General features: G+C 60.6%; 225 protein-coding genes and 6 pseudogenes (2 of these 231 cut by a window edge). 94 read left to right on the top strand and 137 right to left on the bottom strand.

Features of this window, described 5'->3' with window-relative positions:
- The 3 genes from GH983_RS12385 to GH983_RS12375 form a co-directional block, all read left to right on the top strand.
- Positions 1-438, top strand: the final stretch of a protein-coding gene (locus GH983_RS12385) for a cytochrome b N-terminal domain-containing protein (RefSeq protein ID WP_054151490.1). Its footprint begins 831 nt before the window's first position; 438 of the gene's 1,269 nt are visible here — the last part of the coding sequence; its start codon lies beyond the left edge, outside the window; it ends in the stop codon at positions 436-438.
- A gap of 21 nt (positions 439-459) precedes the next feature.
- Positions 460-1,335, top strand: coding sequence for a cytochrome c1 (locus GH983_RS12380; RefSeq protein ID WP_153762524.1), 876 nt, complete (start codon positions 460-462; stop codon positions 1,333-1,335).
- A 116-nt stretch (positions 1,336-1,451) separates the two neighbouring features.
- The gene (locus tag GH983_RS12375; RefSeq protein ID WP_069043688.1) at positions 1,452-1,994 is read left to right on the top strand and encodes an adenine phosphoribosyltransferase; all 543 of its coding nucleotides are present in this window, start codon (positions 1,452-1,454) and stop codon (positions 1,992-1,994) included.
- A 52-nt stretch (positions 1,995-2,046) separates the two neighbouring features.
- Here the strand turns inward: GH983_RS12375 and GH983_RS12370 are convergent, their stop codons facing one another.
- Genes GH983_RS12370 through GH983_RS12350 form a run of 5 tightly spaced genes read right to left on the bottom strand, consistent with a single transcriptional unit; the run spans position 2,047 to position 4,955 of the window.
- Positions 2,047-2,655 carry a LysE family translocator gene (locus GH983_RS12370; RefSeq protein WP_153762523.1) on the bottom strand — a complete coding sequence of 203 codons (609 nt, stop codon included), beginning with the start codon at positions 2,653-2,655 and terminating at the stop codon, positions 2,047-2,049.
- Between the two features lie 37 nt (positions 2,656-2,692).
- A complete protein-coding gene (locus tag GH983_RS12365) occupies positions 2,693-3,520 on the bottom strand; it encodes an AraC family transcriptional regulator (RefSeq protein ID WP_153762522.1) in 828 nt (275 codons plus the stop codon).
- Positions 3,521-3,526: 6 nt separating this feature from the next.
- Complete coding sequence (locus GH983_RS12360) at positions 3,527-4,003, bottom strand: glutathione peroxidase (RefSeq protein ID WP_153762521.1); 477 nt, start codon at positions 4,001-4,003, stop codon at positions 3,527-3,529.
- Positions 4,000-4,488 (bottom strand): MaoC family dehydratase, encoded by a 489-nt coding sequence (locus GH983_RS12355; protein ID WP_069043692.1) that lies wholly within the window; start codon positions 4,486-4,488, stop codon positions 4,000-4,002. The genes GH983_RS12360 and GH983_RS12355 overlap by 4 nt, the downstream gene beginning before the upstream one ends.
- A complete protein-coding gene (locus GH983_RS12350; RefSeq protein WP_054151496.1) occupies positions 4,485-4,955 on the bottom strand; it encodes a MaoC family dehydratase in 471 nt (156 codons plus the stop codon). The genes GH983_RS12355 and GH983_RS12350 overlap by 4 nt, the downstream gene beginning before the upstream one ends.
- A 67-nt stretch (positions 4,956-5,022) precedes the next feature.
- Here GH983_RS12350 and GH983_RS12345 point away from each other — a divergent pair, with 67 nt between their 5' ends.
- The gene (locus GH983_RS12345) at positions 5,023-5,685 is read left to right on the top strand and encodes a Crp/Fnr family transcriptional regulator (protein ID WP_153762520.1); all 663 of its coding nucleotides are present in this window, start codon (positions 5,023-5,025) and stop codon (positions 5,683-5,685) included.
- Positions 5,686-5,775: 90 nt separating this feature from the next.
- Positions 5,776-5,982 carry a DUF2892 domain-containing protein gene (locus GH983_RS12340; RefSeq protein ID WP_054151498.1) on the top strand — a complete coding sequence of 69 codons (207 nt, stop codon included), beginning with the start codon at positions 5,776-5,778 and terminating at the stop codon, positions 5,980-5,982.
- A gap of 71 nt (positions 5,983-6,053) precedes the next feature.
- Here the strand turns inward: GH983_RS12340 and ychF are convergent, their stop codons facing one another.
- Positions 6,054-7,157, bottom strand: coding sequence for a redox-regulated ATPase YchF (gene ychF / locus GH983_RS12335; RefSeq protein WP_054151499.1), 1,104 nt, complete (start codon positions 7,155-7,157; stop codon positions 6,054-6,056).
- Between the two features lie 112 nt (positions 7,158-7,269).
- Between ychF and clpS the strand changes: the two genes are divergently transcribed.
- Together clpS and GH983_RS12325 are read left to right on the top strand one after the other, a co-directional pair.
- Entirely contained in the window at positions 7,270-7,578 is a 309-nt protein-coding gene (gene clpS, locus GH983_RS12330; RefSeq protein WP_006725606.1) for an ATP-dependent Clp protease adapter ClpS, read from the top strand.
- 5 nt (positions 7,579-7,583) lie between these two features.
- Complete coding sequence (locus tag GH983_RS12325) at positions 7,584-7,991, top strand: hypothetical protein (RefSeq protein WP_054151500.1); 408 nt, start codon at positions 7,584-7,586, stop codon at positions 7,989-7,991.
- 11 nt (positions 7,992-8,002) lie between these two features.
- Here GH983_RS12325 and GH983_RS12320 read toward each other — a convergent pair whose 3' ends face one another.
- Positions 8,003-8,407, bottom strand: coding sequence for a RidA family protein (locus tag GH983_RS12320; RefSeq protein ID WP_054151501.1), 405 nt, complete (start codon positions 8,405-8,407; stop codon positions 8,003-8,005).
- A 166-nt stretch (positions 8,408-8,573) separates the two neighbouring features.
- Here GH983_RS12320 and GH983_RS12315 point away from each other — a divergent pair, with 166 nt between their 5' ends.
- Positions 8,574-9,182 carry a TetR/AcrR family transcriptional regulator gene (locus GH983_RS12315; protein WP_153762519.1) on the top strand — a complete coding sequence of 203 codons (609 nt, stop codon included), beginning with the start codon at positions 8,574-8,576 and terminating at the stop codon, positions 9,180-9,182.
- Positions 9,183-9,225: 43 nt separating this feature from the next.
- Entirely contained in the window at positions 9,226-9,624 is a 399-nt protein-coding gene (locus tag GH983_RS12310; RefSeq protein WP_153762518.1) for a hypothetical protein, read from the top strand.
- Between the two features lie 10 nt (positions 9,625-9,634).
- On the opposite strand, the gene prmB is transcribed toward GH983_RS12310, so the two are convergent.
- The 5 genes from prmB to GH983_RS12285 all read right to left on the bottom strand — a co-directional run bounded on the left by prmB (position 9,635) and on the right by GH983_RS12285 (position 15,390).
- Complete coding sequence (prmB, locus tag GH983_RS12305; protein WP_153762517.1) at positions 9,635-10,564, bottom strand: 50S ribosomal protein L3 N(5)-glutamine methyltransferase; 930 nt, start codon at positions 10,562-10,564, stop codon at positions 9,635-9,637.
- A 68-nt stretch (positions 10,565-10,632) separates the two neighbouring features.
- A complete protein-coding gene (gene pth / locus GH983_RS12300; protein WP_153762516.1) occupies positions 10,633-11,358 on the bottom strand; it encodes an aminoacyl-tRNA hydrolase in 726 nt (241 codons plus the stop codon).
- A gap of 78 nt (positions 11,359-11,436) precedes the next feature.
- Positions 11,437-12,177 (bottom strand): ABC transporter substrate-binding protein, encoded by a 741-nt coding sequence (locus tag GH983_RS12295; RefSeq protein ID WP_054151506.1) that lies wholly within the window; start codon positions 12,175-12,177, stop codon positions 11,437-11,439.
- A 24-nt stretch (positions 12,178-12,201) separates the two neighbouring features.
- On the bottom strand, positions 12,202-14,580 hold the full coding sequence (locus tag GH983_RS12290) for an EAL domain-containing protein (RefSeq protein WP_054151507.1): 2,379 nt from the start codon (positions 14,578-14,580) through the stop codon (positions 12,202-12,204).
- A gap of 210 nt (positions 14,581-14,790) precedes the next feature.
- Positions 14,791-15,390 carry a 50S ribosomal protein L25/general stress protein Ctc gene (locus GH983_RS12285; RefSeq protein WP_054151508.1) on the bottom strand — a complete coding sequence of 200 codons (600 nt, stop codon included), beginning with the start codon at positions 15,388-15,390 and terminating at the stop codon, positions 14,791-14,793.
- Between the two features lie 295 nt (positions 15,391-15,685).
- Between GH983_RS12285 and GH983_RS12280 the strand changes: the two genes are divergently transcribed.
- The 4 genes from GH983_RS12280 to GH983_RS12265 all read left to right on the top strand — a co-directional run bounded on the left by GH983_RS12280 (position 15,686) and on the right by GH983_RS12265 (position 21,062).
- Positions 15,686-17,770 (top strand): bifunctional diguanylate cyclase/phosphodiesterase, encoded by a 2,085-nt coding sequence (locus tag GH983_RS12280; protein WP_153762515.1) that lies wholly within the window; start codon positions 15,686-15,688, stop codon positions 17,768-17,770.
- A gap of 146 nt (positions 17,771-17,916) precedes the next feature.
- Positions 17,917-18,873, top strand: a complete 957-nt coding sequence (locus GH983_RS12275; RefSeq protein ID WP_054151509.1) for a helix-turn-helix domain-containing protein — start codon at positions 17,917-17,919, stop codon at positions 18,871-18,873.
- Positions 18,874-19,009: 136 nt separating this feature from the next.
- Complete coding sequence (gene adh, locus GH983_RS12270; RefSeq protein ID WP_069043704.1) at positions 19,010-20,524, top strand: aldehyde dehydrogenase; 1,515 nt, start codon at positions 19,010-19,012, stop codon at positions 20,522-20,524.
- A gap of 166 nt (positions 20,525-20,690) precedes the next feature.
- Positions 20,691-21,062 carry a DUF779 domain-containing protein gene (locus GH983_RS12265; protein WP_153762514.1) on the top strand — a complete coding sequence of 124 codons (372 nt, stop codon included), beginning with the start codon at positions 20,691-20,693 and terminating at the stop codon, positions 21,060-21,062.
- A gap of 67 nt (positions 21,063-21,129) precedes the next feature.
- Here GH983_RS12265 and GH983_RS12260 read toward each other — a convergent pair whose 3' ends face one another.
- From GH983_RS12260 to lgt, 8 genes are all read right to left on the bottom strand, one after another.
- Positions 21,130-23,412, bottom strand: a complete 2,283-nt coding sequence (locus tag GH983_RS12260; RefSeq protein ID WP_153762513.1) for a methyl-accepting chemotaxis protein — start codon at positions 23,410-23,412, stop codon at positions 21,130-21,132.
- Between the two features lie 80 nt (positions 23,413-23,492).
- Complete coding sequence (locus GH983_RS12255; RefSeq protein WP_054151513.1) at positions 23,493-24,347, bottom strand: hypothetical protein; 855 nt, start codon at positions 24,345-24,347, stop codon at positions 23,493-23,495.
- A 143-nt stretch (positions 24,348-24,490) separates the two neighbouring features.
- On the bottom strand, positions 24,491-25,423 hold the full coding sequence (locus GH983_RS12250; protein ID WP_054151514.1) for a ribose-phosphate pyrophosphokinase: 933 nt from the start codon (positions 25,421-25,423) through the stop codon (positions 24,491-24,493).
- A gap of 152 nt (positions 25,424-25,575) precedes the next feature.
- Positions 25,576-26,361: a hypothetical protein gene (locus tag GH983_RS12245; protein WP_069043707.1), complete on the bottom strand. Its 786-nt coding sequence runs from the start codon at positions 26,359-26,361 to the stop codon at positions 25,576-25,578.
- Positions 26,362-26,503: 142 nt separating this feature from the next.
- Positions 26,504-27,655 (bottom strand): Xaa-Pro peptidase family protein, encoded by a 1,152-nt coding sequence (locus tag GH983_RS12240; RefSeq protein WP_054151516.1) that lies wholly within the window; start codon positions 27,653-27,655, stop codon positions 26,504-26,506.
- Position 27,656: 1 nt separating this feature from the next.
- Entirely contained in the window at positions 27,657-28,451 is a 795-nt protein-coding gene (pgeF, locus tag GH983_RS12235; RefSeq protein WP_153762512.1) for a peptidoglycan editing factor PgeF, read from the bottom strand.
- Between the two features lie 132 nt (positions 28,452-28,583).
- Entirely contained in the window at positions 28,584-29,684 is a 1,101-nt protein-coding gene (locus GH983_RS12230; RefSeq protein WP_054151518.1) for a class I SAM-dependent methyltransferase, read from the bottom strand.
- Between the two features lie 9 nt (positions 29,685-29,693).
- Positions 29,694-30,542: a prolipoprotein diacylglyceryl transferase gene (lgt, locus tag GH983_RS12225; protein WP_054151519.1), complete on the bottom strand. Its 849-nt coding sequence runs from the start codon at positions 30,540-30,542 to the stop codon at positions 29,694-29,696.
- A 190-nt stretch (positions 30,543-30,732) separates the two neighbouring features.
- Here lgt and GH983_RS12220 point away from each other — a divergent pair, with 190 nt between their 5' ends.
- The 4 genes from GH983_RS12220 to GH983_RS12205 all read left to right on the top strand — a co-directional run bounded on the left by GH983_RS12220 (position 30,733) and on the right by GH983_RS12205 (position 33,097).
- Positions 30,733-30,993, top strand: coding sequence for an accessory factor UbiK family protein (locus GH983_RS12220; RefSeq protein WP_069043711.1), 261 nt, complete (start codon positions 30,733-30,735; stop codon positions 30,991-30,993).
- 441 nt (positions 30,994-31,434) lie between these two features.
- Positions 31,435-31,935: a YbjN domain-containing protein gene (locus GH983_RS12215; protein ID WP_006725585.1), complete on the top strand. Its 501-nt coding sequence runs from the start codon at positions 31,435-31,437 to the stop codon at positions 31,933-31,935.
- A gap of 2 nt (positions 31,936-31,937) precedes the next feature.
- The gene (proC, locus tag GH983_RS12210) at positions 31,938-32,756 is read left to right on the top strand and encodes a pyrroline-5-carboxylate reductase (protein ID WP_153762511.1); all 819 of its coding nucleotides are present in this window, start codon (positions 31,938-31,940) and stop codon (positions 32,754-32,756) included.
- Positions 32,753-33,097 carry a tRNA-binding protein gene (locus GH983_RS12205; RefSeq protein ID WP_054151523.1) on the top strand — a complete coding sequence of 115 codons (345 nt, stop codon included), beginning with the start codon at positions 32,753-32,755 and terminating at the stop codon, positions 33,095-33,097. The genes proC and GH983_RS12205 overlap by 4 nt, the downstream gene beginning before the upstream one ends.
- Before the next feature lie 40 nt (positions 33,098-33,137).
- Here GH983_RS12205 and GH983_RS12200 read toward each other — a convergent pair whose 3' ends face one another.
- Genes GH983_RS12200 through GH983_RS12190 form a run of 3 tightly spaced genes read right to left on the bottom strand, consistent with a single transcriptional unit; the run spans position 33,138 to position 35,790 of the window.
- Entirely contained in the window at positions 33,138-34,520 is a 1,383-nt protein-coding gene (locus tag GH983_RS12200) for an ATP-binding protein (RefSeq protein WP_153762510.1), read from the bottom strand.
- Between the two features lie 42 nt (positions 34,521-34,562).
- Positions 34,563-35,279: a response regulator gene (locus GH983_RS12195; protein WP_054151525.1), complete on the bottom strand. Its 717-nt coding sequence runs from the start codon at positions 35,277-35,279 to the stop codon at positions 34,563-34,565.
- Positions 35,266-35,790 (bottom strand): MarR family winged helix-turn-helix transcriptional regulator, encoded by a 525-nt coding sequence (locus GH983_RS12190; RefSeq protein ID WP_153762509.1) that lies wholly within the window; start codon positions 35,788-35,790, stop codon positions 35,266-35,268. Before GH983_RS12190 ends, GH983_RS12195 begins: the two co-directional genes overlap by 14 nt.
- Positions 35,791-36,096: 306 nt before the next feature.
- Here GH983_RS12190 and GH983_RS12185 point away from each other — a divergent pair, with 306 nt between their 5' ends.
- Together GH983_RS12185 and GH983_RS12180 are read left to right on the top strand one after the other, a co-directional pair.
- Positions 36,097-36,261 carry a hypothetical protein gene (locus tag GH983_RS12185; RefSeq protein ID WP_153762508.1) on the top strand — a complete coding sequence of 55 codons (165 nt, stop codon included), beginning with the start codon at positions 36,097-36,099 and terminating at the stop codon, positions 36,259-36,261.
- Positions 36,262-36,350: 89 nt separating this feature from the next.
- Complete coding sequence (locus GH983_RS12180) at positions 36,351-36,995, top strand: MBL fold metallo-hydrolase (protein WP_054151527.1); 645 nt, start codon at positions 36,351-36,353, stop codon at positions 36,993-36,995.
- 58 nt (positions 36,996-37,053) lie between these two features.
- On the opposite strand, the gene GH983_RS12175 is transcribed toward GH983_RS12180, so the two are convergent.
- From GH983_RS12175 to GH983_RS12160, 4 genes are all read right to left on the bottom strand, one after another.
- Positions 37,054-37,503, bottom strand: a complete 450-nt coding sequence (locus tag GH983_RS12175; protein ID WP_069043714.1) for a BA14K family protein — start codon at positions 37,501-37,503, stop codon at positions 37,054-37,056.
- A gap of 155 nt (positions 37,504-37,658) precedes the next feature.
- On the bottom strand, positions 37,659-37,874 hold the full coding sequence (locus GH983_RS12170) for a cold-shock protein (RefSeq protein ID WP_006725577.1): 216 nt from the start codon (positions 37,872-37,874) through the stop codon (positions 37,659-37,661).
- A 538-nt stretch (positions 37,875-38,412) separates the two neighbouring features.
- A complete protein-coding gene (locus tag GH983_RS12165) occupies positions 38,413-39,561 on the bottom strand; it encodes a PQQ-dependent sugar dehydrogenase (RefSeq protein ID WP_153762507.1) in 1,149 nt (382 codons plus the stop codon).
- A 153-nt stretch (positions 39,562-39,714) separates the two neighbouring features.
- On the bottom strand, positions 39,715-40,272 hold the full coding sequence (locus tag GH983_RS12160; protein ID WP_153762506.1) for a hypothetical protein: 558 nt from the start codon (positions 40,270-40,272) through the stop codon (positions 39,715-39,717).
- Between the two features lie 101 nt (positions 40,273-40,373).
- On the opposite strand from GH983_RS12160, the gene GH983_RS12155 reads away from it, so the two are divergent.
- Positions 40,374-41,576 (top strand): pyridoxal phosphate-dependent aminotransferase, encoded by a 1,203-nt coding sequence (locus GH983_RS12155; RefSeq protein ID WP_153762505.1) that lies wholly within the window; start codon positions 40,374-40,376, stop codon positions 41,574-41,576.
- A gap of 68 nt (positions 41,577-41,644) precedes the next feature.
- On the opposite strand, the gene GH983_RS12150 is transcribed toward GH983_RS12155, so the two are convergent.
- The 3 genes and pseudogenes from GH983_RS12150 to GH983_RS12140 form a co-directional block, all read right to left on the bottom strand.
- A complete protein-coding gene (locus GH983_RS12150) occupies positions 41,645-42,874 on the bottom strand; it encodes a PQQ-dependent sugar dehydrogenase (protein ID WP_153762504.1) in 1,230 nt (409 codons plus the stop codon).
- A 164-nt stretch (positions 42,875-43,038) separates the two neighbouring features.
- Entirely contained in the window at positions 43,039-44,244 is a 1,206-nt protein-coding gene (locus tag GH983_RS12145; protein ID WP_153762503.1) for an OpgC family protein, read from the bottom strand.
- Between the two features lie 190 nt (positions 44,245-44,434).
- Positions 44,435-44,578, bottom strand: a pseudogene (locus tag GH983_RS12140) (calcium:proton antiporter); the annotation flags it as partial.
- Between the two features lie 87 nt (positions 44,579-44,665).
- On the opposite strand from GH983_RS12140, the gene GH983_RS12135 reads away from it, so the two are divergent.
- Positions 44,666-44,935, top strand: a complete 270-nt coding sequence (locus GH983_RS12135; protein ID WP_054151533.1) for a DUF2188 domain-containing protein — start codon at positions 44,666-44,668, stop codon at positions 44,933-44,935.
- 48 nt (positions 44,936-44,983) lie between these two features.
- On the opposite strand, the gene GH983_RS12130 is transcribed toward GH983_RS12135, so the two are convergent.
- Positions 44,984-45,922 (bottom strand): LysR family transcriptional regulator, encoded by a 939-nt coding sequence (locus GH983_RS12130; protein ID WP_153762502.1) that lies wholly within the window; start codon positions 45,920-45,922, stop codon positions 44,984-44,986.
- Positions 45,923-46,015: 93 nt separating this feature from the next.
- Between GH983_RS12130 and GH983_RS12125 the strand changes: the two genes are divergently transcribed.
- Together GH983_RS12125 and GH983_RS12120 are read left to right on the top strand one after the other, a co-directional pair.
- Positions 46,016-47,056 (top strand): NAD(P)H-binding protein, encoded by a 1,041-nt coding sequence (locus GH983_RS12125; protein WP_153762501.1) that lies wholly within the window; start codon positions 46,016-46,018, stop codon positions 47,054-47,056.
- Positions 47,053-47,445: a DUF6220 domain-containing protein gene (locus tag GH983_RS12120; protein WP_153762500.1), complete on the top strand. Its 393-nt coding sequence runs from the start codon at positions 47,053-47,055 to the stop codon at positions 47,443-47,445. Before GH983_RS12125 ends, GH983_RS12120 begins: the two co-directional genes overlap by 4 nt.
- A 43-nt stretch (positions 47,446-47,488) precedes the next feature.
- Here the strand turns inward: GH983_RS12120 and GH983_RS12115 are convergent, their stop codons facing one another.
- From GH983_RS12115 to trxB, 4 genes are all read right to left on the bottom strand, one after another.
- Entirely contained in the window at positions 47,489-48,589 is a 1,101-nt protein-coding gene (locus GH983_RS12115; RefSeq protein WP_153762499.1) for an alkene reductase, read from the bottom strand.
- Between the two features lie 59 nt (positions 48,590-48,648).
- On the bottom strand, positions 48,649-48,942 hold the full coding sequence (locus tag GH983_RS12110) for a helix-turn-helix transcriptional regulator (RefSeq protein ID WP_054151538.1): 294 nt from the start codon (positions 48,940-48,942) through the stop codon (positions 48,649-48,651).
- A 362-nt stretch (positions 48,943-49,304) separates the two neighbouring features.
- A complete protein-coding gene (locus GH983_RS12105) occupies positions 49,305-50,201 on the bottom strand; it encodes a LysR family transcriptional regulator VtlR (protein WP_054151539.1) in 897 nt (298 codons plus the stop codon).
- A gap of 20 nt (positions 50,202-50,221) precedes the next feature.
- A complete protein-coding gene (gene trxB, locus GH983_RS12100) occupies positions 50,222-51,199 on the bottom strand; it encodes a thioredoxin-disulfide reductase (protein WP_153762498.1) in 978 nt (325 codons plus the stop codon).
- A gap of 238 nt (positions 51,200-51,437) precedes the next feature.
- On the opposite strand from trxB, the gene GH983_RS12095 reads away from it, so the two are divergent.
- Positions 51,438-51,905: an Lrp/AsnC family transcriptional regulator gene (locus GH983_RS12095; protein ID WP_054151541.1), complete on the top strand. Its 468-nt coding sequence runs from the start codon at positions 51,438-51,440 to the stop codon at positions 51,903-51,905.
- A gap of 9 nt (positions 51,906-51,914) precedes the next feature.
- On the opposite strand, the gene GH983_RS12090 is transcribed toward GH983_RS12095, so the two are convergent.
- Genes GH983_RS12090 through greA form a run of 3 tightly spaced genes read right to left on the bottom strand, consistent with a single transcriptional unit; the run spans position 51,915 to position 54,471 of the window.
- A complete protein-coding gene (locus GH983_RS12090; RefSeq protein WP_153762497.1) occupies positions 51,915-52,871 on the bottom strand; it encodes a glycosyltransferase in 957 nt (318 codons plus the stop codon).
- A 3-nt stretch (positions 52,872-52,874) separates the two neighbouring features.
- A complete protein-coding gene (locus GH983_RS12085; RefSeq protein WP_153762496.1) occupies positions 52,875-53,972 on the bottom strand; it encodes a glycosyltransferase family 4 protein in 1,098 nt (365 codons plus the stop codon).
- A gap of 22 nt (positions 53,973-53,994) precedes the next feature.
- Positions 53,995-54,471, bottom strand: a complete 477-nt coding sequence (gene greA / locus GH983_RS12080) for a transcription elongation factor GreA (RefSeq protein WP_054151746.1) — start codon at positions 54,469-54,471, stop codon at positions 53,995-53,997.
- A 267-nt stretch (positions 54,472-54,738) separates the two neighbouring features.
- Here greA and GH983_RS12075 point away from each other — a divergent pair, with 267 nt between their 5' ends.
- From GH983_RS12075 to GH983_RS12065, 3 genes are all read left to right on the top strand, one after another.
- Complete coding sequence (locus GH983_RS12075; protein WP_153762495.1) at positions 54,739-55,968, top strand: putative DNA modification/repair radical SAM protein; 1,230 nt, start codon at positions 54,739-54,741, stop codon at positions 55,966-55,968.
- Positions 55,968-57,428 carry a UdgX family uracil-DNA binding protein gene (locus GH983_RS12070; RefSeq protein ID WP_153762494.1) on the top strand — a complete coding sequence of 487 codons (1,461 nt, stop codon included), beginning with the start codon at positions 55,968-55,970 and terminating at the stop codon, positions 57,426-57,428. The genes GH983_RS12075 and GH983_RS12070 overlap by 1 nt, the downstream gene beginning before the upstream one ends.
- Before the next feature lie 355 nt (positions 57,429-57,783).
- Positions 57,784-58,350, top strand: a complete 567-nt coding sequence (locus GH983_RS12065) for a phosphoribosyl-AMP cyclohydrolase (protein ID WP_054151546.1) — start codon at positions 57,784-57,786, stop codon at positions 58,348-58,350.
- A 58-nt stretch (positions 58,351-58,408) separates the two neighbouring features.
- Here GH983_RS12065 and GH983_RS12060 read toward each other — a convergent pair whose 3' ends face one another.
- The 3 genes from GH983_RS12060 to GH983_RS12050 form a co-directional block, all read right to left on the bottom strand.
- Positions 58,409-59,113: a response regulator transcription factor gene (locus tag GH983_RS12060; RefSeq protein WP_069043730.1), complete on the bottom strand. Its 705-nt coding sequence runs from the start codon at positions 59,111-59,113 to the stop codon at positions 58,409-58,411.
- Positions 59,110-60,744, bottom strand: coding sequence for a cell wall metabolism sensor histidine kinase WalK (locus GH983_RS12055; protein WP_153762493.1), 1,635 nt, complete (start codon positions 60,742-60,744; stop codon positions 59,110-59,112). Before GH983_RS12055 ends, GH983_RS12060 begins: the two co-directional genes overlap by 4 nt.
- A gap of 387 nt (positions 60,745-61,131) precedes the next feature.
- The gene (locus GH983_RS12050) at positions 61,132-61,560 is read right to left on the bottom strand and encodes an SRPBCC domain-containing protein (RefSeq protein ID WP_069043732.1); all 429 of its coding nucleotides are present in this window, start codon (positions 61,558-61,560) and stop codon (positions 61,132-61,134) included.
- Between the two features lie 113 nt (positions 61,561-61,673).
- Between GH983_RS12050 and GH983_RS12045 the strand changes: the two genes are divergently transcribed.
- The gene (locus tag GH983_RS12045) at positions 61,674-62,531 is read left to right on the top strand and encodes a DMT family transporter (protein ID WP_083229699.1); all 858 of its coding nucleotides are present in this window, start codon (positions 61,674-61,676) and stop codon (positions 62,529-62,531) included.
- A 21-nt stretch (positions 62,532-62,552) separates the two neighbouring features.
- Here GH983_RS12045 and GH983_RS12040 read toward each other — a convergent pair whose 3' ends face one another.
- From GH983_RS12040 to carB, 4 genes are all read right to left on the bottom strand, one after another.
- Positions 62,553-62,738 carry a hypothetical protein gene (locus GH983_RS12040; RefSeq protein WP_054151550.1) on the bottom strand — a complete coding sequence of 62 codons (186 nt, stop codon included), beginning with the start codon at positions 62,736-62,738 and terminating at the stop codon, positions 62,553-62,555.
- 124 nt (positions 62,739-62,862) lie between these two features.
- The gene (locus GH983_RS12035; RefSeq protein WP_069043733.1) at positions 62,863-63,057 is read right to left on the bottom strand and encodes a DUF2283 domain-containing protein; all 195 of its coding nucleotides are present in this window, start codon (positions 63,055-63,057) and stop codon (positions 62,863-62,865) included.
- Positions 63,054-63,311 carry a DUF4258 domain-containing protein gene (locus GH983_RS12030; protein WP_083229700.1) on the bottom strand — a complete coding sequence of 86 codons (258 nt, stop codon included), beginning with the start codon at positions 63,309-63,311 and terminating at the stop codon, positions 63,054-63,056. Before GH983_RS12030 ends, GH983_RS12035 begins: the two co-directional genes overlap by 4 nt.
- A gap of 10 nt (positions 63,312-63,321) precedes the next feature.
- Positions 63,322-66,804: a carbamoyl-phosphate synthase large subunit gene (gene carB / locus GH983_RS12025; protein WP_153762492.1), complete on the bottom strand. Its 3,483-nt coding sequence runs from the start codon at positions 66,802-66,804 to the stop codon at positions 63,322-63,324.
- A gap of 288 nt (positions 66,805-67,092) precedes the next feature.
- Between carB and GH983_RS12020 the strand changes: the two genes are divergently transcribed.
- Positions 67,093-68,187: a phosphatase PAP2 family protein gene (locus tag GH983_RS12020; protein WP_246727563.1), complete on the top strand. Its 1,095-nt coding sequence runs from the start codon at positions 67,093-67,095 to the stop codon at positions 68,185-68,187.
- Positions 68,188-68,307: 120 nt separating this feature from the next.
- Complete coding sequence (locus GH983_RS12015) at positions 68,308-69,036, top strand: DUF1868 domain-containing protein (RefSeq protein WP_246727397.1); 729 nt, start codon at positions 68,308-68,310, stop codon at positions 69,034-69,036.
- A 69-nt stretch (positions 69,037-69,105) separates the two neighbouring features.
- Here the strand turns inward: GH983_RS12015 and GH983_RS12010 are convergent, their stop codons facing one another.
- Positions 69,106-71,481 carry a methyl-accepting chemotaxis protein gene (locus tag GH983_RS12010; protein WP_153762490.1) on the bottom strand — a complete coding sequence of 792 codons (2,376 nt, stop codon included), beginning with the start codon at positions 71,479-71,481 and terminating at the stop codon, positions 69,106-69,108.
- Between the two features lie 210 nt (positions 71,482-71,691).
- Here GH983_RS12010 and GH983_RS12005 point away from each other — a divergent pair, with 210 nt between their 5' ends.
- On the top strand, positions 71,692-73,176 hold the full coding sequence (locus GH983_RS12005) for an amidase (protein ID WP_210251752.1): 1,485 nt from the start codon (positions 71,692-71,694) through the stop codon (positions 73,174-73,176).
- Between the two features lie 9 nt (positions 73,177-73,185).
- Here GH983_RS12005 and GH983_RS12000 read toward each other — a convergent pair whose 3' ends face one another.
- The gene (locus GH983_RS12000; RefSeq protein WP_153762488.1) at positions 73,186-74,211 is read right to left on the bottom strand and encodes a zinc-dependent alcohol dehydrogenase family protein; all 1,026 of its coding nucleotides are present in this window, start codon (positions 74,209-74,211) and stop codon (positions 73,186-73,188) included.
- A 180-nt stretch (positions 74,212-74,391) separates the two neighbouring features.
- Between GH983_RS12000 and GH983_RS11995 the strand changes: the two genes are divergently transcribed.
- Positions 74,392-75,060, top strand: coding sequence for a glutathione S-transferase family protein (locus GH983_RS11995; RefSeq protein ID WP_054151558.1), 669 nt, complete (start codon positions 74,392-74,394; stop codon positions 75,058-75,060).
- A 6-nt stretch (positions 75,061-75,066) separates the two neighbouring features.
- Here the strand turns inward: GH983_RS11995 and GH983_RS11990 are convergent, their stop codons facing one another.
- On the bottom strand, positions 75,067-75,879 hold the full coding sequence (locus GH983_RS11990) for a LytTR family DNA-binding domain-containing protein (protein WP_194842713.1): 813 nt from the start codon (positions 75,877-75,879) through the stop codon (positions 75,067-75,069).
- Positions 75,880-75,984: 105 nt separating this feature from the next.
- On the opposite strand from GH983_RS11990, the gene GH983_RS11985 reads away from it, so the two are divergent.
- Positions 75,985-76,488, top strand: a complete 504-nt coding sequence (locus GH983_RS11985; protein ID WP_054151560.1) for a DUF2306 domain-containing protein — start codon at positions 75,985-75,987, stop codon at positions 76,486-76,488.
- Between the two features lie 82 nt (positions 76,489-76,570).
- Entirely contained in the window at positions 76,571-77,494 is a 924-nt protein-coding gene (locus tag GH983_RS11980; protein WP_054151561.1) for a neutral zinc metallopeptidase, read from the top strand.
- A 13-nt stretch (positions 77,495-77,507) separates the two neighbouring features.
- On the opposite strand, the gene GH983_RS11975 is transcribed toward GH983_RS11980, so the two are convergent.
- Positions 77,508-77,987, bottom strand: coding sequence for a DUF2938 domain-containing protein (locus tag GH983_RS11975; RefSeq protein WP_054151562.1), 480 nt, complete (start codon positions 77,985-77,987; stop codon positions 77,508-77,510).
- 291 nt (positions 77,988-78,278) lie between these two features.
- On the opposite strand from GH983_RS11975, the gene GH983_RS11970 reads away from it, so the two are divergent.
- Positions 78,279-79,691, top strand: coding sequence for an MATE family efflux transporter (locus GH983_RS11970; RefSeq protein ID WP_371418343.1), 1,413 nt, complete (start codon positions 78,279-78,281; stop codon positions 79,689-79,691).
- A gap of 36 nt (positions 79,692-79,727) precedes the next feature.
- Here GH983_RS11970 and carA read toward each other — a convergent pair whose 3' ends face one another.
- The gene (gene carA / locus GH983_RS11965) at positions 79,728-80,933 is read right to left on the bottom strand and encodes a glutamine-hydrolyzing carbamoyl-phosphate synthase small subunit (RefSeq protein ID WP_153762486.1); all 1,206 of its coding nucleotides are present in this window, start codon (positions 80,931-80,933) and stop codon (positions 79,728-79,730) included.
- A 316-nt stretch (positions 80,934-81,249) separates the two neighbouring features.
- Between carA and GH983_RS11960 the strand changes: the two genes are divergently transcribed.
- Entirely contained in the window at positions 81,250-81,702 is a 453-nt protein-coding gene (locus GH983_RS11960; RefSeq protein ID WP_054151565.1) for a GatB/YqeY domain-containing protein, read from the top strand.
- Between the two features lie 55 nt (positions 81,703-81,757).
- On the opposite strand, the gene GH983_RS11955 is transcribed toward GH983_RS11960, so the two are convergent.
- Both GH983_RS11955 and GH983_RS11950 read right to left on the bottom strand, forming a co-directional pair.
- Positions 81,758-82,090: a BrnA antitoxin family protein gene (locus GH983_RS11955; RefSeq protein ID WP_153762485.1), complete on the bottom strand. Its 333-nt coding sequence runs from the start codon at positions 82,088-82,090 to the stop codon at positions 81,758-81,760.
- Positions 82,053-82,355 carry a BrnT family toxin gene (locus GH983_RS11950; protein ID WP_153762484.1) on the bottom strand — a complete coding sequence of 101 codons (303 nt, stop codon included), beginning with the start codon at positions 82,353-82,355 and terminating at the stop codon, positions 82,053-82,055. The genes GH983_RS11955 and GH983_RS11950 overlap by 38 nt, the downstream gene beginning before the upstream one ends.
- 147 nt (positions 82,356-82,502) lie before the next feature.
- Here GH983_RS11950 and dnaG point away from each other — a divergent pair, with 147 nt between their 5' ends.
- The 3 genes from dnaG to rpoD all read left to right on the top strand — a co-directional run bounded on the left by dnaG (position 82,503) and on the right by rpoD (position 88,336).
- Complete coding sequence (dnaG, locus tag GH983_RS11945; RefSeq protein WP_054151567.1) at positions 82,503-84,500, top strand: DNA primase; 1,998 nt, start codon at positions 82,503-82,505, stop codon at positions 84,498-84,500.
- An 81-nt stretch (positions 84,501-84,581) separates the two neighbouring features.
- Complete coding sequence (locus tag GH983_RS11940) at positions 84,582-85,889, top strand: adenylate/guanylate cyclase domain-containing protein (RefSeq protein ID WP_054151568.1); 1,308 nt, start codon at positions 84,582-84,584, stop codon at positions 85,887-85,889.
- A gap of 383 nt (positions 85,890-86,272) precedes the next feature.
- Entirely contained in the window at positions 86,273-88,336 is a 2,064-nt protein-coding gene (gene rpoD, locus GH983_RS11935; RefSeq protein ID WP_054151569.1) for an RNA polymerase sigma factor RpoD, read from the top strand.
- A gap of 62 nt (positions 88,337-88,398) precedes the next feature.
- On the opposite strand, the pseudogene GH983_RS11930 reads toward rpoD, so the two are convergent.
- Together GH983_RS11930 and GH983_RS11925 are read right to left on the bottom strand one after the other, a co-directional pair.
- Positions 88,399-88,821 (bottom strand): annotated as a pseudogene (locus GH983_RS11930) (type II toxin-antitoxin system VapC family toxin).
- Positions 88,821-89,054, bottom strand: a complete 234-nt coding sequence (locus GH983_RS11925) for a type II toxin-antitoxin system Phd/YefM family antitoxin (RefSeq protein ID WP_153762483.1) — start codon at positions 89,052-89,054, stop codon at positions 88,821-88,823. The pseudogene GH983_RS11930 and the gene GH983_RS11925 overlap by 1 nt, the downstream one beginning before the upstream one ends.
- Positions 89,055-89,200: 146 nt before the next feature.
- Here GH983_RS11925 and GH983_RS11920 point away from each other — a divergent pair, with 146 nt between their 5' ends.
- Positions 89,201-90,259: a DUF930 domain-containing protein gene (locus GH983_RS11920; RefSeq protein ID WP_153762482.1), complete on the top strand. Its 1,059-nt coding sequence runs from the start codon at positions 89,201-89,203 to the stop codon at positions 90,257-90,259.
- Positions 90,260-90,270: 11 nt separating this feature from the next.
- Here the strand turns inward: GH983_RS11920 and GH983_RS11915 are convergent, their stop codons facing one another.
- Entirely contained in the window at positions 90,271-91,419 is a 1,149-nt protein-coding gene (locus tag GH983_RS11915; protein ID WP_153762481.1) for an amidohydrolase, read from the bottom strand.
- Positions 91,420-91,494: 75 nt separating this feature from the next.
- The gene (locus GH983_RS11910) at positions 91,495-92,094 is read right to left on the bottom strand and encodes a LysE/ArgO family amino acid transporter (RefSeq protein WP_069043749.1); all 600 of its coding nucleotides are present in this window, start codon (positions 92,092-92,094) and stop codon (positions 91,495-91,497) included.
- A gap of 89 nt (positions 92,095-92,183) precedes the next feature.
- Here GH983_RS11910 and GH983_RS11905 point away from each other — a divergent pair, with 89 nt between their 5' ends.
- Entirely contained in the window at positions 92,184-93,086 is a 903-nt protein-coding gene (locus tag GH983_RS11905; protein WP_194842712.1) for a LysR family transcriptional regulator ArgP, read from the top strand.
- 74 nt (positions 93,087-93,160) lie between these two features.
- Positions 93,161-93,541 (top strand): nuclear transport factor 2 family protein, encoded by a 381-nt coding sequence (locus tag GH983_RS11900; protein ID WP_069043751.1) that lies wholly within the window; start codon positions 93,161-93,163, stop codon positions 93,539-93,541.
- Positions 93,542-93,553: 12 nt separating this feature from the next.
- Here GH983_RS11900 and GH983_RS11895 read toward each other — a convergent pair whose 3' ends face one another.
- The gene (locus tag GH983_RS11895; RefSeq protein WP_153762479.1) at positions 93,554-94,015 is read right to left on the bottom strand and encodes a heme-degrading domain-containing protein; all 462 of its coding nucleotides are present in this window, start codon (positions 94,013-94,015) and stop codon (positions 93,554-93,556) included.
- A 100-nt stretch (positions 94,016-94,115) separates the two neighbouring features.
- Here GH983_RS11895 and GH983_RS11890 point away from each other — a divergent pair, with 100 nt between their 5' ends.
- The 6 genes and pseudogenes from GH983_RS11890 (at position 94,116) to GH983_RS11865 (ending at position 97,133) form a co-directional block, all read left to right on the top strand.
- Positions 94,116-94,532: a secondary thiamine-phosphate synthase enzyme YjbQ gene (locus GH983_RS11890; protein ID WP_371418341.1), complete on the top strand. Its 417-nt coding sequence runs from the start codon at positions 94,116-94,118 to the stop codon at positions 94,530-94,532.
- A 153-nt stretch (positions 94,533-94,685) separates the two neighbouring features.
- Positions 94,686-95,054: a hypothetical protein gene (locus GH983_RS11885; RefSeq protein WP_069043754.1), complete on the top strand. Its 369-nt coding sequence runs from the start codon at positions 94,686-94,688 to the stop codon at positions 95,052-95,054.
- A gap of 409 nt (positions 95,055-95,463) precedes the next feature.
- Entirely contained in the window at positions 95,464-95,766 is a 303-nt protein-coding gene (locus GH983_RS11880; protein WP_054151579.1) for a hypothetical protein, read from the top strand.
- A 3-nt stretch (positions 95,767-95,769) separates the two neighbouring features.
- Positions 95,770-96,114 carry an ATPase inhibitor subunit zeta gene (locus GH983_RS11875; RefSeq protein ID WP_236759293.1) on the top strand — a complete coding sequence of 115 codons (345 nt, stop codon included), beginning with the start codon at positions 95,770-95,772 and terminating at the stop codon, positions 96,112-96,114.
- Between the two features lie 116 nt (positions 96,115-96,230).
- Positions 96,231-96,593, top strand: coding sequence for a hypothetical protein (locus GH983_RS11870; RefSeq protein ID WP_054151580.1), 363 nt, complete (start codon positions 96,231-96,233; stop codon positions 96,591-96,593).
- 124 nt (positions 96,594-96,717) lie between these two features.
- Positions 96,718-97,133: pseudogene (locus GH983_RS11865) on the top strand (type II toxin-antitoxin system HigA family antitoxin).
- Positions 97,134-97,211: 78 nt separating this feature from the next.
- On the opposite strand, the pseudogene GH983_RS11860 reads toward GH983_RS11865, so the two are convergent.
- A pseudogene (locus GH983_RS11860) lies at positions 97,212-97,670 on the bottom strand (glutathione ABC transporter ATP-binding protein GsiA); the annotation flags it as partial.
- A 9-nt stretch (positions 97,671-97,679) separates the two neighbouring features.
- On the opposite strand from GH983_RS11860, the gene GH983_RS11855 reads away from it, so the two are divergent.
- Entirely contained in the window at positions 97,680-97,829 is a 150-nt protein-coding gene (locus GH983_RS11855) for a hypothetical protein (RefSeq protein ID WP_156323034.1), read from the top strand.
- Positions 97,830-97,921: 92 nt separating this feature from the next.
- On the opposite strand, the gene ggt is transcribed toward GH983_RS11855, so the two are convergent.
- The 6 genes from ggt to GH983_RS11825 form a co-directional block, all read right to left on the bottom strand.
- A complete protein-coding gene (gene ggt / locus GH983_RS11850) occupies positions 97,922-99,517 on the bottom strand; it encodes a gamma-glutamyltransferase (RefSeq protein WP_153762477.1) in 1,596 nt (531 codons plus the stop codon).
- A 37-nt stretch (positions 99,518-99,554) separates the two neighbouring features.
- A complete protein-coding gene (locus tag GH983_RS11845; protein ID WP_153762476.1) occupies positions 99,555-100,247 on the bottom strand; it encodes an ABC transporter permease in 693 nt (230 codons plus the stop codon).
- A complete protein-coding gene (locus GH983_RS11840) occupies positions 100,244-100,957 on the bottom strand; it encodes an ABC transporter permease (protein WP_153762475.1) in 714 nt (237 codons plus the stop codon). Before GH983_RS11840 ends, GH983_RS11845 begins: the two co-directional genes overlap by 4 nt.
- Before the next feature lie 72 nt (positions 100,958-101,029).
- The gene (locus GH983_RS11835) at positions 101,030-101,881 is read right to left on the bottom strand and encodes a transporter substrate-binding domain-containing protein (RefSeq protein ID WP_153762474.1); all 852 of its coding nucleotides are present in this window, start codon (positions 101,879-101,881) and stop codon (positions 101,030-101,032) included.
- 93 nt (positions 101,882-101,974) lie between these two features.
- A complete protein-coding gene (locus tag GH983_RS11830) occupies positions 101,975-102,649 on the bottom strand; it encodes a GntR family transcriptional regulator (protein ID WP_153762473.1) in 675 nt (224 codons plus the stop codon).
- A gap of 89 nt (positions 102,650-102,738) precedes the next feature.
- Entirely contained in the window at positions 102,739-103,599 is an 861-nt protein-coding gene (locus GH983_RS11825; protein ID WP_153762472.1) for a LysR family transcriptional regulator, read from the bottom strand.
- An 83-nt stretch (positions 103,600-103,682) separates the two neighbouring features.
- On the opposite strand from GH983_RS11825, the gene GH983_RS11820 reads away from it, so the two are divergent.
- Positions 103,683-104,681, top strand: coding sequence for a bile acid:sodium symporter family protein (locus GH983_RS11820; RefSeq protein WP_153762471.1), 999 nt, complete (start codon positions 103,683-103,685; stop codon positions 104,679-104,681).
- 58 nt (positions 104,682-104,739) lie between these two features.
- Here GH983_RS11820 and GH983_RS11815 read toward each other — a convergent pair whose 3' ends face one another.
- Both GH983_RS11815 and GH983_RS11810 read right to left on the bottom strand, forming a co-directional pair.
- Positions 104,740-105,507 carry a coniferyl-alcohol dehydrogenase gene (locus GH983_RS11815; protein WP_153762470.1) on the bottom strand — a complete coding sequence of 256 codons (768 nt, stop codon included), beginning with the start codon at positions 105,505-105,507 and terminating at the stop codon, positions 104,740-104,742.
- An 88-nt stretch (positions 105,508-105,595) separates the two neighbouring features.
- Complete coding sequence (locus tag GH983_RS11810) at positions 105,596-107,068, bottom strand: benzaldehyde dehydrogenase (RefSeq protein ID WP_153762469.1); 1,473 nt, start codon at positions 107,066-107,068, stop codon at positions 105,596-105,598.
- A 326-nt stretch (positions 107,069-107,394) separates the two neighbouring features.
- Between GH983_RS11810 and GH983_RS11805 the strand changes: the two genes are divergently transcribed.
- Positions 107,395-109,179 carry a sigma-54-dependent Fis family transcriptional regulator gene (locus GH983_RS11805; protein ID WP_082347863.1) on the top strand — a complete coding sequence of 595 codons (1,785 nt, stop codon included), beginning with the start codon at positions 107,395-107,397 and terminating at the stop codon, positions 109,177-109,179.
- A 13-nt stretch (positions 109,180-109,192) separates the two neighbouring features.
- On the opposite strand, the gene GH983_RS11800 is transcribed toward GH983_RS11805, so the two are convergent.
- The 5 genes from GH983_RS11800 to GH983_RS11780 form a co-directional block, all read right to left on the bottom strand.
- The gene (locus tag GH983_RS11800; RefSeq protein ID WP_153762468.1) at positions 109,193-110,644 is read right to left on the bottom strand and encodes an amidohydrolase family protein; all 1,452 of its coding nucleotides are present in this window, start codon (positions 110,642-110,644) and stop codon (positions 109,193-109,195) included.
- Positions 110,641-112,209, bottom strand: coding sequence for a gamma-glutamyltransferase family protein (locus GH983_RS11795; protein ID WP_153762467.1), 1,569 nt, complete (start codon positions 112,207-112,209; stop codon positions 110,641-110,643). Before GH983_RS11795 ends, GH983_RS11800 begins: the two co-directional genes overlap by 4 nt.
- A 96-nt stretch (positions 112,210-112,305) precedes the next feature.
- The gene (locus tag GH983_RS11790; protein WP_153762466.1) at positions 112,306-113,328 is read right to left on the bottom strand and encodes an ABC transporter substrate-binding protein; all 1,023 of its coding nucleotides are present in this window, start codon (positions 113,326-113,328) and stop codon (positions 112,306-112,308) included.
- 24 nt (positions 113,329-113,352) lie between these two features.
- Positions 113,353-114,129: an ABC transporter permease gene (locus GH983_RS11785; protein WP_069040976.1), complete on the bottom strand. Its 777-nt coding sequence runs from the start codon at positions 114,127-114,129 to the stop codon at positions 113,353-113,355.
- A gap of 1 nt (position 114,130) precedes the next feature.
- Positions 114,131-114,967 carry an ABC transporter ATP-binding protein gene (locus GH983_RS11780; RefSeq protein ID WP_153762465.1) on the bottom strand — a complete coding sequence of 279 codons (837 nt, stop codon included), beginning with the start codon at positions 114,965-114,967 and terminating at the stop codon, positions 114,131-114,133.
- Between the two features lie 220 nt (positions 114,968-115,187).
- On the opposite strand from GH983_RS11780, the gene GH983_RS11775 reads away from it, so the two are divergent.
- The gene (locus tag GH983_RS11775) at positions 115,188-115,892 is read left to right on the top strand and encodes a GntR family transcriptional regulator (protein ID WP_054151595.1); all 705 of its coding nucleotides are present in this window, start codon (positions 115,188-115,190) and stop codon (positions 115,890-115,892) included.
- A 19-nt stretch (positions 115,893-115,911) separates the two neighbouring features.
- Here the strand turns inward: GH983_RS11775 and GH983_RS11770 are convergent, their stop codons facing one another.
- Both GH983_RS11770 and GH983_RS24320 read right to left on the bottom strand, forming a co-directional pair.
- A complete protein-coding gene (locus tag GH983_RS11770) occupies positions 115,912-116,313 on the bottom strand; it encodes a hypothetical protein (RefSeq protein ID WP_054151596.1) in 402 nt (133 codons plus the stop codon).
- Positions 116,314-116,386: 73 nt separating this feature from the next.
- Positions 116,387-116,593, bottom strand: coding sequence for a hypothetical protein (locus GH983_RS24320; protein WP_246727602.1), 207 nt, complete (start codon positions 116,591-116,593; stop codon positions 116,387-116,389).
- On the opposite strand from GH983_RS24320, the gene GH983_RS11765 reads away from it, so the two are divergent.
- A complete protein-coding gene (locus GH983_RS11765) occupies positions 116,495-117,634 on the top strand; it encodes an amidohydrolase family protein (RefSeq protein WP_246727561.1) in 1,140 nt (379 codons plus the stop codon). The genes GH983_RS24320 and GH983_RS11765 overlap by 99 nt on opposite strands.
- A gap of 232 nt (positions 117,635-117,866) precedes the next feature.
- On the opposite strand, the gene GH983_RS11760 is transcribed toward GH983_RS11765, so the two are convergent.
- The 7 genes from GH983_RS11760 to GH983_RS11730 form a co-directional block, all read right to left on the bottom strand.
- A complete protein-coding gene (locus tag GH983_RS11760; RefSeq protein WP_054151598.1) occupies positions 117,867-118,796 on the bottom strand; it encodes a phosphotransferase family protein in 930 nt (309 codons plus the stop codon).
- The gene (locus tag GH983_RS11755) at positions 118,793-121,210 is read right to left on the bottom strand and encodes an FAD-dependent oxidoreductase (RefSeq protein WP_153762463.1); all 2,418 of its coding nucleotides are present in this window, start codon (positions 121,208-121,210) and stop codon (positions 118,793-118,795) included. The genes GH983_RS11760 and GH983_RS11755 overlap by 4 nt, the downstream gene beginning before the upstream one ends.
- 9 nt (positions 121,211-121,219) lie before the next feature.
- Positions 121,220-123,661, bottom strand: coding sequence for an FAD-dependent oxidoreductase (locus GH983_RS11750; RefSeq protein ID WP_153762462.1), 2,442 nt, complete (start codon positions 123,659-123,661; stop codon positions 121,220-121,222).
- On the bottom strand, positions 123,658-124,566 hold the full coding sequence (locus tag GH983_RS11745) for a choline kinase family protein (RefSeq protein WP_153762461.1): 909 nt from the start codon (positions 124,564-124,566) through the stop codon (positions 123,658-123,660). Before GH983_RS11745 ends, GH983_RS11750 begins: the two co-directional genes overlap by 4 nt.
- Positions 124,563-126,587, bottom strand: a complete 2,025-nt coding sequence (locus tag GH983_RS11740) for a proline/glycine betaine ABC transporter permease (RefSeq protein ID WP_153762460.1) — start codon at positions 126,585-126,587, stop codon at positions 124,563-124,565. The genes GH983_RS11745 and GH983_RS11740 overlap by 4 nt, the downstream gene beginning before the upstream one ends.
- Before the next feature lie 4 nt (positions 126,588-126,591).
- The gene (locus tag GH983_RS11735) at positions 126,592-127,608 is read right to left on the bottom strand and encodes a glycine betaine/L-proline ABC transporter ATP-binding protein (RefSeq protein ID WP_153762459.1); all 1,017 of its coding nucleotides are present in this window, start codon (positions 127,606-127,608) and stop codon (positions 126,592-126,594) included.
- A gap of 100 nt (positions 127,609-127,708) precedes the next feature.
- On the bottom strand, positions 127,709-128,674 hold the full coding sequence (locus GH983_RS11730) for an ABC transporter substrate-binding protein (protein ID WP_083229519.1): 966 nt from the start codon (positions 128,672-128,674) through the stop codon (positions 127,709-127,711).
- Between the two features lie 243 nt (positions 128,675-128,917).
- On the opposite strand from GH983_RS11730, the gene GH983_RS11725 reads away from it, so the two are divergent.
- Positions 128,918-129,673: a DeoR/GlpR family DNA-binding transcription regulator gene (locus GH983_RS11725; protein ID WP_054151604.1), complete on the top strand. Its 756-nt coding sequence runs from the start codon at positions 128,918-128,920 to the stop codon at positions 129,671-129,673.
- 261 nt (positions 129,674-129,934) lie between these two features.
- Here the strand turns inward: GH983_RS11725 and GH983_RS11720 are convergent, their stop codons facing one another.
- From GH983_RS11720 to GH983_RS11690, 7 genes are all read right to left on the bottom strand, one after another.
- Positions 129,935-131,587: a dihydroxyacetone kinase subunit DhaK gene (locus GH983_RS11720; RefSeq protein ID WP_153762458.1), complete on the bottom strand. Its 1,653-nt coding sequence runs from the start codon at positions 131,585-131,587 to the stop codon at positions 129,935-129,937.
- Positions 131,588-131,598: 11 nt separating this feature from the next.
- Positions 131,599-132,594, bottom strand: a complete 996-nt coding sequence (locus GH983_RS11715) for an ABC transporter ATP-binding protein (RefSeq protein ID WP_054151752.1) — start codon at positions 132,592-132,594, stop codon at positions 131,599-131,601.
- Positions 132,587-133,684 carry an ABC transporter ATP-binding protein gene (locus GH983_RS11710; protein ID WP_153762457.1) on the bottom strand — a complete coding sequence of 366 codons (1,098 nt, stop codon included), beginning with the start codon at positions 133,682-133,684 and terminating at the stop codon, positions 132,587-132,589. Before GH983_RS11710 ends, GH983_RS11715 begins: the two co-directional genes overlap by 8 nt.
- Positions 133,685-133,687: 3 nt before the next feature.
- Complete coding sequence (locus tag GH983_RS11705; protein WP_054151607.1) at positions 133,688-133,876, bottom strand: hypothetical protein; 189 nt, start codon at positions 133,874-133,876, stop codon at positions 133,688-133,690.
- Positions 133,873-134,817: a carbohydrate ABC transporter permease gene (locus GH983_RS11700; protein WP_054151608.1), complete on the bottom strand. Its 945-nt coding sequence runs from the start codon at positions 134,815-134,817 to the stop codon at positions 133,873-133,875. The genes GH983_RS11705 and GH983_RS11700 overlap by 4 nt, the downstream gene beginning before the upstream one ends.
- Positions 134,814-135,761, bottom strand: coding sequence for a carbohydrate ABC transporter permease (locus GH983_RS11695; protein WP_054151609.1), 948 nt, complete (start codon positions 135,759-135,761; stop codon positions 134,814-134,816). The genes GH983_RS11700 and GH983_RS11695 overlap by 4 nt, the downstream gene beginning before the upstream one ends.
- A 205-nt stretch (positions 135,762-135,966) precedes the next feature.
- Positions 135,967-137,253 (bottom strand): ABC transporter substrate-binding protein, encoded by a 1,287-nt coding sequence (locus GH983_RS11690; protein WP_236759398.1) that lies wholly within the window; start codon positions 137,251-137,253, stop codon positions 135,967-135,969.
- Positions 137,254-137,568: 315 nt separating this feature from the next.
- On the opposite strand from GH983_RS11690, the gene GH983_RS11685 reads away from it, so the two are divergent.
- Positions 137,569-138,591: a LacI family DNA-binding transcriptional regulator gene (locus GH983_RS11685; protein WP_153762456.1), complete on the top strand. Its 1,023-nt coding sequence runs from the start codon at positions 137,569-137,571 to the stop codon at positions 138,589-138,591.
- A 131-nt stretch (positions 138,592-138,722) separates the two neighbouring features.
- Here GH983_RS11685 and GH983_RS11680 read toward each other — a convergent pair whose 3' ends face one another.
- The 14 genes and pseudogenes from GH983_RS11680 to GH983_RS24560 form a co-directional block, all read right to left on the bottom strand.
- On the bottom strand, positions 138,723-139,361 hold the full coding sequence (locus GH983_RS11680) for a chloramphenicol acetyltransferase (RefSeq protein WP_153762455.1): 639 nt from the start codon (positions 139,359-139,361) through the stop codon (positions 138,723-138,725).
- Positions 139,358-140,218 carry a phosphonate ABC transporter, permease protein PhnE gene (gene phnE, locus GH983_RS11675; RefSeq protein ID WP_153762454.1) on the bottom strand — a complete coding sequence of 287 codons (861 nt, stop codon included), beginning with the start codon at positions 140,216-140,218 and terminating at the stop codon, positions 139,358-139,360. Before phnE (GH983_RS11675) ends, GH983_RS11680 begins: the two co-directional genes overlap by 4 nt.
- Positions 140,218-141,144 (bottom strand): phosphonate ABC transporter, permease protein PhnE, encoded by a 927-nt coding sequence (gene phnE / locus GH983_RS11670; protein ID WP_153762453.1) that lies wholly within the window; start codon positions 141,142-141,144, stop codon positions 140,218-140,220. The genes phnE (GH983_RS11675) and phnE (GH983_RS11670) overlap by 1 nt, the downstream gene beginning before the upstream one ends.
- A 63-nt stretch (positions 141,145-141,207) precedes the next feature.
- Positions 141,208-142,110, bottom strand: a complete 903-nt coding sequence (gene phnD / locus GH983_RS11665) for a phosphonate ABC transporter substrate-binding protein (RefSeq protein ID WP_153762452.1) — start codon at positions 142,108-142,110, stop codon at positions 141,208-141,210.
- Positions 142,111-142,131: 21 nt separating this feature from the next.
- Complete coding sequence (gene phnC, locus GH983_RS11660; RefSeq protein WP_069040994.1) at positions 142,132-142,938, bottom strand: phosphonate ABC transporter ATP-binding protein; 807 nt, start codon at positions 142,936-142,938, stop codon at positions 142,132-142,134.
- Between the two features lie 179 nt (positions 142,939-143,117).
- Positions 143,118-144,287 carry an alpha-D-ribose 1-methylphosphonate 5-triphosphate diphosphatase gene (locus GH983_RS11655; RefSeq protein ID WP_153762451.1) on the bottom strand — a complete coding sequence of 390 codons (1,170 nt, stop codon included), beginning with the start codon at positions 144,285-144,287 and terminating at the stop codon, positions 143,118-143,120.
- On the bottom strand, positions 144,274-144,981 hold the full coding sequence (locus GH983_RS11650; RefSeq protein ID WP_069040996.1) for a phosphonate C-P lyase system protein PhnL: 708 nt from the start codon (positions 144,979-144,981) through the stop codon (positions 144,274-144,276). The genes GH983_RS11655 and GH983_RS11650 overlap by 14 nt, the downstream gene beginning before the upstream one ends.
- Before the next feature lie 7 nt (positions 144,982-144,988).
- Positions 144,989-145,804, bottom strand: coding sequence for an ATP-binding cassette domain-containing protein (locus GH983_RS11645; protein WP_153762450.1), 816 nt, complete (start codon positions 145,802-145,804; stop codon positions 144,989-144,991).
- Entirely contained in the window at positions 145,801-146,715 is a 915-nt protein-coding gene (locus GH983_RS11640; protein WP_153762449.1) for an alpha-D-ribose 1-methylphosphonate 5-phosphate C-P-lyase PhnJ, read from the bottom strand. The genes GH983_RS11645 and GH983_RS11640 overlap by 4 nt, the downstream gene beginning before the upstream one ends.
- Positions 146,712-147,797 (bottom strand): carbon-phosphorus lyase complex subunit PhnI, encoded by a 1,086-nt coding sequence (locus GH983_RS11635; RefSeq protein ID WP_153762448.1) that lies wholly within the window; start codon positions 147,795-147,797, stop codon positions 146,712-146,714. Before GH983_RS11635 ends, GH983_RS11640 begins: the two co-directional genes overlap by 4 nt.
- Entirely contained in the window at positions 147,797-148,354 is a 558-nt protein-coding gene (gene phnH, locus GH983_RS11630; protein ID WP_153762447.1) for a phosphonate C-P lyase system protein PhnH, read from the bottom strand. The genes GH983_RS11635 and phnH overlap by 1 nt, the downstream gene beginning before the upstream one ends.
- Complete coding sequence (phnG, locus tag GH983_RS11625) at positions 148,354-148,809, bottom strand: phosphonate C-P lyase system protein PhnG (protein WP_153762446.1); 456 nt, start codon at positions 148,807-148,809, stop codon at positions 148,354-148,356. Before phnG ends, phnH begins: the two co-directional genes overlap by 1 nt.
- Positions 148,806-149,552 (bottom strand): phosphonate metabolism transcriptional regulator PhnF, encoded by a 747-nt coding sequence (gene phnF / locus GH983_RS11620; protein WP_153762445.1) that lies wholly within the window; start codon positions 149,550-149,552, stop codon positions 148,806-148,808. Before phnF ends, phnG begins: the two co-directional genes overlap by 4 nt.
- Before the next feature lie 529 nt (positions 149,553-150,081).
- Positions 150,082-150,159, bottom strand: a pseudogene (locus tag GH983_RS24560) (hypothetical protein); the annotation flags it as partial.
- Between the two features lie 248 nt (positions 150,160-150,407).
- Between GH983_RS24560 and GH983_RS11610 the strand changes: the two are divergent.
- Genes GH983_RS11610 through GH983_RS11600 form a run of 3 tightly spaced genes read left to right on the top strand, consistent with a single transcriptional unit; the run spans position 150,408 to position 151,898 of the window.
- Positions 150,408-151,211, top strand: coding sequence for a helix-turn-helix domain-containing protein (locus GH983_RS11610; protein WP_083229520.1), 804 nt, complete (start codon positions 150,408-150,410; stop codon positions 151,209-151,211).
- A complete protein-coding gene (locus GH983_RS11605) occupies positions 151,208-151,531 on the top strand; it encodes a type II toxin-antitoxin system HigB family toxin (protein ID WP_069041002.1) in 324 nt (107 codons plus the stop codon). The genes GH983_RS11610 and GH983_RS11605 overlap by 4 nt, the downstream gene beginning before the upstream one ends.
- Positions 151,521-151,898 (top strand): type II toxin-antitoxin system HigA family antitoxin, encoded by a 378-nt coding sequence (locus GH983_RS11600; protein WP_069041003.1) that lies wholly within the window; start codon positions 151,521-151,523, stop codon positions 151,896-151,898. The genes GH983_RS11605 and GH983_RS11600 overlap by 11 nt, the downstream gene beginning before the upstream one ends.
- Before the next feature lie 314 nt (positions 151,899-152,212).
- On the opposite strand, the gene GH983_RS11595 is transcribed toward GH983_RS11600, so the two are convergent.
- The 9 genes from GH983_RS11595 to GH983_RS11555 all read right to left on the bottom strand — a co-directional run bounded on the left by GH983_RS11595 (position 152,213) and on the right by GH983_RS11555 (position 160,824).
- A complete protein-coding gene (locus tag GH983_RS11595) occupies positions 152,213-153,298 on the bottom strand; it encodes a saccharopine dehydrogenase family protein (protein ID WP_069041004.1) in 1,086 nt (361 codons plus the stop codon).
- 8 nt (positions 153,299-153,306) lie between these two features.
- Positions 153,307-154,080: an amino acid ABC transporter ATP-binding protein gene (locus GH983_RS11590; RefSeq protein WP_069041005.1), complete on the bottom strand. Its 774-nt coding sequence runs from the start codon at positions 154,078-154,080 to the stop codon at positions 153,307-153,309.
- An 18-nt stretch (positions 154,081-154,098) separates the two neighbouring features.
- Positions 154,099-154,764, bottom strand: coding sequence for an amino acid ABC transporter permease (locus GH983_RS11585; protein ID WP_069041006.1), 666 nt, complete (start codon positions 154,762-154,764; stop codon positions 154,099-154,101).
- Between the two features lie 192 nt (positions 154,765-154,956).
- Positions 154,957-155,874 carry a 4-hydroxy-tetrahydrodipicolinate synthase gene (dapA, locus tag GH983_RS11580; protein WP_069041007.1) on the bottom strand — a complete coding sequence of 306 codons (918 nt, stop codon included), beginning with the start codon at positions 155,872-155,874 and terminating at the stop codon, positions 154,957-154,959.
- Between the two features lie 23 nt (positions 155,875-155,897).
- The gene (locus GH983_RS11575; protein ID WP_236759294.1) at positions 155,898-156,593 is read right to left on the bottom strand and encodes a dihydrodipicolinate reductase C-terminal domain-containing protein; all 696 of its coding nucleotides are present in this window, start codon (positions 156,591-156,593) and stop codon (positions 155,898-155,900) included.
- Positions 156,594-156,652: 59 nt separating this feature from the next.
- Positions 156,653-158,053 carry an aldehyde dehydrogenase family protein gene (locus GH983_RS11570; protein WP_069041009.1) on the bottom strand — a complete coding sequence of 467 codons (1,401 nt, stop codon included), beginning with the start codon at positions 158,051-158,053 and terminating at the stop codon, positions 156,653-156,655.
- A 14-nt stretch (positions 158,054-158,067) separates the two neighbouring features.
- Positions 158,068-159,405, bottom strand: coding sequence for an FAD-dependent oxidoreductase (locus GH983_RS11565; RefSeq protein ID WP_069041010.1), 1,338 nt, complete (start codon positions 159,403-159,405; stop codon positions 158,068-158,070).
- The gene (locus GH983_RS11560; protein ID WP_069041011.1) at positions 159,398-159,652 is read right to left on the bottom strand and encodes a 2Fe-2S iron-sulfur cluster-binding protein; all 255 of its coding nucleotides are present in this window, start codon (positions 159,650-159,652) and stop codon (positions 159,398-159,400) included. The genes GH983_RS11565 and GH983_RS11560 overlap by 8 nt, the downstream gene beginning before the upstream one ends.
- The gene (locus tag GH983_RS11555; RefSeq protein WP_069041012.1) at positions 159,649-160,824 is read right to left on the bottom strand and encodes an FAD-binding oxidoreductase; all 1,176 of its coding nucleotides are present in this window, start codon (positions 160,822-160,824) and stop codon (positions 159,649-159,651) included. Before GH983_RS11555 ends, GH983_RS11560 begins: the two co-directional genes overlap by 4 nt.
- 149 nt (positions 160,825-160,973) lie before the next feature.
- On the opposite strand from GH983_RS11555, the gene GH983_RS11550 reads away from it, so the two are divergent.
- Positions 160,974-161,903 (top strand): LysR family transcriptional regulator, encoded by a 930-nt coding sequence (locus GH983_RS11550; RefSeq protein ID WP_069041013.1) that lies wholly within the window; start codon positions 160,974-160,976, stop codon positions 161,901-161,903.
- A 158-nt stretch (positions 161,904-162,061) separates the two neighbouring features.
- A complete protein-coding gene (locus GH983_RS11545; RefSeq protein WP_069041014.1) occupies positions 162,062-162,889 on the top strand; it encodes a transporter substrate-binding domain-containing protein in 828 nt (275 codons plus the stop codon).
- 399 nt (positions 162,890-163,288) lie between these two features.
- Here the strand turns inward: GH983_RS11545 and GH983_RS11540 are convergent, their stop codons facing one another.
- Entirely contained in the window at positions 163,289-163,711 is a 423-nt protein-coding gene (locus GH983_RS11540) for a heme-binding protein (protein ID WP_069041015.1), read from the bottom strand.
- Between the two features lie 664 nt (positions 163,712-164,375).
- Between GH983_RS11540 and GH983_RS11535 the strand changes: the two genes are divergently transcribed.
- Genes GH983_RS11535 through GH983_RS11510 form a run of 6 tightly spaced genes read left to right on the top strand, consistent with a single transcriptional unit; the run spans position 164,376 to position 170,067 of the window.
- A complete protein-coding gene (locus GH983_RS11535) occupies positions 164,376-165,398 on the top strand; it encodes a LacI family DNA-binding transcriptional regulator (RefSeq protein WP_069041017.1) in 1,023 nt (340 codons plus the stop codon).
- Positions 165,399-165,433: 35 nt separating this feature from the next.
- The gene (locus GH983_RS11530) at positions 165,434-166,384 is read left to right on the top strand and encodes a substrate-binding domain-containing protein (protein WP_069041018.1); all 951 of its coding nucleotides are present in this window, start codon (positions 165,434-165,436) and stop codon (positions 166,382-166,384) included.
- The gene (locus GH983_RS11525; RefSeq protein ID WP_069041019.1) at positions 166,381-167,199 is read left to right on the top strand and encodes an ATP-binding cassette domain-containing protein; all 819 of its coding nucleotides are present in this window, start codon (positions 166,381-166,383) and stop codon (positions 167,197-167,199) included. Before GH983_RS11530 ends, GH983_RS11525 begins: the two co-directional genes overlap by 4 nt.
- Positions 167,196-168,197 carry an ABC transporter permease gene (locus GH983_RS11520; RefSeq protein WP_069041020.1) on the top strand — a complete coding sequence of 334 codons (1,002 nt, stop codon included), beginning with the start codon at positions 167,196-167,198 and terminating at the stop codon, positions 168,195-168,197. Before GH983_RS11525 ends, GH983_RS11520 begins: the two co-directional genes overlap by 4 nt.
- Before the next feature lie 5 nt (positions 168,198-168,202).
- Complete coding sequence (locus GH983_RS11515) at positions 168,203-169,267, top strand: phosphotriesterase (protein WP_069041021.1); 1,065 nt, start codon at positions 168,203-168,205, stop codon at positions 169,265-169,267.
- 29 nt (positions 169,268-169,296) lie between these two features.
- Positions 169,297-170,067, top strand: a complete 771-nt coding sequence (locus tag GH983_RS11510; protein ID WP_069041022.1) for a glutamine amidotransferase — start codon at positions 169,297-169,299, stop codon at positions 170,065-170,067.
- Between the two features lie 27 nt (positions 170,068-170,094).
- On the opposite strand, the gene GH983_RS11505 is transcribed toward GH983_RS11510, so the two are convergent.
- The gene (locus GH983_RS11505) at positions 170,095-171,006 is read right to left on the bottom strand and encodes a PfkB family carbohydrate kinase (RefSeq protein WP_069041023.1); all 912 of its coding nucleotides are present in this window, start codon (positions 171,004-171,006) and stop codon (positions 170,095-170,097) included.
- Positions 171,007-171,031: 25 nt separating this feature from the next.
- Between GH983_RS11505 and GH983_RS11500 the strand changes: the two genes are divergently transcribed.
- From GH983_RS11500 to GH983_RS11480, 5 genes are all read left to right on the top strand, one after another.
- A complete protein-coding gene (locus GH983_RS11500; protein ID WP_069041024.1) occupies positions 171,032-171,874 on the top strand; it encodes a BtpA/SgcQ family protein in 843 nt (280 codons plus the stop codon).
- The gene (locus tag GH983_RS11495; RefSeq protein ID WP_171901606.1) at positions 171,874-172,521 is read left to right on the top strand and encodes a TenA family protein; all 648 of its coding nucleotides are present in this window, start codon (positions 171,874-171,876) and stop codon (positions 172,519-172,521) included. Before GH983_RS11500 ends, GH983_RS11495 begins: the two co-directional genes overlap by 1 nt.
- Positions 172,522-172,532: 11 nt before the next feature.
- Positions 172,533-173,792 (top strand): Zn-dependent hydrolase, encoded by a 1,260-nt coding sequence (locus GH983_RS11490; RefSeq protein ID WP_069041026.1) that lies wholly within the window; start codon positions 172,533-172,535, stop codon positions 173,790-173,792.
- A gap of 315 nt (positions 173,793-174,107) precedes the next feature.
- Positions 174,108-175,220 carry an RHE_PE00001 family protein gene (locus GH983_RS11485; protein ID WP_069041027.1) on the top strand — a complete coding sequence of 371 codons (1,113 nt, stop codon included), beginning with the start codon at positions 174,108-174,110 and terminating at the stop codon, positions 175,218-175,220.
- Positions 175,205-176,251: a methyl-accepting chemotaxis protein gene (locus GH983_RS11480; RefSeq protein ID WP_236759295.1), complete on the top strand. Its 1,047-nt coding sequence runs from the start codon at positions 175,205-175,207 to the stop codon at positions 176,249-176,251. Before GH983_RS11485 ends, GH983_RS11480 begins: the two co-directional genes overlap by 16 nt.
- Positions 176,252-176,258: 7 nt before the next feature.
- Here GH983_RS11480 and GH983_RS11475 read toward each other — a convergent pair whose 3' ends face one another.
- A complete protein-coding gene (locus GH983_RS11475) occupies positions 176,259-176,474 on the bottom strand; it encodes a hypothetical protein (protein WP_150127359.1) in 216 nt (71 codons plus the stop codon).
- Positions 176,475-176,781: 307 nt separating this feature from the next.
- On the opposite strand from GH983_RS11475, the gene GH983_RS11470 reads away from it, so the two are divergent.
- The 9 genes and pseudogenes from GH983_RS11470 to GH983_RS11430 all read left to right on the top strand — a co-directional run bounded on the left by GH983_RS11470 (position 176,782) and on the right by GH983_RS11430 (position 189,677).
- A complete protein-coding gene (locus GH983_RS11470) occupies positions 176,782-176,961 on the top strand; it encodes a heavy-metal-associated domain-containing protein (RefSeq protein ID WP_335622546.1) in 180 nt (59 codons plus the stop codon).
- An 894-nt stretch (positions 176,962-177,855) separates the two neighbouring features.
- Positions 177,856-179,304: a multicopper oxidase family protein gene (locus GH983_RS11465; protein WP_069041028.1), complete on the top strand. Its 1,449-nt coding sequence runs from the start codon at positions 177,856-177,858 to the stop codon at positions 179,302-179,304.
- An 11-nt stretch (positions 179,305-179,315) separates the two neighbouring features.
- Positions 179,316-181,523, top strand: coding sequence for a copper-translocating P-type ATPase (locus tag GH983_RS11460; protein WP_153762444.1), 2,208 nt, complete (start codon positions 179,316-179,318; stop codon positions 181,521-181,523).
- On the top strand, positions 181,520-181,705 hold the full coding sequence (locus tag GH983_RS11455) for a DUF2933 domain-containing protein (RefSeq protein WP_069041029.1): 186 nt from the start codon (positions 181,520-181,522) through the stop codon (positions 181,703-181,705). The genes GH983_RS11460 and GH983_RS11455 overlap by 4 nt, the downstream gene beginning before the upstream one ends.
- Before the next feature lie 631 nt (positions 181,706-182,336).
- Positions 182,337-183,410, top strand: a complete 1,074-nt coding sequence (gene nirK / locus GH983_RS11450; RefSeq protein ID WP_069041030.1) for a copper-containing nitrite reductase — start codon at positions 182,337-182,339, stop codon at positions 183,408-183,410.
- Between the two features lie 143 nt (positions 183,411-183,553).
- Positions 183,554-184,157: pseudogene (locus GH983_RS11445) on the top strand (tyrosine-type recombinase/integrase).
- 507 nt (positions 184,158-184,664) lie between these two features.
- Complete coding sequence (locus tag GH983_RS11440) at positions 184,665-185,624, top strand: FecR domain-containing protein (RefSeq protein WP_153762443.1); 960 nt, start codon at positions 184,665-184,667, stop codon at positions 185,622-185,624.
- Positions 185,625-185,935: 311 nt separating this feature from the next.
- Positions 185,936-188,074, top strand: coding sequence for a bifunctional diguanylate cyclase/phosphodiesterase (locus GH983_RS11435; RefSeq protein ID WP_246727396.1), 2,139 nt, complete (start codon positions 185,936-185,938; stop codon positions 188,072-188,074).
- A gap of 502 nt (positions 188,075-188,576) precedes the next feature.
- A complete protein-coding gene (locus GH983_RS11430; protein ID WP_083229523.1) occupies positions 188,577-189,677 on the top strand; it encodes an HPP family protein in 1,101 nt (366 codons plus the stop codon).
- Positions 189,678-189,785: 108 nt separating this feature from the next.
- Here GH983_RS11430 and GH983_RS11425 read toward each other — a convergent pair whose 3' ends face one another.
- The 5 genes from GH983_RS11425 to GH983_RS11405 form a co-directional block, all read right to left on the bottom strand.
- Positions 189,786-191,978 carry a methyl-accepting chemotaxis protein gene (locus GH983_RS11425; RefSeq protein ID WP_069041033.1) on the bottom strand — a complete coding sequence of 731 codons (2,193 nt, stop codon included), beginning with the start codon at positions 191,976-191,978 and terminating at the stop codon, positions 189,786-189,788.
- Positions 191,979-192,471: 493 nt separating this feature from the next.
- Complete coding sequence (gene ric / locus GH983_RS11420) at positions 192,472-193,143, bottom strand: iron-sulfur cluster repair di-iron protein (protein ID WP_171901536.1); 672 nt, start codon at positions 193,141-193,143, stop codon at positions 192,472-192,474.
- Positions 193,144-193,251: 108 nt separating this feature from the next.
- The gene (locus GH983_RS11415; protein ID WP_069041035.1) at positions 193,252-194,175 is read right to left on the bottom strand and encodes a U32 family peptidase; all 924 of its coding nucleotides are present in this window, start codon (positions 194,173-194,175) and stop codon (positions 193,252-193,254) included.
- On the bottom strand, positions 194,172-195,149 hold the full coding sequence (locus GH983_RS11410; protein ID WP_069041036.1) for a peptidase U32 family protein: 978 nt from the start codon (positions 195,147-195,149) through the stop codon (positions 194,172-194,174). The genes GH983_RS11415 and GH983_RS11410 overlap by 4 nt, the downstream gene beginning before the upstream one ends.
- Positions 195,149-195,652: an SCP2 domain-containing protein gene (locus tag GH983_RS11405; protein ID WP_069041037.1), complete on the bottom strand. Its 504-nt coding sequence runs from the start codon at positions 195,650-195,652 to the stop codon at positions 195,149-195,151. The genes GH983_RS11410 and GH983_RS11405 overlap by 1 nt, the downstream gene beginning before the upstream one ends.
- A gap of 108 nt (positions 195,653-195,760) precedes the next feature.
- Here GH983_RS11405 and GH983_RS11400 point away from each other — a divergent pair, with 108 nt between their 5' ends.
- Positions 195,761-197,284, top strand: a complete 1,524-nt coding sequence (locus tag GH983_RS11400; protein ID WP_069043763.1) for a UbiD family decarboxylase — start codon at positions 195,761-195,763, stop codon at positions 197,282-197,284.
- On the top strand, positions 197,281-197,850 hold the full coding sequence (locus GH983_RS11395) for a UbiX family flavin prenyltransferase (protein WP_150127360.1): 570 nt from the start codon (positions 197,281-197,283) through the stop codon (positions 197,848-197,850). The genes GH983_RS11400 and GH983_RS11395 overlap by 4 nt, the downstream gene beginning before the upstream one ends.
- 19 nt (positions 197,851-197,869) lie before the next feature.
- On the opposite strand, the gene GH983_RS11390 is transcribed toward GH983_RS11395, so the two are convergent.
- The 8 genes from GH983_RS11390 to GH983_RS24110 all read right to left on the bottom strand — a co-directional run bounded on the left by GH983_RS11390 (position 197,870) and on the right by GH983_RS24110 (position 204,307).
- A complete protein-coding gene (locus GH983_RS11390; protein ID WP_054149247.1) occupies positions 197,870-199,060 on the bottom strand; it encodes an NnrS family protein in 1,191 nt (396 codons plus the stop codon).
- 1 nt (position 199,061) lies between these two features.
- Positions 199,062-200,282 (bottom strand): NnrS family protein, encoded by a 1,221-nt coding sequence (locus GH983_RS11385; RefSeq protein ID WP_150127361.1) that lies wholly within the window; start codon positions 200,280-200,282, stop codon positions 199,062-199,064.
- Complete coding sequence (locus GH983_RS11380) at positions 200,279-201,028, bottom strand: ABC transporter ATP-binding protein (RefSeq protein ID WP_069041039.1); 750 nt, start codon at positions 201,026-201,028, stop codon at positions 200,279-200,281. Before GH983_RS11380 ends, GH983_RS11385 begins: the two co-directional genes overlap by 4 nt.
- Positions 201,025-201,831, bottom strand: a complete 807-nt coding sequence (locus GH983_RS11375; RefSeq protein ID WP_069041040.1) for an ABC transporter permease — start codon at positions 201,829-201,831, stop codon at positions 201,025-201,027. The genes GH983_RS11380 and GH983_RS11375 overlap by 4 nt, the downstream gene beginning before the upstream one ends.
- Before the next feature lie 12 nt (positions 201,832-201,843).
- Positions 201,844-202,881 carry an ABC transporter substrate-binding protein gene (locus GH983_RS11370; protein WP_069041041.1) on the bottom strand — a complete coding sequence of 346 codons (1,038 nt, stop codon included), beginning with the start codon at positions 202,879-202,881 and terminating at the stop codon, positions 201,844-201,846.
- A gap of 103 nt (positions 202,882-202,984) precedes the next feature.
- A complete protein-coding gene (locus GH983_RS11365) occupies positions 202,985-203,668 on the bottom strand; it encodes an NnrU family protein (RefSeq protein ID WP_069041042.1) in 684 nt (227 codons plus the stop codon).
- On the bottom strand, positions 203,665-204,141 hold the full coding sequence (locus GH983_RS11360) for a hemerythrin domain-containing protein (RefSeq protein ID WP_069041043.1): 477 nt from the start codon (positions 204,139-204,141) through the stop codon (positions 203,665-203,667). The genes GH983_RS11365 and GH983_RS11360 overlap by 4 nt, the downstream gene beginning before the upstream one ends.
- Positions 204,142-204,151: 10 nt before the next feature.
- A complete protein-coding gene (locus tag GH983_RS24110) occupies positions 204,152-204,307 on the bottom strand; it encodes a hypothetical protein (protein ID WP_171901537.1) in 156 nt (51 codons plus the stop codon).
- 124 nt (positions 204,308-204,431) lie between these two features.
- On the opposite strand from GH983_RS24110, the gene GH983_RS11355 reads away from it, so the two are divergent.
- From GH983_RS11355 to GH983_RS11330, 6 genes are all read left to right on the top strand, one after another.
- Positions 204,432-204,977, top strand: a complete 546-nt coding sequence (locus tag GH983_RS11355; RefSeq protein WP_069041044.1) for a cytochrome c oxidase subunit 3 — start codon at positions 204,432-204,434, stop codon at positions 204,975-204,977.
- 8 nt (positions 204,978-204,985) lie between these two features.
- Entirely contained in the window at positions 204,986-205,261 is a 276-nt protein-coding gene (locus tag GH983_RS11350; protein ID WP_069041045.1) for a cytochrome C oxidase subunit IV family protein, read from the top strand.
- 155 nt (positions 205,262-205,416) lie between these two features.
- Complete coding sequence (locus tag GH983_RS11345) at positions 205,417-205,869, top strand: cytochrome c (protein ID WP_069041046.1); 453 nt, start codon at positions 205,417-205,419, stop codon at positions 205,867-205,869.
- 28 nt (positions 205,870-205,897) lie between these two features.
- Positions 205,898-207,244: a nitric-oxide reductase large subunit gene (locus GH983_RS11340; protein ID WP_069041047.1), complete on the top strand. Its 1,347-nt coding sequence runs from the start codon at positions 205,898-205,900 to the stop codon at positions 207,242-207,244.
- A 61-nt stretch (positions 207,245-207,305) separates the two neighbouring features.
- Complete coding sequence (locus GH983_RS11335) at positions 207,306-208,109, top strand: CbbQ/NirQ/NorQ/GpvN family protein (RefSeq protein WP_069041048.1); 804 nt, start codon at positions 207,306-207,308, stop codon at positions 208,107-208,109.
- A gap of 9 nt (positions 208,110-208,118) precedes the next feature.
- Positions 208,119-210,017: a nitric oxide reductase activation protein NorD gene (locus tag GH983_RS11330; protein ID WP_069041049.1), complete on the top strand. Its 1,899-nt coding sequence runs from the start codon at positions 208,119-208,121 to the stop codon at positions 210,015-210,017.
- A 72-nt stretch (positions 210,018-210,089) separates the two neighbouring features.
- Here GH983_RS11330 and hemN read toward each other — a convergent pair whose 3' ends face one another.
- A complete protein-coding gene (gene hemN, locus GH983_RS11325; protein WP_069041050.1) occupies positions 210,090-211,442 on the bottom strand; it encodes an oxygen-independent coproporphyrinogen III oxidase in 1,353 nt (450 codons plus the stop codon).
- Between the two features lie 192 nt (positions 211,443-211,634).
- Here hemN and GH983_RS11320 point away from each other — a divergent pair, with 192 nt between their 5' ends.
- Both GH983_RS11320 and GH983_RS11315 read left to right on the top strand, forming a co-directional pair.
- Entirely contained in the window at positions 211,635-211,916 is a 282-nt protein-coding gene (locus tag GH983_RS11320) for a DUF2249 domain-containing protein (RefSeq protein WP_083229525.1), read from the top strand.
- 87 nt (positions 211,917-212,003) lie between these two features.
- The gene (locus GH983_RS11315; RefSeq protein WP_069041052.1) at positions 212,004-212,528 is read left to right on the top strand and encodes a DUF2249 domain-containing protein; all 525 of its coding nucleotides are present in this window, start codon (positions 212,004-212,006) and stop codon (positions 212,526-212,528) included.
- Here the strand turns inward: GH983_RS11315 and GH983_RS11310 are convergent.
- Positions 212,492-213,808 carry an NnrS family protein gene (locus GH983_RS11310; protein ID WP_150127362.1) on the bottom strand — a complete coding sequence of 439 codons (1,317 nt, stop codon included), beginning with the start codon at positions 213,806-213,808 and terminating at the stop codon, positions 212,492-212,494. The two genes, GH983_RS11315 and GH983_RS11310, sit on opposite strands and share 37 nt — an antisense overlap.
- A gap of 155 nt (positions 213,809-213,963) precedes the next feature.
- Here GH983_RS11310 and nirK (GH983_RS11305) point away from each other — a divergent pair, with 155 nt between their 5' ends.
- The 4 genes from nirK (GH983_RS11305) to GH983_RS11290 all read left to right on the top strand — a co-directional run bounded on the left by nirK (GH983_RS11305) (position 213,964) and on the right by GH983_RS11290 (position 217,412).
- Positions 213,964-215,103 carry a copper-containing nitrite reductase gene (gene nirK, locus GH983_RS11305; protein ID WP_069041054.1) on the top strand — a complete coding sequence of 380 codons (1,140 nt, stop codon included), beginning with the start codon at positions 213,964-213,966 and terminating at the stop codon, positions 215,101-215,103.
- Positions 215,104-215,172: 69 nt separating this feature from the next.
- Positions 215,173-216,069, top strand: coding sequence for an SUMF1/EgtB/PvdO family nonheme iron enzyme (locus tag GH983_RS11300; RefSeq protein ID WP_069043764.1), 897 nt, complete (start codon positions 215,173-215,175; stop codon positions 216,067-216,069).
- 97 nt (positions 216,070-216,166) lie between these two features.
- Entirely contained in the window at positions 216,167-216,868 is a 702-nt protein-coding gene (locus tag GH983_RS11295) for a Crp/Fnr family transcriptional regulator (protein ID WP_069041055.1), read from the top strand.
- A gap of 124 nt (positions 216,869-216,992) precedes the next feature.
- Positions 216,993-217,412, top strand: coding sequence for a pseudoazurin (locus tag GH983_RS11290; protein ID WP_371418487.1), 420 nt, complete (start codon positions 216,993-216,995; stop codon positions 217,410-217,412).
- A 96-nt stretch (positions 217,413-217,508) separates the two neighbouring features.
- On the opposite strand, the gene GH983_RS11285 is transcribed toward GH983_RS11290, so the two are convergent.
- From GH983_RS11285 to fixJ, 9 genes are all read right to left on the bottom strand, one after another.
- A complete protein-coding gene (locus tag GH983_RS11285; RefSeq protein WP_069041057.1) occupies positions 217,509-218,219 on the bottom strand; it encodes a NapC/NirT family cytochrome c in 711 nt (236 codons plus the stop codon).
- A 2-nt stretch (positions 218,220-218,221) separates the two neighbouring features.
- Positions 218,222-218,713: a nitrate reductase cytochrome c-type subunit gene (locus tag GH983_RS11280; RefSeq protein ID WP_069041058.1), complete on the bottom strand. Its 492-nt coding sequence runs from the start codon at positions 218,711-218,713 to the stop codon at positions 218,222-218,224.
- Entirely contained in the window at positions 218,683-221,187 is a 2,505-nt protein-coding gene (gene napA, locus GH983_RS11275; RefSeq protein WP_069041059.1) for a periplasmic nitrate reductase subunit alpha, read from the bottom strand. The genes GH983_RS11280 and napA overlap by 31 nt, the downstream gene beginning before the upstream one ends.
- A complete protein-coding gene (locus tag GH983_RS11270; RefSeq protein WP_069041060.1) occupies positions 221,162-221,455 on the bottom strand; it encodes a chaperone NapD in 294 nt (97 codons plus the stop codon). The genes napA and GH983_RS11270 overlap by 26 nt, the downstream gene beginning before the upstream one ends.
- Positions 221,436-221,786, bottom strand: coding sequence for a 4Fe-4S binding protein (locus GH983_RS11265; RefSeq protein ID WP_234906007.1), 351 nt, complete (start codon positions 221,784-221,786; stop codon positions 221,436-221,438). Before GH983_RS11265 ends, GH983_RS11270 begins: the two co-directional genes overlap by 20 nt.
- 161 nt (positions 221,787-221,947) lie before the next feature.
- A complete protein-coding gene (gene napE / locus GH983_RS11260) occupies positions 221,948-222,130 on the bottom strand; it encodes a periplasmic nitrate reductase, NapE protein (protein ID WP_069043765.1) in 183 nt (60 codons plus the stop codon).
- Between the two features lie 203 nt (positions 222,131-222,333).
- On the bottom strand, positions 222,334-222,969 hold the full coding sequence (locus GH983_RS11255) for a helix-turn-helix domain-containing protein (protein ID WP_083229708.1): 636 nt from the start codon (positions 222,967-222,969) through the stop codon (positions 222,334-222,336).
- A gap of 67 nt (positions 222,970-223,036) precedes the next feature.
- A complete protein-coding gene (locus GH983_RS11250; protein WP_069041062.1) occupies positions 223,037-223,384 on the bottom strand; it encodes a hypothetical protein in 348 nt (115 codons plus the stop codon).
- Positions 223,385-223,496: 112 nt separating this feature from the next.
- Positions 223,497-223,873, bottom strand: partial view of a response regulator FixJ gene (gene fixJ / locus GH983_RS11245; protein ID WP_069041063.1) — the 3' portion only. It continues 235 nt past the right edge of the window; only the last 377 of its 612 coding nucleotides appear in the window; its start codon lies beyond the right edge, outside the window; it ends in the stop codon at positions 223,497-223,499.

Here is a 223,873-nt window from a genome sequence, read left to right as displayed (position 1 = left end):
TCGCTGAAGACCCCGGCCCACATCGTTCCGGAATGGTACTTCCTGCCGTTCTACGCGATGCTGCGCGCGATCACGTTCGACATCCTCTTCATCGACTCGAAGCTCGGCGGCGTCCTCGTGATGTTTGGCGCGATCATCGTGCTGTTCTTCCTGCCGTGGCTCGACACGTCGAAGGTTCGTTCGGCCGTCTACCGCCCTTGGTACAAGCTGTTCTACTGGATTTTCGTGGCGAACTCGCTGCTGCTCGGCTGGCTCGGTGCCATGCCGGCGGAAGGCATCTACGTTATCCTGTCGCAGGCCGGTACCGCCTACTACTTCGGCTTCTTCCTCGTGATCATGCCGCTGCTCGGACTGTTCGAGACGCCAAGGCGCATCCCGAACTCGATCACCGAAGCGGTTCTCGAAAAAAGCGGCAAGTCCGCGGCCGCACAAGCCTGAGCACGTGAGAGGACGATAACAATGAAAAAGCTTGTCACGAGCATCGCTCTGATCGCAGCCATGGCCGGTTTTTCCGGCCAGGCCATCGCGGCAGAAGGCGGCGATCTGGCCGAAATGACGCATCATGCTGCGCAGACCGGTCACTATCCGATCCTGAAGCCCGAGCAGATGGACTGGTCCTTTGCCGGCCCCTTCGGCAAGTATGACAAGGGCCAGCTTCAGCGCGGCCTGAAGGTCTACACCGAGGTCTGCGCTGCCTGTCACTCGATGAACCTGGTTGCCTTCCGCACGCTGGAAGATCTCGGATACTCGGAAGCCCAGGTAAAGGCGTTTGCGGCAAACTACGAAGTCGAAGACGGGCCGAACGCCGACGGCGAAATGTTCATGCGCCCGGCCGTTGCTTCCGACCACTTCCCGTCACCCTTCCCGAACAAGGAAGCGGCAGCGGCGGCCATGGGTGGTGCGGCTCCGCCGGACTTCTCGCTGATCGCCAAGGCCCGCGGTGTGACCCGCGGCTTCCCGACCTTCGTCTTCGACATCTTCACCCAGTATCAGCAGGGCGGTCCGGATTACATCCACGCGCTGTTGACCGGTTACCAGGATCCGCCGGAAGGTATTGAAGTTGCCGATGGCACCTACTTCAACCCTTACTTCATTGCCGGCCAGTCGCTGGCGATGGCACAGCCGATCTCCGACGGCCAGGTGACCTATGACGACGGTGCGCCGGAAACGATGGAGCAGTATTCGCTCGACGTCTCCGCCTTCCTGATGTGGGCCGCCGAGCCGCATCTCGAAGACCGCAAGCGCATGGGCTTCATGGTCATGGTGTTCCTCGCGATCTTCACCGCGCTGATCTACCTGACGAAGAAGTCGGTCTACTCGACCAAGGAACACTGATCCTTCGGGATGACGTTTCACGCAAAAGGCGGTCTTCGGGCCGCCTTTTTTGTTGGGGGGCCATGCCAATCTTGGTAAGGTCCCGCGAAATCCTCCTGTCACACTCCGGATGCCCCATGACCAAGATCGCTCCCGAACTCGCCGCAGCCATCCGCTCCATTCCCGACTATCCCAAGCCCGGGATCATCTTTCGCGACATCACTACGCTGCTCGGCGACGCGCGGGCGTTTCGTCGCGCCGTCGATGAGCTGGTGCAGCCCTATGTGGGGTTGAAGGTCGACAAGATTGCCGGCATGGAGGCACGTGGCTTCATTCTCGGGGGCGCGGTCGCGCACCAGCTCTCGGCCGGCTTCGTGCCGATCCGCAAGAAGGGCAAGCTGCCGCACGAGACCGTGCGGATCGCCTACAGCCTGGAATACGGCGTTGACGAGATGGAAATCCATATGGATGCGGTGAAGCCGGGCGAGAAGGTCATTCTGGTCGACGACCTGATCGCCACCGGCGGCACGGCCGTGGGCGCCGTACAGCTGCTGCGCCAGATCGGCGCTGACGTCGTGTCTGCCTGCTTCGTCATCGACCTGCCGGAGCTTGGTGGCCGCAAGAAGCTTGAGGCGCTCGGTGTCGAGGTTCGAACGCTCGTAGAATTCGAGGGGCACTGAACCTTTTTACAACGACCGGGCGCTGCCGCCCGGTCGACCCCTCACTGGTCCCTTAGCGCTCAGCCAGCGCCAATCTCCCCGCCATTGCCAAGAAGCCGCATGAGAGCAACCGGTTGATGATCCGCATCCTGTGCGGACGCTCCACGATGCCATGGCGCATCGCGGCTGCGGCAAGGCCGTAGATTGCGAAGACGACGAAGGTCACGGCCATGAAGACGAGGCTCAAGGCCGCCATGGTGGTCAGTGGTCTCGGATCGGCCGTATCGACGAATTGCGGCAGGAAGGCCAGGAAGAAGAGCGAGAGCTTCGGATTGAGCAGGTTGATCAGCACCGCTTTGCGGATGATCCGCCAGGCCTCACCGCTCGGTTCGGCCGTCTGCTCCTGGACGAGGCCGCTTTCCCAGAGACCGATCGCCATCCAGATCAGATAGGCGATGCCGGCATAGCGGATCGCCTCGAAGAGACGCGATTCGGCGGCGACGAGGGCGGCGAGCCCCAGCGCTGCCGCCAGCATATGCGGGACGATGCCTAGCGTGCAGCCGAATGCGGCGATCAGGGCGTTGCGGCGTCCGCCACCGAGGGCTGCTGCCAGCGTAAAGAGCGCGCCCGTGCCGGGCGTTGCGACAATGATCAGGGTCGTCAAAAGGAAATCGAGGGTCATGCTTATCTCCTGCGTTGCTGGAGCAAGCATGCCGGTGTCAGGTGCTCTCGTCTTGTACAGGATTGCAGCCGAGCCAGGCGCTGCGATAGGCGCCGGGGGTAAGGCCGAAGCGGCGACGGAATTCGCGGTGCATATGGCTCTGGTCGACGTAACCGCAGGCCGCAGCGACCTCAGCGGGGACGAGACCTTGCATCAGCAGGCGGCGGCCCAGGTTGGCGCGGCTCTGCATGCGGTAGGCATGGGGCGTGAGGCCGGTGTGGCGCAGAAAGGCGCGGATCAGCTGAAAGCGGCTGAGGCAGGCTTCGCGGGCAAGGCCCGAGAGATCGGCAAGGGTTGTCGGATCCTCGTCCAGGCGTTGGCGAACACGGGCGAGACTGGCGGGCAGGGGAGGTGGTGCCTCGCGGCGGCGAAGCAGCGCCTTTCCAAGGATGAGGACGAGCACTTCATTTAGGGCGTCCGCTGGATGGTCTTGCGGTCCATGGTCAAACCGGTGATGCAGGGCCGCGAGGTGATTGCGTATATCGGTGTCAGCGAAGACCGGACATTCGAATTCCAGGTCCGAGGTCGAGGAGACCAGATCGGATATGCTGTCCGTGACGAGGGCCGGCGTCAGGTAAAGCATGCGCCAACTGCGCGGCGTCCGGCCGATCGGGGCGCCGTCATGCACTTCGCCCGGATTGACCGTGATCAGCTGGCCGGCTTCGGCTTCCACCTGACCGCGCCCCGAGGACGAGATCTGACCACCGGCGGAAAGGAAGCCGATGCCATAGGTGTCGTGGCTGTGTTTGGGAAAGACATGGGCGCTTGTTGCCGAGACCGCTTCCAGGCCGATGATAGATGTCGGATGGAAGCGGAAGCCGGCCATGGCGGATCAGTGGGCGAGCGCTTTGGCGATGTCGTCGGCAAGCTCCGATGGGGCCGTGCGCGGCGAATAGCGGGCAATCGGTTGGCCATCGCGGCCGACGAGGAACTTTGCGAAGTTCCAGCCGATTTCCTGTCCCTGCTCTGCGCCCGGGGTTTCTGCCTTCAGAAAGGCGTAGAGCGGGTGGGTGCCTGCGCCGTTCACCTCGATTTTCGCGAACATCGGGAAGGTCACGGCGAAGCGGGTTTCGCAGAAGAGCGCGATTTCCCTTTCCGTGCCGGGCTCCTGGGCGCCGAACTGGTTGCAGGGGAAGCCGAGCACCACGAGATCAAGATTGGCCTTGTGGAGGGCCTCCAAGCCTTCGTATTGGGGTGTCAGACCGCAGGCGCTCGCGGTGTTGACGATCAATAGTACCTTGCCGGCATAGTCCTTCAGGCTGCGCTCGGTGCCGTCGATGGCGGTCATGGCGAAATCGTGAACGGTCATTGGGCTTGCTCCTCGTCGGGGAAGAATTCGATCAGATTGCTCTTGAAGCGCAAGACTGTTTCACCGTGCTGATTGACCCCTTCCGAGAGGGCCGAATTCAGGATGTAGCGGTTCCGGCCCTGAACGGTGCGGCTTTCGAGCGGGGTCATGAAGTAGGTGATGGTATCGCCGACATAGACGGGTTTCAGCCATTGCAGCTCAGCAAAGCCCGGGGAGGGGCCGATCATTGGCGGCGCGATGCCCTCGGCATTCAGGCGCTTCATCTCGCGGCCGATGAAGCCGATGAAGCTCTTCATCCAGTTGGCGCAGGTATGCCAGCCGGACGCACAGAGCGCACCGAAGACGTAAGCCTTTGCGGCCTCAGCATCGACATGGAAGGGCTGCGGATCAAACTTCTCGGCAAAGCGGATGATGTCTTCGGCCGTGAAGGTGACCGAGCCGAGCTCAAGGCGGGTGCCGGCCGGATAGAGGTCGAGCATCTTCATGCCGGCACCTCCGAGGACTCGCGGCGGCGGATCATCACTGCGTTGCGGGCCTTCATGACCGTTTCGCCGCGCTGGTTTTGCAGTTCATGGCCGAAGGTGACGATGCCGAGGTGGGGGCGGGAGCGCATGAGGCGGACCTCTTCGACGATGGATTGGCCGGACAGCGTGTCGCCAGCCAGCACGGGTTTGCGCCACTGCATGAATTCAATGCCGGGAGCGCCTTCGGACGCGGCTTTGAGAACGTAAGCGTCGATCATCAGGCGCATGAACAGGCTGGACGTGTGCCAGCCGGAGGCGGAGAGGCCTCCGAGGATGCTTGCCTTGCCGGCTTCTTCCGAGAGATGCATTGGCTGCGGATCGAATTCGCGGGCGAATTCGATGATCTCTTCGGCTGTCACGAGACGCGGCCCGAGCGCAAAGCTTCGACCCTCCGTGAAGTCCTCGTAGTGAAGCCTGTCATCCTGCATGCGTCGTCTTCTCCCTTCCCTGTTCGGTGCTATCTATGGTTCATAAGCGGGAATCGGGAGGTGGTCCATGGCGGGCTGGGCGGAACAGGCGAGCTTTCTGGCGGAGATCGATCCGGATGCGCGGCGGGCGCTGGAGACGCTGAAGCCGATGCATGTGCCCGCGCGCACGACGCTATTCCGGCCGGGAGATGCCGCGCAGAGCTTTGTCATTCTCCTGTCCGGCCGCATCGGCGTTTATCTGACGGGTCGAAACGGACGGGAACTGCTGCTCTACTCCGTGACGCCGGGGGAGACCTGCGTGCAGACAACGCTCGGTGTGCTCGGCGGTGCGCCCTATTCGGGCGAGGCGGTCGCCGAGAGCGACCTTGTGGCGGTGATGGTGCCGCCTGCCATCTTCGAATCCCTGATGGCGGAGTCGACCGCCTTTCGCAGTTTCGTCTTCAAGGCCTTTGCCGACCGGCTGGGCGACCTGATGTTCGTGCTGGAGCAGGTGGCCTTCGTGAAGGTGGAGCAGCGACTGGCCCATGCGCTGATCGAACGGGCCGACGAGGAGGGGCATGTCGCTCTCACACATCAGGAGCTCGCCGTCATCATCGGTACGGCACGAGAGGTGGTATCGCGGCGGCTGGAGGCGCTGGTCTCCAAGGGCGTGGTTGCAAATGAACGCGGGCAGATCGGTATCATCAATCGCGCCGAGCTTGCCCGCATGGCGCGGGCTGCTGACGGTTAAGACTTTGCAAAGCCCGTGACTAAGTCACCGACGCGGTGGCAAGGCCGCGCTAGTCTCATGCCATCGTCAAAACAACGGAGGGAAATTACCATGTTTGCCAAGAATGTCGGCGGTCTCGACCGCATCCTCAGGATCGTCGCAGGCCTCGTGCTGCTGTCGCTCTTCTTCCTCTATCCGGATGCGTCGTGGCGTTATTTCACCCTGATCGGGATCGTGCCGCTTGCGACCGGTCTGATGTCGAGCTGCCCGCTCTATTCGATCATGGGCCTTTCGACCTGCCCGGTGAAACGGGCCTGACGCCCACCTCCCTGATCCAACAAAAAAAGGCCGCGAGTGATCGCGGCCTTTCGTCGTTCTGATTGTTCCGCTTACGTGTTGAAGCGGAAGTGGATGACGTCGCCGTCCTGGACGACATATTCCTTGCCTTCGTCGCGGCCCTTGCCGGCTTCCTTGGCGCCGACTTCGCCCTTGAAGGCGATGTAGTCGTCATAGGCGATGGTGAAGGCGCGGATGAAGCCGCGTTCGAAATCGGTGTGGATGACGCCGGCAGCTGCAGGTGCCTTGGTGCCTCGGACGATGGTCCAGGCGCGGGTCTCCTTTGGGCCGACCGTGAAATAGGTGATCAGGTCGAGCAGGTGATAACCGGCGCGGATCAGGCGGTCGAGGCCGGCTTCGTCGAGGCCAAGTGCGGAGAGGAATTCGACCGATTCCTCTTCCGGCAGCTGGGCCACTTCGGCTTCGATGGCAGCCGAGATCACGACGCATTCGGCGCCCTGTTCAGCGGCCATCTTGGCAACGGCTTCGGTGTGCTTGTTGCCGGTTGCGGCGTCACCTTCGGCGACGTTGCAGACATAGAGGACCGGATGCGAGGTGAGGAGGTTGAGGGTCTTGAGGATCTCGATCTCGTCGGTTGCAAGCGTCTTCAGGAGGAGACGGGCGGGCTTGCCTTCGTTGAGCAGCTTCACCACCTGCTCCATGATCGGCAGCTGGGCGGTCGATTCCTTGTCCTTGGAGGCGGCGCGCTTGCGGGTCTGTTCTACGCGGCGTTCCAGGCTTTCGAGGTCAGCGAGCATCAGCTCGGTCTCGATCGTGTCGGCATCGCCGACCGGATCGATCTTGCCTTCGACATGGGTGATGTCGTCGTCTTCGAAGCAGCGCAGCACGTGGACCACGGCATCGACTTCGCGGATGTTGGCGAGGAACTTGTTGCCGAGGCCTTCGCCCTTCGAGGCGCCGCGCACGAGGCCAGCGATATCGACGAAGGAGATGCGGGTCGGGATGATTTCCTTGGAGCCGGCGATGTCGGCCAGCTTCTTCATGCGCGGATCGGGAACGGCCACTTCACCGGTGTTCGGCTCGATCGTGCAGAAGGGATAATTGGCTGCCTGGGCGGCCGCCGTCTTGGTCAGCGCGTTGAAAAGAGTGGACTTGCCGACATTCGGCAGCCCGACGATACCGCATTTGAAGCCCATGGCTCTATATACCTGCTCGGGATGGATTTTCGTTGCCCACGCCTATGGGGTATAGGAAGGGCATGGTCAAGTGTTGCGGCCCTGATGCGGCCTCTAGATCCGGAAGGAACCCATGGCGAAGGATACGGTACTGACGCCGAAGACGGTGACCAAGCCCAAGGTGGAGAAGCCACGGCTCTACAAGGTGCTCCTGCACAATGACGATTACACGCCGCGCGAATTCGTCACGATCGTCTTGAAGGTCGTGTTCCGGATGAGCGAGGAGACGGGTTACCGGGTGATGATGACGGCGCACAAGTTCGGCTCGGCGGTGGTCGTTGTCTGCACGCGGGAGATCGCCGAGACGAAGGTGACGGAAGCCATGGACCTCGCCAAGGAAGCGGGCATGCCGCTGTTGTTCACGGCCGAACCGGAGGAGTGAGGCAGATGGCGAATGCACCTGCGCAGACCGATTGGGTCCTTGTCAGACGTATGATGCAGGCTGCCATCGACTTCTGCGAACAGGTCGAGACAGCGGGGTATCGCGAGACCGATCGTGATGCGATAGCGGTCGTCAATGGCCAGGCCGTCAGTGTGCAGGATGTGTTGACGAGCGCATGGACCTATCCGGAGACCATGCGCTACGCCATCATTCGTCGGCGTCATCAAACCGATGACGATCTCGCCTATGTGCCGGAGACCGCCCGGATCCTGACGGCGATGGCTGCTGCTTGCGCCGAACTCTGTGGCGCGAAGCCAGGTATCGGAGAAGCTGCCAGCACCGCCGACATGCTGCGGTGGTTCGAGATGCATGCCGGCGAGATGCTTAAGGCCGCGTTGGCAACGCGGCCCTGAGGGGCGATACCTCAGATTGCCGGCGTCCTAGGAATCCGCGCGATCACCTTGATCTCGAAATCGAAGCCGGCGAGCCAGTTGACGCCGATTGCCGTCCAATTCGGATAAGGTGGGGCGGGGAAGACTTCCGCCTTTACCTTCATGATGGTTGCGAATTGGGTCTCCGGGTCGGTGTGGAATGTGGTGACGTCGACGAGGTCGGCAAGTGAGCAGCCGGCGGCGGCGAGTGTCGCTTCGAGGTTGGCGAAGGCGCGGCGGACCTGGGCCTCGAAGTCCGGTTCGGCTGTGCCGTCCTCGCGGCTGCCGACCTGGCCGGAGACGAAAAGAAGGTCACCGGTGCGGATGGCGGCGGAATAGCCATGCTGTTCGTAAAGGGCGTGTCTGTTTGCGGGGAAGACGGGTTCAGGCTTGGTCATGGGTATCCTTTCGGGCATGCGGCATCGTTCCGCCCAAGGGTGGGTCGGTGAAATGCCGCTTGGCTGCAGGCTGAGAATTTCATATACGTCGCGTATGTAGAGCTACTCGCATGCGGGTCGTATGTCAAATTCATATACGCAATGTATGTGAAGTCAGGAGAATAGTGTGAAGCGCACACGGTCTGAAAGCATGGCGGAAAATCGCAGCAAGCTGATCGCTGCTGCGCGCAAGGCCTTTGCGGACAAGGGCGTTGCGGATGCCTCGATGGATGCGCTCACCGCAGAGGCTGGGCTGACGCGGGGCGCGCTCTACCACAATTTCGGCGACAAGCGCGGGCTGTTTGCCGCCGTCGTCAACCAGATCGACAGCGAGATGGCCGAGCGCGCCAAGGCGCGAGGTGCGGCGGCAGGAAAGGGGTGGAATGCACTCCTAGCCGAGGGGGCAGCCTATATCGAGATGGCGCTAGACCCCGAGGTGCAGCGCATCGTGCTGCTCGACGGGCCTGCGGTGCTCGGTGATCCCTCGTTATGGCCGAGCCAGAATTCCTGCCTTCAGGTGACCCGTCAGGCCGTCGAGGACCTGATGTCGGAAGGCATCCTGAAGCCGGTCGATCCGGAGGCGGCCGCGCGGCTGATCAGCGGTGCCGCGCTCAATGCCGCGATGTGGATCGCGGCGAGCGCGGAGCCCGAGAGTGTCTTGCCAAAAGCGCAGGAGGCGTTCCGGGTGCTTGTTGAGGGGCTTCTGGCGAAGCCGGTGCAGGCCGGCCAAACCTGAGGCCTGAAACCAAATTATTACGTCTGCCGACTAGACTTCCACCATGACGCCCGACCCGCAGACACTCGCCGAAGCGGCCACCTGGCACTATGCCGTGGCGCTGGCTGTGCTCGCCCTGATGGGTGCACTGGGACATGTTTCGCGTGCCGTTTTCAACATCTTGCCGGACCGCCTGTCGGACCGGCCGATGATGGATCTCGTGATCAGCGACGGCTACAGCTGGACCGACATGGTCTTCAAGACCGAGTATGACGAGGCGGGCTATTACCGCCTCGACAGCCTGCACAATCTGCGGCTTGCGGTGTGCTGGGCCATGCTGAGCGGGTCCATCGTGCTGCTGCTCGTCCCCGATGCCTCGAAGGTCACGGCCTACTGGATCGACTGGGGCCTCGCAGCACTCGTCGATCTCTTCTGGTATCGGGTCAAAACCTTCGAGTGGTGATAGCCTCGCCTCACTTGCCCTTGCTTGCCTTCACGCCCAACGCTTCCGCGCTGATCCAGAACACCGCGTCTTCTTCCTCCGTCGTCTCGACCCAGAGCAAGTCGAGGTCGGGGAATTCGGCTTCGAGGATGTCGCGGCCGCGGCCGATCTCGCAGAGCATGCCACCGCCCGGGTTCAGATGCTTCGGCGCTTCGGCGAGAAGCGTGCGGACGAGGTCGAGCCCGTCTTCGCCGCCGTCATGGGCCATGGCGGGCTCGGCGCGGTATTCGGCCGGGAACGCGTCCATAGCCTCGTGATCGACATAGGGCGGGTTGGTGATGATCAGGTCGAACTTGCGGCCGGCAAGTGGCGTGAAGAGATCGCCCTGGTGCAGCGTCAGCTGGTCTTCGAGGCCATAGGCCTGGCGGTTCTTTTCGGCCACTTCCAGCGCATCGGCGGAGAGATCGACGGCATCGACTGCAGCGAGTGGGAAGAAGCGTGTGGCGAGGATCGCGAGGCAGCCTGAGCCGGTGCAGATGTCGACGACGCTTTCGACCGCAAATGGATCGGGCAGGAAGGTTGAGCCGAATTCGCCGCCATATTCGTTGAAGAGAATTTCGCCGATATGCGAGCGCGGCACGATCACGCGCTCATCGACGAAGAAGCGCAGACCCTGGATGTAGGATCGGCCAGTCAGATAGGCAGAGGGCTTGCGGGTCGCGACACGCGTCTCGATGCGGTCGGCGAGCAGGCGGCGTTCTGCGGGGAGAAGCTTGGCGTCGAGGAAGGGATCGAGCGTGTCGATCGGCAGGTCGAGGCTGTCGAGGATGAGGAAGGCGGCATCGTCGATGGCGGTGTGTGTGCCGTGGCCGTAGCTCAGTTCTGCGGCGTTGAAGCGGGAGATGGCATAACGCCAGTAGTCGCGCAGGGTGACGAGGTCGGTGGTGATGTCGTGGCTCATGGCGTTTTCCGGTCGTTTGCGCGGCTATCGGTGAAAGGCGGGGGCAGGGCGCCCCCGTGAGGGTGTGGTCAATCGCCCTTGGGGCCGAACATCTTCTTCAGCATCTCGGCCATTGGGCCGCTCTCGGGAAGCTCCTTCGGCTGGTTGAAATTGCGGGCCTGATGGATATGGGACTGGGCGGGTTTCGGGGCCTTCGGCGCCTTTGCTGGCTTTTCGTCCTCGGCCCTGCCGCCGGTTGCGAGCGCGAACTTATTCATCAGCTGCGAGTCTTCACCGCGCACCAGCATCTCGGCATTGTCGGCCAGTGCCTCGATCAGCGGATCGAGCCATTCGGCATCTACCTTGGCGAAGTCGCCGAGGACGTGGTTGTGCACCTTGGATTTGTCGCCGGGATGGCCGATGCCGAGGCGCAGGCGCCTGTAGTTCAGGCCGCAATGGGCATCGATAGACTTGATGCCGTTGTGGCCGCCATGACCGCCGCCGGTCTTGATGCGGGCCTTGCCGGGCTGGAGGTCGAGTTCGTCATAGATCGCGACAATGTCTTCGGGGCCGAGCTTGTAGAAGCGCATGGCTTCGCCGACGCTTTCGCCAGACAGGTTCATGAAGGTCTGCGGCTTGATCAGCATGACCTTCTCGCCGGCCAGCGTGCCTTCGGAGATCTCGGCCTTGAATTTCTTCGCCCATGGCGAGAAGGCGTGCCGACGCTGGATCGCGTCGACCGCCATGAAGCCGATATTGTGCCGGTTCTTCTGATACTGCGCACCGGGATTGCCGAGGCCGGCCAGGATGATCATTGCCCGAGATCCGTCTTGAGGTTCATGGCCTTTCCCGACAGCGAAACGGTTCGAAAGTCAAGACTGATGTCGGGGCCGTCAGGGTTTGGCGGCGACCTGACCGATATTCGAATAGCGCAGATTGTAGGTGTCGAAGATCTCGGCCTGGGTGCCGTCGGCAATCAGCTTGTCCAGCGCGCCCTGCATCCGGGCCAGCAGATCCTCAGGGAAATTGACGTTGCAGGCGATGGCGAACTTCTGCTCGGAGAACACGAACTGGGCTTCGAGGTCGACGCCCTTCTCCTGCAGCTCGATGTAATGCTGCTCCGAGATCGGCATCAGGTCGATACGCTTGCTCTCGAGCTTCTTCAGCGTGAGCTTCAGGTCGGTGGCGAGGTCGATCTTCGGAAAGCCCTCGTTCTCCAGCAGGGTCTGGGTGTAGTCGTTGCGCTGGGTGCCGACGATGTGGCGCTTGGCCTCTTCGATATTGGCGACCTTGATGCCGGAATTCTTGTGCGAGACCATGAAATTGCGGCCAACCGCAATCGGCTCCACCCATTTGAAGCGCGTGTCCCGCTCGGGGATGTGGGCTGTGGTGAAGACGCAGTGCATCGGTTCGCTCTCGGCAAGCGCGATTGCGCGGGCCCAGGGCATCATTTCGATGGTGTAGCGGACGTTGATGTCCTTCATCATCAGAAGAACCTGGTCGTAACCGGCTCCGCGGATTTCGCTTCCCACCCTGAAATTGTAGGGCGGGTAATCTTCCGTGGTGAAATGGACGATGTCTGCGGCGGCGACCGGGGCCGCCGCAAGTGAAAGCATGATGGTAAAGACTTTCATTGCGGTTCCCTCTTTCTGATGATGTCAGCCTGCGGACACCTTTGGCAGGTTGGTCGGGGCGGACAGGGCGAGTTCGATCAGCTTCGGCAGCGGCTGTGGACGGGCGAAGTGGTAGCCCTGGCCATAGTCGACACCGAATTCTTCCAGAATGCGGCGCTGTTCATCCGTCTCGATGCCTTCGGCGACGACAGTGCATTCCATCTTGTGGGAGATGGCGGTGATGCCTTCGACGAGCATGCGGCTCTTGTGGCGGAGTTCGGGTTCGTCCTCGGTCAGCGATCGGATGAAGGACTGGTCGATCTTCACGATGTCGACGGGGAAGCGGTTAAGATAGCTCAACGAAGAATAGCCCGTGCCGAAGTCGTCGAGCGCGAGACGATAACCATAGCGGTTGAACTCATCGAGGATGGTGCGGATCTGCGGATTGTCGTGCAGCAGCGTCGCTTCGGTGATCTCGATGACAATCCGGCGCGGTTCAATGCCGAAATGGGCGGTGAGGGCTGCCAGTCTTACCGGCAGTGATGCATCGAACTGCAACGGCGAGAAGTTGACGGCGAGATAGGCCTCGTGGTTGCCGGTGGCCGCACTCAGGCGGGCAAGGTTGGAAAGAGCCTTCTCAAGCACATGGCCGCCGAGACGGCTGATCGCGCCGGTTTCCTCGGCTACACCGATGATTTCTGCCGGTGGCACAACCCCGCGCTGCGGGTGGACGAGGCGCATCAAGGCTTCATAGCCGACCGTCCGGCCACTCTCGATCTCGACGATCGGCTGGAAAAAGGCATCGAACCAGTCCTCCTTCAGACCTTCCTCGATGTCATGTTCGATTTCGGCACGGCGGCGGGTGTGATCCTGGATCTGCGGGTCGTAGAGCTGCGCGCCATTCTTGCCGTCGCGCTTCTTGCTGTACATCGCCATGTCGGATTTCTGCAGCAATTCGGTGGCATTGGCGGCATGGCGCGGATAAAGGGCGATGCCGATGCTGGCGCTCAAGCGCACGGTCGAGCCCTCGATCGACATGGGGTCGACGAAGATGTTGCAGAGTGCACGGCTGATCGCGGTCGCCGCGTCCTCGATCGCGACACCACGCAACAGGATGGCAAATTCGTCACCGCCCAGCCTTGCGGCGATCGCGCCCTTCGGAAGCTGTTCCTGCATGCGCTCCACGAAGCGGCACAGCACGAGGTCGCCGGCCTGGTGGCCGAGATTGTCGTTGATCCACTTGAAGCGGTCGAGATCGACGAAAATGCAGGCGAGTTCTTCGCCCGCGGCGTCCGTGGCGACGATCTCGCTGTCGAGGGCTGTTTCAAAGCCCTTGCGATTGCGTAGGCCGGTCAGATGGTCGGTGATCGCCTGGCGATGGTTGCGCTCCTCGGACTGCTTCAGCGCCGTTACATCGGTCATGACCGACAGGGAGAGGTCTTCCTCGGCGCCCTCGATCTTGCGGCTTGCTTCGGCGATGAGGACGTCCATCACGATGCCGTCGGCGCAGACGAACTGGGTCGTCGCTTCCAGAACGTCGGCGATGGAGCGCGTCTTCTTACGCTCCAGATAGGCGGCGCGCGCTTCTGGCGGCACCAGTTCGATGAAGCGACGGCCGACGATCTGCTGGCGCTGGTAGCCGGTGGCGAGCAGCCAGTAGTCGCTGACGCCAGTGATGCGATCTTCTTCATCGAGCGAAAAGAGCATGGCCGGCGTGGTATTGTAGATGTCGGTCGCGCGGCGATGGGCGAGCCGCAACTCGTCCTCCTCCTGCTCGAGCTTGATCTGCATGGCGTTGAAGCTGCGGGCGAGCCGACCGATCTCGTCGTTGGACTGCCAGTCCACATTGTGACGGGAGCCCAGGCGGCGGGTCGCCTCGATCGCAGCGGTGAGCTTGAGCAGCGGCTTCATGACCATCAGACGGTTGCCGATGATGGCCGCGCCGACGACACAGAGGACTGCCAGCATGAAGATGCCGATCAGCATGACCTCTGCCTGGCGCAGCGAGGAGAAGATGTCGATCCGGCTGTAATAGATGGTGATGGTGCCGACCAGCTTGGGGCCTTCGACCGCCTGGTAGAAAATCTCGCGGGTGATCGATTCCAGGCCGTTTTTCGGCCATTTCGGCAGTGCGGGCATGGAGACGGCAATGCCGCCCGAGACGTCCTTGACGTTGACGCGGCTGACAGGGCCGTTCGAGACGATGGTGGCGGTGATCTGTTCGACGCTTTCCTGGTCGAAGTCCCAGAGCGGCTTGGCGAGCGCCTGCGCATTCGCGGCGAGCAGGATGTCGAGGTTCTGCTGCAATTCGTCGGAGGCGCGTTCCGTCGCCAGCCACAGGAACAACGCGAAGAGCGGCACGACGAGGATAAAAATCGTCGTTCCCACGATCGCCAGGAAGCGGCTCTCCACCGAACGGGTCATCAACGGTCCGCCTCAAGCGGCGCGGGATGATGCGGCATGCTGCTCAGTGCTCCCTCACGCAATGATTGAGAGGCGGAGCGTTTCACGAAATACTTTAAACTTGCCTAAAGAGAAATAGTTGGATTCGAGTCTCTTCTACAGCCGCGCGTAAGCAACAAAAAAGCCCACCCCGCAAAGGGTGGGCTCAATCCGTCAAATGGATCAGATCGATCAGGCTTCAGCCGAACCTTCTTCTTCCATGCCGCCAGCCGGAGCAACGATCGTAGCGATCGTGAAGTCGCGGTCGGCGATTACAGGCGTCACGCCCTTCGGCAGCTTGACGGCCGAGATGTGGATCGCATCGCCGACCTTGAGGCCAGCGAGGTCAACAGTGATCGCTTCCGGGATGTCCGAAGCGGGGCAGTGCAGTTCAACTTCGTGGCGAACGATGTTGAGAACGGCGCCGGTCTTGATGGCGGACTTCTCTTCGTTGATGAAGTGAACCGGGACCTGAACCGAAACCTGGCTGTTTGCCGAGACGCGCAGGAAGTCGACATGCATCGTGAAATCACGAACGACGTCGAGCTGGTAGTCCTTCGGCAGAACGCGGATCTTTTCGCCATTGACTTCAATGACGGCGACGGTGGTCATGAAACCGCCGGCGTGGATGCGCTTGGTGATCTCGTTCGTGTTGATCGAGATCGCAATCGGGGCCTGCTTGTCACCGTAAATGACAGCCGGGATGAGACCGTTGCGGCGAAGTTCGCGGGAGGACCCCTTACCTACCCGTTCGCGTGCTACGGCCTTGAGCTCGTAAGAAGCGTGGCTCATGGCTTTACCTTTCAAGTTACTGGAGAGCCCTGGCGACGCATCTTGGTCATGCCAGAACCGGAGACCGTTGCCGGTCCCATCCACATTGCCTCCAAGGGTGTCTGTGCGGATCGGGCGCCTATAGACCAGATGCAGTGGAATAGCAAGGTTATGCGGGAGAAACCGCCGCATAACGCGCTTGTGACCCGGCTGCTCGCCAACGGGGCGTGAAACAGAGTCTGGTAACCATGCGCGGTGAGCATTTTGAAATTGACCACTGCTAGGTTTGGCCGTCAATTCAAACTGGTTCTTGCCCATGCTCGCCGTTCTAACCTGCATTGCTGTCGATCACGACCCGGTTTCACTGATCGCCGCTGTTCTTATCTGCGTGTTGGGATCGCTTCTCACAATGCGCCTCTTCAGCCGCGTCCGCAGTACGCGGGGTCCGGTGCGTGCGAGCTGGATTGCACTGACGTCCATTATTGGCGGTTCATCCATCTGGACCACACATTTCGTTGCCATGATGGGCTATGAGGCCGATGCCCTTGCCGGCTATGAGCCGACCGCGACGCTGCTTTCGCTGATGCTCGCCATCGTGATCACGGGCATGGGTCTCTTCATTGCCGCCGTGACCACGCGCAGCTTCCTCATCGAAGCCGGTGGAGCGCTCGTCGGTGCGGGCATTGCATCGATGCATTATGTCGGCATGTCTGGCTATCAGGTTCAGGCGGATCTGCATTGGAACATGAACTATGTCTGGGCGTCTCTCGTGGCGGCAGGACTGTTCGGCGCCCTGGCCACCAATCGCGTGGCTCGGCCCGTCACGCGATTCTGCCGTTATGGCGGTGGCGCCGCACTCGTGCTGGCCATTGCGTCGACGCACTTCATCGGCATGACAGCGTTGACCGTCGAGCCGAATTTTGGTGCTTCGTTGCCGGTGAACATGCTGCCCGAAAGCGTGATGACGGTGGTGCTTATCTTCGTCACGCTGTTGATCCTGGTGATCGGCGCGATGACCTATGTCATCGACCGGCAATCGAACCGCTCGGCGGTCGAGCGCTATCGCCAGCTGTCGCTGCATGATGCGCTCACCGGCTTGCCGAACCGCATGGCATTCATGGAGCGTCTCGGACATCTCATGGATCGCCCGGCTGCGCGCAACGATCGCATCTACATCTTCTCCTTCGATCTCGACCGTTTCAAGGAGATCAATGACGTGCACGGTCACGCGGCAGGTGACCACGTGCTGCGCGTGGTTGCCGAGCGCATGTCGGAGAGCCTGAAACCGGGTGAATTCGTGGCCCGCATCGGAGGGGATGAATTCATCGCGGTCAGTCCCCGGTTGTTCACCGCGGGAGCTGCCGAGGCCTTTGCACGGGGCATCATTTCCGAACTGGTGTCGCCGATCCAATGGAAGGGGCTGACACTGTCCGTCGGGACAAGCATCGGGATTACCACCTTCCCGGACGGCGCCGATGACATCGACGACCTCATGGCGCAGGCGGATATTGCCATGTATCGCGCAAAGTCGGCCGGCTCGAACAATGTCTGCTTCTACGACAAGTCCATGGATCAGGCCGCTCGCGAGCGGAGCGCGCTCGCGATGGACATGCGGGCCGGCTTCCTGCGCAACGAGTTTCAGCTCTATTTCCAGAAGCAGAACGACACGCAGACCGGCGAGGTGGTCGGTTTCGAGGTTCTGTTGCGCTGGTCTCATCCCACACGGGGCATGGTTCCGCCGTCCGAATTCATTCCGATCGCGGAGCGGACAGGATTCATCGGCGAGCTCGGTGACTGGGTGCTGCGTCAGGCCTGCCTGGAAGCCGTGCAGTGGCGCAACCCGCTCAAGATCGCCGTGAATGTTGCGCCCAAGCAGCTGGCCAATTCAGCGCTGCCCGAGCGGGTGCGCGAAATTCTCGATGAGTCGGGTCTCGATCCGGCGCGCCTCGAACTGGAGATCACCGAGTCCGGGATTATTGATGATCAGCAGCATGCACTGCATATCATCCGCCAGCTGAAGGCGATTGGTGTCAACATTGCCATGGATGACTACGGCACTGGGTATTCTTCGCTTTCGACGCTGCAGCTTTTCCCCTTCGACAAGATCAAGATCGACCGGGGCTTCATCGACAGCGTCGTGGAGAACCGCCAGTCGGCCGCCATCGTCCGCTCGACGCTCATTCTGGCCCAGAGCCTCGACATTCCCGTGCTGGCAGAAGGCGTCGAGAATGCGGAGCATCTGCGCTTCCTCCAGCAGGAGGGGTGTCAGCAGGTTCAGGGCTTTCTGTATGGCAAACCGCAGCCGCTCTCGGAACTGCAGGATATCGTCAATCCCGCGCTGTCCTCGGTGCCGAGCGGGGAGCCTCTCAAGTCTGGCGGCGCTGCCGATATGGCGGCCTGAGCGCCCGAAATAGACGCATTTTGAAAGTGTCGCAGATTTGCGCCATTCCGGGCGACGAAATGTTGGCTGATCATTTGCCGGTTACATGAGCGATTGCCTCTGGAGCCGGAAGGCGCATACTGCAGCCCGTGCTTTGGGAGGAGCAGATGCGTCAGGATCTCAGACATTCCGAACTCGTGTATTCGACGGCGCAGAAGGCATCGGCCGCTGTGACCTCGCCGGTCGCTGCCTCGTGGAGCCGTTGCCTCAACCTTTACCACCTGCAACCCGAAGAGGCGCGCAAGCCGGTTCTGGTCGAAGAGGCGATGTATCGCGAAGCGCGCGAGCGCATGGAGCGGCTGATCGGCAGCTCCGCCGACGAGGTGGACCGGCTCTATCAGTTGGTCGGAAAATCCGGCTGTTGCATCATTCTCGCCGATCAGAACGGCATCGTGGTCGACCGGCGTGGTGCGCCCGGTGACGATGTCGAGTTCCGGGCGCTGGGGCTCTGGCAGCAGACGCTGTGGAGCGAGGCGAGTGTCGGGACAAACGGGATCGGCACGGCGCTGGCCGACGAGCGTGCCGTCGTCATCCACCGCGACCAGCATTTCATGAGCGCCAATATCGGTCTGTCCTGCGCGACCGCGCCGATTCGCGACCATCTCGGCCGGCTAACGGCAGCACTCGATGTATCCACCTGCCGCAACGATGTTTCGGACATGACGCTCGCAGTGCTTTCGCAGGCCGTGCGGGATGCCGCAGCCCGGGTCGAAAGCAATCTCTTCCGCCAGGCGTTTGCCGGCGCGCGCATCGTCATGGTGCCCCAGGCGAACTCCCTGTCCGCATTGATTGCGGTCGATGGGGACGACCTGATCCTCGGCGCGACCAAGGCGGCGCGTCTTGCCCTGAAGCTCGATGACGGGCTGATCGCGCAGGGACTTCCGGCTGCCGATGCGCTGCGCGAGACGCGCGGCGAAGCGACCAGCGACCTCGAGGATGCCGAGCGGGCGGCTCTGCGCCGCGTGCTTTCACGTGCCAATGGCAACGTCTCACAAGCAGCCCAGATGCTCGGCATAAGCCGCGCGACACTGCATCGGAAGATGAAGCGCTTCCAGCTGCACTGACGGGCCGATAGGTGTCGCATTCCTGAAACACTGTGCGCTGCAGCACTGTTTCGCGCCACTATCTCCTGCACCGGAACGCAGCAATCATCCTGCCATCAGGACCCGAGGAGGGGTCCTTTCACAGGGAGGATGACAGATGAACATTCAGGTCCAGACGATTGCGGCTTCGCCGTTCAAGCTGAAATACGGCAACTTCATCGGCGGTGAATTCCGCGAGCCGGTCAATGGTCGTTACTTCGAGAATACGACGCCGGTGACCGGGGGCAAGCTCTGCGACATCGCCCGGTCCGATGAGCACGACATCAATCTTGCGCTCGATGCGGCCCATGCCGCCAAGGACAAATGGGGCCGGACGTCGTCGACCGAACGCTCCAACATCCTGATGAAGATCGCCCAGCGGATGGAGGACAATCTCGAACTGCTCGCGCGGGCCGAGACCTGGGACAATGGCAAGCCGCTGCGCGAGACCATGGCTGCCGATATTCCGCTCGCCATCGACCACTTCCGCTATTTCGCCTCCTGCATTCGCGCCCAGGAAGGCACGATCGGCGAGGTCGACCACGACACGATCGCCTACCACTTCCATGAGCCGCTCGGTGTCGTCGGTCAGATCATTCCGTGGAACTTCCCGATCCTGATGGCGGCTTGGAAGATGGCACCGGCGCTGGCTGCCGGAAACTGCGTCGTGCTGAAGCCTGCCGAGCAGACACCGGCTTCTATCCTCGTCTGGATCGAACTGGTTGGTGACCTTCTGCCGCCTGGTGTGCTCAATATCGTCAACGGCTTTGGCCTCGAAGCCGGCAAGCCGCTGGCTACCAGCCCTCGGATCGCCAAGATCGCCTTTACCGGTGAGACCTCAACCGGTCGGCTGATCATGCAATACGCATCGCAGAACCTGATCCCAGTGACGCTCGAACTCGGCGGCAAGTCGCCGAACATCTTCTTCGAAGACGTCATGCGCGAGGACGATGACTATCTCGACAAGGCGCTTGAAGGCTTTGCGATGTTCGCGCTTAACCAGGGCGAGGTCTGCACATGCCCGAGCCGCGCTCTGGTGCATGAGAAGATCTATGACCGCTTCATGGAGAAGGCGCTGAAGCGCGTTGCGGCTATCCGCCAAGGTGACCCGCTCGACATGTCGACGATGATCGGTGCGCAGGCATCGTCCGAGCAGCTGGAAAAGATCCTGTCCTATATGGACATCGGTCGCCAGGAGGGCGCCGAAGTGCTGATCGGCGGCGAGCGCAACAATCTCGCAGGCGAACTGGCCGGTGGCTATTACGTCAAGCCGACCGTGTTCAAGGGCCATAACAAGATGCGCGTCTTCCAGGAGGAGATCTTCGGGCCTGTTGTCTCCGTCACCACCTTCAAGGACGAGGCGGAAGCGCTCGAAATCGCCAATGACACGCTTTATGGCCTCGGTGCCGGCGTGTGGAGCCGCGATGCGAATACCTGCTACAACTTCGGCCGCAACATCCAGGCCGGTCGTGTGTGGACCAATTGCTATCATGCCTATCCGGCCCATGCGGCCTTCGGCGGCTACAAGCAGTCGGGCATCGGTCGCGAGACACACAAGATGATGCTCGACCATTACCAGCAGACCAAGAACATGCTGGTGTCCTACAGCCCGAAGGCACTCGGTTTCTTCTGATCCGCCGATCTTCGTGTCTGGAGGGGCTGCAAACGCTCATGTCCTGCGCTTCCGGTGCTCACGTACGTCAAGTACGCTCCGCTCCGGTTCTCGACCATGATCGTTTTCGCCTCCTCCAGGCACGAACCTCGACAGGTTTAGTGACGAGTTCGTTGGAGGGATTATTGTGAACACCGATGCAGGTGAACCCCGCGTCATCGCGACCGAAGCCGCACTCGCGTTTCTCGCCGAGATCAAACAGGACCATCCAGACATTCTGTTCCACCAGTCCGGTGGATGCTGCGACGGGTCATCGCCTATGTGTTATCCGGCGAGCGACTACCGGGTCGGCGAAACGGATGTGAAGCTCGGCGAGATCGGCGGCGTGCCGTTCTACATCAGCGGCAGCCAGTATGCCGTCTGGGCGCATACCCAGCTGATCATCGACGTGGTGCCGGGGCGAGGGGGCATGTTCTCGCTCGACAATGGCCGTGAGCGGCGCTTTCTCACACGCTCGCGGCTGTTTTCCGGGGGCGATGCCTGCAGTCTTCCGACCTGAAGTCTCTGCAGACTAAAAACCCGCCGCTTGAGATCGGCGGGTCAGGTTGGATTGTGGATGCAGGCGATCAGGCGGCGCGGCGGGCGGAGCCCTCGCGCTGGCCGATGGTGAAGCGTGAGACCTGTTCGGTCAGGCCGTCCGCTTCCTGGGCGAGTGCGAAGGCGGCAGCCGTCGTTTCCTCGACCATGGCTGCGTTCTGCTGGGTCATCTGGTCGAGATCGTTGACTGAGGCGTTGATTTCGGAAAGTCGGGCGGACTGTTCCCTTGATGCGTCGACGATTGCGCCGATCTGATCGTTGATTGCGGCGATGTTGTCCTCGATGGTGTGCAGGCGTTCTCCCGTCTGCAGAACCAGGGCCACGCCATCGGAGACATTGCTTGTCGAGGCGTTGATCAGTCCGTTGATGTCGCGGGCTGCGGTAGAGGACCGCTGAGCGAGTTCACGCACCTCCTGGGCAACGACCGCGAAGCCCTTGCCGGCTTCGCCGGCACGGGCCGCCTCGACACCCGCGTTCAGCGCGAGAAGGTTGGTCTGGAAGGCAATCTGGTCGATGACATCGATGATCTGGCGGATCTTGGAGGAGGACTCCTCGATCCGCTGCATCGCGACAATGGCTTCGTTGACCACTTCAGAGGAGGCCTTTGCCCCCTTCAGGGCACCAGCCGAGACCTGTACGGCTGTTTCGCAGCGACGCAAGGCGTCGTTGACGCTGCCGGTCATCTCGCCCAGCGCGGCGGCTGCTTCCTCAAGCGATGCGGCCTGCCGTTCGGTGCGATGGGCAAGGTTGGCTGATGCGCCCTTGAGGTCGTTCGAACCACCACGAATGGTGTCAGCGCTGGCCATGATTGCGCGAATGGTCTCCTCAAGCTTGTCGAGGGAGCCATTGAAGTCGATGCGCAAATGGTCAAGCTCCGGCACAAACGGTGTGTGGATGCGCAGGTGCAGTTTGTCGTCCGACAGGTTCTTCAAGCCCGCGGCTAGAGCAGTCACGGCTTCCTGAAGTTCCTGGGCGCTACGCTGCTTTTCAGCCTCGCGCTCGCGCCGTTCGGCGTTCATCTCGAGATCGCGGCTCTCGGCCTCTTTCTCGATGCGCTCCTTTTCCAGTGCGCTGCGGCGGAAGCTGTCGAGGGCCCGCGCCATCAGGCCGATCTCGTCGCGTCGTCCGGTTCCGTCGATTTCGATCTCGGTGTCGCCGTTGTTCAGACGGTTCATCAGGCCTGCCAACTGGGTGAGGGGGCGCGTGAGGCTGGAGGAAACGGCGATACCGATGCCACCCATCACAACGAGAACGGCCACGGTTGCTACCAGGGCCCATTTGGCCAGCTCATTGGAAGATGCCAGGATGCCGCGTTCGTCCTGGCCAATCGCAAGAAGGTTCTTCTGGCCGAACAGGGTGACGGGCGTGAAGGAATAAAACAGGGTGCGATCACCGGAGGCTGCGAAGTCGGAACCCTTGGCTCCGCCGCGTGCTGCTGTCACGAGTGCTTGTGGCACGGCGGCATTGGCGCCGCCGGAAAGGGTTCCTGCCCGCAGGCTGCCGTCCTCGGCCAGCAGAACGCTGTCATCAATGCTCTGCCCCATGCCGTCGGGCGTGATCGATGCCGTCAAGCGACTTGTGCCCACACGCATCACGATGACCCCCTTGCGGACGACCTCTCCCCAGACCGAAATCGCCAGGGGCTGGGCGACCAGCGCCGAGCGCGCGTCGTCTTCAGCCTGCATGTCAGTGAAACCAATGGCGTGGACCTGGGAGACGTCGCCAGCTTGCGCCGCATCGAAGGCCGCCTTCAACGCGGCATTGGAGGGATCTGAGACGCTGGTCAGGAATGCGTCGCCCTTGGTGACCGAATATATGATCTGCCCAGCGTTATCGATGACGTAGATATCGCTGACATTGGTGTTCTGACGCGTGCTGGCAATGGCGCCGTGAATGGAGGCGTGGCGGACACCGTAAAGCAGCTTGAGGCCTGATCCGTCGATGGACGCGCGTTCCTCAGAGTTCTTGCCGGGATCCTGGAAGACCTCGCGGATCTTTGCTTCCTCGATCTTGATGACCGTCGCAACAGAGTCGGCGGCTTCACCGATCGCGGTGTTCTGTGCGAGTTCGCCAAGCGCCTGCTGAATGCGGGTTTCATAGGCGGTGAGCACCTTGGCCTGTGTTGCGGCAACGCTTTCGAGGCGCAGCTTGCTGGCATCGATCAGTCCGCTCTTGCCGACCTGGTAGCTCAACAGGCCGACAGCCATACAGGACACTAGCGTCGCTCCAACCACCAGCCCTGCGAATTTTGCCTTCACCGACGACAGCACGTTTGTACGCGCATTCGTTCCGTTCGAACCCGTCACACCCATTCCTCCAGAAAATATCCCGAATGGAGGCTAAGCTGATTTGCTTACCGGCAGATTAAGGTTACCGGGGCTGCAGCCGCTCGTCAGCGCAGGCCGATCGTCTCGCAAGCGGCATCGATGAAGGCCAGCTTGACGGCCTGCGTGGCGAGGTATTCCTGGAGAAAGTCACGGGAAATCCACATCGTCGAGCGACCGCGATTGCCTTCCCAGCCGACACTGCCGATGGCTTCCGCTTCGCGCAGCTTGCGCGTCAGATGGGTGCGGGAGAGCCGGAAGTTCTCTGCAAGTTCCGGCACCGAGCGCACCTGTGTTGGCACGCGTTCGATCGCCGGATCGACCGGGTCTACCCCGACCATAAGCCAATCCATGACGATGCCGCCATTATTCAGCCAGGTGAACAGCGACCAGGTCTGAGGCGGTGTGCGGATTTCCGGCGAGACCATGGCAAGGCGGGTGATCTCCGGATGCAGCCGGGCGAGGATCGTTTCGTCCGCCTCGAAGGCATCCAGCCTGTTGCCGCCGTCCAGCCGATCGAGGCTGATGAGATGGATGAAGACCCAGCGGCGGGTCGCTGCGATCGTGATCGGTGCCGGCACGAAGGGGCGGTTGCGGCGGTCTGGCGTCTGGCCGTGCTGGGCGATGCCGTAGACCAGCATTTCCTTGATGAAGGCGTCTGCGGTGTTGACCGAGGATATGCCCAGCGTCTTCACCTGCTCCAGATAGCGGGCCATCAGGATGACGGGCTCCGGATTGCCGCGGGCAACCTCCTGGAAATAGTGGCTCATCGCCAGATGACCCAGCAGCCAACGTTGTTGGGTGCCGAACACGGCGGCAAGCCGTGGGCTTTCCTCATTTACGCGCAGCAGAGCCCTGGACTGGTCCCGGACCGTTTCATGCAGATCTGTATTGGCCAGAAGTCGTTCAACCGAGAGTGACATCAACTCACGCGCAAAAGCCGGGGGCGGGTCCAAAAAGGGGTATTGCGCGCGAAGCTGTATGCAAAGCAAAGAGGCTCTGCAAGTGGCTGTGACACCGCTCACATTTCTTTGTCTCTCTTAATCTTAACTGTTAAGGATCGGTCTCAGTCGAACAGACTGGAGACCGACTCTTCCTGGCTCGTGCGGTTGATGGCTTCGCCTAGCAGCGTTGCCGTCGAGAGCACGCGGATATTGTGCGCCGACTGGACGGCCGTTGTCGGCTGGATCGAGTCGGTAATCACGAGTTCGCGCAGCTTGGAGGAGGCAACACGGGTCACTGCACCGCCAGAGAGCACGCCATGGGTGATATAGGCGGTGACACTGGTCGCACCGTTCTTCAGCAGTGCTTCGGCTGCGTTGCAGAGCGTGCCGCCGGAATCAACGATGTCGTCGATCAGGATGCAGTCCTTGCCGGTGACCTCACCGATGACGTTCATGACTTCGGATTCACCCGGACGATCACGGCGCTTGTCGACGATCGCCAGCAGACAGTCGAGGCGCTTGGCAAGCGAACGGGCACGCACCACGCCGCCAACGTCAGGCGATACGACCATGACATTGTTGGTGTCATACTTGTCCTTGATGTCGCGCGCCAGGAGCGGCACCGCATAAAGGTTATCCGTCGGAATGTCGAAGAAACCCTGGATCTGGCCTGCATGCAGGTCGAGCGTCAGAACGCGGTCGGCCCCGGCTTCGGTGATCAGGTTGGCGACCAGCTTTGCCGAGATCGGCGTGCGGGGACCGGGTTTGCGGTCCTGACGGGCATAGCCGAAATAGGGAAGGACCGCCGTGATGCGGCGTGCTGAAGATCGACGGAAGGCGTCGATCATGATCAGCAGTTCCATCAAGTGGTCGTTCGTCGGGAAGGACGTCGATTGAACGACGAACACGTCTTCGCCGCGCACGTTTTCCTGGATCTCTACGAAGATTTCCTGGTCTGCGAAACGGCGGACGCTGGCCTTGCCGAGTGGTACGTTGAGATAGGAGCAGATCGTTTCGGCCAATTGCCGGTTCGAATTACCTGCGAAAACCTTCATCTTGGCCCGCCTGTTACCATGCTGAGATGCGGGCTTTTTAGCGCCGTTCCCCCTGAATGCAAGAGGTTTGGACGGCTAGGCCCATATTTTCGGTTGATGCGCCAAATGGGGCGCATGTTTTGCGGTTTTACAGGGCGGAAGTCGCTCGGGTGTCAACCTGCACGACTGTTCCGCCATGATACATATTCGGCCATGCTCTTGGTTGCGATCTGCTGCATGACGGAGGCCGGGACCCCGGCCCAGGGGTCCTGCGCGCCCGAGGGCACCACCTCCTGGCCCTGGATGCGGTGCAGCCGTCCGCCGCTGCCATCCAGGATGTCCCAGACATAGGTGATCGTGACATTCCCGCTGTCGGAGAAGGCGGAGAAGTAGCCCTTGAGGATGTGTTCGCTCGAAGCGTCGCTGGCACTCTTGATGGTGAGGCCACGGGCACGCGCCTCGGCGCCGAGCTGGCGGGAGAGTGGCGTGACCGCCTGAACCGGTGCGCCGATGATTGGCAGAAAGCGGATGCTGCCCGTCGATTGTACGGCCGGGGGCAGGGCTGCCTGCTGGGACTGAACCGCCTGCGGAGCGGGCTGTGCGGGTTGTGTCGCCTGTAGGGTGGCGGCCTGCTGCTGTGGTGCGCTGGGGAAAGCCTGCTCAGGCGCGCCGTCAAGTGGTGCTGAGGCTGCTGGATTGCGGCCACCCTGTGCGAGGGCCGCGGCTTGAGCCTCCAGTGAATTCTGCGGGCCGCGGACCGGCTCTGTATAGACGCCGGTCTGACCGAGCGGTGCGGTTTCAACCGGCTGGGTTCCGCCAGCCGGGGCCGCAAGCTCCTGTGAATAGGTCGCCGGCAGGCTGCCATTGCCGACATCGGCCGGGGGCGTCAGCACATCCGTGCTGTTGCAGCCCGAGATCAGTGCCAGCAGGCCGATGATACCGGCCAGTTTCGTGGTCATCCTGCGAGAACGTCTCACCACGGCGGGTCCTTCCGCTTTGATCCTGTCACAACTAATGTGACTAGCATGATCAGCCTGTCAATTCCCTGAACAGACTGGCAAAACCGCGCCATGCTCCTCAAATGGTGCCAGATCGCGGCCGTCAGACGCTGATCAGGTCGAGCGGATGACGCGAGAGGGCGCGCGGGCCGGTCTCCGTCGTCAGGTAGGTCTGGCCGATGGTCATCGCCGCTTCCTTGTCACTGTCCATGATGATCATGTGCACGAAGACGGACATGTCGGCTGCGATCTCCAGCGGGTTACCCGCATGGAACATCTGGTGCTCCATCCAGGACGGCGCGAAACGCGCACCGACCGAATAGCCGCAGGCATTGAAGCGATGGCGGGTCAGGCCACGGTCGTCCATGACCTTGGCATGGGCGTCGAAGACCTCGCCAAAGGTGTGGCCGGGGCGCAGCACCTGCTCTATCGCCCGCATGCCCTCGATCGCCGCCGTGAAGAGTTCGCGGTGACGGGAGGTGACGTCGCCGATCAGGACGGTGCGCAGCATGGGGGCGTGATAATGGGAGGCGACGCCGGCCCATTCGAGCGTCACCTGGTCGTTGGCCGACAGCTTTCGGCGACCCGACTTGTAGCGGCAGAGAAGAGCGTCCGCGGCCGATCCGATGACAAAGGGATTGGCGGGATAGTCGCCGCCGCCAGCCAGCACTGCCGACTGCATCGCAGCGAGGATCTCCGCTTCGTCGGCATCGGGTCCGATCAGGGGCAGGGCAGCGTCGAAGGCGCGGTCGGCCAGTTCGGCAGCCTCGGTCACCTTGGCTATCTCGGCCGGTGACTTCACCAGGCGTAGATTGCTGACAAGGTAAGAGGCATCCACAGCTTCGCAAAAATTGGTGAGCTGGTTGTCGACGAGACGCGCGACGCGGCCGGTCATGCCGTGGGTATCGTATTCGACGCCGACGCGCATGCCGAGAAGATCGAGATCGCTCAGGAGGTTGCGCAAATCGACGGCCGGGTCGGCATTCATCCGGTCGACCCAGACGACGATGTTTTCGATCGTCGAGGTCTGCTTGGCCTGACGCAGGTCGGGGGTCCGGGTCAGCAGGGTCAGGCTGCCGTCGGCCTTGACGACGAGGGTCTGGAAAAAGCAATAGCCGAAGGTGTCGTAGCCGGTCAGCCAATACATGCTCTCCTGCGCAAAGAGCAGCAGGGCGTCGAGCTTTTCCTCGGCCATGCGGGCCATCAGGCGGGTACGACGGGCGGAAAATTCGCTTTCGGTAAAGTGCAGGGCCATCTTAGTCCTCCATGATCGCGATCGCGGATATCTGTCGCCCATAGTCGGGTTCGCCCGCATGGGTTGTTCGACGATAGGAGAAGAACGTTTCAGGGGCCGCATAGGTGCAATGGCCAGTGCTGTCGGCGATGACGCCCGCTTGCGTCAGGCGCATGATCGTGAGGCCGGGCAGGTCGAACATCGCATGGCCAGGTTTCGACGAGGGGGTGAAGAAGGCCTCGAATTCCGGATTGGCGGCGAGGAAGCGGTCGACGAATTCCGGACCGACCTCGTAATTTTTCTGCGAGATCGAGGGGCCGAGGGTCGCCCTTATGGCCTCGCGGCGAGCGCCAAGCGCGATCATGGCGTCAACGGTGTTTTCGAGCACGCCACCCAGTGCGCCCTTCCAGCCGGCATGGGCCGCACCGATGACCCGATTTTCAGGGTCGGCGAAGAGGATCGGGCCGCAATCGGCGGTCAATACGCCAAGCACCACGCCCGGGCTCGCCGTGACCTGTGCATCGGCCTGGGGCCGGCTGCCGTCATAATCGGCGCCGACCACCACGACGTCGGGCGAATGAATCTGATGGGCGGTGGCGAGCCGTTCGTGCGGCAGGCCAAACCAGGCGCTGACCCTGCGGCGGTTCTCGCGCACCTTGTCAGGCTCATCGTTCGAACCGATACCGACATTGAGGCCGCGATAGATGCCTTCCGAGACGCCGCCGTCGCGGGTGAAAAAGCCGTGGCGGATGCCGGCTGCAGTCGTGGCGTCGAGGCTCTCTGCTAGGATGGGGCGTGGCTGGTCGGCTGTGCTCATGATTTGTCTCCTGAGCCTTGGCAAATCACGCGTATGCAATGCGGATACTGCGAAACGATTGGATTCAATCGGCTTTCTTCAAGTTCGAGCCGTCTGGAACGGGCGCGATCGTGCAGATCGCATCCCCTCCTGTCAATGCTTGGACTTGAATGGCAACAAGTGGACGACGGGCATGGAGACCGCCATGACCTTGAAAAGCTCGCCCATGTAGCCATTGCCGGCGCCGGCGAGGCGATGCACTGCCTCGACGATTTCGGCTTGCATCTTCTCGTCCTTGTCGCGGCCGAGCGAAGCGGCGCGCTGCTCGATGCCGAGCCCGACGAGGAAGTCGCCCTGATGCATGCAGCCGTTGAGATGCACGCCTGCGGCAAGGGCGGTGCGGGCGAGATTTTCGAAGTCGACGTGGCTGGTAAGGTCGGCGAGCCCCGGATTGGCGAGCGGCGGATCATACTCGTGGGCACGCACCGCCTGAAGGGTGTCGCCGAAATTGGTGACCATGTGGCCATAATCGATGATCAGAGCGGTGCCGTGGCTTTGCTTCAGACGTTCGCAGATCGTCAGCATGACCGACTGGCGGGCGGGGGCCACTTCGAAGATTTCGCCGTCGGCAGGCGCATCGATGCCCTGTGGCAGCATTGCCGGGTCGAGCGTTGCGACGCCGAGCGTGAAGCACAGCTCGCCGTTGTCGTCGATGCCAACCATGCGCTCGCGAAAGCCGTCTGACGTCCTGACGAACTGGCGGATCGGGATCGCATCAAAGAGTTCGTTGGCCGCGAGCAGGGTAAATCCCTCAGGCACGCCGTCGAAGCTTTCGTGCCACGAGACTTTGTCACCGTGGCCGGAGAGCGTTTCCATCTGGGTGAGCTTCAGGAGGGCGCTGGTCTCGACGAGGTGGATTGTCGCCGTTTCGTAAAGCTCCGGTGCCGCACGGGATATCACCCTGAGCATGTCGGCCATCATGGTGCCGCGGCCAGGGCCGATCTCGACAAGGCGCACGTCACGCGGTTCACCATGGCGCTGCCAGGTGTTGATCATGAAGATGCCGAGCATCTCGCCGAACAGCTGGCTAATCTCGGGCGCCGTGACGAAATCGCCTGCACGGCCGAACGGATGGCGGGTGCGATAGTAGCCGTGTTCGGGGTCGGCGAGGCAGAGGGCGAAATAGTCCGTGATGCTGATCGGGCCATTGGCTGAGATCAGTGACTTGATCTTTTCGGCGAGCGGTGTGGCCATCTTGGCTCCTCAGCCTTGGGTCGCGGGGGTCTGACGCCCCGACCGCACGAAAATCCAGATCCCGATCAGGACCATCGGTAGCGACAGCACCATGCCCATGGTCATCCAGCCACCATAGAGATAGCCGAGCTGCACGTCGGGCTCGCGAAAGAATTCGACGAAGATGCGGGCCGAGGCATAGCCGGCCACGAAGATGCCGGTGATGCGACCGGGGGCGCGGAGGGCGCCGAATGCGCGGGCGAGGATCTGCAGCACGATGAGCAGGACGAGACCCTCGAGTGCTGCTTCATAAAGCTGGCTCGGATGGCGGGGGAAGGGGCCGCCAGTGGGGAAGGCCATTGCCCAGGGTACATCGGCCGGCCGGCCCCAGAGTTCGCCATTGATGAAGTTTGCGATGCGGCCGAACAGCAGCCCGAGGGGCACGACGCTGGCGACCAGGTCGAAGAGGCTCCAGAGGCGGATCTGATGTTTCCGGGCGAAATAGACCATGGCGAGCGTTGCGCCGATAAAGCCGCCATGGAAGGACATCCCGCCGTTCCAGACCTCGATCGCGCGCATCGGATTGGCCGCCACCGAGGCGAAGTCGTAGAAGAAGATGTAGCCGAGACGGCCGCCTGCAACGACGCCGATCGCGACCCACAGAATGAAGTCGTCGATCTGTTGCAGTGTGGCGGGCGCCTGGCCGTTCGGCCACAGATGCGGGCGCTTCAGAAGATCGCGGGCTATCAGCCAGCCGAGGAGGATGCCGGCAACATAGGCGAGGCCATACCAATGGACCGACAGCGGGCCGATCGAGAAAGCGACCGGGTCGATCGCGGGAAAGGATACGGCGGCGAAAAGGTCCAGGACTGACAACAATGGAGTACTTTCGTTAATGCTGCTGGAAAATGGCGTTGCGAACTGGCACGGTCAAGATGGAATCGCGGCGGCTGCGACACCGTCAACCACCTTTATCTGTCCTTCGCGTCTTGCGTGCCGGGCTGTCTGGTCCTACCTCATCTGCAGGTACCGATTTTCCAGTCCGCAGTCTGCTTCAGAGGAGTTTTCCATGTCGACCGGCCCCAACCGTATTCTCGATGATTTCGCCAAGTTGATGACGGACGCCGCGGGCGCAGCCCAAGGCGTTCGAAAAGAGGTGGAAACAGCCTTTCATGCTCAGGCGGAGCGCTGGCTGAACAGCATGGATCTGGTCAAGCGCGAAGAGTTCGACGTGGTTCGCGAGATGGCGCTGAAGGCGCGTGAAGAGAACGATGCGCTGCTGAAGCGCATCGAGGCTCTCGAGGCTCAGCTCTCCCCCCAGCCGAAGTAATCGCTGCTCCGTTTCGAAACAGCTTCGCGAGACGCCGCAAGGCTTAGCAAGACCCATTGCCTGTGGCTTTGGGTCTTTTTGTATTTTCAGCACCTTGACGGGTGTCGCTCAGGCCGGAACCCACGAAAAAATTGCAGCTTGTGGACAGCTGCGAAAAAGCCAATCGGCAGAGTCGCTTATGGGGTGATGCAAAGGCGATTCTGAAAGCGCCATCCACAGGTCACACAGTCAAATATGACGAGGGGGGCTGGTGCTGGCCCCTGACGATTATACACTGATTTTCAACGATGATTCTGAGCGGGGGCCGCGTAAGTTTCGGGCAGGGTGCGTGTTCTACCCTGGGGTCCTTCGGAATCGTTTTCAGTAGTTTCCGGTTCAGGTGTCCGAGTGACCCGGCGGTTCGCCGGGCGCCCGTATTCATTCCGGTCAAGAAGGTGATGCATGAGCCTCATGGAAATCGAAGTCGAACGCCAATCCAACCCGGTCGATATGATCGAGTTTGTCGCGGCGACCAATGACTGGTCGTTCGAGCGTTCGGGCGAAGACGAAATCGCAATGACCGTCGAGGGGCGCTGGGCCGACTACCATGTCTCCTTCTCCTGGATGGAGGAGTTCGAGGCGCTGCATCTGGCTTCTGCCTTCGATCTGAAGATCCCTGAAAACCGCCTGAACGAAGTCATCAAGCTTCTGTCTTACGTCAACGGGCAGGTGCTGATGGGCCACTTCGACCTGTGGCGGAACGAAGACGTCGTGATCTTCCGTCAGTCTCTGCTGCTCGCCGGTGGCGCAGAGCCGACCAATCGTCAGGTCGAGGTGCTTCTCTCCTCCGCTGTCGATGCATGTGAAGCCTACTATCAGGCCTTCCAATTCGTGGTTTGGTCCGGCATGGACGCCAAGAGCGCCATGGATGCCGTCCTGTTCGAGACGGTCGGAGAAGCCTGAGCATGACGAATGCCGCATTCGGACAGATCGTCCTCGTCGGTGCTGGCAATATGGGCGGCGCGATGCTGGCCGGCTGGCTGAAGAGCGGTGTTCCGGGCAATGCCGTCACGGTGCTCGACCCCAGTCCATCCGACAAGATGATGGCAGCGATCAGTGACGCCGGTGCCCGGCACTTGGTCACGCCGCCGGAAGGTCTGACGGCCGATATCCTCTTTCTTGCCCTGAAGCCGCAGGTCATGGACGCGGTCCTGCCGGGCCTCAAGTCTCTCGTCGGGCCGCAGACGACGGTGGTTTCCGTTGCCGCCGGCAAGACCATCGCCTCGATGGAAGGCCATCTCGGCAAGGCGGCCATGGTGCGCGCCATGCCAAATACGCCGGCAATGGTCGGCCGTGGCGTCACTGGCGCCTTTGCCAATGCTGCCGTCTCCGAAGAGCAGCGCGACGTCGTGCATCGTCTTCTTCAGGTGTCCGGCCCGGTCGAATGGGTCTCGAGCGAAGCCGACATCAATGCCGTGACCGCCCTTTCTGGTAGCGGACCGGCCTATGTCTTTTACCTCGTCGAATGCATGGCAGAGGCAGGCCGGAAAGCGGGCCTGCCGGCGGACCTCGCCATGCGCCTCGCACGAGAAACGGTCGCGGGGGCTGGTGAATTGTTGCACCAGTCCCCCGACCCTGCCTCGCAATTGCGCAAGAACGTCACATCGCCCGGTGGGACGACGGCGGCAGCCCTCTCTGTGCTGATGGCTGATGATGCGATGCAGCCGCTGTTCGATCAGGCGATCGAGGCGGCGCGCAAGCGGGCCGAGGAACTCGCCCAGTGAGCGGCTCCGAGATCACCTTTGCCGATTTCGAGAAGGTCGACATTCGCGTCGGCACGATTGTCGAGGTCGAAAACTTCCCGGAAGCGCGAAAGCCGGCCTTCAAGCTGAAGATCGATTTCGGTCCCGAGATCGGTATCAAGAAGTCTTCGGCGCAGATCACCGTGCATTACACGCCGGAGACGCTGATGGGACGCCAGGTGCTTGGGGTCGTCAACTTTCCGCCTCGCCAGATCGGACCGTTTCGCTCGGAGGTTCTGACGCTCGGAGTCGAGGACGAAAATGGCGCCATCGTGCTGGCGGCCGTCGAGCAGCCGGTGCCGAACGGCAAGAAGTTGATGTGACGAGGGGCCTAAGGGCCCCTTTTTCTTGGTCTGAACAATCTCAGACGGGAACCCGGATGATGGCGCGCAGACCGCCGAGCGGGCTGTCTTCGAGCGTGACATTTCCGCCGTGGCTGCGGGCGATGTCGCGGGCGATCGCAAGGCCGAGCCCCGTACCGGAGGCATCGAGATTGCGCGCTTCATCGAGGCGATAGAAGGGCTTGAAAACATCGTCGCGCGCTTCCTTCGGAATGCCAGGGCCGTCGTCGTCGAAGACAATCACCAGCCACTTGGCCGTATGCCGGGCGTCGATGTCGAGCCTGTGTGCGTAGCGTCGTGCATTGGAGGCGAGGTTGGTCACCAGACGCGTGAAGGCGTTGGGACGCACATGGACGAGAGCCTCGCCCTCCAGTGTCCAGGAGAAGGCGCGGTTGTGCAGGCTGAAGTCAGCGGCGACGCGCTCGAAGAGGTCGCGAAGATCGAGTGTACCGACGTCTTCCTCGACCTCTCCCTTGGCAAAGTCGAGATAGCCTTCGAGCATGCTCTGCATGTCGTCGATATCCTGGTTCAGGCTGTCGATTTCCGGCCCGTCGCCGGCGAGCGCCAGCTGCAGGCGAAAGCGCGTGAGGATGGTGCGCAGGTCATGGCTGACGCCGGCCAGCATGGCGGTACGCTGTTCCATCTGCCGCTCGATGCGCTCACGCATCAGGATGAAGGCAAGGCCGGCGCGGCGCACTTCGTCTGCTCCGCGCGGCGAGAAGTCTTCCGGCGGACGCTGTCCCTTGCCGAAGCTCTCGGCGGCGTTGGCCAAGGCCATGATCGGGCGGATCTGGCCGCGCAGGAAGAGAATGGAAATGGCGATCAGCACCAGCGCCGTCGAGACCATCCAGACGATAAAGATGTGGGTATTCGAGGCGTAGGCGGAATTGCGCGGCGCAAAGATGCGCAGGGTTTGGTCGTCAAGGACGACGCGGATCTCGACGAGGCGAGATGTCCCCACCGTGTCGATCCAGAAGGGACGGCGGATCTGCGCGGCGATTTCGTCCGAGAGGATCTGGTCGAGAATGGAGAAGAAGGGGCGCGGCCGGGGCGACGGCAATTCCGTGCCAGGCTCCAGGGAGACCATAAGGTTCAGGCGACTGGCCGCGACGTTGACGATCTTGTCAAAATCCTCGCGGTCCGGATAGAGCTCGATGAGCTCAATGACGGCCGCGATGTCGCGGGTAACCGCTGCGGACAATCGTTCCGTCACCAGCTGCCAGTGACGCTCCATGAAGACGAAGGCAACGACAGTCTGCAGGATCAGCATCGGCAGGATGATGATCAGCAGCGAGCGGGCATAGATGCCGGTCGGCAGCCGATGACGCAGCCAGCGGAGAGAGCCCTTCAGGCCGGTCGCCGGGCTGCGGTCGTGATCTCGCCGGATCTGATCGAACAGCGTCATATGCTACACTTCCTCGGCGCATCGCGCGCCGTTGCCGCGGCCTCAGTCCATGCTGAGGCGATAACCGATGCCGCGCACCGTCTGCAGCCAGACGGGGTTGGCGGGATCATCCTCGATCTTGCGCCGCAGGCGATTGATCTGGACGTCGATCGTGCGCTCGCCAACCTCCGCGTCGTTGCCGACCAGTTCGTGGCGCGGGATCGTATCGCCGGCCCGCGTCGCGAAGAGATACATGATGTCCTGTTCGCGGTCTGTCAGGCGGATGACCTCCGCACCTTTGCGCAGTTCCTTGCGCAGGACCGAGAAGGTGTAGGGACCGAACATGACCTGCTCGATCTTTGGTGCATCGGGGTTCATGTTGCGCTTGAGAATATTGTTGATCCTGAGCACCAGTTCCCGCGGATCGAAGGGTTTGGCGAGGTAGTCGTCAGCACCGGCTTCGAGGCCTGCAATGCGGCTGTCGGCCTCCGAGCGGGCGGTCAGCAGAATGACCGGCGCGCGCTTGTCGTCGGAGAGGCTCTGGGTGAGCGAAAGGCCGGATTCGCCCGGCATCATCACATCGAGGACGAGGAGGTCGAAACTCAGACCTTCAAGCTTGCGGCGCGCCTCGGCGGCATCGGCAGCGACGGAAACGCGGAAGCCTTTCTCCGTCAAGAACCGATGCAAGAGGTCGCGAATGCGCGTGTCGTCGTCGACCACCAGGAGATGTGGGGCGTCGTCGGTCAGCTCGATCTTCTTCGACACGTCAGTCTGCTCCATCCGTTTCGAGAGGCTGGGTCACGGTCTGTTTCTGCATGCCTTCGAGGAAGCGCCGCACGGTCGCGCGCTCATCCGATGTCATGCCCTCCATCGCATGCGCAATGCGACGGGATTGGGGATCGGAGAGCGCCAGCGACAGTTCGCGCCCGGCAAGCGTCGGATAAAGTCGGCGCTGGCGGCGGTCGGCGGGACCCGCCATCTGCCTGATATAGCCGCTGTCGATCAGTTCCTTCAAAACCCGGGCCAGGCTCTGCTTGGTAATCTGCAGGATGCCAAGGAGGTCGGCGACCGTCATTCCAGGACGGCGGCTGACGAAATGTACGACGCGATGGTGGGCGCGTCCGTAACCGAGCTTGGCAAGGATGGCATCCGGATCGGACACGAAATCACGATAGGCAAAAAACAGGCTTTCGATGGTTTCGAAGTCGATCGACTTGTCATCGACCACCGGCAGATCCGGCAGGATTTTCTTGGCAGTCTTCGTCGCAGACTGTCGGGCCACGCTCGTCATTCCTTTCCTCCGGCGCAGACGCGAGCGCCATCGCCGGTTATTACCCTCATCGCCCAGGGGCGATGCTTTCCCGAAGGCCGGGCCGCGTGGAGCGACTAACCGTTCTTCCTCGTCTCCCTGACGGGGATTGCCGGCAAAACTATGCGCAAGTGTAGCAAATTTCCAACAAATTTACGCTGATCGCACAGGTTAGGCGACGGTCGGGAAACCTATGGCCGCCACGCTCGTTACCACTGCACTGATCAATCACAAGTTCCGGACAAGCAGCTTCGGCCAGGCTTTGCCGAAGGAGAGAGGATTCGCGCCATGATGAACCGTGACCGTACCGCCCAGATTACTGCAAGCCCCAGCCTTCGTCCCGTTGCGATCTTCGTGTTCACCGCCAAGCTGATGGTGGCGAGCTTTCTCGTTGCCCAGGCTTCCCTGCTTCCGGCGTCACCTGTCTCTCAGGTCTACGGCCTGTCCCGTTAAGCCTAAACCCTTTGAGTTCATCGCGGTTTCTCTCGTCGATCTGACATGATAGAGCGCATGTCGATCACGATCAGAAGGATAGCGAGCCCATGGGACAGATACAGGCGGGCATCATCCCGGTTACCCCTTTCCAGCAGAATTGTACGATCCTGTTCGATGATGAAACGCGCGAGGGCGTGATCGTCGATCCGGGCGGGGACGTGGATGTCATCCTGCAGGTGATCGCGGAGAATGGACTGACCCTCAAGGCGATCTGGCTGACGCACGGGCATCTGGATCATGCGGGAGGTGCTGCCGAGCTCAAGGAAAAGACGGGGCTGACCATCATCGGACCGCACAAGGACGACCTGCCGCTTCTTCAGCGTATCGAGACGCAGGCGGCGAGCTACGGCATTTCGGGATTGCGCAGCGTGCTTCCCGACCGGTGGCTCGAAGACGGCGATACGGTCAGCTTCGGCGACCACACATTCGAGGTTTATCACTGCCCGGGTCACGCCCCAGGGCATGTCATCTACTTCAACCGCGACCAGAAGTTTGCCCATCTCGGCGACGTCTTGTTCAGCGGCTCGGTCGGGCGAACCGATCTGCCGGGTGGCGACCACCAGACCCTGATGAACTCGATCCGCGACAAGGTCCTGCCGCTCGGGGACGATGTCGGCTTCATCTGCGGCCACGGACCCGGGAGCCGCATCGGCGACGAGCGCCGATCCAATCCCTTCATCCAGGGGCTCTGAACGAGAAAAAGCGCCGGGTGACCGGCGCTTTTGTCATTCTGCGGTGCGGTTACGGCCCTTAGCGGGCCGTGCAGAAGTGGGTTCTGCCGTCATAACCGACGAAGGTGCCGGTCCGCGGGTTGAAGCTCCGATAGCGCTGCGAGCAGTAGTCATACCAGGCGCCGGTCCAGGGCTCGACGCCATAGGATTGAACCACCGGGCGCGGCTGCTGGTAAACTGGGCGCGGGCGATAGGTATGGCGCGGCGGCGGCGGATAATCATCGACGTAGTAGCCGGGCTCGTCATAGACCGAGACGGGGCGATCGATGTAGACGCGGCGCTGCGGCGGCGGGCTTGCGAGTGCGGAGCCGACGATCATTCCGGTTGCGAGACCGATGACGCCCAGTGCCAGGGCATCGTCGCTGCGGTGGCGATAATGGCGGTCGCCGGCTTCGGCCTGGCTTGCCGCGGCGATCGGCGTCAGGGTGACTGCAGCCGCGAGAAGTGCGTGTTGCGCGAATTTCATCATGACGTCGTTCCTCGACCTTGCGAAATTACCTGAGCCGGTGTGGCTGTTCGGGCCATCGGCGATGATCGTAATCTAGGAGGCTTTGCCTGAACGCAGGCTGAACGAAAAAACCCGGCATGAATGCCGGGCCGCAATTCGTAGAAAACCGGGTAAAATCAGCCGGAGATCTGCAGGTTTACGGCCTTAGGGCCCTTGCCACGGCGATCGGGTTCGGTGTCGAAGCTGACCTTCTGGTTTTCGGTCAGGCCCGACAGGCCCGATGCCTGAACGGCGGAGATATGGACGAAGATGTCCGCGCCGCCATTGTCGGGCTTGATGAAGCCAAAGCCCTTGTCGGTATTAAAAAACTTTACAGTGCCAGTCTCGGCCATGCGTCAGGTCCTTTTCTCTCTGCCCATATTCGGCGGGGCAGCATTGCAATGTACCCGCAAGCGGGTGAGCGACAGGCATTTGTCGAAATTAGAGGAAAGGGGCCCTGTTACCGCAGTCTAACTCCCGACGATGTTTCCATCCTGTCAAGTTAGCCTGCCCGGGGTTGTTATAGCGTCCCCGGCGCGCACTCATTTATAGGTCTTCCCATGCTCGCAAAATTGCCCGAACGCGCGAAGATTGCTTGGTTTGTCGGAAATTGGCAAGCGAAAGTTTTAACCCTGTCCGGGGCGAGACTCCTTTGTTTTCAGTGTGAATGGAGTGATTCGTTACCGTCGCAAGGCCTCGTCACGCCATTTCGAAGAAAATTTGCATCGCTTGCGATGGAGATTGAGACAAAACCCCTCTCGAACACGGAAATTTGCGGGTGAAAATTTTCCGTGTTCGACGGTCTCGCATCCTGCGGGGGCCAAGCTTGTCAGGCAAATTGGCCCCAAACATGGGGCAAATGCCCGGCGGATAACAGGTTCGCGGCGTTCCTCAACTCTGGCCAGCACGGGTAAGGCGTAGAAGCTGTCCATCCTCTTCGTCGGTCACCAGCAGGATGGAGCCGTCTGGCGCGACCTTCACGTCGCGAATGCGGCCGTAGTCGCCTTGCAGAATGCGTTCTTCTTTGCCGATCGAGCCGTCATCGTTGCGCTCGATGCGGGCAATCAGCTGATATTTCAATGCGGCGACCAGGAAGTCGCCTTCCCATTCCGGGAACATGGCGCCGCGGTAGATTGCTAGCGCTCCCGGCGCGATCGACGGGTCCCAGTAGTGAAGCGGCTGCTCGTAGCCATCGGCAGTCTGACCGATGCCGATTTCGGCGCCGGAATAGTGCTTGCCATAGGAGATGACCGGCCAGCCATAGTTGTTGCCTGCTTCGGGTGCATTGATCTCGTCACCGCCGCGCGCGCCATGTTCGACGGTATAAAGCCTGTTATCGGCGGGATCGATGACGATGCCTTGGGGATTTCGGTGACCGCTGGACCAGACTTCGGGAAGAAGTTGCCCGCTGGGGTTGGCGGAAGAAGGGGTGCCGTCGGCATTGATGCGGATGATCTTGCCGGCGTGATCGGCCTGATCCTGGGCGCGGTCCGGTTCTCCACGATCGCCGATGCCGAAAAACAGGCTGCCATCAGCGGCGACAGCGATCCGGGATCCAAAATGCTGGCCGGCGCCAGTCAGCTTGTTCATGAGAAAGATCCGACGGACCTCCTCGAGGCGTCGTTCGTTTGCGCTCAGGCGCGCGGAGAAGACAGCAGTGCCCTGTCCACCCGGACCGGGGGCGGCTGCCGTAAAGAAGAGACGGCGGCTTTCGGCGAAGTCGGGAGAGAGGGCGAGGTCGAGCAGTCCACCCTGGCCAACGGCTGCGATCCTCGGCAAGCCGCCCAGCGGACGACCGACTTCACCATCACGAATGATCCGCATGCGGCCGGGCCGCTCGGTGACGATAAAGGCCCCGTCCGGCATCACTTCAACAGACCAGGGGTTTTCGAGGCCCTCGGCGATGCTGGTGACCTCGATGGTGACGTCTCCGGCCCGGATCTCCCGGGGCTCTTCTGCCAATGCGGACGTCGCAACCGATATGGCAAGGACGGGCACGCACAGCCGTGCGATTCTGTCGAAGGGGTTCAGCATCATCATCTCCTCACAGCCATCGATTGCTCGTCGAGAAGATGGGGACTGAAATGCAGCTGGCAAGGCGTTTCACAGCCGGCGCCCGCCTCATGACGTAGTTTTGAAGGCGAAGTGTGCAGCTGGCGTCGGCATTCCAGATCCAGATGTTCGACCTGCCGCTTACCGCTGATCGCTGTTTTCGCCTTGGACGATTTCCTGCCATCCGCGCTTCCAAAGGGCGAAGCCGCCGGCTGCCATGACCGTGAAGCAGGCGAAGAGGAGAATTATCAGCACATGGCGCTCCTTCTGCGGGAGGGGCAGGTGCTCAACTGCTGAGGTCGGGACATCGACCAGTCGGACAGGGGCCGCTGGGACGATGCTTCCGGTGGTCAGGCGATCTGCCGAGACGGTGGAAGCCGACGGGGCCACGATGACCTTGTCCTGGCTGGGCGGCGAGGCGGCACCGGGGCTTCCGAACATGAAGAGAGCCAAAGCCAAGCCGCTGGCAGCGGCGAGCCAGGCCAGTGAACGGCTTCGCCTTGAGGGTGGCGTGCATGCTTCCAATTCATAATCCATGACAGGCACCTTCATTCTTGTCCTGACCGCATGAAACCGTGTGATCGCGTCGTCATGGCGACGAAATTGTGGCGTTTCCCAACTCGAATTGTGATTTCGGCGGTGCTTGGGAAATCGTGCCCACAGACGCATTGGAATGGTGACGCAAATCTCTTGCGCCATCCGTGCTTTTGGCTTGAAAGGCCGGGGCTCTTTCGCCATAGAGCTTGGACCTGAGGCCCCGGAGAGCGGGGTCGATGTTCAATCAGCTCAGGACCTGCACAATGGCTTTCCTTGCCGACGCCCTTTCCCGCATCAAGCCTTCCGCGACCATCGCCGTCACGCAGATGGCCCGGGAACTCAAAGCGCAGGGGAAAGACGTCATTTCGCTCTCCGTCGGCGAGCCAGACTTCGATACGCCGCAAAACATCAAGGACGCGGCCGTTGCCGCCATTGCTCGTGGCGAGACGAAGTACACGCCGGTCGCCGGCATTCCGGAGCTGCGCAAGGCGATCGCTGACAAGTTCAAGCGCGAGAACGGTCTCGACTACAAGCCGGAGCAGGTGATCGTCGGCACCGGCGGAAAGCAGATTCTTTTCAACGCCTTCATGGCGACGATCAATCCGGGAGATGAAGTGATCATCCCCGCGCCATTCTGGGTCTCCTATCCGGAAATGATCGCGCTGTGCGGCGGCACGCCGGTCGCTGTCGAGACGACGATCGAGAACAATTTCAAGATGACCGCCGAGCAGCTGGACAAGGCGATCACGCCGAAGACCAAGTGGTTCATGTTCAACTCGCCGTCCAACCCGTCGGGTGCTGCCTATAGCAAGGAAGAGCTGAAGGCGCTGACCGACGTGCTGATGAAGCACCCGCATGTCTGGGTCCTGACCGATGACATGTACGAACATCTCGTGTTCGGCGATTTCGTCTACTACACGCCGGCCCAGGTCGAGCCTGAACTCTACGAGCGGACGCTGACCATGAATGGCGTGTCCAAGGCCTATGCGATGACCGGCTGGCGTATCGGCTATGCAGCCGGCCCGCTGCCGCTGATCAAGGCGATGGACATGATCCAGGGCCAGCAGACGTCTGGCGCCTGCTCGGTTGCCCAATGGGCGGCCGTCGAAGCGCTGAATGGTCCGCAGGACTTCATCACGGAATCCAAGAAGGCTTTCGAAGAGCGCCGTGACCTCGTCGTCTCGATGCTCAACCAGGCGTCCGGCATCGTTTGCCCGAAGCCGGAAGGCGCCTTCTACGTCTATCCGTCGTGTGCTGCGCTGATCGGCAAGACCGCCCCGTCGGGCAAGGTCATCGAAAGCGACGAAGACTTCGTCATGGAGCTGCTGGCGACCGAAGGTGTCGCGACCGTTCACGGCTCGTCCTTCGGTCTTGGCCCGAACTTCCGCGTTTCCTACGCGACCTCGAATGCCAAGCTGGAAGAGGCCTGCAGCCGCATCCAGCGCTTCTGCGCTTCGCTGAAGTAAGCAATTTTCTGGTTCAAACCATAAGAAAAGGGCCCGCGTTGCGGGCCCTTTTGCTTTGACAATAATGATCAACCCTTGGTCAGCTTGATGATCGTCGAGTTGCCGCCGCCACGCTGTTCGGTGACGGCGTAGACTGCGCCATCGGGACCAACCTTCACGTCGCGGATACGCGCATCGAGATCAACGCGCTCCTCGAACTTCACGCGATCATTCTCCATGTGCAGCACGACCACGCCCTGGCTGACGAGACCGCCGACGAGGAAAGCGCCCTTCCATTCGGGGATAGCGTCGGCATCGTAATAGGCCATGCCGGAGGGCGCGATGACGGGGTCCCAATAATAAACTGGCTGTTCGGTGTCGGCCATCTGGGTGATGCCGTCGCCCACTGCGGCGCCACTGTACTCGACGCCGTAGGTGACTTCCGGCCAGCCATAGTTTTTGCCCGCCTCCGGAAGGTTCAGCTCGTCGCCGCCCTTGGGGCCATGCTCTACCGTCCACAGTCGGCCCTCACCATCAATCGTGGCTGACTGGAGGTTGCGGTGACCAAGCGACCAGATTTCCGGCTGGGCGCCGTCCTCGCCGATGAAGGGGTTGCCTTCCAGGGCTTCACCCGTCTGGCTGATGCGGAAGATCTTGCCAAGGCCGCTCTGCAGGTTCTGGGCCTGAACGCGAGGCTCGGCATCGGAGCGCTCTCCGACCGTCACATAGAGCTCACCTTCCGGACCGAAGGCGAGACGGGAGCCGAAATGCTTGTTGCCGTCATAGCCCGGGGTCTGGCGGAAGATCACGGTGACGTCTTCGAGGGCGCCGCCGCCCTGGTCGTCGGCGACGAGGCGTGCAGAGGCAACCGATGTGCCGTTGCCGTCGTCATCCCGAGGTTCGGCGAAGGAGAAGAAAATCCTGCCCGAGCTTTCAAAGTCGGGCGCAAGAGCCACATCGAGCAGGCCGCCCTGGCCATCGGCGAGGACTTCCGGAACGTTTGCGATCTCGGGGCCGGCCGTGCCATCAGTGCCGATGATATGCATGGCACCCTGCTTGGCGGTCACAAGCATGCGGCCATCGGGCAGGAATTCCATCGCCCAGAGATGCGGCAGGCCCTCGGCCACGACCTCGGTCTTGATGTTGATAACCTCCGGTGGCTGCGGGGCTCTTGTCTGACCGGAAAAGGCCGGTTCCTGGTTCGGTGCGTTCGGTGCCTGGGTCTCGACCGGCGTTCCGGCCTGTTGGGCAAGGGCGGGAAGGGAGACGAGGCTGACGCTCAGCATGGTTCCGGCAAGAATGTGGGGTATACGCTTCATCAATTCCTCCTGGTCGAATGATTGGACCCGTTCAACGCCTGAAGTGGTCCGAAAGCTCCGCCTCGGTAGAGCGTGCCAGATCAAGTTCTCTTTATCGGATGGTGAGGAGAGGTCTCATCCGCAACGAGAGAGCGGGCCTGGTGGCCCGCGCTGACGGTTCTTGCTCATGCCGGAGTTTTGATCCAACTGCCGACATAGGGTGCGTTGGCGAAAACTTTCTCGCGGTCCCGCCACAAGGCCGGCAAGGCGAGGATGGCGAGCGCGCCGATGGTGACGGCCGTCTTGGTCAAATGTGACAGTTCCGGTGTCCGGGCGTCGATGTAGTAGACCGCATAGACGATCAGCACGTGCCATACATAAATGTGCAGCGAGTGACGGCCGAGAAGCTGCAGGAAGTTCAGGGTGAAGAGGCTCGTCAAAGTCGCGGCGATCTTGCGGATCACAGCATTGTCGTGGCGCGGGCCGGCGATCAGGATCCAGGCCATGCCATAGGCGACGACTGCGAAGTTGATGAGGTAGACCGGACCGAAATCGGCACGGACCTCCATCAGGCCGAATTTTTCGAGCACGAAGCCGGGCATGAAGCCGTGAGCGGTTGCTATCCGGAGTGGCAGGAAGAAGAGGGTGACCGCAAGTGCCGTCCAGGCAAGCGTCGTGCGCTTGGGGTCGAAGACCTTCTGCCACTCGATCTTCTTCATCGAGGTCAGGGTGCCGGCAATGATGCCGGCGAAAAAGACGATCTGCCAGCCGAGAAGGTTGAAGGACACGCGCAGGCCTTCCTTGTCCGGGGCGCCGGCGAGCCAGGCATCGAGCGGATAGGTGACGATGCGGTGCAGGCCAAGCTGAGCCGCCAGCCAGACCAGGAGCGAGCCGATGGCGACGCCGAGCCAATGGCCGCGCAGGCAAAGCCAGATCACGATCGGGGCGAAGACCATGTAGGCGATGTATTGCGGCAGGATGTCCATGAAGGTCGGCTGGACGAGGAAAGTGGCGACCGGCGCGAGCGAGCTCGGATCGAGCAGGCTTGCGTCACCCAACCAGTTCTTCCAGGCTGCTATTGCACCCGGCAGGACTAGCTGCAGGGCGAGCACGATCAGGATGATCGCCATGGCATAGCGGTAGAGTTCCAGCGCCCGCGTCCAGATCTTGTCGCGGCCGACCGTATAGCCGTCCTTCATCATCTTGCGGCTGTAGACCATGCCGGTCAGCAGGCCCGACAGGAAGACGAAGCCTTGGGCATCTTCGACGAAGGCGAGGTTGCGGTGGTTGATTTCGACGAGCCAGAGGCCCCCGGTGAATACCAAATGGTTGATCAGCATGAAGACGAGGAAGTACCCCCGCATGCCATCGATCACGTCCAATCTCTTCACGTTTGACTCCCGAGTTGGCCGCCTGGTCACCCGCGGCGGCGATCATCGTCCGCACCATGTTGACAATGCGGCGGGAGGCCCAGTCGGGGCCGATCCTCGCGGAGGGAACGGCGGTTTTTGACAAAAGTTCCGAGCCTGATTGCTCACGGAGCCGTGGTCGGATGCCGCAGTCAGAGCTGATCATGCGTGTTCAGAGCCCGAGGAAGGCGAGCATGATGAAGGTGGCGAAGAGGACCAAATTGGTCATGCCTTCGATTGCATTCGTCTCGCCATCGTTGAGATTGATCACGGCTGCGACCAGGGGCATGGCGACCTTGGTGGTCTGGACCGGCGTCGTCGTCCTTCCCCGTCCGATCGCTCGTCCGTTTGCGCCGGGGCCGTTTTGATGGAATACTCCTTCTCAGCCTAGGAGGAGAAGGCCATGGTGAAGATCATCTACGAGATCGTTCCTCATGATGGCGGTTGGGCCTATCGGCTCGGTGGCGCCTATTCGGAAGCGTTCCCGACCCATGACCAGGCCCTTGAAGCCGCACGCATCGTCATGCTGGAGCAGCAGGTCGGCGACGAGCCGGTGACCATCAGTTATCAGGATGAAACAGGACGCTGGCGCGAGGAATACAGCGATGGCGGCGATCGTCCGGAAGTCGAGATCGTCGATACCTTTGTCGACGAACAGAGACCTCCTGCCTGATGGCCCGTATAAGAACGTGATTCTTTTCAACCGTTTAAGGTCGTTCATTCACGTCGTGAGTCCACTTGTCTTGGTGGCGGCCGGAGCGTCGCAAGACAGCCTCTTCCAGTCGTTGAGGCCGGAAACCAAAGCATCGAAGGTGGCGCGATAGCGCGGCACGGCCTTCAGATTTTCGTGCATCACAACGAAGGTTTCGAGCGATATATCGAGTGTTCCTGGCAGGACTTCCACAAGGTCTGGTTCGCGGGCTGCGATGGCGTGCTGGCACATGCCGATGCCGAGTCCGGCACGGATGGCGGCGAGCTGGACCAGGTTGCTGTCGGCGCGGAAGTCGAAGCCGATGCCAGCCAGATCCTGCCGCTCCTTGAGGATGTCCCTGATATAGGCGAGCTGCCTGTCGAAGCCGATCAGGCGGTGTCTTGCAAAATCGCTCAAGGCGGTCGGCAAGCCATGGCGGTCCAGATAGCGTCGGTGGGCGTGAAAGCCGAGCGATAGCTTGCCGATCCGCTGGCTGAGCAAGGCGGCCTGTCTGGGCTGGACCATGCGAATGGCAATGTCTGCCTCCTGCTGAAGCAGATCCTCAACCGCATCGGAGGCCGAAAGCTCGATTTCCAGCCCCGGATGCTTCTCCTGTAGCTGGGCGAGGATGGGGGGCAGAGTTTCGACTGCTATCACCTCGCTGGCGCTAATGCGCACGGTGCCGCGTACCGCCTCCATGTCGCCTGACGCAATGCGAGCGAGAGCCGACGACATCGCGGCCATGCCAAGCGCATGTCCCTGCATGGCGCGCGCCTTTTCCGTGGGCAGCAGACCCTGTGGGCTGCGCAGGAAAAGCGGCGCGCCAAAGGCCTGTTCCAAAGCCTCGATATGTCGGCCGGCCGTGGGCTGGGTCAAACCCAGTCTGCGAGCGGCGGCCGACAGCGACCCGGTCTCGAGGACGGCGAGAAAGGTTCGGTAGTGATCCCAGCTGATTTGATCGATGATCATTCATATTTGTATATCGACTGAACGATCTTTGGCAATTCTGCATATCGTTAGTCGCTGTCACACTCAGTCCAGTTTCAATCACAGGAGATGAGCATGACAGAGATAAGGACAATGACATCGCTGGAGCGACCGCTTGCACTGGTGCTCGGGGCAACGGGCGGCATCGGGGGAGCGTTGGCGACAGCTCTTCTGCAGCGCGGCTACCGCGTTCGTGCCATGCACCGCGCACCGGAGCGCCAAACATCTGCTCGTCCGGCTTACGAGTGGGTGAGGGGTGACGCAATGCGGGCCGAGGATGTCTTGCGGGCGGCGGAAGGCGCAAGCATCATCGTGCACGGCGTCAATCCACCGGGCTATCGGAATTGGGGCGAGCTCGTCCTGCCGATGATCGACAACACGATTGCCGCTGCCCGCGCCGTCGGGGCGCGAATCCTGATGCCGGGGACGATCTATAATTTCGGCCGCGATACCTTTCCGCTCGTGGCCGAAGACAGTCGGCAGGAACCGGAAACGGTGAAGGGCCGCATCCGGGTGGAGCTCGAGCGGCGGCTGGAACAGGCGGCGGCGGAGGGCGTGCCCGTGCTGATCGTTCGCGCCGGGGACTTCTTCGGGCCTGATGCCGGCAACAACTGGTTCGCGCAGGGCCTCGTGCAGCCCGGCAAACCCGTGCGCTTCGTCGTCAATCCCGGGCGCAAGGGTGTGGGGCATGCCTGGGCCTATCTGCCTGACGTCGCTGAGACCTTCATGCGACTGCTCGATCGTGCGGATGAACTGCCGCGCTTTGCGCGGTTTCACATGGATGGCTTCTACGATGCCGATGGCACTGAGATGGTGGCGGCGATCGGCCGTGCCGTGGGCCGGCCCGGCATATTCTCCTTCGGCTTTCCCTGGCGTCTGGCAGGACTTGCCCGGCCTTTCATGCCCCTGATGCGGGAACTGTACGAGATGCGCTATCTCTGGCGTGAAACGATCCGGCTCGACAATTCCCGGCTCGTCGACTTTCTCGGGGAAGAGCCACAGACCCCGGTCGATGTCGCGGTCACCGCGACACTTCTGAGCCTCGGTTGCCTGACGCAGGCCGAAACTGCGGCTAGGGGTGAGCCGGTGCTACGTCTTGCGGGAGGTGAGCAATGAGCGGGGCTGTGGTTGCTGCTCCGATTGCGGTGCTTGTCTTCAGGGGGCTGGCGGTCACCGTGCTCGCAGGGGTCGTCGTCCAGTTCTTCCTTGCGGGCATGACGGTCTTCGGCGCCGGGATGGGCTGGGATGCGCATGCGGCGACGGGCGGGGCCTTGGGTGTGCCCTTGATCGGGCTCTTCCTGATGTCCCTGTCGCAAGGACTGCGGGCATACCGCGGTATCGCCGGCATGCTGTTCGCCCTCTATCTCGCTCAAGTGACGCTTGCCGCACTTGGTGGCGCACTGCCGCTTCTCGGGGCGCTGCATCCGGTCAACGGTCTGGTGATGGCGCTGGTCGCTCTTCAGCTTGTCAGACGCTTGAAGCCTCACAATCGAGGTTCCTTCTAGTCCAGGGGAAGGGCGCCCGGTGTCGCGGGCGCCCCTTTTAGTGTCAGGCAAGCGCCGGATAGGTCGTGTAGCCTTCCGCGCCGCCGCCGTAGAGCGTGGCCTGATCCAGCGGGTTGAGGCTCGCATCTTCCTTCAGGCGGCGGACGAGATCCGGATTGGCGATGAAGGGGCGGCCGAAGGCGACGAGGTCGGCATAGCCGCTCTCGACGGCTTCGATCGCAGAGGCGCGGTCATAGCCATTGTTGGCGATCCAGGCACCCTTGCCGCCAGCATTGCGATAGGCGGCCTTGAGGGCCTTCCAGTCGAAAGGCAGGACGTCGCGCGGACCGCCGGTCGCGCCTTCGATGACATGCACGAAGGCGAGGTCGAACTTGGCCAGCGCCTCGACGAGTGCCGTATAGACGGCCTTCGGATCGGGGTCGGAGACATCGTTCGCCGGGGTGGTCGGGGAAATGCGGATGCCGGTCTTCTCTGCGCCGATTTCCTTGGTCACGGCTTCGACGACTTCCAGCGTCAGGCGGATGCGGTTTTCGATCGAGCCGCCGTATTGATCCGTGCGCTGGTTGCTGTTCGAACGCATGAACTGCTCAAGCAGGTAGCCGTTGGCAGCGTGGATCTCCACCCCATCGAAGCCGCCTTCAATGGCAGCCCGTGCCGCCTTGCGGTAGTCTTCGATGATGCCGGCCAGTTCTGCCGTTTCCAGAGCACGCGGCTCGGAGGTCTCGACGAATGCGCCGGAACCATCGGGATTGAGGATATAGGTCTTGGACTGCGCCGCGATGGCGGAGGGCGCGACCGGGGCACCGCCCTCTGGCTGCAGGCTCGTATGCGAGATGCGGCCGACATGCCAGAGCTGGGTGACGATCTTGCCGCCTGCTGCATGCACGGCGTCGGTGACCTTCTTCCAACCGTCGATGGCTTCGGACTTGTAGAGACCGGGAACGTCGGCATAGCCCTGCGCCTGGTGGGTGATCGCCGTGCCTTCGCTGATAATCAAGCCCGCAGTCGCACGCTGGCGGTAGTACTCGACGTTGAGATCGTTCGGAAACGCGCCCGGTGACCGGTTGCGGGTCAGCGGCGCCATGGCGATGCGGTTCGAAACGGGGATGGTGCCGACGGACGTCGGTTCAAAAAGCTTGGACATGAAACCTCTCGGGAGTTTCCAATGATGGGAAGGTTCATTGGGGATCCCGATGTGGGGCCTCAGAGTGTTCCATTCAAGGTCTTGACGAACTCCGCGATGGCATCTTCATTGCGGCGATAGAGAACCCGCTGGCCGACACGCTTGGAACTGATGAGGCCCGCGCGCTGAAGGGTCGCGAGATGGGCGGAAACCGCGGATTGTGACAGGCCGGATCGCTCGAACTGACCGGCGCTAATGCCGTCGGTTGCGTCTTCTTTGGGCACCCCGAAGTACTCTTTGGGATCCTTGAGCCAAATCAGCATTTCCATGCGCGCCGGGTGAGCCAGCGCCTTCATCACGTCCTCTAGGAACATTTCCCCTCCAAATCGTCTGCATTTTCAGTCTGCTGCGGAGAGATCTCTGCCGTTGGGGCCGAGAGGCCCGGCGTCAGTTCCGCCAGACGCTGTAACGGCTGGAAGGATCTATTGTTCCAACAAAATAACAAAAAAAGAGGGCCACCGGAATAACCAGGGCCCTTTGAATTGTGAAGGTCAAAAACCTCCAGAGGGGAACAGCTGCTGCGGTGGAACTGGGAGGAAAAAGCCACCATGTGCATCAGCTGTGTGCGATATGGTGGTTTTTTGTGCAGTGAACAATGCATTTTTATGCATGTCAGGCATGCATGATGCGCAAGTCTGTGTGCGCAACCTACTAAAAGGGCAGCCGTCAGGCTGCCTTAGAAGTTCCAGTTTCGGGCCTTGGCGACGATGAAGTCCCTGAATGCCTTCAGCTTTGCGGCGTTCTTGATCTCGTCGGGATAGCAGAAATAGGTGTCGAAGGAAGGCACGTCGGCACTGGTGACCAACTGCAGCAGACCCGGATCGCGGCCGACGATGTAATCCGGCAGCATGGCGATGCCGATACCGAGCAGGCAGGCACGCTTGATCGAGGTCAGACTGTTGATCTGCAGATGCGGCATGCGCGGATTGTCGGAGGACCGGCCGGCGACTTCCAGCCAGTTGACGTCCAACAGGTAATTCGGTGCCGGTTCGCCGAAGGTGATAATCCGGTGGTTGTCGAGATCCTCGATGGACTGCGGTTCGCCGTAGCGGTTGATGTAGGACGGTGCCGCATAGACGTGCATATGCACCGTGAACAGCTTGCGCTGGATGAGGTCCGATTGCTGTGGCTGGCGGAGCCGGATTGCGCAGTCGGCATGGCGCATGTTGACGTCGAGTTCCTCGTTGTCGAGGAGCAGCTGGATCGACATGTCGGGGTAGAGCTGCAGAAATTCCTGCACCTTGTCGGTCAGCCAGCCCTGGCCGAGGCCGACGGTGGTCGTGACCCGCAGCTTGCCGGACGGCTTTTCGGTCGTCTCGGTCAACTGCATCTTTACCGTCTGCAGCTTCAGGAGAACGTCATGGGCGGTGCGATAGAGCAGTTCACCCTGTTCGGTGAGGATCAGGCCGCGCGCATGGCGGTGGAAAAGCTTGACGCCGATGTCCTGCTCCAGGGAGGAGACCTGGCGGCTGATCGCCGACTGGGACAGATGCAGCTTGTCGGCCGCGTGGGTGAAGGACCCAGCTTCGGCGGCCGCATGAAAAATGCGCAGTTTGTCCCAGTCCAGCGGCATGCCGCCCCCTCTCATGGCGGCTATTCCGCGGCTTGTTGTGTCTCGACGGGCAGGGCCGAGAGGAAACGTTCGGCCTCGAGCGCTGCCATGCAGCCCATGCCGGCGGCGGTGATCGCCTGGCGGTAGACGTCGTCGGTCACGTCACCGGCGGCAAAGATGCCGGCCACGTCGGTTGCGGTCGAATCCGGCGCGGTCCAGAGATAGCCGTTGGACTTGAGCTTCAGCTTGTCCTTGAACAGTTCGACGGCCGGCGCATGGCCAATGGCGACGAAGACGCCGTCGATCGGCATGTCGGTGACGGCACCGGTCAGCGCATCCTTGAGCCTGACGCCGGAAACGGACGGCGGCATCGGCGGCTTGGCCGGGGCGCCGGTGATTTCCTCGACTGTCGTGTTCCAGAGGACGCGGATGTTCTCCTTGGCGAAGAGACGTTCCTGCAGGATCTTTTCCGAACGGAAGCTATCACGGCGATGGACGACGGTGACCGACTTGCAGATATGCGAGAGGTAGAGCGCTTCCTCGACGGCCGAGTTGCCGCCACCAACGACGATGACGTCCTTGTTGCGATAGAAGAAGCCGTCGCAAGTGGCGCAGGCGGATACGCCGAAGCCCTGGAAATGCTGCTCGCTCTCGATGCCGAGCCACTTGGCCTTGGCGCCGGTGCAGATGATCAGCGTGTCAGCGGTCCAGATCTGGCCGCCGTCGGTCTTCACAGTGAACGGACGATGGCTGGTGTCCACCTCTGTCACGAGATCGCTGACGATTTCCGTGCCGACATGGACCGCCTGATTGAGCATCTGTTCCATCAGCCAGGGGCCCTGGATCGGATCGGCAAAGCCCGGGTAATTTTCCACATCCGTGGTGATCATCAGCTGACCACCCTGTTCCATGCCGGCGATCAGAACCGGCTTCAGCATGGCGCGGGCGGCATAGATCGCAGCGGTGTAGCCGGCAGGGCCGGAGCCGATGATCAGCACCTTGGTGTGGCGGGCAGTCATGTCGCTTCCTTTCAATGCGCGGTCTTCGTCTTCGATCGGGGGTATCAAGCGCAGGCAAACCCGACCGTTGCGCAACTGTCGCCCATTTAGGATCGAAGCGACAAGCAATTCAAGGCATGGCCCGGCATTAGCAACAGAGCTTTGCGCGTCCACGCAATAATTGTGCGTGAACGCGGAGGATTCTTGCCAATTACGTCTGAAAGAGTAGATATCGCACACATCTTCAAAAGGATCGACCGTGCTCAAGGTAGAACTCGACGCCATCGACCTGCGCATTCTGAAAGAATTGCAGCGGGACGGGCGCATGACCAATGTGGAACTCTCCGAACGTGTCGGCATTTCGGCGCCGCCCTGCCTGCGCCGGGTACGCAAGCTCGAGGAGGCCGGCGTGATCGAAAGCTATCACGCCATTCTGAATGCCAGCCGGCTGGGCTATGATCTCGTTGCCTTCTGCATGGTGGGATTGAAGCACCAGTCGGAAGCCAATCTGAAGGCCTTTGCGGCGGCGACCGACAGCTGGCCGATCGTCCGTCAGGCCTGGATGGTCAACGGTGACAGCGATTTCCTGCTGCATTGCGTGGCGGAAAATCTGACCCGTTTCCAGGACTTCGTCATCGAAGTGCTGACGGCCAACGAACATGTCGACACAGTCAGGACGATGTTGACGATCCGGCAGGTGAAGAAGGTTGGTTTGGTGGAGATCTGAGCGGCCCGCTCAGAAAGGTTTCAGCGCTTCTGCCAATCTCGTGCGGAAGCCTGTGTCGATCTCGACGAAACGTTGGCGCGCAGCACTGCCCAGCGCCTGTTTTTCTGCCACGTCCATTGTCAGCAGGTTCTCGATGATCTTTTCCATCGCCTCGAGATCAACGAGATAATTGGTGCCCAGATGTCTGGGCTCCGTGCGTCCATAGGGAATGAGAATGCCGCAATCGGCGGTCACGTGCTCGTTCATCGGCGGGCCGTCGGTGGTGACGGTGACCGCCCCGACGGAGAGCGCTTCGACCAGATGATGGCCCCAGCCTTCGGAGCGAGACGGGCAGAGGTGGATCCCGCAACTGTTTTGCCATTGCCTGAGTTCGGCATCGGTGGTGTAGCCGCTGACCACACGGATATTGGGGATCCCGGCGGCCTTCGGATGCGGGTCGCGCTGGACCAGAACCAGTTCCGGCCACTCCGCATGACGGGACCATAATTCGATAACGTCTTCCGTGCCCTTCAGCGTGCTGCCGCCCGCCAGATGGAAGAAGCTGTTCCAGTTTTTGGCAATGCTCTCGTCGAGCCGGTCTTCCGAGGTGAAGCCGACATAGGCGGTGGAGGCCCCGAGGCTGCGGAAAATCTCTTCGGCATGGCGGCTCTTGGCCAGAACCAGGTCAATACTCTTCAGCCGGCCAATGTGGCGGCGCGGAAAGCGCTCCTGGTTCGGGCAGAGCAAGTTTAACCTGCTGGCGCTGAACCAGTGCGGAAAGGCGCGTTCGATATGGATGATGGTTTTGGCCTGCTTGCGGCCGAGGATCCGGTCGAAAAACTTTCTTGCCCGAATGCCTTTTGTTGCCACACCCTCGGAGCGGCCGATGGAGGCCAGTGCTTCGATCAGCAGCGACGTGTCGCGTGTCAGCCCGAAACTGTTGTCCTTGTTGACAATGAGGATGTCGAGCAGATCGCGGTCGGCCATCGGTCAAACTGTTCCGGATGTTGCGGGCTTGGGGCGGGCACTTGCCTGGGGCAGGGTAGTCCCGAGCAGGCTTGCGTAAACGTCGGCCAGCTGATCCGCTTCGCGTTCCAGCCCGAACGCCGCTTCGACGTGTTCGCGCCCGCGTCGACCGGCCTCCATTGCCTTTTGCGGCTCCAGAAATGTCGAGATGGCATCGCGCAGGCGCCCATAGTCACCGGCCGGCACGACGGAGCCGGTCTCGCCTTCGATGATCATCTCGGCATAGGCGCCGGCGTCACTTGCAACCACGGCGGTGCCTGAAGCCATGGCCTCGAGCGGCGTCAGGCCGAAGCCCTCGTTGCGCGAGGGGGCGACGTAGAGCGTCAGACGGCGATACCACGGCTTGATGTCATCGACTTCGCCGAGGAAACGGATGCGGTCTGTCAGGCCTGCAGCGGCGATGTCGGCCTTCAGCTTGTCTGCAAAGGCCGTGTGTTCCGCGGTGATCCGGCCAGATATCACGGCCGTCCATTCCGGATTGCCCGGAAGGAGCTCGATCATGGTGTGGACGAAGAGATCCGTACCCTTCTGATGGCGCACCCGACCGAAACATCCGACCAGATGCCGGCCCTTCAGATCTTCGGGAAGGCTCGTGTCGAGCTTGTCCGACGGATGAAACAGCTGAAGGTCCACGCCGTGGCGAATGACGCGATGCGGGACCTTGAGAAAAGAACCGGACTTTCCATTCGTCGCAACCACGCCGTCCATCTTCGAGATGAGCCAGCGGGTGTAGCGGCTGTGATGCCTTTGGGCCGCAGACGTGAAGAGCAGCTTCAGGGGCATGCGGAAGATGTCGCGGAGGATCAGGCCCACCAGCATCTCGTTGTTGCGACGGGCATGCCAGACGCGGGCAGGGGTAGCGTTCGGCCGCTTCCAGAGGCCGGGTAGCTCGGCCCAGCGCATTTTCGGCAGGTGACCGGGCAGGCCGGGACCAAGCGTCAGGATGCCTAGACCCTGGCGCCTTTGTTCCGGCACGAGCTGGATCACGGTCGATGTCACGCCGGAGAGGCGCCGCTTGAAATGCGGCGCAATCACCGTGATGTCGTCGAGGGATTGCGCCACAGAGGAGCCCTTCCGGCCTAGATCAACCCCACTTGACCGCGAGGATCTCGTAGGCCTTGGAGCCGCCGGGGGCGACGACTTCGATGCTGTCGCCAGCTTCCTTGCCGATCAGCGCGCGGGCGATCGGCGAGGAGATCGAGATGCGGCCGGCCTTCACGTCGGCTTCCTGGTCGCCGACGATCTGGTAGGTCTTCTCTTCTTCGGTGTCTTCGTCCATCAGCTTGACTGTCGCGCCAAACTTGATCTTCGAGCCAGACATCTTCGAGAGGTCAATGACCTCTGCGCGGGCGATCAGGTCTTCCAGTTCGCCGACGCGGCCCTCATTGTGGCTCTGTGCTTCCTTGGCGGCGTGATATTCCGCATTTTCGGAAAGGTCGCCATGAGCGCGCGCCTCGGCAATTGCCTCGATGATGCGCGGACGCTCTTCCTGCTGACGCCAGCGCAGCTCTTCGCTGAGCTTTTCGAAACCGTTCTGCGTCATCGGTACTTTGTCTACCATTTCCTCTTCCTTCGTCTTCATGGCCGCGAGCGCGGGCACAAAAGAAAACAGGTTCCGAAGCAAAGCTGCGGAACCAGTCACAAATCACGTTACGGCAGACTATAGCAGAATGCTTTGCGCAATTTCCAGAGTTTTCGTCGGGCGCCTCCTAAAGCCGACCTGACGGCAAGAAAAATCAGCGAAATCAACGATCATGATGCCCGGTGGACGCAATGTCGCAAGGCGGAAACTTGACCATTGTCATGGGAACGTATAGAGAACATTTCCATGAAGAAGTCGCTCAAAGAACGTCTCGCCATTCTCTCCGACGCTGCGAAATACGATGCCTCCTGCGCGTCCAGCGGGACGACCAAACGCGACTCGTCCGCCTCTGGCGGTCTCGGCTCGACAGAGGGGTCGGGCATCTGCCATGCCTACGCGCCTGACGGCCGCTGTATCTCGCTTCTGAAGATCCTGCTCACCAATTTCTGCATCTATGACTGTGCCTATTGCATCAATCGCTCTTCGAGCAATGTCGAACGGGCGCGGTTCACGCCGGACGAGGTCGTCTGGCTGACGATCGAATTCTACCGTCGCAATTACATCGAGGGCCTGTTTCTCTCCTCCGGGATCATCAAATCCTCGGATGATACGATGGCCGAAATGGTGAAGATCGCCAGGGACCTGCGCACCAAGCACGAGTTTCGCGGCTATATCCATCTGAAGACCATCCCTGAGGCATCCGCGCATCTGGTCGAGGAGGCGGGGCTTTATGCCGATCGCCTGTCGATCAATATCGAGCTGCCGACCGATCACGGGCTGGAGCGCTATGCGCCGGAGAAGCGTCCGGTCAACATCCGCCGCTCGATGGCGGATCTGAGGCTGAAGATCGACGAGGCGCGCGAGCCGACGCTCACCGGACGGCGCAAGAAGTTCGTGCCCGGCGGCCAGAGTACCCAGATGATCGTCGGGGCTGACGGCGCCAATGATGCGACGATCCTCGGCTCCAGCGCGCGGCTCTACAGCAGTTACGGGTTGAAGCGTGTCTACTACTCCGCCTTCAGCCCGATCCCCGACAGCTCGAAAAACCTGCCGCTGATCAAGCCGCCCTTGATGCGCGAGCATCGGCTCTATCAGGCGGACTGGCTTTATCGTTTCTATGGTTTCTCGGTCGAGGAAATTTCGTCGATCGGGCAGGGTGGCATGCTCGATCTTGAGCTGGATCCCAAGCTTGCCTGGGCGCTGGCGAACCGCGATCGTTTTCCTGTTGACGTCAACAAGGCGGATCGGGAGACGCTACTGCGTGTCCCGGGTTTTGGGACGAAGACTGTGAACGGCTTGCTCTCGGCTCGCCGCCATCGGCGCGTGCGGATCGAGGACCTGACGCGTCTTGGTGTGTCGCTCAAGAAGGTACGGTCCTTCATCGTCGCCGAGGGATGGTCGCCGAATCGCAGCCTCGATCGGACCGATTTGCGAGCGGTGTTTGCGCCACCGGCCGAGCAGCTGTCGCTATTCTGATGCGAACCGTCACGCTCGAAGGGCGAGGGGCGTTCGCCGAGTGGCGCGATGCTGCACGTTCGCTCCTGGCTGATCGGGTGACACCCGATCAGGTTCGCTGGCAGCTTTCGGGCGAGGGGGGCGATCTCTTAGGCGCGATGCCGCCAGAGACCGGGCCTGTCGATGTGCCTTCCGGGATCGTCGTGCCGAAGGGCTTCATGGAGGCGGCGGAGGCGGCGATCTGCCATACGGATCCGGCTCGATTTTCACTTCTCTATCGCATTCTCTGGCGGCTGCAGGCGGAACGCAGCCTTCTGCAGGTTAGCTCCGATCCTGACGTCTCGGACCTCATCCGCTTGATCAAGAATATCAGGCGCGACAGCCACAAGATGAAGGCCTTCGTGCGGTTCCGCGAAGTCGAGGGTGTGCGGGCGGGACGGCGGCGTTTCGTTGCCTGGTTCGAGCCGGAGCATTTCATAGTGTCGCGCACTGCCGGCTTCTTCCAGCGGCGCTTCACCGACATGGACTGGCTGATCGCGACGCCGAAGGGCTCGGCCGCGTGGAACGGGCAGGAGCTCAAAACGTCGCGCGAGCCGGCCGCCCGGCCGGAAGCGGAGGATGAGACCGACGAGCTCTGGCGGACCTATTTCGCCAATATCTTCAATCCGGCGCGGTTGAAGATCAAGGCAATGCAGTCGGAAATGCCGAAGAAATACTGGAAGAACATGCCGGAGGCCTCGCTCATTCCGGACCTGATTGCGGGTGCGGAGCGGCGGGTCGCCGAGATGGCAGAGAGGCAGGCGAGCCAGCCGCCGGCCTTTCACGAGCGGCTACAGGCGCAGTGGCGTGAACGAGAAGACGAGGAGGAGTCGGTCAATCTGCCGCCGCTCGAACGGCTGCGGGAGGAAGCGGCAAGTTGCACGCGCTGTCCGCTGCATTGCCATGCGACACAGACGGTGTTCGGCGAGGGGCCGGAGGATTCGGCGATCATGTTCGTCGGGGAGCAGCCCGGCGATACCGAGGATCTGGCGGGAAAGGCGTTCATCGGTCCGGCTGGCCAGGTCTTCGATGAGGCCGTGGCGGCGGCAGGGATCGACCGTACTCAGGTCTACGTCACCAATGCCGTCAAGCATTTCAAATACGAGCGGCGCGGCAAGCGGCGGATCCATATGCGTCCGGAAGCCGGTGAGGTGGCGCATTGCCGCTGGTGGGTCTCAAAGGAGATCGAGATCATCCGGCCGCGCATCGTCGTGGCGCTCGGTGCGACCGCCTATCTGTCTCTGACGGGCGAAAGCCGTCCAATCGCCGAGGTGCGGGGCATGCCGATCCCGATGCAGGACAACCGAATGCTGCTTGTCACGACGCATCCAGCGGCGATCCTCAGGATGCCCGACGAGGATCTGAAAGCGCGCAGCCTAGAGGCCTTTCGGTCGGATCTTCAAGGCGTGCGGCGGCTTTTCGACACGCTGCCAGCCCTTTGACGAGGTGCTTCTGTGGCCGTCGATGCGGCTTTCTTCGACTGCCGTTCGCACATACAAATCGGTCGCAATGGCGGCGAGCAGGAGGAGCGTCGCCGTCGCCAGCGCGCAACAGAGTGCGAACCCGCCGGCAAAGCTGTCGCGCGCCATGCCGATCCAAGGGGCGGCTTCTTTTCCCGTCTTGCGGCGAACTCTCAGCGCTGATCGACCGGGCTCCCGCGACTGCCGGAGTGGCCGCCGCTCGCAATCTCTCCCTTTAATCTTCCGTTCATGTTCGGCTCATGCAGCTTTCAGCTTCGCGACCCATCTTCATGCCAACGCACTGGGATGGTCCCAGCGTCGCCAATGAGGTCAAGAAATGTTCAGATTTGCCGTTTCGACATTTGCTGCTGTGATGATTGCCTTCTCCGCCCAGGCGGAGATGCCGGTCAAGGCAACGATCATCGACAGCACCATCACCCAGGCCCAGGTCGAGGCCGCCCAGGTTGCCTGGGGCGACGCGCTCGTGAAGATCGCCACGGATTACAAGGACGGCGGCATCGACAAGGCCAAGGCAACGGCCAAGGCGGTGATTGACGGAGCCTATGGCTATAACCTCGGCCCGGTGCTGTTCAAGCCGACTCTGACCGTCGAGCCGCAGACCTTCCGGCCGACGGCCGAAGGGGCGCTCGCCTATTTCGTCGGCCATGATCCGAACTACCCTGCCGATACCGGCTTTGCGCTGAAGGGCTGGACCTCGGTCAAGATCGAGAATTCGGCAATCTTCATCAGCGGCAAGACTGCGCAGACCATTGGCAAGGTCCATATCTCCGATGCCGAAGGCAAGGTCACCACAGTCGACAAGACCTGGGGCTATCAGCTTGACGATGCCGGCAATCTGCGGATCGTCCTGCATCACTCCTCGCTGCCCTATACCGTCAACTAACACTTCCGATCAGCAAACCTCAGCCTGTCTGGTTGTGTTGCGCGCCCCTGAGCACTCCTCAGGGGCGCGTCGCCGTCAGGCGATAGCCTAGGCCCCGGATGGCAGTGATTTTCACATCGGGGTCCAGACTGGCAAGCTTACGCCGAAGCCGGCTGACATAGACATCGACGACATTGGTCAGCGGATCACGATCGGCCGCCCAGACCCGCGCCAGAATGCGTTCTCGGCTGACCGTTGCCCCGGCCTGTGCGGCCAGCAGTTCGATCATTGCCATTTCCAATCCACTGAGCAGGACCTCGCCAGTTGCGCTGCGCAGACCCGGCAGTTGCCGATCCAGCGTAATCTGACCAATCTGCAAAAGCTTGGGCGCAGTGGTGGGCTTTGCACGGCGCATCAGCGCTTCAATTCGGGCCAGCAATTCATCGAAATCAAAGGGTTTTGCCAGATAGTCATCGGCCCCGCGTCGCAAGCCATCAGCGCGCTCCTGGCTTTCTCCCATGGCGCTCAACATCAGCACCGGGACCTGATGGTTGCGCTGGCGTAGCATCTGGCAGAGGCTCAATCCATCGAGTTCCGGCAACATGACATCAAGAATGACAACACCTGCCAGGTTCTCCGTCGCGCAGGTGCGGGCAAAAGTCTCGGCGGCGGCCAGGCCCTCGCGGCCGTTTCGGATCCAGGTGACGGTATAGCCTTCGGCCTGCAGGCCGCGCTGCAGAAAATCGGCAACCCGGACATCGTCCTCAATCAGCAGAATGTTCATTGAGGCTCCTCATCCGTCAATGGCGGCGACAGCGGCAGGGTCAGGCGTGCAAGCGTGCCGGTACCCTGTGGCGATTCCAAGATCATCAGGCTGCCGCCCTGGGCCTCGGTTAACTGCCATGCGATGGCCAGACCAAGTCCGAGACCATCGGGTCTGTGCGTGCGAGCCTTGCTTGAACGCCAGCCGCGATCAAAAACATGGGGCAGGTCTTCGGCGCTGATGCCGATGCCCTGGTCGATGATGTCGATCTCAATACGCTCAGCCGCGGCTTTCGTGACGCTTACCTGGACCTCGCCACCGGGATGCGAATAGCGGATGGCATTGTCGATGAGGCAGACCAGAACCTGGCGGAGCCGGTTGGGATCAGCCTCGACCACATCCTTTGGCAGAGGGTCCGGCCCTTTGAGCTGAACGGCCCGTTCGGCCGCCATGGCGCCGGCAGCCTCCAGGGCCGCATGAAGCACCTCACCAAGTACCAGCTCTGAACTCTCGATCACCGGCCGGGCCTTCGGATCGCGCACCAGCACCAACAGATCCTCGATCAGGTGTCCCATCTGGCGTGAGACCGTGACGATCCGTTCCAAGGCGGAACGATAGGCGCTGCTGACAGGATTTTTCTGTCTAAGGGCCACTTGGGCTTCACCGCGGATCACGGTGACCGGGGTGCGCAGTTCATGGCCGATATCGGCAAGCAATTGGGCACGTGCCCCTTCCGATGCCGCAAGTTCATCCACGGTGCGGCTGAGTTCGGCGGTGCGGGTGGCTACCTGCTGTTCAAGCTCAATCCGGTCTTCGGTGGCGCGGTTGCGGGACTGTTCAACCTCACCCGCCATGCTGTTCAGCTGGTCGCCGAGGTGGCGGAATTCGAGATCGCGAAAGCGTTGAAAACGATAGGAGAAATTGCCCCTTTGATAGGCGCTCAAACCCTGTTCCAGCTGTTCCAGCGGTTGACGGAAGCGGCTGACCAGAAAGGTGGCGAGGACAAAGGTGGCAAACAGTCCAAATCCGCCGGCGAACAGAAAGAGCTGGCGTGCGGTGGCCAACCCGGCATTGGCCCGCGTCCGTTCCGCCTCCAGCGCCATTTCCTCGGCGACAAGCGCCTTTTTCAGGGCCTGGGCTGGCGAAATCCCCTGTACCTGGCCGAACTGGATATCGACCTCGGCCATACGCGAGACCGTGGGCGAGGGGGATGTCAGCAGGGACGCTGTCTCCAGCTTGAGGCTGGCGACTACATCCTTCAGAAAGGCAAGAAGCTTCGTTCTTTCTTCATGCTCCACGAGGTTCTTGTGGCGAGCGCGATCCATGTCACGCGCCAGGCTGGCCTTCTCCGCCACCCGCGCTATCAGGCCATCCATGCGCTCAAGGATTGCGCTGCGCTGGGCGGGGTCTCCGGGTTCATTCAGCAATCTGCGGAAGCTCCAGTTGCGAAGTGCCGCCTTTTCCAGATCGAAACTGAGGAGTGCTGAATAAATGTCGTGGGCAATCCGCCCGCGCTCTACGCGGTACTGGGATTCGTTCAGCACATACCAGCCGGCGAAAGCAAGGATGACGGTTGGGATGGCCAGACCCAGAAAGGCCAGCCGCAGCTGGGTCACATAACGCAGGGATAGGTCAAGTCGTGTGCGTTTCATCGTGCGCCGCTGTCATGATTTGAGACGAGGTCATTCTTCTCTAACCGGGCCGCTCGCCGCCGGCATCCTTTTTTCTGCTGGTCAGAGCGGTTGGAAGGTGGCTTTGAGTGCCGCACGGCAGTGGGAAATGCCGCCGCAAGAAGCCACCGCTCAGCAAGCACCTTGCGCCGACCGAAGCGGTCGCCCAACGGGTGTCGAGAAAGCCGGCGACCATCAAGCTGGAGATGTCGTCGATCCGTAAAGGCTAGGTGGCCGAAGGATCGAGGTCGGGTCACGATCGCTGGCATGCCGAGAAACAGGACCAAGAGGTCCATTGATAGATCAAGGAAGGCAATCGACAGGATTAAGAGGCCGATCCGATGTTGACGGGTTGCGAACATGGCCTCTTCAGAGACCGAGGTCAGCCTCTAGTCGGTCGAAGTTCTGCTGGTTGGCGGCTGCGATAAAGCGCTCGATTTCGCGGTTTTCCGGCGTGTCGTCAAACTGCATAAGCCAGGTCATGCGTGTTCCCTCGGCCTCCGTGGCGAACGTCACTTCGAGCGTGAAGACATGCATCGGCTCATGGTGGAGCGCCAGGATCCGTGACGGCGGTTCTATCGCCTGAAAGGTCCAGTGATTGGCAAAGCCGGTGCCGTCGGAATTGGTCATGGTGACCAGCCAGTCACCGCCGGGCGAAAAGTCGAAATGGGTGATTTCGTTGGTGAAGCCGTGCGGTCCCCACCAGCGGGCAAGGGTTGCCGGATCGGAAAAGGCGGCGAAGAGGGTTTCGGCCGGAACGTCGAAGATACGTTCGGTGACAATGTGCAGCTTTTCCATCAAAAACCTCCAGACGATCACAGCTTGCCAATGTGGGGGGCTTCGCGTTTAACACGTGGCAGACCCGGCCGGATAGTCTCGCGACACGGCAGGGTTCAGGAGGGGTATTTCAGTTGCATTCGACATTCGTACTGACCGCCATCGCCATGCTGGCCTTCGCCGCCAATTCGCTTCTGGCGCGAGAAGCGCTGGGGACAGTGTCGATCGAGGCCGCAGGCTATACCGCTGTCCGGATCGTCTCCGGCGCGCTTGTGCTTTACGGCCTGATGCGACGCGGGCCGCTTCAGTCCGCATCGGTTGACAGACGCCTGCCGGGGGACTGGTGGGCGGCTGCGGCTCTTTTCGTTTATGCCATCGCATTCTCCGCGGCCTATCTTTCGCTTGGTGCTGCGACCGGGGCGCTGATCCTCTTTTCTTCCGTCCAGGCGAGCATGCTGGCCTTCGGACTTTTCAAGGGCGATCGGCCAAGCCTGAGGGAGGTGATCGGGTTTGCGATCGCTTTCGGCGCCTTCGTCTATCTCATCCTGCCCGGCGTGGGACGACCGGATCTCGTTGGCAGCCTGTTGATGATCGCCTCGGGCATGGCCTGGGCTGTCTATACGCTGCGCGGTCGAGGCTCACGCGATCCGATCGGCGAGACCGCCGGCAATTTTGTACGAGCTTCCGTCTTCTGCCTGCCGCTGGCGGGTTTTGCGCTGCTTTACGAGACGGCGACGCTCGCGGGCATCCTTCTTGCACTCGGCTCTGGCATCGTTGCCTCCGGCCTAGGCTATTCCATCTGGTACAGGGCGTTGCGCGGGCTCACCACCTTCCAGGCGGCGCTCATTCAGCTGTCCGTCCCGGTGATTGCGGCGCTCGGTGCCATCCTTTTCCTCAATGAGAGGCTGACGCTGCATTTTGTCGTGGCGGCAGCTTTCGTCATTGGCGGCATCGCCTTCGCCATCCTCGCCAAGCAGAAGCGGCAGGCCTGAACGCGTCGAGATTCGGCTTGGTTAGTTGAAGAATGCGAGCAATCCCGAAATGACCGTTGCCCCACCGATGGGCGCGATGAACAGCAGGATGATGTTTAACCCGACGATCCAGGCCAGCGCCTTCTGCTGGCGCGGTGTCAGTGGCTGCGGCCCCCGGCTCGGTGGTGGCTCTGGCGGCGGCGTGTAATTCTTGAGATCGAGAAACATGACGGGAAGCCTGCCTCCGGTGCCGGACCACTATCATCAACCGGATAATAGATAGGCAGCAGTCACGCTTTTCCAGCGTTGACTTCGTCCTTAAAGCAAAGATTATCCTGATATCTTCAAGGGCTCAAGCAGCATCTTCGAGTGCAGCGGCCGGCAGATTGGCGCGTGCATTGAGCACTTCGAGACCGACGATCCGACCATCGCGGTCGTAGTCAAGCATGATGCCTTCGGAGACCTCTTCGCTCTCCAGGACGGCCTCCGTGGAAAAACGAATATAGGCAGCGTCGGCAGCTGCATCATATTCCAGTCTGGGCTTCATCTCGGCATCCGTGCGTTGCGATCGAGAAACGCCGTTATGATACGGATTTCTGTTTCGCTTTCCAAGCAGATTACCCGCAAGATGCGGTCTTCGCGTTCAGGAATACGGCCAAATCGTCGTTCCGTCGGTAGGCCTGATGGATCGCTTTCAGACCAATCTGGATTGCGAACCGTTCGCTCTATCCAGTCGAATTCGAGTTGCCGCTCCAATATCACCGTTTTTGCGTGCGCGGTGAAGTGGAGCGGCTTGCTCATTTCGTGCGCCTCAGAAGTAGCTCTGAAGCGGGCGAACCTCGAGCTGGCCGCTCTTCAGCGCCCGGATGGCTTCGGCGGCCGCCAGGGCTCCTGCCATGGTCGTATAGTAGGGCACCTTCTGCATCAGGGCTGCGCGGCGGAGCGACTTGGAGTCCGAGATCGCCTTGTTGCCGTCGGTCGTGTTGATGACCAGCTGGACCTGACGGTTGCGGATCGCGTCCTCGATATGTGGACGTCCCTCAAGCACCTTGTTGATCTTGATCGCGTCGATGCCGTTTTCGGCGAGGAAGCGCTGAGTGCCGCCCGTTGCCATGACCTTGAAGCCGATCTGGGTGAGGATCTGGATCGCGGGCAGGACGCGGGCCTTGTCCTCGTCGCGGACCGAGACGAAGACCGTGCCATCTCGCGGCAGTTCGACGGATGCTCCGAGCTGGCTCTTGGCGAAGGCGAGCGCAAAGTCCGTGTCGAGGCCGATGACTTCGCCGGTCGAGCGCATTTCCGGGCCGAGCAGCGTGTCGACGCCGGGGAAGCGGGCAAATGGGAAGACGGCTTCCTTGACTGCGATGTGCTTCAGGTTGCGCGGATCGGGCTTTTCGCCATAAGCGGCGATCGCGTCGTCGAGCTTTTCGCCGGTCATGATGCGGGCGGCGATCTTCGCGATCGGGGCGCCGATGGTCTTCGCTACGAAGGGCACCGTGCGCGAGGCGCGCGGGTTCACTTCGAGAACGTAGATCACGTCGTCCTTTATGGCGTACTGGACATTCATCAGGCCGCCGACATTGAGCGCCTTGGCCATGGCGGCCGTCTGGCGTTCCAGCTCGTCGAGCGTTGCCTTGGAGAGCGAACGCGAGGGCAGCGAGCAGGCCGAGTCACCGGAATGGATGCCGGCTTCCTCGATATGCTCCATGATGCCGGAGACGAATACCGTTTCGCCATCGCAGAGCGCATCGACATCGACTTCGATGGCATTCGTAAGGTAGCTGTCGAAGAGCAGCGGGTTCTTGCCGAGCAGCGTGTTGATCTGGCCGGTCTTGTCGTTCGGGTAACGCTGCTTGATATCCTCTGGGACCAGACCCGGAACCGTGTCGAGCAGGTAGGACTGCAGCATCGATTCCGAATGGATGATCTGCATGGCGCGGCCGCCGAGCACGTAAGAAGGGCGCACGACCAGCGGGAAGCCGATCTCGGAGGCGACGAGGCGTGCCTGCTCGACCGAGTAGGCGATGCCATTGTTCGGCTGGTTGAGGTCGAGCTTCATCAGCAACTTCTGGAAGCGGTCGCGGTCTTCGGCGAGGTCGATCATGTCGGGCGCGGTGCCGAGGATCGGGATGCCGTTCTTTTCGAGTGCCTCGGCGAGCTTCAGCGGGGTCTGGCCGCCGAACTGGACGATGACGCCGACAACTTCGCCCTTTTCCTGCTCGGCGCGCAGGATCTCAATCACGTCTTCGGCGGTCAGCGGCTCGAAATAGAGGCGGTCGGAGGTGTCATAGTCGGTCGAGACGGTTTCCGGATTGCAATTGACCATGATGGCCTCATAGCCGGCGTCCTTCAGCGCGAAGGCGGCATGGCAGCAGCAATAGTCGAACTCGATGCCCTGGCCGATGCGGTTCGGGCCGCCACCGAGGATGACGACCTTCTTGCGGTCGGAGACCTCTGCCTCGGAGCGCAGCGCGCCGACGAAGGGCGTTTCGTAGGTCGAATACATATAGGCAGTCGGAGAGGCGAATTCGGCCGCGCAGGTATCAATACGCTTGAAGACCGGGCGCACGCCAAGACCATTGCGCAGTTCAGCGACTTCCTTCGGGCGCTTGCCGGACAGCGAGGCGAGGCGGGCGTCGGAGAAGCCCATGGCTTTGAGCATACGCAGGTTTTCGGCGTCCTCTGGCAGGCCATGCTCGCGCACGCGGGCTTCCATGTCGGTGATCGCCTTGAACTGGGCGATGAACCACGGATCGATCTTGCAGCCTTCGTGGACTTCTTCCGGCGACATGCCGAGGCGCAGTGCCTGGGCAACCATGCGCAGGCGGTCAGGCGTCGGCGTGCCGATGGCGGCACGAATGGCGTTCTTGTCGTCGCCCTGACCAAGGCCCGGGATCTCGATTTCGTCGAGGCCGGTGAGGCCTGTTTCCAGGCCACGCAGCGCCTTTTGCAGGGATTCGGCAAAGGTACGACCGATCGCCATGACTTCACCGACCGACTTCATCGCGGTGGTGAGCGTCGGCTCGGCGCCGGGGAATTTTTCGAAGGCGAAACGCGGGATCTTGGTGACGACGTAGTCGATCGACGGCTCGAAGGAGGCCGGGGTTGCGCCGCCGGTGATGTCGTTTTCGAGTTCGTCGAGCGTGTAGCCGATGGCGAGCTTGGCGGCGATCTTGGCGATCGGGAAGCCGGTGGCCTTGGAGGCAAGCGCCGACGAGCGCGAGACGCGCGGGTTCATTTCGATGACGACAAGGCGGCCGTCAGCCGGGTTGACGGCGAACTGCACGTTCGAGCCGCCCGTCTCAACGCCGATCTCGCGGAGAACCGCGATCGAGGCGTTGCGCATGATCTGGTATTCCTTGTCGGTCAGCGTCAGCGCTGGGGCGACCGTGATGCTATCGCCGGTGTGGACGCCCATCGGATCGATGTTTTCGATCGAGCAGACGATGATGCAGTTGTCCGCCTTGTCGCGGACGACCTCCATTTCATACTCCTTCCAGCCGAGGACCGATTCTTCGATCAGGACCTCGGTGGTCGGGGAGGCGTCGAGGCCGGAATTGATGATCTCGTAGAATTCCGAACGGTTGTAGGCTATGCCGCCGCCGGTGCCGCCCATGGTGAAGGACGGGCGGATGATGGCGGGCAGGCCGACATGGTCGAGGGCCTGGGCGGCAATCGCCATGGCATGACCCATGTAGCGCTGCTTGCGGTCGGTCTCGCCAAGGTTCCACTGGTTCTCGAGCTCGTCGAGGGCCTTGTCGAGTTCGGCGCCCGACAGTTTCGCCTTCAGCTCGTTGCGGGCGGCTTCATGCGTCTTGCGGTCGGCGTCCTTGATCTCGGTTGCGTTGGCGAGCATCGACTTCGGGGTTTCGAGCCCGATGCGGGTCATGGCTTCGCGGAAGAGGGCGCGGTCTTCTGCCATGTCGATGGCGGCGGGCTTGGCGCCGATCATCTCGACATTGTAGCGGTCGAGCACGCCCATGCGCTTCAAGGAGAGCGCGGTGTTCAGCGCCGTCTGGCCGCCCATGGTCGGGAGCAGCGCATCGGGGCGCTCCTTGGCGATGATCTTGGCGACGACTTCAGGCGTGATCGGCTCGACGTAAGTGGCGTCGGCAAGACCCGGATCGGTCATGATGGTCGCCGGGTTGGAATTCACCAGGATGACCCGGTATCCTTCTTCCTTCAGCGCCTTGACGGCCTGGGTGCCGGAATAGTCGAACTCACATGCCTGACCGATGACGATCGGCCCCGCGCCGATGATGAGGATGGACTTGATGTCTTGGCGCTTGGGCATGGGCTCTATCCGTTCTTTGACCTGCGCGAAAAACCGGCCTGGGTGAGGGAGGTCACCGGCCGGGCGCAGAGAGATGGTCTTTTCAGGCTAGAAGCGGCTTATAGGGAAATGTTGGCCGGGAAGGAACCCCGAAATTGACGATTCCGACAGGAAATCGCGTCGCTGTCCGAATGGCGTTGGCGAGACTCGATCAGCGTGCGGCGGAGGGGCATCACGACCGGTCCCGCGTAGGCGCCTGACGCGCCGTCGATTACGGAATTTTCAGCAAAAGAATGCTTATCATTGCTGATGATTTCAGCTCCTGAGAATACCACTGTCAAAAGCCGCCTACTCGCTCTTTGGCGAGAAATGCTGGCGCATATGCGCTGCGATGGTGCCGTGTATGCTTGCGTGGCAATTTACACGCTCATCTGCTTCGGAGTGCTGCAGTTTTACGGCCGTTGGGACCAGTCGTCCCACACTCTCTATTTCGTACAATGGCCGCTACTTTTTCTCTGGTTCATGCCGATGATGGCGATCACGTTCGATCTTGTCTGCGGGATCCATCGGTTTGGCGGCAACCGGGGCCGCGCCTATCGGCGCTTCTTCGGGGCGAAGCGGCTCGCCAGGCTGTTTGCAGGGATGGTTCTGCTCATGGCCCTGATGATCTTTCAAGGAAGCTTCACTTCTCTCAAGAACATGCTGCCGATTCTGGCTGACGGCTTCCGCTACGACACGCTGCATGCCGACATCGACCGCTATATCCATTTTGGCTACGACCCTTGGCGACTGCTCTATCCACTGGCAGGCCACCCCATCGTGCTGGCGATCCTTGAATGGAACTACAGCGTCCTATGGTTCGTGATCTGCTTTGCATCGCTGTTCTTCGTCGCCACCTCGGCCTGGGCAGACGGTATCCGGACTAGATACATGCTGATGTTCATGTTCGTATGGGTCTTTTGCGGCAATGTGCTGGCCGGTTTGTTCCTGTCTGCTGGGCCCGCCTTCTATGGGGAAGTTACCGGCGATCATTCCCGCTTCGCAGACCAATTGGCATTCCTCGCGGACGGCCAGGCTCGGTCGTTTCAGCTCTATCTGTGGCAGATCTATGAAAACGGGAGCGCCGGCTTTGGTTCGGGGATCTCGGCATTTCCGAGCGTGCATGTGGGGTTGATCACGATGAATGCACTATTCCTGTCGGATCGTTTTCCGAAGCTGGCTTGGCTGGCGGCCGCTTACACCATGCTGATTGTCGTCAGTTCGGTCTATCTCGGTTGGCATTATGCCATCGATGGTTACGTGTCGGTCGTGGTGGTCGCGCTCGCCCATGGGTTACTGAAAAGCTGGGAAGCCCGTAGTCAGTTCCGATCCCCGCAAGCCGTGCTGATCGACGGCAAAGATTGAGCTTAGTTTATGCACTCGAGGAGCGCTGGCGGAACAATCGTTGAGGCTCGCAGTCGCAATCGTCATACTCCGTTTGCAGCCGATTGCTAATCGCAATGGCATCCATAACCAGAGGATGCCATGTCGACCCACGTTTTCTCAGATCTTCCCGACCGTCTTGTTCCTTTCTCTCGCAATCTGATGTCGGGCCCGATCCCCCATCTCGGGCAACGCTACGACACCGCCGGCACCTTCCTTCGCGAACGCGGCAACACCGTCGTGTGCCACCTCGTCGAGGGGTCCGAAGCGGCGGCTGCGATCACCGATGCACGTTCGCGGTTCACGCAGATGCCCGGTGCCGACAAGCTCGCCTTCACGGCCGCCTCCAGCCTGCACATGACCCTCTTTCAGGGGATCATCGAGACGCGGCGGGCGCTGCCCTACTGGCCGTCCGACGTGCCAGTGGAAACGCCAGTCGACGACATGACGGGGCTCCTCATCGATCGCCTGGCGCGCTTCGAGCCAGGTGACACCTTTGCCATGGAGGTGACGCATGCCACCCCGAATGGCCTGACGCTTGATGGTGTGACGGAACGCGACCGGGCAATCCTGAAAGACTGGCGGAACCGCCTGGCGGATCTGCTCGGCTACCGGCATCCGGATCACGAGACCTATGTCTTCCACATCACCTTCGCCTACATGATCGAGCGCTTCGACGATCAGACCATGGCGGCCTGGGTGCCGTTTCTCGACGAAGTCACAACGGAGATCCGTCGGCGTGCGCCGGTGATCGAGCTTCGGGCACCGGCATTCTGTGCCTTCGACGACATGAACCACTTCGAAGAGCTTCTCGTCTTCGAGCCGAAGTGAACCGCAAAGCGGAAACGAAAATGGCGGGCCGGAGCCCGCCATCCCTTGCATCAGGACGAGCCTGCGCGATCAAAATTCTTCCCACTCGGCGCCACTCGGGGCGGGCTTCGCGCCCATGGCCGAGGCGATCTTTCCGGCCAGCGCACGCGCCGGGGATGTTACCGGACGGGCGGCTTCGCTGACAGGCGACGGACGGGCAGGAGACGCTGAGCGGGTGTGGGTCGAAGCCGGAGCGCTGTGGGGCCGTAGCGCATGAGTCGCTGCCGATGCGTGCGGGGTCGAGCCGAGATTGAACTGGGCGAGGCGGGCCGAAAGGGCCTGCACTTCCGAGACGAGGGTGTGGGACGCGGCATTGGTTTCCTCGACCATGGCGGCGTTTTTCTGGGTGCCCTGGTCCATGATGTTGACGGCCGAGTTGATCTCGTGAAGGCCGGTCGACTGTTCGCGTGCGGCCTCGACGATCGCATGGACGTTGGTGTTGATCTGCTGCACTTCGGCGACGATGGCCGAGAGGGCTTCGCCGGTCTGGTCGACAAGCGAGACGCCGTGCTTGACCTGTTCGCCGGAGGCCGTGATCAGGGTCTTGATTTCCTTTGCGGCATTGGCGGAGCGCTGCGCAAGCTCGCGGACTTCCTGGGCGACGACGGCAAAACCCTTGCCGGCTTCGCCTGCGCGGGCTGCCTCGACGCCGGCATTGAGCGCCAGCAGGTTGGTCTGGAAGGCGATTTCGTCGATCACGCCGATAATGTTGGAGATCGACTGTGACGACTGTTCGATGGCGCTCATCGCATCGACCGCTGAGCGAACGACCTCACCGGAGCGTTCGGCGCTTTCCTTGGTGCGGCTGACCTGCTGGCCGGCTTCTTCGGCGCGCTGGGTCGATTCCTTGACGGAGCGGGTGATCTGCGAAAGGGCCGCGGACGTCTCCTCGACGGAAGCCGCCTGCTGTTCGGTGCGGCGCGCCAGATCGTCGGCTGCCGAGCGGATTTCGTTCGAGCCGTTCTCGATGGTGGTCGCGTTGTCGCGGAACGAGATCATCGCAGCGCGCAGCTTCTCGATCGAATCGTTGAAGTTGCCCCTGATCTCGTCGAGCGCCGGCGAGAAGGCCTTGTCGAGCCGGACAGTCATGTCGCCGTCCGAAAGGCGGGCGAGGCCGGCGCGCAGTTCGTCGACGACGAAGCGGATTTCCTCTTCGCGGGCCTTGTGCCCCTTGGAGCGTTCGACGCGTTCGACCTCTTCGAGCTCGTAGCGGGCTTCCGCCTCCTTCTCGAGCGCGACCTTCTTGCGATTGCTCTCCAGGAGGACGCCGAGCGAGCGGGAGAGATCCCCCAACTCGTCCTGACGGTCCTTGTCGGTCAGTTCGACGTCGAGGCGGCCGGCAGCAATGTCGGTGGTCTGGCCGATGACGCGATTGATGCGACCGATGAAGCGGCGGGCGAGCAGCCAGCCGACAACAATGAGGATGATGGTTGCGCCGGCTATGATGAGAGCGGAGGTCCAGAGGGTCTCCGTCAGGACACCGAGCACGGTTGCGCTCGGGACGGCGACCACGACGTTCCAGATGGCGCCGGGGAAGGGTTCAATCGGGACTGCAATGGCCATGCGCTCGATGCCGTCCTTGTCGACCATGGTGCCGACCGAACCCGGTGACTTCAGCAGGCTCTCCCATGCGGTTGCGTTCAGACCGCTGTCCTTCAGCGCCTTGCCCATGGCCGCCTTGTCCGGATGGCTGACAAAGGCGTTGGCGGACGACAAGAGGGCGATGTAGCCGTCGCCAAGAGGGCGCTTTGCCCCGAGATCGGCAGCCGTCTTGTCGAGGTCGATATCGGCGCCGACATAGCCGAGTGCCTTGCCGTTCTCCATCACCGGGATCGAGATCGTCGTCATCAGGACGTCCTTGCCGTCGACCGGGTAGACGTAGGGTTCGAGCAGAACCGTTTTTCCTGTCGTAACGGGCAGGATGTAGTAGTCGCCGGCGCCTGGCTTGTCATAATCGACGAGCACGTCGCTCTTGATCGTTCCACCCGACCTGTAGATGTAGGGCATGAAGCGGCCGGTCTGATCGTGGGCCGCTTTGCCTACGAAGTCTGCATCCTTCCCGTCGAAGGCGTTCGGTTCCCAGCCGCTCGAAACGCCGATGGCGCCGGGGAAGCCTTCCAAGGTGGTCGTCATGACGGCCATGGCTGTGTCGCGGTCGGCCAGTCCCTTTGCACGCAGGGCGGCAATCGAGGCTTCCATGCCAACGACCATCTGGTGTGCGACGCTGAGCGTCTTGTTCACCTCTGCTGCGGCCTCTGACGCAGCTGTCTGCATCTTGTCGATACCGGCGCCACGGATCGTACCATAGCTGACGCCCACCACTGTCGCGGCAACGCCGATGGTCGTCACGACGCCGAGTGCCACCGTCGAGAAGATGTTCCTGCTGGTTGCAGATTTGAATAACATGGGCCGTTCCCTCATGAGCCTATGACTTCGTTGCGGCAAACAGCGTCCACCGCGCCGGTGTTGTTCCGGCCTTTCAGGGTGAGATTACCCCTGCATGGTTAAGTAGGTGTTTATATTCGGGTGGGCCGCTAGATCCGATCTTGCTTGATCGGCGTGTGGTTTGACCGGAAGGTGAGGGCCATCAAACGAGTCGGCAGTGGGGGAGTGAAAGTGTTCAGGGAGTATGCTGACTTCGACGGATTGGCGCTGGCCGACCTGATCAAGCGCAAAGAGGTTTCGGCTGGCGAGGTGCTTGAGGCGGCGGTAACGCGGATCGAGACGGTCAATCCGGAGCTGAATGCGGTTGTCCGACCGCTTTTCGATCGGGCGCGGCAGCGGGTCGCGAAGGGATTGCCGGACGGCCCGTTTTCCGGTGTTCCGTTTCTGGTGAAGGACCTCCTGGCGCAGATTGACGGTGTGCCGACGGGCAATGGCAATCGGCTCTGGGCAACGCGGGTCGCAAAGGGCAATAGCGAATTGGTGAGCCGATGGGAGACGGCCGGCCTCGTCATCGCCGGGCGCACCAACACGCCTGAGTTTGGCCTGACACCCTATACCGAACCAGGCGCCAATGGCCCGACACGCAATCCCTGGGATCTCACGCGCACCCCAGGCGGCTCATCGGGCGGATCGGGTGCGGCGGTAGCCTCCGGCATGGTGCCGATTGCGTCCGGTGGCGACGGGGGCGGGTCTATCCGCATCCCGGCGTCTGCCTGTGGCGTCTTCGGCATGAAGCCGACGCGCGGACGAACACCGGCCGGACCCTTCATCGGCGAGGCCTGGTCCGGTTTTGCCATCGAGCATGTGCTGACGCGCTCGGTGCGCGACAGTGCCGCCGTCCTTGACGCGACGCATGGAGCGGATCGCGGTTCGCCTCATCCGCTGCCGCCGCAGGAAGGCACATTCCTGGATGCCTGCCAGCGCGCGCCCGGAAAGCTGAAGATCGCGGTGTCGCGCCAGCCGATGCTCGGCAAGGCCGTGGCGCCGGAGGTGGTGGCTGCCTTCAATGATACGGTGAAGCTTCTGGCCGATCTCGGTCACGAGGTGATCGAGGCGGCGCCTCCTGTGGAGCGCGAGGCCTTTTCCATGGCCTTCCTGACGGCTCTTGCCGGTGAGCTTCGCGCCGACATCGAGTTCACGGCGAAGACCTTCGGGGTAAAGATCCGTCCCGGCGACTACGATGCGTCCTCCTTTGGCATGGGGCTCCTGGGCGAGGGTTTCACCGCGTCCGACCTGATCACCGCCCATCGCTATCTCACGCTGTCGGCCCGCTCCATCCTCGGTTTCTTCGAGGATGTCGATGTGCTGATGACGCCGGTGCTTTCGACCTTGCCAGTCAAGATTGGCGCCTTGCAGCCGAGCGCCATCGAGAAGAAGCTCTTGACGGTGCTCGGCTATGTCGGCGGCGGCAGGCTGTTGAAGAAGCTCGGGATTGCCGAGCAGCTGGCTGCCCAGACCTTCGAGTTTATTCCCTGGACACCTGTCTTCAACGTCACCGGCCAGCCGGCCATGTCGGTTCCAACGGGCTGGTCGCCAGAGGGCTTGCCGATCGGGATGCAGTTCGTCGGTCGTTTCGCCGACGAAGACACGCTGTTTGCGCTTGCCGGCCAGCTCGAGCAGGCGGCACCCTGGAAGGACAGACGCCCGCCGCTCTGACCGCCCCGCTTACAGGCCGGGCACGACGAGCACCTTGACCTCGCCCGGTTGCGGCGGATTGCTGACCACATCGGGCGCATCGTCGAGCGAGACCTTGCGCGAGATCAGCTTCTCGACCTCGATTTTGCCCGAGGCGATCAGGTCGGCTGCGCGGCGGTGGGTGAAGGGGTTCAAGAAGGAGGTGACCAGCTTGACCTCGCGGAAGAGCAGGTCGAAGGGCTCGATCGCCACCTTTTCCCCTTGCGCCATCACACCGAGGATGACGGCGGTGCCCCCCGGACGGACGAGCTTCGTCGCCTGAATGACCGTTTCGCCGACGCCTGCGCATTCGAGGACAACGTCCACGCCGCCGGGAACGAGACCGGTCTCGCCGGAGATCTGCATGACGACATCGCCTGCGGCAGGGTCGACGCTGGCGGTTGCGCCGAGCTCTTCGGCGAGCTTGCGGCGGGCGGCCTGACGGGTCACGAGGATGACCGTGGCTGCGCCTGCCAAGCGGGCGAGCTGTACCGTGAGGAGGCCGATGACGCCACCGCCGAGCACGACAACAGAAGAGCCGGCCTTGATCTCGGCGAGATCGATGCCGTGCAGGCAGCATGCAAGCGGTTCACAAAAGGCGCCGTGCATCGGGTCGAGGTCTGGCGGCAGGAGAAAGGCCTGACGGTGTGGAACGACCACATAGTCGGCGAAACCGCCGTCGCGGTGAATGCCGATGGCTCTGAGGTTCCGGCAGAGATTTACCCGGCCGTTGACGCAGTGGCTGCAGCGACCGCAGGCGATGTTCGGGTCCCCCGTGATGCGATCGCCGAGTTTGAAGCCGGTGACGGCGCTGCCGATCTCTTCGACAATGCCGCTGAATTCGTGGCCGAGGGTGACCGGTGGCGTGCAGGGGAATTCACCGTGGTAGAGATGCCGGTCGGTGCCGCAGACGCCGCAGGCTTCTACGCGCACCAAGATATCATCCGGTCCTGCCTTTGGCTTTTCCACCTCCCGTGTGAAAAGCTGGCCCGTCGCCTCCAGTCGCATCGCCTTCATCAGTCACTCCTCCCAAAGCATTGTCTGCCTTTGCAGATTTGCATGCAGGATCAGGGCTGCCAAGCCGTCAGCGCGTGCGATCTGTCTTCCCATCACCGACAAAGTTGAGCTGTCAGCCTCGACGGCGGTCGGGCTGGTCGCTAGACAGTTCAAGCAACGACAATCAAAGGGCCGTCTCTGATGATCACCGTCCACTATCTCGACAACTCGCGCGCCCACCGCATTCTCTGGCTGCTCGAGGAGCTTGGCCTCGACTATCAGGTCAAGGTCTATCATCGGACGAAGGAATACCTCGCGCCGAAGGAGCTGAAGGCGGTGCATCCGCTCGGCAAGTCGCCGGTCATCGAGGATGGGGGGCGCGTTGTCGCGGAAAGCGGTGCGATCATGGAATATCTGATCGAGACCTATGGCGGGGAGGGGTTGCGGCCTGCCGCCGGCACCGAGGAGCGGCTGCGCTATCGATACTGGATGCATTATGCCGAAGGATCGGCCATGCCGCTTTTGGTGATGAAGCTGATCTTTGCGCGCATTCCGGGGCAGGTACCCTTCTTCATCCGGCCTGTGGCCAAAATGATCAGCCAGGGCGTGTCGCGCAAACTGCTCGACCCGCAGCTCTCCGACCATCTCGACCTCTGGATCAACGAAGTCGGCAAGGACGGCTGGTTCGCGGGCCGGGAATTTTCGGCGGCCGATATCGCGATGAGCTTTCCGGTCGAGGCCGGTCTGACCCGAATTGCCGGGGGCAAGGATGTGAGCGTGCTGAAAGGCTGGATCGAGCGGATCCGCGCGCGCCCCGCCTATCAACGCGCGCTGTCGCGGGGTGGGGACTACGGTTACGCCAAGAGCTGAAACGGCTTAGCTTCTGCCGAAACGCTTGCGCACGGTTTCGGTGAAGCTGCGGCTGACAGGCACCGTGGCGCCAGAGGTCAACCGCAGGAAAAGACGGCTGCGGTCTCTTTCCAGGCCTGTGACATGGTTCGCCGCGACCCAATGGGATCGATGGGTTTGAACGCCATCGGTCGCGCCGATTTCGCGCAAGGCATCGGAAAAGCGCAGGAGAAGAAGCTGCCGGCCACGGGTTGTCGTGACGACGGTGTAGTGATCCTCCACGGTCAAATGCAGAAGCGGACCGCGCAATTCCGGCTTGAGGCGAGCAGTCAGCGGCGCTGGCTCGGCCGCGTCATTCGGCGGTTTGAGCGCAGCCGTTGCGTCGCTACCTGATTTTGGTTCGGGAGTGGTGGCCGACAGCGTCAGATGCGTGAGGAGACTGAAGAGCACCGAGAGTGGAAGGCAGACGACGAGCTGGCGGCCATAGGCTGGAAGGCTTGGCGCAGCGCCTAGCCATGACCAACGGATCAGCTCCACCGCAGCAGCGACGAAGGGTGCGGCGATCAGGGCATTGATGGCGAGCAGCAGAGGGGTGCTGTGCAGTCGTCCGGCAAACGAAATCTCCGCCAGCGTGATGACCACAATCGCGATCGTCCATGCGGCTCCATGCAGCAGCGTCCAGAAGGCGGCGCGTTCGAGGACGCCCATGTCCTCCATCGTGCCCGATGGGCCGATCGCCACGAAGACCGAAACCACGATGGCGAATGTTGCCCAGAGGCGCGGCGCGCTGATGAGCATGGTCCATTCACGAAGCGCAGACTGCAGGGTGGTGCTGTTCACGAATTTCTCTCGACATCGACGGCAAAGCATTTGTCTCGCGGCGCCTTGCGAGCGAACAGCGGCACACGATCCATTGAAACCGCGATTTTCTCCAAGGCAAGCCCCATGTCGATTTCTCTGCTGACGCAGTCTTCCCTCGCCATCCAGATCCATGTCGCCTCAGCCGTCTTTGCCCTTCTCCTGGGCGCTACCCTGCTGGTCGGCCGCAAGGGAACTGGCCCGCACCGGCTTCTCGGGCGGCTCTGGATCGGGATGATGGTGATCACTGCACTCTCTAGCTTCTTCATTCAGTCACTGCGGCTCTATTTTGGCTTCAGTCCCATCCACATCTTGTCTGTCTTCACACTGATCGGCAGCTGGCAAGCGGTGGCGGCAGCACGTGCGGGGCGCATCGCCGAACACCGCCGGCATGTGGGCAACCTCTACAGTTTTGCACTGCTGACAGCCGGGGCCTTCACGCTGCTTCCCGGACGGCTGATGCACAAGTTGTTGTTCGGCGAAGGACAGGGGCAGGGGCATCTGTTTGCGATCGGTTTGCTACTCTTCCTCGTGGCGGCGCTTCAGTGGTGGTTGCGCAAATCCCCCCGGCATTTCAGGCCGGGAACCTGAAACACGCGACTTGTCGCTGGTGTCGTGGAACAGTTCGGCTATCTTCTCATTGTCAGGGGCAGATGCGTGGAGGGACAACATCATGGAATGGCGAGGCCGGCGACAGTCGAACAATGTCGAGGACCGGCGTGGGCAGTCCTCCGGTGGCCTTGGCCGCAACCCGTTCGGGCGCTCCGGCATTCAACTCCCGATGGGCGGGCGGCGCGGCGGTGGCTTGAGCTTCGGCACCATCATTTTCCTTGTTGTCATCTACTTCGTGTTGAAGGCCATGGGCATCGACATGCTGCAGGTTCTTGGTGAGGGCAATGTCGGGGGCGCCGGATCGGGTTACGAGCAATCGATCGGCCAGCGTCCTCAGGGGCAGTCCAGTGATGACACCACGGCCTTCGTGCGGACGGTTCTGGCGGAGACCGAGACCACCTGGAATGCAATCTTTACGGCCTCCGGCGAACGCTATCGGGAGCCGACCCTTGTGCTCTTTGCTGGCTCGACGTCATCACCCTGCGGCCAGGCGTCCTCAGCCACCGGTCCGTTTTATTGCCCTGCCGATAGCAAGGTCTATCTCGACACGGAGTTCTTCGACCAGCTTGAGCAGCAGTTCGATGCGGCCGGCGACTTCGCCCAGGCTTATGTGATTGCGCATGAGGTCGGGCATCATGTGCAGAACCTCACCGGTGTTCTGCCGGAGTTCAACCGCCAGCGCCGCTCGATGGGGCAGCGCGAGGCAAACCAGATGTCGGTGCGCGTCGAGCTGCAGGCCGATTGCTATGCCGGGATCTGGGCCAAATCCGCCGACAAGGAGGGCATCCTTTCAGACGGCGATCTCGAGGAGGCGCTGAATGCCGCACAGCAGATCGGCGACGATACACTGCAGAAGCGCAGCCAGGGCTATGTCGTGCCCGACGCCTTCAATCACGGCACGTCTGCGCAGCGGATGAAGTGGTTCAAGCGTGGCTATGACAGCGGCAATGTCGGTGCCTGCGACACCTTCTCCGGCGCGATCTGACGCGCCGGTTCTTTCAGCGGATCAGCAGTGCGGTCAGCCACAGGCCGAGACCGAAGGCGGTATGGGCCAAGAGATTGAGGGCGCGGACCTTGTTCGGGTTCGGCGTCTTCGAGGCGGCCCAGCCGAGCCCAAGGCCCGGCTGCAGCAGGAACCAGCCGGCCGCAACTGTGGCAATCGCCCAGATCCAGGCCGGCAGCAGGGTTGGTCCGGCAAGCCAGCTTGAGCCGAGCGCGAGGACGAGGATGATCCCGTAGGCAATGCCGACGGCATAATGCGCGATCCAGCCAAGTGCCTGTTCGTGGCGGTAGGGTGCAGCATCTGCGATCGTTTGATGAAACACCGTGCCGAATTTAAGGTGATAGAACCAACGTCCGACGGGAGCCCAGTTGGCCTTCGGCTGGCGGAAGGCGAGCGTCAGAAACATGGCCCAGAGGTCCATGGCAAGTGTTGCGCCGATCCCGATGATGGAGCCGCGCCAGATCAGTTCCCACATGCTTCATCCGTCCTGGTGATCGAGAAATAGAGAGTTGACCCTATGGGCGGTTTGCGGCCGTAAGAAAGGCCGTTTTGCGCGGCAACAGGCAGCTTCCCCTGTTTTTCGAGAGGATTTCGGTTCGGATCTGATGTTTAAGCGCTGATTTTCATCAATCTTGCTGATGTATCGCGCAATAATTTTGCAGGTTGTCGATTTCACCTTGCTGGATTGCAGGTTGCCGCTTATCCCGATGTGACATGCCGCTCACCAGTACGCTCTGGAAGCGGCTTTTTTCGTTGGAATAAAGCCATGCAAACCGATGCTGTCACGATCGAAACCTCAAGCCATGCGCCTGTCGGCGCCGGCTCCTGGATGTCGCATATCCGGGCGACACTGTCGCTCGGTATTCCCCTGATCGGCGCGCAGCTGGCGCAACTCGGCATTCACACCACGGATGTGGTCATCGTCGGTCAGCTTGGAGCGGTACCGCTCGCAGCCATGGTGCTGGCCGGGCAGTTCTTCTTCACGATCTTCATCTTCGGATCCGGTTTCTCCATGGCTGTCATGCCCATGGTCGCTCAGGCATATGGACGCGGTGACGTCGTCTCTGTCCGTCGCTCGATCCGCATGGGCATGTGGGTCTCTATCCTCTACGTGATCCTGACGATGCCGCTGTTCTTCAATGCGGAGGCGATCCTGCTCGCCTTGGGGCAAAAGCCCGAGGTGGCAAGCCTTGCTGCAAACTATGTCTTCATCATCCAGCTCGGCCTGCTTCCGGCCCTGCTCTTTGCCGTCTTGCGTGCGCTGGTCAGTGCGACGGGCCGGGCCCGGATCGTGCTGTGGGTGACGCTCGGCATCCTGGTCCTCAATGCGATCCTCGCCTATGCGCTGGTGCTCGGGCACTTCGGGCTGCCGGCGCTCGGCATGACCGGGGCGGCGATCGTTGCGGTCATCGTGCAGTGGGTGAGCTTCGTCGCCATGGTGATCTACATCCAGACCCGGGACGAGACGCGGCGTTACGAGCTCTTCGTGCGCTTCTGGCGGCCGGACTGGCAGGCGTTTCGCGAAGTGCTGCATCTCGGGATGCCGATCAGCGTCACCGTGCTTGCGGAAGTCAGCCTGTTCAGCGCTGCCTCGCTTTTGATGGGGCGGATCGGCACGATCGAACTGGCCGCCCATGGCATCGCACTGCAACTCGCCTCGATTGCCTTCATGCTGCCGCTTGGATTGGCGCAAGCCGCAACCGTTCGGATCGGCCTTGCGCATGGACGCGGCAATTATCCGGAGCTGGTGCGGGCATCGATCACGGTGCTTGGCATTGCCGGTCTGATGTCCCTTTCGGGCGCAATCCTGTTCCTGCTCGTGCCGAACCAACTGTCTGCCGCGTTCATCAACGAGAATGCCCCGGCCGCCGCCGAGGTGCTGGCCTATGCGGGGCCGCTCGTCATGGTCGCGGGGCTTTTCCAGCTGGTCGACGGGTTGCAGGCAATTGCGGCTGGGCTCTTGCGCGGGCTGAAAGATGCGCGCGTACCGATGATCCTGGCGCTCGTTTCCTACTGGCCGATCGGCTTCTTCCTCGCCTGGCTCATGGCCTTCCCGCTCGGGATTGGTGGTATCGGCATCTGGTACGGCTTCTGCCTTGGACTTGCGAGCGCTGCCGTCATGCTGAGCCTTCGCTTCTACCTTAAGGTCCGGCATGAAATGCAAACGGCCCGGGGATAAACCCGGGCCGCCAATATCCAGTCTGACTGAAGCGTCTCAGCGCTCGGCAAGTGCCGGTTCGCCCTTCGTTTCGCGCACCATGTTGATGAAGCGGCGGAAGAGGTAGTGGCTGTCCTGCGGGCCGGGTGAGGCTTCCGGATGGTGCTGAACGGAGAAGACCGGCTTGCCCTTGAGGCGCAGGCCGCAATTGGTGCCGTCAAACAGCGAAACGTGAGTCTCTTCAACGTTTTCCGGCAGCGACTTCGAGTCGACTGCGAAGCCGTGGTTCATCGAGACTATTTCGACCTTGCCTGTCGTGAAGTCCTTCACCGGATGGTTTGCGCCGTGATGGCCCTGGTGCATCTTCTCGGTCTGGCCGCCGAGCGCCAGGCCCAGCATCTGGTGGCCGAGGCAGATGCCGAAGACCGGCTTGTCGGTCTTGATAAGGTTCTGGATGACAGGCACGGCATATTCGCCTGTTGCTGCCGGATCTCCCGGACCATTCGACAGGAAGACGCCATCCGGGTTCAGCGCCAGGATGTCTTCCGCCGAGGTGGTGGCGGGAACGACCGTGACCTTGCAGTCGAGGCCGGCAAAGAGGCGCAGGATGTTGCGTTTCACGCCGAAGTCGACGCAGACGATGTGGTACTTGGCGTCGTCCGCACCGAGAGTCGTATGGCCTTCGGTCCAGGACCAGACCTTCTCGTTCCAGACGGAAGACTGGCCCGAGGTCGCGACCTTGGCGAGATCGAGGCCTTCGAGACCGCTCCAGGCCTTGGCTTCGGCCTTCAGCGCCTCGATGTCGAAGACGCCGTTCGGGTCATGGGCGATGACGGCATTCGGGGCGCCATTCTCACGGATCCAGGCGGTGAGGGCGCGGGTGTCGATGCCCGAGAGGCCGATGATGCCGCGGGCCTTCAACCAGGCGTCGAGATGGCTTGCGGCACGATAATTTGAAGGCTCCGTGATATCGGCCTTGAAGATCGTGCCGACCGCGCCGTGGCGTGCTGCCGGCGTCAGGTCTTCGATGTCTTCGTCATTGGTGCCGACATTGCCTATATGCGGGAATGTGAAGGTGACGATCTGGCCGAGATAGGAGGGATCGGTGAGGATTTCCTCGTATCCGGTGAGTGCCGTGTTGAAGCAGACCTCGGCCTGGACCTTGCCGGTCGCGCCGATTCCGTGGCCTTCGATGACGGTGCCGTCGGCGAGAACGAGGAGGGCGGTCGGCTTGCGGGTCGTCCAGGGGGCTGTCGCGGTCATGGTCGTTCCTTGTTCGCCCGCGTGCCGGCCCCTTGTCGGAGCGACCTCGCAGGACCATTTATGTTGTAGATCGAGGGCGCGCGAAGTCGCGCGTTTTCGGCCCTGATGACAATTTGCGTGCAGGTGCCGAGCAATAGACGCATCGCAGGGAGAGGTCAATTCCGGAGTTGTTTCCGGGACGGATTTCTCCCAAGCCGTTTCAAGGGTTTGCTCAATTCGTTTGCGCCGCAGCAAATGTCTGGCTATGAGAACCACTCAACAAACACGGAAAAGCCACAATCGCCAAGAGCGAAGCGGCCGCTCCCCGGAGAAGAAAATGATACGCGACACGCTCGCCAACTCGCTGAAAGAAGCCCTGAAGGCCAAGGATGTCCGTCGGACGTCGACCGTGCGTCTGATCCAGACCGCGATCAAGGACCGGGACATTGCGCATCGCGGTGCCGGCAAGGATCCGGTCAGCGACGACGAGATCATGCAGATCCTGATGAAGATGATCAAGCAGCGGGACGAATCCGCCAAGATCTATGCCGACAATGACCGCCCGGAACTGGCTGCCCAGGAGCGCGAGGAAATCGTCATCATCAAGTCCTTCATGCCCGAGCAGCTCTCGGAAGAGAAGGTGCGTGAACTCTGCGCTGCGGTGATCAACGAAACCGGCGCGCAAGGCTTGCGCGACATGGGCAAGTGCATCAATGCGCTGAAGGAACGTTATGCCGGCCAGATGGATTTCGGCAAGGCCTCGGGCGTGGTCAAGGACCTCCTGAAGTAACTGCCTGGCATCATTCACGTATGTTCGACGCCGCCTCCGGGCGGCGTCTTGCGTTTCAGGGTTTCGAGCGCTTCTGCTCGTCGACGAAGTGGCGCAGGACCGCGTTGATACGGGTCTGGTAGCCTTTGCCGGTCTCCTGGAAGAAATCGATGATGTCAGGGTCGAGGCGGATCGAAATCGCCTTCTTTCTGTCGGGGATGACCATCTTGGCCTTGGACCAGTCGATGTCCATGTAGTCTTGCCAGTCGGGATCGTCGCGCATGGCGCGTTCGATGTCCTCGTCGGTCATCGCATCGACGCGCGCCCAGTCGGTCTGGCTTTTTTCACCCCGCGCCCGTTTTTCCAGAATCTCAGAGATGGTAGTGCGCGTGATATTCTCTTCGCTCATTTCTTCTCGCAACGCGGGCGGATATGATCCGACAGACGTTTCCTCTCATGGTGTAGACGGCGGTAATCAATCGGCCGCTTTCTGGGCAAGTCGCAAGAATCCGCAATTCACCGTTGGTCAGGGTCTGTGTTTCAAGGCGAGGTTCGGACAGTGCCAAGACAACGTCATCGAAGTCGATTCCATGCTTGTGGCGATTGCTGATCCGTTTAACCTCGTCCCACTCGAAGGCCCATTCTTCCTGCGGAATGTCGTCCAGGCTTCGCATGGCAGCGGCTCTCGTATCCGTCGGCTACAAGTGTATATACAAACGTCATGATGTTCAACCTCTGTGAATAACGGGCACTCCGCGCGAAAGCCTTGGCGCTCTGGCCAGTGGGTGCCTATATGGAGGATCAGCTTCCCAAGGACACCGATGCGTTTTTCCAGCGACTTCCTCGACGAGATCCGTGACCGCGTGCCGATTTCGGCCGTGGTGGGCCGCCGCGTGACCTGGGATCGCAAGAAGACCAATGTGTCGCGGCAGGACTACTGGGCGTGCTGCCCCTTCCATGGCGAGAAGAGCCCAAGCTTTCACTGCGAAGATCGCAAGGGCCGCTATCATTGCTTCGGCTGCGGCGTGTCCGGCGATCACTTCCGTTTCCTGACAGATCTTGAAGGACTGAGCTTCGTTGAGGCGGTGCAGCAGGTGGCCGATATGGCCGGGATTGCGATGCCGCAGCCCGATCCGCAAGCAGAGCGGCGCGAGCGGGAACGCACGACGCTGCAGGACGTCATGGAGATGGCGACGCAGTTCTTCCAGGACCAGTTGCAGACGGCGAGCGGCGCGCGGGCACGCGCCTATCTGCGTGAGCGCGGCCTCTCTGGGCGGACCATCGAGACCTTCAGGCTCGGCTATGCGCCGGAAAGCCGCAATGCGCTGAAAGAGTATCTGGCCTCCAAGGGGGTGCCGAAGGAGCAGATCGAGGCCTGCGGGCTCGTCGTGCATGGCCCTGATATCCCGGTCTCCTATGATCGCTTCCGCGATCGCATCATGTTCCCGATCCTGTCGTCACGTGACAAGGTCATCGCTTTCGGCGGGCGTGCCATGGCGGCCGATGCCATGGCGAAGTATCTCAATTCCAACGAGACGGAGCTCTTTCACAAGGGCAATGTTCTCTACAATTTTTCCCGCGCTCGCCGGGCGATGCAGGGGGCTGACGGCGCAGATACCCTGATTGCGGTCGAAGGGTACATGGACGTGATCGCGCTCTACCAGGCCGGGATCGAGAACGCTGTCGCGCCGCTCGGCACGGCGCTGACCGAAAACCAGTTGCAACTGATGTGGAAGACGACGCCGGTGCCGGTCCTCTGCTTCGATGGTGACGGCGCGGGCCAGCGGGCAGCGTTCCGGGCGGTGGATCTGGCTCTGCCACACATCAAGCCGGGGCAGTCGCTCCGCTTTGCCATGCTTCCCGACGGCAAGGATCCGGATGATCTCGTCAAGCGAGATGGGCGCCAGCCGTTCGACCGTGTGCTGACCGAGGCCCGTCCGCTCGCCGAAATGGTCTGGATGCGCGAAACCCAGGCCGGTGGCTTCGATACGCCGGAAAAGCGCGCCGAACTTGAAGCGAAGCTCAAGCAGATCGTCAACGTCATTGCCGACGAAAACGTCCGTCGCCACTATCAGCAGGATGTGCGTGACCGCCTCTATGGCTTCTTCCAGGGCAGTCAGCCCGGCCGCGGAGAGCGTGGCAATTTCCAGGGCGGCAGCCGCGGGCAGGGGCAGGGTGCCCGAAATGGCGGCGGGCGTCCTCCGGGGCCCGTTGCCTCAAGCCGTGGCACGATTTCGGACCGGCTGGCGCGATCAGGCCTCGTGCGCGGCGCGCTCGATCAGCCGACGCTCAGGGAAAGCGTGCTTGCGCTGACCATCGTCAATCATCCGCAGCTTCTCGAGGGCGAGTATGATGAGGTTGCCGCGATCGATTACGAGCATGCGGGATTACAGAAACTGTGGTCGTCGCTGCTGACGGCTGTGGCGGAAGCAGGCCCTGCGCTCAGCCGCGATATCCTGATCCAGAAGCTTGAGGCCCATGGTCACGGCACGCTGCTGCGTAATCTCGACCAGCAGATCCGCAATGCGCGGCTCTGGATCGCCACGGAAATTGCTGCGTCCGAGGATGCCCGTGAGGGCTATCGCCAGGCGCTCGCGCTTTACAAGCGGGCAAGGGCCTTGAAACGTCAGCGCATGGAGTTGGAGCGGGAGATTGCGGAAGCGACCGAAACTGACGATGGCGCGCGCATCGAGCAGGTGATCAGCGCCTTGCATGAGGTGCAGCTCGAAGTGACGCGCATGGAAAACCAGGAAGCCATCATCGATGGCTTTGGCGTGATGTCTGGACGCGTCAAGGGGCCGGCGACCGGACACGCCTGATGTAATCGTTTGCATAAACCTGTTGCACGGCGGCGGCAAATGGGGGATTCAGGTCCTGTTCCATTGTTACCGGAAACAAGAGTGGCGCAGCACGAGTTCGATTTCATAGCCCGCAACGGGCGCAAGCTCCGCTCGTTCTGGCGCCTGCCGAATGCCGTCTGGTGGGTGGCAAGGATCGGAACCGCCGGTTATCCGCCGCGTATTCGCCGCAGGCTCGCCGTCACCAACATCATCGCCGCGATGGTCAGCCTGATGACCATTCCCTATGTGCTGCTCTACGTGGCCTATGACTGGTATGGCCTGCTGCCGGCGATCATCGCCTTTTCTCCGCAGGTGATCTTCTACGCGCTGACCCCCTATTTTCACCGCTACGGACCGATTTCTGGGGCGCTTTACCTGTGCACGATCTGGCTGATCTTCGGGATCGGCTACTGCATGTTCTTCGGCCGGGACTCGGGGTTGCATTTCTATTTCCTGCCCGGGGCGGCGGCATCCATGCTCGTTTTCGGGGCAGAGCGGCTATTGCTTTCCGCCTTTGTCACCATTGTCGGACTGGCTGCCTTCCTTGCGACCGAAATCCTCTTCGTGGCGCCGCTCGACTTCATCCGGGTCGAGCCGATTTTTCTGAATACGCTCTACTACCTGACGGTACCCTTTGCCTTCCTGCTGATCTTTACCACCTCCTTCTTTGCCTTCAAGGAAGCCGCCCAGGCGGAGATGGCGCTGGAATCAGAACACGAATTCTCGGAGAGGCTGCTGCAGAATATTCTGCCGCAGGCAGTGGCCAGCCGGCTTCGCGATCACCGGACGCAGGTCGTGGCCGACCAGATCCCGTCTGCCACCATCCTGTTTGCCGATATCGTCGATTTCACGCCGAGGGCGGCACGCTGGCAGCCGCAACAGGTCATTGCCTTCCTAGGGCGTGTCTTCTCGCAATTCGATGCGATTGCCAACGCGCATGGCCTGGAGAAAATCAAGACGATTGGCGATGCCTACATGGTGGCCGGCGGCCTTCCCGAACCGAAGCCGGATCACGAGACAGCCGTCGCCCTGATGGCGCTCGATATCATCGCCTGCTGCCGCAAGATTTCGGAACAGGTGGGCGAGGTGGTGGAGGTTCGCATCGGCCTTGATGCGGGGCCGGTGGTGGCCGGCGTGATCGGGACTAACAAGCTTCTCTACGATGTCTGGGGCGATACGGTGAATACGGCGGCGCATATGGAATCCCATGGCGTTGCCGGTCGTATCCAGGTTGCCGACTGCCTGAAGCAGCGCCTGGAGAGCCGTTTCGATTTCGAGCTGCGTGGTGAGATCGATGTCAAGGGCAAGGGGTTGATGCGGGTCTGGTTCCTGACGGGTGTCAAGAGTGAGTCTCTCACCGCGACATGACTCGGCTCTTGCGGGTTTTGCCTCTTGTTTCTCGGGCGTGACGTCCTACATCTGCGAAGATCGGTGATAAAGACGCCGTTGAACGGCTTGTTTTGTTGATTTTCCCTGTCGAGCCGCCGGAAAGGCTTGACGTCAGGAAAAATTGTGGGAATCACCAATCCAAGCACACAAGGGTGAAGTGGGTTCGGACGGATCTCTGGTATGGTGACCGGTCATGCAGACAAACGAGTTTTCGGCGCTGCGACCGCAATGCCCATAGTTAAGCAGGAATTAAGCAACACTCCGTTAGGTCAGTGACAGCTATCCGCCCGGGTGAGTGGTTCGTCTCCCATTCCTCCGGCGGCAAGCCGCATGATCAGACGTCAGGGAAAGCGACAAGATAAATGGCATCGAAAGTCAAAGAAAACGAAGAAGCCGACAGCGAACGCGACGGCGCGCCGGACGGTCCGCTTCTCGATCTTTCCGATGACGCGGTCAAAAAGATGATCAAGGCCGCGAAAAAACGCGGCTATGTGACCATGGACGAGTTGAACTCGGTTCTGCCGTCGGAGGAAGTGACCTCCGAGCAGATCGAGGACACCATGGCCATGCTTTCCGACATGGGCATCAACGTCATCGAAGATGAAGACGTCGATGAAGCCCAGAGTGGGGAAGACGACGCCGAGGAAGAAGGCGAGAGCGAAGGCGGCGAACTGGCCCCGACGGCTGGCACTGCTGTGGCGACCGCCAAGAAGAAAGAGCCGACCGACCGTACCGACGATCCGGTGCGCATGTATCTGCGCGAGATGGGCTCCGTCGAGCTTCTGTCGCGCGAAGGCGAAATCGCGATTGCCAAGCGCATCGAGGCCGGCCGCGAGACGATGATCTCCGGCCTTTGTGAGAGCCCGCTGACCTTTCAGGCGCTGATCATCTGGCGCGACGAACTCAACGAAGGCACGACGCTTCTGCGCGAGATCATCGATCTCGAAACCACCTATTCCGGTCCGGAAGCCAAGGCGGCACCGCAGTTCCAGAGCCCGGAAAAGATCGAGGCCGACCGCAAGGCAGCCGAAGAGAAGGAAAAGGAGCGCGCCAAGCGCCGTCCGCAGGCCGCTTCCGGTGACGACGACGACATCACCGCCATCGGCGGCGAAGGCATGCCGCCGGAAGAAGAGGAAGAGGACGAGGACGAATCGAACCTGTCGCTGGCCGCGATGGAATCGGAACTGCGTCCGCAGGTCATGGAGACCCTCGACCTAATCGCCGACACCTACAAGAAGCTGCGCAAGCTGCAGGACCAGCAGGTGGAGGCGCGTCTTGCCTGTGCCGGCACGCTGTCATCAGGCCAGGAGCGCCGCTACAAGGAGCTGAAGGATCAGCTGGTCACGGCGGTCAAGTCGCTGTCGCTCAACCAGAACCGAATCGACAGCCTCGTCGAGCAGCTCTACGACATCTCCAAGCGCCTGATGCAGAACGAGGGCCGTCTGCTGCGTCTTGCTGAAAGCTATGGCGTCAAGCGTGACTCGTTCCTCGAACAGTATCAGGGTGCTGAACTCGACCCGAACTGGATGAAGTCGATCGCCAATCTTTCGGCGCGTGGCTGGAAGGATTTTGCGCGCGAGGAAAACCAGACGATCCGCGATATCCGTGGCGAAATCCAGAACCTTGCCACCGAAACCGGTATCTCGATCGCCGAGTTCCGCCGCATCGTGTCGATGGTCCAGAAGGGCGAGCGTGAAGCACGTATCGCCAAGAAGGAAATGGTCGAGGCGAACCTGCGTCTCGTCATTTCGATCGCCAAGAAGTACACGAACCGCGGCCTGCAGTTCCTCGACCTCATTCAGGAAGGCAATATCGGCCTGATGAAGGCGGTCGACAAGTTCGAGTATCGCCGCGGCTACAAGTTCTCGACCTATGCGACCTGGTGGATTCGTCAGGCGATCACCCGCTCGATCGCCGACCAGGCCCGCACGATCCGTATTCCGGTGCACATGATCGAGACGATCAATAAGATCGTTCGCACATCGCGCCAGATGCTGCACGAAATCGGTCGCGAGCCGACGCCGGAAGAACTGGCCGAAAAGCTCGCAATGCCGCTCGAAAAGGTCCGCAAGGTCCTGAAGATCGCCAAGGAGCCGATCTCGCTCGAAACCCCCGTGGGTGACGAAGAGGATTCGCATCTCGGCGACTTCATCGAGGACAAGAACGCGCTTCTGCCGATCGACGCCGCCATCCAGGCGAACCTGCGCGAAACAACAACCCGCGTTCTCGCCTCGCTGACGCCGCGTGAAGAACGCGTGCTCCGCATGCGCTTCGGCATCGGCATGAACACCGACCACACGCTCGAAGAAGTCGGCCAGCAGTTCTCGGTCACCCGCGAACGTATCCGTCAGATCGAGGCAAAGGCGCTCCGTAAGCTGAAGCATCCGAGCCGGTCGAGGAAGCTTCGGAGTTTCCTGGACAGCTGATCCAGACATGGGTGTTTGACATCAGGACCCGTCGGAGCGATCCGGCGGGTTTTTTGTTTTTGTCAGATCGCAATGATCGGATGGGCAATCGTGCTGCAAGCTGTAGCCATAACCTTGTCGAGCGTGGCCACCGTGAGGCCATGGCTGACAGCGATGGCAATGTGGAGGCTGTCGCCGGCTCGCAGGCCCAATTCGGTCCGATCGCAGAGCCTGGCGGCGGCATGGTAGTCGGATGATGACACTGGCAACATGACCAGCGAGCGGGTGACGAGTTGATTGAATGCGGCGAGAGCTTGTGCCTTCTGCGTCATGTCGATTTGCCCTGTGCGCAGTTTAAGAGACAGGGCTTACGAGAATTCAGTCATGGTCCAAACGCTTATATGGAGTGAGCCCGATTCCTGATCCCGTAGCCACGCATATACACGGTCCGCTGCTGGCTCGTTCGTTAGAAGCGCGACTAAAACAGAAGTGTCGACATAGGCCATCAATAGCGGTCTTCGTCGTGCAGACGGCGGATGCCGCTATCGGCTGTCTGCGGCATCTGCCTGATCACACTGTCGAGCCAGACGACATCGATCGCTTCGCGAGCCTGATCGGCAGGCACGAGTCGGGCAACCGCCTTCCCATGACGCTCGATCTCGATCGTCTCGCCCTGTTCGGCTTTTGCGATGAGATCGCTCAGACGCTCTTTAGCGGTCGCAATGCTTACGGTTGTCATGCGGGCCGCTCCCAAACACGGATTACTGGAACTATCTTCATCATAATCCTATCTGCAGCCGGAGAAAAGAATTCGTGCCGCTAAGTTCTGCACGGGGATTGGATTAAACCTCTCTTTTTGCCGCAATCGTCGCTATGGATCGGATCATGACGGATACCAAGACGACAGGTTGGCGGCGCTTCGGGGGAGGGCTGACCCTTTCTCTGCTGCTGCACGGGCTTGCAGTGGCCGTTTTCCTGTTGAGTTTCGATAGTCCTGTCGAGCTTTCGCCTGAAGAACAGGCGGTCGAGGTGACGCTGGTTGCGCCCCCGACTGAACCGGAGCCGGAGCCTGCACCAGAGCCAGAGCCCGAGCCCGAGCCCGAGGCGGCGGAGCCTCCGCCCGAGGAAACGGCTGAGGCCCAGCCGCTGCCGGCCGAGCCGGAGCCACCAACACCGGAACCAGAACCGGAAGTCGAACCCGAACCGCAGCCGGACCCCGTCGAGCAACCACCCGTGCCCGAACCGGAACTGCCCGACGCAGCGTCTGCGCCCATTCCCGTGCTTCGGCCGGTGGTGCGCTTTGGTGAAAGAGACAGCGGACCGGAAATTGCCCGGGGCACCGAAGCCGAGGACGAGGCCGCCGAAGAGGCGCAGGCTGAGGAACAGGCGGATGAAGTTGCCGATGCCGCGCCGACGCTGGCGCAGCCCGAGCTCACGCTGCCGGAAGCTCCGCCACTCGATGGGGCCCTGCCGGAGGCCGCGGCGGAGACGGTTACAGGGGAAGGCGAAGCCGAAGCCAGCACTCAGGACGAAGCGACCGACCCTGCCGTGGTCGCGGCAATCTCCGAGGCGCAGCTTGAGCCGCGGGATGTAGCCGAACTTTTTTCCTCGGCGATTTCAGGGGATCGGGCGGCGATGACGGCCATGGCCGGGCTGACGCGTCAGGAGCGCGGGGATCAGCTGTGCGGGACCGAACTCAGTCAGCAGCTTCGCAACGGCACACCTGCCTATGTGCCCTATTTCCTGCCGATCCTGCGCCTGCGGGAGGGCAATGTGGTCGACGTGCCGCTCGCGGCCTTCCGCGATGTCAACGGGTCCTGGATCAACATTGCCGTGCGCTGCGAGGTTGACGACGACGCGACCGAGGTCGTGCGCTTCTCGCTGTCGGTGGGCAAGGCTGTTCCGCGCGCGGAATGGGCGGAGCGCGGCTTTCCGGACAGCTGAGGGCGGAGCGTTTAGCCGAGCGCCTTGCGGATGACCGCCATGAACACGCGCGCGCCGATGGCGGTCAGGTCATCCGGATAGTCATAGTCGGGATTGTGCAGGGCAGGGTGGTTCTCGCCGGCGCCGAGGAAGAACATCGCCGAGGGGCAGACGGCGCGCAGACGGCCGAAATCTTCTGACGCCCGCATCGGCAGGTTGCCTTCATCTGAGCGGATCCCCTCCGCCTGCAGTGCCGCTTCCAGATGCGCTACGGCTTCCGGAGCATTCTCGCAGTGGAAGAAGATGTCGTGATAGCTGATGCCGTGCTGGAGCCCGGCGGTCTGTGAAGCCTCGGCGACCAGATGTTCGGCCTTGGCGCAGAGATCCGCCATTCGTTCGTCGACCAGGGTTCTCAGTGTGACCCAGATCTCGGCATCGCCCGGCGCAATCCCGAAGGCCTGTTCGCCAAGTGATGCGTGGGTGACTGTTGCCAGCGTGAAGTCCGTCGATGGCGGTGCTCCATGCGAGAGTGCTGTGAGCTCCGGCATCAGACGGGACATGGCCGCCATCGGCGAGATGCCGGTTTCCGGCTGGGAGGCGTGAGCGGTCTTGCCGGATAGCTTGATCTTCATGCCGCGTGAGGCGCAGTTCACCGGACCGCTCTTCAGCGCCACGGTGCCGAAGGCAAGGCCCGGCATGTTGTGAAGCGAATAGGCGAAATCAGGCCGGATTTCCTCAAAACGCGGATCTGCGAGCACGGCAGCGGCCCCGCTTCCGTCTTCTTCTGCCGGCTGCCAGAGCAGTACCACGCGTCCCTTGCCGACGGGTTGCCGGGACAGGCCCCGCGCCAGCGCCAGAAGGATGGTCGAGTGACCGTCATGGCCGCAGAGATGGCCCTTACCTGGAGTGGTTGAACGATGATGGGCTGCGGATTTCTCCTCGATCGGCAAGGCATCGAGTTCGGCGCGGATGAGAAGCGTGGGGCCCGTCAGTCCGCTGTCGAAGACGGCCGCAACGCCGTGACCGCCGAGATCCGTGACGATCCGGGAGGGTGCGAGTGGCTGCAATGCTTCAACCACGCGGCGGGCGGTCTCCCGTTCTTCGCCTGACACTTCCGGATGGCGGTGCAGCTCGTGCCGAAAAGCCTGAAGCTCGATCACATCGCGGTTGGTCAGAAACATCGGTCCCTCCTCATGACACTGCGCGTCCGGTCTATACCATCGCGGGCCGTCGCCCAAGTCGAAGCGGGCACAAGGTTACAGGATCAGCTTGAGCGCGATGGCTGCCATGACAAAGGCGATCAAACCGTCGAGAACACGCCAGGCGACGGGCCTCGCGAACAAGGGGGCAAGCAGGCGCGCGCCATAACCCAGGCTGAAGAAGAAGGTGAAGGAAGCGGTCATCGCGCCGAGCGCAAAGGCGGTCTCCTGTCCGGCGTAGCGGGTCGAGATCGAGCCCAGAAGCACGACCGTATCGAGATAGACATGCGGATTGAGCCAGGTGAAGGCGAGGCAGGTGAGAAAGGCTGCCTTCATGCTCATCGCAGGTGTCTCTCCCGCCCTGAGGCTCGCACCCCCGGCCCAGGCGGAATGGGCGCTGCGCAGCGCATAGACGATCAGGAAGGCGGCCCCGCCATAGCGCATCACCGGTTCCAGCCAGTCGAGGCGCGACAGAACCGTTGCAAAACCCGCGACACCCAGCGCGATCAGGATCGCATCGGAGATTGCGCAGGTGAGGACGAGCGGCAGCACATGCTCCCGCCGCAGACCCTGACGCAAGATGAAGGCGTTCTGCGCGCCGATCGCGACAATGAGGCTGAGACCGAGCAGGAACCCGGCGGTGGCGGCAGTGAACATGGCGAACTCCCGTTGGCGATGCCGCTTTGACTAGTCGCCTCCGGCAAATTAGAGAAGCTAATAAGTCTAATGCAGGATAAGGGTTTCTGATGTTTGATCCGTCCCAGCTTGCCGCTCTGTCTGCCGTTCTTCGGGCGGGCAGTTTCGAGCGTGCCGCCCAGATGCTGCATGTGACCCAATCGGCAATTTCCCAGCGTCTGCGGCAGCTCGAGGAACAGGTTGGCACATCGCTCGTCATTCGCTCGCAGCCATGCCGGGCGACAGAGGCCGGCGAACGCCTGTTTCGCCATGCCGAAGAGGTGCGTCTCCTGGAACAGGGAGTGGGCCGCGATCTCGGGCTTTCTACTCGCACAGGCGGCGACGCCGCCGGCTTCCCAACGCTGCGGCTTGCCGTCAATGCCGATAGCCTTGCGACCTGGTTCGTGGCAGCCATGCAGGATATCGAGGGCGTCTTGTTCGATCTCGTCATCGACGATCAGGATCACAGTGCCGACTGGTTGAAGCGCGGCGAGGTGCGGGCTGCGATCAGCGGCTCGGCCAAACCGGTCCAGGGATGCGATTGCCGACCGCTCGGAACGCTGCGCTATCTGGCGACCGCAAGCCCTCGGTTCATGGCGCAATGGTTCGAGGGTGACAGCGTGACCTCGGCCAGCCTCGGCCGGGCTCCCGTCATCACCTTCAACTCCAAGGACCGGCTCCAGGTCCGCTGGGCGGAGGAGGCGCTGGGTGTCGCAACAACTGGTCCCTCGCATTGGCTGCCCTCCAGCCACGCGTTTGTCGATGCGGCCATTGCCGGCCTCGGCTGGGGCATGAACCCCGAACTGCTTGCCGGCGCCGCTCTTGCCGACGGACGTTTACGTGAAGTTGTGCCGGGAAAGCCGCTTGACGTGCCGCTCTACTGGCACGTCAGCCGCTCCGTGGCCGGGGCGATGAAACCGGTCACCGAAGCCGTGATCCGCGCGTCCGCCCGTGTCTTGCGCCCAATCCGGTGACGCCGGGCCGCCCGGGGCGGCATCTTGCTTCCCGCGCTGACAGGCCTATTTTGTCTGAGAAGAAGGAGAGGCCCATGTCCCTGAAAGAACAGACACTTGCCGTCATCGATGCCCTCAATCGGCATGACTTCGATCGGCTTCTCTCGATGTTCGAGGAAGAGGCGGTGCTCGATCTGCCGGATGGCATCCGGGTGATCGGCCATGCATCCTTCCGGGACACGCTGGCGGCTTATGTTCTGCGCCATGGCATCACGCTGTCGGATCATGTGGTGATGGTGGATGCCGCGGGCTTTCGCGTTGCGGTGGAATGTACGCTGAACGGCTCGGACCGCCGCGACGCCGACGGCGGGGTGGACGGCGACGAGGGCCCCTATGCCCTGCCAGCCGTCCTCGTGCTTGAGCGCGAGAGCGATCTGTTCCTGCGGCTCAGCCTCTATGCGGGAACGCGCCCTTAAGCGAGGCTCTCTTCAGCCGGTGCCGAGATAGGCTTCCAAGACCGTCACGATCATCGCATGGTCCTCTTCCGACTTCAGACCGGAAACGGTGATTGCGGCGACGACGCCGGTGCCTTCCACCCGGACTGGAAAGCTGCCGCCGTGATCGGCATAGTCCATGGGATCCAGGCCGATGTCTGCTGACACGCTGCGGCCACGGGCGCGATTGAGCTCGCCGACCCGAAGCGATGCCTTGTGCATGCGCAGCGTCACATTGCTCTTGCGGCGAGCCCAATGATCATTGTCGGGCGAGGCGCCAGGCAGGGCGGCGTGAAACAGCGTGCGGTCGGGCGTTCGGATGTCGATGACCACCGGCGCCTTCTGCGACAGGGCCAAGTCTACGATGCGCTGGCCGACATCGAGCGCCACCCTTTCATCGAAGCTCTTGAAAACGAGCAGGCTTTCCTGTCTCTCGATGGTTTCGATCAGGCTCATCTCGGTGCTCCTCCGTTTGTCGGCGCGAGACTATAGAGGGTGGTCCGGATAGGCTAGGGGCCGACGTCGGTTCTCCCCGCCGAAGCACGAAAGGATGGGCATGACCATACAGAGACTGATGATCGCCACGCGCGGGCAGGGACTTTACGAGTTCACCGAGGCGGTGCATTCGTTCCTTGCTGCCAGCGGCCTGGAAGAGGGCGTCATGACCGTCTTCGTGCGTCACACCTCCTGTTCGCTGCTGATCCAGGAGAATGCCGATCCCTCGGTGCAGGTGGACCTCAAGGCCTTTTTCCGCCGCCTCGTGCCACCGACGACGCATCCGTCGATGGACTACATCACTCATCGCGACGAAGGGCCGGATGATATGCCGGCGCACATCAAGGCTGCGCTTCTGCCGGTGTCGCTCTCCATCCCGTATTGCGACGGGCGCCTGCTGCTCGGGACATGGCAGGGTATCTATCTCTTCGAACACCGCGACAACCCGCATCGGCGTGAGGTCGTCTTGCATGTCTGAGACGTCGGAGTGGCTCTGCCCCGCAAGGTGAACAGTCGCTGAATGACGGATTCGGACTGCATTCAGCCAGCCGAATCTATTCTCTCTTCAATCGCTCGAAACGGCGGGATGGAAACCAAGGCGCCGGGATGCGCCAGTCCTAGGAGAGAGAAAATGATCGGCATGCTTCGGAAAATCGGTCTCGCAGCCATCGTCTCGGTCATGGCGACCACGGGCCTTGCCAGCACGGCTTCGGCCGACAGCTTCGGCTGGGGCGTCTATATCGAAGGTCCACGCCATGGCGGCCCCGGCTGGGATCGCCCGGGGCACCGCCCGGATTGGGATCGGCCCGGTTGGGATCGGCCCCGTCGCGGTGAATGCCGTCCGCATCAGGCCGTGGAAAAGGCGCGCTGGAACGGTCTGCGCCGGGCCTTCATCGCCGATGTCACGCCGCGGCGCGTGGTGGTCGCCGGTGTCCGTCACGGTGGTCGCGACCGGATGGTCTTCGCCAATGTCCGCGGCTGCCCGGTCATTCGCCACTGACGCCATGGCTGCGGAGCCGATCGGCTTTCGCCCGAACGCTTGAGCCTTGATCGCCCGCTGCCCGGGCCATGCAACAAGGGGCCAGACAAGACCCCGGCTGCATGGCCCGACTTTTTCATATCGGTTGATCCCGATGCCTTGAAGACGCCCGAATCGATTGCCATATCAGCATCAACCCGCTGGTCCGGGCCCCTCTGGCAAGAGCCTCCGGCGCTCTTGCGATGTCGGACCTTTTTCGACACCGCTGCCGGTCCAAGGACCAATCCATGAGACACCACCACTCCATCCTGATTTCACCGGGTCGTTTCCCGGCACATGACGCCGCTCATCCGCGCCCGGGCATGCCGAAGCCGCGCATTGCTCTGCCGAGCCCTCTTGCTCAGTCGTCGGCAAGGTCGGAGACCGCCCGATGATCGGCGAATGGATTGCAGCGCTTTTTGCCGCCTTCGTCATCGATCCTGTCGAGGCAGATATTCGCCAGAGGCTCGAGGAGATGCAGGCGCCCGTGCAGGTCGTCGCCCAGGTGGGTGACTGTCTTCGCACCACCGGTCCCATGCTTGTCGACCGCGCGAGCGGGGACCTGTGGTGGGCTGCCACGACGGCGATATCGGTGACAACCGGCCTTACAAGCCCGGCGGAATTGCTCGATGCCGACAACCCGGCTTGCGCGCCCATTGCCGGCTATCTCATCTCCGCGGACGCGGAAGCCTGATTCATGACCGAGGAGGAAAATCGATCCATGCCGCTCACCATTGTTAAAGCCGCCGCCCAATCCGCTCACCCGCATGAAGAGGACGGGCTTGGCAGCATCCGTGCCCGGCGCAATCTGCTCGCCGGGTACTGGGCGGGCTCGCTGATCGGCTTTACCGGCGACGACCTCGGGCGCTACGCCCGGGATCTGCACGCCGTCGATCATGTCGTGGCAGGTGACAGCGACGTGATCGCGCGGCTGTCGCGGGATCTGGCGACCGCCGGACACCAGACCAGCAAGGCCGATATCGAGGCGGCGCTGCGCCGCTTTCATGCCCAGGCACTGAAGGACACCGGCTGCACCGAATAGCAGCCGGCACTCTTCTTACACTGATCCTCCGATCTTGCGTTGTGTCCGGCGCAAGACGCGCTACACTCCCCTTGTCACCATAGACGGGCTTTGGGAGGAGCAAATCAATGAGACGCATGTGGCCGGAGGAGTTCAGTTCGTTGCTCGACGGTGCGGAGGAGGTCACGCTGACCAGTCCCGCCCGAACCCGTGAGGACGGCTCGCACAGCGAAGCGATCCGTCGTCAGGCCCTCAAGGTGCGCCTGACGCAGGCCGACTTCGAGCGCATCTGGCCACTTGCGGAAGCGCGCTATCGCCTGCAGGGCCAATATGCCGGCAAGGCGATCACACTCATCGTCAACAATCCCCACTACAGCCAGTGGCATCCCGCAGACGGCGGTGAAGTCGATAGCGTCTCCGACAGTGGTCGCAGCTATTCGACGCGTCATTTCATCGTGCATTTCCTGCTCGACGATGTGCGGGAGACGGCAGACGCCTGAGGACGTCCCTGGCTGATGGGAGATTTGGTGGGCCCGGGGGGCCTGCCGAATCTAGATGATTTCAACCTGTTATGTTTGCATGGGCAAATTCCAGGTGTGAGGAAAATCAGTGGCTTAATCGAGTATGGCGGCTGATCTGAAGCCCATCCGATCAGAAGTGGATTACGACGCAGCTCTTGCCGAGATCGAAACCTTGTGGGGAGCAAAAGCTGGCACTGCAGAAGGAGCCGGTTGGATATTCTGGCGACCCTCATCGACGCCTACGAAGCAAAGATTTATCCCATGGATCCCCCCGATCCGGTGGAAGCAATCCGTTTTCTGATGGAGCAGCAAGGTTTGACCCGCAAGGATCTCGAACCGATGATTGGACCGCGTAACCGTGTAGCAGATGTCCTGAACCGCAAGCGAAGCCTGTCCATCGACATGATCCGCAAACTTCACGCTCGATTGGGTATATCTGCAGAAGTCCTGATCAAGCCGAGTAGGTGGCAAGGTCGCCTGAGCGGGTTCCGTTTCGCCAACGGTTTCTTCTCGGCGTGAACGAACACATAAGTCCCACTGATTGACGTGTAGGAAGCCGGGAAGGGCCCATGTGATAATGGGGGTCGCCCTTGCCGTTCAGGACAGTTGCACGAAATGCCCCTCGCTGACTTCGCGGTACTCGCGGCGGGGCGGTGTGTAGCCGGTTGGCCGAACCGGGCTTTTCAATTCATCGATGGCCGCGCTGCGTCTCAGGCCACGGCGCTCGGGATCGGGAACCGGCACGGCTGCCAACAGCTTTTTTGTGTAGTCATGCTGCGGGTTGTCGAAGATCGCGGCGCGGGGGCCGATCTCGACGATCTCGCCTAAATACATGACGGAAACCCGGTGGCTGATCCGCTCGACCACAGCCATGTCATGGCTAATGAACAGGAAGGCGAGATTGAATTCTTCCTGCAGGTCCATCAGCAAGTTGCACACCTGCGCCTTGATCGAGACATCAAGCGCCGACACGCTTTCGTCGGCCACGATGACTTTCGGATTAAGCGATAGAGCGCGGGCGATCGCGATGCGCTGGCGCGTGCCGCATCCGACCTCGGCTATGGCGTGACTGTCGTCCATGATGCCATCGCAACCCGTGATCTGGAGCTTGGCGGCGGGACGGTCTCCGCAGCCGACGTCCATGCGTCTTTCATGGCGGCGCTTGCATTTGCCTATACGAATGTCGTGAGCGCGGATGAGTATCTCAACAGCTGAAACATGAACAAGGCCGGGGAGTTCCCCGGCCTTGTGGTATTCTGCGATCCGTTGCGGATGACGACATTTGGTATGAGATGGCCTGCGGGCTCTCAATAGCCCAGAGCAATCCCATCCTTGCGGGGTTCAGATGCGCCCAACAGGGTGCCATTCTCCCAATCGATCCGCACGACCTGCGCGCCGCCGATCGGATCTTCAGCCGGCACGATCTCGAAGCCACGGCGGGTCAGCTCGGCCTTGGTCTCCGAGGGAACGGTATGCTCGGCCTCGACGCGCGGGACCTTGCCGCCAACCGGGATCAGGCGCGGCAGGTCGATCGCATCCTGCATGTCCATGTCGTAGTCGACCACCTTCGAGATCAGATGGGCATGGCCCATGGCCTGGTAGTAGCCGCCCATGACGCCGAAGGACATTTCCGTGCGGCCGTCGCGTGTCACCATGCCGGGAATGATGGTGTGCAGCGGACGCTTTTCCGGCGCGATCATGTTGGGATGACCGCGCTTCAGCGAAAAACTCTGGCCGCGATTGTGGAGGATGACGCCCGAGCCCGGCGCGACGAGGCCGGTGCCGAAGCTGTCGAAGATCGAATTGATGAAGCTGACCGCATTGCGGTCTTCGTCGACGATCGAAATGTAGACGGTGTCGCGATGCAGCGGCATCTCGAAATCAGGCAGTTCGGTCAGTGCCCGGGTCAGGTCTATCTTTTCGGCTAGTCCACGCGCGAAGTCGGCCGAAAGGAGTTCATCGATTGGCACATTTGCCTTGGCCGGATCGGCGATCCAGGCGTCGCGCGCGGCATAGGCGAGGCGGGTAGCCTCGATTTCCAGATGCAGCCGGTCGGGTGACTGGGGGGCGAGCGAATTGTCGAAGCAGGAAAGGATATTGAGGATCAGCAGCGCGATGATGCCCTGGCCGTTCGGCGGGCATTCGTGCACGGTGTAGCCGCGGAAGTCGGTGGTCACCGGGGTCACGTATTCGCCCTTGGCTGTCGCGAAGTCCTCCAGAGTGTGCAGGCCGCCATGGGCGTTGAGATGCGCCACCATGTCTTCGGCGACGGATCCCTTGTAGAAGCCGTCGCGGCCTTCGGCGGCAATCTTGCGGAGCGTTGCGGCAAGCTTCGGCTGGCGGTGCGTTTCTCCGATGCGCGGTGCGCGGCCGCCGGGTAAGAAGATCTCGGCTGCTGCCTTGTCTGCGGCGAGAAGCTTCTCTTCTTTCTTCCAGTCGCGATGGACGCGCGGCGAAATGGCATAGCCCTCTTCGGCATAGCGAATGGCGGGTGCAAGAACCTCGGCGAAGGATAAGCGCCCGTGGTCGGCATGCAGTCGGGTCCAGGCGTCAATGGCGCCGGGGATGGTGACGGCGGATGGGGACTGGCGCGGGACTTCGGTCAAGCCGCGCTCTTCGAACCAGTCGATCGTCAGCGCTTTCGGCGTGCGGCCGGAGCCGTTGTAGGCGATGACCTCTGCGCCGCCTTTCGGAGCGTACAACGCAAAACAATCGCCACCGATGCCGGTTGAGCCCGGTTCGACCACGCATTGCACGGCGCAGGCAGCAATCGCTGCATCCATGGCATTGCCACCGGCCTGCAGAATGCTGATGGCCGTTAATGTGGCATAGGGGTGGGAGGTCGCGGCCATGGCCTTGGCCGAGACGGCCACCGATCGCGTCGGTTTCTCGAAATTGCGCATCCTTGTCAGTCTCCTCGTATTCTCTTGTGCCACGACTTCAGCCGCGGGATCTGTATGGTGTCATGCGGATCTCCAGGAAGGCTAGTGCCCGGACGATCAGGAAGTTGATGAAAAGATAGATGGCGCCAGCCGCAATGAACACTTCGATTGCACGGTAGCTCTGTGAAATGAGCCCCTGGGCAATGCCGGTCACCTCCATCAACGTGATGATCGAGGCAAGCGAGGTGCCCTTCACCATCAGGATGATTTCATTGCCATAGGCCGGTATCGCCTGACGCAGCGCGATTGGCAGGATCACGAGACGCAGGGTCAGAAGGCGTGACATGCCGAGCGCCTGGGCTGCTTCGCCGAGGCCACGCGGGACGTTCTTGATGGCGCCGCGCAGGATCTCGCTGCCATAGGCGGCCGTGTTCAGCGTGAGGGCGAGGATCGCACACCAGTAGGGTTCGCGAAACAGCCCCCACAGCCCGATCGCCTGCAGCGAGGGGCGGAACTGGCCAAGCCCGTAATAGATCAGGAAGATCTGGACGAGCAGGGGTGTGCCGCGAAAGACGGCGACGAAGGTTCTGATGGGCCAGACGACGAACCGGTGTTCACCCTGCTGGGCAAGCGCCAGCAACAGAGCCAGCGCGAAGCCGAGCAGGATCGCGGTGCCGGCAAGCTGCAGGGTCAGAGGCATGCCAGAAAGAAGCTTCGGGATGATCTCAAGGAAAAAGCCGATGTCGATCATCGATGCATGATCCCCCGGGAAGCGCGGGTCTCGGCGGCGCGGAAGACCTGGCCGGTGATGCCGGCGATGGCGAAGTAGAGGCCGGCGGCGGCGAGATAGAACAGGAAGGGTTCACGCGTCGAGCCGGCGCCGATCTGTGCCTGACGCATCAGTTCGACGAGACCGATGACGGAGATCAGGGCGGAATCCTTGAGCACCAGCTGCCAGACATTGCTGAGGCCCGGGATCGCGTGGCGCAAGAGTTGTGGGATGATGATAAGGCGCAGCATCTGCAGGCGCGACAGGGCCAAGGCTTTCGCGGCGTCGAACTGTCCGCGTTCGACAGCCTGATAGGCGCCGCGATAGACCTCGGCCTGGTAGGCGCCGGAGATGATGCCGATCGCGATGACGCCTGTTGCAAGCGAGGGCAGACCGACGAAGCCGTCGGAACCGAAGCTCTTGGCGATCGCGGTGAGGGCAACGCTGCCGCCATAGTAAAACAGGTAGATCGTCAGCAGATCCGGAATGCCACGAAAGACGGTACCATAGGCTGCGGCAAGGGATCTCGGGATACGTTTCGCCGATAGAGCGCCGCTGGCGCCAAGCGCGCCAAAGACGGCTCCAAGCATAAAGCCCAGCACCGACAGCAGCAGGGTCATGGCGGCTGCGCCGAGAAGTGCCGCACCCCAGCCACCTTCGGCGAAACCGAGCAGATGCAGTTTTTCAAGCATGCGGGCGAACCCCTTTATGTCACTCCTGCGGCCGGAATTGCGAGAACTCCGGCTGCAGTCGGTCCGCCTTGGTTACTTGACCGGGGTGACGTCGGTGCCGACCCATTTCTCGGAGATACGCTTGATCGTCCCATCCGCGATGGCGGAGTCGATCGCCGCATTCAGCATGTCCTTCAACTTGGTGTCTTCCTTGCGCAAACCAGCGCCGGTGCCGAGGCCGAAAACGCCGCCGACGAAGCCCGGGCCAGCGATCGTGTAGTCGCCAAATTCCGGCTTGGCGAGCGTGGCGGCCAGTGCCGTCTGCTGGGCAAAGAGCGCGTCGATGCGGCCCGCAGCAAGGTCAAGATCGTGCTGTTCGGTGGTCTTGTATTCGCGGATCTCGACGATGTCGCCGAAGTACTTCTTAACGAAGTCGAGGTTGGTGGTGGCAGCCTGCACACCGACGATCTTGCCCTGAAGCAGCGGCTTCAGCGTGTCGATGGCCGCGATCGACGCTGCTTCATCCTCCAGCTTGAACTTTTCGGTGGAGACGCCGAGCTTGCCAAGATCGCTGTCCTTGGCGACCGCAAAGCCTGAGGGATCGACGGCGTAAGGCTGGGTGAAGTCGATGGTTTCCAGGCGCTTTGGCGTGATGAACATGCTCGCCATGATGACATCGAACTTGCCGACGGTGAGCGAGGGGATGAGGCCGTCCCAATCCTGGGCAACGATCTCGCAAGTGACCTTCATGCGGGCGCAGAGATCGTTTGCCAGTTCGACTTCGAGGCCGTCGAGCTTGCCGTCCGCCGTGGTGAAGTTCCAGGGCGCATAGGCGCCTTCGGTCGCGATCTTGATCGGTTTCTGCGCATCCTGGGCCAGAACCGGCTGGGCGAGTGCAAGTGTAGTCAAGACAGCCGTAAGCGCTGCCATGCGATGGATCGTCATGACTTTTCCTCTTCGTTAATGTGCCGTGGATAACGGCGGTTCCCCGTCCGCGCCGGATGTTCCCCCGGCTACGGACATATCTTCAGGCTGGGCTCAAGGCCGCCCGGGACTGGCGTAATCGGCAAGCATGGATGCCGTTTCGATGATGTGTTCTTGCATGACCGCCTCGGCATGGCGGGCATCACCAGACCGCAGCGCGTCAATCAGCCTCTGGTGCTCCTCACGGGCCGAGAGCGGCTTGTCGACATAGTCGAACCAGATGCGCATGTAGGGCTCGATCGCCACATGCAGCGCGGTAATCTGTCGGATCAACTTCGGGCGACCACTCAGATTATAGATGAGCGCGTGGAATTCCTGATGGCGCAGGACCCAGTCGCTGCTGCCCGACTGTCCGGCGCGTTCCATGCGCTCCAGCAGCCGATCCAGTTCCTCGAATGTCTCCGAATTCATGCGCGGTGTCGCGAGACGAACGGCAAGGCCCTCAAGCACGGAGCGAATTTCGAAGGTTTCATGGATTTCGTCGAGCGTCAGTCCGGCGACGATGCAACCGCGATTGGGGCGCAGCGTCACCAAACCATCAGCCGCAAGCCGCCGAAAGGCCTCGCGAACCGGCATGCGACTCATGCCGATCTCAGCTGCGATCTCTTCAGGGATCAGTCGCTCGCCCGGCTTGTAGCGACCGACACGCAGGGCGCGTTGCAGGTGGAGATAGGCCTCCTGCTCGGCCGTCGAGGCAAGATGCGCCGTGGCGGCGGTCGAAATCGGCATGTTTGGCTCACTGGATTTTTGTATCCACTTATCCAAACATCGTGATTGAGAGCCGTCAAGCGCTTTTTGATCAAAAGCTGACGAGGGGCTTAGCGGGCGGGGTGAAGGCCGTTTGCCACCCTTTCCCGGACGAGGCGGGTGAAGGCCGCGATCGTGTTGCGATCTGCGGCGGGAGATGCCACGAGGATGAATTCGACATCCTCGATCGTCGGCAGGGCGGAAGGAGGCAGTTCCCGCAGCCCTGATGGAGCGAGGTTGCGCGGCTGGACAAGGACGCCCATTCCGGCTCGCGCTGCAGCGGTTAGGCCGCTCAGGCTCTGGCAGGAACAGACGATCCGCCAGGGTTGCCCGGCGCGTTCCAGCGCCTCCATCAGGAGTGTTCTGGTGAGGCTCGGTGGTGGAAAGACGATCAGCGGCAGGATGGGTTTCGCCAGAACCGCGTCTGGATCTGCGGCGAGCCAGACGAGCGGTTCGCGCAGGATCGCCTCGCCCCGGCGATTGCCCAGGCGACGCTTGGCAAAGACTAGATCAAGGTCGCCCTTGTCCTGCATGTCCGCGAGATCCTTGGAGAGCGCCACCGTAAGGTGGAGCTCAACGGCGGGATAATCGGCAATGAAGTCCTGCAGGAGTGCCGGAAGCTGGCCGGAGACCAGATCTTCGGAGATGCCGAGCCGCAACCGACCGCGAGGCTGGGCAGCCTCGAAGAGGGACGCCGTCTGCCGTTCGAGCGATAGAAGTTGACGGGCATGCGGAAGAAGGGCTTCGCCGTCGACCGTCAGGCGCACGCCGTGGGTGTCGCGGTCAAGCAGGCGCCGGCCGAGCACCTCTTCGAGGCGCTGCAGGTGCTGGCTGACGGTCGATTGTCGCAAACCGAGTTTCTGGCTGGCAAGGGTGAAGCTGCCACGCTGGGCGATGGACACGAAACTGCGCAAGTGAACGAGATCGAGCATATCACGTTTTCCGATGACTGTTATTTCTTGCATCGAATTTGACGATAACTAGTCTCAAGACTCTGTCTAGCTGGATGCCTCAGATGAAACGCTTTCTTCCCGATACCTTTACCCTGCTGCTTATCGCCATGGTCGTGCTTGCGACTTTACTGCCGATTTCCGGCAAGCCTGCGGAATGGTTTGGGCTAGCGACCAATTTGGCGATTGCGCTGCTTTTCTTCCTGCATGGCGCACGCCTTTCGACCGATGTGGTCGTGGCGGGCTTCCTGCACTGGCGGCTCCAGAGCTTCATTCTCGCGGTCACCTTCGTGGTCTTTCCGCTGCTCGGTCTCTTGATGGGGTTCCTATCGCCATGGTTGATCCCGCCGGCGCTCTATCTTGGCCTTCTCTATGTCTGCGTTTTGCCATCGACAGTGCAATCCTCCATCGCCTTCACATCGATCGCCGGAGGCAATGTGCCGGCCGCGATCTGTGCTGCTTCTGCGTCGAACATTCTAGGCATGTTCCTGACGCCGGCGCTTGTTGCGGTACTCTTTTCAGCGGGAGGTCATGTCGGGGTGTCGCTGGACATGATCTGGAAGATCATGCTGCAACTGTTTCTACCCTTCGTCCTTGGCCAGTTGTTGCAGCCCTTCATCGGCAACTGGATCCGGGCGCGCAAGTCCCTGCTTGCGCCCGTCGATCGCGGTTCGATCCTGATGGTCGTCTATCTCGCCTTCTCCAATGCCGTAATCGAGGGCATCTGGACTGAATTCTCCACCGCGGACCTGGCCTTGGTGATCGGTCTCGATGTCGCCCTGCTTCTCGCGGTGCTGTTGATTACGGCGTTCGGATCGAAACTGTTCGGCTTCAGCCGGGAGGACCGGATCACCGCGATCTTCTGTGGCTCGAAGAAAAGTCTGGCAAGTGGTGTGCCGATGGCCGGCGTCATCTTCGCCGGCCAGTCGGTTGGCGCAATCGTGCTGCCGCTGATGCTCTTTCACCAGATCCAGTTGATGCTCTGTGCGTGGCTGGCGCGGCGGTTCATCCTTGCCGCGCCGGAGCCGGTGCTCACGTCCTCTCAGCAGGCGCCCGGAAAATAGGTTCTGCAGCCGGTCGGGTCAGGCTTCCTTCGGCAAAGAGCCAGATAAAGCCCGGCGATCAGGTGTAGGTTGCTGCAAGACCGCCATCGATCGGCAGGTTCACCCCATTCACCCACCGGGCATCTTCCGAGCAGAGGAAGAGGACGGGACCTGCGATTTCATCGGCCAGCGCCGGGCGTTTCATCCGGTGGGCGTCTGCCTGGACACGTTCCTGGCCAAGCATGGTCACGAAGTCGCCGAGGATCGGGGTGAACACGGGACCGGGGGCCACCGAATTCATCCTGATGTCGTGCTCCATGAAAAGGGCCTGGCTGCGCTTCATGGTCCAGACGATCAGGGCCTCCTTGAAATACTGGTAGCAGGTTTCCTGAGCGACCGGGTTCGCTGCAAGCCAGGCTTGGCCTTCGGCGAAGCTCTTGGTGTCGGCGAGCACCTTATGCTGCTCCACGCGCTTTGGCCATTCTGCACCGAGGATCGAGGCGAAGTTGACGATGGAGGAACCTTTTGGCATGCGCTCGATCAAGGCTTCGGTCAGATGCCGAAGACCGAGATAGTTGACACGGGCGACGAGGTCTTTGTCGGCGGTGCCGGGAACGCCCGCAGCATTGACGAGCGCGTCGATGCGGGTAGGGAACTGGGCAAGCACTGCATTGATGGCGTTCGGATCGGCGAGATCGATCTTGATGAAGCCGTCGAGTGTCAGCATGGCGTCGTTGCGATCGACACCGATGACGGTTGCGCCGCGAAAGCGGGCGAGGCGGGCGACTTCACCGCCGATGCCCGAAGAGACGCCCGTGATGACAATTGTTTTTCCTGCAAGGGTCATGGTCTTGTTCCCTGGGTTTTGTGTGGATGAAATCCGTCCGCCATCAAGGCGGACGGTGATCCGATGCTCGGTTGGGGGAGCGGAGTGATCAGAACGGATAGGGCGTCGCGGCCTTCTTCACCGAGACCCATTGCCACTGGGTGAACTCTTCGATGTCTGCCGGGCCGCCGACACGGGTGCCGTTGCCGGATTTTCCTCGACCGCCGAAGGGCGCATAGGGACCGCCATTGACCGTCTGGTCGTTGATGTGGAGCTGTCCGACATTCAGCTCGTCGCCGACGGCCATGGCGCGTCCGAGATTGTTCGAGATCACGCCGGCCGCCAGCCCATATTCCGAGCGGTTGGCGAGTTCGACCGCTTCCTCATCCGTCTTGAACGAGACGATGCAGGCCACCGGTCCGAAGATCTCTTCCTCAAAGGCCAGCATGCCCGGCTTGACGCCGGAGAGCACAGTTGCGGCATAGAAGCGACCGTCATGGGTGCCACCGGCGAGCAGCTTCGCCCCCTTGGCAACGGCATCGTCAACGATCTTCTGGATCGCTTCGACCTGGCTGTCGGAGATGATCGGGCCGAGCGCCACCTGCTTGGTCGAGGGATCGCCGGCCGGCAGGTGTTGTGCCTTGGTGACGAGGCGTTCGGTGATGGCGGCCTCGATCTTTTCATCGACCAGGATGAGACCGGTTGCCATGCAGATCTGGCCCTGGTGCAGGAAGGTGCCCCAGGCGGCATTGGAGGCTGCAACATCAAGATCGGCGTCATCGAGAATGACAAGCGCATTCTTACCGCCGAGTTCAAGCTGAACGCGCTTGAGGTGGCGACCACAGACCTCACCCACCTTGGAGCCACCACGGGCCGAGCCGGTGAAGGATACCATGGCAATATTCTCATCGCTGCAGAGGGCTTCACCGGCATCTGCACCACCAGGCACGACATGCAGGACGCCCTTGGGAAGGCCAGCCTCTTCGAAAATGCGGGCGATGATGATGCCGCCTGAGATCGGCGTTCGCGGATCCGGCTTGTGGACCACCGTATTTCCAAGCGCGATTGCAGCCGCGATCGAGCGCACGGACAGAACGAGCGGGAAATTGAACGGAGAGATCACGCCGACCACGCCATGCGGCACGCGCCGGGCATAGTTGGTCCGATCATCCATGCCAGGCAAAAACATGCCGGACGGCTGGGTTGCCAGCGATGCGGCATGGCGGATGAAGAGGGCGCCGTGTTCGATCTCGATCATCGCTTTCGGATGGATGGAGCCGGATTCCTGCATGATCCAGGCCGCCAGTTCCTGACCGTTCTGCTCCAAAAGGTCTGCGGCACGAGTGAGGATCGCCGCGCGCTCAGCCGGCAAGGTCTTGGCCCATGCCTTCTGTGCGGCTTTGGCCTGTTTTGCCGCGCGGGCGACATCGGCCGGGCCGCAGAGGCCGACGGCTGCCAGGACATTGCCATTGGCGGGATCGGTCACATTGAGCGTTCCTGCCATGGTCTCCTGCCACTCGGAGATATAGGCCAGCCCGCCCCAGCGAGCGGTGTCCAGAAAATTGGGCGCGTGCATGTTCATTGCTTCAGGGCCTCCAGTTCCCTTGGTTGGGGAGGTCCGCGCACAGCTTCGCCGTCATGAGGTCGGCCCGTGTTGAACCGCTCATCCCATCTCAGCTGATCGATGCGTCCTCCGTGCCACCTCCTCAAGTGGCTCGAACAAATCATCGCAAGGGATGTGCCAGTTGCTGCCTTGGCAGTTGCATGTCACTTCTGGGCTTCGAAAAATCTCGAAACTACAATGGAATAGCTGGCATTCATTCGAAACTGCTTCCAGCGTCGACTTGGATTGCAGATTTCATCAAATGGTGAAATCATGGGAAAAATCTGAAAACGCATGAAGTCGATATGACCCCTACCAAACCGCCTAAGCTCGTTTCTCTGGCCGATGTGTCGAAGTCGACGGGCAAGATGTTGTCCAAGGGGGCGTTCAGCGAGCTCGATACAGGTGCCTCGCCGACACTGTCGGAACTGACCGAGGCACTGCATTTTGCCCTGGGCGATGGCCGGATCTGGCTCAACGACCAGCGCATGGTACTGATGCAGAGCCAGGTTCTCGGTCGATTGCGTCAGGAGATCATCGAGGCCTTCGGCATGGAGGCGGCAAAGGGCATCTTCATGCGTGTTGGCTACATGCAGGGCGTCCGGGATGCCGAGCTGATCCTGAAACGCTTTCCGCATCAGGATCTCACTCATGCTCTCGCCGCAGGACCGCGCGTCCATACGTTGGAGGGTTTCGTCAAGGTCGAGACCAAGCAGTTCGAATTCGACAGCGATAAGGGACGCTATTTCGGCGAGTTCTATTGGTACGATTCCTCCGAAGCGGGCGAACACATCGTTCATCATGGCCTGGCAAGCGAGCCCGTCTGCTGGATGCAGACCGGCTATCCCAGCGGCTACACCAGCACGCTCTTCGGCCGGCCTGTGATTTTTCGCGAGATGGAGTGCTCGGGCATGGGGGCGTCACGCTGTTATGTCGTTGGCCAGAACGCCGAAGAATGGGGAGAGGACGCACCCGAACGAGCGTATCTCGGCCTCGAATGGCCACGATCGCGGCGCACTTCGCGCAGCCGCTCGGAGAAAACGCAACGAAGCGGTGATCCCGCCTCGGCGAACCCGACGGCGAGCACCGGTGGCGACCCGGTCGTGGGCGTTTCCGCCAGTTTCCTGCGTGCGCGGCTGATGGTGGAGAAGGTGGCCGACACGGAGGCGACAGTTCTGCTGGTCGGGGAATCCGGTGTCGGCAAAGAACTGTTTTCCCAGCAGTTGCATCGGCTCAGCCAGCGCTCGACCAAGCCGTTTGTCGCACTCAACTGCGCGGCCATTCCCGACACATTGGTAGAATCGGAACTCTTTGGCGTCGAGAGGGGCGCTTTCACCGGCGCTGTAGCGTCCCGACCGGGCTATTTCGAGCGCGCGGCGGGCGGAACGCTCTTCCTCGACGAGATCGCATCACTGGCGTATGCCGCGCAGGGCAAGTTGCTTCGTGCCATCCAGGAGCGGGTCATCGAGCGTGTCGGCGGTTTGAAGACGGTTGCGGCGGATGTCAGGATTATCGCCGCCTCGAACGTCGATCTAGCCGACGAGGTGCGGACGGGGCGCTTCCGCCAGGACCTCTATTTCCGTCTTTGCGTCTTCCCGATTTCCATTCCGCCGCTTCGCGAGCGGCGGGACGACATTCCCCTGCTCGTCGACCATTTCCTGCGTCTGTTCCGCGAGCGGCACCGCCGCCAAGTGGTAGGCCTGACCCGCCGCGCCATGGATGCGCTGCTCGCCTATGATTTTCCGGGCAATATCCGCGAACTGCAAAATCTGATCGAGCGCGGCGTGATCTTTGCCGATCCGGGCGGGTTTATCGATCTGCAGCACATATTCACAGCCAATGAACCACTGGCCCCGTCCCATCCGTCGCTGACACGTGAAGGACGCTTGACCTATGGCCAGGTCACCCTGTCACCTGCAGCAGTCACTCCGGATTTTCTGCAATCTTCTTCACACATCAAAGCGGCCGAGCTCGATCTCTACCGTCAGGCCCTCACCACCCATCGTGGCAATGTCTCTGCTGCCGCCCGCAGCCTTGGCATCTCGCGTGCGAAGCTCGAGTACCGACTCCGAAAGAACGGCCTCCACTAAAGCGCCGGCCTGGCTAGCAGCAGCCATTATAGGCTTGGTTCCACTCAGCGAGCGCCGTCTCGATGAGGGGCCAGTCCCGACGCAATGTGTCAAATCGTCGGACAGATTGTCGGTAGCTGCTGCGCAATTCGTTTTCCAGGGCATCGAGGTCTATGCCGGGTAAACGTCCCTGCGCGACGATGGTCTTTCCCGCCACGATCACCTGCAGCACATGTCGTGCATTTGCGCGTGCAAAGAAGAGGTCGACAGGCTCAAGCTCCATGATCCTGTCCCGATCGAGGCGGTCATAGTCGAGCTCAAGAAAATCGGCCGGTTCTCCGACTGCAATCTTGCCGGTCCCGGACATGCCGATCGCTTGCCGTCCATGAGCAATGCTTTGCAACAGGAAGTCCTGCCGCGACCAGCTCTGCGTAAAGCCCATACCGCCGTGCAGGGCATTGGCGAGACGGATCTCGCGGATCATGTCGTCGTCCTCGTCGAAGGCCTGACCATCCACACCGATCGCGACATGACAGCCTCGTTGCCAAGCGCTGGCGACGGGTCCGAGCCCGGAACGGAGATGCAGATTGGATCCAGAGTTCGTGACGATGCGGCAACCTGCCTCCGCGATCATGTCCAGTTCGTGCGGGCGGGCGTGGACGCAATGCACAAGGGTCAGTCGCGGCGAGAGCAAGCCGATTTCCTTCAGATAGGTGACGATCCCTTGCTGAAACGTGAGATCCGACCACCGCCTCTGATAGGGTGTCTCGAGGAGATGCATATGAACTCTGCGGCCGGTTTCGGCAGACCGTCGCGCGATCGCCTGGAGCAGTTCATCGCTACACCATTGCACGCCAGCCGGTCCAAACTGCACGTCGACCATCGGTCCCTGGATGGCTTCGGCGATCTGTTCCGTCGTTTCGATCAGGCGCTCGGGAGATTGGGATGGCCGGCAAAAGGTCTCCCGCAGCAGAGCCGCGGTGCTGGCCGGAAGCTTGTCGAGCAGGGCCGTTTCGTCACCATAGACGAGCGGATTTTTGTCTCTCAGCGCCGGGGCAAAGGCAATCCTGACACCGACGTCCCGTGCGGCCCTTGCAACTTCGCAGGCTTCCTCGACTGGATCGAGTTTGCCGCTTGGCCGCGTATAGTGGACCATGACCGCGCCGCAGCCAGACAGTGCTGCGCGCGCGAGCGGTGCCACTGCGGCCTTGTAGGCATCCGACGGCGTGGCAAGGATCGTGCGCGGCAGCCACGCCTCCAGGGGCAGGAAGGCGGTCCCGAAGGATGACATTGGCAGTGGCCGCGCATGATCATGGGCATTGGCCAGTGCCGGGATTACCAGCGTGCGCTGGTTCCCCGCCGTTGCAGGGCTTGCGTCTTCCACAGCCGTAATGACCCCGTCTTTCCAGCGGATGCGACGATTCTGTTGCGGGCCCCGAGGCTCGCCTATCGTGTGGGTCGCGTATAGCTCTCCTGAATGGGTCATCGGTTCTGATCCGGCGATAAGGCAACATTCGCCGCAGAGCCGTTGCCGCGTGGATCATGGGCACCTTCCACACGTCCATTGCCAGACAGCCGGATCACGCCTGCCTGTCCGAAAATCGGTGAAAGGGCAGGGAGCATCGCGACTTCATGGCCGAGGGCCGAAAGTGCTTCGGCCTCTTCAGGCCGAATCGATCCCTCGATCTTCAGGCTGTCACGGCTGTCGGAGAAGGTTCGTCCCAAGAGGAAACGTGGCTGGGCCAGCGCCAGCTCGGGTGTCATGGCGTCGTCGAGCAGGCTGGTCAGTAGCACAGACAGCGTCTGCGGCTGACCATCGGCGCCCTGCGTGCCGTAGAGCAGATAGGGTTCGCCGTCCCGGATCGCGATACCCGGGTTGAGGGTGTAGAAGGGCCGCTTGCCGGGCGCCAGGCAATTCGGGTGGCCGGGTTCAGTCGAAAAGGCTGCGCCGCGATTTTGCCAGAGGATGCCTGTCCCGGGAACGATGACGCCACTGCCCCAATCGAAATAGGTGCTCTGAAGCAGGCTGGCACAACGTCCCTGAGGGTCCGTGACGGCAAAGAAGACGGTATCTGCGCTGTTGACCGGATGAGGCCACACCATGGCGGATGCGGGATCGATCCTGCCCGCTGCGGCGTCGAGCGTGCCTGTTTCGAGCATGGCTGCGGCCGGGTCATGCTTTCCAGTATCGAAATCCGGATCGGCGATCGATGAACGCTTCAGGAAAGCCTGCTTGGTCGCCTCGACAAGCAGATGGATCCGGGCGGCGGTTCCTGGGGTCGTCTCTACGAGATCAAACCGGGAGAGAATGCCCATGATGGCAAGCGTCGAGCAGCCCTGCGTTGGGGGCGGCGGCGCCAGCAGCAGCGTTCCGCGATAATCCAGCGCCAGCGGATCGACTTCACGCGTGCGGGTGGCTGCCAGATCCGCTTTGTTGAGCGGCGAGCCTACTTTCGCCAGGCCGTCGGCGATCGCTTCCGCCAGACAGCCATCATAGAAGCTCCGGTATCCTTCGTTCGCAAGGGACCGCAGGCTTGCAGCCAGCTGAGGCTGGCGCAACAGTCCCGCGTCGCTGCGATGGTCGAAGATTGCTGCAAATCCGGGCCATACGGGGTGCTCTTGCCCGCGAAAGTCGAGCCAAAAATCCTGGGAGGCGCTTGGTATATAGCCGCCATCGGCCAGTTCGATCGCGGGAGACATCAGATCCGCGAAGCTTTCCCGACCGGCCCAGTTCGCAGCGCTGAAGGCGAGGGCATGTCCCCAGCTGTCGACAGCGCAGGCGGAGGTCAGCATGGAGGATGGGCCGCGCGCTGGAATAGCGTCTTTCGGAACGGTGACCCCGGCAGCAGCCTGGCCTATTCCGAGGAAGCAGCGGCGGTGCCCCTCCCGGTCGCAGACCAACCAGACGGCATCGCCGCCCAGGCCGCAAAAATGGGGCATGACCACCGCGAGCACCGCGGCAACTGCGACTGCCGCTTCGATCGCGTTGCCTCCGCGTGCCAGCACGGCCCTGCCGGCTTCCGTTGCGAGCGGGTGAGGGCTCACAACCATCCCTGATTCCAGTCGGTGGGCACGTGTTGGCTGCATGTATCTTGCTCGCGCGGGATTTGTGGCCGGCGGCAGGATGCCGCCGGCCGGGCCATTGGATCAGTTGATCGTGTAGGTGAGCTTGCGCTCTTCGAGCGGCGGCAGGAACTGGCGGTCAAAGATCTGCTCGGCCGTCGGCTTGGACGGCAGCTGATAGCCTTCGGCCACGATGTCGATGGAGCGAGAAAGGCGGCTGTCATCGAGATCGCCCAGTCCGAGCTTTTCGACTTCCGGGGAGACGATCAGGTTCTCGTAGGAGAATTTGAGGCGGTCGTGCTCCAGGTCACGCTTGACGAGGTTGTCGTAAGCGACGACGGAATCCATGCCCTTTTCGGTGTCGAGCCCGATTTCGATTGCGGCCTTGTTGACCGCGCGGACCAGGCCGGCAACCGCCTGCGGGTTCTCGGCGATCAGCTTCTGCGACACCATGAGGCCGTTCGAGTAGAGGTCGAGGCCGTGATCACCGAACAGCAGCCAGTTATAGTCCTTTGCCGGATCCTGGCGGTTGTTTATGAGGTTGAACCAGCTGGTGATGTTGAACACCAGTGCGCCGTCGATATCGCCCTTGATCAGCATGGGTTCCTGCAGGTTCGGACCCATGTTGTCGATCTTGACCTGAGCCAGGTCGACTTTGTTGAGCGTGGCGAGGACCGTCACCAGGCGCGTGGTCGGTGTTCCCTGTGCGCCGCCGAGCGTCTTGCCGACGAGGTCTGCCGGCGTATTGATATTGGTCTCCTTCTTGCTGACGATCGCGAAGGGCGGCTTGTTCCAGAACTGGTAGACCATGACCGGGGCTTCATCGGGGCGGGTCGCGGCATTCTGGATGATGGCGTTGATGTCGCCGAAGCCGGCATCATAGGTACCCGACATGATGCGCGTGACGGTGGCCGCCGAGCCCTCGCCTTGGTCAATGGTCACGTCGAGACCTTCCGCTTCAAAGTAGCCTGCTTCCTTGGCGAGCAGAAAGGCAGCGTCCGATCCTTGCGTCTTCCAACCCAGCGTAAACTTGATGGCGGTGTCGGCAAGCGCCGCGCTGTTGAGGCAAAGGCCAAGAGCGACGGTGGAGAGAAATGTCTTCAGCATGTTGAGCTCCGATTGTTCGAGGGGTCAGGCGGTGGTGGTGAGATCGTTGCGGCGGTTCGCCCAGCCGGCGACACGCATTTCGACGAGAGAGAAGGCGGCGTAGAGAAGCACGCCGAGCACTGCGAGAATGAACAGCCCGGCAAAGACCAGCGGCACGTCGAAATTCGAGGATGCCGTCATCATCACATTGCCGATGCCGCGATTGGAGGCGACGGTCTCGGACAGGACGGAGCCGACGAAGGCAAAGGTCGCGGCGATTTTCAGAGAGGCAAAGAAGAAGGGCATGGTGCGCGGCAGGCCGACATTCCACAGGATGTCCAGCTTGCTGGCGCCCATCGACTTCAGGACGTCCTCAAGTTCCGGCTCGGTGGTGGCCAGTCCCGTCGCGATGTTGACGACGATCGGGAAGAAGCACATGGCGAGCGCCGTGAGGATCGCGGGCACGGAACCGGATCCGAACCAGAGAACGAAGATCGGAACGACGGCGACCTTGGGGATCGACGAAAAGCCGATCAGCAGGGGATAGGCCGTATCATAGGCAATCCTGGAGGTTCCGATGCAGGCGCCGATCAGGAGTCCAACCGTGACGCCCAGCAGAAAGCCGACCATCGTGGTCCACAAGGTCTGCAGGATGTGAGGCCAAAGGACATCGAAGCGGCCCACCAAGGTCGCCAGGATCTGCGAGGGACGGGGCAGGACGAGGTCGGAGACCTGTAGCGCGATGCAGAGGATTTCCCAGAGGCCAAAGAAGGCGAAGATTAGGAATGCTGCCCAGAAGCGGCGGCGAATGGTGTAGGACATCTCAGGCCTCCTCAGCGACGTCGGTGCGGGCATCGATGATCAGCTCGCGCAGGCGCTGGTTAAGCGCCGTGAATTCCGGCTCGAAGGTCATCGGGACCGTGCGGGGGCGGGCGAAGTCGACGGTGCTGTCGTCGATGATCCTGCCGGGGCGGGCGCTCATCACGCAGATGCGCGATGCCAGAAAGCCGGCTTCCTTGAGGTCATGCGTCACCAGCAGAACCGTCGGTTTGCGCTTCATCCAGAGCGACTGCATCGTCGCCCAGAGCTCCTCGCGGGTGAACTGGTCGAGCGCTCCGAAGGGTTCGTCGAGCAGGAGAAGGCTCGGTTCATGGACCAGGGCACGACAAAGATTGGCGCGCTGCAACATGCCCCCGGACAGCTGCCAGGGGTAGTGGTTTGCGAAGCGCTGTAGCCCGACGTCGGCCAGAAGGGTGTGGACGCGATCGCGGTACTCCGTATTCTTCTTGGAACGGTACTGCGAGCGGAACGGGCGCACGATCTTCAAAGGCAGCATGACGTTGCGTTCGATGGTCAGCCAGGGAAGGAGCGTTGGGTTCTGGAAGGCCATGCCGATGCGCAGAGCCTTGGCGCTGACTTCCTTGCCGCCGACGATCACCGCACCGCTGCTCGGCTGCAAAAGGCCGGAGGCCAGTTTCAGGATTGTAGACTTGCCGCAGCCGGACGGGCCGACGAGTGCGAGAAACTCGCCCTCGGCAATCTTGAGGCTCGTTTCCTGCAGGGCCGCGACGGCTCTTTCTCCGCGGCCAAAGGATACGGCCGCCTGCGACAGCTCCACCGCCACGGGATGCCTGTCTCTCGTGTCTGAAAAATCGATCATGCACCTCACCTTCAGTTGTTGCGAAACTGTATGCAACAGGCGTGCCAAATCGGCTCACTGAAGGCGAAGTCCGGAAATCATAGCAGTTTCATTTTCGTAAAATGTCCATGCGAAAAGTGCATGCAATTAAATTGTGCAATTTGCTTGCTATGGCAGCATCAGGGCGAGTTGAAAAAGCGGATTGGGTGGATTATCCAGAGCAGCATGAAGGGAGCCCGTCATGGCATCTGAAAAGCGTCAGCCGCGGAGCGAAATCGATCGCGTGCAGGGCATTTGTCATGCTCTGCGCACGGCGATTATCGAGCGCGCGCTCTTGCCGGGTGACCGGCTGCCCGAAGATGCACTTGGTGAACGTTTTGGCGTCAGCCGCACGATCGCCAGGCACGCGCTTGGTCAGCTGGCAGCCGAAGGTCTGGTGGATCTGAGGCGTAATCGGATCGCCGTCGTGGCGACGCCTTCCTTCGAGGATGCCAGAGATATTTTCGACATCCGGGTCGACCTTGAGCGGCAGGTGGTGCGTCATCTCGCGGGTAAGCTGACGGACACCCAAGTCAAGCAGTTGAAGGCCATTGTTGAGGCAGAGCACGAAGCGCGCCATGGCGCAGAAGGCACGTCAATTCGGCTGGCGACGGAATTCCATGTCCGGCTTGCGGAGATGACTGGCAAGCCCATACTCATTCGCTACGTGACAGAGATCTGCTACCGCGCCGGCCTGTCCCTGTCCGCCTTTGCGCGTCCTCATTCCTCCGACTGCGCTGTCAGCGAGCATCTGGAGTTGATCGACGCCATCCAGCAGGGACCCGCCGAGCGGGCCTGCATGTTGATGGATGAGCACCTGGAGGCTGTCGCATCTCGGGCGCTGTTGCAAAGCTCAGGCGCCAGAAGCAGGGATCTGATGAATATCCTTGCGCCCTACGCCGATTGAAACTGTCCACACCTGCATCTCATTGCCGTGCACAGGAGGGGTCGAGGATCCATTCGGCACTGTCGTTCCATACGTCGGTCTCGACGATGAGCCCGTTGCGCACGACGAAGCGGTCGACATAGCGATTGTTGTCGAAGCGTTGCCCATCCGGCCATTCGCCGTATAGGTAGCCGAGGCTGTAGACGATCGTCTCGCCGTCGCCTGGCACGACGTCATAGCGCTCGATGCGCTTCTTGACCCATTTGTAGCGAGTGGCGTTGAAGCCCGTGGGACCGCTTGGGCTATCGAACACCCGGTTGCCTGTGAACCTGCAGACGAAGCTTGCATCCACATATCGGGCTGCCCGTACGGGGTCCGGCGCCATGGAGGCCTCCAGGTAATCTTTGACTGCCTGAAGGTCGCGCTGCGCAAGGTCGTTCATTTTTTATCCCCGTCTGTTGCCATGATCGACATTAAACTGCATACAGTTTCTCTATTCAATTCCTATTTTGGCTTCAAGCATGAGTTCCATTCCCGCCTTCGATACCCTTATCCGGAACGCCGCCCTGCAGGGGAGCGTGGCCCTGACGGACATCGGCATCCGTGATGGGCGCATTGCCGCGATCATTCCTGTTGCGCAGCGCGGGGAGGATAAAGCTCATGTCGTAGAGGATGTCGGTGGCCGTCTCGTTTTGCCGGGTTTCATCGATACTCATATCCATCTGGACAAATCCTGTCTTCTTGCATGCTGCAGGGGTGTTGGGGGAGGGTTGAAAGGCGCAGTTGCTGCAGTGTCGCGGCTGAAGCAGGAATTCACGGAAGAAGATGTCTATCGCCGTGGTGCCCGAACCATCGAAATGGCTATCCTGCAAGGCACCATGCACATGCGCACGCATGTGGAGGTCGATCCGCGTGTCGGTCTGCGAAGCCTTGCTGCTATCCAGCGACTGAAACGCGACTATGCCTTCGCCATCGACCTCTCTATCTGCGTCTTTCCGCAGGAGGGCCTGTTTAACGATCCCGGCACCGAGGCATTGCTGGAGCAGGCGCTAGACAGTGGTGCGGATCTGCTCGGCGGCTGCCCCTATACCGACAGCGATCCTAGAGCGCATATGGAGCGTCTGTTTGACATGGCAGAGCGCCATGACGTCGATCTCGACTTCCACCTCGATTTCGATCTTGATCCAAGCTGGACCCATATGGATGACATCTGTCGCTTGACGGAAGCCAAGGGCTGGCAGCGGCGGGTGGCGATCGGCCATGTCACCAAGCTGGCTGCAATGGAGGAGGCGCTCTTCGAGCGGCATGTCACCCAGCTATTGGCTGCCGGCGTTGCGGTTACCGCCCTGCCTTCGACAGATCTCTATCTGAATGGGCGCGACAAGGGGTTTCGTGCCGTACGCGGCGTGGCACCTTTGCACCTGTTGGCGGATCGAGGTCTTACGACGTCGATTGCGACGAACAACGTGATGAACCCGTTCACGCCTTACGGGGATTGTTCTTTGCTTCGCATGGCCAATCTCTACGCAAACCTCATGCACATAGGACCCGAAGGTTTCTCCCGATGCCTCGATATGATCACGGGGGATGCCGCGCGCCTGATGCGTATCGACGCTTACGGCATCGCGCCGGGCCATTTCGCAGATCTGATCGTTCTTGATGCCACTTTGGAAGATGAGGCTTTCGGCAGCATCGCGCCCGCCTTGATGGGTCTAAAGAAAGGCAGGAAAACATTCGAGCGACGGGCCGAAATTTTTTCATAGTCGACGAACGCCGATCGCACAGGCTGAGATGATTGCCGAGGGGCCGTAAGCCTTCCTTTAAACAAGACTGCAGACAGATCTATCGCGCTACCAGTGCAAGGGCTGGAGCCTTCTCCACATCAGGACGCGCTGATCCAGTTGCCGTCGGATGCCCGCGTCCCCCCGCGTTTTGTGATGGTTCAGTATCGGAGAGTCTGTCGATAACCGTTGGGCAAAAGACCCTTTTGGGCTGTCATGTGTCGGCCGACTTGGACGTCGCAACCGCCTCTAATGCCTCGGCGAAGAGGCTTGTACCCATCAGAGCTCTGCAACGGGCGAAGCGCCTATCGGCATAACTGCGGAAGTCGTCTGCAGGATTGTCGTTTGCGAGCTGTATTAAGCCCCAGAGTGTCCATAGAAGGTCGCACATTGCCTTATATATGATGATGCGCCCACGCTCGGCGGCAGTGGGCTCACCGCCGAAATAAGCAAGGATCATTTCTTCCTCCTGCTCCGGCCCGAAACCGCCTTCGACGCAGAGATCGCCGAGATCCCACATGGGGTCGTTCATGCCGGAATATTCCCAGTCGACGATCCACATGCGCTCACCACTGTCGAGGAAGTTTTCGCAAAGCGGATCGCAGTGGCAGGCGACATTCGGCAGCGGATGGGCCGATAGCGCTGCCCGCACCGCCTCCGCCTCGCTTAGGACGTCATGATATCCTTCCGGCAGGTCGACATCCTTCGTGGCGAGGATGCCGAGGTAGCTGTCGATCATCGCGAAGAGTTCGAAGCGTGCAGGGAAGATGGCGCCACTGTCATGCAGTTTGCGAAAGGCCTTGCCTGCCCTGGCAGGGGCGCCGGCTCGCGACCGAAACCGCTCCGGTGTCATGGTCGCTGCCCCATCCAGGAAACGGGAGACGAAGATGCCGCTTGTCGCGTCCGCAAAGAGAATGTCCGGGCCGACACCGGCAAAGGCGACTGCCTCTGTCGCCATCATCTCGTTGGCGCGATCAATGTATTCCTCTGTGCCCTTGCCAGGGATGCGCAGGCAGTGGTCCCCAACGCGGAATACCAGATTGGTGAGGCCGCCCAGGCGTTCGATCGGGCCGTCATGACCGGCCAGCAGGGGGATCGTCTTCACTGTTTCCCGGGCGAGCGCGATCTCGGTCTCTTCGTTCATGCCTTCAGCCTCTCCATCTTCGCATCATAGAGGGTGCGGGCGCCCCGACGGGCTTCATAGGTCCTGCCGAAGGCCTCGATCTGGAAGTGCTCGCCTGTGGCAATCTCAGTTGGCAGGTAACCGAAGGCAATGGTCTTGCCGAGCGTATATCCGTAACCGGTGCTGGCCGTGGAGCCCACGACCTTGCCATCGAGTAGAACCGCCTCGCCGCCGTGGAAGGGGGCGAAGCCGTCGACGGTGTAGGAAACGAGCCTGCGCTTCACGCCGTCCGCCTTGATCGTCGCCAGGGCCTCCCGGCCGATGAAGTCGCCTTTGTCGAGCGCGACGCAGAAGCCGAGACCAGCCTCATACGGATTGTAGTCGGGCGTGATGTCGCCGGACCAGTAGAGATAGCCCTTTTCCATGCGGGCCGCATCGATGGCCCGGTATCCGGCATCGGCGATGCCTGAGGCTTGTCCGGCCGTTTTCAGGGTATCGTAGACATGGGAGGCGTATTCCTGGTCGATATAGAGTTCATAGCCGAGTTCGCCAACATAACCGATGCGGACCGCAAGCGCCGAGGCTGAGCCTATGTCGATGCGTCTTGCGGTCAGGAAGGGCAGCGCATCATTGCAGAGGTCGTCGTCGGAGATGCTTTGCAGGACGTCACGCGCCCGCGGTCCGCAGATGTTGAGGGTGGCGAAGCGATTTGTGACGTCGCGCAGGCAGACGCCTGCCGGCAGGTGGCGGGAAACCCAGTTACCGTCTCGGACGCCGAAGCCAGATCCGGTGATCAGGTAGAGGAGGTCGTCGGCGAGATGGACGATCGTCACATCAGCCTCGATGCCGCCACGCTCATTGCAGAGCTGGGTATAGACGGCCTTGCCCGGCGGGCCGGACAGATCATTGGCCGCGATCCGCTGCATGGCTGCCCAGGCGCCGGGACCGCTGATCTCGAACTTGGAGAAGGACGATTGATCGATGAGCGCCACCCGCTCGCGGATCGCCTTCACCTCGCCGCCGACGGTGTCGAACCAGTTCGGCTTGCCCTCGAAAGAGGGGATGTCCCTGGCTTCCGGCCCCGCTTGCGAAAACCAGTTGGGCCGTTCCCAACCAAATTTCGAGCCGAAGACGGCGCCATTTCTCGCCAGGACATCGTGCAGCGGCGATCGGCGCAGACCTCGGACGGCCTGCGCTTCCTCGCCTGGCCAATGGACCTTGTAGTAGGCGCCGTAAGCCTCGATGGCGCGTTCTTCCAGATAACGTCCCTGGGCATGGACAGCGCCGAAGCGACGGACGTCGAAAGGCCAGAGATCCATGCCGGCATCGCCGTGCAGGATGAGGTTGGAAAGCGCAAGGCCGGCTCCGCCCGAAGCGGCGATGCCGGCGGTGAAGCCGCAGGCGACGTAGAAATTGTCGAGGCCCGGGGCAAGCCCCATGATCGGCTCGCCGTCGAAGGAGACGGGGATCGGGCCGTTGATCACCGTCTGGATGCCGATCTCGTTGAGGGCGGGAATGCGGGTCGCGGTCGGCAGGGCAAAGAGCTCCAACCGGTCCCAGTTCGGCTCGAACAGTTCGCGACCGAAATCGAGCGGCGGCTTGCCACGCCAGCAACCCTTGGTGCCATCCTCCCAGCCGCCGATGGCGAAGGAGCCGGTGTCCGGCTTCAGATAGAAATTGTTGTCGGGATCGCGCAGGGTGGTGAGATCCGGGGGTAGAGTGAGCTTTTTTTCGGTGAGGAAATACTGGTGCTCCACGACGCCTGCCGCGAGCGGGACGCCGGCCATCTCACCGACGCGTTTCGCCCAGAGGCCGGCACAATTGACGAGAATATCGCAGGAGATCGTCCCGCCATTCGTCACCACGCCGACGGCCCGGCGGTTCTCGATGACAATCTCCTCGACCGTCACCCCTTCCTCGATCTTCACGCCGTTCATCCGCGCGCCCTTGGCATAGGCCATGGTCAGGGAATAGGGATCGATATAGCCGTCGCCGGGTATGAAGGCGGCACCCTCGATGCCCTCCTTGACGATGTAAGGGAAACGGTTCGCTGCCTCTTCAGCGGAGAGGGAGTAGCATTCGACGCCGAAGCTTTTTGCCTGGGTCATCGAACGGCGAATTTCGCTCCAGCGCTCAGGACTTCCGGCAAGCCTGAGCGAGCCCACCTTCTTCCAGGCAATGTGCTGGCCCGTTTCCTGTTCCAGGCGATCGAAGACCGCGACGGAATTTTGCATCAGCCGGGTCAGATTGCGCTTGCCGCGAAGCTGGCCGACGAGGCCTGCCGCATGCCAGGTGCAGCCATGGGTGAGCATGGCCTTTTCGACCAGCAGGACATCCTTCGCCCCGTCGCGGGCGAGGTGATAGGCGACGGAGGTGCCGATTGCGCCGCCGCCGATGATGAGAATGTGGACATGACGATCAGCGCGGAATGGCATTGGGAAACCTCAGGCCTTGATCTTGTCCATGGCCGGGTCGACCATCGGCCCGAAGTGAAGGGTGGCCGGCGTCTTTTCCGCCGCGACCACGAGCTCGTAAGTTCCGCTCTTCAGATAGTCGTCGCTAACGCCCTCAGTGTTCCGAACATAGCCGTAGCCAATGTTTCGGCCGAGCGTGTAGCCATAGCCGCCGCTGGTCAGGTAGCCGACGGCCTCGCCGTTCCTGAGGATCGTCTCGCGTCCCGCGATCACGATCGATGGGTCGTCGACGGTGAAGCCCATGAACCGTTTCTTGAGCGGCTGACCGGCAAGGCCTTCCAGCGCTCGGCGGCCAAGGAAATCGGTGTTCTTGCGGAGTTTCACCGCCCAGCCTAGTCCAGCCTCGAAGGGCGTGTCGTTCGGCGTGATGTCGGAGCTCCAGGCACGGTAAGCTTTTTCGAGGCGCAGGGATTCCAGTGCGCGATAACCGATGGGGCGGATGTCATGGGTTTTGCCCGCTGCCATCAGGACATCATAAACTTCTCCGAGTGCGGCGATCGGTATGTGCAGTTCCCAGCCGAGTTCGCCGACATAGGTGACCCGGAGCGCCCGAACGGTGGCGCCGGCAATCCCGATTTCTCGCACATGGCCGAAGGGGAATGCCGCATTCGACACATCTGCGGCGGTGACGCCGGCGAGTACTTCGCGGGCCCTTGGTCCCATCAGCGACAGCGTGCCCCAGTCTTCGGTAATGTCGGAGAGCGTACAGTCCAGACCGGCAGGAATATGGTCTGATATCCAACCGAAGTCGTGGGTGCGGAAGCCGGTGCCGGTGACGATGTAGAATCTGTCTTCGGCGAAGCGCGCGACGGTCAAGTCCGCCTCGATGCCCCCCCGAGTGTTCAGAAGCTGTGTGTAGGTCAGGCGACCGACGGGCTTGTTCACGTCGTTGGCGCATATCCAGTCGAGTGCTTTGAGGGCATCGGGACCTGAAAGCTCGTATTTCGCAAAGGACGACTGGTCGAAGACCCCGACCGCCTCGCGCACGTGGCGATGCTCTTCGCCAACAGGCCCGAACCAGTTCTGCCGGCCCATGGAGTAAACGTCCTTCGGTGCCATGCCTGATGGTGCGAACCAGTTGGGGCGCTCCCAGCCGAGCTTTGAGCCGAAGACGGCGCCTGATGCCTTCAAGCGGTCGTAGAGCGGAGAGACAAGACGCGGGCGGCCGCTTTCATATTCCTCGTGCGGGAAGGCAATTGTGTAATGTTTGCCATAGGCTTCCAGCGTGCGGTCGCAGACCCATTGGCGGTCGCGATGCATGCCGGCGAAACGCCTGATGTCGACGACCCAGAGATCGAGCGGCGCTTCGCCGTCGACAACCCATTGCGCCAGCACCCAGCCGGCGCCTCCGCCGGACGCGATGCCGAAGGCGTTGAACCCGGCGCCGACGAACATGTTCTTGCATTCGGGGGCTGCGCCGAGAATGAAGTTGCCGTCGGGCGTGAAGCTCTCCGGACCATTGATCATCTGCTTGACGCCGACCGTCTCCAGAGCTGGTACGCGTTCGACGGCCTGGATCATGTGCTGTTCGAAATGGTCGTAATCGTCATCGAACAGGCGGAAGGCCCAGTCATTGGGCAGGTCGCCGGTAAGCCAGGGTTGCGGATTGGGCTCATATCCGCCCATGACAAGGCCGCCCACCTCTTCCTTGTAGTAGGTCCGCCTGTCAGGGTCGCGGATGGTCGGTGCGTCGGTCGAAAGGCCGTCGATCTTCTCGGTGATGATATACTGGTGCTTGACCGCTTGTAGAGGCACGTTGATGCCGGCCATTTCGCCGACCTGGCGCGCCCATTGGCCGGCACAGTTGACGACCTTTTCGCAGGCGACGTCGCCCAGCGTGGTTTTCACAGCTGTGATCCGGCCGTCCTTCATCTCGAAGCCGATGACCCGAACGTTTTCGACGATCTTCGCGCCATGCATGCGGGCGCCTTTGGCCAGCGACTGGGTGATGTCAGAGGGGCTCGCCTGACCGTCCGTCGGCAGCCAGCTCGCACCGACGAGATCATCGACATTCATCAGCGGCCACATCCGCTTCACCTCTTGGGGAGAAACGAGATGCATCTCCATTCCGAAACTGCCGGCAGTGGTTGCGAGGCGCTTGAATTCGGTCCAGCGGTCCTGGTTGGTGGCAAGCCGCAGGCAGCCCGTCATCTTCCAGCCCGTTGCGAGCCCGGTTTCGGCTTCCAGCCCCTTGTAGAGCTCGACCGAATATTTCAGCACGCGTGTGATCGAGGCGGACGAACGCAGCTGGCCGACTAGACCGGCCGCATGCCAGGTCGAACCCGATGTGAGGGCGCCCTGTTCGAGGAGCAGAACGTCTGCCTTGTGATCCTTTGCGAGATGATAGGCGGTGGAGCAGCCGATGATGCCACCGCCAATGACGACGATCTGGGCGTGGGAGGGCAGGGTCATGACGCATGGTTCCCATAGACTGAGTTGTAGTGGTCCAGCGCTTCTTGGAGGCGCGTGAGGTTTTCGGCCGTGTAGCCGACATAGTCGGCCCCTGGCGCATCGAGGTAGAGTTCGGAGGTCATGCTCCACATCGCCTCGCGCAACAGGGAGGCGCATTGCATGGCGGCGAGCGAGTGGCGGATCTCGGTCGAGGGCACACCACCGAAATAGGCGGTGAGGAACTCTTCCGACTGGTCGGGTGTCAGGCCGGCATTGGAGGTCGCACCGGCGAGGTCGAACATGGGCGTCGAGAAACCGGCATATTCGAAATCGATCAGCCAGAGCCTTTTGCCATCGTCGAGAATGTTGGAGGGCAGGAGGTCGTTATGGGCAAAAACGATGGGAAGCGGCGCCTGCACGGATTCCAGCTCCTGCGCCAGCACGAGAAATTGGGCCAGCTCCGGGATCATCCGGCTGTTGCCTGCCTCGAGCGTGCGGGCATAGTCGCGCACCACGTGGAAGGGCCAGAACATGAAGCCCGCACCGGTTACGTGGCGTGGCATTTCCTTGTGAAACCGGTGGAGAAGGAGCGCCACGCGCTCACGTTCGGCCGCGACGTCGTTTGCCGAAAACGTCTTCGCGTCGAGGAAGGCAGACACCATAACGCCCGATTCTGCATACTCCACCTTCGGAGCGAAGCCGGCCGCGTGGGCAGCGCGGGCCGTCATGAGTTCGCGGGTCCTGGAAACGTGATGGAAGGGATAATCTGTCCCGAAGCGCACGACGTGGCGGCCAGAGGCATCGGCCACCAGGAAGCTCTCATTGCTTAGGCCGCCCTTGAGCACGGAGATCTCCAGCGCTCCATTCCAGCAGGGCAGGGACGCGATGCGATCTTCGAGTACTGGGTTCGGGGCGGTGTCGGTCATGCCATCCGCTCCCTCAGACGAGCAGCGCCGGCAGAGATCAACCGGTCGGCGATGATGGCGATGAAGGCAACGGCGAGGCCTGCGACAATGCCGCGGCCGGTATCGGCCTTGGTCAAAGCGATATAGACCTCCTGGCCGAGATCGCGGGTGCCGACCAAGGCCGTAATCACGAGCATTGAGAGGGCGAACATGATCGTCTGGTTCAGGCCGAGCATGAGTTCGGGAAGTGCGAGCTTCAACTTGATCTTGGTGAGGATCTGAAAGGGCGTGCACCCCATGGCGCGTCCGGCTTCGACGACCCTCGGATCGACGCGCTGGATCCCGAGTGCCGTGTAGCGGATCGCTGGTGCCACGGCATAGGCAACGATGGCGATCAGAGCTGTGAAGTCGCCGACCCGGAAGAGCATTACGGCCGGCATCAGATAAACGAAGGAAGGTAGCGTCTGCAGCGTGTCGATCACCACCTGCAGCCAGCGCCAGAGCCGCTCACGCTCTGCTGCGAGAATGCCGATTGGAATACCGATCAGGCAGGCGATGATCACCGCGATGCCACAGAGATAGACCGTCACCATCGCCTTTTCCCATTGGCCAGTCGCGGCGATCAGGAAGGAGAGCGTGGCGGCCAGGACAGCGAGCCGCAGCCCGCCGAGGCGGTAGCCGGCGATGGCCAACACGGCGACGACACCCAGCCAGGGCAACTCGGCCAGGAAGCGCTTGATCGGTACCAGAAGGTGGATGAGGAGGGTGGTGCGGATCGCCTCGAGCGCGTCGAAGAAGTTGATGTTGATCCATTTCACCACCTCGTTCCAGAAGGTGCCGGTCGACAGGGTGAGGCTGTCGGGCAGGGTGGCGAAAGCAGGCGAGATCAGGCTTGCGACGAGGCTGAAGACGATCACGGCAAGGCCTGCGGTCAGATACGGGTGGCGCTGCATCAGGTTGTGGTCGCTGGTCGCTATGACGGACGGGACGCCGGCCTTTCGCGCGAAGGCCTGGCTCAAGCGGTCGAGGGCGACGGCGAGTGCGACGATTGCGAAACCCGCCTCGAAGCCGGCGCCGATGTCGAGACGACGGAGCGCTGCCAGCACATCGAAGCCCAGGCCGCCAGCGCCGATCATCGATGCGATGATCACCATGTTGAGAGAGAGCATGATGACTTGGTTGACGCCGACCATCAGCGCGTCGGCGGCCGAGGGCACCATCACTTTCCAGGTCATCTGGCGGCGCGAGCAGCCGACCATTTGGCCAAGATCGCGGATCTCTGACGGAACGGCTCTCAGGCCCAGTAGGGTGATGCGCACCATGGGCGGCATGGCGTAGATAATGGTCCCGACGATGGCTGCCGTCGGCCCGAAACCGAAGAGGAAAAGGATCGGCACGAGATAGGCGAAGATCGGGATGGTCTGCATCAAGTCGAGAAGTGGCGAGATCGCCCGTTCTATCCACGGAAAGCGGTAGCCGGCGAGCCCGAGTAAAAGGCCGAGAATGACACCGATCGGAACAGCGACCAGGATGGAGGAGAGCGTCACCATGGCGCTCGACCATTGGCCGAATGCGGCGAGGAATCCGAAGCAGGTGACGACCAGTGCCGCCAACTTGGTGCCGCCTGCATAGTATCCCATCAGACCGACGAGCACGATGACACCCAGGTAGGATATCGGCGGCACGATCTGGACTGCGGCGGATCCCTGGCCCGAGAGGAAGCCGGTCGAGAGCAGGCTGAGCGCAAACGTGTAGGGAATGTCGATTAGGTCTGCGATGAAGCGCGTGAGATCAGTGAAGGAGAAGAGGCCGAAGCTCGCTTCGTTGACCAGCCATTTCATCCAGCCGCTGATGTGTCGAGCCGCGGGGATTTGCCAGGCGCGTGGATAGTCGAAGGCCCATTTTCCGATCGACGGGCCGAGCCACCAGGCCATGAGCATGGCAAAGGCGGCAAGCGCCACGGCGATATCCACGAAGCGTTTGCCAGACGGCGCGCTTCCGGTCTCGTCGGCGTGGAATGGCGGGGCGGATAGCGCGCTCATCGGCTCAGCCCTGCATCATGACGTCAACGACATCGCTGCGTCGCAGGAGACCAACCGTCCGGCCATCTGCATCGACGACGCCGAGTGTGTCCCCGGCTGAGGCGAACAGGGGTGCGGCTTCCGAGATGGAAGCCGATGGCGATGTGGTGGCAGCGGGCAGGGGCCCGGTTGCGGCCGTCATCAGCGAGGCGACCTTAACGACCTTGGAACGGGCGACGTTGCGGGTGAATTCGGCGACGTAATCGGTGGCGGGCGCCAGAACGAGTTCTTCGGGGGTGCCGGCCTGTACGATCTCGCCATCCTTCATGATCGCGATGCGGTCGGCGAGCCGGATCGCTTCGTCGAAGTCGTGGGTGATGAAGACAATGGTCTTCTTCAGCACCGATTGCAGGCGCAGGAATTCGTCCTGCATTTCGCGTCGGATCAGCGGATCGAGCGCCGAGAAAGGTTCGTCCAGGAACCAGAGTTCGGGTTCGACCGCGAGCGAGCGGGCAATGCCGACGCGTTGCTGCTGGCCACCGGAGAGTTGGCGCGGGAAGGCGGTCTCCTTGCCGGCGAGACCGACCAGTTCGACCATGCGTCTGGCGCGACCCTCCCGCGTCGGCCGGTCTATGCCCTGGACTTCCAGGGGGAAGGCGACATTGTCGAGCACCGTCAGATGCGGCAGTAGCGCAAAATGCTGGAAGACCATGCCCATCTGATGGCGCCTGATCTCGATCATCCGCGCTTCGCTGGCTGAGAGCAGGTTTTCCCCGTTGAAGAGTATTTCGCCAGATGTCGGCTCGATCAGTCGTGACAGGCAGCGCACCAGTGTTGATTTGCCAGAGCCTGAGAGCCCCATGATCACGAAGATTTCGCCGGCTCTCACCGCAAGATTGACGTCCCTGACGGCGCCGACCAGGCCGGAATCTAACAGCGTCTCGGCGTCAGGCTTGCCATCGTTGGAGGACATGGCATCGCGGGCGCCCGCACCGAATATCTTCCAGACATTGCGGCAGACGAGTTTGGCTTCAGTCGACATGGCAGTTCCGCTGGATCGCAGGACGGATAGCCCGCAGGGGCCGCTCGAAAGAACGGTCACCCGCGCCGAGGGAGTGCGCGGGCGACCGAAGCCAGTCCGGCTATTTCTTGATCCATTCCGACCATTTGGCCTCGTTGGCGCCGACCCATTCGGCGACGACTTCCTCGACCTTCTTGCCTTCGAGATCGACCTTGGTGATCATCGCGCCCATTTCGTCGTTGCCGACGTTGAAGGCCTTTATGGCCTCATGGGCGCCGGGCCACTTGTCCTTCAAACCGGACCAGGCGACCTTCCAGATCGGACCGAAGGGCTTGCCACAATCATAGGCCATGTCCGGGTTGGAGCCCGAGGCGGCGTCGGTGTAGCATTCCTTGGTGTATTGCGGGAATTCGACCCATTCGCCCTTGTATTTGGCCGGGGCCCAATGCGGCGCGTAGATCCAGAGGAGGATCGGTGCCTGACGCTGATAGGCGCTTTCAAGCTCTGCGAAGAGTGCCGCATCGGTTCCGGCATGCACGACCTCGAAGGGCAGGTCGAGCGCTTCGACACGTTCGTCATCAAATCCGCCCCAGGTGACCGGACCGCCGAGATAGCGGCCTTTCGGCGCTGTTTCCGCCGTCGAGAAGGCTTCGGCACAGGCTTCAGTCTTCAGAGCTTCCCAGTTCGGCAGGCCGGGGCATTTCTCCTTCATGTATTCGGGAAACCACCATTCTTCCTTGGCTTGCATGCCGGTTTCGCCGAGGTTTTCGACCTTGCCCGTTGCCGTGGCTGCGTCCATCGCCTCGCGGCCGGTCGTTTCCCAGATTTCCATGGCAACATGGAGGTCTCCGGATTCGAGACCGGCAAACTGGGCCAGATAGTCGGCCTGAACAAACTCGACGGAATAGCCCGCCTTCTTCAACACCTCGCCCATGATCTGGGTGGTGATCAACTGGCCTGTCCAGTCATGTAATGTCAGTTTGATCGGATCGGTGGATTCCTGCGCTGATGTCGGTGTGACGAAGAATGCGGCAGTCATCAGCAATGCGGCTGCGATAGTTCTCGGCATGCGGTCATGGTGAAGCATTCGAGTTCTCCCAGTAGAGCCCGTTGAGATTGCTTAAATCTGGCAAGGCACCCGGTCGCCGTTCCCCGTACTTTTCGTATCTGATGACGACCGCGTGTATGTCCGCAGTCTCGGGTCAAGCGAGAGAGCTTGTCAATCCGAATCTGTGGCATTTTGTGATTTTCTGACCGATTATGTGGTGTCTACTTGAAGCTGGTGTTGCCGCGAGCTAACGATGCGGTGACGAGCAGGATGGAGATGGTCATGCCCCCTTCAACACGGCAGCGAGAGATCTTGCGTGTTCTGGATCGCGAGGGAACCGTGGCCCTTTCGGCCCTTGCGCGCAAACTCGGTGTATCGCTGGAGACTATTCGGCGGGATCTTAAACCGTTGGCAAACGGTGGCAGTCTGATCAGGATGCATGGCGCAGTGAGCCTGACTTCCATGGTCGGCGAGGCGCCGTTCGAACGCCGGATGCGTGAAAACAGCGAGGCCAAGCGGGCCATCGCGGCCTCTGTTGCAGCGACCATACGTGACGGGGACTCGATCATGATGGACACAGGCACGACAACGAGCTTCCTTGCGCGGGAACTCCTGGGTCACCGGCGTCTGACCGTCGTGACAAACTCTTCCGACATCGCGCGCACGCTTGCTACGCTGAATGACAACAAAGTTTACATGGCAGGCGGGGAGTTGCGCAGCGACAACGGGGCGGCGTTCGGGAGTACGGCTATCGATTTCATCAGTCGATTTTCCGTAACCCACGCGATCATCTCGACGGGTGCCGTGAATTCAGAGGGGATGATGGATTACGATCTGGATGAGGCGGAATTTGCCCGAACGGTTATCACGCGCGGACGACGCACGCTGGTTGTGACGGACCGGAGTAAATTCGGTCGCGAGGGTCTGGTCCGTGTCTGTGGCTTTGAGGCGATCGCTGAGCTTGCGACCGATGTACAGCCTCCACCGGACATTGCCGAGGCTATGGCTGCAGCCGGCACCAGTGTGTTGCTTGCCTGAACTCTGAGGCTATGTGTTCTTCGGCCGGTAGCCGAACTTCCCGATCGGGACGCACGTTTTGCGCGCCTAGAAGACCACGTTTGTTGGAAACGTTGAGGCCATGATCGATCGTCACGTCGCTTTGACAGTCAGGGTCCCGCGATGTCTCGGTTGGTCTGCGCGTTCGAGCCTGAAGTCCCGGTCCGAAGACAGTTTTAAATTGGCGCGTCAGAGACGGTGCGGATGCACGGCATCCACCGCACCCGTCCTTGGTTCAGTGCATCACTCAGCTGCCTTGCCCTGAGAGCCGCCATGGCGTCGCGCCAGGAACTCGAAGAGACGCGCGACAGCCTCTGCACCTGGATCGATGTGTCCTTCGAGCTGCTGAGCATTGATATACGCGGCCCGCCCGGCTCGGGCCTTGACGTAGGTGGCGGTGAGGTTGGCGCCTGCGCGTGCAGCACTTGCTGCTGCCGCGAAACCCTTGTCATAGGCATCAAGCGCAGGCGAAAGTGCGTCGATCATGGTTCGGTCGCCGAGCGCAGCGCCGCCGATTTCCTGCATGCGGGCAAGCCCGGCCTTCAACGCGTCGCGCATGCCGAGCCCACTTGAGGCTCCATCGCCTGCCGCAGCAAAGAAGATGGCGAGCAGCACTCCGGACGAACCGCCCATGGTCTGGCTAAGCTCCTGACCCATGGCGCGCAGTAACTGGGTATGGTCAGCAAGCGGCAGGCGGTCCAGAGCCTCGATCAGGGCCCGTGCGGCGCTTGCAAGGGTCGAGCCGGTATCGCCGTCACCGGATTTTGCATCAAGTGCATTGAGGTCCTTTTCAGCCTCGATCAGAAGCTTGCAGCACTCGGTGAGAAATTGACGGGTCGGCAAATGCTGCGAGGCAAGTGGCGCGATCGGGGTCAATCCGTCGGGCAGGGCGATGAGGTTGACCGGCCGGATAGCCGTTACGCCTGGCCATGCTGCAAGATCGACCGGCTTCGCAAGCAGGTCGAGGTCGGCTTTTTCCGCCGGCATGACCGAGATCGAAAAGCCCTGCATGTCGAGCGAGGTCATCAATGGGGCAGGACCAACGATATGCGAAATCCGTTCGCCGATCGCCGACTGGACAAGTTCGTTGAGGACCACGGCCATTTCAAGCACGGAGGTGCCGCCAAGATTATTGATCAGTACGACATGCGGCTTGTCTTCCATGCCCACGGCAAGGCGGTCCACCATCGCTGCCACAGCGCCACGCACGCCGTCATACTCGATCTGCTCCACGCCCGCCTCACCATGGATGCCAAGGCCGAGTTCAGCGCGGCCCTCGGGAATTCGCGCTTCCTTGGGCGAGCCTGGTACGGTGCAGGTGTCTAGCGAAATCCCGATCGAGCGAATATTGGCGATCACGCGGCGTGCAGTGTCGATGACGGCATCGAGGCTTGCGCCGTTTTCGGCCATCGCACCGGCGATCTTGTGCACGAAGAGCGTGCCCGCGACCCCGCGTGACTGCGGCAGGTCGGGAAGCGCTATGTCATCGTCTACGATTACCATGCCGACATTGAGCCCGAAGGCGCGGGCCCGTTCGGCCGCCAAGCCGAAGTTCAGCCGGTCGCCAGTATAATTCTTGACGATCAGCAGGCAACCGAGCGGGCCGGTCACAGCAAGGATTGCAGCCAGAATGGCGTCGACGCTCGGGGAGGCGAAGACATCACCACATACAGCGGCCGTCAGCATGCCGCGTCCGACAAAGCCTGCATGGGCCGGCTCATGGCCGGATCCGCCGCCCGACACGATCGCCACCTTCGACTTGTCCCAGTCGGACCGCACCACGACGCGAATATGCGGAAAGCCATCCAGGCGGCTCAAGGCTCCGGCTGAGGCCATGAGTACGCCGTCGATTGCTTCGGTGACGGCATTTTCCCTGCTGTTGAGGAATTGTGGCATGAGACCCTCCCTTAGACGAGACGCATTCCGGCCGCATCGAAATAAAGCGGCTTGTGCGGCTGGATTTTGATGATGTCGCCGCCCTTGAGAGCGGTATGGGCATCGGTGACGGTGATGATCGGGTGTTCCCCGAGCATGAGATGAAGGCGCGTCTGATCGCCGAGATGTTCGACCCGGGTGACCTGAGCTTCCTGGCCTTCTCCCGCACGAATATGCTCGGGCCTCAGCCCAATGGAATGGGCCCTGACCGGTGCGCCGGGGAAGAGGCTTGCGGGGAGCACGTTGATGCGCGGCTGACCAAGCCGGGTTGCTGCATAGATGCTGACCGGCGTTTCATAGATCTCGCGCGGCGATCCGAACTGCGCGAGTTGACCCTCCTTGAGTACACCGACATGGGTCGCCATGGTCATCGCCTCGATCTGGTCATGCGTCACATAGAGGAACGTGGCGCCCGACTGAGCCTGGATGTTCTTCAGTTCAACGCGGAGATCCGCGCGGAGTTTCGCGTCGAGCGAGCTGAGTGGCTCGTCCATCAGATAGATCTGCGGATTGCGGACCAGCGCGCGACCGATCGATACGCGCTGCATCTCTCCCCCCGAAAGGGCTGTCGCCTTGTTGTCGAGCTTGTGGGAGATCTGCAGGACCTCGGCAATTGCCTTGACCTTCTGGTCGATCTCCGCCTGCGGCGTGCGCAGCAGCGGCGACTTCAGCGGAAATTCGAGGTTCTGCCGCACCGTCATGTGCGGGTAGAGGGAATACTGCTGAAAGACCATCGCGACATTGCGCTGTGCTGGTGTCAGTCCTGCCATGGAGCGTCCGCCAATCCTGACGTCGCCTTTGTCTTGTGTGTCGAGGCCGGACACCGTGCGCAGAAGGGTAGTTTTTCCGGCTCCGGTGGGCCCCAGGAGTACCACGAACGAGCCATCCGGAACGGTCATCGTCACGTCATCGAGCGCACGGGTGGCGCCGAACGACTTGCTGATGCTGGAAAGGACGACGTCAGCCACGAGCAAGTACTCCTTCATTCGCTTCGGACACCAGTGCCCTCCCGCTTTTCGCATCAAAAAGGGTGAGCGAGCGGCGATCCAATTCAAGCCCAACGGAAGCCCCCGTTCGGATCACATCGCTTGATGCTGTCCGCGCCTTGATCTCTCCGTGGTTGGTCTCGATCGTGAGGATCTGTGTGGTGCCGAGATATTCAACGGCGGCCACCCGTCCGCGAAGGCCGGCCGCGTCCGACAGGCGGACATGTTCCGGCCTCACCCCTAGTGTCAGCGCACCCTTGCAGCCTTCCCTGGATGTGGGAAGCTCGATGCGCGATCCACCGATCTCCACTGCATTGCCGCCTTCTTCAATCGCGCCTTCGAACTCAAGGAAGGACATAGGCGGCGAGCCGATAAACTTTGCCACGAACTTGGTTGCCGGCCAGTCGTAGATCTGTTGGGGTTTGCCGAATTGCTCGATCACGCCATGGTTCATGACGACGATCTTGTCGCCCATCTGCATGGCTTCCAGCTGATCGTGGGTGACATATACGGTGGTCGCCCCCATGCGGTCATGAAGGGCACGCAGCTCCTCGGCCATATGTTCGCGGAACTCCGCATCGAGTGCGCCGAGGGGCTCGTCCATGAAGAAGGCTTTCGGCTGGCGTACGATCGCACGGCCAAGCGCCACGCGCTGCCGGTCGCCGCCCGAAAGCCCGCCGACGGGTTTGTCGAGGATCGATGAGATCTGTAGGATGCGGGCGACTTCGGCGACACGGCGATCGACTTCTGCGCGCGGCACGCCCTGGCTCACCAGGGGATAGGAGATGTTCTTGCGCACATTCATATGCGGATAAAGCGCAAACATCTGAAAGACGAAGGCGATGTCGCGCTCGCTCGCGCGCTTCATGCCTACCTCGTCGCCGCCGATATAGATCTCGCCACTGGTCGGCAGTTCAAGGCCAGCCATCATCCGCAGCGTCGTCGTCTTGCCGCAACCGGACGGGCCGAGCAGCATGAAGAACTCACCGTCCTCGACGGTGAAGGTCGACGACTTCACCGCATTGAAGGCTCCGAAGTCTTTACGCAGGTTTTGAACGCGGATCTGAGCCATCACTTACTCCGGGAAATGACTGACGACGATGAACATGACGGTTCCGATCAGCGTCACCGGAAAGGAGAAGGTAAAGAGCGTCAGCGAAAGCGGCTGCATGAGCATGACCACGCCGAGCGCAATCAAGGCCGAGGCGATCATTTCCCATTCGGACCGGCGAAACCGGCTGAGGCGGGTAAGGAAGTTCATCATTTGCGCACGGCTCCGAATGTGATGCCGCGCAGCAGATGCTTGCGCAACAAAACGGTGAAGACGACCACGGGTAGCAAGAACAGCGTCGCAGCCGCTGCAACGGCTGGCCAGTCGATTCCGCCGCCGACTGAGAGGATGGTTGGAATGAAGGGAGGTGCCGTCTGGGCATTGCCGCTCGTCAGCAGGACCGCGAAGGCATATTCATTCCAGGCGAAGATCAGGCAGAAGATCGCGGTCGAGGCGATGCCAGTTGCGGCCTGCGGCAGCACGACCTTGTAGAAGGCCTGGAAGCGGGTATAGCCATCGATCAGTGCCGCTTCCTCATATTCGCGCGGGATTTCATCGATGAAGCCCTTGAGCAGCCAGACCGACAGCGACAGGTTGACCGCCGTATAAAGCAGGATCATGCCGAGGTGGGTGTCGGAAAGGCCGAGCTGGCGGAACATCAGATAGATCGGGATCGCGACCGCAATCGGCGGCATCATGCGGGTCGACAGGATGAAGAACAGGAGGTCATCCTTGAGTGGCACCTTGAAGCGGCTGAAGGCATAAGCGGCAAGCGTTCCGAGGAAGATTGAAAGGAATGTCGAGCCGAAGCCGATGATGACCGAATTCAGGAACCTCTGACCGAAGCGCGACGGACCCGAGATGATCATGCCTCTGTCTCGGGTGATCTTGTCATACCAGGTGGTAGGCGGTGGCAGTTTGGCAAGGTCCTGTGCCGATGGGCGTGACTGTGTTGTAAAGAGGTTCACATAGCCTTCAAGCGTCGGCTGGAAGACCACTTTCGGCGGATAGCTGATCGAGTCCGGGCCGGACTTGAAGCTCGTCGAAATGATCCACAGCAACGGGATCAGCGTGATTACCGCGTAAAGTCCGACAAGGATGCCTGCAATCCACTTGGAGGCAGGCGACGGTTCGGTGACGGAATGTGCGCTCATCGTTCCTTAACCTTGTTCAGTGCCTTGACGTAAATGGAGGCGAGGCCGAATACCGTGACGAACAGGATGATTGCATAGGCACTGGAATAGCCGGTCCGCCATTTTTCGAAGGCCTCTCGCTTCAGATCGATCGAGGCGAGCAGTGTCTCGTCCCCCGGTCCGCCACCGGTCAGAAGGACCACGAGGTCGAACATCCGGAAATTTTCGATGCCGCGGAACAGGACCGCAAGCATCAGGAACGGTAGCGCCATCGGCAGGGTGATCGTCCAGAACTGCCGCCACTTCGATGCGCGGTCGACCTCCGCTGCCTCATAGATGTAGTCGGGAATGGAGCGCAGGCCCGCCAGGCAGATCAGCATGACGAAGGGCGTCCACATCCAGGTGTCGACAATGACGATCGCCCAGCGTGCCCAGCCGCCGGGGCCAAGCATCGAGAAGCTGTCGGCCGGAATGCCGGTCAGGAATTCGACGGCGTAGTTCACGAGGCCGATTTGCGGCTGGTAGAGAAAGGTCCAGAAATTGCCGACCACCGCCGGCGAGAGCATCATCGGGATGACGATCAATGTCGTGACCAGGTCATTGCCCTTGAACTTGCGGTTGATCAGCCATGCCAGGGAGAAGCCGATCAGCACCTGGAAGGTGATTGTCCAGATGAGGAAGTGGGCGGTTGTCTGCATGTTCGCCCAGGTGTCGGCGTCTGTCAGGATGCGCATGTAATTGCGCAACCCGACCCACTGCACTTCCGCATTCGGCTTGTTGGCGGCGAAGTTCGTGAAGGACAGGCGGATGGTCCAGATCAGCGGAAATATGTTGACCGACAGAAGCAGGAAGATCGTCGGCGCGACAAAAATCCAGGCAATGGCTCTATCGCTCAGTCCCCGGATACGTTTTGCAACCGGTTCGGGTGTTGCGCGGGCGAGGCGGTCTGCAGTTTTGTCGGTCATCGTCCCGATCCGTGTGACGTTTCCAAATGGGCAGCCGGGTCCTTGTGCCTTGTCGCAAAGAGGCAAGGTTCAGCTTCAGCCGGCAGGCTTCAAGGGTTTTAAAGATTGGTGCCGGCGGCAGCGCTGGCTCTGTGTCTCTCCCTCGGCATTGCCGAGGGAGAGAGTAGGGGGCTTACCCGGGTCCGGGCATCAAGCTCATCCTATGTCAGAGCTTACCTTCGTCCTCGAAGGTTTCCGTCCAGTCGGCGATCAGCCCGTCAAGCGCTTCCTTGGCGGTGCCATTGCCAGCGACGACATAATCGTGGAAGCGCTTCTGCGATGCCTGAAGGAGCGACGCATAGGACGGCTCGGCCCAGAAGTCCTTCACGATTGCCATGCTGTCGAGGAAGGTCTGTGCATAGGGCTGGCTCTTGGCGAAGTTCGGGTCTTCGACCACGGCGCGAAGGCACGAGAAGCCGCCCATGGACCACCATTTGTCCTGCACATCCTTCTGGGCGAACCACTTGATGTAGGCCAGCGCGCCGTCCATGTTGTCGGTATTGGCGACGACCGAAATGCCCTGGCCGCCGAGCTGGGCGAACTTCTCGCCGCCTGGGCCCGCGGGATTGACGAGATAACCGGTCTTGCCGCCGCCGACATTCGGATCCGCCTCGAAGCCCGGCCAGGTGAAGGCGAAGTTCATCTGCATGGCGACCTGGCCCGACTTGTACGCGTCAATGCCTTCGCCCATGTAGGTGTTCGACGTGCCCGGCGCGACGCAGCAATCATAGAGCGACTTGTAGAATTCGAGGCCCTTCACGGCGCCTTCCGAATTCACGAAGCCTTCCATCTCATAGGGCTTTTCGGGGTTGTCGTACTTGAAGCCATAGCTGTAGAGCACGTCCATCACGCCCATCGTGATGCCTTCCGAGCCGCGCTCGGTATAGATCGAGGCGCCGTAGACGGTCTTGCCATCGATCTCCCGGCCCTGGAAGAATTCGGTGACCTGCTTGAGTTCGTCGAAGGTTGCCGGTGGCGTCAGGTCGCGACCGAACTTTTCCTTGAAGGCTGTCTGGATTTCCGGGCGTTCGAACCAGTCCTTGCGATAGGTCCAGCCGACCACGTCACCAAAGGCCGGTAGCGACCAGTAGTTCGGGGTATTCTTCGGCCATTCCGAATAGCCTGTGACGGTTGCCGGCACGAAGGCATCCATGCTGATGCCTTCCTTGTCGAAGAAATCGTTGAGCTTCACGTACCAACCGTTTTCGGCGGCACCGCCAATCCACTGGCTGTCGCCGATCATCAGGTCGCAGAGCTTGCCGCCGGAATTGAGCTCGTTGAGCATGCGGTCGGCGAAGTTCGGCCACGGCACGAACTCGAATTTCATCTTGATGCCGGACGAGGCCTCAAAATCCTTGCTGAGTTCGACCAGCGCATTCGCCGGATCCCAGGCGGCCCAGCAGAGTGTCAGTTCCTTTTCATCGGCATGCGCCACGACAGCGCCGAAACTCATTGAAGATCCGACTGTCGCGGCAGCAAGCAGGCCTTTCACATAAAGGGATTTCATCATGTCATCCTCCCAGCGCCGTCCGGTCTCCAACGGATGGCGAAACGCCCTTTCGGGCCAAATGCCGGCTCCGGACCCTCATCCAGGCCGGCCTCCTCCAGCGGAACGGGCGGCGTTGCTTGCGCCGACCTGAACCACGTACAAGGCTAATTGATGTGCGCACCTCAAAGCAAGTCGTTTTTGAGGTGCGCACATCATTTCTTGCGTTTTGCCGCGATTTGAAGGAAAGCTCTGCCAGGGGGAAATCAGCAGGAAGTCTTTATGCGTCCTACAGCGAAGGATCTGGCGGAGGCTGCGGGCGTCAGCCTTGCGACCGTCGACCGTGTCTTGAATGACCGGCCAAATGTGAGCCCGAAGGCTGCTCGGCTGGTGAACGACGCGATCGAGCGGATCGGCTTTGTGCGCAACCCGGCAGCCGTCAGCCTGGCCCGCAGCAAACTATATCGCTTCCTGTTTCTGCTGCCGGTTAGCGGCGATCTGTACCTCACTGAACTCCTACGCCATGTGGAGGAGCTGACCGTTGCGTTGAAAGGCGACCTCACTGAAATCACCTGCCGTCAGATCGCGACCGACGATGCACATGGCATCGCAAAGCTCCTCTCCGGTCTGGACAGGGAGACCGTTGACGGTGTTGCCTTAATGGCGCCCGAGTCCCCGCAGGTGCGTGACGCCATGGCCCGGTTGCTTGAGCGTAATATCAAGGTTGTGCAGTTTCTTTCCGGTCAGGAGAAACTGCCTGAGGCTGATTTCGTCGGCATTGATAACTTTGCGGCTGGAGCAACCGCTGGCAAGCTGATGGGCATGCTGGCAGGTTCACAGCCTGGGAAAGTCTTGGTGATTGCAGAAACCATGCAATCGCTCGATAGCATCCAGCGCCGCCTCGGCTTTGACCAGGTCATCAACCAGATGTTTCCGCATCTGACCTGCCTGCCTTCGATCGAAACCCATGCCGATGAGGCACGCACGCGGCAGGTGGTTGGCCGCGTGCTGGCTGGCAATCGCGACGTGGCCGGCATCTACGTGCTGAGCGCAGAGGCTCGCGTGCCGATCCTGGCAGCTTCTGGAAATGTTGAACTGAGCAGAATTGCGGTGGTTGTACACGAGCGAACGCCCTTTACCGAACAGGCGCTGCGTGACGACGTGATCGATGCCGTCATCGCACAAGATCCGGGCCATGCTGTGCGCAGCGCAATTCGTATCATGCGCGCCCGATCGGATGCCCGCGAGCCGCTGGCTGCACAGGAAAAGATCCGTATCGAGATCCTGCTCAAGGAAAACCTCTAAGCGCGACGTCTGAGCGGAGCCGTAGGCGTCAGGTCAGTCGTGTGGCTTGCCGATCATTGCCTCACCTTGCAGAGATGCGAGTGCGGCGCAACCAGCAGTCCAAGAGGCAGGGCAACAGAGGGCCGCCTGGTTCAAGTCGATGCCATGGGGGAGGCCGTGTCCTGGCGATATTTTTCGATGAAGGCGTCGATCGCGAGTGCGCGGATGTCAGGCAGGCGGCCGCGCAGCGTGTCATGGTGCCAGTCCCACCAAGCGATATCGAGCAGTGCTTCGGCCTGCTTTTCGCTGAAGCGCCGCTTGATGAGCCTTGCGGGAACGCCGCCGACGATCGTGTAAGGCTCGACATCCTTCGAGACGACCGCACCGGCGCCGATCACCGCGCCGGTTCCGATCGTCACGCCGGCAAGTACTGTGACGCCGTGGCCGATCCACACGTCGTGGCCAATGTTTACCCAGTGATCCTTACGCCACTGAAAGAAGTCGGTGTCGTCTTCGCCCAGCCCGTATTGTGCAGCTCGGTAGGTGAAGTGGTGCTGGCTTGCGCGCCAGGTGGCGTGGTTGCCGGGATTGATGCGCGCACCTTCGGCAATCGAGCAGAACTTGCCGAAGGTCGACCAGACGACGTTGCCGCCCTTGACGATGTAGGAATAGTCACCGAACTGACTTTCCCGCATGCTCACATGGGCCTGGATCTCGGTCCATTTGCCGAGTTCGCAGCCGACGACCGTCGCCGTTTCATGGATGGTCGGAGCTTCCGACAGCATTGTCATTTCGCGTGTTCCCATTTGCCGATGAACCGCTCGCGGATTGCGCCGGAGATGGCGTCGATGACATAGACCATGGCGATGATCAGGAAGATGATCGACCAGGCCTCGTCCCATCGATAGGCGCCGATGCGGTCGGAGAGGATGAAGCCGATGCCGCCGGCGCCGACAATGCCGAGAATGGTCCCTGAGCGGACATTGGATTCGAAGTTGTAGAGGGTGATTGAAAGAAGCACCGGCCAGACCTGTGGCAGCATCCCGAAGCGGATGGCCTGGGAGCGAGACCCTCCGGAGGCAACAACGCCCTCGACGGGCTTCTTGGAGATGTTCTCGATCGCCTCGGCGTAGAGCTTGGCGAGAACACCGATTTCGCCCACTGCGATCGCGAGCACTCCGGGAAGGGGGCCGAGGCCGAAGGCGCGAATGAAGACGAGCGCCAGGATTAGCGTCTCGAAGGCGCGGATGATGTCAAAACCTCGCCGAACGCCGAAGCGAAAGAAGGCGAAGCGGTTGATGTTCTTGGCGCCGAGAAAGGAAAGCGGAAAGGCGAAGACGGCGCCGAGCAGCGTGCCGAGAAAGGCCATGGCCAGTGTTTCGCCGAGGCCTGTCAGGATATCGCTCAACGGATCCCATTCGGTCCAGATATGCGGTGGGAACATGAAGGAGAGAACGCGGCCGAGGCGGCTAAGGCCGTTGATGATGCGTTCCGGCGTAAAGCCGAAATCATAGAGGCACCAGGCAAACAGCGCGGTAAAGCCGAGCATCAAACTCCAGCGCTTCAGCCGCGTCTGCATGGACGGACGGAAGGCAAGCGGCATGGACTGGCGCAGCGCCAGGATTTCCGTGCGGGTAACGGTTGTCATCAGTGGATCCTTTCCATGCCGATGATCCGGTGGCGCAGCTTTTCCGAGCCCCAGTCGATCACAAAGACGGTGACGAAGACGATGATGAAGAGCGCCGACAAATCGGTGTATTCCTGCAACGATACGGCAGTGCGAAGCTCCTGACCCAGGCCGCCGGCGCCGACATAGCCGATGATCGAGGACGAACGCACATTGATCTCGAAACGCAGCAGCGTGTAGCTGATGATGTTCGGCAGGATCTGCGGCACCGCGCCATAGCGTATCTGGTCAGCCCAGCTGCCGCCCGCCGATTTGACGCCCTCCAGCGGGCGCATGTCGATGTTCTCGTTCACTTCGGAATAGAGTTTGCCGAGCGCCCCGCAGGTGTGGAGCGCGATCGCCACCACGCCCGCCATCGGGCCGACGCCGAAACAGAAGACGAAGATCAGCGCGAATACCAGCTCCGGCACCGTGCGGGCTATCTCGAGATAGCGACGCGACAGCCAGAGCAGCCACCTGCTGGGGGAGAGATTGCGCGCTGCCGGGAAGGACATAACGAAGCCGCCCGCGACCCCAAGCGCGGTTGCCATGAAGGCAATGAGCACGGTTTCGAGGAGGAGCCAGCCCCAGACCTTCCACCGCCAGAACCAAGCAGCGAGATCTGCGCCAAGCGTTTCCCACGACAGCTGAGGAATAGTCTTGGCAAGATATTCGCCGAGCCGTGGCAAGCCTGCGAGCAGGATCCAGCGTTCGGCTCTGCTGCCGTCAGAAAGCGTGATCTGGCTGACCTTCAGGAGATTGGAGAAATCGGCTGTCACAACAAAGGCGATTAGTAGCGCCGCCGTCACCATGAGGAAGGTCAGCCGGCCGCGGGCGCGCTGGCGGGCATAGGCGCGTTCGAAATCCTGCACCGCCTCGGAAGGGGATGCGGCAGGGGCGAAGGTCATGGCGTTTCCCTGTAAAAAAGGGGCGATCCCTGTCGAGATCGCCCCATCTGCGTTTGCGTGGGATCAGCTCTTGCGCTGGGCCTTCAGCCAGGCGCGCATGTCGACGATCCACTGGTAGCGGTCATGGTCGACCTCGACATAGCCTTTGGCCGTCGAGTTTTCCGCGCCGGTCATTTCCTTGTGGGCTGCCGGATCGGCTTCCGGAACAGCCTTTACGGCGGCCTGCATGTCGGCGATCAGTTCAGCCGGCAGGTTGGCACGGGCGGTGAACGGACCGGAAGTAATCTCGGGCGACTTCCAGATGTTGCAGACCTCGCCTTCCTTGATCATGCCCTTGCTGACCATGCGCTGCGGAATGCCGCTCTTCTCGTTGTTGATATAGGTCGCGGCGGCATCGAACTGTCCGTTGACGACGCCTTGAACGCCGGCCTCGTGGCTGCCGGAGAAGGGCGTGGCCGAGAAATAGGTCGAAGGCTCGAAGCCCTGCTGCACGAGGTTGTAGTTCGGAACAGCATAGCCGCTGGTGGAATCCGGATCGGCGAAGGCCAGGACCTTGCCCTTCAGGTCCTCGATCTTCTTGTAGGGGCTGTCGCAGCGCACCGTGATGACCGAGAAATAGCCGGTGGAATCGTCTTCCTGAACTGCGGTCAGGAGCGGAACGATGCCGCCATCGGTCTCGGTATAGGCCGCGGCATAGGCGGAGGAGCCGAGGAAGGCGAATTCGATCTGGTCGGCGGCGAGCGCCTGGACGACTCCGTCGTAATTGCCAGCAGTGAAGAGTTCGACGTCGATGCCGAGGGTCTTTTCAAGATAGGCCTCGAAAGGCTTGTAGCGAGCAACGCGATCCTTCTCGTTCTCGCCGGACAGGACGCCGAAGCGGACGACCTTGTAGTCGGACTTCCAGTCGGCAGCGATGGCCGGCAGGGAAGAAAGCGTGAGGAGGGCTGTGGCGGCGATGAGACGCATTGGTATTCTCCCAGAGGTTGATCAGGCCGGAATCGCCGACCGGATGGAGGTCGAGGTGATGGATTCGTTGAACTCGGTGAGGCCGGAACCGCCGTAGATGTCACGAACGACATCGTCGGTAAGATTGCGGGCGCTGCCGTCGAACATGACGATGCCGGAGCGCATGGCGATGATCCGGTCGCAATAGGCACGCGCGGTGTCGAGGGTGTGCAGGTTGACGATAACGGTGATGCCGTCCTCGGTGTTGATGGTGCGCAGCGCTTCCATGACGCGCATGGCGTTGCCGGGATCGAGGCTGGCGATGGGTTCGTCGGCAAGCAGGATGCGCGGCTCCTGCAGAAGAGCGCGGGCGATCGCGACGCGCTGCTGCTGTCCGCCTGAAAGCGTGCCGGCGCGCTGAAGGGCCTGGGGCGCGAGATCGAGCCGGTCGAGCGCGCGGATCGCCAGCGCCCGTTCGGCGTCGGAAAAACGCATCGCCATAGAACTCGCAAAACCATGCGACGAGATGCGGCCGACCAGCACGTTGGTCAAAACGTCAAGGCGCTCAATCAGGTTGAACTGCTGAAAGATCATCGCACATTCACGTCGCCACTGGCGCAGCGCCCGTCCATTGAGCGACGTGATCTCGCGGTCACCAAAATGGACGCTGCCGTCGGTTGGATCGATCAGCCGATTGATGAGGCGCAGAAGCGTGGACTTGCCGGCGCCAGATCGGCCTATGACACCGACGAACTCTCCGGCGGCGATGTCGAGACTGACACCGCCGACGGCTCTGGTCTGGCCAAAGGTGCGGCCGAGCTTGCGAAGGGAGAGTGTGTTCTTTTCCATGAAGCGATCATGGAGCGCCTCTGTGACAGCGACATATCATCCGAATGAATTTAATTTGGAGGATTTGCGACAGTTCTGTAGCAGCCTCAGCGGCGCTCCAAGCCCTGTAGACAAGGGCGAAAGAGAAACGGGCCGTGCAATGCACGGCCCGTCAGACGGCGACAGGTTCTTTAGCGATCTTACGCCGCTTGAGCGAAGGTGAGCGAACCGTCGGAATAGATTTTGCGGCCACCCCGGAAGACGCAGCGGACATGGCCGATGCCATTATCGTCGGCGACAAGAAGGTCTGCTTTTTTTCCGACCGCGATCTCGCCGCGATCGGCAAGCCCGAGCGCCTGAGCTGGATTGGACGTCGCCAGCCGGCAGGCACCGGAAAGGCCATGCTTGTCGGTCTTTGCCAGTTCCAGCACCGCCGGCAGGATGGCCGACGGGTGATAATCTGCGGCCAGGATATCCAGCAGTCCGGCGGCATGAGCGTCGCGCGCCGAAAGATTGCCTGAATAGGACTGTCCGCGCAGCGCGTTTGGCGCGCCCATGGCGTTCATCAGGCCGAGTTTCTTCGCCGCGGCGGCGGCCTCGAGGGTGACCGGGAACTCGCTGATCAGGACACCAAGCGAATGCATCAGTTGAACCTTGGCGACGGTGTCGTCGTCATGGCTAGCGATCGCCACACCATGGGCATGGCAGGCTTTGGAGATAGCATCCAGCGTATGCGTCATTACGTCAGCCGGCTGGGTGCGCTCCTCGATGCGCCGCGCGATCGACTGCGCGGCTTCTTCGAGGCTCATACCCTTTTCGCGAGCGAGCTTTTCGATGTGGCGCTCGACATCGCGATACTGCCCCTGTCCCGGCGTATGATCGTTGAGCGAGATCAGATCTACGGAACCCTCGGCGATCAGCTCCTCGATCACGGCGAGCGCCTTGGGGAAGGTGATTTCGAAGCGGGCATGGACTTTGTGATCGACCAGGAGCTTGCCGCGCATGGTCTTGATCGCGCGGATGACGCTGCTGGTGTGCTCGTAGCTGCGCAGGTGCCCGTAGGTCGAGGCAGGACTGAAGGATAGCGCGGCATAGGCGGTCGTGACGCCAGAAACAGCAAGCCGGCGGTCGAGATCGCGCAGACCGAGCTCAAGCGGCATGCGCACATTCGGCCGTGGTTCCACCTCGCGTTCCACCATGTCGCCGTGCATGTCGATGAAGCCCGGCATAAGGATCAGGCCTTGCGCCGACATATCGGCATTGGCGACAGGTTTTTCCGAGATTTCGGCGATCATTCCGTCCTCGATGCGCACCGCACCGTTCGGCAGCACGCGGTCTAGCAGCACCACCCGGCAATCAGAGATCCACATTGGCAAGTTCCTCAAAGGCTTGAAGTTCGATTTCCCGGTCGATGAGCCCAGCCACGTCGCCCGGATGATGAAAGACGCCGATCATGGCGACACCCTGCGCCTTGAGGTCGGCGAGACGGTCGACCAGCGCCTTGCGAGCGCCGGCATCAAGTGAGGCCGTTGGCTCGTCGAGCAGCAGCAGCCGCTGCGGCAGGATGAGCGCTCGTGCGAGGTTCACCTTCTGCTGTTCGCCGCCGGAAAAGGTGGTGGGATAGGCTTTCCAGAGATTGCGCTTGACGCCGAAGGCCTCCAGCCAGCGCCGTGCCTCGACGAGCGCTTCTTCGTGCTGCATGCCCGCTTGGCGCAAGGGTTCGGCAACGATATCCTCGGCAGGAACCCGCGGACGGGCGATCAGGAATTGCGTGACAAAGCCGATCTCACGCCGGCGCAGAAACGCAATATCGACATCGGCTGCCCTGGCAAGGTCGATGCGGCCCTCGGCTGTATGGTACCAGATATGCCCCGCGCGCGGCAGATAGCTGCGATAGAGGGTGCGCAGAAGCGTCGATTTGCCGACGCCATTCGGCCCTCTCAAAAGCAGGAACTCGCCGGGGTTCAGCGTAAACCCGATGCCTGAAAATGCGTGAAGGTTCTGGTCGAGATGGTGCATGTGGAAGGTTTTCGAGAGGCCTTCCACCTCCAGGACGGGCTGCATGGCGGCCTCACAATTTGGCATGAACGAGTTGCTGGGTGTATTCGTGTTGCGGATCCTGGAAGATCTGATCGACCAGGCCTTGCTCGACCACGCGACCGCGCCGCATGACCATGACCCGGTCTGCCATGGTACGGATCACGCCGAGATCGTGGCTGACGATGACCATGGTGATCGCGCGGTCCCGCTGCAGCCGTTTCAAGGTGTCGAGAACCAGCGCCTGAACGGATACGTCGAGGCCGGTGGTCGGCTCGTCCAGCAGCAACAATGCCGGTTCGAGCGCAATCGCCTTGGCGAGCTGCACGCGCTGCTGCATGCCGCCGGACAGTTCGATTGGCCGCGCATCCATACGCTCTAAGGGGAACTCAGAGGCATCGAGCGCCTCTTGCGCCTTTGAGCGCAGTTCGGCGAAACTCCGCTCGCCAGCGATGAGCAGTCGCTCCGCCACGTTGCCGGAACTGGTATGACCCATCAGCAGGCCGAGATGCGGGTTCTGATAGACGATGCCGATATGGCGTGCGCAAAGCATGCGGCGGGCGAAGCGGTCGAGATCGAACAGGTTGGCGTCGAGCTCCGGCAGGGCCAGGCGATAGTCACCGCTGTCGGGCGTGTCCTCAAGGTTCATCATCCTCAGAAGGGTGGACTTGCCCGAGCCGCTTTCGCCGACGATGCCGAGTACCTCGCCGGGATAGACGGTGGCGGAAATGTCCTGAAGCGCGACCACCTTGCCGAAGCGTTTGCTGACGTCGGTCATCGTCAGAAGCGGCGGGGTTGTCATCAGTTGCGGCGCGTTCTGCAGCAGCTCAGCCAGAAGTTCTCCGATCATGGGCGGAATTCTCCGTTCTTGTACCAAGTCTCGCCCTGTTCCACGTTCAGCCCCTCGGTGCGGCGGATCGCCTTGATGCCGAAATTGCTGTCGGACAGCTCGAATTGCGAGCCGCCGTCGTCCTGTGGGATCTCGTTCATGAAATAACCTCTGACACCCGAGCGGTGGCAGGTGAGGTCGGCATGGTCCTCGACCTTGTAGGGCACGTCGGAGAAGACCAGCGGCTCGACCCGCGTGAAAGGTGGCACGGCGTAGAGCCGCTTTTCGCGCCCAGCCGAGAGGAAGGTCAGGTGCCTTGCCATGTCGAGCTTCGGCACGTCCCAGCGCGGGATCGGCGAGGGGGTCATGACATGGCGGCCGTTGACCAGCGAAGGATAGGACGCGCCCTGCATGATGCGGCCCGAACGTACGATCTGCTCATAGAGCGTCAGCCACAGCCGGCCGTAATCTGCGTCGGCATGCATCTGGCGGGCGATCGACATGTTGGGTTCGACCGGGCGCAGCGGTTCGGGATTTGGCACCTGCAGCACGAGGATCTGATCCTCGCGCAGCTTTTCCTCAGGGATACGGTGCCGGCTCTGAATGATCGTTGCCTCCTGCGTGTCCCAGGTCTCACCGGCGCCGGATACGCGCGAAAGGAATCGGCGGATCGAGGCGGCGTTGACGCTGTCGTCGGCGCCCTGGTCGATCACCTTGATCACGGAGGAGGGCTTGATCAGGGTCAGCGTCACTTGCAGGCCGCCGGTGCCCCAGCCGCGCGCAATCGGCACCTCGCGGCTGGCATAGGGCATCTGGCAGCCGGGTACGGCAATCGCCTTCAGCATCTTGCGGCGCAGCTCGCGCTTGGCCGAGGCATCGAGGAAGCCGTAGCTGAAGGCTTCCCATGGCTTTGTGAGTGCGGAAAGGCTCATGCCGGCTCCTTCACGGGCTTATGTGTGTTCGTCACGGCACCGGCAGGGGCCGCCGTCTTCTTCGCATCGCGCAAGGCGTCGAGCGAAGACTGGAAGGTGACGTAGTGCGGCAGCTTGAAATGGATGCAGAAACCCGAGGCTTCCACGGGTTCGGTGTGGTAGAGGAAGAATTCCTCGTTGACGGGTGAATTCTGATCCGCCGCTGCGGAATTGAGATCCAGCGTCGCGCCAGCGATGGTCTTGATTTCGTTCCAACCGAGTGTGGCGCAGAAGCCGAGCTGAAGCTGGCCGCCTTTTCCTTTGCTCGTGACTTCCGCCTGCGAGACGCGAACGCGACCAGCCGAGAAAACCGTGCCCGCCGGATGGCGCACACGCACCTCCGCTTCTGCAAGACGCAGCTCGTTGACGGTCGGATGCGCATTGCCATAGCCGCGCATCGCCGAATAGCCGAGTGCCAGCACACCGCCTGTGTCGGCGCGAGCCAGGCTTTGCAGCGTATGGGCGCGCTTGGCCGGAAAGAGAAGCGGCTCGCGGGTGAGGTCTGGAATGTCGTCAGGGGCGACCTCGTCGGCGGCGATGTCTGCAATCAGTCCTTGCGCCTTTTGCCAAGCGGCAAGCGACGGCTGGCGCGCCGGTGCGGGTCTTGCCGCAGGTTCGACCGGGGTCGGCTCGAATGCCTGGCCTTCCAGCACGCCGGTCGCCAGCAATCTGTGTGAATAGTCGAGCGTCGGGCCGAGCACCTGGCCGCCAGGAATATCCTTGAAGGCAGCGGAAATTCGGCGGTGCGTGAAAAGGCTGTCCTGCGTCACCGGTTCGGCGATCGCAAGGCGCGGCTGGGTGGTGCGCCAGGCACGCAGAAGGAGCACCGCCTCGTAAAGGTCGCCGCCGGCCTGGGCGAGCGCAAGCGCTGCCAGATCACGGTCGTAGAGCGAGGCCTCGCCCATCACGCGGTCGATCAGGTAAGGCAGGCTGTCGCGGACGTCCGCGACGCGCTCCATGTCAATCGTCCCCATTTCGGCGCGGTAGAGCCGCTCAGACTGTTCAATGGCGCGTTCACCGCCTCGAGTTGCCACATAGGCCATCAGAGCACCTCCACCGTGGTTGAGCGTGGCAGACCGACAACACGGTCTTCATCGACGAAGAAGAGTTCGAACCCGGTCGGGTAGAGGCAACGCGTCGCGCGAAGCGTCCAAACATCAGGCCTGAGGCCGCCGAGGCGGATATCCTCATAAGTTTCGATGCCGGGGCCGCGCAGGCGAAGCCCTTGTCCCTCGCCAATCCTCGCCCCTGAAAACACGGTGGCGCCATCATCGGGATAGAGATGCGACCCCGCGGGCGCGACGGCCAGATCGCGCAGGCCCGCCTCAGTTTCCAGATCGATAAAGGCGTGGTCGGCGTCGCGTGCGCCGGTAATCGCCGCTCCGGTCGAGGCGATCAGCGGCAGGAGCGTCTTATGGCCCGAAAAGACCCGGCATTCGCGGTCAATCAGCGTTTTGACGATGGCCTCCAGGCCCAGTTGCGGCAGTGCTTGCACTGTGCCGGGGCGGGCGAGCGCCCACATCAGGGCGTCGTAGGTGGCATTGTGAAGCCGCTCCAGGTCGTTTGGAACGGGGACAGCAATAAGGGCGGAGGCATCCATCAGAAGGTCTCCATGTCTACACGGGTCGCCTCGACCGCGCGAAGGCGCTCTGTGTCTGCGCCCATGATCTTCAGGGCCTCATCTTCCACGAAGTCACTGATGCGCGCGGCGAGGGTTTCGATCGATCCGGCTGCATCCACGATCGCCATTGCCATGGCGCGCTCGAGGTCGCGGCCAACGATCATGCCATAGCCTTCAGTGCCGTTGGACCGGAGCCGGATATGCGCCTCTGCCACCAACACCTCGCCGAGATGAAAATCTGTGCCCTTTACCGTGTCGCGCATCGGCAGCATCGCGAGCCCTGTGCGGCTCTGAATGACGTCGATCGCGCCGAGCGGTGCAAGAAGCTCTTCCGCGAAGGCCTTCAGCGCGGCTGTATTGGCGCGCGCAAGGGTTTCGAGCCGGCGGGCGTGGGCGTCGCCCGGCGCACCGGCATGCTGGAACTGTGTTGTCATGGGGCCTTGCCCTCCTCGCCCACGAAGGGGTCGTCGAGACTGTCGAAAGAAAACTGGACGCGGTCGCCTGCCCAGACCGCCTCGGAATAACCAAGCGCGGTGCCCTTGGCATCGACGTCGATCTTTGTGACGACCATGACCGGATGATCTGGGTGTTGCCGCAGCAGTCTGGATTCCTCCGGCTCGGCGCGGCGGGTGAAGATGGTGGTGCTCTTGCGGAAATAGTCGGTGACCCCGTGGTCACGATAGATTTCGGTCACGGAAATGCCAGCCTCACGGCGCACGCCTAGGTCCGGAAAGAGCGCTACCGGATGAAAGGCGATGCCGAGACTGATCGGCATGTCGTCGGCCAGACCCCGCCTCATGATCCGATGGACCTCGGCCCCGCGTGCGATGCTTAGCGCCTCCGCTACACGGTCGGGCGCCGGCACGATTGTTGAGGAGAGGTGCTCGGCGGAGGGCTTGTAACCCTGTCCGGTCAGGTTCTCGCGGAAACGCGTCCTGCGCCCGATCTGGTAGTTGATCAGCCGGGTCGCCTCGACGAAGGTGCCGCGCCCCTGTTCAACCCTGAGCTTGCCCTCGACCGCGAGCGCCGATACTGCACGCCGGACAGAGTGGCGGCCAACGCCGAAGACCTCGCAAAGCTCGGGCTCCGTCGGCAGCCGCGTGCCGGGAGCAAGTTTGCCTGAGGCGATGTCACTGGCCAGATGGTCTTTGACGATTTGCCAAGTGTCTCTTTGCATGCGCTATCCATGATTCATTCGAATGAATCATGGATAGCGCATGCGTATGACGCGGCGATGACGCGGCCTTGATCCTCAGGACAGGAAAATGGGTTTGGGTTGGCGAGGTACGATCAGTGCGGCTGCATGCACGAGCGAGGAGGGCGGACTACGCGTCTTCCTGTCTATCTGACGATTCGATTAACGGAAAATTCTTTATAGATGCGCATCTATAATATATGGAGAGCATGCATTGCTTCATTTACAAGCAATCCGTTGGTTATTATGGAGTGAAATATCTTTTTTGATAGGTTTTAACTGTCAATAGGCAGTCTCTTCAGGCTAATTTACCGAGAATATGGAATTGTTAGTGTTAATGTCCCATTTTAATGGGGGTCTGCAGTAGAATTCACGCAGCCATTTTCAGTTTCTGTGCGGGTGTGATGCCGCCGATGCTCATATCAGGCCGTTCGTTGTTGTAGGTCCATAGCCATTGTGTGGCGAATTCCTGTGCCTCTCGTGGGTCACGGGTCTGTAGAGAAAGCTTAAGCGTGGTCGATTTTTCCTGTGGATGTACCTGCTTCGGTAGCGGCCAACGCAGATAGAAAACACCGCATCGCGACTTCACGAGATAGGACGGATTGAACAAACCAATGTTCCCCTTGGATGTCTCCCCCAAGAAAATCCAATATTTAAGGCATTGATTTTAAACGAAATGGTGGGCCCGGAGGGCCTGCCGAATCTAAATGATTTCAACCTGTTATGTGCACTTGGGGCAAATTTCCGGTGTGAGGAAAATCAAGCGCTTAAGAATTTCTCTGTCCCACTTTTCTGGACCAAACTCAGTGCGTTTCCCGCGCTCGTGGGGAGGGTCGTATGAGTGCCTATCGACCATTCCGCGAAGTAAAGCTACAGTGGCTCCAGCAACTAAGCTGCGACAAGGATCTGAGCGATAACGCTCGGTCGATAGCTCTTTACATTGTCACCACACACATGAACGGCCACACCGAGAAGGCGTGGCCGTCCTATCAAACGATTGCCGACGCGACCGGCAAGAGCGTCAAGACCATCCAGCGTGCGATCCGGGAACTCGAAGACAAAGAGTGGTTCGATGTCCGGCGCGGGAATGGCATAGGGCACAACACGGAATATAGTCCCTCTGCGTTTTCGATCCTACGAGCATGCGAGGCACGTGAAAAGACGGACAGAATTGTCACCCTTCGCGCGGGCCAAGGCGGTCAGATCCGTCCACAAAGGCAGTCAGATATGTCCGGCAAAGGCGGTCAGATATGTCCACCTAATCCAGAGAAAGAAAAAATATATATACCTAACGCGCGCGAGGAGCGCTCGATAACTGGCAATCAGCAGCCTGCGGTGCCTGCGATTTTCGTGGCAGACACAAAAATCGAGCAATTGCACCAATGGCAAAAATGGCTGGGATCTCGCGGTCTTGGAACGCTCGATACGCTTTCAGTTCGCGCTACGGCAAACGGGAAAACAGGCTATTTGCTGCCGGGTCACTGGCCTCCTGCTGAATCGGGTCCGAATTCAGGGAGCTGGACTAGTTTCTTCAGCCGCCGACGTGATGGAGCACCTGCGAGCCGCGAAGGGACCATCGATGCACAATCGAGAGAAAGCGAATTGAGACCAATTCGGTCCCGTGCTATAGGTGCGCTATGAGGATCATAGCCAGGCGCACCCTCCGTGAATATGTCGACCGGCTGGCTGGCGACAAGGGACAGCCAGCTGTGAAGGCTGCGCTTGATGCGTGGTTCGACGAAGTTTGCAAGGCGCAATGGACCAGTTCCGCCGACGTGCGGCGGCTGTATGCAACTGCAAGCATCGTCAGCGCGGAACGGATCGTCTTCAACATCAAAGGCAACGATCATCGATTGGTTGTCGCGGCAGATTTTGAAAAAGGCATAGTCTGGATCAAGTGGATCGGGACGCACAAGGCATACGACAAGATCGACGTGAAGGAGATCGAACATGGTAGCTGATCTGAAACCGATCCGATCAGAAGCTGATTACGACGAAGCTCTTGCCGAGGTCGAAATCCTGTGGGGAGCAAAAGCTGGCACCCCAGAGGGAGACCGGTTGGATATTCTGGCGACCCTGATCGACGCCTACGAAGCAAAGATTTATCCCATGGATCCCCCCGATCCGGTGGAAGCAATCCGGTTTCGGATGGAGCAGCAAGGTTTGACCCGCAAGGATCTCGAACCGATGATTGGGCCGCGTAACCGTGTAGCAGATGTCCTAAACCGCAAGCGAAGCCTGTCGATCGACATGATCCGCAAACTTCACGCCCGATTGGGTATATCTGCAGAAGTCCTGATCAGGCCGAGTAGTGGCAAGGTCGCGTGACTTCTGTTTCGCCAAACGTCCTATAATTTCCACCTGAGTTAGTGCTGAAGTCTGTTCACTCGCAGTCTTGGCCAACGATAGCATTCGTGCCACTCCCATGCTTACAAGGAGTATCAAATCGGCTGCTCATGCCTTGGGCTTGGGAGAGGCATTAGACTTGCCCATCCTCCGAGGAGCGTCCAATACCAGTGCCTGCTGCAGGTATTTGGCAAGACGAATGATGTAACCCCTTTAATGGTGCATTTCATTCGCGAACTAATGATTTTGAACCCATTCTGGTGGGGCGAATGTCCTTTAATCTCAGCGGTCACTACTCACTTCCAATCAAGGTCGAGCAGGGGCTTGAGATAGGCGGCAGAGAGCAATGCTTCCGTGTCGAGCCGGTAGTGCTCAACAAAACCGCGAGACGGTATTTGCCCTTGCTGCAGCAGCGATAGAAGGGTAGCGGCATACCCCGTCGCCACTGAAACCAAGGCGTTGAAGCCGCCATTCGACCTTCTCGGTGAAAAGCGGAGGAAGTGACTTTTCTCGTTCGGTTGATGTTCACGGACACCGCGGGCGGTAACCATGAGCATCAATACGTCGTCCTCGATCACAGGCAACCCATTGCAAAGCAGCGATCGCAACATATCCCGGCGATTACGAAGTCCCAGATCATCAAGAAGGAATCTCATATAGTCGAGGTGGCCCGGATAGCGGATCGTTTTGAACGTGACGTTTTTCGGAGAAAACTCTGAGAAGATCGAAAGGTCGTCGATCCCGCCCGCGGTTATGAACTCTTCATAGCCGACACCATCGATGCTCAGTGTACGGTGATCTTCAAGGGGTGACAGGGTAAGAGCCTTCCCATCCCGGATTGCTGCGCTTGGTCGCGTGTACTCGTCGATGAGGCCGTCAACATTCCAGATCTGTCCGTAACCAAGCCGATTTGTCGGGTAACGGGGAATCGAGCCAACGCGAATGACTAGGTCCGTGACCGCCGAGCATCTTGACAGGAGACTCCAAGCGATATTGGCAATTAGACCTGGTGAAACACCACAGCCATTGAAAATGGCCCGCCGAGTAGAAAGGTCCTGGAGACGTTCCCTCAATTCAGGCCGAGCACCATTGAAGTCGAGATAGTGCACATTGGCTTGGGCCGCTGCCATGGCTACGGTTTTGACAGCGCTTTCAGGAACCGCAGCGACCGCAACATCACGCTCCGACAGCATCGTATTCAGTTCATCGGGATGACGGTACAGGCGTGAGGAGACGTCAATTCTCATCGCACGAAGCTGATCCAGCGCATCTTCAGAGCGATCGATCACTTCGACCGAGAATGCCGGGGCTCCTGCCAGAGTTGCCGCTAGGGCAATTCCGATTTTGCCGGCACCGACGATTGTAATTTTAAGAGGCACCATACCGGCTCTCAATTCTTGAACCGAGCAACGAAGCCTTGGAGGCGTGGATTCTGAGGGTTAAGGATCACATCATTCGCAGTCCCGGTTTCGGCGATGACGCCTTGGTCGAGAAAAAGAACACGGCTCGCGACATCTGCGGCGAAAGCCATTTCATGCGTGACGATCGCCATTGTCATTCCCTTGTCGGCAAGTCCGCGTATGACACTGAGGACCTCTCCCACCAACTCTGGGTCAAGCGCACTCGTTACCTCGTCCAGCAAAAGGACTTCGGGTTCCATTGCCAAGGCCCTGGCGATCGCCACACGCTGTTTTTGCCCGCCCGACAAATGGCTTGGATAGGCTGAGTGCTTTTCGGCAAGCCCGACCTGGGCAAGCAGGTCCATGGCTTGTTCCTCGGCCTCGCGTCTGGGACGCCGGCAGACCACGATCGGTCCCTCAGTTACGTTCTGCAGCACAGTCTTGTGGGGGAACAGATTGAAGTGCTGGAAAACCATGCCAACATGCCGCCGCAGCGTACCGATGCCAATCTCCTCATTTCGGTCCCGAAAGTGCTCGCCGACCGTTTTTTGGCGAAAGCGGATGGTGCCTCCTGTCGGGCGTTCCATCATGTTGAGGCAGCGGATGAAAGTTGACTTGCCCGATCCCGATGGACCGATCAACGCGACAACCTCCCCACGCTCAAGGCTGAGATCGAGGCCTTTCAGCACTTCGAGCGTACCGTAGCTTTTGCGCAGGCCCGACGCTTCAATGACAGGTGGGCTTGTCTTGGAATTCTGTGTCATTTCCTTGCATCCGTTCCGTTAATCGCTGACCCTGAGACGTCGTTCCACCCAGTCCGCCACCTGGGTGAGCGGCAGCAGCATGGCAATGTAGAGGCCTGCCATCAGCGTGTAGGATTCCAGTGGTCGATAGGTCTGGCCGTTCACTACGGCGGCCATATAGGCGAGATCGGCGACCGATATGACCGATACCAGAGAGGTGTTCTTGAACTGGATAACCGACTGGTTGATGAAGGATGGCAGGACACGTTTCATGGCCTGGGGAAGGATGATCCGGCTCATCGATTGCCAGGAACTCATACCAATAGCCGCTGCCGCTTCACGCTGGCCTCTGTCGATTGATACGATCCCTCCGCGAAATATCTCTGCGTAGAAAGCGCCGGCATAAAGTGAAAGTGTGAGCATCGCTGCGACACGGTTATCTATTGACCCGCCGACCAGCAGGGGAAAGGCGTAGTAGAACCATAGCAACTGAACCAGCAACGGCGTGCAACGGAAGATCTCCTGATAAACGCGCGCGGTGGCAGACAGCACCATCCAACCCGAAAGCCGCGCAGCGCAGGTGAGGAAACCAATCAGTACGCCGAAGAAGATCGAACCAAACGTGTAGAGGACTGTGATCCAAAGCCCCCAGAGGAAGAGGTCCCAGTATTGCCAGACGGAATGAAAATCCCAGCTATAGTTCATTGATCGCCTCCTTCTGTCCTGGACGGTCCGTCAGGCGATGGCTCACCGCTCCAGGGACAACCGTCTTCTTCAATCCTGCTTGTCATATCTGTTCCCCTGATCCATCGACCTGCTTGCGGAAGGGACGGTTGCTGATGCAATCGATAGTCTTACGTCCGTCCTGAGCCGACAATGCAAAGCTAATGTCTCTGCTTAGCGCATTTCTTGGAAGGCGGCCGATGCCGAGGTGAATCGACCGAGAATGCCAGCGATCCGTTCGCGGTTGGCCGGTGAAACTGGAACCATGGGCAAGCGCATTTCAGGTCCGGCAAGATTGGACAATGCAAGTGCCGCCTTGACGGGCCCCGGGTTCGACTCGATGAACATGCTGTCGGTCAGCTCGGCGATCAGTTCATGCAGAGCAAGTGCACGCGCCGTGTCACCGCGCTTCCAGGCCTCAACCAGTTGCACCATTTCTCGCGGCGCGACATTGGCGACTACGCTTGTAACACCGACAGCACCCAGCGACAGGAAGGGCAGGGTGAGCCCATCGTCGCCGGAATGGATGATCAACCGGTCTCCACAGGCACCGCGCAATTGGGTGACGCGGGCTGCTGATCCGCCCGCCTCTTTTATGGCGATGATGTTCTCATGCCTCCCGACCAATGCAGCACAGGTTTCTGGCGAGATTTCCACCCCGCAGCGCCCTGGGACGGAGTAGAGCATAACCGGGAGTGTGGTCGCTTGCGCCGCTGCACCATAATGCGCAAGAAGGCCCGCCTGAGTTGGCTTGTTGTAGTAGGGGGTCACGATCAGAACGGCATCAGCACCCGCCCGTTCTGCCCGCTTCACCTTTTCGATCGTTTTTGATGTGTCGTTGGCGCCTGCACCAGCCATTACCAACGCGCGTCCCGCTACAAGCCCGACGGTACGTTCGATCAGCGCATCCGCTTCATCGTCGGACAAGGTCGCAGCCTCTCCCGTCGTACCAACCGGCACAAGACCTGCGATGCCGGCTTCGATCTGGCGCTCGACAAGAGCGTCATAGGCGACGTAGTCGACACCCCCATCCTTGAAAGGGGTAATCAGGGCAGTGAAAACGCCGTTAAAGCGATGTGCAAGAGCCTGCATGGTCAAAGTCCTCTTTGTTGTCATCAGTCATTCAAGCTGTCCGCCAGGCTGTAACGGCCAGCGGGACGAGGGATGGAAACCAGCCATTGCGCAGCAGTGATGGCACCTGCGGCATAGGCTGTGAGCGTTTCGACACGGTAGATCAGTGTGGTTTCCGCTAAACCCATTCGGAAATGCACCTCATTGATGCCCACTGTTTCGCCCTCACGTTTGACTGTGATGGCTGGTTCAGGAGTTGAGAACCCCATGGCACGGCTTCGTGCTTCACAGAGCTCATGTGCGAGAAGCAGAGAGGTGCCGGACGGGGCCATCTTCTTGCGTTGGTGGTAGGTTTCGCTGATAGCCACTTCGGCGTCCGGGATGCGTCTGGTAAAATCCACTGCTGCGCGTTTGAAGGCTTCAAAGCCCGGGGCGAAATTCGCGCTGATCAGCATCGGTCGGTGACGCGTGAAAATGCTCAGTCGGTTGTCCTCTTCGGCGGTGAAGCCGGTCGTACCGATCACCATCGGAATGGATTTGCAGCCGATCTGCTCCTGTAGCTCAAGGCTCGCGCAGGCTTGGGAGAAGTCGATCATCACGTCGCAACGGCTGTTCATTTCAGCATCGGTCGCTCGATATTCGATGCTGCTCCCGGAGATGGGCACGCCGACAAACTTGGAGCATGGACGCACCAAAGCTGCGGCCAGCTCCAGGCCCGGGTTGGCAAGGATCAACTCCATGAGCCGTGTCCCGACGCGACCCGAGGCTCCCATAACGGCGATCCGCATAAGGGGTCTCCTCAATCGATTACGACCTTGGTTTCCGACATCTCGCGCAGCGCAATGCGGACACCTTCTCGGCCAAGGCCCGAGCGTTTGATGCCGCCGAATGGCACATGCTCCGCACGGAAGTCGGGTCCTTCGTTGATCATCACGCCACCGACATGCAGTTCGCGGGAGAAGATCTTGATTAGCGCGTGATCATTGGTGAAGATTCCCGCCTGAAGACCGTATTCGCCCGCATTGACTTCCGCGATCGCTGCCTGCGGATCGGTGAAGCTTCTGATCGCGATCACGGGGCCAAAGGTTTCATCGGCAATCACCGGCGCGTCAGCTGAGATTTGCGAAATCACGGTCGGAGAGAAGACCGTGCCATTATGCGTGCCGCCAGTCAGCAGTTTTGCCCCATGCAAAGAAACGCTTGCGTTGATGCGTTCAGCAACGGTTTTGGCCGATGCAAGGTCAATCACGGTTCCCATGTCCGTGTCGTCTTGCGAAGGATCACCGAATTCGACCGCGTCCACAGCGGCCAACAGTTTTTCGGTGAAGGCCTTCTCGATATCCCGATGAAGATAGAGTTTCTTCACGGCTGCGCAGCTTTGCCCGGCGATCTCGAAGCGATGGCCGATCGCTGTGGCAACCGCTTGGTCGAGATCTGCGTCCGGCATCACGAATAAGGGGTCGTTGCCGCCCAGTTCCATCAGGCAGCGGATCAGTCCGCTGGCGTTCTTGAGCGCAAGCCCTGCCGCAGGCCCGCCAGTGAAGGACAAAAGATCGATAGGTGACCTCGCAAGCGACACCGCAGCTTCCGCCGCGCCGTGCACGATCTGGAACAGGTTGGCTGGCCATCCAGCTCTGCCTGCAAGTTCGTGCAACCGCGCGGCGGCCAGCGGCGCCTTGGGTGACGGCTTGGCAACTACCGCATTACCGGCCGCAATCGCTGGTCCCAGCTTGTGGCAGAGCAAATTAAGAGGGTAGTTGAATGGAGTTATCGCTCCGACGACACCAACTGGCTCATACGTAATCGTCGCGAGTCGGTCAGCGCCGCCTTCCACGATTGCGCAATGAAGTGCTTCCCCGTCAAGGAATGTTGCTGCATCGCCGGAGAGCTTCAGCGTGTTTTGTGCACGACGTACCTCGTTTCGCGCCTCGCGAATCGTTTTGCCCATTTCCGTGGAGATTATGTGTGCAAGGTTTTCGGCGTCCGCAGCAATCTCGGCAGCCAGGGCATTCAGCATGGCGCGGCGTACCGCCGGCGTCGAGCAACGAAACTCCCGCTGGGCTGCCTTTGCACGCACCACGGCTGCAGTAATCTCTGCGCTCGAATTGGTCGGAACTTCGCCGACCAAGGACCCATTGAAGGGGTTGCGGACAGCAATTGAATTGCTGGTGTCGAGTGCTCGGCGCTGGGCTTGCATCATGTCGGTGTACCTCGTCATTCGTGGTTGGTGCTTGATCGGCTGGCGCCAGTCAGCGCAGCAATGGAAACCGGGCGCAGCGGCCAGCGACGACCCGTTAGGTCATCTATCGATGGCTGGCGGACCTCCGGCATGATCTCGGCCATTAGTTGAGCGGTGTTAGCGGCACAGAAGCGACCTTGGCAGGCGCCCATAGCAAAGCGGCCATTATGCTTGACCTCGCGCCCCGTGAGCTTGTCTGCGCGGTCGCAAAGTTGGCGGAGATCACCGACCGTCTTGCTTTCGCAGCGGCAGAGGATGGTGTCGTCAGGGAGGTTTGAGAGCAGAGCCTCACCTTGGACAGGTGCAAAGAGTGCTGAGAGAGTTGCTTGGGCTTTGCGGGCGCGTTCGACCGTTCGGTCGACTAGGACCCCGTCGGTGGAGCGGGACAGTATTCCCGCGATCGCCCGACCGGCGCGACGTCCATCGGCTTGCGCGGCAAAGACCCCAAGCGCTTCGCGACAATCACCCGCTCTGATGATGATCGGCCGCTGGTTGGTTTGCATCGCCTTATTCGGGAGCCTGAAGTCATTGGGTTGAATGCCGTCATGAAGCCCGACGCGGTCGACATCGACGTTTTGCCTCTCGCCATCTTTTCGCACAATTAGGACACGCAGATTTCGATCAGTTCGTTCGATCGCCTCAATGCGAGTGCCACGCAGCCAGGGGATGCGGTGTCGATAAATGTCCACGAGGTAGCCGGCCGCTTCCCGCAGAATTTCTGGATAGGCAAGCATGCGGATGCCTGCGCCTGGCAGCCTGAGCGGGTCTCCCTCCTCGATGATGGCGACAGGCGGATTGCCCAGCCTGGTCATTTGAGCGGCGACGGCAATCAACAGCGGGCCCGTGCCGCCGATCAGGACGCGACCTTTCGGTGGCTGTCCGGTTTCCTTCATCGTGAGCTGCAGCCCACCGGCGGTTGAAACACCGGCCAGCTGCCAGCCAGCACGCGGTCGCACCTTTTCGACTGCGCCTGTCGCGACAATGAGGGCCTTGGTGCGTACTTGCTCAAGACTGCCGGAGTGTCGGTTTTCGATAAGCACGAGCCCGTCGCCGTCGACCCCGAGAAAGACGCAAGCATGACGTACGGGAATACGGGCGTCGGAGAAGGCCTTTTCAAGCGCCTTCCAATCGGCATGACTCGCTGCTGACTGTTGGATAGGCGCAAGGCCGGGGATCGGCTGCCGATGGATCGCGCCACCAAGTGTCTCGCGCTGTTCTATGACCTCGACCTTAAAGCCCGAACGCGCCGCTTCCACGGCGGCAGAGAGGCCCGCTGCACCGCCACCGATGACCAGGACATCAAGTTCAATCATTCGACTTCTCCAGTGCCTCGACCTGCATGCCCGGACGTGCCGAAGTGATACAGGCCTCCCGAATGAGCCCGTCGACACGCAACAGGCAGTTCTGGCAAGCGCCGATGCCGCAGAAATATCGGGTCTCCTCGCCAAGAGGGCCGTAACCGAAGCTGACGACGCCGGCAGCTTCAAGCGCTGCAGCCAGGCTCTCACCGGTGCGGAACGGTATGGCATGTCCCTGCCAGTGGAAGGTCTGATTGGTCATGCGGAGACCTCAAGGTGGGCGAACCTGGCGGGGTTGAAGAATGAGATATCGATGTCCGGCGTCTCGCCGCAGATCAACTGGACGATTGACTTGCCAGTGACTGGCCCAAGGCAAATGCCGTCTCCCTCGAAGCCGGTTGCTACGTAGGCGTTGGCAACGCCCGGGATTTGGCCGACCAGAGGCAGGCCATCGACCACTGCGGTGCGCGTTCCGGCAAAACTCCTCAGCAATCTCAGGCTGGCGAGCTGGGGAACGAGAGCAACGGCTTCGCTGAGAATACGGGTGACGGCATCAATGTCATTGGTCTCGCGGTCGCCATGATCCTCGCGGGTACCACCGATCAGGAACTGCCCGGTTACTAGCGGATCGATGACCAATCCCAAGCCGCGCGGTGTAGGCGCATTGCCGGCCTTTTGGCTTCCCTTGCTGAGCAGATAGCGGCCGGACATGATCGCGCCCGGCATAGCGCCGTTCAGCGCTGGTGCTCGTTCTGTGACCAGCAACTGACCCTTGCGCGGTGTCAGGACGTCAGAGAGGGCGAGAAGACCCGCCGAACCGTTGCCGGCCGCAATGACGACCACGTCTGCAGACAGTGAGCCGCGGCTGGTTGCAATCCCTGCAACACGAGAACCGCCACTTTCCAGCACCAATCCATCGACACGCAGGTTTCTGTCGACAATGATGCCGCTTGTCGTCAGCAGCCTGTGAACGATCTGATAGCCGATTGCATGCCCTTCGCCGCGAACCTCGACAGCTAGGGTCGCCGCTGGCGAAACGGCTGGCAATGCAGAGCGCAAGCTGGAAGCCGATAGTGTTTCCACCTCAACGCCTGCACTTGCAAGAGCCCTTGAATGCGCTTCAAGTACGGCGCCTTCTTCGTCGGAGGATGCAACAATGAAAGTCGAGCGCCTCTTGAAAGCACCGGCGAAAACTCCGTCTTCTGCCAGTTCGGCATAGAGCTGGACACCCTTAAGTGCCGCAGCCATCATCGGGCCGGGCTTCTTGCTTGCAACAGAAACGGCGCCATCGGCAGCCCCCGTTGCTTCGGCAGCGGGAGCTGCTGCATCAACGAGGCGCACGGCAATGCCGCGTTTGGCAAAAAAGTAGGCGGTTGCTGCTCCGACGATGCCGGAACCGACGACTATGGCACTGGACGGTGAACGCGATTGCATGGTTTGGAGCCGACCTGATTGGTTGTGGGCCAATATTGACGGCGGCGAGGTACAAGCGTCGATACAAGATGATGGGCTTGCTTGTTCACGAAATTTGTATCCGCTAGAAAGTTCTGACCCCTTAACAGGGAAGAAGGGGGACCAGCGCCATGGCCAAAATCAGCCTCACACTTATCCAGACCTTCTATCAGGTGGCGCGCCACGGTTCGTTTTCGGCTGCGGCGCGCGATCTCAACCTCAGTTATCAGTCGGCCGCCAATCATGTCCGGCGCTTGGAGCAGATACTGCAGGGAAAGCTCATCGATTCCGAGCAAGGGGCAAAGCGCATCTCGCTCACCCCAAGGGGGCGGGCACTCTTCAATCTCCTCCACCCCGAACTGGACATCATGCTGGAACGGCTGACGAAGCTGATCGAGAACCAGCGTTCGTCGCTGCGTGTTGGCATGCCTCAGGCGATCTTCTTCTATCTGTTCCCTAGGGTTCTCTCTCGCTTTCGAGAAGCCTTCCCCGACATAGAGTTCGCCGTCTACGAGCGCGACACCGTGCTGGCCGAATTGGTCAAGAATGGCAGTCTGGATGTCTGTATTTCGGAGCGCTACTTCGGTGATCCCGTCGTTCCTCAGCGCCTGCTGGGGAGCTACCGATTGAGCCTCGTTTATCCGCAGTCCTGGGGAGAACCGCCCGATCAACAGGACATTCCTGCATGGTCTGCAGGCCGATCGTTCATCACCTACGAGCCTGGCCAAACTTTGCGCAACCTGGCGGTCGATTTTCTTGGCCGTGACGGGGCCATCATTCAGCCGACGATCTCCACCTCGGGGAGTTCTAGCGTCAAGCGTTGTGTGGAGGAGGGGCTTGGCTTCTCGATCATTCCATCCTGGTGTGTTGGCCCGGAAGACGCATCGATCCGCAGCACAAAGCTGAGCAATCTTCCAGAGGTTCGCGTCTATTTCGGAAATGCTGGCTTTCTGCAGAAGCACCCTATGGTGCAACAGCTCTTCGAGGACTGTCGCAGGGAGTTGGTCGGCCCCGTGCTCGACCCACCACGCAGCAGCGAACTCGTCCCGCCACCTCTGTGACGTCGACATACAAAAAAGCCGATAAGTGGCTCGGACTCTCTAGCATTGTTCCCTGATAAATCGCGGCTAGGCTGACTTCGTCCGGTCGGAATGAAAGTCCTGAAATGGGCTTCGGCGACAGGCAAAAAAGAGATTCTGGGGAACAAAGGAGAATAAACATGAAGTTGCTCAATAAGATCTGCGGCGTGGCGACCATGGCGCTTTCGCTTCTCGCAGGTACCGCAGCGTCGGCCGGAACCATCGAGGACATTCGCTCCCGCGGTGTGCTTCGAATTCCCGCAATCCTCAACGAGACGCCCTATTTTACTAAGGATCCCCGCACCGGCGAGTGGCAGGGCTTCGTGATCGACATGGCAAATGACGTGGCCAAGACCTTGGACGTCGAATTGGAAGTGGTGGAATCCAGCTGGGCCAATGCCATCCTCGATGTTCAGAGTGGCAAGGTCGACATGGCATTTGCCGTGACTGCAACGCCGGTTCGCGCCATGTCTGTCTCTTTTTCCGATCCGACCTACTACAACAGCTTTGTGCTCGTATCGGCAAAGGAAGAGCTGACGGGCAAAACCTGGGGCGAATTGAACGATCCCAAGTTCACCTTCGCCGTCGACCTCGGTTCCGCTCAGGATCTTATCACCCAGCAATACCTTCCCAAGGCGAATATCCTTCGCTTCAAAACCCGTGATGAAGCAATTGTTGCCGTCACTACTGGCAAGGCTGACGGGCTGGTGAACACGATGCTAAATGGCCTGGTGATTGCCAAGAAGGCCCCGACCATCGGCGTCGTCAAGGTTCCCACGCCTATTTTGTCGACGCCGTCGGTCGTTGCGCTGAACTATGGTGCCGACGAAACGTTTAAGAGCTTTGTGTCGGCTTGGGCAGAATACAATCGCCGCATCGGTAACAACCAAACTTGGATACTCAAGAGCCTTGAGACTTTCGGCATCACTCTGGAGGATATGCCGGTTGGCTTTGGCTTCGGCGGCTGAAAAGCCAGCCTGTGGCCTTCCGATGTATTTGTTTGGAACTGATATGTCCGCTCCAGACTAATGCTGACGGCAAAAATAAATTGTCCGATCTTAATCGGGGGCTCCGAAGATATTTTCGGGTGCCCCCTGTTCGCATACGAGCGGCAGTCGTTGAGCGGGCACCCTCTTACATCAGTGGAGGGACCATGTCCTACACCAAATGCCGCGATGCAGTACTTGACAAAAGCAGCGAGCTCCCGCGTTCCCTAGTGGAATATTGCCCCCATCTGCGATCTGGGCCCGATCTGCAGAGGAAGGACAGGAAGGCGCGCAAGCAGCCAAAATATAACATCCTCAGTGTCCGAGAGGCCGGCTGCTTCTGAAGTTATCCGGCAGCATCTCTGTCGCTCCCGCAGCACATCAAAGCTTTGACATCAGGTGTGTTATTCCCGCTTGAGCACATTCACTATCCTGCGCCGGGGTGCCTGAGCTCAGGCCAATTGCGCCGACTACCTCACCGTCTATGACTACGGGCAGGCCTCCCGCAACTACCATCAATCGGCCTCCAATCGCCGAGTTGATGCCGTATGCGGGACTGCCTGGCTGGCTCGCGACACCGTAGCTTTCTGTCGTACGCTTTGCACCCGCGGCAGTATATGCCTTGTCTTGTGCGATAATCGTGCTGGTGATTTTGCCGCCGTCCATGCGTTCAAAGGCAATCAATTGCCCCGACTCATCGGTGACCGCGATACACATTGGTACGCCGATCTCTTCGGCCTTGTTGCGCGCGCCTTCGATTAGCACGCGGGCATCGGTGAGGCTTAAGCGTTTGATGGTCAGCATTTTGGTCTCCTTGCTTTAGGCTCTGGAAATGCGTTAGCAGGTCGATAGACTTGGAGCACCTCGAATCGCAGCTATCGCCGTCAGTTCGGGGAACTTATGTTTAATGCTGGGTCGAAACAGTCCCCGAGCGGGCGAGGCCACACCACTTCGCAATGATCATTGCCGTCGTTGCGACAAATCTCACATGATCTTCGCTGTCGACCCATTCGTCAGTTGCGCCGTTCTGAGTCAGACTGCCGCAAAGCGGCCCAAGACCTATCGTCGGGATGTTCCTCTGCACCATCGGATTTCGTATGTCAGAGCCTGTATGCATCGGATTGATCCAGGGTTTGAAGCCGCAGATCGCCTCAATCGATGAGGCCGCAGCCTTGACCAATTCATGGTCGGCCGGGACTTCAGCACCGGCAAAGCCGGCGTCCCACAGGATTTTCGGTGGGTGAGTTGCCAGCCAGGGGTCGTTGGCGGTGAGCCATGTTCTTCCCGGCGGCCATGACGTGACTTAGTTTTCGTCAGTGGGGAGGCTCGCCCAAAAAAGAAGCAGTTACCTCGGTGTGTCCTTCAAATTTATTCTTGACAAGCCAAAAGCCGGTGGCACTGTAAAGCGGTTTAGTAAAGCGTTTTACTAAAGCGGTTTACCTGATCGGCGATAGGGGTGTTGAACGGGATGGCAAGGACTGGAGCGACAAGCCTGAAGGACGTGGCGGAAGCCGCCGGCGTTTCGGTGGCCACAGTCTCCCGCTTGCTCAACGGTACGCTCCAACTGCCGCCAGAGACCAGAGAGCGGATCGAAACTGCGATCCGCGACTTGCGCTACGAGCCCAATCCCCATGCGCGCCGCCTCAGCCGCGGTCGCTCCGATACAATCGGTCTCGTCGTTCCAGATATCGCCAACCCATTCTTCGCAACGCTTGTTGCTGCAGTGGAGCAGGAGGCCGACAAGCGTGGGCTGTCGCTGTCGCTGCATGTCACCCTCAATCGTCCAGGGCGCGAGATTTCCTATGTGACTGCGCTTGCCCGCAATCATGTCGACGGACTGATCTTTGTGACCAATCACCCCGACGATGGCGTTCTGGCCGGTCTGATCAATCAGACTGGCAAAGTCGTGATCGTCGATGAAGACGTGCCCGATGCTGTTGTTCCGAAGCTCTTCTGTGACAACGAGGAAGGCGGATATCTGGCAGGGCGCCACCTTGCGGAGCATGGTCATCGGCGAATTGTCTATATCGGCGGTCCGCAGGACATGATCAGCACCCGCCGTCGTTACAGGGGGTTGGAGAGGGCGCTGCTTGAGACAGGTATGCCCTTCGACGTGACCCGCTACGAAGGCAGTTTCTCCGTCGAGTTCGGCCGCGAGGCAGCTAGGCGCTTCATCGAAGAAGGAATGCCGGCAACGGCAATCTTTGCCAGCTCCGACGAGATCGCGATCGGACTGGTTGAGGTCTTGCGAGCTCAGGGCGTCTCCATCCCGGATGAGATCTCGGTGATCGGCTTCGACGATGTCGGGCCTCTCCATCTCTTTTCACCATCGCTCACTGCAATACGCCAGCCTGTCAGGGCGCTGGGCGAGCGGGCGCTGGCGCTACTTCTCGAAACAAATTGGCAGAACTCGGACAGCCTGGCTTCCGAAGAATTGCTGCCTGTCGAAATCGTCGTGCGGCATTCCGTTGCACCGCCGGCGAAACAATAAAGCAACGAAGCTGAACCGAACCAGAGGATAAGAACATGACACATCTTACACGCAGAACAGTGACTGCCGCACTTGCGGCAACGGCATTTGCCAGCATCTCATTCGGCTCCATCGCTCATTCGGCCGAAAAAACCTTCGCACTGATTCAAATTAACCAGCAGGCTTTGTTCTTCAACCAGATGAATGAGGGCGCGCAAAAGGCGGCCGAGGCCGCCGGCGCGAAATTGGTGATCTTCAACGCCAACAACGACCCGGCGGCACAAAACAGTGCCATCGAGACCTACATCCAGCAGAAGGTCGACGGTCTTGCCGTCGTCGCAATTGACGTGAACGGGATCATGCCTGCCGTCCAGCAAGCGGCCGCCGCCGGAATTCCGGTGGTTGCCATCGATGCTATCCTGCCAGAAGGGCCGCAAATGGCGCAGATCGGTGTCGATAACGCCAAGGCCGGTGCCGATATGGGCGCATTCTTCGTCGATTATGTGAAGAACAGCATGGGCGGCTCCGTGAAGTACGGCGTCGTTGGTGCCTTGAACTCTGCCATCCAGAATGTCCGCCAGGAAGGTTTCGAGACCGCGGTGAAGGCTGCCGAAGGTGTGACCACCGCTGGCGTCGTCGACGGTCAGAACGTCCAGGACACTGCGCTCGCCGCAGCCGAGAACCTCATCACCGCCAACCCGGATATGACGGCCGTCTATGCGACTGGCGAACCCGCATTGATGGGTGCCATTGCTGCCGTGGAGAGCCAGGGCAAGCAGGCTGACGTCAAGGTCTTTGGCTGGGATCTGACCGCCCAGGCCATCGCCGGCATCGATGCTGGTTACGTGACCGCAGTCATTCAGCAGGATCCTGCAGCCATGGGTGCGGCAGCCGTGGATGCGCTGAAGACAATCTCGGATGGTGGTACGGTGGAGAAGACGATTTCGGTCCCGATCACCATCGTCACCAAAGAGAACTTCGAACCCTACCGGGCCGTCTTCAAATGATCTCTGACAGACAGCACCCAACCGCTGTCGCAGGGTCGGGGGGAGGAGAAATCCTCCCCCATCGATCCGGCGAAAGCGCTATTCGCCAGCCCCGTATTTCACTACAGGGCATCCGCAAGAATTTCGGATCGCATCAGGCTCTGCGCGGCGTCGATCTCGATATCTATCCCGGTGAATGTTTAGGCCTGGTCGGTGACAATGCAGCGGGCAAATCGACCCTGACCAAGGTGATTTCCGGGACCTATATCCCGGATGACGGCACGATCACTGTCGACGGCCAAAAAGTTCAATTCAGTGGGCCCGCCGATGCGCGCGATCGAAACATCGAGATGGTGTTTCAAGACCTTAGCCTTTGCGATCATGTCGATGTTGTCGGTAACCTCTTCCTCGGACGAGAACTGACCAAGGGTCTGTTCCTTGATCGGACTCGCATGATGACCGAGGCGCGTGCAATGCTGGACGCGCTCGAAATCCGGATCCCGCGGCTCAGCGCAAAGGTCGAGAAACTCTCAGGCGGTCAACGCCAGGCCATTGCAATCGCGCGCGCTGCGTCCTTCAATCCCAAGGTCCTGATCATGGACGAGCCGACCTCGGCTCTGGCCGTGGCTGAGGTCGAGGCCGTGCTCAATCTCATCAACCGGGTCAAGGCAAAGGGTGTGTCCGTCATTTTGATCACGCACCGTTTGCAGGATCTTTTCCGGGTCTGTGACCGGATCGCCGTCATGTATGAAGGCACCAAGGTTGCTGAACGCAACATCGCCAACACGGACCTCCAGGACCTCGTGCAACTGATCGTCGGAGGGCAGAGACATTGACCACCTATACTGAACGCGCGTCTGGATCGCCGATTGCAGACTTCGTGTCTGAACATGCACAGGTGATGTCCATCGCCGTCTTCTTCGTCGCCTGCCTCGTCTTCTTTTCGGCCATGACCGATACCTTCCTGACGTTCGGCAACATTTTGAATGTCCTCCGTCAGGCAGCGCCGATCCTGATCGTTGCAGTTGCCATGACGCTGGTGATCATCACCGGTGGCATCGATCTTTCCGTCGGCTCGCAGGTGGCACTCGTCAATGCGGTTGCCGCAATCCTGCTTGCCATGGGCTACCCGTGGCCGTTGGTTTTGGCCGGCATGGTCGCCTTCGGAGCACTGCTCGGCATCGCGCAGGGCTGGTTCATTGCCTATCAGGGCATCCCGGCCTTCATCGTGACACTGGCCGGTCTCTCTATTCTCAGGGGCTTTGCCCTCTGGCTGACACAGGGGTATTCGATCCCTATCAAAGACGTGCCGGGCTTTTTCTGGCTTGGTCGTGGCGAGCTTTTCAGCATCCCTGTACCCGCACTGATCGCGGTGCTGGTCGCGGTGATCGGGTATGTGATCATCGCTTACACCAAATATGGTCGGCAAGTGGTCGCTGTCGGCTCCAATCTCGAGGCGGCACGGCGTGTCGGCATGCCGGCGAAATGGATCGTTGCCTCCGTCTACATGGTCTCTGGTATCGCTTGCGCCCTGGCGGGGCTTTTGATCGCCGCACGGCTTGGCTCAGGTTCATCCAATGCTGCGGTGGGGTTCGAACTACAGGTGATCGCTGCTGTGGTTCTGGGGGGCACATCCTTGATGGGTGGGCGCGGGAGCATCCTGGGAACGGTTCTGGGCACGTTGACCATCGCCGTCATAGGGAACGGCTTGATCCTGATGCATATATCGCCGTTCTTCACGCAGATCGTCACAGGCGCCATCATTCTCGTGGCCATCTGGCTCAACACCAAGATCTTCACAACCAATTTTCGCTTCGGCGCAAAAGCGAGGTGAAGGCAATGAACGAATTATCTGAGGCGCATATCCGCTCGGGCAACGTCATGACGGTGGCTGGTGCCATCCCCGCATCCGCGCTCGGTGTCACCCTGATGCACGAGCATATCCTCAATGATTGCCGATGCTGGTGGCACGCCCCCAAAACGCCGGAACGCCAGTATCTGGCCGACTGCTTTGTCTGCATCGAGATCCTATCTGAACTGCGGCAGGACCCCTTCGTCAACAAACACAACATAACACTGGATGACGAGCCTCTGGCGATCGTTGAACTGAAAGACTTCGCCGCCCATGGCGGTCGGACCGTCGTCGAGCCGACATGCCAGGGCATTGGACGAGATCCCCGAGCGCTGCGACGCATCTCCGAGGCGTCGGGTCTCAACATCGTCATGGGTGCTGGCTACTATCTTGGCTCGTCACATCCGGCCAAGGTGGCCGACATGTCGATCGACCAGATCGCCGATGAGATTGTCCATGAGGCGACTGTCGGCGTCGACGGCACCGATATCAAGATCGGGTTGATCGGTGAGATCGGCGTTTCCTCGGAGTTCACCGCTGAGGAAGAAAAATCACTGCGGGCAGCAGCGCGGGCGCAAAGGCGCACGGGGCTGCCGTTGATGGTGCATCTTCCTGGCTGGTTCCGCCTTGGGCACAAGGTGCTTGATATCGTCGAAGAGGAGGGGGCAGAGCTCCGTCATACCGTGCTTTGCCACATGAACCCCTCACATGACGATCTTACTTACCAGCAGGAGCTCGCGATCCGTGGAGCCTTCCTGGAATACGACATGATCGGCATGGATTTCTTCTATGCCGACCAGCAGGTCCAGTGCCCGAGCGACGAGGAAGCGGCGCGCGCCATCGTCAAGCTGGTCGAGAGGGGGCTCATCGACCGTATCCTGCTCTCCCACGATGTCTTCGTGAAGATGATGCTGACCCGCTATGGCGGCAATGGATACGCATACATCCTCAAGCATTTCCTGCCGCGACTGAAGCGTCACGGCCTGAGCGATCGCCAGCTCGAGATCCTCATGCGTGACAATCCAAGATCGGTCTTCGAGGCGACGGCCTGATCGACAGACGACAAACCATGGAAGATAAGATGACAAAAAAAGTTCTACTCGTCGGTGAAAGCTGGGTCAGTTCGGCCACCCATTACAAGGGTTTTGACCAGTTTGGCAGCGTGACGTTCCATCTCGGCGCAGAGCCGCTGGTCAAAGCGCTTGAGGGCAGTGAGTTTGATCTGACCTATATGACTGCCCATGATGCCGTGGAGAAATTCCCCTTCGAAATGGAGGGACTGGACGCCTACGACGTGATCATCCTATCGGACATCGGCGCCAACTCCTTGTTGCTCCCACCAGCGGTGTGGCTGCATTCCAAGACCGTGCCGAACAGGCTGAAGCTGATCAAGGCATGGGTTGAAAAAGGCGGTGGCCTGTTGATGGTCGGCGGCTATTTTTCGTTCCAGGGTATCGACGGCAAGGCCCGTTGGCGTCGGACCCCCGTCGAAGACGTCCTACCGGTGACGTGCCTACCCTATGACGATCGTGTCGAGATCCCGGAGGGAACGGGTGCCGTCATCGTCAAGGCCGACCATCCAACGGTGGCGGGTATGGAAGGCGAGTGGCCCGTACTTCTCGGCGTCAACGAGGTTGAAGTGCGTGACCGTGCCGATGTCGAGGTGATCGCTCGTCTCCCTGAAGAGCAGGGCAGCCATGCTCTGCTGGTCACGGGCAAATTCGGCAAGGGAAGAAGCGCTGCCTGGACATCTGACATCGGTCCCCACTGGCTGTCGCCCGCATTTTGCGAATGGGAGGGCTATGGCCGACTTTGGAAGAACATCCTGGGTTGGCTCAGCGAAAAGGGTTGAGGCAATTGCGGTTCATCCAAGCGGGTCTCAACACGCCAGGATGGACCGCATTTCTTCGCTGGTCGGGAAGGCTGAACGCGTGCCGCGGCGGCTGACGGTCAAAGCCGAAGCTGCTGCCGCATGGCTGATGGCGCGTTTGTCAAGTTCGACGCCGCGCAAGGCTGCCGAAGCCAGAGCCACGGCCATGAAGGTGTCGCCAGCGCCGGTGGTGTCGATGGCCCTGGCGGAAACAGCCGGGATGGTCGCAATCGGTTCACTTTGGCTTGCCAGCAGCGCCCCATCCCCCCCAAGCGTCAGCACGACGTGGCGGACGCCCGACTGGAGCAGCCATTCGGTCGCAGCGTCATTTGAAGAACCAGTGAGGCTCTCTGCTTCGCCCCGGTTCAAGAATGCGATGTCGATCAGTGGCCAGAACGCCCCGAAATACGGCCTGAGCGGCGAGGGGTTGAAGGCGGTGACAAGTTTACGACGGCGGGCTTCCTGCAGCAGACCAAAGGTGGTCGCCTCGCTGAGGTTGCCCTGCAGGACTAAAAGGTCGCCAGCGGTGGCACCGTCGAGGGCAGCGATGGCTTCTTCTGGCGCCAATGAGCCTGCTGAATCGGTGGTAGTCACGATGGCGTTTTCGCCGTCCGGGGTTGTGAAGATGATGGAAAAGTCGCTGGAGCGACCGGCCAAGGTGATGAGCTTGGTCTCGACTGGCTCTAGCGCCAGCTGATTGCGAATGGTCTGGGCGCGGAAATCCTCGCCCACGGCTGAGACCAGGATGGTGGGCAGACCCGTGCGGCCCATGACCACCGCTTGGTTTGCACCTTTGCCGCCAAGGTCACGCGTTTCTTCGCGACCGAGGATGGAAGCCCCGGCTTCCGGCATGGTCGAAACGGAAATGGTTTCGTCGACAGCGACGTTACCGATCACATGAGCACGAACACTGACAGGCATTGCTGGCCTTCGGAAGGAAATGAAAATGCAGACGATTTCGGATAACAATTCAAGCGCCATAAGGGAAATATTCGGCACTGACAAGGCGCTGATCGGGATGATCCATTGCGCGCCCTTTCCAGGCGCCCCGCGCTATCGGGGAACATCAGTCGACGCAATCTACGATGTCGCGATGCGCGATGCTGAAGCCTTGATCGAAGGCGGCCTGCACGGTCTGATCATCGAAAATCACGGCGATATCCCTTTCTCGAAGCCTGAAGATATCGGACCTGAAACATCCGCCTTCATGTCTGTTGTCGCCGATCGTATCGGCCGTGCAACGGGCGTGCCAATGGGGATCAATGTGCTGGCCAACGCGCCGATCCCGGCTTTCGCGATTGCCATGGCCGGTGGGGCGCGCTTCATTCGCGTCAACCAATGGGCAAATGCCTATGTGGCGAATGAAGGCTTCATGGAGGGGCGCGCCGCCGAAGCGATGCGTTATCGTTCGGCCTTGCGTGCCGAACATATCAAGGTCTTTGCAGACAGCCACGTCAAACACGGGGCTCACGCCATTACCGCCGATCGCAGCATCGAGGAATTGACCCGTGACCTCGCTTTCTTTGACGCTGATGTCATCATCGCAACCGGCCAGCGGACCGGCAATTCTGCGACTGTCGAGGAGATCGAAACCATTGGTGCTGCAACCCATCTGCCTCTTCTGGTCGGATCCGGTGTCACCAAGGACAATATCCTCGAAATCCTGAAGCGAACAAATGGTGTGATCGTCGCCTCCTCGCTGAAAGAAGGTGGCGTCTGGTGGAACCCGGTCGAACCAGCACGGGTCAAGGCTTTCGTCGAGGCTGCACGCCCGGGGCTGGAGGCCTGATTATGGCAGAGACGCTTTCTGAGCAGATCCTGCGTGAAAACGCTGAAGTCCTCGAAGAGATGCTCGGGCATCGCTTTGTCGATGACATCAAGGCTGACCGTCTCCCAAAGGACGTGTTCGAGCGCTACCTCGTCTTTGAAGGCGCCTTTGTCGATACCGCGATCTCTATCTTTGCGTTCGCGACAGCCAAGGCCGAAACAATGGCTCAAAAGCGCTGGCTGGTCGCCGTCCTCGATGCGCTCGCCAATCAGCAGATTGTCTATTTCGAAAAGACGTTCGCAGCGCGGGGTATCGATCCTCGCGACTTCAACCTCTCGGTGGCAGAGGTGGCGAATTTTCGGGATGGCATGCTTTCGATCGCGCGCGACGGTGGTTATCTCGATACGGTTGCGGCGATGTTTGCTGCCGAATGGATGTACTGGACATGGTCTAAGCAGGCGGCACAACTTGAGATCAGCGATCCCTTGCTGAAGGAGTGGGTGGACCTGCATGCCCATCCGGATTTTGCGGCTCAAGCCCTCTGGCTGAAAGCTGAGCTGGATAGAGCAGGGGATGACATGAGTGCCTCCGAGCGGTCACGTCTGAGTGGCGTTTTCGGTCGGGCCCAGTCGCTCGAGATCGCGTTCCACGACGCACTTTACCTCTGAGGGAACCCGTCATGCTCACCATCAACGGCAATCGTCTCAACTCTCGCCTTCAAGCCTTTGCCGCCATTGGTGAAACCGCGAAAGGCGGCGTCAATCGCCAGGCTTTGACGGACGGCGACCGAAGCGCCCGGCGAATGCTCGCTGAGCTTGCCTGGGCCCGGGGGTTTCGGGTGTTCCAGGACCCTATGGCCAACCTCTTCGTCTGGCGCAACGGCCGCGACGAGGCACTTCCTCCTTTGCTGATCGGTAGCCATCTCGACAGCCAACCAGCGGGTGGCCGCTTCGATGGCGCATTGGGCACTCTGTCTGCGTTTGAGGTCCTGGAAAGTCTGGAAGATGCAGGGACGGCGACCGAGCGCGCCGTTGCCGTGGTATCCTGGACGAACGAGGAGGGATGCCGTTTCTCGCCAGGCTGTATGGGATCCATGGCGTTTTTTGAAGGCGCGATCCCGCCCACGTGGCAGGACAAGGTCGCAACGGATGGTGCAGCATTCACAGGAGAGCTGGCTCTCACAATCGAAAGCCTGCCGGAGGCAGCCATGCTGCCGCTCGGATTTCCGGTTCATGCCTATCTCGAAGTCCATATCGAGCAAGGGCCGTCATTGGAGGCAGCTGGGATTCCGATCGGTGTCGTGAAAGGCATCCAGGGAACACGGTGGCTGGATGTGACGGTTACGGGCCAGACGGCTCATGCCGGCACGACAGGTCTCGCCTGGCGTCGCGACCCACTTCGCGCTTTGACCGCTGCGCTGTCGAGCCTCTACGCAGCCGTTATGCCAGGCGATCCGGACGCCCGTTTCACCATTGGTCGGATTTCCGCAGAGCCAGGGTCGGTCAATGCTATCCCCGAGGAGGTTCGCTGTACGGTCGATATGCGTCATCCCGATCCAGGGCGGCTGGACGAGATCGAGGAGCTTGTGAAATCGCGGATCGGCCAGGAGGCGGAGCGGCAGGGCTGTAGCGTTCAGATCACACGGTCCTTCGATATGCCCCCTTGTGCATTCTCTCAAACACTATGTGAAGTGATCGAAGAAGCAGCGACCGCCTGCAAGGTCGAGAGTGTGCGGATGTTATCTGGGGCGTTTCACGATGCGCTGTTTGTCAATCGCGTCGCGCCAGCCGGGATGATCTTTGTTCCGTGTCGCGATGGGCTTAGCCACAACGAGGCAGAATATGTCGAGCCGTCGGATGTTGTCACCGGCTGCCAGGTGCTGGCGCAGGCGACACTGGAGTTGGCGCGCGGGGGCGGGATGGCTGTCGTCGATGGTTAGTTTGTGATGTTCTCGGTTTGGTGGACTGAGGGGATGCGGTAATGCTCATGGTTCTGTTCGTTAGCCGCCCTTTGTGCAACGCGATGCAAATTATCATGCGCGTTCGCCCTTTTTTTCCGAGATTAACGTGTTGTGCGTCGTTCTAAGAGTATAAATTTATATAGCTGATATATTCTGGCGATAATCGGAATGAATAGATATTATTTTCGATAAGGGTTAGTTATCGGCGGTAAGCCACCGCGGCGCGTTTGTGAGAAGTGCAGAGCCTTATTGTGTATATAGCTCTCGCTTAACGAATAATTTAATATAAATTCAATGTCTTACGATCTCGCCAAATTGCCCATCCCGAGCCTGCTGCGGCCGATCTCCGAGGCCGCCGTCGCGCTTGCCCGTCTCGATGAGCGCATCGCCCGCTCTCCGGTCGGCGAGGGCTTTCTTGAGCGCTCGCATTTTCTCGAGGCGCATGCCTCGCTGTGGGTTGATGGAGAACTCGTCCATCTCGAGGACCTTGTCCTGCATGACGCGCTTCGAGACATCCGCGCACCCACCCACGAACTCACCATCGCCCGCGACATCCTGAAAACCCGCCGTCGCATCGCCGCCCATCCCCCGGCCTGGGCGCTCTCTGGTCAAGGCCTCGCCTCTCTCCGCGGGCAGGCGTTGCCTGCAGCATCATCGGGTAACGACGGGAAGGGTTTGCCGGATGGGAATGTTGAGGTCAGCGACACTCGGGCTGGGGTAGCGGAGGCCGACGGTCTGAGTGATGCGTTTGCCGCGATCGATGCGGTGCTCGCCCGGTCGGAGGCCGCGATCGAAGAGGCGAAGAAGCCGGGGCGCACCAAAAACGCTACCGAAAAGGATCCATTTGTCTACGATCTCGACTGGGATGAGGACGAGCGGCTGGAGGAGTGGCAAGCCGTCCTTGCCCGGGCCCAGGATCTTCCACCGGTCTGCCAAGCAATCGTGGCCCTCGGGAACGAGATCGCCGTGCTCCAGCATGCACCCTGGCTCGGTCGACTGCTGGCCGCCTCGGTCCTGCGCGAGGGCGGCGTTACCACAAGCATCCATCTCGCGGCGATCAATCTCGGGCTGAAAGCCATCCCCGTCGATCGGCGTCGGCATCGTGATCGCGAGACGCGGTTGCTAGCCATATCACGGGCGCTGACGATTGCCGCCGAGACGGGGCTGAAGGAGCATGACCGGCTGGTGCTGGCGCGGCAGATGATGATGCGCAAACTGGAGGGACGGCGGACGTCATCCAGGCTGCCGGAGCTTGTTGAGCTTGTCATGGCGCGGCCGCTGATCTCCGCCGGCATGGTGGCAAAGACGCTCGAGGTGACGCCGCAAGGAGCGCGGCGGATCGTTCAGGAACTCGGTCTTCGCGAGATGACGGGCAGGGGGAGGTTTCGAGCGTGGGGGATCCTGTAGTTTTGGTTTCCATGCGCAACGCCGGTTGGGCGCATTTCTCCCTGGAAACCAACGCTTTGACAGCGGCGCGCAAGTTTAGGGCTACCTATACGCCGGTCTTCAACTCCCGCGGTAAAGTCTATAAGGTCATCAAGGTCGCGACGGACATCAGCCCGCGCATGCGCGCGGTCAAGATCATCGGCCAGGCGATCAAGCGTTTGGCAGACGGGGATCTTACCCTCCGCCTTACTGAAGTCCTCGACCCTGTCCTCGAAAACACTAGGTTGGATGTCAACACGGCCGCCCAGGCGTTGGACGAAACCATGGCGGGGATCGTGGCTGCGGCACAGGCTCTGTCGGAGAACGCCGCGGTTATCAGCCACGTCTCTGAGAGCATCGCCTCCAATGGTGAGCGTCAGGCCGCCACCGCGGAGGAGACGTCAGCCGCGCTTGAAGAGATCAATTCGACGGTCAAGGATACGACGAGCAGAACGCTTGCCACCACGCGCCTCGTCAGTGAGACCCGTTCGAATGCTGAGGCGTCCGGTCTTGTCGTCGGCCAGGCAACTGCCGCGATGGGCGAAATCGCCGGCTCCTCACGCGAGATCGAAAACATCATCGGTGTAATCGACGAAATCGCCCTCCAGACCAACCTCTTGGCACTGAATGCCGGCGTCGAGGCGGCCCGCGCCGGAGAGGCCGGGAAGGGGTTCGCCGTTGTGGCACAGGAAGTGCGTGACCTCGCCCAGCGCTCGGCAAGTGCGGCCAAGGACATCAAGGGCCTGATCGCAAGATCGGCGGAGGCAGTCCGCCATGGCGTCGCGATCTCTATTGCGGCCCGCGACCAGGCCCAAGGCATTGGCGAGATCAACGGCTCGATCGGGATGCTCGACAAGGTGACGCCACAGAGTGCTGCCACTGTCGAGGAAGCCAGTGCCGCTGCAGCCTCGCTCGCTGACGGCGCCCGCGACCTCTACGGCCTCGTATCTCGCTTCAAGACCTCGCTCGGAAAGGGTGCCACAGCAACCCATAGTATGGGCGGGGCCGCGTGAAAGCTAATCAAATGCTTTCGTCGGACTTGGCGCGCGTGGCGACTGCACACATTTCCAAGCTGCCGGTAATGTTCCATGAAAAAACCGTTGTCAGACGGCTATCGCCATTCTCCTTATCGAAGTTTGCCATTTGTCCGACGTTTCCTTTACGGAAATGATTTCCGCTTTGCGCCTTTATTGTTGCCGTTTGGCTGAAATAGAACGGTACCGTATAGCGGACCATCCTGCCTACCTTTGCGAAGCGTCGTTAAGCGCTTAGGGGCCAGTCCAATGCGGCGGTAAGCCAGATTAAGTCCGCAGGTTCCTTCTTGAGGACCACTCCGTGGAGCTCTTCGATCTTCATCTTTTCGCTGACCTCGGCCGTGTATCCAGCAGTAGTCCCTGCTCAGACGTGCTCAGACGTGCTGCCGCGAATGAATGAAGGTGAGAAAACTGCGAATACGGCTTGACCTTCCCACACTGGAAACGACCATTTCTATCTTCGCCTGAAAATCGAAAGGAGGCGAAGTGTGGAGTATTATGTAGAACGAATGACCTGTTCCGGATGTGCCCGGAGTGTGACCAAAGCGATCCTATCAATCGACCAGACCGCAGAGATCTCAGCCGATCCGGCGAAGCGTAAACTTGTGGTGCAGACATCTGCAGCGCCAGGAGATATCGAAGCTGTGCTAGCAGAAGCGGGTTACCCTTCATCCCGACGGCCTGAGTGAAATCCATCTTGCAGCAGCTCTTCGTGGTCTTATTGCAGCGCCATAGTTGTGGCGAGAGTTGTGATCGTCCCGGCGCTGAAGGCGCCGGACTTTGACCAATTCATAGTTGCAGCAGTTGCTCAAGCCGAATGTGGCCCGGATTCACTACCGCAACGACCGCTCTGGTGAATCACATTGAAAAAAAAAGAGTGGCGGGCGACAGCCTCGAAGCTGTTCGCCACTCTTCCCGCCAAAGAGAGATCTCCGCGTCCGAGATTAAGCCATCGGCCGAGCGATATGCTGCGCCAACTCTGTAGGCCTTTTCTGGAGGCGAGGCGGAGGCGGGCAGGGTAATCACACATCCATGCCCCAAATTCCCCTAAAGAGCGCTTGACCTCGCCAGTGTGGGAAGGTGCACGCTTGCTCAAGTTTGACTGACATCAATCCGCGACGGCGGGAATCCGGCTAATGTGGCTTCATCAAGTGAGAGACGGCGATGAGCAATGACTTGAAGCTTCGGATATGGACCATGGCGGTCTTCGCCGCACTGGCGATAAGCCTTCTATTCGCCTCTACTGCCTCGCATGCTGGTCCCCAATCCTGTTCGACTCATGTCGCTCATGCCCACCAAGCCAGTCACAAGAAAACGGAAGATTTGGCGGCATCAGGTTCGTTGGCCGAGGCATGTTGCGCTAATGACTGCATGCTCTGTGTCGCATATTCATCCCTAGTGCTCTACAGCCCGGAAGGGTTCGGGCGTAGACCGATCTACCTTGAACCGCCGTCTCGACTGCATGGCCAGCTTCCCGTTCCAGGACGTCATCCCCCTCGATCTGCTGCCTGACAAACGCGCTTAATGCGCGATCTTCCTGTCAACAGCATGGTCGTCACAACGACCGGATCGAGAGAAACATCATGTATCGCAGAGACTTTCTGAAAACACTCGCCATGGGTTCCGTGGCCCTGTCCCCCCTCGGGCATGCCTGGGCATACTCCCCAACACAAACCAGCGAGCTTGTGATCGGCAAACGGACCCTGGACGTCCACGGCAAGGCTGCCTCCGTCTTCGGACTGACCGACAAGGCCGGGAAAGCCGGGCTGGTCCTCAACGCGCCCTTGGACTTCGACGTTCTTCTTCGCAACGAAAGCGACGAGGAGACGCTCATCCACTGGCATGGGCTTACGCCGCCTTGGGAGTTGGACGGGGTGCCAGGCAATCCGGCTGCACTGCTTCCGCCTAAGGAAAGCCGGGCCTACAAGTTTCCCTTGCGGAGAGGCGGCACCCATTGGATGCATGCCCACACTCTGCAGGAGCAGAACCTGCTCGCGGCACCCCTGATCATCCGAACCGCCGAGGATCTTGCCCGCGACGAGCAAGAGGTCATCGTGCTCCTGCATGATTTCTCCTTCAAGTCGCCCGAGGAACTGCTTTCCGACCTTCAGAGCGGTGGCGGTCATGCCATGCCTTCTAGACACGGAGATATGTCCTCCATGATGAACATGCATGGTGGCCATCAGATGGGCTCGGCTGAAACTTCGGCCGCGCCTCACACGATGATGGGCATGGACCTGAACGACATCGAATATGACGCCTATCTCGCCAATGACCGGACGCTCGATGACCCCGAGATCGTCAAGGTAGAACGGGGCGGCCGCATCAGGCTTCGCATCATCAATGGCGCAACGGCAACCGCCTTCACGATCGATACGGGCGAACTCGAGGGCGAGCTGATCGCTGTCGACGGGATGGACGTCGTTCCGGTCCGCGGCCGACAGTTCCCCTTGTCGATGGGCCAGCGGGCCGACATCCGTGTGGCCTTGCCGGCTGCCGACGGGGCATATCTTATACTGGCTTTGCGGGAAGGGGCCGTTGAGCGCACTGGCGTGATCCTCGCCACGGCCTCCGCACGAGTGGGAAAGCTTGAAACCACCGCGGCAGCCAAGGGACCGGTTCTTGACCTTTCGCTCGAGCAAAGCCTTCAAGGCCTGACACCTCTGGCACGGCGCGCTGTTGATCGGCAGTTTGCGCTGATGCTGGGCGGTGATATGGCAACCTATCGCTGGTCCATCGATACCGACGGCCCGATCGAAGTCAGCAGCGGACAGCGCATTCGGATTTCCATGCACAACATGTCGATGATGGCGCATCCGATGCATCTGCATGGCCATCATTTCCAGGTCACGTCAATCAACGGCAAGGCTGTTTCCGGAGCCATGCGGGACACTGTGATGCTGCCGCCCATGGCGCAGGTGTCGATCGAGTTCGACGCGGATAATCCAGGCCGCTGGCCGCTGCATTGCCATCATCTCTATCATATGGCGACAGGCATGATGACATTCGTCGACTATGTCCAGCAGGGCTGAAGGAGGGCGAGATGAACAACGCAAATAACGCGCATCACCACCATCACGGACATTCACACGATCCGGCAGTTTCTTCATCCAAGCCTGGTGGTCCGGGTGTGGTCAAAGCGTCGATCTACACCTGCCCCATGCATCCCCAAATCCGCCAAACGGAACCCGGCAATTGCCCCATCTGCGGAATGGCGCTTGAGCCGGAAGTGGCGAACTTGGAAACGGGTCCAAGTCCAGAACTGGCGGACATGACCAGACGGTTTTGGATTGGCCTAGTCCTCAGCGTCCCGGTGATCGCCTTGGAAATGGGTGGCCATCTCGCGAACCTCCACATGATACTGGGGCCACAGACGTCGAACTGGCTGCAGTTGGTGCTCGCGACACCTGTTGTCCTCTGGGCGGGCTGGCCCTTCTTCGAACGCGGCTGGAAATCCTTGGTGACGCGCCGCCTGAACATGTTCACCCTGATCTCGATGGGAACGGGTGCTGCGTGGATTTACAGCGTTGTCGCGACCGTTACGCCTGGACTGTTTCCGGTCACGTTCCGCGCAGAGGGAGGTTCGGTCGCCGTCTATTTCGAGGCTGCTGCCGTCATCACGGTCCTGGTCCTGCTTGGTCAGGTTCTGGAGCTGAGGGCGCGCGAACAGACGGGCGGTGCCATCCGCGCGCTTCTCGATCTGGCACCGAAGACCGCACGGCGCGTGCGCGCCGATGGTATAGATGAGGATGTCGGTCTCGACGCCGTGGCTGTTGGCGACCGCCTGCGGGTTCGACCGGGAGAGAAGGTGCCACTTGATGGCTTGCTTCTGGAGGGCCGAAGCTCCGTCGACGAATCCATGATTACGGGCGAATCGATGCCCGTCACCAAGGATGTCGGGTCGAAGCTGATCGGCGGGACCATGAACCAGACCGGTGGTTTCGTCATGGAGGCTGGCAAGGTCGGGAGCGACACCATGCTCTCACAGATCGTCCGCATGGTCGCAGAGGCCCAACGCTCGCGCGCGCCCATCCAGCGCCTCGCCGATGAAGTCTCGGGCTGGTTCGTTCCGGTAGTCATCGGGGTGGCACTCGTCGCGTTCGCTGTCTGGATGATCTATGGGCCGGAGCCTCGTTTCGCCCACGCCCTAGTGGCGGCCGTTGCCGTTCTTATCATTGCCTGCCCCTGTGCCCTGGGGCTGGCAACACCAATGTCGATCATGGTCGGCGTCGGTCGCGGAGCAAGTCTTGGCGTGTTGATCAAGAACGCCGAGGCCCTGGAGCGCTTCGAGAAGGTCGATACGCTTGTCGTCGACAAGACAGGCACTTTGACGGAGGGGCGACCCGAGGTGACAGCGATCGCCGCGGTCGCAGGCATATCAGAATCCGAATTGCTGCGGCTCGCGGCCACAGTCGAGCGTTCAAGCGAACATCCGCTGGCACTGGCAATCGTCAATGCGGCCAACAACCGTGGCATCGTTCTGGGAGATGCTACCGACTTTGACAGTCCTGTGGGCAAAGGCGCGACGGGCGTGGTCGAAGGCAAGCGGCTGATCCTCGGCAGCCACCGCATCATGGAGGAAGAAGGTGTCGACGTTACCGCGATGACTGCGAAGGCAGAAGAGCTTCGTAATGACGGCGCAACGGTCATCTTCACTGCTATTGATGGCCGCTTGGCAGGTCTCTTTGCCATTGCCGATCCCATCAAGGCGACGACACCGGATGCGGTGAAGGCGCTCATCGAAGACGGTATTCGCGTCGTCATGCTGACGGGCGATAACAAGACGACCGCTCTTGCCGTAGCACGCCGCCTCGGCATCTCGGAGGTGGAAGCGGAAGTCCTGCCTGAGGACAAGAGCAAGATCGTCTCGCGGCTGCGCAGTGAAGGCAGGATTGTTGCCATGGCGGGCGACGGTGTGAATGATGCTCCTGCACTGGCCGCAGCAGATGTGGGTGTTGCCATGGGAACAGGAACCGACGTTGCCATCGAAAGCGCAGGCGTCACTCTCCTGAAGGGTGACCTGCAGGGGATTGTCCGGGCACGGCAGATGAGCCGAGCAACGATGAGCAACATCCGGCAGAACCTCTTCTTCGCCTTCATCTACAATGCGGCAGGCGTACCCGTCGCGGCGGGCGTCCTTTATCCCATCTTCGGTCTGTTGCTCTCACCGATCATCGCGGCGGCGGCAATGGCATTGTCTTCGGTCAGTGTTATCGCCAACTCTCTCAGGTTGAGGAGCATGAAGATATGACAGCCAACCGCACGCTCCTGCTGAAGGGCGCATCCCTGGCCCTGATCCTGGTGTTCTACATCCTTCGTCAGCACTGGGTGCACGTTCTGGGCTACGTCACCTACCTGGTCCTGTTGGCCTGCCCGCTGATGCACCTGTTTCATCGACATGGCGGTCACGGCCACAAGGATCATCGGCCGTGACCTACCAGCGGTCGGCATCGAGCACTGTAGCCTTGTCGGCATTGGCCGAACAGGTCTTCGAGTTGCTCGACAATCCGGCTGTCCTCGGTGCGCACATGGAAGAGCCCTCAGTCATGAGGCTGGGGACTTCCATGACGTACCAAGTCGACAACGCGGAGGGACGTGCCGTCGGCTCTGTCTTCAAAATGACGGGGCTGATACTCGGCCGGGCGCTCTCCGTGGAGGCAGTCGTGACGGAACGGCATCCTCCGCTCTCAAAGACGTGGGAGACGCGCGGAACGGTGCGTCTCCCACATCATCGGTTCCTACCGTATGGGATTCAGGATCAGTCCCGCCAGATCGGGATGCAGCCTGAGCGTCAGGATCGAGTACAACCTGCCCACACGTCTCCCCAATAGGCTGCTGGGGCGCTTGCGGGGTGGGTTCTACGCCAACTGGTGCGTGACGAAGATGACCGTCGGAGCGATTGCGCATTTCCGTGCCGTTCAGCCGACGCGGTAACCCGGAGCCGACACCTGCAGGCCATCACGAAGATGCGAGCGAACCTTCTCTTTGCGGTATCGCAAGGACGCTTCGACGGACGCGGTGTCCAATAACAGGCAACGCAGACATTACTAGCAGGACCAGAATTATGACCAGCAGAACACTTCTCCGCGCCGCCCTTTCCGTCACACTCCTGTCGGCGACGGCAATGCCGGTGCTGGCCGACGCCACCCACAATCATCCGGCGGCGAACGGGACCGCTGCCGCTCCCCTTGATATCGTACGGGCGGCGACAGACCTTGCTCCGCCAGTAGGTGCGAGGGGACCGGAAACGATCAAGGTGAAGCTCGACACGGTCGAAGTTACTGGCGTCCTAGCGGACGGCGCGACCTACCACTACTGGACCTTCAACAAGAAGGTTCCGGGTCCTTTCGTTCGGGCAAGGGTCGGCGACACCGTCGAAGTTGAACTGACCAACCTTGCCGATAGCAGTGAACGCCACAGCGTGGACTTCCATGCAGTCACGGGACCGGGAGGTGGAGCTGAGGCGACGGACGCCGCACCCGGCGAGACTAGGGGCTTCACCTTCAAAGCAATGAAACCGGGCCTTTACGTTTACCACTGCGCTGTGCCGATGGCCGCCCACCATATTGCAAACGGGATGTACGGCCTGATCCTGGTGGAACCTGAAGCTGGCCTTCCTCCGGTCGACAGGGAATTCTACGTGATGCAAGGCGAGGTTTACACGAAACAGGCCTATGGAACGAAGGGCAAACTGACTGAGAGCCTCGACAGGCTGATGGACGAGACGCCGGAATACTATGTGTTCAACGGTGCAGCGAACGCGCTGACCGGTGACAATGCGTTGACCGCAAAGGTCGGCGAGACTGTTCGCATCTACTTCGGTGTCGGCGGCCCCAACAAGACGTCGAGCTTCCACGTAATCGGGGAAATCTTCGACAGGGCCTATCAACTGGCATCTCTGACAACCGAGCCACTGACGGATGTGCAGACCATCACCGTTCCTCCCGGCGGCGCTGCGGTTGTCGACATGACCATGGACGTTCCCGGTGAGTACATGCTCGTGGACCACGCTCTTTCACGCGCAGCGCGTGGCCTCGTGGGCAAGCTGGTCGTCGAGGGGGACGAGCGGAAGGAGGTCTTCAAGGTTCAACCGGCTAGCACGGCGGAAGCTGGGCACGGCGGACACGAAACCCACTGAAATTCTTTGACTGAGGTAGGAAGAGGTGGGAGAAGGTTCGATCCTTTTCCCGCCTCTTTGTTATGCAGCCATGCGCTCGCAGCTTTGAGCACACTTGCGGCAGGCATCGACGCAGGTCTGCATATCGCCAACATGTCCGCGCGCTGGGTCGACCGGCTTGGAATGCAGGCAAGCAAGTTGGCGTCAAGAAGCCCCTGAAGCAGCGCCAGATCTGGGCAGTCCGCTTCTTCCTGGACCGTGAAGGAAGGATGCGAGATTGGGCGCTTTTCGATCTTGCCATCGACAGCAAGCTCCGGGGCTGCGATCTGGTAAAACTGAAAATCGGGACACTTGTCACCGGCCACGAAATTCGAACTCGGGCGATGGTCGTCCAGCAGAAAACTGGACGACCCGTGCAGTTCGAAATCACGACGGAGGTCAGAGCTAGTCTGCTTGCCTGGCTTCAACGAAGGGGAGGAACAGTCGATGACTATGCCTTTCCCAGTCGCGTCGGCCACGCTGGTCATCTCAGCACTCGGCAATACGCCCGACTGGTCGATGAGTGGGTGACGGCGATCGGGCTTCGTCGGCAGGATTACGGGACGCATTCCCTGTGGCGAACGAAGGCTACCATGATCTACAAGGCCACCGGCAATCTTCGAGCGATCCAGATCCTGCTTGGCCATAACCAAGATCGAGAACACAGTCAGGTATCTCGGCGTCGACATTGAGGATGCACTAGAACTGGCCGAACGGACCGAAATCTAAAAGGGGGCGGCCCTGCATGTTGCGGGGCCGCGCCCGCTTCTTGCGTGAGCCTCTCGAAAGACTCAATCCGCTTTGCGCCGTCACTCCTGCCGTTCGGAGAAAAAATTGGATCTTGTAAGCAGTCATTCATCGACAACGGGAATGGTTGCCGGTCTCTGTAGCTCATGGCTAAAGACGCTACCCAATCCTAAGCCGTCACTCCGCCCGGAATGCGAGGGCAGTTCAAATTTTGAGTTATGCGAAGAGTCTGAGCTCCTTGCGTAAGACATGCTCATCATTCTGAAGATCGCCGGACGCCTGCGCCACAGTGTAACCCCACGCTCCTTGACCAACTTCCTTGCTCAGGCTTGTACTCGCGGCTGAACTTCGCTCAAGTTTCATTGGAAGCACCTAATTCGGTGCCCAAGAAACCGGCAGCAGGCGAGCCTGTTTGATAAATTCTAACCAATTGCTTGAGAGAAATCTTAAGGCGGGCGTGCGCAATCTAGCGGTCGAAGGAGTACTCGTATGCGCACCATCTTTTCGGCTTTGATCTGTCTATTCGTCGCCTGCCTTTCGGCGGCCCCGGCGGCGGCAAATGGGGAGTGGACGGCAGCAAGGGCAACGGATCAGGTCCGTTATACCCTTGACAATAAAACCTGGTTGGCTCTTCGCCAGGGTATGGTTGTCCCTAACAAAGCTTGGATCTCGACAGGAGCGCGTGGGCGCTTGCAGCTGGTGCGTGGAACCGAGAGTATTGCTTTTCAACCCAATACACTGGCTTCCGTCGTGACTCGGGGTACGGATCATAATCGTAAAACCGAGGTTAACCAGCAGGTCGGGGAAATAGTTCTTGAAATAGAAAAACGCCAGAAGCCACACACGACCGTCCAGACGCCTTTCCTGGCTGCTGTTGTCAAGGGCACACAATTTACCGTTACAGTTGGTGAAGCCAACGCAGCCGTCGCAGTCGATCAAGGCGTGGTAGAGGTTACTGGCTTCAAGACCAGCGAACGGAGCAATTTGACGGCTGGGCAGAATGCTGCAGTTACCGAAACAGGAATGACAGTCGATGGTAGTATACAGCAGCCTGCCATTACGCGCGCGGTATTCTCTCTTCAATCGATCAAAGCCAGCTTTGCCTTTCGCGATGCGCCTGCCCGGGATACCACGTCAAATGGGGCGAGGGCGGCACAGGCGATCGATGAAGCAATCAGCAAAAAAGTCGAGGCTGCGAAAAAAGATCAGCAGGCTAAGAGTGAGCGCGACGCCGATGCTGGAAAAGAGACCAGCAGCTCCGATGGTAAGGGCAAATCTGGCGAGAAGGGTAACGGGAACTCCGGTGGCAACGGCAACTCGGGCGGCGACGGCAGCGGGAACTCCGGTGGCAACGGCCACGGGAACTCTGGTGGCAACGGCAACGGGAACTCCGGCGGAAACGGCAATGGGAACTCGGGCGGAAATGGCAAAGGGCGGTCGGGCGACTAGCCATGCTGCTGTCAAGGGGCGTTACCCGAGATCGAACGCTGCGGTTTTGTGACGCCCCTTGACTGATGTCTGGACACCAGGCTCGATTTGTCCCGCAGAGTTGAGCTTCCCATCCGCAGCTCGGAGAGCCGCATCGGCTGCCGGCCTTTGAAGGTGGCGTTTGACGTTAGCAAATGACCACAGTGCGAAATCTAATGTATGCAGTTCCCGAGAAATTAGGCAGATGCAAATAGAAGAGATGGCTGTTTGTCTGTGAGTTCCGTATGAAACAAGTTTTTAGACAGAAGCCATTTCTCGTACTGGGGCTCCCCATGGCGGTAACGGCGCTGACGATCGGCTTGCTGTTTGGTGCGCTGCTCCTGTCTGCAGCAAAGTCAGATCAAGCCGCAATTCAGCGTCAGCAGGGTCTTTTGAACCTTGTGGTGGGGAATCTGGAAGAAGAGGTGGCCCACAACCAAGAGAGCGCAACTGTCTGGGATGACGCCGTCGTGGAGGTCCGCCAGCGAAACAGCGAGTGGATGGCGTCCAACCTCGGTGAGTGGATGCATAGCTATTTCCGGCATGATGCGGCGCTGGTTCTCAATGCGAGCGATGGCCTCGTCTACGAATTCATTGCTGAACCTTCCACATCAGCGTCAGGCGCAGAGATTGCTGAGCTGGCGAAACCCTTGGTGGAAAGGCTCCGGCAGCGGCTTGCCGCGGGCGAAACTGCGACCGGCACGACCATATTGTCGATCGGCGAGAGCGATCTTCTCGACCTCAACGGCCGTGCCGCAATCGTAAGTGTGAAGCCGATCGTCTCCGACACCGGAGAGATCGAGCAGGCACCGGGAACAGAGAACCTCCATATCGCCGTGCGCTATCTAGACGGCGTGCTGCTGTCCGAATTGGGGCGGAATTATCAATTCCAAGACCTCGCGTTCGCTCGTTCCTCAACTCTCGCTGCCGATGTTTCCCGTGTCCCTCTGCGAGCCAAATCCGGTGAGCTGATAGGCTATTTCCAATGGCAGCCTTTCACTCCTGGAGCGAGCGTCATCAAGTCTGTTTATCCAGTGATCCTGCTTGTAGGGGGCTCGGCCCTTCTTCTGATGAGCTTCCTGGGCCATGCGATCTGGCGGCGCTCGCAAAGCTTGGCTGAAAGCCAACAGGACCTCAGGCAATTGGCCATGCATGACCCTCTGACGGGACTTGCTAACCGAACGACGTTTCACGCTGCCCTTTCGGAGCGTCTTGAAAAAGCGACGGTTGAAAACAACGTCTCCGTCATGTTCGTGGATTTGGATCACTTCAAGGAGGTCAATGATACCTTCGGACATCCCGTCGGAGACATCCTCATCAAAGAGGTGGCAAACCGGTTGCTCGAACTCGGATCCTCGGCGCTTGTATCCCGGATCGGCGGGGATGAGTTCACGCTTATTCAAGAGGCCGGAGATCTTGCGGATGTCGAACGGCTCGCCGAAGAGATTATAGCCCTGCTCCGCCTGCCATTCCAAATCGACGGCAGACTGATAACGATCGGCGCAAGCATTGGACTTTCGTTCTCGGCACCCGGGCTTGAGGCGAGCGAAATCATGAGGCGTGCCGATATTGCACTTTACCATGCCAAGGCGGCGGGTAGGAATACTTTTGCGGTATTCGGCAACCACATGGAAGAGGTCTTGCGTCGTAGACGCGCCTTGGAGAGCGACCTGGCCGCCGCACTCGAGACAGGCACCCAACTCGCGGTTCACTTCCAGCCGGTGTACTCGGCACAAAATGGGCGGGTATCGTCAATGGAAGCACTCTGCCGCTGGACGCATCCCACGTTCGGTGAAATCTCGCCCGACGTGTTCGTTCCGATCGCCGAGCAATGCGGGCTGATCCAGAAACTGGGTCTGTACGTCCTTGAGGAAGCGTGCAGCCTGCTATCTGAGGTCCCCGATGGCGACTTGGGCATGTCAGTCAACGCCTCTGCGGTAGAACTCATGTCCTCCGGCTACGCGTTGCGGGTCCTGACGATGCTGGCAAAGTATGGACTTCAGCCGACCCGGCTCGAGATAGAGATTACCGAAAGCGTTGCGACAGACACCAACGGCAAAACAGCGGCAGCGATCCGGGACCTGAGAAAAGCGGGCGTAAGGTTTGCCGTTGATGACTTTGGGAAGGGTAATTCGTCGTTTGGGCAGCTTCTCAAGCTAGATGTGGATCGGATCAAGATCGACAAGATCTTCGTTGACCAAATCCATCAAGGTGGGGGCATGCCGCTGATCGAAGCCATCGTGCAGATGGCACGCCATAAGGGGCTGAAGACCACGGCGGAAGGGATCGAGACCGCCGACCAACGTTTAGCGCTCACCTCGCTGGGATGCGATCACCTGCAGGGCTTCGAACTCTCAAAGCCGCTGAGCCGAGTGAGCACGATTCATTTGATGTCTGGCCCGGATAGTCGAATGGAACGCACGGTTCTGTGACGCCGACAGGAAGGTGCTGGACCGCTTTTCCTGGTCTCCGACCGTGATACTGAGCAAGTGTTAGTCCGCTACCGGCGCCGACGCGACAGAACCGGACAGACCGCCCACGGCCCCTTTCCGGACATCTCAACTAAACCAGATGCTTGATCTGCCTCGTTTTCCTGCCTGCATGCATCCGACGTGATGGCGGGTCGGCGGTTCGTATCCGTTCAAGAGCACTACGGATGAGCATCACTGAAAGCAGGGCATCCGCCCCAAGGATTCAAGACTGAGCTCATCACGTCAATAGCGCGAGGTCACACAGCTTCTAAGGAGCGGAATTGGCCCTTAAACCTGTCCCATGGACGGCATATGGCCCCATCTTCGAATTACGGTGGCTCGGAGCGCTGGTGGCCGGTTGAAATTCTGATCATTTGCTGAAAGTTTGTGCTTTCAATCGATCGGGAATATTCAATTGCAGTTCTTACGTTCATTTGGGCCGGCAGTGACTGGCACGGCTCCAATGGAGGCTCTGCGCGCTGGCATTGGAGCTTTTATCGGGCTTTGGCTGTCCGGCTATTTCTTGCTGTCCCCCGGCGTTGATCTCGAAAGTGGCCTCTACCTTGTCGCACCGCTGGGCGCGACTGCCGTTCTCCTGTTTGCCGTTCCCAACAGTCCGCTTGCTCAGCCATGGTCTGCTGTTGTCGGCAATACGGTCGCGGCTCTTGTTGGCGTGGCAATCTCGCTATTCATTCACGAGCCGACGTTACGGATCGCCCTTGCTGTCTCGCTGGCGATCCTTGTGACAATCATGCTGCGGGCAGTTCATCCGCCGGCAGGAGCAGTCGCCATGACAGCTGCCATGAGCCCGGAAGCTGTGGAGCGCCTTGGTTTCTGGTTTGCGCTTGCGCCAATTGCGACGGGCACTGCAAGCCTCGTCCTGATTGCGATCGCCTATGCCAGGCTCGCAGGGCGTCGCTATCCATTTCGTCAATTCGACCAGCAAAACAGGCATGGCACAGCTGACAGGATCGCCGTCGAACGGCTGGGGCTCTCTGAGGCTGAGCTAAGCGACATCCTTCAACGCTATCGGCAGTCATTCAACCTCGGCGTTGAAGATTTGGCACGCCTTATCGGCGCAGCAGAGCTCCAGGCAGCAGCGCACCAGACCGGTACTCCAACGGCGGGCGCCATCATGTCCTCGAACCTGATCACTGTGAAGGCAAACACAGATTTGGGCACGGTCGCGGATCTCTTCCGGCGTCATCGTTTCACATCGCTACCCGTCGTTGACGGGAAGCAGCGGTTTCTAGGCATTATCTTCCAGATGCATCTCATCAGCCGCGCAAGAGAAGACGCACTTCGTCTCGATCGAGGTCTCATCCCCGCCCTGCGAAGGCTGATCGATCCCGAAAGGGATAAGCCAGTCCTCGCAATCGACATCATGAGTGTCACGGTCCCTCGCGCTATTGCGACCACGCCGCTCGGAGCCTTGTTGCCGTTGATGGGTGACACAGATGTTGATGCCGTGCCCATTCTGGAATACGGCAAACTCATCGGTATCGTCACCAGAACCGACCTCATCGCCGCGATGGCCCGCGGGATCGCTCGAGCAGAAATTTGATGGCGTCTGCAAGATAGGGCCCGCGCGCGGAACTACGAACGCCATGTATGTCGGCTGCGCACCGCCGTGTCGTCCGTCCCGTATGAGGATAGTGTATTCTCCATCGACTCAGGCCCTCATCCTTCCTGGCACGATGTTGCCGTCGGAAGGTGAGGTCAAACGGAAGCCAAGAAGCAGGCTCTGAAGAGTGGCGCTTTCGCTGGCCAAGGCTGCGCCAGCAGCGTTCATCTCTTCCACCATGGCCGCGTTCTGTTGTGTCGATTGATCCAGATGGTTCACCGCCACATTGACCTGCGAAAGGCCGACCGCCTGTTCCTGGGCTGCAATGGCGATGGCATCCACATGGCTTGCTGCTTCCTGCACCAGCTCGTCAATCTCGGCCAGTCCGGTACCGGTCTCGGAGACCAGCTCGACCCCCTGGCGAACAGCCAGTTCAGAATTACCGATCAGCCCCGAGATTTCCCGCGCTGCCTGTGCCGAACGTTGTGCCAGCTCCCGGACTTCCTGCGCAACCACGGCAAACCCCTTGCCGGCCTCGCCGGCGCGGGCTGCCTCGACGCCCGCGTTGAGAGCGAGCAGGTTTGTCTGGAAGGCAATCTGGTCGATCACATCGATAATTTGGCTGATCTGGCTCGATGCCTGTTCTATCTTGTCCATCGCCGCCACGGCGTTTCGTACCACTTCACCTGATCGATTTGCCCTTTCGCGTGCGCGCTTCGTCACGCTGCGGGCCAAATCTGAGCGTCTGGACGTGGCTGTCACATTTGCTGTGATCTGTTCCAGTGCAGCGGCCGTCTCTTCAAGCGAGGCGGCCTGCTGCTCGGTGCGCTTCGACAGGTCATCCGATGCTGAAGAAACTTCGGATGCTCCGCCGGTGACGGTCGTGACCGATTGGCCAACACCAACCAGCGCTTGCCGCAACTGCACCACCGAGCGATTGAAGTCATGGCGAAGGTCTTCGAACTGCGGCGCGAAAGCCTGGGTCACCTCGCAAAGAAGGTCGCCAGCAGCAAGTTTCCTCAAGGCCTGGGCAAGCGTGCCCGTCGCCTTGTTCATACGCGCTTCGGCCTCTGCCTCTGCTGCGATTTGCATGTCAACTCGGTCGCGTTCGGCCTGTTCGCGCGCACGCTCTGCCTCAAGCTCCAGTTCGCGATTGCGGATCGCAGAGAGCCGGAAGACTTCCACCGCTTTGACCATGTCTCCGACTTCGTCCTTCCGGTCGGCAGACTGCCCCGTTGTCTCAAGGTGCCCCTCCGCCAATCTGCGCATTGACAGTACGAGCGCCTTCAGTGGATGGCTGATGGTGCGTGCCAGGAGCATCGACGAAGCGATGACCAGAACTGCTCCAGCGACACAAAGGAGCAGAACCGTTCCGAGGCGAGTGAATGCGCCTGCGGCGATGGCGCGAGCCTCGCTGCCGAGGCGTTCAAGGCTTGCCGTTTCCAGAGCCTTCATTGCGTCAATGCGCTGACTGGCGGCTGCAAACCAGCGATCAGCACTCAAATCACTGGCCGCTGTTGGACCCATCCCAATCAAGGTCGACCTTGTAGTTTCGATCTCCTGCGACGCTGGAATGGATAGGTGCGAAGCGTAGGCGGATTGCCGTTCCTTCTGTTGCAGGGCGAGGAAGTTATCGATCAACACATTCTGCGCGCCAGCCATGCGGGCAAAGGGAGCAATGCGCTCGGGGTCGATATCCCCGGACGTGATGAAGGCGTTGCCGGTAGCGCGTTCCTGGCCTGCGATCTCCTTTGCCTGCATGAGCAGGTTATAGGCGATCATTTCGGCCGCGATCCTCGACCCGACACCCTGGAGGGACAGTTCCGAGGCGAGGCCCGAGAGCTCACCGATTAGGCCGCTATAGAAGTCGAAGGACTGTTTTCCGGTGAAGGACAGATTGTCTATAGATCGTCTTGTGTCGGCGAGGCTTTTCAATGTGTCCTGAGCGAAGCTCCAGCGACGGTTGAGCTCTGTGTTTTCGAATTCCGCCAAGGCATCAGCGAGATCCGGCAATTTTGCCAGAGCCACATCCGTCGATTGACGCGCTGTCACAAGCGGTTGTTTGTCCGCACTTCCCTTTGATCCGATGTATCCAGCGCTCTGCCCCCGCTCTCCCTGAAGGACGTGGATCAGCTCGCCCATCGCCGCGATGTTCTCGCTCACTTTGACCACGGTCTGCATCTGCTGGTAGGAACCCCAAGAGCTTAGAAACTCCATCGAGGCAAGGGTGAGTGCTGCAACCAGGGGGATCATGATCGCAAGCCAGAGGCGTTTGCTGATTGAAAAGTCGGTGATGCGCATCTGCAGGTTGTCCTGAGCTGGGGCATCATGCCGAATATCGTAACATCATGATACGATGTGAATTTTAGCTAGAATTGATGTGATGAGGTAAAAACCTGCCTAACGCATTCTGGCTCGGTTTGACGAATGCCAAGCGTCGAAAAAATAAACCTCAGCGTGCGTCAACCCAATGCAGGTTTGGTGGGGATTTGAAGCGCGAACTGCACATTTACGCGCAAACTCCAGGCGCAATTGAGCGGATGGCATGGAGGGGCCGATCATCGTCTGTCGCCTGTGTATCGAGGATCAAGTGACAGCAGCCGGTCCATGAGATAGGCGACCGTCTCGGGTCCGGCGCAGCCACGGATCACGCATTCATGCATGTCGCAGACGGTGTCACAGACTCGCTCACGCCGCGATCTAAAGACGACCGGAGGAACAAACCTGTCGCGGTCTATGCCTCGGTCCGGCTTCTGGCTCTTCAACATGATTCCTCATCTTCAATAGATTTGTTTTAGAGGGTCCCGCCGGTAAAGCGTGGAAAGAGGACTTCATTTTCCAGGTGCATGTGCTGGACGAGATCGTCGGCAAACTTCTTTACGCCTGTGTAAAGCGCGCGCCATGAATTGCAGGCACCGTCCGGTAGATGAAATCCGCCCGTCACGTGCTCGAGTTCCGTCAGATGCTCTGCCTCGACGTCATGTTCGTGGCGCATCTGTTCAATGGGTCTTGTCAGAGCTTTATGGTCGCCGCGTTCCATGAGTGGGAAGAGCATAAGCTCCTCGCTATGCATGTGGCTGTGAAGGTCGCTCTGGATGCGCTCGAGCAGATTTGCCAGGCCGATCGGTGCATCGTGGTGATCGCCATGCACCCGCTCGACCTTGGCTGCGAGAGGGATCAAAGAGTTGAGTTCCGCACGGTGGGTGTCGTGGTAGCGTGTCTTGAGGTGCTTGATCAGATCGACAGTTTCATCCGGTGCTTCTGTCGAGGCGGCATCGACAAGGCCCTGCAATTCGCCCACCAAGGTTTCCGGCGAGAGTCCTGCGGCTTCGGCCGCAACCTCGAGGCTATCAGAGCCACCGCAGCAGAAGCTGATGCCGTGACCGCGGAAAAGTGCGGCTGCACCGGGGAGGGAGGTCGCGATCTTTCCGACCGTCTGGCTTGCGTCAAGTTTCATCGAGTTCACCTTGCTTTGCGCTTTAATGCGTTACCGCTGTGGTGCCGACTATGGTGAGGAATGCCGATCCGGTCGTTGCGCTTTCGCAAACAAGATGTGCTCGTACTCCCTCGCGCATCAGGGCGCGTGGGCATTGTTTTTTGCCCGCGATACCCAGGCCGCTCCCTCTTGCGCGTGATGAAAGCCGTTCGAGAACTTGGCTGTGGGATAAGTATGCCCGATCAACTCGGCGGCCTCTTGGGGTTCCATGCTGCCCGACAGCGTTTCCTGGAAGATGACGGCGATGCGCGCCATGTCGCAGTCCTGTGGTGAGAGACGGAAGCCAGTGACCCCGGCCTCTTGCAACTCCTTCAGTTCGCTGAGCAGGAGTTGGCACGTGTGCGACATTGTCTGCACGCCATTAAGCACCAGGAATGACTGGCGATCGAGTGTCTTGATTGACAGGCCGTCCGGCTCTTCGCCACAGACGAACTGGCAATTGTCCTTGATCCTGCCCTTGGAACGGGCATGGGCGCAGCGAGCCGATATGGCAAGCGGCATGCGACCGAATACCATCACTTCGAGAGCCACATCCGGCGCGTCGGCGGCGATCCTGGCGATCGAGCTAAAGGGAAGTTCCGGCGGAAGACAGATACGGTCTGCCCCGCGTTGTGCCAGCAAGCGCACGGTTGGGCCATTATAGACATTGACCAAGGGGCCGACGAGGTGTCGGCGGCCCTTGATCAGGCCGATGGCGGAGAGGTCGTTTACCTCGATGGGGTAGTCCGACGTCTCGATCAGCTCTTTCACGATCCGACTTTCTCGCTCCAAGGTGATTAGCGCCAGCGAGGAAAAGGCCACCGACTTTCCCGCCCGTTCCAGGCGCTCCACCACGTCTGCCAAGTATGGCTCGATGAAATGCTGCCGTTTGGAGCAGACAGTCTCGCCGAGGATAATGTGATCCACGGGCGCTTCGTCTGCGATCTGATAATAGAAATCCCGCCATTTCGGGCCGTCCCAGAGATAGTATACAGGGCCCAGTGTCAGTTCAGTCATGCTCATCTCCAGCGCTTCTCATAGGCTCCGACCGTGGTCTTCTGCCCTTCGCTCAGCGCCCTCAGCCGGGTCAACAACGGGCCACGCCCCGAGGGGGCGGTTGCGAGTACCTGGCGCAGCGTGGATACGACTTCGGCCACATAGGCTTTGCCGCGCTGGCGTCCTTCGATTTTCAAGGCAGAGACGCCGGCATCCTTCAAGGCTTCGATTTCACCCATGACATCGAGGGACACTGGGTCTTCGAAGGCGTAGCCACGGGCATCGCCGATGTCGAAGCGTCCCTTGCACAGTGTGGGGTAGCCGGCGGCCTCCCCATGGCTGAACCGGTTGATCGTATAAGTGCCGAGCTCCGACACCATGTCGGAGCCGTCTTGTCGGTACTGCACATGGCTCGCCGGAGAGCAGACGCCGTTCATATTGGGCGATTTGCCGGTGGCGTATGAGGAGAGCGAGCAGCGTCCCTCGGCCATGACGCAAAGCCCGCCGAAGACGAAGACCTCGATCTCGCATTTGACCTTGCGACCAATGCGGGCAATGTCGCTGATCGTCAGCGTTCTCGGCAAGACGACCCGTTTTGCGTTGAAGGCTTCGACGAGAAAATTGATCGCTTCGGGATTGGAAGCAGACGCCTGGACCGAAACATGCAAGCGCTGCTCTGGATAGTGTTCCCTGACATGGGCCATGAGACCGAAATCCGCCAGGATTAGCGCATCGGCACCGAACCTTATCGCGTCGGCGGCCGCACGATACCAGATCTCTTCGTCGCCAGCCCGCATGAAGGTGTTGAGGGCGACGAATGTCATGCAGCCTTTCTTGCGGGCATAGACAATCGCGCCTCGCAACTCTTCTCGGCTAAAATTGAGGCCGGGGAAATTGCGGGCATTGGTCTCGTCGCGGAAGCCGCAATAGACCGCGTCAGCGCCTGCATCGACGGCTTCACGAAAGGCTGCTGGCGTTCCCGCCGGACAGATCAGTTCCATCACTGGATCCCCCTCAGCGACTGGCGTCGGATTTCCTCGGCTAGCCTGTGAACGATGGGCGCGGCAGGTCCTCCGATCCGTGCGAGATCACGCGGAAGATCGATATCGCAGTCATCGAGGGCGTTTCTCATCGCAAGCATCGCTTCCATGTCCCCGATCACCTTTAGGTCGCGGGAAAAGAACAGCGCATCAGCATCGCAACGCCCCTCAAGGAGCGCCAGCAGCATCACCAGCGGGGCCTCGACACCCGCATCCGCTGTGAATGCCTCGCTCTGGCGCACCACCTTGAGACGGAGGAGGTGAGGCTCGATCAGGAAGACTAAGGGCAGATCAGTCGGGGCAAACGAAAAGCGGCAGCTTTTGTATGTGCCAAGGCGCTCGAACATATCGCCATGAGCTAGGAGCAGGAGCTTGAAGAGGCGACTTGCCACGAGCTCAATTGATACGAGCGGCATGAGCGGCACGGCTTTCAGCGGGAGAGCCAGAATGGATGTTATCTGCATTGCGCCAATTTGAGTGGTTTGAACCGGCGCAAACCTATGGGAACGGCCGACAATCCAGATTGCTCCAGCGCAAAGACGCAACCGAATTCAAAGGTCATAGCGGTCCGCATGACACAGAACGCACCGCCTCGTCGCTACGACGGTCTTCAAGCTTTCATGACCGAACTGGAAAGGCAGGGACGGCTTCTCCGCGTCGCGCAGCCGGTGAGCCTTGTTCATGAGGTAACCGAAATCCACAGGCGCGTCCTGGCAGAGGGAGGCCCGGCCTTGCTCTTTGAGCGCCCGGTCCGGTCGGACGGTGCAGTGTCAGAGATACCGCTGCTTGCCAATCTGTTCGGCACGCGCGAGCGGATCGAACTTGGCTATGGCATCCCTGGCGGCAAGATTGGCGATCTCGCGGACCTTCTGGCCGAATTGCGCGAACCGAGGCCGCCTGCGTCGCTCCGGGATGCCCTGAAGAAGCTGCCTGTGCTTCGCTCCGCCATGGCGCTGGGATGCCGCAGGGTGTCTCACGCCGAATGCCAGGATATCGTGTTCGAAGGCGAGGGCGTTGATCTCAACCGACTGCCGATCCAGTGGTGCTGGCCCGGCGAACCGGCACCGCTGATCACCTGGGGGCTTGTCGTCACCGCATCGCCCTCCGACCCTAGGGATGTCAATGTCGGCGTCTACCGGCTGCAAGCGCTGGATCGCAGGCGACTGATCACGCGCTGGCTTGCCCATCGTGGTGCTGCAAAACACTTCCGGCAGTGGCAGGCCGTGGGGCGGCATATGCCCATTGCGGTCGTGATCGGCGCTGATCCTCAGACAATCCTCGCAGCCGTTATGCCGCTGCCAGAGACCATGAGCGAGCTGTCATTCGCCGGTGTGCTCAGAGGCAAGCGCGCCCATGTGGTGCGAGCGCTCACCCAGCCGCTTGATATTCCAGCCACTGCAGAAATCGTGCTGGAGGGGACCGTATCGATCGCGGAGACTGCGCTCGAGGGGCCTTATGGCGACCACACTGGCTACTACAATTCTGTCGAGCCGTTTCCCGTCATGAACATGAGTGCGATGACGATGCGGCAGAATCCGGTTTACCTCTCGACCTTCACCGGCCGCCCCCCGGATGAACCTTCTGTGCTCGGAGAGGCAATGAATGCTCTCTTCCTTCCCCTCGTGAAGCGCCAGTTTCCAGAGATTGTCGATCTCTATCTGCCTCCAGAAGCCTGTTCCTACCGGGCGATCGTCGTCTCGCTCGACAAGCGCTATCCGGGGCAAGCCCGCCGGATCATGCTCGGGCTTTGGTCGATGCTGCCGCAGTTCAGCTACACCAAGCTCATCATCGTGGTCGATGCCGATGTTGACGTCAGAAACTGGAGCGATGTCATCTGGGCGCTGTCCACGCGGTTCGACGCCTCCCGCGATCTCGTGGTGGTGGATAACACACCCATCGACTACCTCGATTTTGCCTCTCCCAAGCCTGGGCTCGGTGGAAAGCTCGGTCTCGATGCCACCAACAAGCTTGGCGCAGAAACCGATCGGGAATGGGGCCGCGTGCTGCAAATGACGCCGGAGGTCTCGGCGCGCGTCGATGCGATCTGGCGCGAACTTGGACTTGGATCCCTCAAGACAAGGGAAGGTGAGCCATGATGAAGCGTGTCATTCTCGGCATGTCCGGTGCTTCGGGGGCGGCGATCGGTCTTCAGGTCGGCCGGCTCCTGGCGGCCATGGATGATGTTGAACTGCATCTCGTCGTCACGTCAGCAGCGCGCCGGACAATCGCACATGAGGCGGGCAACGAGGCGCTGGGGCGGCTAATCGGGCTCGCCGCTCATTTCCATTCGGAAAGCGATATCGGTGCATCGATTGCCAGCGGATCGTTCCGCACGGCCGGTATGATCGTCGCCCCTTGTTCGATGCGGTCTCTTGCAGCGATCTCGACCGGGATCACAGACAATCTTCTCACTCGCGCCGCCGATGTGCAGCTCAAGGAGCGTCGCAGGCTGGTTCTGCTTACCCGCGAAACGCCGCTTCACCTCGGGCACCTGCGCAACATGGCGGCGGTGACCGAGATGGGGGCCGTGGTGATGCCGCCGGTCCCCTCATTCTACCGCAATCCAGCGAGCGTAGAGGATCTCGTCGCTCATATTGCGGCTCGTGCCGTGGATCTGCTCGGGTTGACGGACGCACCCTTGATACCGGAGTGGAGAGGGTGAGGGCGCTCATGGCTCCCTCCTATCCCTTTCGCGCTATCAACGGCATGTAAAAGACCACGTAACCCAAGAATGCCACGATCCAGGCGATCCCTGCGATCGGCAATAGCAGCATGGTGTGCTGCGGCCAAATTGCGACCGAAATCCTCAGCAGTGCCGAGAGGATGATTGGTGCATAGATGAGCCAGGTTGTCGAGTGCGGGGACGTCAAAGCCTGGCCCGTATGGCCTCTCGTGGCGCGGGTCATCACCGCCAACGTCACGACCCCGACCCCACCTGTCGTCCAGGCATGGATGCCTGCCGAGGCGAAGCCGGAGTGGTCCAACAGCATCGACAGGCCGGTCAGCAAAAAGCCTACGGGAATGAAGAGATAGCCGACATGCAGGATCGTCACGAGGGGCTCCCCAAGCGTGCGCTCGGGGCACCATCTTGCCTGTCGCACGAGATGAGCAAGGCTGGCGACAAGCATCAGCAGCCCCGTGGGAAACTGGAGGCTTTCAAGACCGCCGCCGACAGCGATCCACATCGCCAGTGAAAGGCTCCCAAGGATCATGACGGCGAGATCGAAACGGGCGAAATTCTGCGGCAACCGCCCTGGATTGTTCGCCTTCAGCCAGTTGCCGGTAAATGCCGGAATAATGCGCCCCGCAACCAGAGAGATGAGGATGAGGATCGCAGACAGAGCCAGACGGTCGGCCATTTCGACGCGACCGTAGCGATCGAGCTCATGATGGAAAAACATCTGAGCGGCGCTCAGGAGCGCGAGAACGGCGACGATCTTGTAGTTGCGTCGGTTCGAGGCAGCAACAAGTTCTTTCAGAACAAAGATGGCGAGCACTGGCAGGAAGGCCAGCGCAACGAGTGTCGCGCCGAGCATGCCCGTCCATTCAGAGAGACTGATGGCAAGCCGCCCGGCGATCCAGAGAAGAAACAGTGCCAGAAGCGGCATGCCCTTCAAACCGGGCCTGCCGGTCCAGTTCGGCACGGCGGTGAGAAGAAACCCTGCTATCACGGCCGGGACAAAGCCGAAGAGAAGCTCGTGCTGGTGCCAGGCAACCGGGGGCAAGAGGGTCGGAACATGCATGAAGCCGAGGAACCACGGGACCCAGATAGCGATTGAGACGGCGGCCAAAAGCGCGCTGCCCGGGAAGAACAGACGGAACCCGCCAGACAGAAGACGCTGCGGGATGGAGGGGCCGGGAATTGTGGTCATGTCAGCACCTTTCCTGATCCACCGTTGCCGGCGACCAGAGCAGAGGAATATAGGCCTTGGCCCAGAGGAGGAAGGAAAGCGAAAACAGCGCAGAGGAGAAACCGTAAGCGCTGAAGGGCAGGGTGAGCGACGGCGCGAACTCCGAGAGGATCCGCAAAAGAACCGACAGGACCAGAAGCAGGATCGCCATCCGGGTTGTCTTCGAAAAAAGCAGCGGTTGACCGGTATGCAGCAGGCCTGCAATCGAGAGAACCTGCAGGACGCCGAGACCCAAGCCCCCCATTAATGCCAGATGCAGTCCGCCCAGCCACGGCAGGTCCAGGCCAATCAGGGAAAGTCCGCAGACAAGAAGGCCGGTGCCAGCCAGCGCACTCGACAGCCAAAGACCGCCAAGTTCGAAGGAAAAGCCTTCGCGCCCCACAAACCCCTCGGCGACCCGATCAAGAAAGGCTGCACCGGCAGCCAACATCAAATAGCCGCGCACGGCGTCCGAGAGCGTGGCCGCCTCTGCCACGATCACCAGCATGGTCAACCCCGCTGAGAGATGGATCCGGCCCGGATGCGGTCTGTAGGGCGAGGTCTTTTCCGTCGGATCAAGGATCAGATTGGTCACTGGGACGGTGATGCGGGCAAGGGCGAGACCGAGCAGGCCGAGAAGCGCGAACCCGAGAATTCTGATCGCGCTTTCCGACAGATCGTAGAGTTCAAAGGCCATTGCGATCCGCAGCATGGCCGCAGCCGCAGCAAAGGCGGTGACGAACAAGACGAAGCCCAGGAGATCTGTGCTCTTCTTGCTCCAGGACAGGCGCAGCGCATAGGCGAGCAGGAACAGCATCCAGGCCTGATCGAACATCAGACCGATCAGCCAGCCGCTCTCGACGGCAAGCAAGCCGAGCACTCGTGCGCCAGCCCAGAGGCCCGCAAACAGGAAAAGTGGACGGCCGCTAATCCGCCGCGTGTCCGTCCATTCCGGCAGTGCAGAGGTGAGGAAGCCTAAAAGCGCGGCTCCAAAGGAGCCGACCAGCATTTCCTGCGCGTGCCAGTGGGCGGGAAGAGACGAGGAAGCAAATGGCAGGTCGAGAGACCAAACGACCACCCAGAGAAACGGCCAGAGTGCCGCATGCAAGGCGGCAAGTGGAAACATCAACCTCAGACCTTCGGCGGACATTGCCCTGGCAAGATCGGCCGAGGGAAGCATGCGTATGGCTGGAAGCACACTCATGCCAGCCTCCGCTCGTCATGTTCTTCCACGACGGCAAACAGCGGATGATCGGAGATGAGCCTTCGCGCCGTCTCGAAAATCATCTCCTCACTGCGATGCCCCGGTGTCTCGGGAACAGCGACGCAGTCGAGAATTCCATGGCCGTAGCGATCGAGAACCGCGATCCGGTGGCAGATCCGCAGCGCTTCATGGATGTCATGGGTGATGAAGAGCCCGCCCTTGCCGCTGTTCGAGACCGTGGCGACAACGAGATCCTGCATCCGTCGTCGCAAGGCGGCATCGAGTGCGGTGAAGGGCTCGTCGAAATAGAGGAAATCGGGGTCGGCGACGAGCGCACGGGCAAGCGCCGTGCGCTGGCGCATGCCACCCGACAACTGCGATGGAAACTTTTGCCAGTCGCTCTCTTCCAGCGATACGCGATCACAGGCCGCTGCAGTTCTTACCCTTCGCTCGGACCGCGCCACTGGGAGGCCAGATAGGCCGAGTGCCACGTTGGCTTCGACCGTTGCCCATGGGAGGAGGCGCGGTTCCTGAAAGACGAAAGCGCAGCGCGCATAGCCTCGCTCGACCTGGCCGTGGCGGGGGATAATCAGCCCGGCGGCGATCTGGGCAAGCGTGCTCTTGCCGCAACCGGATGGTCCGACCAGCGCGACCATTTCCCCCTGGCTGACCTGCAGACTGACCTGTTCGAGAACGGGGCGGCCGAGAAAAACGTGCCCCACGGCTTTGAGCTGGAGGAGGGTCATCGGCGTACGCCCCAGGGTTGGGCGGCTTCCCGCCATGCCTCGGCTTCGGCGCGCAGAGGCTGAACAATTCCATATTCGACGCTGATCAGCGCAATGACCGACAGGAGGATCCACGCAAGAGCTGCTTCCACATCGAGTGCGGAACGGGCATTGGCGAGCGCGCCTCCTATCCCGCCGGCATTGGCCAGCAACTCGGCCATGACTGCTGCCTTGAAAGCCGTGCCCAGTGCCATGACCAAAGCAGGAAATAACGCATGAAGCGTTTGCCGTAGGGATATCTGAAACAGGCGGGCCAGCCACGACAGGCCGGCCATACGGGCCATGTCTTCCAATCCCCGGTCTCGTGTCTGGATGGCCTCGGCTGCACCAACAAAGACAAGCGGCAAGGCGGCGATAGCCGCAGTGGCAATGACCGTTCCGGCCCCCATGCCGAACCAGATCATCAGAAGGACGATCCAGGCGATTGGCGGGACGCCGATCAGCAAGGTTACTTGCGGACGCGCAAGCCTCATGATCGCCGGATGGTATCCGGCCACCACGCCTGCCATCGTTCCAAACACGGCGGCGAGTGAAAAGCCGCCGAGCGCCCTCAAGCTCGTCGACAGCACCAACATCTGATTGTCGGGGTCTGCTGCTAGCTTGAACAGGGTCTGGATCGTCTCGGCCGGTGCTGGCAACACGAAGCTGCCATAGGCTTCGGCTCCGAGCTGCCAAACGGCTGCAAAGACGGCAAGGCCGCTGAAACCCGCCCAGCCGGACCAGAGGAAGCGCGCCACCCTTCCCGCACGATAAGCTAGGCTCATGATGATCCCGCCCTACAGATAAAGTGACGCGTCCGGCATGCGACCGCCCACCATATCGAGATGCCTCTGTGCCACGGCTTTGAGCAGGGTCTCGATCGGTCCGCGAGCGTCCCGAGCGGCAATGGCGACGAGGTTCGAATAGGGGATCGACGCCTCCAGAACAGGCCATGGGAGTTCAAGTGCCGATGCGGCCTGGCTCGCAGCCGCTGCCGGATTGGCGTTCACCTCGACTGCTGCCCGTGCAAGTCCCGCAAGAAGCGCGGTCGCCTGTTCCGGATGATCGTCCAGGAAGTTTTGCGTCAGGGCGAGACCTGCCTGGGGCAGGACCGGCGTACTTGCGGTGACCTTACCCCATTCCTTCTGCATGTCGATGACGCGGTGAAGCGCCTGACCACCGGTACTGGCCTTGAAGATGGCGGCAGAGACTGCCGGTTCGGGTAGGAGCGCCGTGTCGATACGCCCTGCGAGCAGCATCTGCACAGCTTCGATCGGCGTGCCGGCCCGCTCTACCTTGACCTTGCCGGTCATCCGATGATGGGCAAGCGCCGCATCGAAGACAAGTTCCGGCGTGTCATTGGGAAATGGCACGGTTACGCTTTGACCTTCGAGATCTGCGAAAGCCGCGATCTTATCGTTGCGCGACACCATATAGAGAAGGCCATTGGTCATTACGCTGGCCAGTTTCAGGCCAAGGCCGCGCGTATGGAGATTTGCCGCCGCCGTTGTCGGCATGACTACGGCTCTCATGGATCCGGACGACAGGCCCGCCCGCATTTCATCGGGCGTGCGCCAGACCCTAAACTCCACCTTATCTGCGACGTTGCGCAGCAGGCCTTTGCCAACCGCATAGGCCAGCGTGATCGATGGTCCGGCAGGAGGGCCGAAGAGGACGAGTTGGTCGAGGGAGGAAGCGCGTGCCCGTGTGTTGAGGAAGGGAAGGGCAAGGGTCGCTGCGATGCCAGCGCATAAAGTGCGACGGGTTGTTGCATAGCCTGCCGCGTCGGCCTCAATGATATTCGTCTCGCTGACCTGTTTCAGGGTGTTGGGCATCCCGCTCTCCGAAAATTGATTTATTTACTCATGTTATAGCCGTCCGCGCGCGGATGTTTGACGTAGAGCAAGTAGTGTGTGGAATTGCCGGCTGGAATCGTTCTCAGATGTCGAGCGCGAGAATCGGGTCTGCGCCAAACAGGGCGGCATGGCCTCCCGCGAGCAGCCAGAGTGTGACAAGCAGCGTCACGGCGAACCCGGCTACCAGATGTCCATCCAGACGCAGCTTGGCGCGTCCAGAGAGCAGGGCGATCAACGGAAATATGGATGTTGATCTCTCGACTGGTAACCAGTCTTCTCCCATCCTGCGTCTCGCGCGCTTTTCCGCGACAAGGATACCGACAGCAGAAAACAGACCGAGGCCACCGAAGACAAGGAGCGATCTGGTATCACCGTTTGCTGCGAGGTGGCCGAGAGACCAGAGGAAAAATCCCCACAAGACCGGATGGCGGGTGAGAGTTGTAATCGCGCCAGGTGTAGTGCCTGTCATGAAGCTGATAGATGCGGGATTGGGACTGATTAGGCCTGCCGTGACCAGAAAGAGCCCGAGTGGCGACAACACGAGATTGGCGAGGATGCTCCGGGAATCCGGCCGCCAGATCTCTACATACTCGGTGTTCCAGGCGGCATGCAGGACCCATATCAGGAGTGCTACGGATGTTGTCGAATAGACTAGAAGGTAGAGCCGTAATCCAAGCGCTGCGGTTAGCCTTCCCCGGATGGTTGGTAAGGCAGGCACCGAATGCAACAACAAGAAGGCTACAAGCGCAAGAACGATCTGGTTCATGTTGGGAACACCTGCGTTTCGGGTTCCACGTTTAGAAGCTGTTGCAGCAGCATCTGCTCCGTAGTGATATGGCGCCGGACAGCTTCCTGAAAACCGCGAACCATATGGGCCACCGTTTCCAGGCTCAGTCTGCATCGTTTGCGAGCGACAGCGGCCAAAGTGAGAGATAGCTCACGGGCCGCGCGACGGTCGACGCGATGTTCGGACTTGACCTGATCGAGAAGAAGAGAGCCGAAGCAGGAGCCGGCATGCAGCTCGAGGTCGGGGTAGAACTTTTGCTCTTCCAGAGTGTGGGCGGCTGCGACCAACGGTTCGATGTGCTTGGCAACCTTCTGGATACCACGTGGAATCTCACCCGTGTCAAAGTCCGCGGCCAATTCCTCCAGCTTCAAGCAGAGAATGAGAAGATCGCGGTGCTTGTTCTCAAGCGCCCTGACCTCGGAGGCCGTCAGGCTGGATCCAGTCGTTTCCATGGTTTTTCCCTTATTGGCCGATGAACAGGATGACGCCGATCGCAAGCGAAGTCAGAACGGCGGCTAGAGTGCCCCCGCCCTGGAGCACCCCCATGCGTTTCAGCATCAGGGCAAAGCCCACGATGACAGGTGTCGCAACGACAAGGCCGATTTGTGCATCCGTCATTTCAGTCATTCCCTTCTGTTGTGGAAGCACTCTGCCTTGTCTTTCGTCAGTCTTCTTTGCGCTCCCACAAAGAGCGCTTCGGATTTTTCTCTAGAAACGATCCCGATCAACGGGAGAACTGACGATGGCCATGCAAACGAGCCTCCAGCAAGAGGCAAAGGACGACCACCTGCTGCTCTGGATCCTGGTGTGGAGCGAGTTGATCGCTTTCGGCATCCTGATCCTTGGCTTCCTCGTCGTCTCGACCTTCGATGCAGAAGCCTTCAAACTGGCGCGTCTGCATTTAAGGCCGGGGATCGCCGGCGCGAACACGCTTGTTCTGCTGGTGAGCGGGTACTTTGTCGCTGTGGCGATGCGAAATCGGCTTGATCTCGAGGCGGTGAAACGGCCGTTGACGATTGCAGCCCTGCTCGGCTTCTGCTTCGTGGCGGTCAAGCTCTTCGAATACTGGGGTGAGGTTCGCTACGCCCACGATGCAACGCTCGACACCTTCTTCGAGCTCTATTTCATCATTACCGGCTTTCATCTCCTGCATGTCTTCTTCGGCGCCATTGCGCTTCTTCTCGTCGCCTGGCGCCCGGCACGTGAGAACCTCGTTCTGATCGCCACACTCTGGCACGTGATCGACCTCGTCTGGCTGGTCATCTTTCCCATTCTCTATCTCGCGTGAGGCGTCCCATGACCCGCAGACAACACGAGGAATTGGTGGGTGTGCTCGCCATGCTGATGACCTTCGCGATTGGCGGCGCAATTGTTACGGCGCTCGCTGGTCCAACGATCGTACCGATTGCCGCCGTTCTTGGGATTGCCTTTGCCAAGGGACGGCTTGTGGTTCTCGACTTCCTCGAACTCAGGGGCGGACATCATCCCATGCGGATCGCACTGATCTGCTGGTTAAGCATCATTCTGATCGCCGCACTGTCTCGGTCGCTGGTGGTCCTTCTGTTGGGATGAACATTCGCACCGTTGCTTGCCAAAGCGCAAAGAACAACTCCGCTCACTCTCTATGAAAAGGACATCCCGCAGAGCCGGCGAGGGGATCGCTGGAGCCTTCGAGGCGGGGAAACCAGGTCGGGCCTTCTTAGCCCGGCAGACGGAAGGACAAGGGCATGGCAGAGCGCCTGACCAAGACCGGAGCGCGCAACGTCTTCTATGGCGGCTCCATTTTCTTTTTTGCGATCTTCGTGGGGCTCACCGCCCACAGCCATTACTACATCCGCACGGTATCGACCGACGAAACGACACTGACTGACAGCGTCGCGCGCGGCAAGCATATCTGGGAAAAGCACTCCTGTATCAACTGCCACTCGATCCTGGGTGAAGGCGCCTATTTTGCGCCCGAACTTGGCAACGTCTGGACGCGCTGGGGTGGCCAGGACGATCGCGACGGTGCACGTGAGACGCTTCGTTCTTGGATGGCTGCACAGCCCTCTGGTGTCGAAGGTCGTCGCCAGATGCCGCAATTCAACCTGACCGACGAAGAGATCAACGATCTCGCCGACTTCCTCGAATGGACCAGCAAGATCAAGACGCAGAACTGGCCGCCGAACGAGGCGGGCTGAGCCCTTCGTGACCCAAGGAGACAAACCTATGAAATATCAAAGCCAGAAGGTCGCGATGCTGTATTTCTACGGCGCGCTTGGCCTCTTCGTTGCCCAGGTCCTGTTCGGCGTTGTTGCCGGCACGATCTACGTCCTGCCCAATACGCTCTCGGAACTCCTGCCCTTCAACATCGTGCGCATGATCCACACCAACGCCCTGATTGTGTGGTTGCTAATGGGCTTCATGGGCGCGACCTATTATCTGCTGCCGGAAGAGGCGGAGACGGAGCTTTACAGCCCAAAGCTCGCCATCGTGCAGTTCTGGATCTTTCTAATCGCCGCCGCCGCCGCCGTCGTCGGTTACCTCTTCGGCATCCATGAAGGCCGCGAATTTCTGGAGCAACCCTTCATCATCAAGATCGGCATCGTCATTGTCGCATTGATGCTGCTGTTCAACGTCACCATGACATCGCTGAAGGGCCGCAAGACTGTCGTCACCAACATCCTGATCTTCGGTCTTTGGGGTGTGGCGATCTTCTTCCTCTTTGCCTTCTACAACCCAACGAACCTGGCACTCGACAAGATGTACTGGTGGTATGTCGTCCACCTCTGGGTCGAAGGCGTCTGGGAGCTGATCATGGCCTCGGTGCTCGCCTTCTTGATGATCAAGCTCAACGGCATCGACCGCGAAGTGGTCGAGAAGTGGCTCTATGTCATCATCGGCCTGGCGCTCTTCTCCGGCATTCTCGGCACGGGCCATCACTATTACTGGATCGGCGCGCCGGGCTACTGGCAGTGGATCGGTTCGCTCTTCTCGACCCTCGAAGTTGCCCCCTTCTTTACCATGGTCATTTTCACCTTCGTGATGACCTGGAAGGCCGGCCGCAAGCACCCGAACAAGGCAGCTCTTCTGTGGTCGATCGGTTGCTCGGTCATGGCGTTCTTCGGTGCTGGCGTCTGGGGCTTCCTGCACACGCTGTCCTCCATTAACTACTACACCCATGGGACTCAAGTGACGGCAGCGCACGGGCACCTCGCCTTCTTCGGCGCCTATGTGATGCTCAACCTTGCGATCATGGCCTATGCCATTCCGGAAATGCGCGGCCGCCAGCCCTATAACCAGTGGCTGTCGATCGCGAGCTTCTGGATGATGTGCACGGCCATGTCGGTAATGACCTTTGCGCTCACCTTCGCAGGTGTTCTGCAGGTGCATCTCCAGCGCGTGCTGGGTGAAAGCTACATGGCCGTCCAGGACCAGTTGGCGCTGTTCTACTGGGTGCGCCTCGGCTCCGGTGCGGTCGTTTTGGTCTCGGCCCTGATGTTCGTCTGGGCCGTGTTGATGCCGGGCAAGGAAAAAGAGCCTGCCTTCGGCGGCTATGTCGAGCCTGCCGAGTGAAACAGCGGCCCCGCTGTTTCAAAAAGCGGCGGGGCTCTCCCCAATTTTGAGGATCAGGAACATGAATATCATCGCCCGCAACATTCAGCCGGATATCCCGGCCTATTCTCCAGCCGGCAACGAATGCACTCTCTTCGAGACAGCCTGGACGCGGCAGTTGCCGCTTCTCCTCAAAGGACCGACAGGCTGCGGAAAGACCCGGTTCGTCAGTCATATGGCGCAAAAGCTTGGCTTGCCGCTGACCACCGTCTCCTGCCACGACGATCTGGCGGCTGCCGATCTCACTGGCCGTTTTCTTTTGAAGGGAGGTGAGACGGTCTGGGTCGACGGACCGCTGACCCGGGCGGTCCGTGAGGGCGGTGTGTGCTATCTCGACGAGGTGGTCGAGGCGCGCAAGGATGTCGCCGTCGTGCTCCACCCGCTCACCGACGACCGGCGCATCCTGCCATTGGAGCGGACAGGCGAAGAGCTTGAAGCGCCGCCGGCCTTCATGCTCGTTGTCTCCTACAATCCTGGCTATCAAAGCCTCCTCAAAGCGTTGAAGCCCTCGACTCGCCAGCGTTTTGTCGCCATCGAGTTCGACTTCCTGCCCAAGGCGAGGGAGATCGAGGTTGTCTCGGCAGAAAGTGGACTGCCTGCCACGGCTGTAGAGCCATTGGTCGAACTGGCGCGGCGGCTGCGGGCATTGAAAGGTCATGACCTGGAGGAGGGCGTCTCGACGCGTCTGCTGGTTTACTGCGCGAGCCTCATCGATGCCGGTCTTGCGCCACGGGACGCCGTTCGTGCCGCCATGATAGAGCCGCTGACCGACGAACCTGACGTGCGTACCGCACTCCTTGAACTGGCACAGGCGGTCATCCGCTAGGAGAATGTCATGCTGGACTTTCTGGAGCTTGAGGAGACGGTCGGGCGCGCCTGGCACAGGCTGGCAGGTGATACCCGCACCTGGCCGCGTTATCCCGAAGCGGCTGTCCTGCTGGAGGACGTGCTTCCGGTACTCTCTGTCTGCTTTCGTGGCTTCGGCGGTGAACGGACGGTTCAACTGGTACCGGCGCGGGGCAAGACCTCGCAACACCGGCTGAAGTTCCGGCAACGCATGGGGCTGGGCGAAGAAAAGCTCATTCATCCGGCGCGGGACGAAGCTAGCGTGATGTTGCCCCCAGTCTTGGATCTCATGCCGGAGCAGTCGCTCAATCTTGACCTTTATGTCTGGCTGGCCGCCGCCATGGCCGTGATGCCGCTTCAACCGATGACCGAGACTGATCCCCTCAAGGCAGATCTTGCACTTTTGGACGCGGCGTCGGCGCTTGAAGCACAGGTCCTGGAGACCTTCCCCGGTCTGGTCGATCGTTATAGTCGGCTTTGCCGCGCCCTTCTGTCGGAGCGCCGCCGCGGCTCGCTGCCTCGGGTTGAGGGGCTGCTGGAGGACTGCATCATTGATCTCCTGCGCCGTGGCGCGGGGCTTGCCCCGCTCTCTGCAGGTAATGAAATGCCTATGCAGGCACCTGCGGGCTATCTGCCGATGTTGCCCGTGCCGCTCTGGCCGCAGGCAGTTCTTAGGGAGGAATGGGCCGGTCGCCAGGAATTAGACCAGCCGGTCGGCTCCAGCCAGGCGGATGCGCAGGCGGCCGGACGCCATGTGGCGATCCGTGAGAAGGACTCTGCCGCCAAGGGTGAGCGCAGTCCCTTCATCCTCAACCGCTTCGAGAAGATCCTTGCCATGGCCGAGATGGTCAATGTCGACCGTCCCGCCGACGACAGCGACGATCACGATGCGTCAGCCGCCGACGAACTCGACGAGATGGTGCTTGGAGAACGCAAGGGCCGGCCTGCCGCGAAATTTCGGTTCGACCTGGACCTGCCGCCCGAGGCGCTCATCCATTCCGCGATCGAAGCGGAACTGACCTATCCGGAATGGGACTACAGACACGGGGTCTATCTGAAGGACCACTGCCGGGTCTTTGCCGGTCCGGCCTGCGAACAGGACATGGCGCCGGTCCAGTCGTCCGAGATGAAGGCGATGATTCGCCGGGTGCGGCGGCAGTTCGAAGCGATGCGTCCGCGCCATGAGCTGCTGCGTGCACAGGTCGACGGTGCCGATCTCGATCTCGATGCGGTCGTGCGCAGCCGCACCGAGCTTGCTGCGAGCGGCGAATGCTCGGATCGCATCCATATGGCAAGCCGGCCGCAGGCCCATGATCTTGCGGTGACCCTGCTGGTCGACGTCTCGCTGTCAACCGACGCCTGGTTCAACGACCGCCGGGTGCTCGATGTCGAGAAGGAGGCGCTTCTGGTATTGGCCGAAGGGCTGGCCGCCTGTGGCGACATGCATTCTATCTTGAGCTTCACGTCGAGACGGCGGGACTGGGTGCGCGTTGAGACGATCAAGGACTTTGATGAGCCGATGAGTGCGTTGGTGCGCCATCGCATCGCCGCGCTGAAGCCCGGTTACTATACCCGCATGGGAGCAGCCCTACGCCACGCGACGGCCAAACTTGCCGAGCGTCCCAATCGCAAGCACTTGCTTCTTGTCATGACCGATGGAAAACCGAATGATGTCGATCACTATGAGGGACGTTTTGCGCTTGAAGACACACGTCGGGCAGTGAGCGAAGCAAGGCGGCGTGGCATCCATGTCTTCGGCGTCACGGTCGATCAGGACGCTAAAACCTATGTGCCGGCTGTATTCGGCCACCATGGCTATGCCGTCGTTCCCGACATTCGCCGCCTTCCAGCGGCCTTGCCACAGATCTACCGCGCGCTCGTCCGCTGATCCGCGAACGCGCAAAGGGAAAGCCCGGACCGAGCGATCGGACCGGGCTTTCTCTTATTTCGTCGCTTTGTCTCAGGCCGCCGTGGCGTGTGTTCTGCCCGTTTCGCCGAGATAGGCGTCAAAGCACGACGCCACCGTTCGAACGAGGAACCTGTGCTTTGTGTCCACGCTCAGCACATCGCCACGCCAGGTGACAATGCCTTCCTCCAACAAGGTCTTCAGCGGTAAATTGGCTTTTCCAAAGCCCTCGTCCGGAAGTTCAAAGCCATCCGGCATGGTTGAAAAATCCACCTGGAAGTCGCACATCAGCCGTTCGATGATCCAGGCTCGGACGCGGTCTTCTTGGGTGAGGCGATAGCCTTTCGACGTGGCCAGTTCACCGGATGAGATAAGACTTGCATAGCGTCCGATGGCAACGTCGTTTTGCGCGTAGCCTTCCGTTAGGCGTCCAATCGCCGAGGAACCGAACCCGATCAGCGTTGATGCAATGTCGGTCGTATATCCCTGGAAATTGCGGTGCAACGCCTGGCAATCGGCGGCGATCGAAAGTTGATCCTCAGGAAGCGCAAAATGGTCGAGACCGATCCGTCTATACCCGGCTTCGCACAGGGTTGCCGCGATGGCTTCCGCCTGCGCATGTCGTTCATGGGCATCGCCGAGCGCTGCCGTGTCGATCAGGCGTTGATGCTTCTTGAAGGCCGGGACATGGGCGTAGCCGAAGACGGCGAAGCGTTCAGGGCGCATGGCCGAGGCCACACGGGCAGTTTCAATCGCAGAGTCGACATTCTGATGCGGCAAACCATAGATCAGGTCGAAGTTGACACTTCTGGCTCCTGCCTTGCGCAGGTTCGAAAGGGCTGTTTCGGTCTGTTCTGCTGACTGGATGCGATTGATCGCTTTCTGCACCTTGGGATCGAAACTCTGAACGCCAAGGCTAGCCCGAGTTATCCCCGCCTTCCCCAGTGCCTCCGACATTTCTACGGTCAGTGTTCTGGGATCTATTTCCACCGCAAATTCGGTCGCGCCGCCGATGCCAAAAGCTGCGGCGAGCGTCGCAGTGAGGTCGAGGAATTCCTCTGGCGTCATGATCGTCGGAGTGCCGCCGCCGAAGTGAATGTCGCTGACATCCTGTCGTCGCCCGATGGCTTTCGTCACCAATCTGATTTCCTGTTTGAGCACTGTCAGATAGTCGAGGATTGGCGCATCTTTCTGGGTGATGGTGGTGTGGCAGCCGCAATACCAGCACATGGATCGACAGAAGGGCACGTGAAGATAGAGTGACACCGGATCGCTTTTCGGCACCGCGGCCAGCCAGTCCCGATAGGTGCCGGCTCCGATATTGGGCGAGAAGCGGGGGGCGGTCGGATAGCTCGTGTAACGGGGCAAGCGGCTTTCGCCGTAACGGCGGATAATCTCTGCGTTCATGATATCGCTCCGGTTTCATGCCGCAACGATAGCCGCTCGCCGAAGGACTTCGTTGTCGAAAGGCAAAGAGGACAGGCTTTCGGGGATTTGCTTGTCACAGCACAACGATGCCTAGGCGCGGGTGTTTCAGTATCCTGTGGTGCAGCCGAGCTGCATGCGACCCCGCAAACCCGCATCGATGAAAGCCAGCGAATGACTGTTGTAGACGATCATATTCTCAAGCTCGACGTGCGCGAAATTCCGCGCGTGGAAAGGCATCCTCGTATATTCGGAATGTTGAATTCGCTGCTTCCGGATTATCAGTTGATCTTGACCGTCGATCATGATCCGGTTCCGCTCTACTACCATCTCGAGATGCATTATGATGGGGTGTTCGGGTGGGAATACCTTTCCCGCGGTCCGGAGATATGGGAAGTCCGCATTCGCCGGAAGAAACACGAAGGCTGCAACTGCAACTGCGGTGGTGGTCATTGAACTGTATGGGAGCGACCTGTCGACAGCGGCCGCTCCCATGCACATTCATCGTGATCGGACAGGTGAAGTCGAAAATTGGGAGGTCACGTGTCGACAACAGCCAACTTCAAAGAACTCGACGTGCGGCCCATCCTTCGTGACGGAGGTGAGCCATTTCCTGCGATCATGCATGCGGTTCAGTCGTTGAAGCCAGGGGAAGGTTTGCGCCTGCTTGCAACGTTTCGCCCGATGCCGCTGTTGAGCGTCATGGCGCGCCGCGGCTATTCGGCCGAACTCAAGGAGTTGGATGGCGGCGAGTGGGAGGTTCTGTTCATCCCGGCGCCAGACATTTCTGCAGAAATTCTCCATTCGATCGGTGCAGAGGAAGCGGCGGCCTGGCCCGATCCATTGTGGCGGCTCGACCTGACAGAACAACAGCCACCGGCTCCCATGGAAAAAGTTCTCTCGCTGATCGAGCTCATGGAGCCGGGCGAAGTGCTCTTCGCGGTATTTTCTGAGGAATCGCGCTTTCTCGGCGCGGAGCTGGAAAAACGCGGTCACCAATGGGTCGGCAATCTCGATACGTCAAAGCGTGCCTATCGCATGTTGATCCGCGTGGGCGGTGAAGGTTGACGACCGGCTTGCCGCTGAACTTGGCAAAGTAGACCAGCATTGTCGGCGAGAAAGAAGACAAAGGCGGCAATCCAGAACAGTCCAGACGCAGACATCAACGGCGCATAGTATCCGGGAATGAAATCGGCTGTTATGCGCAAGCTTGCCGCGATGAGCAGGCATGGAACGGACAGCCGCTGGCACCAGGAGAATTTCTCATTTCGACCGGTATGAAGCCGGATCGAACGCATCATGATTGAGAGCATCATTCCCGTCACGGCACCGATGGCCAGAAGATGAATTGCAGCGAGCGGGCCAAGCATGCCGAGCGCTGTTGCTGCAATCCCCAACAGCCCGATAGCCAAAAAGCCGTAAGACACCTGCATCGCTGCGATCATGGACGATCGCAGAATGATTGGCCTGAACCATTGTGCTGCGCGCACGAGGTGTAAGCTGGCTGCGACAAGGGCCATGATGGCGGTGAGTGGGCCAAACGGTTCAAAGGTCCAGATCATCGCTGCAAGGATAGTGGCGATCAGGACAAAACGATCAATCATGCGACTGGTAGGCGCGAGGCGTGACCTGCCTGCCTGGGCAAGCCAGTTGTTTGTAAAGCTCGGGATGAGCTTGCTCGCGGTCGCCGTGATCAACAGGATATAGACGGAAAGGCCTGCCCGCGCCCAGACCCCCACATCCCCTCCGTCCATGGCAACGATGTGGAACCCGCCATTGATCAGGGCGAGACACGTGAGGCAAAGGATGGGCTTCGCATCCGCAATTCGCCTGGCGACCCAGGCTTCTCTCACGCAGAAATAGGCGAAGAGTGGAAGGAAGATCCAGTCGATCAGGAGGGTGATGAGGGCCGATGTATCTGCGATCAACAGCATGGAAATGCGACCCGCGATCCAGATGAAGGCAAGTCCCGCAAGCGGGCTACCGGACAGTGGAAAGCGACCGGTCCAGTTTGGAACTGTTGTCATCAAGTATCCGACGAGGACCGCTGGCATGAAGCCGAACAGCAATTCATGCGCATGCCAGGCGGATTGGCCGTAGACTTGCGCCACCTCAAGCCAGCCGTTCATCGCGCAAATCCAGATTGTGATGGTCGCGATGGCCCATAGAGGCGCCCCGAGATAAAATGGCCGGAACCCATAAGACAGCAGGACGAGGCCGTCGCGCCTCAGGCCCCGCGGGATCCCGCCACTCGTCGGTCGTTCCTTATCCTTCATAAAAACAGCTCTCCAAAATACTCGATCGTTCCTGCGCAATGATTTCCAAGCAAAGTAATTGATCTCGATCAAAGGGCGCCGGCAATTCTATTGTTTGGTACGCGGCTCAATGACGCACTCTCCCTCATGAGTTCTTTGTTCTGGAACAAATAAAACTGGGCGCCATCAAGTAAAACAGTCTCAACAGTTCGGGCGAAACGCTCACTGCACGACAAGGAGAGAAGATTATGACCCAGAGCCTGAATTTGACCAGAAGAACAATGCTTGCGGGGGCTGTCTTTGCAAGCGCGCTTATCCCTGTTCTGACAGGGACTGTGGCACGCGCCGAAGGTGGCGACATTAAAACGAATGCCGCCGCCGTTGCCGGTGACATCGCCAAGCTGGAGCGGGTGAAGGTCGATCTCGTCGCACCTCCCTTCGTCCATGCGCATAGCCAAAAGGCCGAAGGCGCGCCCAAGGTCGTTGAGTTCACGCTCACCATCGAGGAAAAGAAGATCGTCGTTGACGATGCAGGCACCGAGGTCCATGCCATGACCTTCAACGGCTCGGTCCCCGGTCCGATGATGGTCGTCCATGAGGGTGACTATGTCGAGGTGACGCTTATCAACCCCGATACCAACAGCCTTCAGCACAATATCGACTTCCATTCGGCAACTGGTGCGCTAGGCGGCGGTGCTCTGACCCTGGTTAATCCGGGCGAAACAGCCGTCTTGCGCTTCAAGGCTACCAAGGCCGGGGTCTTCGTCTACCATTGCGCACCTCCCGGAATGGTGCCGTGGCATGTGACCGCCGGCATGAATGGCGCGATCACGGTCTTGCCGCGCGACGGTCTCAAGGACCACAAGGGCAATGATCTGCCTTATGACAAGGTATACTATGTCGGCGAGCAGGACTTTTATGTCCCCAAGGATGCCGACGGCAATTACAAGAAATACGAGAGTGCCGGCGACGCCTATTCGGATGTGCTCGAAGTGATGAACACGCTGACCCCGAGCCACATTGTCTTCAATGGTGCGGTCGGAGCTCTGACGGGCGACAATGCGATGACGGCAGAAGTCGGCGACCGGGTCTTGATCCTGCATTCGCAGGCCAATCGTGATACCCGTCCGCACCTGATCGGTGGCCATGGCGACTATGTCTGGGCAACCGGCAAGTTCGCCAACCCGCCGGAACTCGATCAGGAAACCTGGTTCATCCCCGGAGGCGCTGCGGGTGCAGCCTACTATACTTTCCAGCAGCCGGGCATCTACGCTTATGTCAACCACAACCTGATCGAAGCCTTCGAAAAGGGTGCGGCCGCTCACTTCAAGGTCACCGGCGACTGGAATGACGATCTGATGACCGCCGTGGTCAAGCCGGAAAGCTGATCCTTGCGAATGTACGGGGTGCTCGATGAGCACCCCGTGGACTTCCTCTCAAACTCGTTGGAAATCGCCATGTCCGGCGCCGTTCTCACTCCCAGGCAGCCCAATTCGGTCGGCTCGGTGCTGCTGCCGCTTCTGCTCGTAAGCGCTCTGTCTACCGCCATCGCGTTTCAATCGGGCATCGTGCAGATGAGTGGTGGCGCCGATCTGCCACCACCTCAAACTATTTCGGTGGCGGCGGGACGTTTCGCCTACCGTCAACCTGGCGAGTTTTACCGCGCCGGATACGCCGTCGATGGGCCGAAGGCAGAATACGTGATGACGGCTCCTCTCACGATTATGAAGTATCAGGTCAGCACCCAGGACTACGATGCCTGCGTGGCCGATAGAGCCTGCCCGGCTCGGGAATCGGTCACTCCATCGCGCTCTGACATGCCGGTAACCGGCGTCAGCCACGACGACGCGACAATGTTTGCCCGGTGGTTTTCGAAAAAGAGTGGTGGAATCTGGCGACTGCCAAGTGACGTGGAATTGGCCTTTGCCGCTGGTCAGAAGTTTCCGGATGACGCCCTCGGTATCGACCCGGACAATCGCAACCCGGCATTGCGTTGGCTCGCCGACTATGAGCGCGAGGCGGCTCGCAAGAGATCCAAGGAACCGGCACCGCTTGCCCATGGAAGCTTCGGCGAGAACGAGCATGGGCTTGCCGATTTTGCCGGCAATATCTGGGAGTGGACAACGACCTGCAATCGGCGTGTCGACCTCGTCAACGGAGGGCAGCCGGTCACAACCGAAGCCTGCGGCGTCTACATCACCGCTGGCAAACACAGATCGCCATTAAGCTCGTTTATCCGAGACCCGAAAAGCGGAGGCTGCTCTGTCGGAGTTCCCCCTGACCATGTCGGTTTCCGGCTGGTCGAAGATCGTCGCTGGTACGCTCCTTTGCTCTTTTCGATCGGTGCCTTGTGAGGTAGGCTACCCCTCGAATGGCACACTCGCCACAATGGCCACTATTGGGCTCTTCGAGCCCTGAGAATGTGGGCTGGTGGCGGGAGAGGGATATATTTTGAAACTTGATCGGACGATCATCAAGTCTTTGTCATTGTTCGACAAGATGACCGATGACGAGTTGGACGCGCTACTTGTTCCCGCTCAGACGAAGCGATTGCCGATCGGCGAGTCCGTGTTCGAGCAAGGCCAGCCTGCCGCCTATTTCTTTCTCCTCCTGCATGGCCGCCTAAAGGTCACCCAGGTCACCAGCGCCGGTCAACAGATCATCGTGCGCGTGGTGCACCCCGGTGACCTCTTCGGCTTCGCCAAGGCGCTGCAGCGACAAGACTATCCGGGAACAGCCCTTGCTGCTGCCGAAAGCATAGTTCTGTCGTGGCCCACAGAGATGTGGCCAAAATTCGTAGAGCGAAATCCAAGGCTCGCTGTCAGTGCAATGGAGACGATCGGACAAAGGCTCGAGGAAGCCCATGTCCGCATTCGCGAAATGTCGACGCAAGAAGTCGAAAAGAGAGTAGCACATACCGTATTGCGGCTGGCACAGAAGGCTGGTCGCCCAGAGGCTGCGGGAATACGGATCGATTTTCCAATCTCTAGGCAGGATATTGCCGAGATGACCGGAACGACAATCCATACGGTCTCGCGCATATTCAGTTCCTGGGAGAGCAAGGGCCTGATCGAAGGTGGTCGGCAGAAACTCCTTGTGCGCGATATGGCTGAATTGGCATCGCTGGCGGATTCTCTCCCCGAACGTCGCTAACTGGATGAAGCGTTCTCTTACTTGATATTGAGCAAAGAAGGCTCGCCCATCCTGGCCTATCTCTTTTGCAACGGAACGAGGTGTTCTGTCTAAGGAGATGAAAATGCAACTTCGTAGTTTAACAATGGCAGCCGTAATCTTACTTTCGGCCCCAACCCTCTCAATCGCTGCTGATTTCGAAGTCAAGATGCTGAACAAGGGCGCCGAGGGTGCCATGGTCTTCGAACCGGCCGGTCTAAAGATTGCCCCCGGCGACACCGTCACCTTCGTCGCTACCGACAAGAGCCACAATGCCGAAGCCATCAAGGGCATGATTCCGGACGGTGCGGCGGAGTTCAAGGGCAAGATGAACGAGACGATCAAGGTGACCTTTGACGTTCCCGGTCTCTACGGCGTGAAATGCGCGCCGCATGTTGGCATGGGCATGGTCGCCGCCATCCTCGTCGGTGATGCGCCCGCCGCCAATCTCGATGCTTTCAACGCCGCAAAGCTGCCGAAGAAGGCGCGCGAGCGGATTGATGCAGCCGTCGCTTCGGCCCAGTAGATTTGCCCACTCGTTCATATTGCTTGGTCGACGCCGCCAGGGTGCTAACCCCGGTGGCGTCGCCATTTCTGCCTCGATGGTCGGCCGTGGCAGGGATCAGATCCCGCCATCAACCAGCAGGCCGCTATGCGCTCGGTCGATGGCATTGCGTAGTTCGTCGACCGGAGATGCGGTGGGAAGCTCTTCGCCTTCCAGTTCTTCCGGCATCCGCCAACCGGGATCAATTCCCTGCATGTTCGGGAGTTCGTGGGCGATGCCCTTGTGGCAATCAATGCACGTCGCCTTGCCGTTCAGAAGATAACGCGTGTGGATCTCAGCTGCACGTTCCGTCTGTTTCGACAGGTCCATAGCAACCGAGGAGTGGCAGTTTCTGCACTCAAGACTGTCATTAGCTTTCAGTCTCGCCCATTCGTGCTGCGCCAGCCGCAATCTCTCATCGAGGAATTTCTGACGTGTATTGATCGTTCCGAAGATCTTGCCCCAGACTTCCTTCGAGGCCTGCATCTTTCGGGCAATCTTGTCCGTCCATTCGTGGGGCACATGACAATCCGGACAGGATGCCCTGACACCGGAGCGGTTGGAGAAGTGGACGGTCCTCGTCATCTCCTCATACACATTGGTCTTCATTTCGTGACAACTGACGCAGAACTCCTCCGTATTAGTCAGTTCAAGTGCTGTGTTGAACGCACCCCAGAACATGACGCCGCCAACAAAGCCGCCGAGCGTCAGGAAGGCGAGGCTGAGCGTTGCCGCTGGCGTCGTCAGAACGCGCCATGTCCATGAGAGCAGGTTGCGGAGCCTCTGCATTTCTAATGCTCCTCGCCCATCAGCTTGACCCCCATGTCGCTCATGTCGCGGAAGGTGTTGCCGACCAAGGGGTTGGTCTGCGCCTGGGGGACGTGACAGGCTGTGCAGAAATATCGTCTCGGCGAGACATCTGCCAACATCTGTCCCTCCCGCGTGATGTAATGGGTCACGCTGATCATGGGCGCACCGGACCCTTCCGTGAACTCGCGCTTGTGGCAGGAGAGACATCGGTTGGTATTGACCGACAGTTGGTAGCCTTCGATCGAGTGTGGAATGATGGGAGGCTGGTCCGGATAGGCGCGCATCTTGCGCACGTCATCCACATTCCATTTCGGCAGGGGCTTTGCCGGAACGCTTTCCATCTGTTGGGGCGGGCCGGACAACTGCGGAACCGATTGAGCGACCACGCCACCACCGATGAGACAGGTTGCCAACAGGGCAGCGGCACCAAGTTGGCCTCTTGTCAGGCCACGGGAACGATCTTGACTGCGCATTTTTTGAAATCCGTTTGTTTGGAGATCGGATCGGTAGCGTCAAGCGTCACCTTGTTGATCAACTGGCTGGCATCGAACCATGGAACGAAGATCACGCCAGGTGGCATGCGGTTGCGGCCGCGGGTCTCGACGCGTGTCCGCATCTCGCCGCGACGCGAAACGATGGTGATCTCTGCCCCCTGGTTGATCCCGCGTTTTCGCGCGTCGTCGGCGTTCATGAAGCAGCGGGCGCCGGGGAAGGCCTTGTAGAGTTCTGGCACCCTCATTGTCATCGAACCGGAATGCCAGTGCTCCAGCACCCGGCCTGTTACCAGCCAGAAATCGTATTCCTCATCCGGCGATTCGGCCGGCGGTTCATAGGGCACAGCCAGGATGACCGCACGTCCATTGGGTTTGCCGTAGAAGCGCACCCCTTCGCCGGGTTTGACATATGGGTCATAACCCTCCCGGTAGCGCCATTTGGTCTCCTTGCCGTCGACGACCGGCCAACGAAGGCCCCGTTCCTGATGGTAGACGTCGTAAGGTGCCAGGTCATGCCCATGTCCGCGCCCAAACTCCGCATATTCCTCGAAGAGGCCCTTCTGGAGATAAAAGCCAAATGCTTCGGCTTCGCGATTGGCATAGTCGGCGTCCACCTCTGAGAGTGGGTATCGGTCCACCTTGCCATTGGCGAACAGCACCTCGAAAAGTGTTTTGCCGCGGTAGTCCGGGTTCTGCGCCAAGATCTCCTCGGTCCAGACTTCATCCGTCGTGAACCGTTTGGAAAACTCCACCAATTGCCATAGGTCCGAGCGCGCATCTCCTGGCGCATTGACCAGTTGATGCCAGACATGTGTTCGGCGCTCTGCATTGCCATAGGCTCCTTCCTTCTCGACCCACATGGCGGCCGGAAGAATGAGGTCGGCAGACATGGCGGTGATCGTGGGATAGGCATCGGAGACGACAATGAAGTTGTCCGGGTTCCTGTAGCCGAGATAGGTCTCGTTGCTGGTATTGGGGGCCGCCTGGACGTTGTTGTTGACCTGAACCCAATAGAAGTTCAGCTTGCCGTCCTTCAGCATCCTGTCCTGTTCTACGGCATGGTATCCTGGTTTGTCGGGAAGAAGACCTTCCGGGAGCTTCCAGATCTCCTCTGCGTGATGTCGGTGCTCCGGATTGGTCACCACCATGTCTGCCGGCAGGCGATGCGCGAATGTGCCGACTTCACGCGCCGTTCCACAGGCCGATGGTTGGCCTGTCAGTGAGAAGGGGCCGTTGCCCGGTTCAGAGATCTTCCCCGTCAGCAGATGCAGATTATAGATCATGTGGTTTGCCCAGACGCCGCGCGTGTGCTGGTTGAACCCCATGGTCCAAAGAGACATGACCTTGGTGTCGGGATTGGCATAGAGCTCAGCGAGTTGCTCCAGAAAGCCCGGATCGGACCCAGTCAGCTCGGCGACTTTTTCTAAAGTGTAATCTGCGACAAAGGCCTTGAAACTGTCGAAGTCGATCGGCTCCATCTTGGTCGGGTCGCCTGCGTTCTTCGCCTTCATCTCGAGCGGATCGTCGGCGCGAAGACCATATCCGATATCGTCCACTCCCTTCATGAAGGTCGTGTGGGCGCGGACAAAGTCCTCGTTCACTCGACCGGTCGAGATGATGTGGTTTGCGATATAGTTCATGATCGCCAGATCCGTGCTCGGCTTGAAGATGATCGGAACGTCGGCCAGATCCATGCTGCGGTGGGTGTAGGTCGAGAGCACTGCGACTTTTACATGTTCGTGACCCAGGCGCCGGTCTGCAAGGCGTGTCCACAGGATCGGGTGCATCTCCGCCATGTTGGAGCCCCAGAGCACGAAGGCATCGGCGTGTTCGAAGTCGTCATAGCAGCCCATGGGTTCATCCATGCCGAAGGTGCGCATGAAGGCATATGCGGCGGATGCCATGCAATGGCGGGCATTAGGGTCGAGGTTGTTGGAACGGAAGCCCGCCCGCATCAGCTTGGTGGCGGCATAGCCTTCGAAAATCGTCCACTGGCCGGAGCCGAACATGCCGATCGCTGTTGGTCCCTTTTCGCGCAGAACCTTCTTGCATCGCTCGGCCATTATATCGAACGCTTCGTCCCAGCTTACCGGTTCGAATTCGCCGTCCTTGTCATATTGTCCGCCACGCTTGCGCAGGAGCGGTGTGCTCAGGCGATCCTCGCCATACATGATCTTTGAGAGGAAATAGCCCTTTATGCAGTTGAGGCCGCGGTTCACCTCGGCTTGCATGTCGCCGTGTGTGGCGACGACCTGCCCTTCCTTGACGCCAACCATGACGCCACAGCCGGTGCCGCAGAACCTACAGGGCGCCTTGGACCATTTTATCTCGAGCGCTTCCACGCCACCGGGAACGGACTGGGCATGGGCCGGCAAGCTGATGCCGGCGGTGGCTGCCGCAATCGCGGCAGCATGGGCCTTGAGCAGACTACGCCGCGTCAGGTCTGTGTCCATTGATTAAACCCTCCTCCAAATTCTCTGCATGCTCAAAAACCATGTTTGCCGCCATGACATCCGGAAGGCCCGAAATGGCAGCGAGTGTCGCGCCCATCTCTCCACTGGATCTGCCCTCGATCACGATGACGATCTTGCCGCGTTCCGCGGCATGAACTTCGACGTCCGGCATCTCTGCCAATGCTTCGACAAGACGACCAGCGGCGGCCGGAGAGGTCAGAACGACAGCACTGGAAACATGGAAGCGTTCAGGGTTGCGCGTCGACATGAAAGCCACTCCTCCCCGATAGGGAAATTGCGTTCGTTGGACAGTGGCTGATGCAGGCTCCGCAGCCGGTGCAGTCATCCTCTACAACTGAAGGATGCCATGGTCCGCCAGCGCGTGGACGAAACCGGATTGCGTCAGTCGGACAATGGTCGCGGCATGACTGACAGTCGACGCTGTTGAGCGCCAGGCAATGCGGTTGCACCTGTGCCTTGTGGGGAATGGAGAGTTCGGCGCCGAAGAAGACATCCGCGTGCGGACAGTGTTCGCGACATTGGCCGCAAAAATCGCATCCGCCGGATGAGAAATCCAGTGCCGGTATGCCGGACTGCATCGAGATGATCGACTGCGGACAGTGATCAACGCATGCGCTGCATTGATCGCAGGTCTCTTCCACCGGACGTAAGAGACCCGGTGGCAGGATGCGGAGCTCTTGCCTGATCTGTCCTCGAAGGAGGGCTCGCCGCGAAAGTGAGGTCACCATGGCCTCCTCGCTTAAGCTGGAGGACCGGGTGGACCGGCGATGATCTGGTACATCCAGACCATGAAACCGAAGCCTCCAACGGCCGCTACCGCAAGGATCGGCCAGATGCCAAAGGCGAGGATAAAAAATGTCACAAGCTCTGATCGGCGCCGTATACGACGGTCCGAGGCAGGTAGCGGGGTCGAATTCTCGATGCTGTGATGCACGGGGTCTCCTCCTACTCCTCGCCGCAAGTGTGCGGAGTGTTCACTCTTCTGTCAAGGAAAGTGATGATTCGTGATATCGCACTGGTTGTGTCGGGGGTCCTGTCGCTGCGGCGCGGGTGTCGGCAGCCATGCGATCAAAATATCGGGAAACCCAGCTCTATGTTGACATTTTCCCAAGCCGCGCAGGTGGACTAGTTGCTGAGTATGCGAAGCTTTTCAGGCTTGATGATTTCTATGCTGCGCGCATTGTGAAGCTTGACGATGCCCATGTCGCGCAGTTTCGAAATCGTGCGCGAGACTGTTTCGATGGTGAGGCCGAGATAATCGCCTATGTCGATACGGCTCATGGGCAGGTCGATTAATTCAGTGCCACCTTGGCGATCAGCCAGATCGACCAGGAAAACGGCTATCTTTTCCAGTGAACTTTGGCGGCCGACGACACGCAGGTGCTCCTGAGCTCGAACCATCGCCTTCAATGCGACGCCAACCAGGCGGTCGTTGAGCTGGCCGCCGGCTGCGCGTTCGACGGTGGTCAGGCCTGTGTTCACCATGGCCTCGGCATAGAAGCTGTGGGTCTCATTGATCTCGAAGCCAAAGGTGTCGCCGACAAGATGAAAGGCGACGATCTGCCTGCGGCCGTCGGCCAGGAGGCGATAGATCCGCACAGCCCCGTATTCGATCTGGTAAAGTGATCGCGAGCGCTGGCCCTGGGCATAGATCACGCAGTCCGGCGCGTGAAAGGTCACCGGCCTGATATGCGTCTGGCTGCGTGCACGCGGCGGGGGCGAGAGATGCGAATTTTGTGCGATGGAAGCTGCGGTTTGCATCGGCATGTCCCCTTTGGTTGAAGGGATCATGTTGAATTGGGAGCTTGGCCGCTATTGAGTTCTTCCACTACGGATTTCTACGTAGGGCTGATACCGCGTTAGCAATATCAGGCCCGTTAAGCGGTTTGGACAGTACGCAAATGTCTTGCCTGTTTCCCCGGCCGTAATCTCTGTCGTCCTCCGCCAGAACAACGAGCTTTATGCCCCGGCTGGCAAGACTGAGGCCGGCCGTCAGATCGGCAGGCGGCAGACAGGTGTCGAGGATGACGCATTCCGCTCGGCTGATCGCCTCGTTCGCCATGGCCCAGTCGTTGAACTGTTCTACCGCCTGTCCATGCGTGTTGAGCGCAAAGCTGATCGACCGCAACAAAGCCGGGTCTTTGACAACAGCAACAATTGCAGACAGCGTGGACAATGGGATCCCAGAAGCTCGGTCGTGATCTTTCACCAAGCTTGCAGATCGCATCTTGGCCGACGCGCCACCTTGTCATGGATCAAGCGTTACGTCGGATTGCGCGACATATTGGCTAGACGCTGACGGTCAGTGACATGCGCACCAGTTCGGGTAGGCTGCGCGCCCTCATCTTCGTCATGACATTTGCGCGATGGACTTCGACGGTTCGCGGGCTGATGTCGAGATTGAACGCGATGGCCTTGTTGGGCTGGCCGGCGACGACGGCCGCCAGAATTTGCCGCTCGCGTTCGCTAAGGCTGCCAATGCGCGAGCGGATGTCATCGACGCTGAGCGTGCCCGCCGACGAGTCTGCCAGCCTCTCGGCCGCGCGCCGCACCGCCTCGATGATGACGGCCTCCTCAAACGGCTTCTCGATAAAGTCCACGGCACCCGCCTTCATCGCTTCGACAGCCATGGGAATATCGCCATGCCCCGTGACGATGATCGAGG

Source organism: Agrobacterium sp. MA01 (genome assembly GCF_009650195.1).
In the GTDB taxonomy this organism is placed as follows: Bacteria; Pseudomonadota; Alphaproteobacteria; order Rhizobiales; family Rhizobiaceae; genus Allorhizobium.
The sequence above is the reverse complement of the archived record's forward strand: the minus strand, read 5'-3'. Positions and strand labels throughout refer to the sequence as shown.

Bases quoted from the DNA above. Each gene is read 5' to 3' on its own strand.
- GH983_RS11840 (WP_153762475.1), bottom strand. From the start codon at position 100,957: ATGCTTGAAAAACTGCATCTGCTCGGTTTCGCCGAAGGTGGCTGGGGT.
- GH983_RS12200 (WP_153762510.1), bottom strand. From the start codon at position 34,520: ATGACGCTGTTCGATCAGATCCGGCGAGATCACGACCGCAGCCCGGCG.
- GH983_RS12020 (WP_246727563.1), top strand. From the start codon at position 67,093: ATGATTTCAGCTCCTGAGAATACCACTGTCAAAAGCCGCCTACTCGCT.
- GH983_RS11600 (WP_069041003.1), top strand. From the start codon at position 151,521: ATGGTAGCTGATCTGAAACCGATCCGATCAGAAGCTGATTACGACGAA.
- GH983_RS11880 (WP_054151579.1), top strand. From the start codon at position 95,464: ATGATCGGCGAATGGATTGCAGCGCTTTTTGCCGCCTTCGTCATCGAT.
- GH983_RS12220 (WP_069043711.1), top strand. From the start codon at position 30,733: ATGTCGACCGGCCCCAACCGTATTCTCGATGATTTCGCCAAGTTGATG.
- GH983_RS11350 (WP_069041045.1), top strand. From the start codon at position 204,986: ATGACCCGCAGACAACACGAGGAATTGGTGGGTGTGCTCGCCATGCTG.
- adh (WP_069043704.1), top strand. From the start codon at position 19,010: ATGAACATTCAGGTCCAGACGATTGCGGCTTCGCCGTTCAAGCTGAAA.
- clpS (WP_006725606.1), top strand. From the start codon at position 7,270: ATGGCGAAGGATACGGTACTGACGCCGAAGACGGTGACCAAGCCCAAG.
- rpoD (WP_054151569.1), top strand. From the start codon at position 86,273: ATGGCATCGAAAGTCAAAGAAAACGAAGAAGCCGACAGCGAACGCGAC.
- GH983_RS11360 (WP_069041043.1), bottom strand. From the start codon at position 204,141: ATGGAAACGACTGGATCCAGCCTGACGGCCTCCGAGGTCAGGGCGCTT.
- GH983_RS12110 (WP_054151538.1), bottom strand. From the start codon at position 48,942: ATGTTCCTAGAGGACGTGATGAAGGCGCTGGCTCACCCGGCGCGCATG.
- proC (WP_153762511.1), top strand. From the start codon at position 31,938: ATGACGAATGCCGCATTCGGACAGATCGTCCTCGTCGGTGCTGGCAAT.
- GH983_RS12375 (WP_069043688.1), top strand. From the start codon at position 1,452: ATGACCAAGATCGCTCCCGAACTCGCCGCAGCCATCCGCTCCATTCCC.
- GH983_RS11815 (WP_153762470.1), bottom strand. From the start codon at position 105,507: ATGACCCTTGCAGGAAAAACAATTGTCATCACGGGCGTCTCTTCGGGC.
- GH983_RS11735 (WP_153762459.1), bottom strand. From the start codon at position 127,608: ATGTCGACTGAAGCCAAACTCGTCTGCCGCAATGTCTGGAAGATATTC.
- GH983_RS11465 (WP_069041028.1), top strand. From the start codon at position 177,856: ATGTATCGCAGAGACTTTCTGAAAACACTCGCCATGGGTTCCGTGGCC.
- GH983_RS11500 (WP_069041024.1), top strand. From the start codon at position 171,032: ATGCAGACGATTTCGGATAACAATTCAAGCGCCATAAGGGAAATATTC.
- GH983_RS12165 (WP_153762507.1), bottom strand. From the start codon at position 39,561: ATGATGATGCTGAACCCCTTCGACAGAATCGCACGGCTGTGCGTGCCC.
- GH983_RS11955 (WP_153762485.1), bottom strand. From the start codon at position 82,090: ATGAGCGAAGAGAATATCACGCGCACTACCATCTCTGAGATTCTGGAA.
- GH983_RS12150 (WP_153762504.1), bottom strand. From the start codon at position 42,874: ATGAAGCGTATACCCCACATTCTTGCCGGAACCATGCTGAGCGTCAGC.
- napA (WP_069041059.1), bottom strand. From the start codon at position 221,187: ATGGACACAGACCTGACGCGGCGTAGTCTGCTCAAGGCCCATGCTGCC.
- GH983_RS11590 (WP_069041005.1), bottom strand. From the start codon at position 154,080: ATGACACAGAATTCCAAGACAAGCCCACCTGTCATTGAAGCGTCGGGC.
- GH983_RS11545 (WP_069041014.1), top strand. From the start codon at position 162,062: ATGAAGTTGCTCAATAAGATCTGCGGCGTGGCGACCATGGCGCTTTCG.
- GH983_RS11900 (WP_069043751.1), top strand. From the start codon at position 93,161: ATGTCCCTGAAAGAACAGACACTTGCCGTCATCGATGCCCTCAATCGG.
- GH983_RS12255 (WP_054151513.1), bottom strand. From the start codon at position 24,347: ATGTCACTCTCGGTTGAACGACTTCTGGCCAATACAGATCTGCATGAA.
- GH983_RS11265 (WP_234906007.1), bottom strand. From the start codon at position 221,786: ATGCAGTCCGGCATACCGGCACTGGATTTCTCATCCGGCGGATGCGAT.
- GH983_RS11595 (WP_069041004.1), bottom strand. From the start codon at position 153,298: ATGGTGCCTCTTAAAATTACAATCGTCGGTGCCGGCAAAATCGGAATT.
- GH983_RS11845 (WP_153762476.1), bottom strand. From the start codon at position 100,247: ATGATCGACATCGGCTTTTTCCTTGAGATCATCCCGAAGCTTCTTTCT.
- GH983_RS11835 (WP_153762474.1), bottom strand. From the start codon at position 101,881: ATGACGATCCATCGCATGGCAGCGCTTACGGCTGTCTTGACTACACTT.
- GH983_RS12070 (WP_153762494.1), top strand. From the start codon at position 55,968: ATGCGAACCGTCACGCTCGAAGGGCGAGGGGCGTTCGCCGAGTGGCGC.
- GH983_RS11255 (WP_083229708.1), bottom strand. From the start codon at position 222,969: ATGCAAACCGCAGCTTCCATCGCACAAAATTCGCATCTCTCGCCCCCG.
- GH983_RS11805 (WP_082347863.1), top strand. From the start codon at position 107,395: ATGACCCCTACCAAACCGCCTAAGCTCGTTTCTCTGGCCGATGTGTCG.
- GH983_RS11555 (WP_069041012.1), bottom strand. From the start codon at position 160,824: ATGCAATCGCGTTCACCGTCCAGTGCCATAGTCGTCGGTTCCGGCATC.
- GH983_RS11905 (WP_194842712.1), top strand. From the start codon at position 92,184: ATGTTTGATCCGTCCCAGCTTGCCGCTCTGTCTGCCGTTCTTCGGGCG.
- nirK (WP_069041054.1), top strand. From the start codon at position 213,964: ATGACCCAGAGCCTGAATTTGACCAGAAGAACAATGCTTGCGGGGGCT.
- GH983_RS11345 (WP_069041046.1), top strand. From the start codon at position 205,417: ATGGCAGAGCGCCTGACCAAGACCGGAGCGCGCAACGTCTTCTATGGC.
- GH983_RS11540 (WP_069041015.1), bottom strand. From the start codon at position 163,711: ATGCTGACCATCAAACGCTTAAGCCTCACCGATGCCCGCGTGCTAATC.
- phnC (WP_069040994.1), bottom strand. From the start codon at position 142,938: ATGGAAAAGAACACACTCTCCCTTCGCAAGCTCGGCCGCACCTTTGGC.
- GH983_RS11270 (WP_069041060.1), bottom strand. From the start codon at position 221,455: ATGTCGACGCGCAACCCTGAACGCTTCCATGTTTCCAGTGCTGTCGTT.
- GH983_RS11365 (WP_069041042.1), bottom strand. From the start codon at position 203,668: ATGAACCAGATCGTTCTTGCGCTTGTAGCCTTCTTGTTGTTGCATTCG.
- GH983_RS11915 (WP_153762481.1), bottom strand. From the start codon at position 91,419: ATGTTTCTGACCAACCGCGATGTGATCGAGCTTCAGGCTTTTCGGCAC.
- GH983_RS12160 (WP_153762506.1), bottom strand. From the start codon at position 40,272: ATGGCGCAAGAGATTTGCGTCACCATTCCAATGCGTCTGTGGGCACGA.
- GH983_RS12035 (WP_069043733.1), bottom strand. From the start codon at position 63,057: ATGAAGCCCAGACTGGAATATGATGCAGCTGCCGACGCTGCCTATATT.
- GH983_RS11565 (WP_069041010.1), bottom strand. From the start codon at position 159,405: ATGATTGAACTTGATGTCCTGGTCATCGGTGGCGGTGCAGCGGGCCTC.
- GH983_RS11755 (WP_153762463.1), bottom strand. From the start codon at position 121,210: ATGCCATTCCGCGCTGATCGTCATGTCCACATTCTCATCATCGGCGGC.
- GH983_RS12310 (WP_153762518.1), top strand. From the start codon at position 9,226: ATGACGCCCGACCCGCAGACACTCGCCGAAGCGGCCACCTGGCACTAT.
- GH983_RS11985 (WP_054151560.1), top strand. From the start codon at position 75,985: ATGTCGATTTCTCTGCTGACGCAGTCTTCCCTCGCCATCCAGATCCAT.
- GH983_RS11760 (WP_054151598.1), bottom strand. From the start codon at position 118,796: ATGAACGAAGAGACCGAGATCGCGCTCGCCCGGGAAACAGTGAAGACG.
- GH983_RS11920 (WP_153762482.1), top strand. From the start codon at position 89,201: ATGACGGATACCAAGACGACAGGTTGGCGGCGCTTCGGGGGAGGGCTG.
- GH983_RS11775 (WP_054151595.1), top strand. From the start codon at position 115,188: ATGGCATCTGAAAAGCGTCAGCCGCGGAGCGAAATCGATCGCGTGCAG.
- GH983_RS11605 (WP_069041002.1), top strand. From the start codon at position 151,208: ATGAGGATCATAGCCAGGCGCACCCTCCGTGAATATGTCGACCGGCTG.
- GH983_RS11390 (WP_054149247.1), bottom strand. From the start codon at position 199,060: ATGACCACAATTCCCGGCCCCTCCATCCCGCAGCGTCTTCTGTCTGGC.
- phnE (WP_153762454.1), bottom strand. From the start codon at position 140,218: ATGACAACCGTTACCCGCACGGAAATCCTGGCGCTGCGCCAGTCCATG.
- GH983_RS12120 (WP_153762500.1), top strand. From the start codon at position 47,053: ATGAGCGGGGCTGTGGTTGCTGCTCCGATTGCGGTGCTTGTCTTCAGG.
- GH983_RS11375 (WP_069041040.1), bottom strand. From the start codon at position 201,831: ATGAGCCTAGCTTATCGTGCGGGAAGGGTGGCGCGCTTCCTCTGGTCC.
- pth (WP_153762516.1), bottom strand. From the start codon at position 11,358: ATGATCATCCTGGCCGGCCTCGGCAATCCCGGTGCGCAGTATCAGAAG.
- GH983_RS11335 (WP_069041048.1), top strand. From the start codon at position 207,306: ATGAATATCATCGCCCGCAACATTCAGCCGGATATCCCGGCCTATTCT.
- GH983_RS11640 (WP_153762449.1), bottom strand. From the start codon at position 146,715: ATGAGCCTTTCCGCACTCACAAAGCCATGGGAAGCCTTCAGCTACGGC.
- GH983_RS11970 (WP_371418343.1), top strand. From the start codon at position 78,279: ATGCAAACCGATGCTGTCACGATCGAAACCTCAAGCCATGCGCCTGTC.
- GH983_RS11470 (WP_335622546.1), top strand. From the start codon at position 176,782: ATGACCTGTTCCGGATGTGCCCGGAGTGTGACCAAAGCGATCCTATCA.
- GH983_RS11950 (WP_153762484.1), bottom strand. From the start codon at position 82,355: ATGCGAAGCCTGGACGACATTCCGCAGGAAGAATGGGCCTTCGAGTGG.
- GH983_RS11685 (WP_153762456.1), top strand. From the start codon at position 137,569: ATGCGTCCTACAGCGAAGGATCTGGCGGAGGCTGCGGGCGTCAGCCTT.
- GH983_RS12260 (WP_153762513.1), bottom strand. From the start codon at position 23,412: ATGGGTGTGACGGGTTCGAACGGAACGAATGCGCGTACAAACGTGCTG.
- GH983_RS11655 (WP_153762451.1), bottom strand. From the start codon at position 144,287: ATGTGGATCTCTGATTGCCGGGTGGTGCTGCTAGACCGCGTGCTGCCG.
- GH983_RS11700 (WP_054151608.1), bottom strand. From the start codon at position 134,817: ATGAGCGCACATTCCGTCACCGAACCGTCGCCTGCCTCCAAGTGGATT.
- GH983_RS11925 (WP_153762483.1), bottom strand. From the start codon at position 89,054: ATGACAACCGTAAGCATTGCGACCGCTAAAGAGCGTCTGAGCGATCTC.
- GH983_RS11415 (WP_069041035.1), bottom strand. From the start codon at position 194,175: ATGAGCATGACTGAACTGACACTGGGCCCTGTATACTATCTCTGGGAC.
- GH983_RS12290 (WP_054151507.1), bottom strand. From the start codon at position 14,580: ATGACCCGTTCGGTGGAGAGCCGCTTCCTGGCGATCGTGGGAACGACG.
- GH983_RS12010 (WP_153762490.1), bottom strand. From the start codon at position 71,481: ATGTTATTCAAATCTGCAACCAGCAGGAACATCTTCTCGACGGTGGCA.
- GH983_RS11530 (WP_069041018.1), top strand. From the start codon at position 165,434: ATGACACATCTTACACGCAGAACAGTGACTGCCGCACTTGCGGCAACG.
- GH983_RS11995 (WP_054151558.1), top strand. From the start codon at position 74,392: ATGATCACCGTCCACTATCTCGACAACTCGCGCGCCCACCGCATTCTC.
- GH983_RS11705 (WP_054151607.1), bottom strand. From the start codon at position 133,876: ATGATGAACTTCCTTACCCGCCTCAGCCGGTTTCGCCGGTCCGAATGG.
- GH983_RS11820 (WP_153762471.1), top strand. From the start codon at position 103,683: ATGAAACGCTTTCTTCCCGATACCTTTACCCTGCTGCTTATCGCCATG.
- GH983_RS11585 (WP_069041006.1), bottom strand. From the start codon at position 154,764: ATGAACTATAGCTGGGATTTTCATTCCGTCTGGCAATACTGGGACCTC.
- GH983_RS11795 (WP_153762467.1), bottom strand. From the start codon at position 112,209: ATGGTTGTGAGCCCTCACCCGCTCGCAACGGAAGCCGGCAGGGCCGTG.
- GH983_RS11710 (WP_153762457.1), bottom strand. From the start codon at position 133,684: ATGGCTCAGATCCGCGTTCAAAACCTGCGTAAAGACTTCGGAGCCTTC.
- GH983_RS11290 (WP_371418487.1), top strand. From the start codon at position 216,993: ATGGCAGCCGTAATCTTACTTTCGGCCCCAACCCTCTCAATCGCTGCT.
- GH983_RS11885 (WP_069043754.1), top strand. From the start codon at position 94,686: ATGATCGGCATGCTTCGGAAAATCGGTCTCGCAGCCATCGTCTCGGTC.
- GH983_RS12365 (WP_153762522.1), bottom strand. From the start codon at position 3,520: ATGGCCGGCTTCCGCTTCCATCCGACATCTATCATCGGCCTGGAAGCG.
- GH983_RS11515 (WP_069041021.1), top strand. From the start codon at position 168,203: ATGAACGAATTATCTGAGGCGCATATCCGCTCGGGCAACGTCATGACG.
- GH983_RS12190 (WP_153762509.1), bottom strand. From the start codon at position 35,790: ATGACGAGCGTGGCCCGACAGTCTGCGACGAAGACTGCCAAGAAAATC.
- GH983_RS12075 (WP_153762495.1), top strand. From the start codon at position 54,739: ATGAAGAAGTCGCTCAAAGAACGTCTCGCCATTCTCTCCGACGCTGCG.
- GH983_RS11650 (WP_069040996.1), bottom strand. From the start codon at position 144,981: ATGCAGCCCGTCCTGGAGGTGGAAGGCCTCTCGAAAACCTTCCACATG.
- GH983_RS11505 (WP_069041023.1), bottom strand. From the start codon at position 171,006: ATGCCTGTCAGTGTTCGTGCTCATGTGATCGGTAACGTCGCTGTCGAC.
- GH983_RS11510 (WP_069041022.1), top strand. From the start codon at position 169,297: ATGACAAAAAAAGTTCTACTCGTCGGTGAAAGCTGGGTCAGTTCGGCC.
- GH983_RS12285 (WP_054151508.1), bottom strand. From the start codon at position 15,390: ATGAGCCACGCTTCTTACGAGCTCAAGGCCGTAGCACGCGAACGGGTA.
- GH983_RS11890 (WP_371418341.1), top strand. From the start codon at position 94,116: ATGACCATACAGAGACTGATGATCGCCACGCGCGGGCAGGGACTTTAC.
- GH983_RS12105 (WP_054151539.1), bottom strand. From the start codon at position 50,201: ATGCCGCTGGACTGGGACAAACTGCGCATTTTTCATGCGGCCGCCGAA.
- GH983_RS11435 (WP_246727396.1), top strand. From the start codon at position 185,936: ATGGCGGTAACGGCGCTGACGATCGGCTTGCTGTTTGGTGCGCTGCTC.
- GH983_RS12360 (WP_153762521.1), bottom strand. From the start codon at position 4,003: ATGACCGTTCACGATTTCGCCATGACCGCCATCGACGGCACCGAGCGC.
- GH983_RS12135 (WP_054151533.1), top strand. From the start codon at position 44,666: ATGGTGAAGATCATCTACGAGATCGTTCCTCATGATGGCGGTTGGGCC.
- phnD (WP_153762452.1), bottom strand. From the start codon at position 142,110: ATGCGTCTCATCGCCGCCACAGCCCTCCTCACGCTTTCTTCCCTGCCG.
- GH983_RS11395 (WP_150127360.1), top strand. From the start codon at position 197,281: ATGATGAAGCGTGTCATTCTCGGCATGTCCGGTGCTTCGGGGGCGGCG.
- GH983_RS11800 (WP_153762468.1), bottom strand. From the start codon at position 110,644: ATGACCCATTCAGGAGAGCTATACGCGACCCACACGATAGGCGAGCCT.
- GH983_RS11875 (WP_236759293.1), top strand. From the start codon at position 95,770: ATGACCGAGGAGGAAAATCGATCCATGCCGCTCACCATTGTTAAAGCC.
- GH983_RS11770 (WP_054151596.1), bottom strand. From the start codon at position 116,313: ATGAACGACCTTGCGCAGCGCGACCTTCAGGCAGTCAAAGATTACCTG.
- GH983_RS11405 (WP_069041037.1), bottom strand. From the start codon at position 195,652: ATGCAGATAACATCCATTCTGGCTCTCCCGCTGAAAGCCGTGCCGCTC.
- GH983_RS11455 (WP_069041029.1), top strand. From the start codon at position 181,520: ATGACAGCCAACCGCACGCTCCTGCTGAAGGGCGCATCCCTGGCCCTG.
- nirK (WP_069041030.1), top strand. From the start codon at position 182,337: ATGACCAGCAGAACACTTCTCCGCGCCGCCCTTTCCGTCACACTCCTG.
- GH983_RS12250 (WP_054151514.1), bottom strand. From the start codon at position 25,423: ATGAAGGTTTTCGCAGGTAATTCGAACCGGCAATTGGCCGAAACGATC.
- GH983_RS12125 (WP_153762501.1), top strand. From the start codon at position 46,016: ATGACAGAGATAAGGACAATGACATCGCTGGAGCGACCGCTTGCACTG.
- GH983_RS24110 (WP_171901537.1), bottom strand. From the start codon at position 204,307: ATGACGGATGCACAAATCGGCCTTGTCGTTGCGACACCTGTCATCGTG.
- GH983_RS12040 (WP_054151550.1), bottom strand. From the start codon at position 62,738: ATGTTTCTCGATCTCAAGAATTACACGCCGCCGCCAGAGCCACCACCG.
- phnE (WP_153762453.1), bottom strand. From the start codon at position 141,144: ATGACCTTCGCCCCTGCCGCATCCCCTTCCGAGGCGGTGCAGGATTTC.
- GH983_RS11490 (WP_069041026.1), top strand. From the start codon at position 172,533: ATGCTCACCATCAACGGCAATCGTCTCAACTCTCGCCTTCAAGCCTTT.
- GH983_RS11740 (WP_153762460.1), bottom strand. From the start codon at position 126,587: ATGAGCGCGCTATCCGCCCCGCCATTCCACGCCGACGAGACCGGAAGC.
- GH983_RS11330 (WP_069041049.1), top strand. From the start codon at position 208,119: ATGCTGGACTTTCTGGAGCTTGAGGAGACGGTCGGGCGCGCCTGGCAC.
- GH983_RS11320 (WP_083229525.1), top strand. From the start codon at position 211,635: ATGACTGTTGTAGACGATCATATTCTCAAGCTCGACGTGCGCGAAATT.
- greA (WP_054151746.1), bottom strand. From the start codon at position 54,471: ATGGTAGACAAAGTACCGATGACGCAGAACGGTTTCGAAAAGCTCAGC.
- GH983_RS12180 (WP_054151527.1), top strand. From the start codon at position 36,351: ATGGGACAGATACAGGCGGGCATCATCCCGGTTACCCCTTTCCAGCAG.
- GH983_RS11425 (WP_069041033.1), bottom strand. From the start codon at position 191,978: ATGCGCATCACCGACTTTTCAATCAGCAAACGCCTCTGGCTTGCGATC.
- GH983_RS11730 (WP_083229519.1), bottom strand. From the start codon at position 128,674: ATGCTTCACCATGACCGCATGCCGAGAACTATCGCAGCCGCATTGCTG.
- GH983_RS12060 (WP_069043730.1), bottom strand. From the start codon at position 59,113: ATGAACATTCTGCTGATTGAGGACGATGTCCGGGTTGCCGATTTTCTG.
- GH983_RS11745 (WP_153762461.1), bottom strand. From the start codon at position 124,566: ATGACCGACACCGCCCCGAACCCAGTACTCGAAGATCGCATCGCGTCC.
- dnaG (WP_054151567.1), top strand. From the start codon at position 82,503: ATGCGTTTTTCCAGCGACTTCCTCGACGAGATCCGTGACCGCGTGCCG.
- GH983_RS11355 (WP_069041044.1), top strand. From the start codon at position 204,432: ATGGCCATGCAAACGAGCCTCCAGCAAGAGGCAAAGGACGACCACCTG.
- GH983_RS12240 (WP_054151516.1), bottom strand. From the start codon at position 27,655: ATGGCCCTGCACTTTACCGAAAGCGAATTTTCCGCCCGTCGTACCCGC.
- GH983_RS11785 (WP_069040976.1), bottom strand. From the start codon at position 114,129: ATGTCCTACACCATTCGCCGCCGCTTCTGGGCAGCATTCCTAATCTTC.
- dapA (WP_069041007.1), bottom strand. From the start codon at position 155,874: ATGCAGGCTCTTGCACATCGCTTTAACGGCGTTTTCACTGCCCTGATT.
- GH983_RS11460 (WP_153762444.1), top strand. From the start codon at position 179,316: ATGAACAACGCAAATAACGCGCATCACCACCATCACGGACATTCACAC.
- GH983_RS24320 (WP_246727602.1), bottom strand. From the start codon at position 116,593: ATGGATATGAGTATCGATGAAACCCGGCAAAACGAGACGGCCACCGAC.
- GH983_RS12155 (WP_153762505.1), top strand. From the start codon at position 40,374: ATGGCTTTCCTTGCCGACGCCCTTTCCCGCATCAAGCCTTCCGCGACC.
- GH983_RS11475 (WP_150127359.1), bottom strand. From the start codon at position 176,474: ATGGTCCGCTATACGGTACCGTTCTATTTCAGCCAAACGGCAACAATA.
- GH983_RS11635 (WP_153762448.1), bottom strand. From the start codon at position 147,797: ATGGCCTATGTGGCAACTCGAGGCGGTGAACGCGCCATTGAACAGTCT.
- GH983_RS11870 (WP_054151580.1), top strand. From the start codon at position 96,231: ATGTGGCCGGAGGAGTTCAGTTCGTTGCTCGACGGTGCGGAGGAGGTC.
- GH983_RS12215 (WP_006725585.1), top strand. From the start codon at position 31,435: ATGAGCCTCATGGAAATCGAAGTCGAACGCCAATCCAACCCGGTCGAT.
- GH983_RS12230 (WP_054151518.1), bottom strand. From the start codon at position 29,684: ATGGCCACACCGCTCGCCGAAAAGATCAAGTCACTGATCTCAGCCAAT.
- GH983_RS11830 (WP_153762473.1), bottom strand. From the start codon at position 102,649: ATGCCGATTTCGACCGCCGCCACGGCGCATCTTGCCTCGACGGCCGAG.
- GH983_RS12090 (WP_153762497.1), bottom strand. From the start codon at position 52,871: ATGGCCGACCGCGATCTGCTCGACATCCTCATTGTCAACAAGGACAAC.
- ychF (WP_054151499.1), bottom strand. From the start codon at position 7,157: ATGGGCTTCAAATGCGGTATCGTCGGGCTGCCGAATGTCGGCAAGTCC.
- GH983_RS11385 (WP_150127361.1), bottom strand. From the start codon at position 200,282: ATGAGTGTGCTTCCAGCCATACGCATGCTTCCCTCGGCCGATCTTGCC.
- GH983_RS11980 (WP_054151561.1), top strand. From the start codon at position 76,571: ATGGAATGGCGAGGCCGGCGACAGTCGAACAATGTCGAGGACCGGCGT.
- pgeF (WP_153762512.1), bottom strand. From the start codon at position 28,451: ATGAGCACAGCCGACCAGCCACGCCCCATCCTAGCAGAGAGCCTCGAC.
- GH983_RS11535 (WP_069041017.1), top strand. From the start codon at position 164,376: ATGGCAAGGACTGGAGCGACAAGCCTGAAGGACGTGGCGGAAGCCGCC.
- carB (WP_153762492.1), bottom strand. From the start codon at position 66,804: ATGCCCAAGCGCCAAGACATCAAGTCCATCCTCATCATCGGCGCGGGG.
- GH983_RS11975 (WP_054151562.1), bottom strand. From the start codon at position 77,987: ATGTGGGAACTGATCTGGCGCGGCTCCATCATCGGGATCGGCGCAACA.
- trxB (WP_153762498.1), bottom strand. From the start codon at position 51,199: ATGACTGCCCGCCACACCAAGGTGCTGATCATCGGCTCCGGCCCTGCC.
- GH983_RS11400 (WP_069043763.1), top strand. From the start codon at position 195,761: ATGACACAGAACGCACCGCCTCGTCGCTACGACGGTCTTCAAGCTTTC.
- GH983_RS12030 (WP_083229700.1), bottom strand. From the start codon at position 63,311: ATGAGCAAGCCGCTCCACTTCACCGCGCACGCAAAAACGGTGATATTG.
- GH983_RS12325 (WP_054151500.1), top strand. From the start codon at position 7,584: ATGGCGAATGCACCTGCGCAGACCGATTGGGTCCTTGTCAGACGTATG.
- GH983_RS11790 (WP_153762466.1), bottom strand. From the start codon at position 113,328: ATGCTGAAGACATTTCTCTCCACCGTCGCTCTTGGCCTTTGCCTCAAC.
- GH983_RS11825 (WP_153762472.1), bottom strand. From the start codon at position 103,599: ATGCTCGATCTCGTTCACTTGCGCAGTTTCGTGTCCATCGCCCAGCGT.
- phnH (WP_153762447.1), bottom strand. From the start codon at position 148,354: ATGGATGCCTCCGCCCTTATTGCTGTCCCCGTTCCAAACGACCTGGAG.
- GH983_RS12245 (WP_069043707.1), bottom strand. From the start codon at position 26,361: ATGACCACGAAACTGGCCGGTATCATCGGCCTGCTGGCACTGATCTCG.
- GH983_RS12015 (WP_246727397.1), top strand. From the start codon at position 68,308: ATGTCGACCCACGTTTTCTCAGATCTTCCCGACCGTCTTGTTCCTTTC.
- GH983_RS11725 (WP_054151604.1), top strand. From the start codon at position 128,918: ATGCCCCCTTCAACACGGCAGCGAGAGATCTTGCGTGTTCTGGATCGC.
- GH983_RS12280 (WP_153762515.1), top strand. From the start codon at position 15,686: ATGCTCGCCGTTCTAACCTGCATTGCTGTCGATCACGACCCGGTTTCA.
- carA (WP_153762486.1), bottom strand. From the start codon at position 80,933: ATGACCGCGACAGCCCCCTGGACGACCCGCAAGCCGACCGCCCTCCTC.
- GH983_RS12195 (WP_054151525.1), bottom strand. From the start codon at position 35,279: ATGGAGCAGACTGACGTGTCGAAGAAGATCGAGCTGACCGACGACGCC.
- GH983_RS11525 (WP_069041019.1), top strand. From the start codon at position 166,381: ATGATCTCTGACAGACAGCACCCAACCGCTGTCGCAGGGTCGGGGGGA.
- GH983_RS11410 (WP_069041036.1), bottom strand. From the start codon at position 195,149: ATGGAACTGATCTGTCCGGCGGGAACGCCAGCAGCCTTTCGTGAAGCC.
- GH983_RS11560 (WP_069041011.1), bottom strand. From the start codon at position 159,652: ATGACCAATCAGACCTTCCACTGGCAGGGACATGCCATACCGTTCCGC.
- GH983_RS11690 (WP_236759398.1), bottom strand. From the start codon at position 137,253: ATGAGTTTCGGCGCTGTCGTGGCGCATGCCGATGAAAAGGAACTGACA.
- GH983_RS12175 (WP_069043714.1), bottom strand. From the start codon at position 37,503: ATGATGAAATTCGCGCAACACGCACTTCTCGCGGCTGCAGTCACCCTG.
- GH983_RS12370 (WP_153762523.1), bottom strand. From the start codon at position 2,655: ATGACCCTCGATTTCCTTTTGACGACCCTGATCATTGTCGCAACGCCC.
- GH983_RS11910 (WP_069043749.1), bottom strand. From the start codon at position 92,094: ATGTTCACTGCCGCCACCGCCGGGTTCCTGCTCGGTCTCAGCCTCATT.
- phnF (WP_153762445.1), bottom strand. From the start codon at position 149,552: ATGCAAAGAGACACTTGGCAAATCGTCAAAGACCATCTGGCCAGTGAC.
- GH983_RS11485 (WP_069041027.1), top strand. From the start codon at position 174,108: ATGTCTTACGATCTCGCCAAATTGCCCATCCCGAGCCTGCTGCGGCCG.
- GH983_RS12380 (WP_153762524.1), top strand. From the start codon at position 460: ATGAAAAAGCTTGTCACGAGCATCGCTCTGATCGCAGCCATGGCCGGT.
- phnG (WP_153762446.1), bottom strand. From the start codon at position 148,809: ATGACAACACAGTTCCAGCATGCCGGTGCGCCGGGCGACGCCCACGCC.
- GH983_RS11695 (WP_054151609.1), bottom strand. From the start codon at position 135,761: ATGACCGACAAAACTGCAGACCGCCTCGCCCGCGCAACACCCGAACCG.
- GH983_RS12115 (WP_153762499.1), bottom strand. From the start codon at position 48,589: ATGTCCAAGCTTTTTGAACCGACGTCCGTCGGCACCATCCCCGTTTCG.
- GH983_RS11610 (WP_083229520.1), top strand. From the start codon at position 150,408: ATGAGTGCCTATCGACCATTCCGCGAAGTAAAGCTACAGTGGCTCCAG.
- GH983_RS11750 (WP_153762462.1), bottom strand. From the start codon at position 123,661: ATGACCCTGCCCTCCCACGCCCAGATCGTCGTCATTGGCGGTGGCATC.
- GH983_RS12350 (WP_054151496.1), bottom strand. From the start codon at position 4,955: ATGCAGGATGACAGGCTTCACTACGAGGACTTCACGGAGGGTCGAAGC.
- GH983_RS11575 (WP_236759294.1), bottom strand. From the start codon at position 156,593: ATGGAGTTGATCCTTGCCAACCCGGGCCTGGAGCTGGCCGCAGCTTTG.
- GH983_RS11960 (WP_054151565.1), top strand. From the start codon at position 81,250: ATGATACGCGACACGCTCGCCAACTCGCTGAAAGAAGCCCTGAAGGCC.
- GH983_RS12130 (WP_153762502.1), bottom strand. From the start codon at position 45,922: ATGATCATCGATCAAATCAGCTGGGATCACTACCGAACCTTTCTCGCC.
- GH983_RS11370 (WP_069041041.1), bottom strand. From the start codon at position 202,881: ATGCCCAACACCCTGAAACAGGTCAGCGAGACGAATATCATTGAGGCC.
- ggt (WP_153762477.1), bottom strand. From the start codon at position 99,517: ATGCGCAATTTCGAGAAACCGACGCGATCGGTGGCCGTCTCGGCCAAG.
- prmB (WP_153762517.1), bottom strand. From the start codon at position 10,564: ATGAGCCACGACATCACCACCGACCTCGTCACCCTGCGCGACTACTGG.
- GH983_RS11280 (WP_069041058.1), bottom strand. From the start codon at position 218,713: ATGCGCAGTCAAGATCGTTCCCGTGGCCTGACAAGAGGCCAACTTGGT.
- GH983_RS12320 (WP_054151501.1), bottom strand. From the start codon at position 8,407: ATGACCAAGCCTGAACCCGTCTTCCCCGCAAACAGACACGCCCTTTAC.
- GH983_RS12055 (WP_153762493.1), bottom strand. From the start codon at position 60,744: ATGAAACGCACACGACTTGACCTATCCCTGCGTTATGTGACCCAGCTG.
- GH983_RS11440 (WP_153762443.1), top strand. From the start codon at position 184,665: ATGCGCACCATCTTTTCGGCTTTGATCTGTCTATTCGTCGCCTGCCTT.
- GH983_RS12340 (WP_054151498.1), top strand. From the start codon at position 5,776: ATGTTTGCCAAGAATGTCGGCGGTCTCGACCGCATCCTCAGGATCGTC.
- GH983_RS11720 (WP_153762458.1), bottom strand. From the start codon at position 131,587: ATGCCACAATTCCTCAACAGCAGGGAAAATGCCGTCACCGAAGCAATC.
- GH983_RS12295 (WP_054151506.1), bottom strand. From the start codon at position 12,177: ATGAAAGTCTTTACCATCATGCTTTCACTTGCGGCGGCCCCGGTCGCC.
- GH983_RS11285 (WP_069041057.1), bottom strand. From the start codon at position 218,219: ATGCAGAGGCTCCGCAACCTGCTCTCATGGACATGGCGCGTTCTGACG.
- GH983_RS12050 (WP_069043732.1), bottom strand. From the start codon at position 61,560: ATGGAAAAGCTGCACATTGTCACCGAACGTATCTTCGACGTTCCGGCC.
- GH983_RS11680 (WP_153762455.1), bottom strand. From the start codon at position 139,361: ATGACAATGCTGTCGGAAGCTCCGACCATCCATGAAACGGCGACGGTC.
- GH983_RS12000 (WP_153762488.1), bottom strand. From the start codon at position 74,211: ATGAAGGCGATGCGACTGGAGGCGACGGGCCAGCTTTTCACACGGGAG.
- GH983_RS12345 (WP_153762520.1), top strand. From the start codon at position 5,023: ATGGCGGGCTGGGCGGAACAGGCGAGCTTTCTGGCGGAGATCGATCCG.
- GH983_RS11570 (WP_069041009.1), bottom strand. From the start codon at position 158,053: ATGATGCAAGCCCAGCGCCGAGCACTCGACACCAGCAATTCAATTGCT.
- GH983_RS11810 (WP_153762469.1), bottom strand. From the start codon at position 107,068: ATGAACATGCACGCGCCCAATTTTCTGGACACCGCTCGCTGGGGCGGG.
- GH983_RS12185 (WP_153762508.1), top strand. From the start codon at position 36,097: ATGATGAACCGTGACCGTACCGCCCAGATTACTGCAAGCCCCAGCCTT.
- GH983_RS11380 (WP_069041039.1), bottom strand. From the start codon at position 201,028: ATGACCCTCCTCCAGCTCAAAGCCGTGGGGCACGTTTTTCTCGGCCGC.
- GH983_RS11645 (WP_153762450.1), bottom strand. From the start codon at position 145,804: ATGATCGGAGAACTTCTGGCTGAGCTGCTGCAGAACGCGCCGCAACTG.
- hemN (WP_069041050.1), bottom strand. From the start codon at position 211,442: ATGAACGCAGAGATTATCCGCCGTTACGGCGAAAGCCGCTTGCCCCGT.
- GH983_RS11300 (WP_069043764.1), top strand. From the start codon at position 215,173: ATGTCCGGCGCCGTTCTCACTCCCAGGCAGCCCAATTCGGTCGGCTCG.
- GH983_RS11550 (WP_069041013.1), top strand. From the start codon at position 160,974: ATGGCCAAAATCAGCCTCACACTTATCCAGACCTTCTATCAGGTGGCG.
- GH983_RS12065 (WP_054151546.1), top strand. From the start codon at position 57,784: ATGTTCAGATTTGCCGTTTCGACATTTGCTGCTGTGATGATTGCCTTC.
- GH983_RS12355 (WP_069043692.1), bottom strand. From the start codon at position 4,488: ATGAAGATGCTCGACCTCTATCCGGCCGGCACCCGCCTTGAGCTCGGC.
- GH983_RS12275 (WP_054151509.1), top strand. From the start codon at position 17,917: ATGCGTCAGGATCTCAGACATTCCGAACTCGTGTATTCGACGGCGCAG.
- GH983_RS11895 (WP_153762479.1), bottom strand. From the start codon at position 94,015: ATGAGCCTGATCGAAACCATCGAGAGACAGGAAAGCCTGCTCGTTTTC.
- GH983_RS11430 (WP_083229523.1), top strand. From the start codon at position 188,577: ATGGAGGCTCTGCGCGCTGGCATTGGAGCTTTTATCGGGCTTTGGCTG.
- GH983_RS12170 (WP_006725577.1), bottom strand. From the start codon at position 37,874: ATGGCCGAGACTGGCACTGTAAAGTTTTTTAATACCGACAAGGGCTTT.
- GH983_RS11780 (WP_153762465.1), bottom strand. From the start codon at position 114,967: ATGATCGATTTTTCAGACACGAGAGACAGGCATCCCGTGGCGGTGGAG.
- GH983_RS11340 (WP_069041047.1), top strand. From the start codon at position 205,898: ATGAAATATCAAAGCCAGAAGGTCGCGATGCTGTATTTCTACGGCGCG.